The sequence below is a fragment of the Mesorhizobium sp. M0207 genome, from assembly GCF_040321995.1.
In the GTDB taxonomy this organism is placed as follows: domain Bacteria; phylum Pseudomonadota; class Alphaproteobacteria; order Rhizobiales; family Rhizobiaceae; genus Mesorhizobium.
The window spans coordinates 1-164,711 of record NZ_JAMYSQ010000015.1 but is presented as its reverse complement, the minus strand read 5'-3'; the positions used below and the strand labels follow the sequence as shown (position 1 = coordinate 164,711).

The window sequence follows — 164,711 nt, the reverse complement described above, 5'->3', positions numbered from 1 at the left end:
CAGGTGATCCGCCGGCACATGCCGCTCCAGGCTGAAGCCGTAGAACAGCTCCTCCTGCATCACACTTTGCTCGCCCATCATCGACTCAATCTCCTCTTACGACGAAGATTGAATCAGTGCTTCAGGACTGCTGCAACCCGGACTTTTTCAACACTATCGGTCGATTCGAGCCGTTGCGCGAAGGGCCGCTTTTGAGAAGCGCCATGAATGTCGCGATATTGGCGCTACCTACTCGTTCCCATCGACGAGACGAATGGCAGCATCCACCCTTCCCCCGGTCCTCGGCGGCGGACGCGATGAACGGCTCGATTGAGCCCGAAACGAACTTCTGTCACATCGGTAACCTGCCGCCACCTCCTCAAATTGCCGGCGAGCTCGGTTTGAGCCAGCGGACGGTAGACCGTCACGTTAGCGATATCCTGACGCGGCTGAACGTGCGCACGCGCGCGGCAGCCACCGCCTTGGCGGTCGAGCACGGCCTGATCGGCATGGGCGTATCTGGGTAATCTTACCCAAGCCAAAATTTCTCGCTGCGTGGGTATTTACGCCGAAGCGGGCAACCGTGGCGCGGGTCTAAACTTCATGGCGTGGTAAAGGCCACAGGAGGTTTTCCCGATGCAAACGAATAATAACAGCATGAGCGGGCCGGGCGGTGTCTGGCTCGCCACCGGAACGCTGCTGCTGGCGGCTGCGCTCGTCTTTCACGGGCCACCGGACGCGGATTTGTCTGTTCAGATGCAGAATATCGCCGAGGGCCATGGGCGATGGGCTACGGTCCATTGGACGGCGGCAGCGGCGCTGTTCCTGATCGCCGGCGCTTCGTTCCTGAACCTGGCGCTCAACCCCCGGGTCCGGCATTCGCCGATGCTGAGTTCCGCCTGGATGGTGATGGCTCTCGGCGCCCTGACCACGTTCTCCACCGCGGTCGCCGAGGCATCGGTGGTCGCGGTCGCGGCCGACCGGGGTGACACCAACGCCTTCATGACCTGGTGGGCGTTTTCCGGCGGCATGGGTAACGGATTCTGGGCGCTAGCCTTGGCGACAGCGCTTGTCGCGTATCACGATGCCCGCGACAACGTTGGGATACTGCCCCGATGGGCCGCGATCGTCGGCTCGGCGTTCGGTATCCTTTCGGCAACCGGGTGGACACTCGGTGAGCAGCTCGGGATCGGCATCGGGGGTCCGATCTGGCTGATTTCCTCGCTTCTCATGTGCCTGTGGCTCGCGTGGTACGGGCTGTCCTCAAGCAGCGTCCGGTCGGGGCAAGCCACGGCGTAAAGCGCCTGATCCAGCATCATCTTGAGACAGGAGGAAAAAATGTCCCTTCAAACGAAGGAAATCGAGGCGACGATCCACGACATCCACGGATTCTTCACCGACTGGGTGGCGGGCCGATGCCCTGGCGACGATGCGACGTTCAAGAAGAACGCGCTCGACCGGATCAGCGACGATCTGGTCGCCATCATGCCGGGCGGCAGGGCGTTCGGGAAAAATGATTTCGCAGGTTACATGAAGAGCATCTACGGATCGAATCCGGCCTTCCGTATCAAAATACGCGACATCCGGATCAGCCATCAAAGCGCCGACCTGGCGGTCGTGAACTACCACGAATGGCAACGCGACGCGAAGGACTCTGATCAACCGAACAATGGCCGGGTCACGACGATGGTGATCCGCGATCGCGGCTACAGCCGGGGGCCCGAGATCTTGCAAGTTCATGAAACCTGGCTCCCAGCCGATGTCGTTCAGTCCGCGGATTTCGCGTTCTGAGAAGCGTCGGTCCGAAACGGGCAGAGAAAGGAATTGCGCTGGCGGCACCATCGGCTCTGCCGGCGTCATGGAGCCAGAACTGTGCTTCTTTTCAGCCCGAATTGATCCACATTCAACGTCCGGCTAGCCCAGCAAGCCGGCCATTCCATGCGTTCGCGTGGAGCGTCGGCTCGCCACCCATTGCTGCCGCTTGGTCGGCTGAACGCTTCGGCAGATCTTAGGCCCAGAGCGGACGTTAACCCTGCGCAAGATTTGGTCGCGAACAGCGCGGCCACGTCCGCAGGAGCCACGAAAGGAACCAGATCGGCGCTCCGGGGCAGGGATTTGGAAAGTATAATTACCTAAGTTTCTGGTACTTTGAGGAAGTTCGGATAGATCATCTGCGGGACATTCAACCGCAACCGGCCGGCAGGCTTTTCGGCAAAGCTTCCCGCATCCCTCATTGCGGCAAGGATGAGCTCCAGCGCCGGTCCTGCCTGGCTCAAAACCTCTCGCCGGCTTCAGTCAGGCTCGTCGCCCTCGTGGTCCGCGTCAGAAGGGTCGCGCTAAGCCGCGCTTGCAGTTGCCTGATCATCTTGCTGATCGCCGACGGCGAGACCCGAAGTGTCTTGGCCGCGGCCGTGAAGTTGGCCGGCGCCGCTGGTTCGCATGTTTCTTTGCGAACAGACGCCCGAAGCAGCGTTGGCCGCAGCCGACGATCCCGTCCCGGTCCCGGCCAAGAAACGCGGAAATCTATGCGAGGCCAATCTCTATGTCGCGGAGTTTTACCGGCTCGACGGCCGTGACGATGAAGCCTTGCGGCGGTACCGGCTTGCGGTACGCGACTGCCCCCACGACTTCATCGAATATGTCGCAGCAGGCAATGCACTGCGCGCGCTCGGTGTGTCGCCATAGTGCGCCGCTGCGGATGATTCATTGTAGGCTCGAGCGCAACCTCGGCGCAAAGGCGACGGCAGGTTCGGTGCGTATTGTCGCTGCTGTCAATGCCGCAGGATCTTGCTCAGAAAAGCGCGGCTGCGGTCGGTCTTCGGGTTGGAGAAGAACTCATCCGGCGTGCCGCTCTCGACGATGGCGCCGGCGTCCATGAACACGACGCGCTGAGCGACCTTGCGGGCAAAGCCCATCTCGTGCGTCACCACCATCATGGTCATGCCTTCCTCGGCCACCGCGACCATGACGTCGAGCACTTCCGAGATCATCTCGGGGTCGAGCGCCGAGGTCGGCTCGTCGAACAGCATGATCTTGGGGCGCATGCCGAGGCAGCGCGCGATCGCCACGCGCTGCTGCTGGCCACCAGACAGCTGCGCCGGATAGGCGTTCACCTTGTCGGCGAGGCCGACCTTGGCGAGCAATTCGCGCCCGGCCTTCTCGGCTTCAGCGCGCGGGATCTTGCGGACATGGATCGGCGCCAGGGTGACGTTCTCGAGCGCCGTCTTGTGCGGGTAGAGGTTGAACGACTGGAAGACGAAGCCGATCTCGGTGCGCAGCCGCGTCATGTTGGTGGCGGGGTCGCCGAGGCGCTGGCCGTCGACCGTCAGGTCGCCGTCGCGGATCGTCTCCAGCCCATTGATGCAGCGGATCAGGGTGCTCTTGCCCGAGCCGCTCGGGCCGCAGACGACGACCACTTCGCGCGGCTCGACGCTGAGCTTGATGTCCTTCAGCACGTTGAGCGTGCCGAACCATTTGTTGACGCCGCGAAATTCGATCATGCCGGTTTTGGTCATATTGCCGGACCCTTGAGGTTCGATGTCACAACTGCACCTCGCCATGCGCCGCGCCCATGCGTTGCTCCAGCCGGCGGGCCAGCATGATCAGGGGGTAACAGACGATGAAGTAACCGAGCCCGACCAGGAAGAAGACCAGCAGCCCATTGGGTACACGCTGCACCACCAGCCAGCCGACGCGGGTGAGGTCGGTGAGGCCGATGGCCGAGACGACCGAGGAATCCTTGATCAGCAGCACATATTGCCCGACCAGCGGCGGCAGCACGATGCGCATCGCCTGCGGCAGCACTACCTGGCGCATGCGCTGCCAGCGCGACAGGCCGGACGCAAGCGCTGCCTCGACCTGGCCGGTCGGCACCGAGCGGATGCCGGCGACGACGATCTCGCAGATGAAGCAGGCGGCCAGGTTGGTCAGCGCGATGATGCCGGCGGTGAAGGCGTCGAGCTCGATGCCGAGTTCCGGCAGGATGAAGAAGATCAGGAAGATCTGCACCAGGAACGGCGTGCCGCGGATCAGGTCGACCCAGGCGCCGATCGCGCCGCTGATCAGCCGGTTGCCGCCGGTGCGCAGGATGCCGAGGCCGAAGCCGAGCAGCGTGCCCAGCACCAGGCTGATCAGCGACAGCACCACGGTCATGCCGAGGCCGCGCAAGGCGAGGGGATAGCTGCCGGCGATGCTTTGCAGCTGCTGCCAGATCATGTCCGTGCCCCCGCCAGGCCGAGCCAGCGCCCGGAGAGCGCCGCCAGCCCCTTCAGCCCGTAATAGAGCAGGAGGTAGAAGGCGGCGATGGTGATGAAGCCTTCGGCCGGCATGAAGCGGTCGGAGGCGAGCAATTGTCCGGCGCGCGTCAGTTCGGCGACCGAGATCAGCGACAACAGGGCGGAATCCTTGACCAGCACGATTGCCTGGCCGAGCAGCGGCGGGATCGTCACCTTGAACGCCTGCGGCAGGATGACGAGGCGCATGCGCTGGACATAGGTCATGCCCGAAGCAACGCCGGCCTCCACTTGGCCGCGCGGGATCGACAGGATGCCGGCGCGGATGATCTCGGCGACATAGGCGCCGCTGTTCAGCGACAGGGCCAAGATGCCGACGACGAGCTCGGGCAGGACGAAGCCGAGCCGCGGCAGGCCGAAATAGAGGAAATAAAGCTGCGCCAGCAGCGGCGTGGCGCGCACCGCGTCGATATAGGCCTTGGCCGGGACGCGGAACAGCCGGCCGCGCTGCAGGTTCATGGCGGCGAGCACGATGCCGACGGCGAGCGCGCCGGCAAAGGAGAGGACAGACAGCCACACGGTCGTGACGAGGCCCTGCCCGAACAGGGGCAGATATTCGACGATGGTGCGGAAGCTGAAGTTTTCGAGCATTTTGGACGGTGAATGGTGAATAGTGAATGGTGAATAGTGAGTAGTGAGTAGTGAGTAGGGAATAGTGAATAGGGAATTTGGAATGGGAGCAGCGAGTAGCGAGTAGCGAGTAGCGAGTAGCGAGTAGCGAGTAGCGAGTAGCGAGTAGCTCTTCTCTACTCCCTGCTCCCTACTCCCCTGCTCCCTACTCCCATACTCCCTACTTACTACTTACTACTTACTACTTACTACTTACTATTCACCATTCACCATTCACTCTACTTAGTGATCCTTCTTCCAGGCGTCGGAATTGACCCAGTAATCGAGGTTCTTCTGCAGGCGGCCGTCGAGGCTGACCTGGTCGAGGAACAGGTTCATCCAGACCAGCAGGTCCTGCTCGTCATAGCGTGTGGCGAAGGCCAGCGGCTCCTTCGACAGCATGTCCGGCATGATGATGAAGCTGTCGGCGGGGTAAGCGGTCGACTGGCCCTTGACCGCCGAGACGTCGTTGACGCCGCAATCGGCCTGGCCGTTGTTGACGGCGTCGAGCAGCAGCGGGCCGCCGCCCTTGTAGCTCTTGATATCGGCGTCGGGGAAGGCGGCCTTGGCTTCCTTCTCGCCGGTGGCGCCGAGCAGCACGGCGATCTTGGTGCCCTTGGCCTTGCAGTCCTCGGTGGACTTGAAGGCGGTCCCAGCCTTGGTGAAGACTGTGCTGCCGGTGTACATGTAAGGCTTGGTGAAGGCGACCTTCATGCCACGCGCCAGTGTCGGGGTCATGTCGGCGACCAGAAGATCGGCCTTGCCCGACAGCAGCGCCGGGATCAGGCCGTCCCAGTCGAAGTCGAGGAAGGTGATCTTGACGCCCATTTCCTTGGCCATCAGTTCGGCGAGTTCGACCGAACTGCCGGTGCGTTCGCCGGCAGCACCCACCAGCGAGAAGGGCGGTCCTTGCGTCTGCACGGCGACGCGCAACTCTCCGCGCTTGGTGATCTCGTCGAGCGTTCCCGCACTGGCGGCAGCGGTAAGGCCAGCGAGCGCAAGGCCGGCGATGAAAAGCTTGGCAATCTTCATTTGGGCATTCCTCCTTGTTTCGTTTGTTGTTCCACTTGTTGTTTCACCCCATCGAGGTGCTTTTTGAGCGGCAGCGCCGTTGCCGGCGGCGACCACCGTTCGAAAATCCTTCAGTCCCAGCTCACCGTTTCGGCAACCTTGATGCCGCGCCTGGCCAGCTCATCGAGGAAGCGGCCATCGGGAACATGCAGCAGCGGATTGAGCAGGCCGGGCGCGGCGATCTCGCGCCGTGCCAGCATCTGCGCCACAATGCTGGCGGGATAGCCGACGCCGAGGCTCATGCCGAATAGGCCCGAGGCGAGGTCGCGTTCGATGACCAGCTCCGAGGTCACCGTCTTGCGGCGGCCGCCTTCGCTGCCGACAAAGACGTTGCGCATCACGCAAAGGTCCTTTTCGTCGGCGCCATATTGCAGTTGCGGGCCAAGCAGCCGGCCGAGGAATTCGCGTGGGCTGGCACCGGTGCTTTGCACCTTGTCCTCGGACAGGAAGCCGAGCTGCTTCAGCGGCGCCCAGAACGCCGACCAGCCGGGCCAGCGAAGCGAATAGCGGCCGGAGCGCTGCAGCCCCTTGGCGGCGGCGAGCATGCCGGCATAATGCGGCGCGTCGCCATTGGGGAAGGCTTCGAGCCTGCCCAGTCCCGCCACCTCGATCTCGTGGATGAAACGATTGTCGTGCTGGCGGGCGGCCGGCACATCGACCCGTTTACCGTCCTCGACCAGCACGCTGTCGCGGTTCTGGCTGACCAGAACCATGTCGAAATTCCAGCTCACCTTGTAGCGCAGCGGCTCGACCACCGCCTTCGGCTCGGGAATGCCGCCGCAGTAGGAATCGATCGCGGTGATGGTGTCGAACTGGCTGGCGGCGCGCGCGTAGAGCACCAGGTCGATGCCGGGGTCGAGCCCGCATTCGGTGACGATCGACACGCCGGCCTTTTCGGCCTCGGGAGCGAGATCGGCGATGGCCTTGCCGTAATTGGTGGTGACCAGCGGCGTGCGCGTCGCGATCGCCGCCTGCACCGCGTCGCGCATCAGCGGCTGCGGCAACAGGTCGATGACCGCATCGACGTCCTTCATCACCTCGGCCAGCACCGGACCGATCGCGCCCTCCGGCACGACAAAACGCACCCTGGCAAGGTCGGTCAGGCCGCCAAGCCGCGCAGCGCCGTCGGTTGCGGTGTCGACACAGACCACTTGCTCGACACCGTCGCTGGCAACGAGGTCGGCGATCGCCGCCCGGCCTTGCAGGCCGAGGCCGCCGAGAACCGCGATCTTCATGCCATTTCCTTCCGCGTCTCGTCCGACCAGCAGCCTTCCGGCAGGCTGACCCATTTGTTGCAGGACGCCATGACGACGAAGGTTTCGCTGCGCACCACCTCGCCCGGCTCGCCGGCGCCGGGGATCAGCTCGCTGGTGACGCGGTAGAGATCGGCGACATCGCCGGCCACGGTTACGTCGACGATGATGTCGAAGCGCCCGGTGACGACGGCGGCCGAGTTCACGAAAGGCAGTTCGGAGATGCGCTGCGCCAGTTCTCGCGCCCGGCCGCGCCCTTGCGCATTGATGCCGACGATGGCCGAGATCAGCTCAGGGCGTTCGGTCAGGTTGAGCAGCCCGACGATCTTGAGCAGGTTGCGGTCGAGCAGGTTGCGCAGCCGCATGCGCACCGTCGGCACCGAGATCGCCATCTTCTCAGCGAGGCGGTTGACGCCAAGCTGCGCATCTTGCGACAGCAGCTTGACCAGTCGCCGGTCGGTCTGATCGAGATGTTCCCGCAAACGCTCAGGCTTTCATAAAGGGAAAGAAATGATCGTATTTTCTTTCTGATATGAAAATACCTTATGAGAGATTTTTAACAACGGCAAGAGCCATGTCATCCGCCGTGCCGCTGCGCCTATCGGCAGTTTCGTCGATGTCGCCACATTTTGTTCTTGCTTTGTGCCGGCAGCTATGCTACTAATTTGGGTATGGTGCCAATTTGGCTCCAACGACCCGTCCTCCCGAGGCGGGTTTTTGTTTCCGGATCTTTTGAAGGTTCAGCGCCGCCGGTCTAAGATTGGCGGGACAGCGTGGTTCCGCGGAGCGCAGCCGCAACTCATGCCTTCACGTGACGGGCGGAAAGGCTCATCCGCGAAATGGCCAAAATCGGCTTTTCAACAAAACTGTAGCTGGCCAGGGAGACGGCAATGCAGGCGGTGACAATAACCATGCCAGCAAGCCATGGTGATACGCTGACGCTTGCAACGACAGGAGCGGTCGCAAGCAGCACGATAGGATGCGTCAGATAGAGAGAGTAGGAGGCATCGCCCAACCTTGCCAGCAGGCGAGGAGCAAAAAGCCGGAAATAGCTTTCCAGGCTGATGCAACCGGCGACAAGGATCAAGGCCGGGATTCCCTGAGCAAGGGTTCGCGGCAAGTTGAAGCCAAGTACCATCACCAGCATGGACACGATGGCGAACACGAGCGCCGAGACACCCAGGACGGTAGGCAAACGCGCCAGTCTGCCGACCAGGTGGCCGAGCGCCATGCCGGCAAGGAACTCAAACAGGATTGGCGTGGTATAGAAAAACAGCACAGTGTCGGCGGCGGGTTTGAAGACGATGCGCGCCGCTACGGCGATTGCAAAGACAACGCCGACCATGGCCATTTGCGTCAGCGTGCCGAAACGCATAGTCGCTGCGAACAGAATGTAAAACAGGATTTCCAGATTGAGCGTCCAACCCACGCCAAGCACCGGTTGGACATAGCCTGTGACCGTATCGAGATAGGCTATGAAAAGCAGGCTATTGGTGATCTGCTCAAGAAACACTGCACGACCGGCAAACAACCAAAGTGCGGTGACCATGAGGAAGGTCATAACCCAATAGAAGGGAACGACGCGCGTGAAGCGCTGCATCAAAAAAGCACGGTGGTCGGCGCGTCTGTTCTCTGTCGAGAGAACCATTACAAAACCACTAATGACGAAAAACAGGTCGACGCCGCTGTTTAGAACGGGAATACGCAGATCGAGCATGCCCAGCGCGGCCGGAAGATGATAGATAACAACCATGAGAGCTGCTAGCCCCCGCAGTACCTGTATCGATGTATACTGTTGAATCCGACGCGGCGGAGCGTGATCATTCTGTGGAATGATGTTCATCAAAAAATGGTCCCCGGTGCAGGAGAGCATTAACATACGTGATCGTTGATGTGCCGATTAATTGTTGGTTTAATTAACACGTAAAGTTTTAGATACGTTTTATTGATATAGCGTGCCGCGACACTTATGCTCGGCCGACTTTGGCCTGCCTCGTTGCCAAACTTGGCATCTCCCCAGTGAAGAGGAGATTGGCCGTTCCCGCGTTAACGGCTGGACTCGAAGATAGCGACGGCTGCCGCTGTCAGCGCAGCGTTACTAGATGCTACTGTTCCATCAGGGAGCTCCTTGCCGTCTTCCAGTCCGACGCGCGTCGACCAACGGCGTTCCGCCGCCCAGTGCACGAAAGGCCAGACCGTGGCGTCGGCGCCGTGCAGCAGGATTGCCCGGCGCATTCCGGCGCCGTCGAGCACGGCGGCGATATCGTCGCTGATCTCCAGCGCAGCATCCGGCTCCTGCTCGGAGATTTCGATCAGGATCCGCAGCACGCGTTTGCCATGGTCGAGGCTCACCAGGCGTTCGGCGTCGGCGACGGAGGCAAGCCCCGCCTCGATGCCAATGCCGCGCTGGCGCAGACGCTCCATGATAGCGGGCGCGGCGTCTTCGCTGAGATTGACCGAGGCATAGTCGGGCAGCTCGCTCCAAGCGGCGATCGCGGCCAGCGTCCGCTCGTCGTCATTCTCGATCCAGGCGCCGGTCGACACGCCGATCAGCGTTCCAGGGCAGGCGCGACGAAGCGCTAGCACAGTCTGGTCCATCGCCGCCGGAGCCAGGCTTTCGCGACCGTCCAGCCCGCGGGCATGGACATGCAGTTCGGCCGCACCGGCGGCGACGCAGGTCGCACCGTCGCGCGCCATGGCTTCGGGATCAAGCGGCAGTCGCGGGTGAAAATCGGCGCTGCGCGCGCCATTGATGCAGGTCTGGACGATCATGCCGGGGGCAGTCCGGTTGCGGTTGCTGCCAGTCTAGCGCGGGCCAGTGAAAACCGGAATCGCGCTGGCGAAGGCTCCTGACATATGGACGCCGGCCGGCTTGGATCAGTCTGGCAGAATGCACCTCTATCGTGTTCGGATCAGTCTTCTTAGCAAACGAACATCCGTCGGGCAGAGTTACGGCGAAACACCCAACTCGCGTAATGCAGCGTTGGCGGCACGGTATTCGATAAAATTCTTTGGACAATGGCTGATGGTATGCCTGTAAAGCGATAGTGCCTGATCGCGTTGCCCTTTGAGCCGGCTGAGTTCCGCGTTGTAGAAACCGATCTCGCAAAACTTGCCGTGTTTCTTGGTTGGATCCGAGTCATCGGCGTCGTTCAATGTCGCGGTGGGCGTCTTTTCGCCAAGCAGCATTCGAACCACGGGCGCCGGCCACTTCGTCATGTCGAGTTTGGAAGCTGCCTCCCGCAAATGGCTCGCCGCGCCGTTGCGTCGCTCAACAATATCCAGCCATATGGCAAAATAGGCGTAGTCGGGCTCGAGAGCGGCCGCCTTTTCAAAGTCAGCCTGCGCCTTCGCCAGCGAGCCGGAATAGAAATAAAGAACACCCCTGTTTGAGTAGCTGTACGGATAATTCGGATCGAGCAGGATCGCCTGGTCGAAGTCAGCAATGGCTCGACCGTCGCCGGCCTTTCCCATCCAGGCAATGCCGCGGTTGTGGTAAATTCTTGGATTTTTCGGATCGAGACCAATCGCCCGGTCGTATTCGGCGATGGCCTGATCGTACTCACCTCGCTTGTTCCAGAGAAAGCCTCGGTTGCTGTAGGCGATGGCAAGTGTTGGGTCGATATCGATTGCGCGACTGTAGTCCGCGAAGGCGCGAATATCGTTCCCCTTTGCCACCCAGGCCAAGCCACGATTATTATATGCGAGGGCTTGTTTCGGGTCGAGCTTGATTACCTGGTCGTAGTCGGCGATGGCGCGATCATTGCCTCCCTTGCTAGTCCAGGCGATACCTCGATTGAAGTACGCGTTGGGGTCTTTCGGATCGAGGCTGATTGCCTTGTCGTAGTCGGCGATGGCGCGGTCATTGTCGCTCTTGCCTGACCAGGCCACCCCTCTGTTGTACCAGATGCTCTCATCGTTCGGATCGAGGCTGATCACTTGGCTGTAGTCGGCGATGGCGCCGTCAAAATCGCCGGCCGTCAGCCGGGCGTTGCCGCGCCGGTAGTAGGCATGCGCGTTTTTCGGATCGAGGCTGATCACCTTGTCATAGTCGGCCAGCGCGCGCTCCTCATCGCCCTTGCTGGTCAACGCATCGGCTCGATCGTTCAGGGAACCGGCGTCGTTCGGGTTGAGCCTGATGGCCCGGTCGAAGTCGGCTATCGCGCGGTCGTCGTCGCCTTTGCGTGACCAGATCAGCCCGCGATTGTGGTAATTTCTGCCGTCTCCCGGATTGAGGCTGATTGCCCTGTCATAGTCGGCCAAAGCCCGGTCGTTCTCGCCCTTGAAGGTCCAGGCGACGCCGCGGTTGTAGTAGGCATCGCCATATTTCGGGTCCAGGCTGATCGCCTTGTCCAGATCGGCGATGCCCTTGTCGTAGTCGCCCTTGAAGACCCAGCTGATGCCCCGGTTGTAGTAGCCGCTGGCGACGGTCGGTGCGATGCCGATGAACGCGCTGTAGTCGGCGATCGCGCGGTCATAGTCGCCTCGTTCCGTCAGGGCATTGCCGCGCTTGAAATAGGCAATACCGCGGTTTTCGAGGGGCTCTGTCGCATCCTCGATCATGCGCGTACAGGCGGGAATCCGCACCGCCGGATCGACCTCATCGTCGCTGACGCAGTCGCTGCTGGCCGCGGACACCGGCAGGGCCGAAACCGTCAGGACGATTGCAGCGGCCAGTGCCCACCATGAAGGCTTGAGCCACACTCGAACCGGTCCGGTCAATTCGCTCCTCGCATCATCAATGTCTCGGAAGTTATCTTCACGGAACCGCGCCCAGCTCGTGCAGAGCGGCCTTGGCCGCAACGTATTCGTAATAGTCCCCAGGGCAATCGCTGGCAGCGACCCGGTAGAGCCGCAAGGCTTCGTCGTCATGGCGTTGCAGCCGATCGAGTTCGGCGATGAACAGGTTCGCCTCGCACAAATTGCCACGCTTCTTGGCCGGGTCGGCGTCGTCGGCTGCCGCCGATACCTCGGCCGGCGTCAGTTCTCCAAGCAGCATGCGAACCGCTGGCGCCGGCCATTTGGTCATATCGAGCTTCTCAGTCGCTTCCTGCAAGTGGCCCACCGCACCGCTGCGCCGCTCCGTCATCTCCAGCCAGATCGCAAAATAGGCATTGTCGGGCTTGAGCGTGGCCGCCTGTCCGAAATCGGCTTGCGCCTTGGCCAGCGCGCTCGAATAGAACGCGAGAATGCCGCGGCCAAAATAGGCATAGGCATATTTCGGATCGAGGCTGATTGCCTGATCGTAGTCGGCGGTCGCGCGGGCGTAGTCGCCCTTTGCCGACCAGACAACGCCCCGGCCATTGTAAGCACGGGCGTCTTTCGGATCGAGGCTGATCGCCTTGTCGTAGTCGGCAATGGCGCGGTCATCATGGCCCTTCTTGTGCCAGATACGGCCTCGGTACCTGAAGGCTTTGGCATGTACTGGATCGAGCATGATCGCCTGGCTATAGTCGGCAATGGCGCGGTCATCGTCGCCCTTGTGTGCCCAGGCATTGCCTCTGTTGTCGTAGGCAGTTGGGTCTTTAGGATCGAGCGTGATTGCCTGGCTGAAGTCGGCAATGGCGCCATCATAGTCGCCCTTGTCAGACCAGACGAGCCCTCGGTTGTACCAGGCATCAACGTTTTTTGGATCGAGGCTGATTGCCTGGGTGTAGTCGGCGATAGCGTGGTCGTCGTCACCCTTCTTCTTCCAGGCAATGCCACGGTTGTTGTAAGCCGTCGCATCCTGGGAATCGAGGCCGATCGCTTGGTCATAATCCGCGATAGCGCGGTCGTAATCGCCCTTGTGTTTCCAGGCAACGCCTCGATTGTTGTAAGCACTAGCGTCCTGAGGATTGAGGCCGATCGCTTGGTCATAATCGGCGATGGCACGGTCGTAGTCGCCCTTGTGCGACCAAGCCAGGCCTCTGTTGTTGTAGGTGCTGGCGTCTTTCAGACCTAGGCCGATTGCCTGATCGTAGTCGGCAAGGGCGCGATCACTATCGCCCTTGCGTGCCCAGGCGATGCCTCGACCTTGATAGGCATCGGCATCGCGAGGATCGAGGCTGATCGCCTGATCGTAGTCCGCGATGGCGCGATCGTAGTCACCCTTGTGCGACCAGGCCAGGCCTCTGTCGTAGTAGATGCTGGCCTCTTTCAGACCCAGGCCGATTGCCTGATCGTAGTCGGCAAGGGCGCGATCATTATCGCCCTTGCGTGCCCAGGCGATGCCACGATCTCCATACGTGTCGGCATGTTTCGGGTCGAGGTCGATCGCCCGATCATAGTCTGCAATGGCGCGGTCATAGTCGCCCTTGTGTACCCAGACAGCACCACGGTTGCTGTAGGGTCTGGCGTCTTTCGCATCCAGACTGATCGCCTGTTCATAGTCGGCGATGGCTCGGTCGTATTCGCCCTTTTGTTTCCGGGCAACACCACGGTTGTTGTAGGCCCTCGCATTTTTAGGATCGAGGCTGATTGCCTGGTCGTAGTCGGCGATGGCACGATCGTAGTCGCCCTTGTCTGCCCAGGCGTTGCCCCGGTTGCTGTGGGCATCGGAATGCTTCGGATCGAGGCTGATGGCCTGATCATAGTCTGCAATGGCGCGGTCGTAGTCGCCCTTGTGCTCCCAGGCGAGACCTCGGCCGTTGTACGGCTCCGGGTTTGTCGGGTCGAGGCTGATCACCTGGCCAAAATCGGCGATGGCGCGATCATTTTCGCCCACTTCGACCATTGTGGTGCCTCTGACATAGTAAGCACCGGCGAATTTCGAATCGAGGTCGATCGCCTGGCCCAAATCGGCAATCGCACGGTCGTAGTCGCCTTGTGATGCCCGTGCCTCGCCGCGCTTGTAGTAGGCAGTCGCGCGGTTGGCCACAGGCTCCGTGGGGTCCTCGATCATGCGCGTACAGGCGGGAATCCGCACTGCCGGATCGACCTCGTCATCGCTGACGCAGTCGCTGCTGGCGGACAAGGCCGGGAGCGCCGAGACCAGCATGACAACGAGGCAAACGAGGAATTGCCGGACTGCCCCGTCCCCTTGTCGAACCCGTCCGATCAAATCGCCCCCCATCGCGGCAAGCCCCGCTGCATTGTATTCAACGAAATCCCCGAGACAATCGCTAACGAGTTCACCCGGCAAGAAACGGGTGGTCCGCGCGCGCCGTTTCACCCATCTCAATGACAGAGAAGCCACAGGAGGCGAAGCCATGACCATCCATTCGATAGGCGCGAAAGCGGCGGTGAAATCGGCGGAGGTGCGCGTTGCCGGATATGACTGGCGGACGCTGGCCGATGAGCTGAGCGGCTATGGTTGCGCGGTGATGGAAAAGCTGCTGACGCCGCAGGAGTGCCGGCATATCGCCGGACTTTATTCGGACGAGAGCCATTTCCGCAGCCATGTCCATATGGCGCGGCATGGCTTCGGCAAGGGCGAGTACCGCTATTTCCGCTATCCCTTGCCCGACTTGATCGGCGGCTTGCGCACCGCGCTCTATCCGCGCCTGGCCGCGGTCGCCAATGACTGGAACGAGCGCATGGGTATCGCGCAGCGCTATCCCGACGAACACGCCGCGTTCCTCGAGCAATGCCACGAGCAGGGCCAGACGCGGCCGACGCCGCTCCTGCTGCAATATGTTCCCGGCGACTTCAACTGCCTGCACCAGGATCTCTACGGCGATCTGGCCTTCCCGCTGCAGGTGGCGATCCTGTTGTCGGAACCAGGCAAGGATTTCACCGGCGGCGAGTTCGTGCTGACCGAGCGGCGTCCGCGCATGCAGAGCCGCGCCGAGGTGGTGCCGCTGCGCCGGGGCGACGCGGTCGCCTTCGCGGTCCACAATCGACCGGTCCAGGGCAGCAAGGGCAATTACCGGGTCAATCTCAGGCACGGCGTCAGCCGGCTTCGCTCCGGCATGCGCCACACTGTCGGTATCATCTTCCACGACGCCAAGTAACCGAGTCGCCCGGTCGAGGCCCGGCGGCGGTTACCTGGAAAAATCGCTGCGCACGATACCGTGGCGCTGGAGCTTGTCGTAGAAGGTCTTGCGCGGAATCCCCAGCGCTTCGATCGTGCGCCTGACGTCGCCGTCGTTGCGGCCAAGCGTCTCGCGGATGATGTCGGCCTCGTAGCGCTCCAGCCGCTCCGGCAGCTTCATGGCGGCGTTCGATTGAGCCGGGGCAGGGGGTTGTGCTTCGGCGCCTTCCTCCAACCCAAGCACGAACCGCTCGGCGAAATGCGCCAGTTCGCGCACATTGCCCGGCCAGTCATGGTCGCTCAGATGGCGATGCACCGAAGCCGGCACTGCCGGCACCTGGCGGTGGAAACGGGCGGCGGCGCGCTCGGCGAAGTAGAAGAACAGCAGGGCGACGTCGTCGCGGCGTTCGCGCAGTGGCGGGATCGAGATCGTCACCACGTTGAGCCGGTAGTAGAGGTCCTCGCGGAAGGCGCCGCGCTGGCGCGGATCGCCGAGATCGACCTTGGCGGCGGCGACGACGCGCAGGTCGACCGGGCGCACCTCGTTGGTGCCGAGCGGCGTGACCTCGCGCATCTCCAGCACGCGCAGCATCTGCACCTGTGTCGAGACCGGCATGCTTTCGATCTCGTCGAGGAACAGTGTGCCGCCGCTGGCGTGCTCGATGCGGCCGATCCGTTTCTTCTGCGCGCCGGTGAAGGCGCCGGCCTCATGGCCGAACAACTCGCTCTCGATGACGGTCTCCGGCAGCGTGCCGCAATTCAGCGCGACGAAATTGCCCTTGGCGCGGCGGCTCCAGCGATGCAGAAGGCTTGCCACCACCTCCTTGCCAGAGCCGGTCTCGCCGGTCACCAGCACATCGACGTCGGTGTCGGCGATCTGGCGTAGTGTGCGGCGCAGCCTGTCCATCGCCGGCGTCTGGCCGATCAGCGGCAGGCCGTCCTGCGCCTCTCCGGCCGCCTCGCGCAAGGCGCGGTTCTCCATCACCAGGCGGCGCTTTTCCGCTGCGCGGCGCACGCTCTGTACCAGCCGGTCGGCGGCGAAGGGCTTGGTGATGAAGTCGTAGGCGCCGTCCTTGATCGCCTTGACGGCCATGGCGATGTCGCCGTGGCCGGTGACGAGGATGACGGGAATGTCGGCATCCAGCCGCAGGATGCGATTGAAAAGCTGCAAGCCGTCGATCTGAGGCATGCGGATATCCGACACCACGACGCCGGTAAAACCGGCGTCGAGCCCGGCCAGCGCCTCAGCCGCCACCGCAAAGGCGGAGACCGAGAAGCCGGCAAGCTCCAGCGTCTGCACGGTGGCCTTGAGGAGATCGCGGTCGTCGTCGATCAGGATCACCGGCGCGGCATTGTCGTTCGTCATGATGGCTTACGCTGCTGTCTGGAGATGAATGGTGAAGCGGGTGCCGCTGTCGTCGCTTGAAACCTCGATGCGGCCGCCATAATCGGCGACAATGTCCTTCGAGATGACGAGGCCAAGGCCAAGGCCTTTTTCCTTGGAGGTGTTGAACGGCGTGAACAGCGATTTGAGGATCCCTGGCGGAATGCCTGGTCCGTTATCGGACACGCCGACCGTCACGCCGTCCGCGGTCTCCTCGACCGACACCTGCACATGAGCGTCGTCGCGGCCGTCGAGTGCTTCGAGCGCGTTCTGGAAGAGGTTGATCAGCACCTGTTCGAGCCGCACCCGATTGCCCATGACCTTGAGGCTCGGCGGCGGCAGGTCGATGGCCAATGCGTCGAGCCGGCCGGCAAAGCGGCTTCTCAACAGCATGACGGCGCCTTCGATAACACCACGTAATTCGACAGGCTCGGCGGCGGTGCGGCCCTTGCGGGCAAATGCCTTCAACTCCTCGGTGATTGAGCCGATGCGTTCGGTAAGGGCTGCGATAGCGCCGAGGTTTTCCTCGGCCGGCCCGGTCTGCTTGCGGTCGAGGAAGGTGCGGGCATTGTCGGCATAGGCGCGTATGGTGGCGACCGGCTGGTTGATCTCATGGGCGACGCCGGCCGCGACCTGGCCGAGGATGGCGAGGCGGTTGGCCTGGACCAGATCCTGCTGCACGATTTGGAGCTTGGCTTCCGTGCTGCGGTGGCCTGTTATCTCGGCCTGCAGCCGGTCGCGGGCGCGGCTCAAATCCTCGGTCCGTTCGACGACGCGGCGTTCGAGTTCGGTGCGGGCTGCCTGTTCAGCGGCAATCCGCATCTGCGCCGACTGCCGGCGCCACAACAGATACGCGGCAAGGCCGAGGAGCGGGACGACGACGCCGAGCGCAAGAAGCCGCATTTCGCGGACCGCGGCAGCGATCGGCGCTTCAGCCGGGATCAGATAGTCGAGCCGCCAGGGGGTCGAAGGAACCGTCGTGGAAAGGCTGAGATACTCCGCGTCGCTGCCGCCGGGCGTCACCGCGTGGACAATCGACACATCCGGGCTGAGTGCCTGCGCGTGCATGATCGGCAACGGCACAAGCGGCGCATCGCCGAACTGTTGGCTGTCGCGGATCGCGGCATGCTTAGGTGCGGCCAGCGGTGCGGTTGTCATGAAACGCCAGGACGGCACGCTGGTGATCAGCACCACGCCATTCTCGTCGCTGACATAAGCCGGGCGGTTCGCCTCGCGCCAGTCGGCTTCGAGCTGGTCGAACTCCATCTTGACGACGACGACGCCGAGCGGTGCGGCTGCATCGCCGACGCGCCGCGAAATGTAGAGGCCGGGGCGCTTGCTGACATTGCCGAGCGCAAAATACTCGGCGGTTCCGGCCCGCATCGCACCGGAGAAATAATCGCGGAAACGGTAGTCATTGCCGACGAAACTGATCGGCTCGCGCCAGTTGCTGGAGGCGATCGCCAGTCCATCGGTGCCGACGACATAGAGTACCGACGCCTTGGTGCCGGAGACCAGCCCCTCGAGCTTGCGGTTCAGCACATCGATTGCCGCGGCATTCTTCTGCGACAGCGCGTCACGCACTTGCTGGTCTGCGGACAAAAGCAGCGGCAGGGCGCGCGGGCTTTCGAGCACCGCGCGCAGCAGCGCGACCTTCAGGTTGGCGTCGGTACGCCCCTGCGCCGCCAGGGTCCCGACCTCGGCGGTGCGGCCATAGAGGCCGGCGCCGTAGAGCGCTGCCGTGACGATCAAAAGCGCGATGGCCGCAAACAGCAGCCAGGCTCGGCGCGCCCGCCTGGCGAGTTGCTCGGGCGTCGAAGACAAGGCACCAGCGGGGCGTTGCAGCATCGCCCATTTGTGCATGAATTCGCACAAAACACAATTCGACCTATGCGGAGAGTCGCACTTGACCATGCGTCCGGCAGTACGGACGTTTGCGAATGCTCAATAAAATCAATGCTGAAGCACTCTTCTGCGTATCTGGCACGGCTGTTGCAAACACGAATTCAGCAGTCGCGAGGCTGCTGGTCTCAAAACAACTGCCCCGGGGAGTCGAGCTTTCGATCGGGGCGCCATGGAGGACGTCATGCAGACAGCAATCGCTGCCGCCGAGCCGCGCGGCAAACTTCCCTTATACCGGCATCTTTATGTGCAGGTGCTGGCGGCGATCGCCGCCGGCGTGCTGCTCGGCCATTTCTATCCCGAAACCGGCGAGGCGATGAAGCCGTTCGGCGACGCCTTCATCAAGCTGGTCAAGATGGTGATCGCGCCGGTGATCTTCCTGACGGTGGCGACCGGCATCGCCGGCGTTTCCGACCTGCAGAAGGTCGGCCGCGTCGCCGGCAAGGCGATGATCTATTTCCTGGTGTTCTCGACACTGGCGCTGGTCGTCGGCCTGGTCGTCTCCAATGTCGTCCAGCCCGGCGCCGGCATGCACATCAATCCAGCGACGCTCGATACCGCCAAGGTGGCGGCGTATGCCGAGAAGGCGCACGACACAACCATCGTCGGCTTCCTGATGAACATCATCCCTGACACCATCACCGGCGCCTTCGCGCAGGGCGACATTTTGCAGGTGCTGTTCTTCTCGGTGCTGTTCGGTGTCGCCCTGGCGCTGGTCGGCGATCGCGGCCGTCCCGTCGTCGATTTCCTGCAAGCGCTGACCACGCCGATCTTCCGCCTCGTCGCCATCCTGATGAAGGCCGCGCCGATCGGCGCGTTTGGCGCCATGGCCTTCACGATCGGCAAATACGGCATCGGCTCGATCGCCAATCTCGCCATGCTGATCGGCACGTTCTACTTGACCGCGCTGCTGTTCGTGCTGGTGGTGCTCGGCGCGGTTGCCCGCTACAACGGCTTCTCGATCCTGGCGCTGATCCGCTACATCAAGGAAGAGCTGCTGCTGGTGCTCGGCACCTCGTCCTCGGAAGCGGCATTGCCGGGCCTCATGGCCAAGATGGAGCGCGCCGGCTGCAACCGCTCGGTGGTCGGCCTGGTCATCCCGACCGGCTATTCCTTCAACCTCGACGGCACCAACATCTATATGACGCTTGCCGCGCTGTTCATCGCGCAGGCGACCGACACGCCGCTCACCTATGGCGACCAGATCCTGCTGCTCGCCGTCGCCATGCTGAGCTCCAAGGGTGCCGCCGGCATCACCGGCGCCGGCTTCATCACCCTGGCGGCAACGCTTTCAGTCGTCCCCACCGTGCCGGTCGCCGGCATGGCGCTGATCCTCGGTGTCGACCGCTTCATGTCGGAATGCCGAGCGCTGACCAACTTCATCGGCAACGCGGTGGCGACAGTGGTGGTGGCGCGCTGGGAGGGAGAACTCGACCAGACGAAGTTTGCCGCCGCTATGGCCGGTGACTTGCCGGAGGAAGTCGACCTGTCGCAGCCGGGTTTGCAGGCCGCCTGACTGTTTAGGCCACACGACTATAAGGCCCGGAGGCGGTTCGCCGGCTCCGGGGCAAAAGCGCCGGCGGTCGCAGTATGCCGCCTGAAACGCAACCTGAAGTGACCCTGTTTTCGACGCGGGGCTTGTTCCAGCCGCATTTGAAGGCCAGTATCCGCCATGCCTTCATGGCACCGTCCGCTTCGGTCCCGACCTGATCGCGAGGCGAGACATTTCGTCGGGCTCGGTTGCGACTCACCTTGGCCGAACCGTCGGAGCTTTTGCTGCCGCCAACCCTGACCATGGCAGCAGCCTCGAAGGCAATGGCGGCCTCAATACGAAGTCGCAAAGCGAAACGTGACCCGTCTCCTGATGGAAAGCGCAGGCTTTCTCCCAGGGAACTCGTTGCGCGCCAAGAGGGCGCTTGAAGAGGGGGGCAGGCCCATGAGGGCCTTTGCCGAACCAAAGCAAGATGCGAGGTCAAACGCGATGCAGCCTGTCCCGAGAATTCCGGTATCCATCATCATCCCGAATTACAACTACGCGCGTTTCCTCAAACGCAGCATCGACAGTGCCCTCGAGCAGGACTACGCGGATGTCGAAGTCATCGTCGTCGACGATGCATCGCAGGACAATTCCACGACAATCATGGAATCCTATCGCGACGAGATCCTTGCATGCCCGCGGGCGCAAAATGGCGGACACGCGGCGGCGTTCAACACCGGCTTTGCGGCGAGCTCGGGCAAGATCGTCCTGTTCCTCGACGCCGACGATTACCTTTATCCAACCGCCGTCTCCACCATTGTCGAAACCTGGGATGATGCAACCGCCCAGGTCCAGTCCAGACTGCATATCGTCGACGAGGGGCAACGCATCAAGGATGTCTTTCCGCCGCCCGAATTGCCTTTCGACAGCGGTGACGTCATGCCGAAACTCCTGCACAAGGGCCGCTATCAGACGACAGTGACCAGCGGGCTGGCCTTTGACCGCGCAACGCTCGAATCGATCATGCCGATACCGGAGCCGGAATTCCGCCAGGGCGCCGACGGCTATCTGGCAACGCTGGCGCCGATGTACGGGCATGTCCAATCGATCGACGAATGCCTCGGCGCCTACCGGATCCACGGCGCCAACCATTCAGTCTTCGGTGAAAAGCTCGCCGAGCGGGCACGCTGGCGGGTAACCCACGATTTCCGCCGCATGCAGGCGCTGTCGGACCAGGCCTCGGGGATCGGCCTGACCATCGTGCCGTCGGATGCTGTCCGCCACGATCCGGTCCACCTGGAAGAGCGGCTGGCGTCGCTCTGCGCCGACAGCGGCCGACACCCCGTGGCCGATGATTCCCGGCTGGCGCTCGGGGCGGCCGGCGCCGTCGCCAGCCTCGAAATGACCGCATCCTTGCGGCGGCGCGCCATCCTTGCCGCCTGGTTCCTGTCGGTCGGGCTGTTGCCGCGGAAAATGGCGACGGCAGTGCTGTCGTGGAAGCTCGACGCATCGTCGAGGCCGGCATTTTTGAGCCGCCTGTCCAAGACTATTCGCCACGCCATGGGATAGCGGATAATGCCGTGACATAGGTCCGCCAGGTATTCGGCTGGCCCGGCCCAGCATCCAGCGGGCGTAGCTATTGCCTCCGATTGGCTGGACCATTCTGTAAATCATTTGCTTACACCTGCTTGACCCGCGTCAGCAATATGCTTACATGTTGCATGATCAAGTCGTTCAAGCACAAGGCGCTGGCGGACCTCTTTCAAACCGGAAAGACCGGAAAGATCGACGCCAAGATGCATAAGCGCATCCTTGTCCGTCTTGACCGCTTGGAAGTCTCGGAAAGGCCTGATGACATGGACCTGCCCGGCTTCGACTTCCACGCTTTGGAGGACTTTAACCCGACCCGCTACACGGTGCATGTCAACGGGCCGTGGTGCATCACATTCGAATTCGACGCCAATGATGCTGCCCGCGTCGATTTCGAACAGTACCATTGAGACGGCTTAGATTGGAGAATCGATTATGAGCGTGTATGAGCCGATGCGTCCGATGGAGCGCTGCCCATCCCACCCTGGGGCGCTGCTCGACGACATTATCCCGGCAACCGGAAAGACCAAGGTGGAAATCGCCAATCTGCTCGGAATCTCGCGCCAGCAGCTTTATGACATCATCCGCGAAAAGAAGCCGGTGTCGCCGGCTGTCGCTGCCCGTCTTGGAAAGATGTTCGGCGACGGCGCCGCGATCTGGCTCAGGATGCAGGCTGCCTATGATGCCTGGCATGCGGAGCGCGAGGTCGACGTCAGCGCCGTTCCAAGGTTGCATGCTGCTGAGATGCAATAAATCCGCCGGACCACCGAGCTCTCAAAAATCGATCACGGTCCTGCCTGCCTGGACCGGTTCTCCGGTTCGACGGCGCGCTCGACCAGGACATGCGCCTCCCGCGCGGCCTCGACGAATGCGTTCCGGGCGGCTTCGGTCCAGCGGTCGTCGCTCATGGCGCGGCGGCATGTGCGCAGTGCCACCCCGTGTTTGGCGCTGCCGGTGTCACGCCAGTGGGCTTCCAGCAACGCGACAGCCTGCCGTGCGTTGGAAATGTTGCGGATATCTCCCACGATGCCGACCGCAACCGCAACCGGCTTGGCAAACCATCCTTGGTTCATGGCGGGGCCTTCGACCTGTTGAACCATCTATAACGAAAATCGTAGCCCAAGGTTTCATTCGCGCCAGTCACCACGGCGTGAGGCGGCGTCTACCGCGCCGCGCGCAGCCTGACCACGACGCTTCGCGCCACAAGCACCAGCACGGTGATGACGATCAGGATCACCGAGAGCGCTGCGATCGCCGGGTCGATGTTGTCGCGCAGGCCCATCCACATTAGCCGCGGCAGCGTGATGGCGTTGACCGAGGTGATGAACAGGGTGACGCCGATCTCTTCCCAGGACAGCACGAAGGACAGCAGTGCTGCGGTGACGATGCCGAACTTGATGTTGGGCATGATGATGCGGGTGGCGCGCTCCCACACGGTCGCGCCGAGGCCGCGGGCTGCGAGGTCGATGCGGCGGTCGAGCTGGCTAAGCGACACCAGGATCAGCACCGTGGCGAAGGGCACCGTCATCACCGCATGCGCCATGGCGACACCCAGCCAGGTGTCATAGCCGAAGAACGACGAGAACCCCGAGATCGAGGTCAGCAGGAAATAGAGCGTGATTGCCGAGACCACCGGCGGCACCACCATTGGCAGCAGCACGAAGCCGACGAGAGCGGCGGTGAAGCGCGGCTGGAACATCCAGACGCCGAGGCTGAAGCACAGTGCCAGCACCGTGGAAAAGGCGCTGCTGACTATGCCGATCCTGATCGAGAGCAGGATCGAATTGATCCAGCGCGGATCCTCGATCAGCGCCTGGTAATGGCGCAGCGACAGTTCGCCCGACGGCATCGCCAGCATGCGGCTCGGCGTCAGCGATACCGGGATGACGGCGACCAGCGGCAACAGCAGGAATAGCGCGACCAGGGCGGCGAGGATCAGCGAGACGGGACCGGGGCGGTAGGTCGGCATCGCGCTACACCAACTGCTTCGGCCTGATATAGCGGAAAAGCAGCGCCATCAGCGCGCCGACGAATAACACCAGCACCACGCTGATCGCCGCGCCCAGGCCCCAGTCTGGGCTCTGGAAGATGCGGAGATAGATCAGCTCAGCGATCATCACGCTGCGGCCGCCGCCGAGAATCGCCGGCGTGACGAAGAAGCCGAGCGAAAAGACGAAGACGATCAGCGCCGAGCCGATGATGCCGGAGCGGGTCATCGGCACGAACACCGACCAGAAGGTGCGCATGCGGCTGGAGCCGAGGCCGCGCGCCGCCAGCAGCACACGGTCGTCGAGGCTTCGCATCGAAGAGGCCAGTGGAAACACCGCGAAGGGGATGAGGAAATGCGTCATGCCGACGATAACGCCGAACTCGTTGCGCACCAGCGCCAGCGGCTCCGAGATGAAGCCGACCGCCTGCAGCCAGGTGTTGATCAGGCCGCGATTGGACAAAAGCGCCACCCAGCCGAAGGCGCGCGTCAGCACCGAGATCCAGAACGGCACCAGGATGCAGAACTCGGCCACGACGCGCTGCACCGGCGTGCCGCGTACCCAGACAACGGTGATGGCGTAGGCGGCGGCAACCGAAACGATCGTCACGATCGCGGCGATACGCAGCGTGCGGACGAAGACCGACTGCACCAATTGATCCGTGAGTAGCGCATTGTACTGCCCCAGCCCCGGCGTGGGCAGCGTAAAACTCCATTTAACCACGCCAAGGAATGGCCAGGCGTAAGCCAGCACAAGAAAGAGGAGCAGCGGCGCCATCAACAGCGCCGCGCCCATCTTGTCGGAGAGGTATGCTCTCATCCGGTTATCCCGGCTTGTCAGGCGGAGATGATCTTCGTGTATTCGTCGAGTGCTGCCCCGTAGTTCTTGGCATACCAATCCATGTCGAGCGGGATCTGCTTCTTCATGTTCTCCGGATCGACCGGGTTGATGCGCTTCTTGTCGGCGGGGATCAGCGCATCGGTGGCCGGGTTGGCCGGACCCTGGCCGAGCTTGTCGAACATGATGAGTTCCTTCTCCGGGTCCTGGGTGCTGGCGATGAACTTCATCGCCGCGTCCTTGCCGCCGGGATTGCCCTTGAGCACGGCGAGCGCGCCGGGCGAGATCAGGCCCTGGTCCCAGATGAACTTGATCTTGCCGCCGCTGTCCTGCTCGATGAGCGAAGCCCGCGTCGACCAGACGATCGCCATCGAGGCCTCGCCATTGAGCAGCACGCTCTGGCTTTCGGCGCCGCCACCCCAATAGGCGACGACGTTTTCCTTGAAGGCGGCGATCTTGTCATGCGCGCGCTTGAGGTCGAGCGGGTAGAGCGAGGCCGGCGCGATGCCGTCGGCGAGCAGTGCCGCTTCCCAGCTCGACACGCCCCATTTGTAGAGCGAGCGCTTGCCGGGGAATTTTGCCACGTCGAAGAAGTCGGCCATGCCGGTCGGTGCCTGGCTGCCGTATTTCTCGGCATCGTAGGCGATGACGTAGGAGAAGAAATAGGTCGAGGCAGCGTACTCCCAGCCGAATCCCGGCCGCATCTTCTTCTTGTCGACGACCGCATAGTCGATCGGCTCCAGCATGCCTTGGGCGCCGAGAGTGATGGCCGAGAACGGATCGACGTCGACCAGATCCCAGGTCGGCGCGCCGCTCTTGAACTGCGCCGCGATCGCGCCTTCGGTCGGGCCGGAGCCGTCCATCTTGACGGTGATGCCGGTCTCCTTGGTGAAGGCCTGGCCATAAGCCGCATCGTAGGCGGTGATGGCGTCGCCGCCCCAGTTGACCAGCACCAGTTCCTTCGCCGCGGCAACGGCGCCGGTCGAGCGCAGCAGCATCGGCGTGCCGGCCAGCACCAATGCGGCCAGCTGCGTGAACTGCCGGCGCGAGATCTCGCCGCGCACTGCCCTGGCGGATAGCGCCTCGATGGAATTTTTCTTGGTTTGGTTTGTCATGTCAGTTCCCCTTTTTTGTCGTTGGTATTTCCTGAATGTCAGCTTGGCGAATTCGCCACGCCGATCGTCATTGCTCTCCATCCGGAAGGAGGAAGCCTTTCTCCGCGGGCCAGGTCAGCCAGACGGAATTGCCCTTGCTGAGGGCAGAGGCGGCGACCTCGTTCGGCACCGAGACCGTCACCTTGGCGCCTTGCCGCGTCGTCAGATCGAGCCGCGTTGCAGCGCCGAGATAGGTCGAGGCGACGGCAGTCGCGGCAATGCCGTTCTCGCCTGCCGCGGCTTCGCGAGCGATCGACATGTATTCGGGCCGGATCGCCAGGATGGCGTCGCCCCGGACCTTCTCGGCCTTGCAGCGCATGCTGATCGCGCGGTCTTCGCAGAGGCCCGTCGAGCCATTGTCGGCCGGGCGCACGCCCTTCAGCGGCAGCATGTTGATCTCGCCCAGGAACTCGGCGACGAAGCGGTTGTCCGGCCGGTCGTAGACCTCGTCCGGCGCGCCGACCTGCAGCAATTTGCCATGGTTGAAGATGGCGACGCGCGACGACAATGCCAGCGCCTCGCTCTGGTCATGGGTGACGAAGACGAAGGTGGTGCCAGTCTCCTGGTGCAACCGCTTCATCTCGGCCTGCATCTGGCCGCGCAGGCCCTTGTCGAGTGCCGAAAACGGCTCATCGAGCAAAAGTACGCCCGGCTCGAACACCAGCGCCCGCGCCAGCGCCACGCGTTGCTGCTGGCCGCCGGACAATTGCGACGGCAGTTTCTTCTCGTGGCCCTTGAGCCCGACGCGCTCGATCATTTCGCCGACGCGGCGTTTGATCTCGGCCGCCGGTTTCTTGCGCACCTTGAGCGGGAAGGCGATGTTGGCCTCGACGCTCATATGCGGGAACAGCGCATAGCCCTGGAACACCATGCCGGCGGCACGCTGCTCGGCCGGCCGCTCGGTGATGTCGACGCCGTCGCTGTAAAGGCGGCCGTCGGTCGGCTGAATGAAGCCGGCAAGGATCATCAGGAAGGTGGTCTTGCCGGAACCGGAGGGGCCGAGCAAGGTGAGGAACTCGCCACGGCCGATATCGAGCGTCAGATCGTCCAGCGCACGGAACGAGCCGAAGCTCTTGCCGATCCCGATTGCCTTGATCTCTGCGGCCCGGCCGGGTTGCTGCATCCTGCCCTTTCCTTAGCGTAGGCGAAATCGTAGGCAGGGCGGCGGCTCACCGCAACCGAATAGTTTTCGCCTGATCGGCAAATTTGATTCATCTATGCGCCAATCTCCCCCTCGAGGGGGGAGATTAACGCTGGTTCTCCGACAGCTTCGACCGCAGCCACCGCCCAAACGCCTCCAGCACCGGATGCGCCGCCTTGGCGTGCTCGGAAACCAGAAAATACGAGCGCGGTGAATTGATCGCTATGTCGAAGGGGCGGACCAGCCGGCCTTCGCTCAGTGCCCGGCCGCTGGTCAGCTCGTCGCCCATGGCGATGCCCTGGCCGGCGATCGCCGCCGAAAAGACCAGGTTCATGTCGGAAAAGAAGATGCCGCCTTCCGGGTCGGAGTTCTCGACCTTGGACAGCGCCAGCCAGCGCGCCCAGTCCTCGGTATCGCCGAGATGCAGGAGATTGGCGCGCAGCACGTCGGCCGGCTTGGAGAAGCCGCCGATCTTGTTGAGCAGCGTCGGGCTGCACAGCGGCGTAAAGGAGATCCCGCACAACAGCTCGACCGCGCGGTTCGGCCAATTGCCGACGCCGAAGGCGATGAAGGCATCGGCCTCGGCATTGCTCACGTCGTCGAGACGGCGCGGCGTCAGGATGCGCAGCGCGACATCGGGGTACATCTGCCGGAACTCGCCGATATGGGTGCACAGGAACAGTGAGGCGAAACCCGGCGTACAACTGACGCTGAACGAGCCGCCGATGCCGGTGCCGGCATGGCGTGTCACCGCGTCGCCCAGCACCGTCAGCGCCTTGCGCACGTCGCTGGCATAGCGCTGGCCGCGCGGCGTCAGCGCCACGCCCTTGCCAATGCGCTCGAGCAGGTCGAAGCCGAGATCGCGTTCGAGCAGGCGAAGCTGATGGCTGACTGCGCTGCGGGTCAGATGCAGTTCGTCGGCGGCGCGCCAGACGCTGCCGTGGCGGGCAAAACTGTCGAGGGCGCGCAGCGCCTGCGTTGAGGGAATTCTCAAGAGGTGAACCGAATTTGCATGAGCCGGGAAAACATATCACTTTTTGGCGGGGCGCTTCACTGCTTTCTTTCCGCCATGGAGAAACCGGTGACCTCCGCGCAAGCGACCGCACTTGCCTTTCTGGACGACATCCAGCCGTCGCTATCGGCGTGGACTCGGGCGATCTTCGATTTCGGCGAGACCGCCTGGCGCGAATACCAGTCGGCCGCCTGGTATGTCGAGCATCTGAAGCACGAAGGCTTTTCCGTCGAGGAAGGTTCTGGCGGCATGCCGACCGCCTTCTGCGCCCACTGGACCAATGGCGCGGGGCCGACCATCGGCCTGTATGCCGAGTATGATGCAGTGCCCGGCAATTGCCAGGATGCGGCGACGGTGAAGCGACCGCGCCCGGGCCTCGGCGAACAGGCTGGCGGCCACACCGATCCGCATTCCGGCCTCGGCATTGCCAGCCTCGGCGGGCTGCTGGCGACCAAGGCGGCGATGCAGCGCCACGGCATATCAGGCACGCTGCGCTTCACCGGCGAGCCGGCGGAGAAGGTGCGCGGGTCGAAGCCGATCCATGCCGCGAAGGGCTATTACGATGGCCTCGTCGGCATGATCTCCTTCCATCCCTTCTACATGCTGCCGCTGTGCAACACGGCGCGCTGGGACACGCATTGCGGCGCGGCCTATGCGATGATCTACCGCTTTGTGTGCGACGAACCCGAAAATTGGGTTCGCGCAAGCGATGCAGCGCCCATCCCGCAGGCGCATTCGGCGGTCAGGGCGCCCGGCGCTAACGACGCGCTGATGATGATGTACATGGCCTCCAAGGCGCTACGCGATTCCATGTTGCCGCATCAGGGCGGCTGGTCGATCAGCGAGGCGATCCTGACGGCGGGCCAGGCGACCGCCGACAATCTGCCGGCCGGGCTGGCCGAGATCCAGTACATGATCCGCGTGCCGACGCTGGCGATGGCCGAGCAGGTCACCGCCGTGCTCGACCGCAATGCGGAAGCCGCAGCCAGGATGAGCGGCTGCCGCCATGAGCGGCACTGGGTGTCGAAGTCGCGGCCGGGGCTGGCCAATCACGTCATGGCCGGTATTGCCTTCGACGCGCTGGCGGCGGTCGGGCCGCCGTGCTGGGACGAGACGGCCAAGGCGATCGCCCGCGAAGTCCAGCTCAATGCCGGGGGCGAGGCGACCGAGGAACCATTCATCGACGAACTGGACCGGCTGATTGCACCACAGGCGGCCGAGGCGCTCCTGCGCCGCGACCTGCCGCCTTGGCAGCTCAATTCCACCTCTGACGATTACACCGACATGTCGTGGCATACACCGACGGCACGATTCTACGTCGCCCGGCCGGCGCTGCGATCCGAGAACGGCCACGCGTTTCCGTCCTGGGCTATGAATGCGCTGGGCGGCATTTCTGCCACCATCGACCCGATGGTCATCTGCGCCGCAAAGACGGTCGCGCTGGCAGCACTTCGCCTGTTGGAAGACGAGGCTGCGCGCGACGCGGCGATGGATGAATTCGTCACCCGCACCGGCGGCGGCATCGGCGGCTCGAACTGGGTCGCGCCGCTCTGCGACTACGATCCGCCAATCGGATTTCGCTGGCCGGAATACATCACCACCCCGCGCGGACGGGATTGGTGGATACCAGGCAACCAAGCCGCATGATCAACCAAGCCGCCCTTCACGAGGAGAAACCCCATGACCGTCCATGACCGCATCGTCGCCGAGGCGTTTTCGCTGCAGCACCGCAACCCGGCCGGCGGAACCAAGCCGCTGACCGCCTGGGGCTTCGCCAACGAGACCAACGTGCTGACCGACGTGCTGCTCGGCTCGCCGAATTTCCTGCGCCATCTCTCGACCAGCTCGCTGTCGCGCAAGCACCTGCGCGAAGCGCCATGCAACGTCCAGATCGCGCAGGCGCAGCACAAGGACCTGGTCGCCGCCTATGAGCATTTCGGTGTCAATATCCACTGGCACGAGCCGACGCCGGAACTGCCGATGCAGGTCTACTCGCGCGATTCCAGCGTCATGACGCCGTACGGCGCCATCATCACCGCCATGTCGCAATGGTGGCGGCGTGGCGAGAACTACGCGGCGATCCGCACCTATGAGAAGCTCGGCATCCCGATCTATGATATGGTCACCGCCGGCACGTTCGAGGGCGGCGACTTCAACGTCATCGAGGACGGCATCGTGCTGATCGGCTGCGGTGGCGCCCGCACGCAGGAGGAGGGCGCGCGCCAGGTCCAGGCCTGGTTCGACAAGGAGGGCTGGGAGACCCGCATCGCCTTCATCGACGAGTATTACGTCCATATCGACCTGATGGTGGTGCCGATCGCCGAAAAGCTGACCGCCGTCTGCCTTGCCTGTACAGAGCCCGGCATCGTCGACTGGCTGAAGGGCAAGGGCCACGAGATCATCGACGTGCCGTTCCAGGATACTATGGCGCTCGGCTGCAACTTCATGTCGCTGGGCAAGGACAGGGTAATCGCCCCGACCTCGAGCCAGACGCTGATCGGCCAGCTCAAGGCGCGCGGCTTCGAGGTGGCGGCCATCGACATGAGCGAGATCTCGAAGACCGGCGGCGGCATTCACTGCATGGCGCAGGCGCTGAAGCGCGAGCCGGCCTGAGGGGCCGGCCTTTAGCCCGGCCGCTTGCGCGAAAGCGCCATTGTCAGCACCGTCGATCCCGCCTGGCGTGCGGCGCGCCCCTACAGCACGATGAGCTTTCCCTTGCGCAGACGCCGGGCGCAACGATAGACGAGGTCGGCAGCGACCATGTCTTCCATCGCAATGCCCATCGCCTTGTAGGTGGTGATCTGTTGATCCGAAACGCGGCCCGGCGCGCGGTCGAGCAGCATGGCGCCAAGCTCGGTGCCGAAATCCGGGTCGAAGCCGGCAAGCTCGCAAGATCCGACCGGGGTCGGTTTGAATGCATCCTTGGTTTCGACAAAAAGACTGGATCTGCCGATGAGCTCGATCGGCATTTCACCGCCGGGCGGCGCCACCCCGACCGAGGAGACATGCGTGCCCGGCTGGACCCAGCCTGCGTCGATCACCGGCTGGTAGGAGTGGGTCGCCAGGCACACCACGTCGGAACTGCGCACTGCCGTCTCGAGATCGGCGACCGCCACCACCGATGGATGCAGCCGGGCAAGCGCTGCCGCATCGTCGAAGCTCTTCGAAGCGACACGGATTTCGGCAAAGTCGCGCACCAAGGGCAACAGATGCAGGTGCTGGTTGGCCTGCACGCCGGCGCCGACCACGGTCGCTATCCTGGCGTCCCTGCGGGCAAGCGTGCGCACCGACAGCACGGCGGAGCCGGAGGTCCGCACCGCGGTTATGAAGGTGCCGTCCATGATACACACCGGCAGGCCGGACAGCGGATCAAACAGGGTGATGGTGGCGAGGTGGCTGGGCAGGTTCTTGGCCAGGTTGCCTTCGAAGACGTTGACGATCTTGACGGTCAGGTTCATGCCCTCCATCCAGGCCGGCATGGCGAGGCTGTAGCCGGCCTCGGGGATGTCGAGCTGTGGTCGGGGTGGATTGACGACCCTGCCTTGTGACAGCGCCTTGAAGCCGTCTTCCAGAACATCGAGAAGCTGACTGAGGTCGATGCATTCCATCACATCGGTTTCGCTCAGCACCAGGATCTCGGTCGCTCCCTTGCTGATTTCTGCCGCACTCTTGCCGGCTGGGCTGAACGCTTCCTTGGTCATCCTGCACTCCTGTGTTCGAAATCGGCTCACCACGTTTGCTTTCAGCGGTGAGGGAAGCGCAGGCTATTGCGAGGTTTTATGTTGTGAAATACGTTGATTTCGGTGTCTCTGCGTGAAATCAACACGCAAATCCCTTAGATAGCGTGGATTGTGAAATGAGCGACCTCGACCAGATAGACCGCAGCCTGCTCCGGTTGCTGCAGGAAGACGGACGCCGGACGACGCTTGATCTTGCCGGGCGTGTCGGGCTGTCTCCGACCGGAACCAGCCAGCGGGTTAAGCGCCTGTTCCGCGACGGGTTCATCACCGCGGTCAGGGCCATGCTCGATCCGCGCAAGGTCGACCGGGGAACGCTGGTGTTCATCGAGGTCCGGCTTGACCACACGGCGCCTCATGTCTTTGACCGCTTCGCCGAAGCGGTGGCGAAAGCTCCGGAGGTTCTGGAGTGCCATATGGTGGTTGGCGGTTTCGATTATCTGGTCAAGGCGCGGATCGCCGATATGGCGGTGTTCCAGGATTTCCTGCAGCGGGTCATCCTGCCGCTGCCCGGCGTGCGCGAAACGCACACGTTCGCCTCCATCGCCGATGTCAAGCCGAACGCCCTTTTGCCGGTGTGATCGGGTAGAGGAGGGGAACGCTGTTCAGGGCGACCTGCATCGCATCTTCGCCATCTAATCGCTCCCCCCTGGCGCGCCTTCAGGTGCAGCGATGCCGGAGACCGGCTCTAGCCTTGCTGGGTCAGCAGGTTTGCGTCGCGTGCGAGCCGCCACTCACCATCCGCCTCCTTGCGCAGGAGCGTCAGCGCATATCCCGATCGATGGACCGGCTCGCCATTCGGCGGGGTCGCGGTCATATTGATGCGGCTGCGGATGAAGGCCCAAGTGCCGAGAAGCTGTAGTTCCACGATATCGCTCGTGCCGTCGATATGAACGCCGGCCGTCTCCCGCGCGGCTGCCGCGAAGATCTCCTTGTCGAAGGGTTCCCGGCCGGGAACCATGAAGATCGCGTCGTCCGTCATTAAGCTGAGGACGGTCGCGATGTCTCCACGCTTGCTCGCATCCATCCACGTCTCGACCAGCTTTCGGATTGCTGTTTCGTCGCCCGTCATCCGTTACCTCCCTGGCATCTCGCCGTCATCGATGGCGCACGGCGCTCCTTCCTCGCTGCTACATAGGGCTTAGATCGCTCTCGTCATCGATTGCAGTGCGTCGCGCCGCGGGTAGCACGGTCAGCGAGCCGGCAGGTTCGCGCCCTCCATGCCTATCGCCAGCCACCGGAGGCGGTGATGCGCTCGCCGGTCAGCCAGGACGCTTCGTCGGAGGCGAGGAACACCGCGACGCGGGCGACGTCGTCGGGCAGGCCGAAGCGACCGAGCGGCGTCATGGCTATAATCTGCTTCTCGAATTCGCTGCCGACGATGCCGATGCGCGCGAGGCCCTCGGTATCGATGCCGCCGGGCGCGATGGCGTTGACGCGGATGTTGCGTGCGCCGAGCTCCCGCGACATCGACAGCGTGATCGTGTCCACCGCACCTTTGGTCGCGGCGTAGACGAGCGAGTTCGGTTGCGGATTGCGGCTGGCGACCGAGCTTATGTTGATGATGCTGCCGCCGCCCGCGCCAAAATGGTTCACTGCTGCTTGCGTGGTCAGAATGATGCCCAACACATTGGTGTCGAACTCGCGGTGAAACTCGGCCTCGGTAACCGCTTCCAGCGGCTCGAATGCGAAGACTCCGGCATTGTTGACCAGTATGTCGAGCCCGCCAAACTCCAATTTCGCCGCCTCGAACAGGCGGCGCACATCAGCCGCTTGCGACACGTCGCCCTGGACGGCGACGGCGCGGCCGCCACGGTCCTCGATCTCGGCGACGACGCGGTCGGCGCCTTCCCGTGACGAGGCGTAGTTGACGACCACTGCGGCGCCGGCCGTGGCAAGACTCTTGGCGATGGCGGCGCCGATACCGTTGGAGGCGCCGGTGACGATGGCGACCTTGCCGTTCAGCTTGCTCATCAAATCTCTCCTTTGTTGACGATGAGCGGTATTTAATCATGATCGAAACGCGTATTATGGTGCCCGCAATCCGTTCTTTCGTGCCTGGAATTCCGGAATGACCACCATCCTCGAAAAGACCGCCGGTCTCGTCGCCTTCGTCCGCACGGTCGATGCCGGCTCGTTTGATGCCGCCAGCCGGCTGGTCGGCTCCAGCCCGTCGGCAGTGTCGAAAAGCGTGGCGCGGCTCGAGCGTCGGCTCGGCGTCAGGCTGATCCAGCGCTCGACGCGCCGGCTCGGGCTCACCAGCGAAGGCATCGCCTATTACGAGCGCGTGGCGCCGCTGCTCAGGGCGCTGGACGATGCCGAAGACATAGTTCAGATGGCCGATACGGCGCGCGGCCTGCTGCGCGTTACAGCGCCGGTCGAGCTTGGGCGTGGCCTGATCGCGGCATGGGCGCAAGCGTTCCTTGCGCAGCACGGCGCAGTCAAACTGGAGCTCAGCGTCACCGACCGTCACGCCGATCTGATCCGCGAAGGCTATGACGTTGCGGTGCGCATGGGGCCGCTCTCAGACACCGGGCTCGTCGCGCGCAAGATCGCCAACCTGCCGATCATGCTGGTGGCCTCACCGGCCTATGTCGAGCGGCGCGGCCGTCCGGCATCGGTCGAGGATTTACGGGACCATGAATTCGTCCGCCACCAGATGGCTGGCCGGCCTTATCCGGTCACATTTGCCGACGGTACGATGATCGTGCCGGATGGGCGGCTCGATACCGATGACGGCGGCGCCATCCGCAATGCCGCACTTGCCGGCATCGGCATCGCGCATCTGATGCGGTTTGCCGTGCAGAACGATCTCGACGCGGGCCGCCTGGTCCGCATCCTGCCCGAAGTGGCGATGCCAACCATGCCGGTGCACATTGTCCATGCGTACGGGCGACAGCTGCCGGTCCGGGCGCGGCTGTTCGTCGATTTCCTTGCAGGCCAAATGGCTGCGCTGACGCGATAGGGCAGACGCATGGTCTATGACGCAAACACCCAGCTTTTGGCAGAAACCAACCGTGCCGGCCGCTTGCGCAAGCGAACCACCTTACCCGAAGCTAGAACGTGATCTTCACTGAATCGGCGCTGCGGTTGGCCGCGCCGTGGTGGACGGCCTCAATGTTGTTGCCGTCGGGGTCGAGCAGGAAGGCGGCGTAGTAGCCGGGATGGTAGGATCGTTCGCCGGGCGCGCCATTGTCGGTGCCGCCGGCCTCAAGCCCGGCCCCATGGAATGCGTCGACCATGGCGCGGTCATTTGCCTGGAAGGCCAGGTGATGGCGGCCGGTCAGTTTTCCCAGGGCCGCCGGGCTGTCGGGGCTGGAAATGAACAGCTCGTCGGCCCAGAAATAATCACTGCCGGCACCACCGATCGGTATGCCGAGCACGTTGAGAACCGCCTCGTAGAAGCGACGGCTGGCCGCAAGATCCCTGACCACCAACTGGAGGTGGTCGATGAGACGGCCGCGATGAAATTCCTGATTTGCCATGCTTGACAGCTCCTGATCGCCGGTCGGAAATCTAGCTTCGAATGGTGCGCGGTCAATCCAGAAAGCCGTGGAATGGCGCCATCGCGCCGACTGGATAAAAAATGCAACCGGATTGTCGGATTCAAGACATGTCCAACGTCCTTCGGACGCAAGCGGCTCGGCGAAGCTCGAAACGGTCGTGCCGTATCAACGCTTCCGGCAAGGGAGAAAATTGAAATGAGCCTTCCCTATCGTTGGGTTATCGTCGCGGCTGGCGCGCTGATGACCTGTGTTGCCCTCGGGGCGATGTTCTCGCTGGCGATTTTCCTCGAACCGATGGCGCTCGACACACAATGGTCGCGCGCCGGCATATCGAGTGCGATGACGCTGAACTTCCTGGTAATGGGCCTCGGCGGCTTCGCCTGGGGTGCCATTTACGACCGCTTCGGCGCCCGCATCGTCGTCATGACCGGCGCCGTGCTGCTCGGCCTGGCGCTGGTCCTGGCCAGCCGCACCGGTTCGCTGCTCGTTTTCCAGTTGGCCTACGGCGTGCTCGTCGGCCTCGCGGCAAGCGCCTTCTTCGCGCCGATGATCGCGCTCACCTCCGCCTGGTTCGACACGAACCGCAGCCTCGCCGTCTCGGTGGTCTCGGCCGGCATGGGCGTGGCGCCAATGACCATCTCGCCCTTCGCCCGCTGGCTGATTTCGGCCTACGACTGGCGCACCGCAATGTTCGACATCGGCATAACCGCGTGGGTGCTGCTCCTGCCGGCCGCGCTTCTGGTGCGCCAGCCGCCCCAACCCGCTGCCGACAGCGCTGCCCCAAGCATTGCCGCCGAGGGTGCCGGCATGACGGTTCCGCAGGCGCTGCGCTCGCCGCAATTCATCGTGTTGGGACTGACCTTCTTTGCCTGCTGCGCGGCGCATTCCGGGCCGATCTTCCACATGGTGAGCTATGCCATGCTGTGTGGCATAGCGCCGATGGCGGCGGTCAGCATCTACAGCATCGAGGGCCTGGCAGGGCTGGGTGGCCGGCTGCTTTACGGCGTGCTTGCCGATCGGCTGGGCGTCAAGCCGGTGCTGATCACCGGGCTGGCCATACAGGCCGTGGTTATCGCCGCCTATCTGGCGGTCAGCGAGCTTGGTCAATTCTACACGCTCGCCGTCATCTTCGGCGCCACCTATGGCGGCGTCATGCCGCTCTATGCGGTGTTGGCGCGCGAATATTTCGGCCAGCGCATCCTCGGCACGGTGTTCGGTGCAGTAACCATGCTGTCCAGCCTCGGCATGGCTTTCGGCCCGCTCGCCGGCGGCATGGTGTTCGATGCCTACGCCAGCTATTCTTGGCTGTTCATCGGCTCGGCTCTTGTCGGGCTTGGCGCGATGGCGATTGCGATCGCCTTCCCGCCGCTGCCGCGCAGGGAGTTGCAACCGGCTTAAAGCAGGATCGGCGGAAAAGGGCGGCCGCTTGGATGGCAAGCGGCCGCGATCCAAAATAGCTGGCAGTGTTCGGCATTATGAAACGCGAATTGCTATGCAAGCAGAGGTACCACCTTGGCGCCATCAAGCGTGTAGCGCGCATAGCGGAAATCGCGAATTCTCGACAGTCTGTCGCCGGCCCATTCCAGCAGGATGAGATATTTTGGCCCTCCGGCCGAGTCATCCGGGTCGATCACCAGAATGGCTGGGCGCCGATCCACCAGGCCTGGAAGCAGCCGCCAATCGTGGATACCCGCGTAATTGTGGAAGTACCGGCCCACTTTCGTGCGGCCGCTCGCCCGGAGCCGGTTGACGAGGTCAAGCCGCACGTCCTCGGCCAGCATGTCGCGGATCGTATCGAAGTCGCGGGCGTTGAACCGCTCTACATAGGCTGCCAGACGCGCCCGTTCGGGCTCGGCCAAAACCGGCACTGGCCGATCGTCAGGCTCGCCGGCGACCTGGCGCAGGCGCAGACGGCCGCGATACAGTGCGGCTTTCACCGCCGGAACGCTGCAGTCGATAATGTTGCCGATTTCTTCGATCGTATAGCCGAGCACATCCATGAGGATGACGCTGCCACGCTGCGCCGCGGGCAGGCGCATGAAGGTCTGCAGGCTTGCGGCTGCAGTGTGCCGACCCTCGGCCGATATACCGGGGTCAGGTATCGTGTCGATATCCTCGACGGCATGCGCGGCATCCACCCTGGCGCGACGGCGCAGGTGGTCGAGCGCGGCATTGTGCGCGATGCGGAACAGCCAGCCCTCGACATTGGCTATCGGTCCGGTCCCGGGGAACGCCTCGAGCGCCTTGACCGTAGCTTCCTGGACGACATCCTCGGCATCGATCACCGAACCGGTCATGCGGGCACAATAGCGGTGCAGTTTCGGCCGCAATTCGCCGAGCAGCCGATCAAATGGCTCCCGTCCTTCTGGCGTGCCGGTTGCGGATCCGGTCATCGCACAAGGATCGATTTCATGCGTATCTCCCAGGCAGGCGCCCGTCATCAGGCGCAGCGTCCTATAGACGCTCGACGAGGGCAAAAGGATTCGGTCGAAAAAACTTTCTTTGGCTGGAATCCTTTGATGGTTCCTACGCGTCTCTGGATCACGGGCCCGTAACCTGGCGGGCCCTTTGTTCAAGCCGGAGGCGCCATAGTCATGAGCAAGCAAAGTGCGGGATCAACGAAGGTCTGGGTTCTCGCCCTCACGTCGATAGGCTCCTTGATGGTCGTTCTCGATGCGATGGTCGTGGCGACGGCATTGAGCACGATGCGCGTCGAGCTCGACGCCTCGCTGGAGACGCTGCAATGGACGATGAACGCCTATAATTTGAGTTTTGCCGTCCTGCTCATGACCGGGGCTGCGCTCGGTGACAGGTTCGGCCGCCGCCGTACGCTCGTTGCCGGATTGGCGCTGTTCGTCGCAGCGTCGGTTGCCTGCGCGCTCGCTGGAAATGCCGGATTGCTGATTGCGGCCCGTGCGGTCCAGGGCGCAGGTGCCGCAATGGTCATGCCACTGGCCATGGCGCTGCTGAGCGTCGCTTTTCCTCCGGAGGAACGAGGCAAGGCGCTGGGTATCTTCAGCAGCATCACCGGCCTGGCCCTGATCATCGGCCCGATGGCGGGCGGTGCGATTTCCGAAGGCCTCTCCTGGCACTGGATCTTCTGGCTCAATGTCCCGGTCGGCATCGTTCTCATCCCGCTGGTGATGCGTCGGATTCCGGAGAGTCACGGGCCGGGCACGGCAATCGATGTCCTCGGCGTCGTGCTGGTAACCGCGGCGGCGTTCGGAGTGGTCTGGGGCCTCATGCGCGGCAACATCGTGGGCTGGAGCAGCTCTGAAGTGCTGACGGCGCTGACGGCCGGGCTGCTTTTCGCCATCGCGTTCGTCCTTTGGCAGCTGCGTACCCGTGAGCCCATGCTGCCTTTGCGGTTCTTTCGGGCGCGCGCATTCTCCTCGGGCGTAGGGGCGAACTTCCTGCTTTGCGCCGCCATGTACGGCCTCGTATTCCTGTTGCCGCAGTTTCTGCAGTTTGCCCAGAGCCGTGGGCCGTTCGGCGCCGGCATGGGATTGCTGCCCTGGACCGCCACGCTTTTCGTGGTCGCACCGATCGCCGGCAGCCTGATCAACCGCGTTGGCGAGCGCTGGCTTGTCGTGGCCGGATTGATCCTGCAAGCGGCTGGAATGGCCTGGCTGGCGCAGATCGCAGCACCTGATCTGCCCTATATCCAGCTAGTCGCCCCGCTGATCATTACCGGTGCCAGCGTGTCGATGGCCATGCCTGCCGCGCAGAACGCGGTTCTCAATGCGGTCGCCCGGCCGGAGGTCGGCAAGGCTGCCGGCACGTTCAACACATTCCGCTTCCTCGGTGGCGTATCCGGGATCGCGATCGCCGGTGCGGTGTTCGCCGGCACTGGAAGCTTCTCGTCCACCGACGCGTTCAGCGATGGCTTCACCTCGGCAATCGACGTCTCCGCTCTGCTCTCGCTCGCCGGCGCGCTCGTCGGATTGGGGCTCCCGGAGCGTCGCGCAGTGGCGCTCGCGAATGCCAGCAAGGAGGCGTAACTCGAAGGCGGGAAGCTTGCGCTTGCTCCCACTGTTGTCGCGCTAACAGCAGCCGCGCCAGCGCAGCAAAAGGTCGCCGAGCGTCGGTTGCCGGCCGGTCCTGTGGCGGGCATCTGTGTCCAGACCCAGATCTTGCGCCCGTGATGGCGGCGAACATGCTGCATCGCAGCACCCTCTCGCCGATATCGGCGGGCCAAGGCAGTGCGAAAAAATCGTCAAGAATGGACAATTCAGGCTGTTTCCTGCTGTTTTTTGGCTTTTATTAGTCGCGCCTCACGTTCCTGTTTCAAATGTGTCAACTTTTTGTGTTGCGTTGCACAATGGTGGTCCTATTCTGCGCAAGGGGGGCGCTTCCGATTGGAATGCGCCGTGAACGACGCCGCTATATTGACCGATTGGCAGTTTCGCCGTCCCTCCGGCGTATGCCGCTAATGGGAAATGCGCGCGACACCCAATTGGACGCGCTGAGGGCCATCGCCGTGACGATGGTGCTGTACTCCCATTTCTTCGCGGCCGGTGGGTCTTCGTTCTGGGGCCATATCGGCGTGCGCCTGTTCTTCGTGCTGAGCGGCTTTCTGATCACGCGACTGCTGCTGGAAGCCAGAGCGGCCGCCGAATTCGAAACCAGACCGGCGCTGAGATCCTTCTATATCAGGCGGGCGCTGCGGATATTCCCGCCCTATTTCGCCGTGCTGGGTTTCGTCTGGCTGGTGGACCTGGAGCAGTCTAGAGGATCGCTGGCCTGGCATGCCCTCTATCTGTCGAATTTCTGGTACGCGGCGCAGAATGAATGGACGCCCTGGCTGCTCTGCCATTTCTGGAGCCTGAGCATCGAGGAGCAGTTCTATATCGCCTGGCCACTGATCGTCCTGCTGGCACCGCGCCAGCGCCTCGAAGCGATCTGCATCGGCGTGATCATGCTGTCGCTGGCCTACCGGTTTTATTGGCCGATCGCGGGAACGCCCGGTTTGGCGCGCGACCTGCTGCCGCCGGCGTCGATGGATGCATTGGCGTCAGGCGCGCTGCTCGCCGCCTACCGGTCAAGAACAGCCGGCTTGCCGCAATGGCTTCGAGCTGGCTGGCCGGGGCTCGCCGCGGCGTTTTTCGTTCTGCAGTGGTTTGCGCCGGCGCCGGCAAATCCGGTGCAGGAATGGGGTCTCTGGCTGCTGTTGCAGATCCTGCCTGTCGCGCCTCTGGGGGTCATCGTTGCAAGCTGTTCAACGGGCATTGGCGGTCGCGTCGGAAAACTTCTCGAACTGCCGCCGCTGCTTGGCCTTGGCCGCATAAGCTACGGCGTCTATCTCTACCATCCCATAGTGCTGGCTCTGGTTGTCAAGTCGCAGCCCTGGATCCCGCTCAACGTCTCGGAGCAAGGGCCGGGGCGGTTCCTGGTCGCGGGAACTGCGACGCTCATGCTGGCTTCGGTTTCGTGGCTGCTTTTCGAAAAGCCGCTCAACAGCCTCAAGCGCCACTTCCCCTATGTTGCTGGAAAAGGCCGCGGCGCCATCTCGGCAGGCATGGACGTGGGCAATGCCGGATGGATCGCGGCCGGAGCATATCCGGGCAGGCCGCTTGATGGTGGCACGTCACCCTTGCCGCGCAAGCTGCACCGAACCGATCGGAGCTGATCATGGCTGCTGCTCCCTTGGTTTCCGTTCTGCTGCCGATCTACAATGCGGGACCTTATCTCGCCGCTGCGCTGGGCAGCGTCCTGCGCCAGGATTACGAGCGTCTGGAGGTCATCGCCATCGATGACGGCTCGACCGACAACTCGCTGCAGATCCTGCAGAAATACCGCCAGGCCGACAATCGCATCTCGATCATCTCACGCGAAAACCGTGGCCTGATCGCAACTTTGAACGAAGGCCTGGCCGTGGCGCGCGGCGATCTGGTCGCCAGGATGGACGCCGACGACATCGCCTATCCCCAGCGCCTGTCGCGGCAGGTCGCGCTGTTCAACCAGCAGCCTGACCTGGCTCTATGCGGCGCGGGTTTCGATACCTTGCTCGGCAACCGCATCGTCAGGGGTTCGCCCGATCCGATATTCCAGGACAATATCCTGCGAATACTGTCGATGTTCTTCACGATCTTCATGCATTCCACGGTCGTCTACAACAGGAAGGTCATAGAAGAAGATGTTCTATATTACGATACCAGATACAAGCATGCCGAGGATTTCGACCTGTTCAGGCGGCTGACCGACCGCTACCCGGCGGCCATGATCCCCGAAAGCCTGATCGCCTATCGTATCCATGACGACAGCGTGACCAACAGGCACAAGCGCGAAATGCGCAGGACCCATTTGAAGATCGTCGCCGAGAACCTCGAGCGCGAAGGGCTCGCACAAGAGACGCAAGGCCTGCGCGACATCGGTGAGGTCCTGTCGATGGACACGGTTCGCCGTGCCGCCGAATGGATCCTTGCGCTGGAAGAAAGGATTTCGGCACTGCCGGCCGAGACGAGGCCGAGCTACCAGGCCGGCACGCTGAACCTGTTCTATTTCCTCTACCAGCTGATATCGGGGGAAAGGCAGCCGCTGCTGATGCACGAATTCCTGACGCGGACGGCGAAATGGAACCTCATCAGGCGGCGCGAGCAGTACGTGTTTCGGACCGGTGCCTTCGCGCCGCGCTTCAGTCTCGCCTCGATGTCGGTCACCAGGCAGGTGGATGCCCTGTCGCGGTATCTGCAGTCCGTGCCGGCCGCGGCGGTTTTGCCTTCGAACCAGTTGAGCTAGCAACGCATGTTCGTCAAATCGCACCAGCTCCAGCAGCGCGGCCGCTCGACGGTGCCGGCGGCCATGTCGCCGCGGCCGCAGCAAGGACCGGCGCCGGCGGTCAGCTTCATTGTCTGCACACGCGACCGTGTCGCCGTACTCGAGCCCTGCATCAGCTCGATCCAGGCCGCGTGTCGTGCCCATGCCGACTTTGCCGCCGAGCTGGTGGTTGTCGACAACGGCTCGACCGACAGCACGGCCAAACGGCTGGCCAGCATCGCCGAACTGTCGGACATCCCGTTCACCGCCATTTGCGAGCCGCGACCCGGATTGGCGGCCGCGCGCAACGCCGGGCTGGAGCGGGCGCGGGGCCGCGTGCTGGTCTTCGTCGACGATGATTGCGCGGTCCACAAGGATTATTTGCGCGATCTGCAGCGGCACTATGCGGCCGGCGAACGGGTCATCCGCGGCGGCCGCGTCGAGATCGGCGACCCCCGCGACCTGCCGTTCACTATCAAGCGGTCGCCGGTGCGCGCGCGGCTTACGCCGGATGTCCATCCCGGCGGCTTCGTGCTTGGCTGCAACATGACGATGCATCGCGATGTCGCCGCCCGTATCGGGCGGTTCGACGAACGGTTCGGCGCCGGCGGCCCGCTGCGATCGGCGGAGGATACGGACTATCTGGTGCGGGCGGTGCTGCTTGGGATTCCGGTCGAATACGTGCCCGACATGACCATCTATCACCATCACGGCCGGCGCGACCGCAAGGCCATCGAAAAGCTGCATCGCGACTACAGCATGGGCAATGGCGGGCTTTGCCTGAAGCATATCCGCCACGCGCCGTGGCTGTTTCGGCATTTCTACTGGTCGATGAGGGCGGCCTTGCGCGAACTGGGGAAAGGCCCGCTGTTCGACCGTGAACTCAAGCTGTCGCACTGGCCGATCGTCGGCATGAATTTGCTCGGCGCGGCCAAGTTCGCGGTGCTTTTGCTGGCGAAATCGCCGCAGCCGGCGCAAATGCGACAGGAGCAACAGGCAAATGCCGAGGCGAGGTGATCCGCCACCATGCGATTGATGCCGCCCAGCTTGCCGATGCTGCGCCGCGCGCTGGGGAGAAAGCAGTTGCGCCTGCTTCCTGCCGTGGTGGTGCTCGGGCTGCTCAGCGCCGCGCTTGAAGGCTTCGGCATCGGCCTGATCATCCCGTTGCTGAACATAATCATGGGGCAGCAGGGGCAGACCGGCATGGCCGGCTTTTCCGCCGTCTTCCAGCATGTCGGATCGAGTTTGAGCGAGCGCGACCGCCTGATCGTCATATCCGTCGCGATTCTCGGCTCGATCGTGCTGAAGAACCTGTTCGCCTTTGCCAACACGCTGCTGACCACCTTTATCTATGGCAAGGCAAGCCATTCGATCCGCAGCGCGCTGTCGGAGCGGCTGCTGCGGGTAGGCTATCCATTTTTCCTGCAGCAAAGCCCCGGACGGCTGCTCAACATCATCTCCAACGAATCCTGGCGGGCCTCGGATGCCATCCAGATCATGCTGGGGGCAATCGTCAACGCGTCGGCCGCAATCATCCTCCTGACCTTCCTGCTGCTCCTGTCGTGGCAGATGACGCTGCTGGTGACGCTGGGCCTGGCGCTGGTCCAGGTCGCGCACGCCGTGCTGTCGGCCAATCTGAAGGCGCCGAGCCGCAGCGTCGCCTCCCGCAACAGCCAGCTCGCATCGCAGATGCTGCATCTGGTGCATGCCGGGCGGCTGATCCGCATTTTTGGCCAGGAGCAACGCGAGAAAGCGGCTTTCGACCAGGCATCGGATGCGGTGCGCCGGGCGGCCTTCGTGCTTTTAACCCGCCAGGGAGCGTTGCCGCCGCTGACCGAGGTTCTGCACGCCATGCTGTTCCTGGCGGTGGTGATCGGCGCCTGGTTCGCCAATGTCAGCTTCCCGTTGATCGTCGCCTTCGTCATCCTGCTCTACCGGCTGCAGCCCTACATGCGATCGTTGCAAATGGCCTGGAGCCAGCTGCAGGGTCTCAGCGGATCGCTGGAAGAGGTGACATGGATGCTGGACCCATCCGACAAGCCAGCGCCGCCGCAAGGCAGCGCAGCGTTCCCCGGGCTCAGCCAAGGCATCAAGTTCGAGGACGTCACCTTTACCTATTCCGGCTCGGAGCAGCGCGCGGTGGTGCTGCATGCGGCGAGCTTCGATATCCGTAGCGGCCGCTCGACCGCGCTGATCGGCCGGTCGGGCGCCGGCAAGACGACGATCGTCAACCTTTTGTGCCGCTTCGTCGAACCGGATAGCGGCAGGATCCTCGTCGATGGATCGCCGCTGGACCGCATAGACCCCGGCCAGTGGCGAAAGCACATCGCGCTCGCCAGCCAGGAGCTGGAGCTGGTCGACGGCACAATTTTCGAAAACATTGTCTACGGCCAGGACGCGGCCTCGGCCGATGACGCCGAGCGCGCGGCAAAACTGGCCGAAGCGCATGGCTTCATCGAGCAACTGCCGCAGGGTTACTGGACGGTCGTCGGCTACCGCGGCGTCAATCTCTCGGCGGGACAGCGGCAGCGGATCGCGCTGGCCAGAGCGCTGGTGCGCGATCCCGATATCCTGATCCTGGACGAAGCCACCAATGCGGTGGACGGCCTGTCGGAAGCGGCAATCGTCGAGACGCTCAAGTCGCGGGCCGGCCGCCGCACTACCATCGTCATCAGCCATCATCGCAGCACCATCTCGTTCTGCGACGACGTCGTGATCCTGAGCCACGGCCGTGTGAAAAAGCAGGCGCCGTTCGCCGCGCTTGCGACGCTCAGCATGGACGAGCTTTACCAGCACGAGGCGCTGGAAGGCTGAGGGCGACCCCGCTGCGTGCGCGCTGGGAGGTCGTCTCGGATGTCAAGCCAGGTCAAGCATCTCAGGGGCGAGGAAGACCTCCGCCTACGTCTCTACGGGATTTCTGGCATGATGAGTGATCCCGAGCTTACCCGCTTTCCATCTGGAGCGTACAGAACCAAGGGTCCGCCTGCCAAATCCAGCAATGGCAGGCGGACCCTAATCAGCGCATGAAGGGACTGATTCTGCGCCGATGTCTCCTCGAGGAGGTGACGCCATCAACTGAAGACGGGCGCAGTTGTTCCCGATGCCGGCCGTACACAAGACCATTGCGCAGGCAGGTCAGACTTAGGTCCCTGTAAACGCGCATCGCTGGCTGGAGTGAACATCGGATCGGCTCGGTGGTAGCGAAACTTCGGCCGGAGATAGATGCAGCCATTGGGTTCCGGGGCATGACCGGCTCGGCGCTGATCATGGGCGGCGATCGATCCCCGCACGACTGATGCCGAGGGGCGCTTGCAGTCCTGCGGAATACGCATCCACCGGCGCCAGTGAAGTTGTCCAAGCGGTACCGGCTCAGCGGTCGTCAAGCTGTTGCTAATATGCAGCACAGGCAGCGCTCTATGAACGGCGTCGCTTGGAACCGCTACCTCCGACCAACCGTTAGTGTCACAATGACAAACCAAAAAGTGAGGCTGATGATGGACCCGCTGCAAAACAACACGTTGGAGATCTGGTGTCTTGCGGCCGTTCCGCTGTCGCTGCTCCTTACGGTGTTATTAGCCGGACTTATCCTTTAGCCGGACCCAACGAGGCCGGCTGCGGACCGGGGCCTGGAAGATGAAAATGCCGGCTATTTAGGCACGCTAGGCGTCGCGGACACCCGTAGCACCAGGCTGTGGCAGCCTTTTCCAACATTGCCATCATAATCGGCTCTTTCGACCGGTCCGGTCGGCGGCGATTGCTCGCAGGCCCGTTGCGAGGGCGAGCATGCGAGCTCGTACGTTTTTTACACAATCTCTGATTGGTGGACTCGCCCGCCGCCATCGACGTTAATTTTGCGTTAGCGACAGGAGGGGGGAGATCGCTAAAGGGAGGAAGAAAATGAAAGAAAACTACGATCTGACGATCGACTACGACGACGAACCTTACGACAACAAGCCTTATGATCTAGCCACATTCGCAAGGAAGCACGGGCTCAACATTCGAGCCGCCGAGCTTCTTCTTTTCGCCAAAGGCCCGTCTCGAGCGGCCTGCGATGCCGCGGCGAGGGCTTTTCTCGCGGCGGTAGCCGCACAAGCTATGAGACAATCGGCGCGGTAGGTCTCACAAAGCCATTGCTGACACGGCCTGCCGTGTCAGCAACCCAACGGACAGCGCTGGAAATTCCAGGCCGTTTCCAACAAGATGCCTGAGCATCCGGGAACGGCCTGAAAATGTGCAATCTCTACAACATCACGACCAGCCAGGAGGCCATCCGCCAGTGGACCCGCGCCTTGCGCGACATCCTCGGCAATCTCGAACCCTCCATCGACATCTATCCCAACCAGCCCGGCCCGGTGGTGCGCAACGCGCCGGACGGCGAACGCGAATTGGCCAATCTGCTGTGGGGCATGCCGACGCCACTGGAGCGGGTCAAGGGCAAGACCGACTACGGCACCACTAATATCCGCAATCCGCAATACGGCCACTGGCAGCAATATCTCGGCATCGAGAACCGCTGCGTGGTGCCTGTCACCAGCTTCGCCGAGCCCAGCCCGACGCCCGGCGACAAGGACCACGAGACCGGCATCCAGCGCAACTACTGGTTTGCACTCGGCGAGGACCGCCCGCTGTTCTTCTTTGCCGGCCTGTGGACGCGCTGGCATGGCCTTCGCAAGGTCAAGGACGGCCCCGCCGATCACCAGGTCTATGGCTTCATGACGACCCAGCCCAACGCGCTGATCGCGCCGATCCACGAAAAGGCAATGCCGGTGATCCTGACCACGCCGAAAGAAACCGAGACCTGGCTGACGGCGCCATGGTCGGAGGCAAGGCACCTGCAGCGCACGGCGCCCGATGATGCGCTGGTGATCGTCGACAAGCCGGCGACACAGATCAAGTTTCCGCAGCAGGCGCCGGCGCAAGGCTCGTTGTTTTAGCGCTTGAATTTCTGCAGCACCCAGATGTAGCCCTTGGGCGGATGGTCCTGGTCGATGAACTGCGTCTTCACCGTCGTGTCCTTGCGGCTGCATCGTTTGCACCTGAACCTGATCGCTTCCAGCGGCTTGCTCCAGCCCACCACCTGGGCCACGTCATTCGCCCTGAAGCGTCCGACATGGTAGCAATGGCCGCACTCCACGATGAGCAGCATGTTGGCCTTGGCGGCACGCCCAACGCTGTCCATCGGCCCGGCCATGGCTCAATTCCGGGTCGAGTAATCCTCGGGCAGCGGAAGCAGGCCAAGCTCCGCCATCCGGTAATCGGGCTCCTTCTCCGCGACGCTGGCCAGCACCTCGTGCAATTTCTCGACAAGCCCGCAAAGCTGCCAGAACAGCTCGCCATGCGCCTTCAGATGCAGTTGCGACGACAGCACCGTCTTGCGCAGGCTCAAAGTGTCCCTGATGATCGCCTCCGCATCCCTCGCCGACAGCCTGTCGAACCGGCTTTTTCGTCTGCCCATCGCGGCTCTCCTCGATTTGTGAGCAACCGCCCCGCCTGCTGACAAATAGGAAGGCATTCCTCGCAGAGTCAATTCGCTCTTGACATTTTTGTTCCCGTTTTGTTCAATATCAACTAATGGAGGCACCGAAGCGACAGCACGCCGCCTCAATGCCTCTTGAAATACTGCACCTCACGTTCGTGCTTTTCGGCGGCCTCGCGGGTATCGAAGGTGCCGAGATTGCGGCGCTTGCCGGTCTTTTCGTCCTTCTTGCGCGAATAGAGGCGGTATTTTCCGTCTTTGAGTTTTCTGATCATCTGTCACTCCCCGAGCCGCTGCTTCCCCTTAAGGTTGCGCGCGGCTTGTTCGATAGCCGCCCTGTCGTTTCCCAGCCTGTCGATCAGCTCCTGCGCCTGTTCGCCCGATATGCCGGTGCGCACCGCCAGGGCCTCCACCGTCAAAACGTCGGAGCTCGCGACCTCGCGGGTTTCCGGCAGGGCATCGCCTGCCGTCAGTGGCAGGGCCGCCTCCCTGTCGATCTCGGCCTCGGCCCGGTGCCAGTGCCGCTCGGGATCGCCATGGATCCCGCCTTCGCGTTCCCAGATCTGGTATGCGCGCTCACGAATCTTGTCTTCCCGGTCGTCGCCCATGTTGATTTCTCCTTTGGGTATCGGATGAACGCCGCGCCAACCCGAACGATCCAAGAAATCTGCGTGATCGTTGGGTGGGGTCGCACAAGGCGCCATGCACTGCGGCCGCCAGCCACCCCACGGCCTGCCTACTCGCACTGCCTGCGCGGCCCGCCCGAATACGGCTGATAGCTGTTGTCCTCCGGTCGATATGACCGGTAGCGGCTGAAGCAGTATTGCACGTGGTCGAATGAGAGCTCGGCGGCGCCGGGTTCATCCGATGGCGCGTAGCCCTCCACCGACGACGTATCGCTCGCCTCGAAATAGCTGCCGTCATCGGCGGCGCCGAGATAGGGCGAGATGCAGGGGCGCTGTTGTCCGCTGTAGGATGTGTAGTGGTTGTCGTCCGGCCTGTAGGAGCGGTAGCGGCTGGCGCACCATTCCACGTGGGCGGCAGGCAGCGTCTGCTGCTCTTCCGCTGGTGGCTGGATAGAGCCGGTCGCAGTAATGTCGGTTGTCGACGCTGCGGCGGCATCGGTGGGTTTCGAGCTGCGACCGACTTCCGAGGTGCGAACGGGGACCGGGCGGGCCGGGAGGCGTTCGAGGCGCTGCGAGGCCGGGTTCACCGGTCGCGGGTCCTTGGCCCACAGTTCGGCGACGCTGGAGACCGGGGCGGCCGGCCGTACCGGCTTGGCTATTAGAAGCCAGGTGGCGAAGGCGAGACCGCTGGCGAATACGGCGAGCGTCAGCACGAAGCCGCCAAAGATTGCGAACAAGGCTTTCATGCCGCGCTCCTTCGCCTCCCGGTTAAGGAAATGCGGGGGCGGGGAATCCGGTTCCAGGAAAGAGCGGGGCAGGGGTCTTAGGCGGCTTTCAGTGCAGGCCGAATTCGCGCAGCAATTCTTCGCGGTAGCGCACGAAGCGGCTTTCGCTGCGCTCGCGCGGGCGGGGCAGGTCGATGTCGATCAGCCGCGCCGCGCCGCCTTTCTCCTTGGGCAGGATCAGCACCCGGTCGGCGAGGTAGATTGCTTCCTCGAGGTCGTGCGTCACCATCACCATGGTGACGTTCTCCTCGCTCCAGATGCGCGCCAGTTCCTCCTGCATGCCGATCTTGGTCATCGCGTCGAGCGCGCCCAGCGGCTCGTCGAGCAGCAGGATTTCGGGCTGCACGGTCAAGGCGCGGGCGATGCCGACGCGCTGCGCCATGCCGCCCGACAGCTGCCGGGGAAAGGCATCGCTGAATTCGGCGAGGCCGACGAGCGCGATATAGAAGCGCGCCCGTTCCTCGGCCTCGGCCTTTGGCACGCCGCGCACTTCGAGACCGAAGGCGACATTGCCGAGCACGGTCAACCAGGGCAGCAGGCGCGGTTCCTGGAAGATCACCGCACGTTCGGCACCGACGCCGTGCACCGGCTTGCCGTCGATGGCGACGCCGCCGCTGTCGGCAGCCTCCAGCCCGGCAAGGATGCGCAGCAGCGTGGTCTTGCCCGATCCGCTGGCGCCGACGATGACAAGGCATTCGCCCGAGCGGATGTCGAGGTTGAGGGTCCTCAACACGGCGAGCGAGCGCCCACTGATGCTGAACGATTTGGACAGGTCGCGTATGCTGACCTGACCGCCGCTTGTGCTGCTCATCGCGCTCGTCTCCCAACTGGTTGGTCGGTTGCCTTTGTCAGTTGGTCTTGGTTTCGCCCGGCCGGTAGAGGATGTCTGTTGCCTTCAGCTTGCCCTTTGGCAGGCGGCCGTCGCGCTCGAGCACGCTGACCCAGAAGTCGATGTCGCGGTCCGTCGCCTTGGCGCCCTGGCGCAGGCCGAAGCCGGTCCAGTAACGCGCCAGCTCGCCGTTTTCGCCGCGCTTGTCGAGGATTGTGGCGAGCACCTTGCGCGCTTCGTCGGGGTTCTGCAGCGACCAGTCGGAGGCGCGCGCCGATTGCTCGACGAAGTTGCGGGCGGCGTCGGGATGCGCGGCGATGAAGTCGCGCCTGAGCACGACGAAGCCGCCGGCCAGCTCGCCCAGCACGTCGGTGTCATTGAACACGCCACGCACGCCGCCGTTGTCGACGAGGGCGCCGGCAAACGTCGCCTGCCAGTAGCCGAGCGCCGCGATGTCGACCTGGCGGGAGCGCAAGGTCTGTTCGAGCTGCGGTCCGGGCACGACGACGAGATTGGCGGCATCCGGCGGCAGGCCGACGCTGTGCAGCGCCTCGCGCACGGTGTAGTCGAGATGGGCGCCGAGCGTGTTGACGGCGATGGTCTTGCCGGCGATATCGGCGATCGATTTGATCGGGCTGTCGTCCAGCACGTAGAAGACGCTACGCACCTTGCTGTTGATGCCGTTGCTCGGATAGGCGGCGACGAAGTCGTTGCCGCCGGAGATCGAGTTGATCACGGCTGCGGTTGCAGCCGAGCCGATATCGACGCTGCCGGAGGCCAGCGCAAACAATGATTCCGGGCCGCCGCCGGAATAGCCGACATTCTCGACCTCGATACCGAGGCCTTTGAAATAGCCGAGCTCGGCGGCCAACTCATGCGGAGAGATGCTGCCACGGCTGGCGAGGGAGCGGAACTTCACTGGTTCCGCTTCGGCAAAGGCGAAGCGCGGCAGGCCCGCGGCGAGAAGGCCGGCGGCGAAGGGCGCGCCGGCAAGCAGGGAACGGCGGGAGATTTTCATGGTCCGGGTCTTTCCTGATTTGAGTTCTGGCCTGGTTGAGATTGGTAAGGGCGGGTGGTCAGTCGACGGAATTGCTCCAGCGGCAGAGCCGGCGCTGCAGGCTGACCAGCGCCTGGTTTGCAATCAGGCCGAGGCCGGCGAGGATGACGATTGCCGCAAACATCAGCGGGATCTGGAAATTGTATTGCGCGTTCATCACCTGGAAGCCGATGCCCTTGTTGGCGCCGATCATTTCGGAAGCGATCAACAGCAGCAGCGCCGTGGTGGCGCTGAGCCTCAGTCCGACGAAGATCGACGGCACGGCGCCGGGCAGCACGACCCGACGGAAGACGGTGAGCTGCCTGGCACCATAGACGCGGGCCATCTCCAGCAGTTTCGGATCGACTTGCTTGACGCCGCCGATGGTGTTGAGCAGCAGCGGGAACAGCGTCGCCCAGAAGATGACGAATACCTTGGACGCTTCGCCGAGCCCAAGCAGCAGGATAAAGACGGGATAGAGCGCCAGCGCCGAGGTCTGGCGGAAAACCTGCAGGATGGGATCGAGCGCGGTTTCGACCGTGCGCACCTGACCCATGAACAGGCCAAGTGGGATGGCGACCAGCACGGCGGCCGCGAAAGCGAGACCGGCGCGCTGCAGGCTGATGGCGATGTCGCCGAGCAGAGTGCCGCCGACCAGCCCCTTCCAAAGTGCCGCGACAATCATGTCGATCGGCGGCAGCACGGCCGCGTTGACCCAGCCCGCCCTGCTCGACACTTGCCAGATTGCGAGGAAAGCGATGAGGACGCCGTAGCGCGACAGGAAGCGGATGCCCGCCCGGCCACCGAGGCGCAGGAAGTCCGTGCCGAGGCTTGTCGTGCTGTCAGGCGTGCCGAGGCTGGCGGCCTGTTCGATGTGCTGCAAGGTCATCGGGTTGCCTCCTGCTTGGAAAGTATCGGGTTTCTCGGGATTATTCGGCGGCCAGCACCGCCGAGCGGGCGGCGGTCCAGGGGTTTTCCGGCCGCCTGAGGCCGAGGTTCTCGCGCAGGGTCCTGCCTTCATAGGCGGTGCGGAACAGGCCGCGGCGCTGCAGTTCGGGGATCACCAGCTCGACGAAGTCGTCGAGCCCGCCGGGCAGCCAGGGCGGCAGGATGTTGAAGCCGTCGGCGGCTTCGTTGCCGAACCATTCCTCCAGCTGATCGGCGACCTGCGTGGCGCTGCCGATGACGGTATAATGGCCGCGGGCCGTTGCCACCCATTGGTAAAGCTGTCGGATGGTGAAGTTGTGCTCGTCGGCAATCTGGCGGATCAGCGCCTGGCGGCTCTTCATGCCTTCGGTCTCCTTGCTCGGCGGCAGCGGTCCATCGAGCGGATAGCCGGTGATGTCGAGCGTCTGGCCGGCCAGCCCGTTGAGCAGGGCGACGCCGTCTTCGGGCAGGATGAGATCGTTCAGTTGCTGGTACTTGGCGCGCGCTTCTTCTTCGGTGCGGCCGACGAAGGGTGCCACGCCCGGCATGATCAGCACCTGCTCGGGATCGCGGCCGACGGCCGCCACGCGCGCCTTGATATCGCGATAGAATTCCTGCGCCGACGCCAAGTTCTGATGGGCGGTGAAGATGACTTCCGCCGAGTGGGCGGCGAGCTTGCGACCGTCTTCCGATTGCCCCGCCTGCACCACGACCGGGTGCCCCTGCACCGGGCGCGGCACGTTGAGCGGCCCTTTCACGCTGAAATGCGCTCCCTTGTGGTCGATGTCGTGGAGCTTGTCCTTGTCGTAGAAGCGCCCCGATTTCTTGTCGCGGATGAAGGCATCGTCCTCCCAGCTGTCCCACAGGGCCTTGACCGTCTCGACGTGCTCATGCGCGCGGGCATAGCGCTCGGCGTGGGCAGGCTGCGTCTCGCGATTGAAGTTGCGCGCGGTTTCGTCGCCGGCCGAGGTGACGACGTTCCAGCCGGCGCGGCCATTCGACAGATGATCGAGCGAGGCGAATTTGCGGGCGAGCGTGTAGGGCTCCTCGTAGGTGGTCGAGGCGGTAGCGATGAAGCCGAGATGCGTGGTGAGCGGCGCCAGCGCTGCAAACAGCGTCACTGGCTCGAAGCCGGCGATCTTGGCATTGCCGCCTTCGCGGGCGCCGAGCCCGACCGTCAGATTGTCGGCGAGGAAATAGGCATCGAACAGGCCGCGCTCGGCGGTCAGGGCGAGCTGCTTGTGGAACTCGAAATTGGTGGCGCCGTCGGCCGGCGCCTCGGGGTGGCGCCAGGCGGCGATATGCTGTCCGCCGCCGGGCAGGAAAGCGCCCAGTTTGATTTGCCCGGATTTGGTGGATCTGGTCATCGCGGCGTGCTCCTGGACGGATCGGAAAGGGGATCTCGGGTCAGTGGTGCGTTCAGGCGGCAAGGCCGACGCCGTAGGGCACCCCGGTTACACGGCATGCCTCGGCGACCGCCTGCCGGGCGCGGGCGTGGATGGCTTCCGACACCAGCACGCCATTGGCAAAATCCTTGTCGGAGGCGTAGATCGCGGTCGGCATGGTCAGCGCCTCGAAGAAGCCGAACAGCGGCCGCAACTGGTGCTCGACGATCAGCGAATGGCGCTCGCCGCCGCCGGTCGCGGCGAGAATGACGGGCTTGCCCCTCAGCGACGACGGATCGAGCAGGTCGAAGAAATGCTTGAAAAGCCCGGTATAGCTGCCTTTGAAAGTCGGCGAGCCGGCCACCAGGATGTCGGCGCCCAGCAGCCGTTCGACAATGTTGCGCGCCGCCGGGTCGAGGTCGCCGAGGCGCCTTGCCTGCGGCAGGGAAGCGCCGAGATCCTCGATATCGAAGACGGCCGAGGCCGCGCCGATGCTTTCGGCGGCCTGCCCGACGATGTGGCTGACGAACGCCTTGGTCTTCGAGGGCCGGGTCAAATTGCCCGACAGCCCCACCACGAGCTTTTTCGACATTCCTGGCTCCCTCTCAAGCGCTCTATTTTAAGATCTTGGGTCTAGCGATCTATGTTAAATCTAGAGAGTTTGTAGAATTAAGAGAGTGAGAAAATTTCAAAAGTAGCGCATTGGGCGAACGGAGTTTGCGGCACATCGCCCACAATTGGTTCATTCAATGCGGCGTACTGTGCCGTCGCAGTGCATCGACCAGCGATGCAAAAGCCTGCCAGCACCTTGTCCCGCGGGCTACGGTGAGTCAGGCCAATTTGATTCAAATCCGGCTGTGGATATTTGCTTTTGGGTAAATCGAGGCGGTCATCTTGCCGGCCGGCGGGCAACAGGGAGAAGCCGATGACAAGCGACTTTGCCGCCGCACACCTCCATCTCGAACGAGCCTGCCATTATCTGAGCGGCGAGGACGAGACGAGCCGCACGGCTCGTGCGGCACTGGATATCCTGATCGATGCAATTGTCGCAGCGCAATACAAGCGGCCGGTGGGAGATGTTGTGGAGTTTCCAAGGCCGGCAAAGCTGGGGCAATCCGCAAGCGGGAACGGGTAATCCAACCGGCGGCGTCCCTTTGCTTCCGCCTGATCACATGAACCAGGTTGCCACCAGGCCGATCGTCGCCGAGAAGATGGCGACGGTCGTTGCCCAGCCGAGTATGTTGGTGCTGCGGCTGTTCACCTGATCGCCCATGATCCTGCGGCTGTTCGTCATCAGCATGATGAGCAGCAGCAAGGGCGGTGTCGAGAAGCCCTGAACGATGCCGGACCAGACCAGCGCCTTCATCGGATTGAAGCCGAGAAAGTTCAGGCCAGCGGCGATCGCCGTAAAAAATCCGATGGCGAGGTAAAATTTGGGCGCCTCTCGAGCCCGGGCGTGCAGGCTGTTTTTCCAGCCGATGGCTTGTGCCACGTCATAGGCAGCGCCGGTGCTCATGACAGGAACCGCTAGGAAACCGACGCCGATCACACCTGCGGCGAACAGAACGCTTGCGGCCTGGCCGGCGAGCGGTCGCAGCGCCTCCGCGGCTTGCGCGGCCGTGTCGATATCGTGATGCCCCGCCTTGTAGAGCGTCGCCCCCGTCGACAGGATGATGAAATACATGATGAGATTTGAAAACATCATGCCGATGAGGATGTCCCGGCGCGAGCGGCGGAGTTCGCTGTCGGTAGCGCCCTTCCTTTGGCTGAGCGTTGTGCGCCCCTGGGCAATCTCCTCCTCCACCTCCTCATTGGACTGCCACGTATAGAGATAGGCGGACAGCGTCGTGCCGATGATGGCGACCAGGATCGACAGGAACTCGCGATTGAATTCGATCCTGGGGAGCAGCGTCCCGCGCAGCACCGCCGCGGCGTCCGGCTTGGCCAGAATGGCGGCACCGACATAGGCGAGCAGCGCCAGCGCCAGCCAGCGAAAGATGTTACGGATCAAAGTATAGGAGCCGAAAACCTGGAGGGCGAAGATGAGGGCGGCGACGAACAGCACGATCAGCGGAATGGGAAGCGGCACGAATATGTTGATCGCCGCGGCCATTCCGCCGAGATCGGCCGCTGCCTCGATCGTGTTTCCGATGAGCACACCCAACAGCACCGACCAGAGCAGCCACCGCGGGTAGAAGTCCTTGATGACGTGGAACAATCCGCGACCCGACACCTGGCCGAGCTTCGACGACAGGTAGACGACCGCGTACATCATCGGCAACGTCACCGGAGCCGTCCAGAGCAGGTCGGGTCCGAAACGGGCGCCGGCACTGGCATAGGTGCCTATTGCGGAACAATCGTCGTCGGCCGCCCCTGTTATCAGGCCGAGGCCGAGCGCTCGTCCTATGCCGCCTTTGCCCACCTTCGGTGGGATGGAATGATCGGAACCGGCCTGCCTCATTGCGACGGGACCGGGTTGCGAACGAAAGACGCGGCCTGCCATGCAATAATGGTAAGGATCGGTCGCGGCGCTGGTCTCATTTTGCTTCCTTCAACAACTTGCCCAAACCCGGCGTGCCATGACTTGTTCCGCGACGACGGGACAGGGGTTTTGTCTCAGGCAAAAAAGTTCGGGTTGACCGCTTCCGAACGCGAAGCGACTATCCGTTCGAGGCGAAGATCGCAGGAGGAACTGCAATGGACGAGCCCGGTCAGTGGCGCCACATGTCGAGCGCGCCAAGGGACGGCAGCAGAATCCTTGTCACGGTTCGGCCGTCCGAACAGGGTCCGGCCGAGGTCGACATGGCTTACTGGGCCCGCGCCGATCAGTTCGGCAGCGAAGGCTGGCGCGCCTCCGACTCGTCTCCAGGACGCATCGTCGAATATGCCGAACCCGAACTGAAGTGCTGGATGCCGCTGCCGTCGGCCAATCTCAGCAAGGGATCGATGCCTAGCCCCTGGGAGGGCGAAGATGTGCCGCTGGTGGATGGCTCCGGGATATGAGCGAGCGGGAAGGGTAGTTTTGATCGCTGGCGGGACAGCGCCCCCCTCTGGCCTGCCGGACATCTCCTCCACAAGGGGGGAGATTGGCCCTCATCGCGGCCTTCGCTAATCTCCGACGCTGCAAGAAGGGCGCGGCTATTGAAGCTGCCGATCTCCCCCCTTGAAGGGGAGATGTCCGGCAGGACAGAGGGGGTGTGAAGGAATGCCAACGTCCCGGTTGGCCCGCCTCGTTAGAACAGGAATGCGGCCGTGGCGGGGTTCGGGCCGGTGCGGCCGTCGGGCGAATCCATGCCCCGGATAAGCTCGAGGTCCTTCGCTTCCAACTCGAAATCGAAGACATCGAAATTGGCGGCGATGCGGTCCTGGTGGATCGACTTTGGAATGACGATCAGCCCTTCCTGAAGGTGCCACCTGACGATCGTCTGCGCCACCGACTTGCCGTGTTTCCTGGCGATACTTTCAAGCGTCGGATCGCTCAACAGCCGGCCGCTGCCCAGCGGGCTCCAGCTCTCAATGCGGATGTTGTGGCTGTCGTGGAATTCACGTTTGTCACGCTGCTGGAAGCGGGGGTGGAGCTCGATCTGGTTGACGGTCGGCGTGACGCCGGTCTCGCCGATGATCCGTTCGAGGTGGTCCTGGTTGAAATTCGAAACGCCGATCGACTTGATCCGGCCTGATTGCCTGAGTTCGATCAGCGTCTTCCAGGCCTCGACATATCTGTCCTGGCTGGGCACCGGCCAATGGATCAGGAACAGGTCGATCTGTTCGATGCCGAGCTTGCTCATCGTCTCGTCGAAGGCGCGCAAGGCGGCGTCGCGCTGATGCGCGCCATTGCGCAGTTTCGAGGTGATGAACAACTCGCTTCCCGGGACGCCGGCCGAGCGGATCGCCTGCCCGACACCTTCCTCGTTCTGATAGCCTTCGGCGGTGTCGATCAGCCTGTAGCCGGCCTCGATTCCCCAGCGCACCACCTTGGCGGTGATGGCTGGATCGACCTGCCACACGCCGAGGCCGATTTGCGGAATGGCGGAGCCGTCGTTCAATCTGATTTGTTCAGGTCTATTCAGTGTAATCTGTTCAGGCATGTTCAGGTCCTTCTGCATCGTTCCGCCCGGCGCAGGCTCTATCTAGTCTGAATGGCCGCCAAAGCCAGTCGATATCAGGAGAATGTGAGGAGACGGACGTGAAGCGCTGATCCTCCGCTTCGGGCCGACAGCTCTCTGCGACCCACGGACTCCAGGGAACTCTATACAGGACGACCCCACTATCGCGGATTCTGTGGTATTCTGTGGACGATCCGAGGAGGCGACTGCGTTGACCAACAGCTTGGAAGCCGAAGGGGCAAGAGACTGGTCGCCCCTGCTGGTCGCGGCAGAACAAGGCGATGCGGAGGCGGTTCGATCGGAATTGGCGGCTGGCGCCGACATCAATCAGTCGGACGACGGCGGCTGGTCTGCACTTCACCTTTCAGCCCTCAATGGCCGCACAGCTGTGGTGGAGGCGCTGATCGAAGACCCGGAAATCGACGTGAATGCCAGAAACAAGTGGAAGAGCACGCCCTTGAGCCTTGCGTCGGCCAAGGGACATTACGCGTGTATCTCAGTCCTCGTGAGACACCCCCAAATAGAGATCAACGCGCGAGCTGACTACTACGGCAGAACGGCTCTTATCGAGGCGGCGAAGAACGGGCATCTCGAAGTCGTCAAGTTGCTCGTGGAGAATGGCGCGGAAGTAAATCTGACCGACAAGACGGGGAGAAACAACGCGCTCAACGAGGCTATCAAGGGGCGGCACTACGAGATCGCGGAATACCTGCTGGATTCTGGGAAAGTGAGCTTTATCAACAAAGAGATGAGGCTAAACGCCCTGATCTGGGCTGGCAGCTGCCACAACCCTCAGCTTATCGAAAAGCTGGAAGCCGCGATCCACAGTTTCTTCGACGGCAAATAAGGGCCTCGCCCTTACTGTCGCGGGGCGCGTCCCTATCTCCCGTCACGTCGACGCGCTCGGTGGCGCAAGCGGCCCCGCGGCGCTTCGCATAAATTATTCAACCAAATGGTTGACTATCTCAAAGCGCGCGTCTATATTCAACTACATGGTTGAATTAGAGACACCCCAGATGGACGCGGTTTTTCACGCCCTTGGCGACGCCACCCGGCGGCACATGCTTCGCGATCTCGCCGATGGCGAGAAAACGGTAAGCCAGCTGGCGGAACCCTTCGCGATGTCGCTCGCGGCGGCCTCCAAGCACATCAAGGCGCTGGAGAATGCAGGGCTTATTCGTCGAGAGGTGAGGGGCCGCACGCATCTGTGCCGACTAGCCCCTGGACCGCTGGCCAGCGCCCATCAGTGGCTCAGCTTCTACGAGCGCTTCTGGACCGGTCGTCTCGATGTTCTCGAACGCCTTCTTCGCGAAGAGGACGCACGCAAAGCCCAGGATGAGTCCAGGAAATCGCCCAACCCGAATGAAGGAGACGAGCAATGAACCAGATGAGAAGCATCGACGCCTATGGCGAGCTGAGCGAGCCCGCCACGTTCACCATCCAGCGCCTCTTGCCCGGCCCCATCGAGCGCGTCTGGGCCTATCTCACCGAGAGTGACTTGCGCCGGCAATGGATGGCCGCGGGCCAGATGGAACTGAAGGCCGGCAGCTCGTTCGAATTGGTCTGGCGTAACGACGAGCTGACGGACCCGCCTGGCCAGCGCCCCGCGGGCTTTCCCGAAGAGCATCGGATGGAGGGCCGGATCACCGAACTCGATCCGCCGTCCAAGCTTTCCATCACCTGGGGAAACACCGGCGGCGTCTCCTTCTTGCTGGAGGCGAAGGGTAGCGATGTGCTGCTCACCGTCGTTCATCGCCGCCTGCCGGAACGTGCAATCCAGCTCAACATCACCGCCGGCTGGCACATCCACCTCGACCTGCTGGCCGCCCGCCTGGCGGGCAAGACGCCGACCTCGTTCTGGGACGGCTGGAGCCACCTGCGGGAAGAATACGACCGCCGTCTGCCGGCCTGATGTAACTCGCGGCGGCTATCCCTGAGGTCGCCGCCAGCAACACGAAGCAACGCTGAACCGATGAAACGTGCTTGCATCCCGCAAGCCTGATGGAGGAAGTCATGCGCAAATTGATCGCTGGAATGAAGATTTCCGTCGATGGCAAGATGGAGGGGCCCGACGGTTACGCCGATTGGGTCGACGCGTGGTCGGACGAATACGGCCTGACGCCGCAAATCGATGCCTGCCTGCTTGGCAGCGTCATGTATGCCGGCTACGAGCGCTACTGGAGCGCCATCCAGAACGAGCCCGACAAGCCGCTGCCGATGACCGGCAAATTGCCGAAGCCGGCCGAGCTAGAATGGGCCCGCTTCGCCGCGCAGACGCCGCATTATGTGCTGTCGAACACAATGACTTCGGCGGCCTGGCCAAAGACGCGCTTCGTGCGGAATTTCGAGGATATCGCTGCGCTGAAACAGCAGCCCGGCAAGGACATCTACCTTATGGGCGGCGCCCGAATTACCGCGAGCCTTATCGATGCCGGGCTGGTCGATGAACTCAGGCTGATCGTCTATCCGCTGCTCGCCGGTGACGGAAAGCCGCTGTTTGGGACGGCGAGAAATCGTCGTGGGCTCGAACTGCGCAAGGTCGAACAGCTTTCGGACGGCCGCGTCGGGCTGGTCTATGGGATCGGCTAAAGCGCGTCGCGTTCGATCGGCCTCATGCGACGCGCTTTTTGCGCGGCATGCATTAGCGCCAAGGTCAGGCAACGACGCCGCGGCAGGCCCAGGCGACATTGGCAAAGGACCTCGGGCCGTCGGGCCGGCCGGCCTCGTAGGCGTCGCGCATGGCGGCGTCGGTGCGCGCCCGCTCTTCCGGGTCGAGCGCGGCCACATATTTGCCGAGCGGCCCTTCGCCGGCGGCAATCGGCGCCCAGTAATCATCGAAGTTTTGGTAGTCCATGCGGATCATCAACTCGGTTTCCGTAACGTCGCGGAGACCCTGTTCGACAAAGGTCCGTTTCATTTCACCCGGCTGCATCATCGGCTGCGTGCAATAGCGGGCACGCAGCTGGCGTCCGCCTTCACTGAGCACCGCCACCGTGTCGATCATCATGCGCATCCCCGGCATGCCGCCGAGATGGTCCCATACCGTCGCCGCGACGACGCCGCCCGGCCGCACGACGCGGCGCATCTCGGCGACTGCCTTGCCGGCTTCGGGCACGAAATGGAGCACGAGCAGGGCCAGGGCACGGTCGAACGCGCCATCCTCAAAGGGCAGGGCGCAGGCATCCGCCTGACGGATTTTTATCCGCGGATCGGTGTTGCGTCGGATTGCCTCCTCGACGAAAACGGCCGAAAAGTCGATCGCCGCGACCTCGCCGAGGTCAGCGGCCTTGACGAGCGCGAAGGTCAGGCTGCCGGTACCGCAACCGGCGTCGAGGATCTTTTCGCCGTCGGCAAGCCCCACGAAGTCGATGAACAGCGGCGCGAGTCTTTGGCTCCAGCGGCCCATGAGCTGCTCATAGCCGGCAGCATGATGAACGTTGAAACTTGAAGTCATCGAAGCCTCCTCCCAAAGCCGTATGCTAGACTTCGGCGGCCGCTGACGAAAGCCACTTTTGGCGCGTGTTGGTTCGGCAGCCCGGAGCGCGCGAAGACATCGCCGGCCGGATTTGATGGCGCCGGCCAGCCAGCCTCCGTGGCCTCGACCACCTATTCGGCGGGCAACCCGCGGCGCTTCCATTCGCTGCGCGGCACCGGATTTCCAACACGAAAGGCAAACGACACGACTCTCGTCGCGTCCGGATCGACCTCGCAGCGAAAGCTCAGATCGTACCACTGCCCGTTTGCAGGGAACGGCGCACTGGCGACGTTCATGACCGTGCCGGCCTTCAGCCGATACTCAAGCAGGCTGTTTGGGAAATAGGGGGGCGACGCGTGCACCAATTGCTGTGCGAGTTCCGTGTTGCAGAGCTGACCGATCCGCACGGCGCGCGGCACATTTTTCATCGCGGTTGTCGCCACCGGATCACCGGTTGCTGATTTCGAGAACAATCTCTTCGCTTCCTGAAGCTTCAAGGGCCTTTGCACTTTGGCGACATCCGCTGGCTTGGGCTTCGGCGGCGGTGATGCGCCAGGCGACGGAGCCTGGTCTTTCCCCTCGACCGCTGTCACGGCAGGTGGCTGTGCAAGATCCTGGTTACTGGGAACTTGCGGCGCTGGCGGTTGTTCCGAACCATCCTCCGCACTGTTGCCGTCCAGAGACTTGCGAGGACCGGCGTCCTTCTCACCGAATTGGAAGACAGGTCTCTGCGCGGTGACCTCACGGCTCGTCGGCGTCTCGACCTTGGCTTCCGGCTGCTTTTCCGGCTTGGGCGGTTCAGCGGGGGACGGAGGTTTGGTTTTTTCCGGCGGTTTAGGCGGCGGCACGATATCAACTGCGATGGGCTGCTCCTTCTGCGGCTGCGGGGGCGACAGCGGCAGTGCGGACAAAAGAAGCGCGGCGGCGAGCAAATGCACGACCGCGGAGGCAGGCAAGGCCCACCCGAATACCCGGCGCTGATCCCGTATGTCGTCTCTCATTGTGACCGGTGTGTGGAATGAAATATTGGCGGCATCAAGCATCGATGCCGCCAGACGTCGAAATAACCTGTTGCGAATCGAAAGTCGGCGGCTGCAATGCGGCGCGGCATCCAATCGTGTGGCATCGGCGCCCGCGCAGGGGACCGGGCCAGCAGCGCATGCATCAAGTCGTCATTTCAGGCGGCTAGCAGGCACGCCCTGCCGGCACGGTGTCGCCGGTTGAAATCACAGGGAAACCGATAGCCCGCCGTCAACCGCCAGCACGTGCCCGTTGACGTAAGCGGCAGCGTCGGAGGCGAGAAACACCACGGCTCCGCCGAGCTCCTCAGGCTGGGCCCAGCGGCCCGCGGGGGTTCGTGCCTCGACCCATTTGGTGAAGGCCTCGTCGTGCATAAGTGCGGTGTTGAGCTCGGTGGCGAAATAGCCGGGGGCGATGGCGTTGACGGTGATGCCGTGACGGCCCAGCTCAGCGGCAGTGGAGCGTGTCAGCCCGTGCAGGCCCGCCTTTGCCGCCACATAGGCGTGAATGGTGGGGCGGCCAAGGATCGCTGCGACCGATCCGGTGTTTATTATGCGCCCGAACTTGTTTGGCAGCATCAGGCGCACCGCGTCGCGCATCATGCGGAAGCAAGCCGACAGATTGACGGCAACCACATGGTTGAAATCCTCGTCCTGCCATTCGACCAGCGGTTTCCGATGCTGGATGCCGGCGTTGTTGACCAGAATATCGAGGCGGCCGTGGCGTTCGACGATTCCTTCGAGCGACGCCCTTGAGATCGCCGCGTCGGTGACATCGAACGGCAGGGCTTCTGCACCGATCCTTTCGGCCGCCACGGAAAGGGCGGCCACGTCGCGGGCATTGACGATCACCGTCGCACCGTTTTCGGCAAGTGCCTTGGCCATGGCAAAACCAAGACCACGCGAGGCACCCGTGACCAATGCGACACGGCCCTTGAGCGAGAACAATTCCGGCATTGAGATCCCCTATGAAAAGGGCGGGAGTTTCCTCCCGCCCAAAAGCGCTATTTGGCGACGCAGGTGTCGGCTGTCTCCGGAGTGCAGACATCGAGGCCCGTGTAGGTCGGGTCGGCCGGCGGAGCCTTGCCCTCCTTCATGTCCTTCAGCGCCATCATCGTCTTGTAGCCCATCTCGAACGGCCGCTGACCGACCTGGCCAAGGGAGAAACCTTCCTTCATCTGGTCGATCTGTACCGGAAGCGTGTCGGCAACGACAAGGGCCAGGGCTTTCGAGGCGATCTTGTCCTTGTACGGTGCGACCGCGGCGCGGTTGGCGTCGGGAATGAACTGCGGGAAGCCACCGGTTGGGACGAATGCGTCGAGGTTCGGGTTTTTCGCCATGATATCCTCGAACTGTTGCACCGAAAGCGGGAAATCATCGTTGGTGTAGAGCGGACAGCCTTCGATTTCGGTCCAGCCGTTCTGGCCCATCAGCCGATCCCCGGGCGAGGCCGCCGATTTGGTGCCCGAAAGCGTATCGCGAATGCCCTGCATGCGCTCGTTGTGGTTGGCCGCCGCGGCGCCGCCGGACTGGATGCAGATCGTGCCGCCTTTGGGCTTGATCTGCATGACAAGCTTGGCGAGGTTCTCGCCGATCTCATAATTGTGCGTGCCGATATAGGCAACGCGCAGATCCTTGTTTTCGGGCAGGAGATCGGAGTCCCAGGTGAGGACCGGGATGCCGGCTTCCTTGGCGGCCTGCAGCGCAACCGCCATCGCGGCGGCGTTCGATGGCGACACGGCGATGCCGTCCACCTTCTTGGCCACGAGATCCTGCACGATCTGCACCTGCTCGTCGCCACCACCATGCTCGCCGGGGCCGATATACATGCACTCCACGGCGCCATTGGATTCGGCCTCGGCTTTCTTGCAGCCGTCGCGTGCCTGGTCGAAGAAAGGATTGTTCATGTTCTTCGGCACCAGGGCGAAGGTGTATTTCGCCTGGGCGCCGGAAACGGCAAGCACCATTGCGCCAAGCGCGACGGCGGCCGTCAGCAGATGTTTTTTCATGTGACGTTCTCCTCCTTGGTGTGATGTCCCGCAAGCCTCCCGCCGGCGGGTTTCTAGCGGCGTTTTTTGGGCATCAAGACTGCCAGCGACGCGGCGAGAATCGATTTGCCGCCCGTTTGCATGCCCAAGAGAACCGCAAGAACGATGAAGGCGCCGACGAAGGCACCCTGCCAGTTTGAATCGATGCCGGCCATCAGCAGCGCATTCCTGATCACCTCGAGGAAGGCCGAACCGATGATCGCACCGAAGGCCGTGCCGGCGCCGCCCATGAGGCTGGCGCCGCCAATGACTGTCGCGGCGATAACGCGCAGTTCGTAGCCCTGGCCCATGGCATTTATAGCCGAACCGTTATAGCCGAGGAGCAGGAGCGAGGCGAGCGCGGCGGTGAAAGCCGAGAAGACATAGGCCTCGAATTTAATCCAGTTGACCGGAACGCCGGTGAGCCGTGCCGCCTCCTCATTGCCGCCGATGGCGAAGAGATGCCGGGCCCAGGCTGTGAAGTTGAATACGAAGCCGACAATCAGGGCCAGGATCACCATGGTCCAGAACTGTGACGACAGTTCTGGTATCCAATGCGGTGCCCAGTCGTTCGGACCATGCCGCGGCCATTTCCACTGACCGATTGCCTTCACAATCGGAGCATCGGGCCCGAACTGGTAGAGCATCTGGTTGGCCGAGAATACGACCGCCAGCGAGCGCGCGACGGACAGCATGCCGAGGGTGACCACAAAGGACGGCATCCCGACATAGGCGACAAAGAATCCGTTGACCGCGCCACAGGCCAGACCGGAGAAAAGGCCCATGGCGAAGGCGACGTACCAGGGATAATGCCAGGTGAGGAACAGGCCGGCGACGATGACCACGAGACCCATGACGGAGCCGACCGACAGATCGATACCGCCGGTGATGATGACGATCGTCATGCCAAGTGCCATGATGCCGAAAGGTGCGAAGTTGCGCGTCACATTGGCGACGTTTTCAGAGGTGCCGAAGCTCGGCTCCATCGCAGTCATCAACATGACGAGCGCGATGAGCGCGATCATCACCCAGAAGGGCTGACTTGAAATCACACGTTGGAGAACTGTTTTTTCCTTGGTCGGGACGAAATCCGACATGGCCGGCCGGCCATGTTCTTCGACTGACCCCCGAACGCCAACTGACTCCTGAACACTATTCGCCACGGATGGCCCCCGTTATCAGTCCAGTGATTTCCTCGGGCGATGTTTTGTCGGCTGGCTTGTCGGCAACTTTCGAGCCCCGCCTGAGGACGATAATGCGATCTGCCACGGCGAACACGTCAGGCATTCGGTGACTGATCAGCATGACGCCGACTCCTTGTGCTTTGAGGCGTCGGATCAGTTCGAGTACTTCCGCCACCTGGCGCACCGAGATGGCGGCCGTTGGTTCGTCCATCAGCACCAGCTTGGCATTTGAAAGCCGGGTCCGCGCGATGGCGACCGCCTGGCGCTGCCCACCCGACATCTTCCTGACGAGGTCGCGCGGCCGGGTTTCCGATTTGAGTTCCTTGAACAGCGCTGCCGAGCGATCGATCATCGCCTGCTTGTCAAGAATCCTGATCGGCCAGAAGCCCTTCTTGATCTCGCGCCCCAGAAAGACGTTCTGCGCGGCCGTCAGATTATCGGCGAGCGCCAGGTCCTGATAAACAACTTCGATCCCCTTGGCGCGAGCCTGCACGGGCTGGTGGAAGTGGCACACCTCGCCCTCGACTACAATTTCGCCGTCGCTCGGAGGAAAATTCCCGGCCACAGTCTTGACTATCGTCGACTTGCCGGCGCCGTTGTCCCCCATCAGACCAACGACTTCGCCTCGCTCCACCTGGAAGCTAACGTCGGTCAGGGCCTGGATAGCCCCGAAATTCTTGGAGACGTGGCGAACCTCAAGCACCGGCATCGCGGTCCTCCCGGGACAACATTTTATCGGTCTTGTCCCTGGTCTATGCACAGCAGCTAATCAGCGAAACGTATTCAACACAATCATTTATTAGGTCAGGCATTTATTAGGTCAGGCCTCCCGGCAGTGACACGCGTCGTCTTAGGCCGTGACCTTGTAGCTGCTGCAGAACACCGAGGGCTCGGCCGGTCCTTAAGACAATCACCAGGCGATCCTCAGGCTTGCGCCGCTTCATATCCGTTTCGGGTGAAATGAGTAGGCATTTTGCGAGCGGTGCCAACGCCTCGGGTATGGAGCGCGGCAGAACACGGCTTTGCGTCATTCAAACACACGAGGACAGTGGCCAAGCCTGTCCCTAGCGTGCGTCGGCCAGAGCGCACGTCAGGAGATGAACCCGCATTCGGGGGAGGCGAGGGTGAAGTGTTGAAAATCCGCTCCTTGCCGGCGCTGCACGAGAGGGATATTCGGTCATGAATTTCAAAGGTTTGATCAAGCGTGCCGAGACAGTGGAGAGAGCGTTCAAGGAGCTCGAAACCGATTTGGCGGATGCGTTTAGCGAATGTCTCAATGTGGACGATCAGTCGCCGTTGAACGACGTCACTGTGCCGGATGAGACGGTATCGGATGAGAATCTCGCGGCAACGGATGACAGCTCGCAACTCGAAGCCAATGCGGACGCCTTCGAGACCGCACGACGGCTGTCCCCCCATACGCAAACCCGGCTGGCTGCCTTAAATGCGGTCGATGGGCTCTTTCACGACGCGCAGGAGTATCTGGGGGAGATCAATGCGAAACTGTCGGAGATCGCGACCTCGCATCATCTGACGGGCGAATTCCTGAAACTGCTCCACGGCGACATTCTTCGCGCCAACGAATTGGAACTGGCAAATACCGGCCTGACCGCGCAGCAAAGGGTGCTGTCCGAACAGCTCCACGATGCAACCAGAAAGCAGCGCGAGCGCGACAGCGCTATCGAGGCCCTGCAGCAGCACGAGGCGAGCCTGGTCGAGGACAAGGAAGCACTTCGCGGCGCGCTGGCTGCGGCAAGGCTGGAACTCGTCGTCGCAGGCAATGCGAGCGCAAAACGCGAGGCCGAGTTCGGCGAGCTTGTCAAAACACTCTCGGCCAGAGCCGTCGAGGCCAACAGACGCTCGCGCGAGAACGAGATGCTGCGGGAGAAACATGTCAGCCTGTCGATCGACCTCGACAAGGCGCTGAAACGGGAGGCCGAGGCCCGGCACAGGCTGGACGAACTCTCGACTGTCCATGCCAATGATGCCGCGCAGGTTTCGGAACTGCTGGCCGCGCTTGGCAAGAGCGAGAAAGAGGAGATGCGGCTGCAGAAATCGCTCGATATGGCGCAGGCAAAGCTATCGGAAATAACGGAAGCGGCCCGCATCAGGGACGGTGACAGGGAAGCCGAACTTGCACGCAGTGTCGCGGAGATGACCGGCTTGCGTTCTGAAATCGAGGATCTTCGATCGCGACTGGAGGCCGCCTCCAACCACAACAGCGAAGCCGCCAGCGAGATCGCCAGGCTCAAAGCCCAAGCGAGCGACGCGGTGGCGGAAAAGCAAATTGTCGAGCAAAAATTGTCCGCCCTCACGAAGGAGAGCGAAAACGACAAGATGAACCTTTCCGCAATCAGCGCGAATTTTTCGCAGCTTTCCCTGCAGCAGGCATCCGAACAGATACAGTTCGACGTCCAGCGGCAGGAATGCGAGGATCTGCGAGCCGAAGTCGCGTCGCTTCAAGCCCGGGTCAAGGAACTATTGCCCTATGAGCGGCTCCACAAGGTCACCAACGCCAGACCGCGTGAAGACGGCGTGGTCGAGATCACCGCCGCGGTGGCGGAGAAGGCCCGCGCCAGCAGGCGGCGCCTTCGCCTGCGCGCTGCATCCTAGCTCAGGCGCAGCTGTCTGAATTTCGACTGGTGCGAAGCGGACATCCGTCAATGGATGGTGGGTCGAGCGTGAGGCTGGCCTTCCCTGCGTTGGCCTGCGATAGTGCACGCCGGGGAGGCGGAGGGGGCTGAGCATGCGGCTATTCACAAACCGGAATCACCTCCGGTGGAGGATATTGGCCTTCATCGCCCTTATTACGCTTTCGCCGAAAGCGGCGTCGGCCGACACCATTACGCCCGACCGGATCGCCGCGGCCATTGCGAAGCTCGAATTACTGGCCGAAGGCGTCGTCGCGGATGGTAGCGTGCCCGGTCTGGCCATCGGCGTCGTGCATGGCGACGAGGTGATCTTCCTCAAGGGGTTCGGGCATCGCGAAGCCGGAAAACCGGAGACCGTCGATGCTGACACGGTTTTCCAGATTGCCTCGCTCTCCAAGCCGGTCTCCGCCACCGTCGTGGCGGCGCTGGTCAGCGACGGGATCGCTTCGTGGGATTCCAAGATCGCCGACCTCGATCCGGCTTTCCGGCTCGCTCAGCCCTATCCGACCAGCGAACTCACGGTCCGCGACCTGTTTGCGCACCGCAGCGGGCTTCCCGGCACCGCTGGCGACGACCTCGAGGATATCGGCTATGACCGCGCGGAGATCCTGCGCCGGCTGCGGTTCGTGTCGCCGTCATCGAGCTTTCGTGCGGGCTATTCCTACAGTAATTTCGGACTGACCGAGGGTGCCGTCGCGGCCGCGAAGCCGACGGGTAAATCATGGGAAGAGGTCTCCGAAGAGAAGCTCTACCGTCCGCTTGGAATGGCCTCGACCAGCTCGCGTCATTCGGACTTCATCAAACACGCCAACCGCGCCGAGCTCCACGCCAAAATCGATGGCGCCTGGACCGCGAAGGTCCAGCGCTATCCGGATGCGCAGGCGCCAGCAGGCGGCGTCAGTTCCACCGCACGCGACCTCTCGCAATGGATGCGCCTTGTGCTCGGCAACGGGGTCCATGCCGGCAAGAGACTCATTGCCGCCGATGCGCTGGACCAGACACATATTCCCTTGACGGCTCGCGGCAAGAATCCCGTCTCCGGAGGCGAGGCCTTCTACGGCCTCGGCTGGAATATTGAATTCGGCCGGCACGGGCTGATCTGGGGTCACGCGGGCGCCTTCAGCACCGGCGCACGCAGCCTGGTGATGCTCTTCCCCGAGGAGAAGCTTGGCATCGTCGTCGTCGCCAACGCCTTTCCGACAGGCGTGCCGGAGGGGCTGTCCGACAGCTTCGCCGATCTCGTTTTCGACGGAACGCTGGGGAAGGATAAGGTAAAGGCATGGAATAATATCTATGCGAGCATGTTCGGCCCGGTGATTGCGGCGGCCAAGGCCACCTATGCCGCGCCGCCCTCTCCAGCAAGTCCGGCCGAGCCGGCCAGTGCCTATGCAGGCCGTTACTTCAACGATTTCTTCGGCGATGCTATTGTATCGGGCGAAGGAGACACTCTTGTCCTCAAGGTCGGGCCTGCCGGCGCGCGGTCCTATTCGCTGAAGCATTTCGACCGCGACCTCTTCGTGACCTTCCCCGATGCCGAGATGCCGGACAGGCCCTCGGCCGTCAGCTTTGCCGTCGGCCCCGACGGCAAGGCGTCGGCCATCACCGTCGAATTTCTCGACGACAATCATCTCGGCACGCTGCAACGCGTGGGAGATTAGAGCACTTCCAGGAAAGTCCGGAGCGGCTTTCCGTCCATAATTGCGTAAAAACAGATATTTGGAGCGGGTCAGCGACTATCAAAAGCTGAACCGCTTTAGGTCAAAATTCAATCAGCTGGCTGCCGCCAACAGCCGAGATGGTCAAAAAGCAGTCAAGCTTATTATGGTAGGAATCGCCGATAGCGGATTCGACAAATCATGCAAAGACCGACTAACGAGACCAGTCGGCTTTCGTCCCAAATTGGAGACCAGCAGGTGGCCTGGGTGCAGAATTGGGTCTGGCTAGTTAATTGGAACCCGCTGATCGATGAAATCGGTCACATGGCTGGCGAGGCCCTTGATGGCGGATTGCGTAGGATTCTAGAAGACGAGCTCAAGGAAACCGATACAGATGCATCTCCACGGCAATGGGCATCGTGGCATTTCGATGGTCCCCGACCGATTGCCGCTTTGTTCGGAATTGATCAAGGAACAGACATTTTACTCGTTCGGATCGAGGTGCCAGACAACCTTTCTGTACGCGCCGAGACAACACTTGATCTGATGAAGTCATACGCGTTTGTGGCGCCGGGCTGATCGTCCGCAATGGGGTCGAACCTGGTCGTTGAGTGTTTGGCTGGTTCTCAACTCAAAGACGCCGGGCCGAACTGAAGCAATTTGAAGCAATCGCCGCTTCCCGACTTCAACTGCGTCAGGAAGGGTTTCGACCGGTCGAGCCATTCCTGGTGCGATCTGGCATCGGCTTCGATTTCATTGGCCGGTGCAAGCTTGACGAAGCCGCGCCCCGTGCTGAAAAGCCAGCACGCGCGGGCGAGAAACCGCCTGCTGCGCTGGCGCAGGAGGTCGGCATCATAAAAGACGTCGAGCACCTCCTGCTTGATCTTCCGTTCCTTTTCGGGATTGGCGATCGCAACCTCGATCGGCTCGCCGCCGATTGCATCCTGCAGGTCCTTGTAATCCAGGGCGATCTGGGTGGTGGCATATTTGATGTCGCTCTCGTCCCGGACGATGTTGAACCATAGCGTTGGGTTGAGCTCGTTGACGACGAACGATGCTTCGAAATCGCGCGACAGATTCAGGATATCGAACCCCTGGACATCGACGTCGCGCTCGACCAGAAGGATCTGCGAAACCTGCTTGGCGAGCGCCGTTCCGTGGGCGCTGACGGCGGCATTGTTTCCGCCGTGTTCCGGACTGACATAGGCACCGCCATCATCCAGCAGCGCGTCGAATTCGCCGAGGGCCTCCACGACAGCGCTGCCGCGGGCAACACGCGCCGCCAGTTTGGCGAGAACCTGCTGGAGCTCCGTTTCGCGTTTGCGCTGGTCCTGATAATTCTGCTGAAAAAAGAAGATGAACAGGGACACGCCAATCCCGATCAGGATCACGCCCAGCTGCGAAAAGATATTGCGATAATATTCCAGCAGCTTTTCACGATGGCGTACGTCGTCACGCACACTGTGCGCCACGCGAAGATTGACGATCAGCGAAACGACCAGGAGCCCGGCGCCGACCAGGATCAGGCCACCGATCAGCAGGTAGCCATGTCGTGAGTTGAAGTCCATTGCTTTGCCGCGCTCCCGAAACCCCAGACAGCGCAGACTAATACCATTCCGCCTCAACACCTACGATCATCCCCACCATTCGGCCACTGTTCTTACAGCCAGGACTACGCTCGCCATCCGCCTCGTTTCGTGGCGGTCTTCTCGCAGCCGGATTCAGGCCGCGTGCTTGGAACCAATGACCGGCGAGACTGTTCAGCTATGACTTTGATACGACGCCGACGTGCCCGGCCGGCTGGGCATGCGGCGATCTTGAGGAGTTCTCATCATGAAGATTTCGTCCAGATTTCGTTCAGTCGCAGTTGCCGTCATCGCTGCGGCGGCAGTTAGCTTTGCCAGCGTCGCGCATGCCGACAGCGGTACGATCCGCTTCGCCGTCTACAAGGCGGCCTTTTTCATCGGCGGCTCCGGAGGCGAGGGCACACTGACCTTCCATGGTCGCCGATATCCCATCTCGGTCGGCGGCATCTCGGGCGGCCTCGCCTTCGGCGCCTCCAAGACCTATTTCAAAGGTACCGTGCGCCACATACGCCGCGCCCGGGATGTGACGGGGGTGTACGGTGCAGCGGGCGGTGGCGGCGCGCTCGGCAAAGGAGCCCAGGTGATCGTCATGACCAATGACAAGGGTGCCCAACTCGAACTCACGGGCAGGCAGGTAGGCCTGCAAGTCAATGCCGATCTCAGCGGTATGAGCATCTCGCTGAAATAAGGACAGTCACTGCATTCGTTATTCCTTGGATGGGCCGGATTTGGCCGCTCCAAACCGCAACCCATCCATCAGCAGCGACACCAATCGGCGCGAGCGGTCGCGCCAGTCCTTGGTGTCCGGGGCCGAATAGATGCCGCCCAGCGCATGCAGCACGTCGGAGGCATCGACATCGCCGCGGATCGAGCCGTCGGCGACCGCAGCATCGATCAGCCGCCGCAAGGCGAGCGTCACCCTGCCGGAAACGTCGGAGAACAGGGTTGAGTTGGTCGTGAGCAGGATGCGCAGGCTTGTCGACAGCCCGCGCTTGGTGGCGATGTAGTCGACGAAGCGCTGCATCCATTGTTCGAGCGCCATGTCGGGCGCATGATCGCGGGCGAGTTCGTCGGCCGCCTGGCACAGTCCTTCCACTTCGCGCCGATAAACCACCTCGACCAGGTGCTCGCGGGTTGGGAAATGCCGGTAGAGCGTGCCGATGCCGACGCCGGCCTGCCGCGCAATCTCCTCCAGCGAGGCATCGACGCCTTGCGCGGCAAAGGCTTTTGCCGCGACCTCGACCAGCGCATCGCGGTTGCGCTGCGCGTCGGCGCGCAGCGGCTTTGCAACGGCGGCTTCGGTTTTGTCTCCAGAAATGACGGGCGGCTCCGCGGCCAATTTTTTCTCCAGTGCTGATCCGAAGCATACCCGGATAGGCAGGCCCCGTTTCAAGAACGCAGACGCTTCCACCTTCGTTACGTCTCCGACAAATATAATCGCAAGTAAATATAATCACAGGATCGGGTCTGGGCCGGCGTTCCGGCAGGCGAGGCATCTTGCCCGCCTCCAGTGCACGGCCCGTGGATGACGTCCGGAGGATGACGACGGAGGATATTTCCTCGCGGCCGGCACTCGTCATCTGTTCGGCCGATGCCGTGGGGCAAAAATGAGCCCATGTTGAGCACGATCCCCTCAGGATCATTGGACTGTCCTGCCCCTACAGACAGTTCAGAGAGCACCACCGGCTTGGGCCGGTGGTGCTTTTTTGTCTCCAGGCACGACGGCCGGCTGCCTGCCAATTTCCTCCAATTTTGATCATTTTCGATCCTGGGCTTGAACAGGACGGAGCAGGCCCTTAGGTAATAAGCGGAGGCGCCTCCGATTGTGGAGCGCCTTTCTCATGTAATCACGGGATCGGGTATGTCACGTCTTTCGACCTCCCAAGCCGCAGCCCTCCCGGAGCTCGCGCCAAGTCGAACCGACCCCCTCTGCCCTGCCGGGCACTTCCCCCAAGAGGAAGATAGCCTTCACCTAGCCATAAGCTGACCTTGCCGCTCGCCGGCCGGGCACCAGATCATCCCCTCCCGCGTCAAGCAACTGGAGCCAGACGCCCCATGACAAGCAAAACCCGAACTCCAATCCAACTTCGAATCAACGGACATCGACATGAGCTGGAGGTCGAACCGCGCGTTACCCTGCTCGACGCCTTGCGCGACCATCTCGGGCTGACCGGCACCAAGAAGGGCTGCGACCAGGGCCAGTGCGGCGCCTGCACCGTTCATATCGACGGCCAGCGCGTGCTGGCCTGCCTGACGCTTGCCACTCAGGCTGAAAGCAGGGACATCACCACCATCGAAGGGCTTGCCGGGGAGGATGGCACGCTGCATGCGGTGCAGGCCGCCTTCCTCGAACAGGATGCCTTCCAGTGCGGCTATTGCACGCCGGGCCAGATCATGTCGGCGGTCGCCTGCATTCGCGAAGGCCATGCCGGCTCGAATGAGGAGATCCGCGAATACATGGCCGGCAATCTCTGCCGCTGCGGCGCCTATCCGCATATCGTCGCCGCCGTGCGCCAGGCGGCCATGGAGGCCGCGTCATGAGAGACTTTTCGTATCTCCGCGCCGGCTCCGTCGATGCAGCCCGTGAGGCAGCAGCACTTCCCGGCGTCATGCTTCTCGCCGGCGGCACGACGCTTGTCGATCTCGCGAAATGCGGCGTTGCCGAACCCGAGACCGTGGTCGACATCACCCATCTCAAGGGACTGGACACGATTGCCGTTGATGACCGGGGCGCCACGATCGGGGCGCTGGCCAGGATGAGCACCGTCGCCGACCATGCCGGTATCAAGAGCCGGTTCCCTGCCGTTTCGGAGGCGCTGTGGCAGGCGGCATCGGCGCAGCTGCGCAACATGGCGACGATCGGCGGCAATCTGATGCAGCGTACACGCTGCCCCTATTTCCGCGATCCGGCGAATTTCCCCGCCTGCAACAAGCGCTCGCCCGGCAGCGGCTGCTCGGCGATTGGCGGCGTCACCCGCGGCCATGCCGTGCTCGGCACCAGCGAGGCCTGCGTCGCCACCTATCCCGGCGACCTGGCGGTTGCACTCGTCGCCTTCGACGCGATTGTCCATCTCGGCGACCGTCAGATCGCCGTCGATGATTTTTTCCTGTTGCCGGGCAGCACGCCCGAAAGGGAGCATGCGATTGAGTCCGGCGAGATGATCACCGCGATCGGCATTCCCGCTTCGGCGGCCGCCCGCCGCTCGACCTATCTCAAGGTCCGCGACCGCCAGTCCTATGAATTCGCCGCGGCAAGTGCCGCGGTCGGCATCGAATTCGAGGCCGACGGAAGGACGATCCGCGATCTGCGCGTCGCGCTTGGCGGCGTCGCCACCAAGCCATGGCGCGCCCTTGCCGTCGAAGAGGCGCTGAAAGGCAAAGTGCTCGAGCCGGAGGTCGTCAGGCAAGCCAGCCTGCTCGCCGTCGAGGGCGCCGTCGACCGTGGCGCCAACCACTACAAGATCGAACTGGCGCCGCGCGTCGTCGCCCGCGCCATCCTCAAAATGGGAGAAACGGCATGACCGTTCACGAGTTGAGAACAAGACCCGGCGATGCCAAACGCGGCGACGCTTCGGACGGTGCCGTCCTCGCCGATCAGGTCGGCGGTCGGCTGTCGCGCGTCGACGGCCCGGCCAAGATCACCGGTGCCGCCAAATACGCCGTCGAGCAGCAGCTCGAGGGGCTTACCCATGCGGTGCTGGTCGAGAGCACCATTGCCGCCGGCCGGGTGCGTTCGATCGACACGGCCGCGGCCAAGGCGTCGCCCGGCGTGCTGCTGGTGCTGACGCCCGACAATATCCTGCCGCTGAGAACCGCAACGGACTGGCTGGGCACGCCGCCGCCGGACGTCGCCTATTGCCCGCTGGCGCGCGACATCACCTTCAGCGGCCAGCATGTCGCGGCGGTGGTGGCCGAGAGTTTCGAGCAGGCGGTCGCCGCCGCGGCGCTGGTCAAGATCGCCTATGACGAGGCGCCGGCGATCGTCGACCTCAGCGATCCAAAGGCCGGCGACGGCATCCCCGTCGATGCGATGACCAAGGAATGGGGCGAGGCGGAGACAGCGTTCGCCTCGGCTCCGGTCAGGATCTGCAACGCCTACAACACGCCGCGCGAATACCAAGCGCCGATGGAGCCGCATGGCCTGATCGCAAAGTGGCAGGGCGACCAGCTGACGGTCTGGGAGCCGAGCCAATGGCTCGACGGCATGGCGCGGACCTATGCCGAATGGTTCGGCGTGCCGTTCGAGAATGTACGACTGGTCTCGCCTTATATTGGCGGCGGCTTCGGCTCCAAGGCGTTTGCCTATGGCTACGGCGCTGTAGCGGCAGTCGCCGCGAAAATGCTGGGACGGCCGGTGAAGCTGGCGGTCACCAGGCCGCAGACCTTCACCGCCTATGGCGGACGGGCGGCGACGCGCCAGACCGTGGCGCTCGGCGCCAACGCGGAGGGCCAGATCCAGTCGATCGTGCATCGCGGCGTCAACGAGACCTCGGTCGACGGCATGTGGGTCGAGCCGCTCGGCTCGGTCACCTCGGTCATGTACGCGACGCCGAATTTCTCGTCGCGGCAGAACGTCGTGCGGGTCAACACGGTGGTGCCGGGGGCATTGCGCGCGCCGGGCGAGAACCCGAGCGCCTTCGGCATCGAAAGCGCCATCGACGAGCTCGCCTATGAGGTCGGTATCGATCCGCTGGAAATCCGGCTCAGGAATTATGCCGAGCAGGATCCGCATGCGAAGAAGCCGTGGTCGACACGGCAGCTGCGTGAGGCCTTCGCGGCCGGCGCCGAAGCCTTTGGCTGGTCGAAGCGGAACCCCCGGCCGCGTTCGATGCGCGACGGCAGCCAGCTGATCGGCTGGGGTGTCGCGGCAGGCACCTATCCGGTGCGGCGCGCCTATGGCGAGGCGGTCGTGCGCATTCTCGCCGACGGCTCGGTCGAGGTCGAAAGCTCATCGATCGACATGGGGCAGGGCACCTACACGATCCTGGCGCAGACCGCCGCCGAGGTGGTGGGCGTGCCGGCGGAAAACGTCGTCGTCAAGCTTGGCGATTCCCGCTATGCCCGTGCTGGCGTCACCGGCGGTTCGCGGCTGGCCGGGGTGATGACCGGCGCCGTCCACAAGGCGGCGAGTGCCGCGCTCGACCAGCTGATCGGGCTCGCCATCAGCGATCCGGCTTCGCCGTTCCATGCGCTGCAGGCCAACACGCTCGTCGTCGCCAATGGCCGCATCGCCTCGCCGCGCGGCAACGGCCCTGAAGTTTCCATCGCCGAACTGCTCAGCAGCGTCGGGCGCGAGCATATCGAGGCGAAGGGCGACACCATGCCGGCCAATTCGACGGTCGAGGACCGCTACAAGAACTACACCACCATAGCCATGGCGCTGCCACACACCGAGGGCGACTATTCCCGCCACAGCTGGTGCGCGCATTTCATCGAAGTCCGTGTCGACGAGGACTTTGGCACGGTTCGCGTCTCCCGCGTGGTGTCGGCGCTGGATTCGGGCCGGCTCTACAATCCCAAGCTCGCCGAAAGCCAATGGAAGGGCGGCATCATCATGGGCATCGGCCAGGCGCTGCTCGAGGAGGGCATCGTCGACCGCCGGCATGGGCGCATCGTCAACGACAATTTCGCCGACTATCTCATCGCCACCAATGCCGACATTCCCGACATCGAGGTGATCTCGGTCGGTATTCCCGATCCGCATTCCTCGGCGCTTGGCGGCAAGGGGGTCGGCGAGCTGGGCATTGTCGGCGTGGCGCCGGCGATCGCCAACGCGGTATTCCACGCCACCGGGAAAAGGGTGCGGGACCTGCCGATCACGCTGGAGAAGCTGATTTAGGCGGAGGTTGGGACTGTCGGCGCATTGGCGATTGTCAAAAGCCGAGGTGACGACCGATCTCCCCACGAGAGGGGAGATCGGCAGCTTCAACGCTTTGCCTTTTTCAGGCTCACCACGACAGACTGAATGCAAGCTTGCCGAAATGCCGGCCGCCGGCCGCCATGTGGGCGTAGGCCTCGGTCGCCTGATGCTGGCTGTAGACCGTGTCGATGACCGGATCGATACGGGCGGCGCCGATGGCCCGCGCCGCGTCGCGCAGGTCGGATACCGAACCGGTGTTGTTGCCCACCACCTTGAGTGCCTTGATGATGATCGGCAGCAGGTTCGTGGTGGCCTCGGCGCCGGTGACGAAGCCGATGGCGAACACCGTGCCGCCGAGCGCCGCGGCATTGATGGAGCGGGCGAAGGTCGCCGCGCCGCCGGTTTCGACGATCAGGTCGGCGCCCAGCCCGTCGGTCAACTCGAGCACCTTGGCGTCCCAGTCCGGCGTCTCACGATAATTTATGAGATGATCCGCACCCAAGGCCTTGGCGCGCGCCAGCTTTTCGTCAGACGACGAGGTGATGATGACCGTGGCGCCGGCTGCCTTGGCCAGTTGCAGGGTCAGGATCGAGACACCGCCGGTACCGAGCAGGACGACGACCGACCCCGGCCCGGCATCGGCGGCGCGAAGCGCGTTCCACGCGGTGGTGCCGGCGATCGGCAGCGTCGCTGCCGCTTCGAAGGACAGATGCGCCGGCATCGGCACGACGGCATTGGCCGGCAGCGCGACATATTCGGCGAGCGAGCCGGGCAGTGTCAGCCCGCGCATCTCTCTGGTCTCATAAGGCCGCGGACGGCCGCCGATCCAGCGCGGTTTTGCATGGGCGATGACGCGGTCGTTGATGGCGAGCCTCGACACGCCCTCGCCAATGCCGACGATCTCGCCGGCGCCGTCGACGACGGGAATGAGCGGAAAGCTCGGACCTGGATAGTTGCCGCTCGCTATCGCGACATCGACAAAATTGAGGCTTGCGGCGCGCAGGCGGATCAGCACTTCGCCGCGCTGCGGTTCAGGCGTGGGAACGGTGGCCGCGCGAAACGCGTCCAGTCTCGGGGCAGTCAGTTCGATCGCTTTCATGTCTCACTCCGGTTGATGACCGATTGATGGGCCGGGATTGAGTGAAACTAGCTGCTGCGCTATTGGTATATAATCCTTGGCTTTTACATTTGAGCTCTGCGCCTGATGCAGCAATCGCACGAACCTGCAGCATTGGTCGAAATGGCCGCCTTCGCGGCAATCGCTGAAGCACGCTCCTTCACCAGGGCGGCTGCTCGCATCGGCCGCGACGCGACGATCCTGTCGCGGCGCCTTGCCTCGCTGGAAGAGCGGTTGGGCGTGCGCCTGCTGCACCGGACGACACGAAGCGTATCGCTGACCGAGGTGGGTTCGGAATTTCTCATCCGGGTCCGCGCCATCCTGGCTGCGGTCGACGAGGCCGAGGCTGCCGCGTCGGCGCATGCCGGCGGCGGGCCGCGCGGCGTGCTGCGGCTGGCGCTGCCCGGCTCGTTCGGGCGCATGTGGATCGGCCCGCTGCTGCCGCAGTTTCTCGCCGAATTTCCCGATGTCCGTATCGAGGCCGAGTTCTCCAACCGCTTCGTAGATCTCGTCGCCGAGAATTTCGATGTCGCCGTGCGTCTCGGCGCGCTGGAGGATTCGCGGCTGGTGGCGCGCAAGGTCGCTACACGGCGGCGGCTGCTGTGCGCCGCGCCGTCCTACCTCGCCCGCCGGGGCACGCCGACTGAACCTGAAGCACTGCTGGAACACAGTTGCCTGGGCTTCTCAGGTTTCCAGACCTTTCCGGCCTGGGAGATGACCGACAGTTCGGGCCGGCGCGTCAGTATCGAGGTCTCCGGGCCGCTGGTCACCGACGACGCCGAGGTGCTGGTCGAAGCCGCCGTGCAAGGCGTCGGACTGATGATGAGCACGGATTGGCTGGTCGGACGCGAGCTCGCCGACGGCCGGCTGGTGCCAGTGCTGGAGGACTGGACGCTTGCCGACGAGGGCGCCGTCTATGTCGTCATGCCTTCGGCCAAGGGGCAAGCCGCCAAGACACGTGCCTTCGCCGACTGGATCGGCAAACGCTTTGCGCCCGTCCCGCCGTGGCGGAGGTGAGGGTGCTGATCTCCCCCCCCTGAGGGGGAGATGTCGCCGAAGGCGACAGAGGGGGTCGCGGCGCGTGAGGCGTCAGCGCCGTCTCTCGTAGAGGAAGGCGTCGGCGATCTATGTGAGACGACCCCCTCTGGCCGCTTCGCGGCCGTCTCCCCCTCGAGGGGGGAGATCACGTGCTCAGCCGCCTCCGCCTCCACCACCCTGCTTGATGAAATGACCGAGCAGATCCATCGGCACCGGAAACACGACCGTCGACGAGCGCTCACCGGCGATGTCATGGAGAGCCTCGAAATAGCGTAGCTGCATAGCCTGCGGTGCTTCGGCAAGCATCTTGCCGGCCTCGACGAGCTTTGCCGCCGCCTGCTGTTCGCCGTCGGCATTGATCACTTTCGCACGCCGCAGCCGTTCCGCCTCGGCCTGCTTGGCGATGGCGCGGACCATGTTCTCGTTGAGGTCGACATGCTTGATCTCGACATCGGAGACCTTGATGCCCCAGGCATCGGTGCGCTGGTCGAGAATCTCCTGGATATCGCTGTTGAGCTTGTCACGTTCGGCCAGCATTTCATCGAGCTCATGCTTGCCGAGCACCGAGCGCAACGTGGTCTGTGCCAGCTGGTTGGTGGCGGTCATGAAGTCTTCAACCTGGATCACCGCCCGCTCGGCGTCGACGATACGAAAATACAGCACCGCGTTGACCTTCACCGAGACGTTGTCGCGCGAGATCACGTCCTGCGGCGGGACGTCCTGGACCACCACTCGCAAGTCGACCTTCACCATCTGCTGCACGAAGGGGATGAGGATGATAAGGCCGGGGCCCTTGACCCCGGTGAAGCGGCCGAGCGTGAAGACCACGCCGCGCTCATATTCCCGCAGGATGCGAATGGCCGCGGATAGGAACATGACCACGACGAGCGCTGCTGCCAGATAGGCCACATAACCGATGATCATTGCCTTGCTCCATCGCTTCTCACATTGCGGCGCCGTATCGTCAGCACAAGATCCCTGACATCGGCCACCTCGACGCTGTCGCCCACTGCAAGCGGTTCGTCGGCTTTTGCCCGCCAGCGCTCGCCCCGGGCGAGCACGTGGCCCTCACTGCCCTGCCAGTCGAGAACCTTCGCCGGCAGCCCATGCATGGCCTGTGCGCCAACACGCGGAACGTTCTTGCGGGCCGCCCACAGATAGCTGCCGGTCAACAGCGCCAGGCCGAGCGTCAGGACGGCGGCGGTGCCGATAACGGCCCACGACATCTCGAAGCCGGGCCCCTCGATCCTGAGCAGCATGGCTGCGCCCAGCAGAAACGCAGCCACGCCTCCCAGCCCAAGGACCACAGTCGGGTTCAAGGCTTCGACGACCAGGAAGATGATGCCAAGCAGCATCAAGGCAAGGCCGGCATAGCTGATCGGCAGGAGATTGAGCGCATAGAGTCCGAGCAGAAGGCAAATCGTGCCGATCACGCCGGGCGCGACCGCGCCCGGGCTCGTGAATTCGAAGACGAGGCCATAGACGCCGACCAGCATCAGGATGACGGCAATATTCGGGTCCGTGATGACGGCGAGAAGCCGGATGAGCCAGCCTGGCTCGAGCGTTTCGACCGGCAGCCCCTTCGTCGCCAATGCCTCTTTTTTGCCGGCGATCTCGACGGTCCGGCCGTCGGCCAGTTGAAGCAGTTCGGTGGTGTCGCGGGCGACGAAGTCGATGACATGCTGCTGCAGCGCCGCGCCGGCCGACAGGCTGGCCGCCTCGCGCACGGCCTTTTCTCCCCATTCGGCATTGCGCCCGCGCAATTCAGCCAGGCTGCGGATCAGGGCAACGGCATCGTTCGTCGCCTTGGCGATCATCGCATCGCCCGCGGGTGCGTTCTTCTTGTCCTTGTCCGCCTCCGGGCCATCGTTCTTGCCGCCGGGAAACGATGGCAGCGGCCCGCCCATCTCGATCGGCGTTGCCGCGCCCAGATTGGTGCCGGGCGCCATCGCCGCCAGATGGGCGGCGTAGAGGATGTAGGTTCCGGCGCTCGCCGCATGCCCGCCGGCCGGCGCGACATAGCCGATGACGGGAACCGGCGAGGCGAGAATGCCGGCGATCATCTCGCGCATGCTGGTGACCAGCCCGCCGGGCGTATCCATCTGCAGGATGAGAGCCTGGGCATTTCGGTCCGCGGCCACCGCCAGCGCTTCCTCGAGCTGCCTGGCACTCGCCGGACCGATGGCGCCGTCTATCTCGACGCGCAACACAATTTTCTCCCGGCCGTCCGCCTCTCCGGTTGCTGAAGAGGGACAAACGGCCGCAACAGCCACGAAAGCCGCGGCAAGCAGGACCGCACGCGCGAGTTTCACGCTCAAAGCTCCACATCTAGGAATATGGGCTGGATTTTGCCGAAATCCATGACGCGGCGCGGCGGGTGACGCATCGCACGGTCCTGCTGGGCGTCGGCCTGCTCAGCGGCGGCTACGGCACCGTAGAAGCTCCGCCAATCGGGCACGTTCCGCGTCTATGAAGATCCCGACGACATGTCGACGAAGTCGGCGGCCGCACATGAAGGCGACCGGCGGGCTGTCGCCGTCATTCGATCACACCTATGTTTTGCGCATTGGAGCCATCTCTGGCGGGCTTCTATTGCGCGGCGTCCTCCTGGATTGTCTGTTCCTGGATTCGGGCGGGTGCCCCGAGACACTGATCGTAGCCGATGGTGCAATTATTCAGACATTCGTTGCGCCCCTGGATGGATTTGACGCTGTTGTAGTCGATCGGCACAGCCTGGCATTTCTTCTGGCACGCCTGGTCCTTCTCGGCGCAATTCGTGCCGTGGCCCTTAGGGTACTTCTTCGTGGTCGCTTCAGCGTTCAATGGCATGACGGCCAGCAGCGCCAGCAGCGTCGGTATCAGTCGGAGCATACGCATGGATCCTCCCTTGCGCGTTAGACCTCTGCACTTGGAGGCAATGTTAGCGCGCCACTTCCGCTGGCCGCATCACCCGTGCGGGGGATGGACGGCAGCGGGGCCGCCGCTAGCCCAGGCAATTTCCCCGTGGTCGGTTCTGATCGTCATCGCTCCGGCCGGCAGCCGATCACAAAACGCGACGACGTTCAGGCAGTCATATCGCGCGCTGGGCACGATCAGACCGTCATAATCGAGGAAATGCGCGGCCTCGCCGATGTCTTGCGACCTCGGATATTCGGCGTGCTTTTCCTGATACGAAAGCTGCCCGTAGCGCGCGGTGTCGAGGCCAAGGGTCTGCAAGGCTGCCAGGTCGAGCAGTCTGAGCGTCCGGTCCAAAGCAAGATCGATCTCGAAGAGATTGTATCTGACGCGCGAAGGGATCACTGGCTGCCCCCGCGTCAAGTGGAATCTCATCTCGCTCAAGGCACCTTCGCGCTCTTGCGAGGTGTAGAGCACGTCGAACGTCCCATCGTCCCAACGGCCGCCGGAGTTCGAGCACTGGATCGGGCTGCGGCCCTGGCGCACCACACGCCAAACCGTTCCGGAGTATTCGACCGGAACTATTGCCTCGATAGCGTCGATGAGCCGGCTATCGCGTCGTTTCCGCCCGGCGATCGCCAACTAGAGAAAGACCTCGTTCTCAAGCCGGTCGATGACTTTGAGCACGTCGAGAGCACGGTCGTCGTGAATGAGATCGATTGCTCTTTCGCCGTTCAATTGCGGGTGGCGAGCGTAAAGCCAGGTGCGGATATCGCTTGGCTCGTAGAATTCCTGCAGTCGGCCGACGATATAGTGCAGGTCTGATAGAATGAGCTCGCTGCGCGGCTGGGGCTTGATGTCGCCGGCCTTCCACCTCGAAACCGTGGCCTTGGACACGTCGGTGATATTTGCAATATCGGTTCCCTTGAGACCGCCAAACGTGCCCAATTCGTCCAGGAACCTGGGGACCGCCCGCAACGCCGTGCTCATGCTTTTCTCTCCGGCTGCCGAGCCACTTCGCGTCGGACCAGCCCTTCAATTGCGCTGTCGCATTTCGGTTTCATAAAAGGAAAATATGAAACAGGAATGTTAATGTCAATCACCCGTTCGGTGCGAAGGCCCCTGGAGCCAGCACTTCAGGCCTGAAGTAGCGCCAGCTCTTCCGCGCTCAGATGGCGTGCCTTGCCTTTGGCAAGCTCGCCGAGCTGCAATTGGCCGATCGCCACCCGCACCAGGCGCAGCACCTCGATATCGTAGGCGCCAAGCAGCCGGCGGATGTGGCGGTTGCGGCCCTCGTCGAGCACGATCTCCAGCCAGGCGGTGCTGGTGCCGCTTCCACTCGATCGAAAATCAATCGCCTGAATTGCTACAGCGCCCTGGTGTCGCCGGTAATGCCACGGGACAATTTGTTTTGTATAGTCCTTGATGCCACGTGGCCGACGATGGTTCGATGACTTGGGAAGGGAAGATCATGCGAAGCGGATTGGCGAAATTCGTCGTGGCGGGTTGCGTCGCCGCTCAGGTCGTCCTGCAAGCGGCGCAGCCGGCGTTTGCCGCGCCGTGCGGCTGGACGGCGAAACTGGAGGAAGAGGAGGGCGGCAAAGTGCTGATGGCGTCGGTCTGCGGCGGATCGAATGGCGGCGCCCAGCTGACGCTGGCCTGTTTCGGCAAGCCGACGCTGAGCTATGATTTGGGCGACAGCGGTCCGCAACTGGAACCCGGCATCGCTTCGTTCGCGTTCAAGGCCGGCGGCAAGGCGGTGACCAAGACGCTTCAACTCGAAGAAATGTACAACACCTTCACCGTGGAATTGAGCAGCACCGACCCGCTGTTGGCCCTGCTGCGCTCCAAGGGCGAGGTCACGGTCGCCTCGGGCAAATATGGCGAGAACAGCTTTCCGCTTGCCGGCTCATCCGCCGCCATCGGCAAGGTGCTGGCCCAGTGCGGCAAAGCCAAGGCTTCTTCCGACAATGAAGATTGATGAACCCCTCACATTTCGATTTGAATCACGCGAGACGTTGGTCGCGAACATAGAGCGTGATCCTGCTGATCTCGATCCCTGGACAGGGCTTGTCGAGTTGGAGGCCGAGGAAAGCAGCCTGGACACCGCGGTGTCAGTTCTCTTGCGGGCAATTGATGCTGTATCCGACAGGGAACAGCTTTGGCGGGCAGCTGCCTGACTGTCGAGTCGCCGCCAGCAGTTCAGGCCTGAAGCAGCGCCTGCTCTTCCGCGCTCAGATGGCGTGCCTTGCCTTTGGCAAGGTCGCTGAGTTGCAGAGATCCGATCGCGATCCGCACCAAGCGCAGCACCTCGATATCATGGGCGGCGAGCAGCCGGCGGATATGGCGGTTGCGGCCCTCGTCGAGCACGATTTCCAGCCAGGCGGTGCTGGTGCCGCCGCGCAGCAACTCGATCGAGCGGGCCGCCAGCAATTCTCCGTCGACGGTCGCGCCGGCGCGCAACCGCGCCAGCATGGCCTCGTCGGGCAGCGCGCCGATCTGCACGTGATAGGTCTTGGCGACATGCGAGGCGGGATCGAGCAGGCGCTGCGCGAAGCGCGTGTCGTTGGTCATCAACAGCAGGCCTTCGCTGGCCTTGTCGAGGCGGCCGACGGGCGAGACGAAAGGCAGGTCGAGGCCTGCCAGGCAATCATAGACGGTGCCGCGGTCCTGCGGGTCGTCACGGGTGGTGACCAGCCCGCGCGGCTTGTTGAGCATCAGATAGACCTTACGCTCGGCGGCGACGCGGCGGCCGTCGACCTCGATGCGATCGCGGCCTGGATCGACGCGCATCGAGCCGTTGCGCACGATCTTGCCGGCGACCCGCACGCGCCCCTCGGCAACCAGAAGCTCGGCCTGCTTGCGCGAGCACAGGCCAAGCTTCGACAGCGCGCGACAGAGGCTGACGCCGGGAGGCTGGGCCCCGGGGGCAGGGTGTTGCCGGGCAAGGTTCGGTCGTGGCGACATGGCGTTGTCTGTGGATTCTTGTATACGAGCATCCCACTATAGCCGGCCGCCGGCTATGTCCACGGAAGGGAACTGCATATCGTTTGCGTCGTGCGCAGCGGCTGCGAGGACTTGCATGAAAACAGCCATTCGCCTTTGCCTGCTGCTCGCCTTGTTGCCGACATCGCCGGCGCATGCCGGCTGGCAGGCAGTCGAAAAGGTCGAGACCTATGCCATCTCAGGGCAATCCGGCCCGGAGCTCTATGCCTCGATCGGCGGGCGCGGACCGCTGCTCGGCGAACGCCGCGTCATCGCGCATACCAATTTCAAGCTGACCTGGGTGAGGGACTACAAGCCGCAAGGCGACGCCTGCGTGCTGGTGTCGGCGCAGCCGAAGCTGATCATCACCTACACCTTGCCGAAGCCGGCCGCGCGGCTGCCGGGCGCAATCCAGAAGAACTGGGAGGTTTTCGCAACCGGCCTCGCCGCCCACGAAAAGGTGCACGGCGCCAGCATCGTCGACATGGTGCACAAGATCGAGGCGGCCACCATTGGCCTGACCGTCGCCGATGACCGTGGCTGCAGCAAGATCAGGACGGAAGTGACGAGACGGCTCGCCGGAATTTCGCAGGCACAACGGCGGGCGAGCCGCGATTTCGACCGGGTTGAATTCGGCCCGGGCGGCAAGCTGCGGCAGCTTGTGTTCACGCTGATGACCGGCGGATGAAGCTGCGGGGGCGGCGCAGGGTACCACCTTGCGGCCTCACGCCTGCGCGGTCGGATAGAGCGTCAGGATGTTGACGTTGACCCTTGGCGGCTGGCTCACCGCATAAAGGATGGCGGCGGCGATGTCCTGGCTTTCCAGCTGCTCCATGTCGCCCAGCCTCTGCTCGACCGCCTGGCGCACATCGGCGCGCATATTCTGGGTGAACTCGGTCTTGACGGCGCCAGGCTCGATGCAGGTGACGCGGATGCCGTCCTTGCCGATCTCGCGGCGCAGCGATTCCGCCATCGCGCTCACCGCGTGCTTGGTGCCGGAATAAACCACCGAAGGGTGGATATAACGGCCGGTGCCGGACGAGACTACGACGATGTGGCCGGCGCCTTGCCGCTGCATCGACGGCAGTGCCGCATGGATCGGATAAAGCAGGCCCAGGATGTTGACGTCGACCATCCGGCGGTATTCTTCCGGCGTCGTGTTGCGGAACGGCGCGGCGACGCCGACCCCGGCAACCGCAAGCAGCATGTCGAGCCGGCCGTACTCCTGCTGGACCCGCTCGACCATCGCCGTGGCTTGCGCTTCGTCGGCGACATCGACGGCAATCGGCAGTGCCGCGCTGCCGGTCTCACGGATCCGCTTCGCCAGATGGTCCAGCCGCTCGGCGCGCCGCGCGGCAATCGCCAGCGTGGCGCCCTCGGCCGCCAGCGCCAAGGCGGTGGCCTCGCCGATGCCGGAAGAGGCGCCAGTCACCAAGGCGATCTTGCCGCTCAGTTTTCCTGTCTGCATTCTTTTTCTCCTGACGCTTTGGACCGGCCGTGAAGCTAGGGCGCGGACATTCTGGAACAATGCTGATCGAAAAACCGAATCCACCGTTAGGGTTTTGGCCCCAGCAAGCCCACGTCTGCGCACGAACGGGCCTTGACGCGACCGGAGGTGTTGCGTCTTGATACGGGGGCTGCGGGGCTTCGCATGAAAACAGCTGATCGACTACGTCTGCGGGTGGCTTGTTTGCATGCGACGCTTGCATGCACCCCCGCGATCCTCTCGCGACCGACAGGTCTGAACGCCAGATGAAGGTCCTCGTCGTCCATTGCCATCCCTGCGCCGACAGCTTCAGCGGCGCGGTGCGCGACACGGTGCTGGAGACGCTTGCCGAAAGCGGTCACCAGGTCCACCTGCTCGACCTCTATGCGACCGGCTTCGATCCGGTCATGCGCACGCAGGAATGGCGCGGTTACCACGACAAGGCGGCGAACCTGCAACCGGTGCACGAACATGCGCAGGAGCTGCTCTGGGCGGAGGCGGTCGTCTTCATCTATCCGACCTGGTGGTATGGCCTGCCGGCGATGCTGAAAGGCTGGCTGGAGCGTGTGCTGGTGCCGGGCTTCGCTTTCGAGATGCCGACGGCACGACGCGGCCCGCGGCCCAAATTGCGGCACATACGCCGGGTGATGGCAATGACCACATGTGGCGCCACGCCGCTGATGTCGTGGATCATGGGACAGCCCGGCCGGCGGACCCTGCTGCGCGGCTTCCGCTCCGTCTGCCATCCGCTGTGCCGGACCAAATTCCTGGCGCTCTACCGGATGGACAGCGTCTCGGCCGCCGGACGCCAGGCACATCTGCAGCGGGTCAGGAAAGCGGTTGCCGGTCTTGGCCGCGCTGATGCCGTTGCCGCCACGGTGCCTGGCTGATCAGCCGGGTGGGCCGTCGCCGGCGCGGGCAATCGCTTTGGACGGGCGATTGCGCCAGGTTGGTGTTGGAGACGGCCAGTTGTCGAAGTCGGCGCCGCCCCTCATCGCCCTGCCGGGCGTTTCTCCCTGTAAACGGAAGGGCAATCGAATATGGACTTGACGGACCCACCTACCGAACGCTGCAACGCCTGAAACGAAAAACCCGCCTCGGAGGCGGGTCGTTGGGAGCCAATTAGCACCATACCCAAATTAGTAGCATAGCTGCCGGCACAAAGCAAGAACAAAATACGCCGTGGCGATAGAAAATCCGAATTCCTGCTCGTCCGAGGTCGCTGCTCAGAACGATTGCAAACTCGTATTCCTTCGCCCCACTTGGCATCTCCCGCAGGGGCAGGGCAAATCGCATGTGGATTCTTACGAAGAAGGGACCCCCACCCTTAACCCCTCCCCACAAGGGGGAGGGAACGCTGCCGCGTGCCTTTACTTCCCCTTGGCGCCGAAAAGCAGGCAATTTGCCGAGGTCGGCGCCGACGGAGGTCTCCCTCCCCCTTGTGGGGAGGGGTTAGGGGTGGGGGTCCTTCGTAGAGCGAAAGCGTAGAGCGAAAGCCTCCGCTTTCCATCTGCGATAGCCCTGCCATAAACGGGGAGATAGACCCGGCCGCAACGCTGGCGCTATGCTTGCAACGTTGGCGCTTTGCGAAATTGTCAGCGTCCCTCGCTCCGTCTACAACGACGCCAGCAAGCAGGCATGGGGCGGCGCAAACCCGTGAAGTAAGGGGCTGATTCAAATTTAGGTCTAAAGCGATTGCTCGCCATGACATTGGCAGGGTGGCTGCTCGCCCAACCGAAACCAGCCGGACAGATGAAAGCTGCGCAATGACCATCACCATCTACCACAACCCCAATTGCGGCACTTCGCGAAACGCGCTGGCCATCATCAGGCAGTCCGGCGAGGAGCCGGAGGTGATCGAATATCTGAAAAATCCGCCGTCGCGCGAAAAGCTCGTCGAGCTGATCGCAGCGATGGGCATGACGCCGCGCCAATTGCTGCGCGAAAAGGGCACGCCCTATGCCGAACTCGGCCTGGGCGATCCGAAGTGGAGCGATGACGAGATCATCGATTTCATGCTGGCGCATTCGATCCTGATCAACCGGCCGATCGTGGTGACGCCGCTCGGCACCATGCTCGCCCGACCATCCGAAGCGGTGCTCGATATCCTGCCCAATCCGGATATCGGCCCGTTCACCAAGGAGGACGGCGAGATGGTCATCGACGCCAGCGGCAAGCGCGTCGGCTAGATATCGTCTTATTTCGATCTTTGTCGAAATTCTCTTGACGTGCAGCGATTCTGGAAATAGCTTATTTCCATGAAACTCGAAAAAGCAGCCTCGCAACTTGAAGCCCTCGGCAGCCCGACGCGGTTGCAGCTCTATCGGACGCTGGTGCGGGCGGGCGATGAGGGGCTGCCGGTCGGGCGTATCCAGGACAGATTGGGCATCGCTGCCTCGACGCTGTCGCATCACCTCAAGCGGCTGGTCGACACCGGCCTGGTGACACAGGAGCGCCAGGCGACCACGCTGATCTGCCGGGCCAACTATCCCGCCATGCACGGGCTCATCGGATACCTCGCGGACGAATGCTGCGCCGACGCCACCTTTGCGCCGGCATCGGCGGAAGCGACGGCCAAGACGGCGGCATGATTTTTTTGCCACTATAATTCGAAATTACCGGAAGGATGGAAGACATGGAGATGATCGAAAAACTCCCCGTCGCGGTGATCGGCGCCGGGCCGGTCGGTCTGGCGGCAGCGGTCCACCTGATCGCGCGGGGCATTCCTGTCAAAGTCTACGAAGCCGGCAATGCGGTTGCATCCAATCTCAGGGATTGGGGCCATGTCCGTGTGTTCACGCCCTGGCGCTATTGCGTCGATCAGGCGGCCAGAAACCTGCTCGAGGCGCATGGCTGGCGGATGCCTGAGCCCGAGGCATTCCCAACCGCGGACGACCTCGTCGCGGATTATCTCGAGCCGCTTGCAAAGCTTCCGCAATTGTCGCCGTCGATCGAAACCGGCGCCCGGGTCGTCGGCATTTCGCGCTGGGGCGCCGACAAGGTGCTGAGCAAGGGACGCGAGAACCGGCCGTTCATGCTGGCGGTCGAGACTGCCGATGGTACAAGACGCGACAGCGCACGTGCCGTCATCGATGCTTCGGGAACCTGGCAGATGCCGAACCCGCTCGGCGCCGGCGGAATTCCTGCAGAACGCGAGGCCGAATTTGCCGACCGCATCGCCTACGGCATCCCCGATATTCTCGGCCGCGACCGCAGCCTTTATGCGGGGAAGACGACGCTGGTCGCCGGCTCCGGCCATTCGGCCGCCAATGCGGTGCTGGATCTCGCCAGCCTGGCAAATGTGGAGGCCGGCACCGCTTTCATCTGGACAACGCGCGGCACCGACCTGGTGCGCATCTATGGCGGCGGCGATGCCGACCAATTGCCGGCGCGCGGCGAACTCGGCGCCGAAGTGCGCGAACTCGCCGAGAGCGGCGGCGTCAGGCTGGTGAAGGGCTTTGCGGCTGTTTCGATCCGCGATGCCAACGGCCGGCTGGTCGTCGAAGGCCAGACCGGGGACGGTTTGCAGGCGCTTGGCCCGGTCGACCGCATCATCGCCGCGACCGGACAACGCCCGGATCTGTCGCTGACCCGTGAGCTTCGGCTCGAGCTCGATCCATGGCTGGAAAGCGTCAAGGCACTGGGACCGTTGATAGATCCCAACGAGCACTCCTGCGGCAACGTGCCGCCGCACGGCCACCGTGAGCTCAGCCATCCAGAGCAAGGGTTCTACACAGTCGGCATCAAGAGCTATGGCCGCGCGCCGACCTTCCTGCTGCTGACCGGCTATGAGCAGGTCCGCTCGGTCGCGGCGGCGATCGCAGGAGACATGGTGGCGGCCGACAATGTCCAGCTTGTGCTGCCCGAGACCGGCGTCTGCACCGTGCCGCGGATCGGCATTGCCGACAAGGGTTGCTGCGGCGGTCCGGCGCCGGCAGTGGTGGATGCGTGCTGTGTCGCCGACGCCAAGGCGAAGGCGGTCGGCAAAGGCGGCTGTGGCTGCAGCGTCGCGGCATGAGTTTTTCGCCGCCTTCGCCGGCCATCCTGCGCAGCCGCGGCGCGATCATCACCGCGCTTGGCCTGACGCAGATCATGGCGTGGGGTTCTTCCTACTATCTTCCCGCGGTTATCGCACCGGCAGTCTCCTCCGATACCGGCTGGCCGCTGGCATGGGTTGTCGGCGGCCTGTCTCTCGGCTTGCTTGTGGCCGGATTGATCTCTCCGCGCGTCGGGTCGTCGATCGAGCGGCATGGCGGCCGCAATGTCCTGGCGTTCAGCGCCGGATGCATCGGGCTCGGCCAGATCGGGCTGGCTCTTGCCCCTAATCTTGCGGCCTATATCGCGGCCTGGCTGATCGTCGGTCTGGGCATGGGGGCGGGGCTTTACGATGCCGCTTTCGCAACGCTTGGCCGCCACTACGGCCACGGCGCGCGCTCCGCCATCACTATGCTGACGCTGTTCGGCGGCCTTGCCAGCACCATCTGCTGGCCGATCTCAGCCTTGCTGCTGGGGGAGGTCGGCTGGCGCGGCACCTGCCTGGTTTACGCCGCCTTTCAGCTGGCAATTGCGCTGCCGCTCTATCTCGTGATCCTGCCCCGGGAGCCGCCGCAACCGGCAGTCAAACCGGGAGTGAAGAAGGCGGCACCCATTCTCGACAACCAAGCCGATCCGTCGATCATGATCGTTCTGGCCGCGACCCTGACACTCGCAGCGGTGATCTCGTCGACACTATCGGTGCATCTGCTCACAATCCTGCAAGGCAGCGGCATGGCGCTTGCCGTAGCCGTAGGGCTCGGCGTGCTGGTTGGTCCATCACAGGTGGCGGCGCGCGCGATCGAGATGATGATCGCGCGCTACCACCATCCGATTTTCACCAAGTTTGCCTCGGTTACGTTTGTGGCGATCGGCGTTTCGACGCTCTGGGCCGGCATGCCAATCATCCCGCTGGCGCTGGGCTTCTACGGCGCAGGGATCGGCCTGGAATCCATCGCGCGGGGGACGTTGCCGCTCGCGCTGTTCGGCTCTAACGGCTACGCGAGACTGATGGGCCGCCTCGCCATGCCGAGCCTGATGGCCCAGGCGGCGGCACCCTCGGCCGGAGCATTGCTGCTGGAGCGCTTCGGCCCGCACGGGACGTTGGCCGCGCTTTCAGGCCTTGCGCTGGCCAACGTCATCCTCGCATGCGGCTTGGGCTTGGCGGATGCTCCGCCGGCGGCAATCGCAGGTTCAAACCCGATAGGATTTGGCCCTGCGTTCGGCGCCTTCAACTGGAGAGCGGGAGATCTTCCAAGGGATCGACAAGGAAAGACGCGGCGATCAGATCGTCCGCATCGAGGCGCAGTGAGCCTTTGGCGCCGCCCATAATGGCGGCAACCTTTTGAAACGTCTTGATCTCATGCTCGGTAATCTGGGCACTTTGCATTCTGGATTTGAGGTCAGCGACGCGCAGCCCCAAACTGTGAGACATTCCGATTTTACGGTTCGACATGGTAAGATGCTCCTCCCCGGCCCATGTTTGTTTTGCCACCCGCCCTTATTCGTATTTCCTCCGCCTGCCTAAATATGAGGCATCGCGATACAGCGCCCGAACGCCCGATGCAAGGGAAGGTTCCGGCGCGCAGCGGTCACGAAATAATAATAGGTAGGAAGCACGGCCGATGGTCCGGCCGGAGGTAGGACTTAGGTACGACGCCCCGCCGGACAGAGGGCTCCGGTGGCTTAGCGGCTGGCGAGGACCATGCGGTTGCCTTCGCTGTCGCGAAACTCCGCCACCGTGCGGCCCGGCTGCCACGGCGCTTCATGCGCTTCGGTGATGATCTCGACGCCGCCCGCTTTCATGGCCGCGATTATTGCCCCGACATTTTCGTCGACCAGCACCAATACAGGCTCCGCTCCGGGAGCGTCGTCGGCGCGCCTGACAAAATGCAGGTTCGTCACGGCATGCGGAAATGCCAGCTCGATCCAGCGCCAGCCGCCATCACCCATCTTCTGGTCGGCCATGACCTGGCAGGCGAGATGCCTGGTGTAGAACGCCTTGGCGCGGTCCTGCTCGAACACCGGAAGCTCGGCAAACTGGATATGCATGATCGTCTCTCCTGCTTGATGGCTGCCGCGCAGCCGCCCACGCGGGAAAGACGATGCGGGCAACCGAAAAGATTCTTCGGCAAGGAGAATCTTTTCAGCGCAGCCGGTCGTCCTTCGTTCATACCAACCAGTCAGGAGACGACGATGGACTACGCGCTCATTCGATACGGTGTGAACCAAGCCGACCTGGCAGATAATCGCGTGCTGGTCGAAAAAGTATTTGAAGCGCTGGGCGAGGCGGCACCGCCGACGGTGCGTTATCTTGTGCTCGAGCTGGACGACGGCTCGTTCGTCCACATCGTCGGCCAGGACGGCGATTCGTCGGCGCTGACCGGGCTTGCCGCCTTCGAGGCGTTTACGGAAAACCACGCCCAGCGCCGTTCGACCCCGGCAATGCGATCGCCTGTCAAAGTCATCGGCAACTATCGTATGCTGGCGGATCAGAAAGCCGGGTAGCGCCCGCCATGCCGCTCGCGCAGAAATGGGAAGCTACGCCGAAAATGAACAGGGCGACTTTGGAGGTGATGCTCGCCGGGTTGCGGCCAAGGCTGCATCGCTACTGCGCGCGCATGGCCGGCTCGGTGATCGATGGCGAGGACATCGTCCAGGAGGTGCTGATCAAGGCGCTGCAGGCGATCGACGGCGGTGCGATCGTCGAACGTCCCGAGCAATGGCTGTTTCGCATCGCCCACAATGCCGCGCAGGATCATCTGCGGCGGCGCAATCGGGAAAGGTCGCGCATGACCGAGGCCGACATGAGTGTCATCGAGGATCCCTCCGGCAGCGCCGACAGCCGGCTCGCCGCCCAGACCGGCCTGCGCTCCTTCATGCAGCTTTCGGTGCCGCAGCGCAGCGCCGTGATCCTGGTCGACGTGCTCGGGCTCAGCCTGCATGAGACCTGCGAGGTGACCGGCGCGACGCTCGCCGCCACCAAGGCCGCGCTGCATCGCGGGCGGGCGCAGCTCAAGTTGCTGGCGCTGCAGCCCGAACAGGCGCTTGCGCCGAGTCTCGACGCCGATGACGAGCGCCGGCTGCGGCGCTATGTCGACCTATTCAACGCGCGCGACTTCGACGCGGTCAGGGCACTGATCGCCGAGGACGTGCGGCTCGACGTCGTCAACCGCGTCCGCCTGCGCGGCAAGGCCGAGGTGTCGACCTATTTCGGCAATTATGCCCGTATCAGCGACTGGACATTGTCGCTCGGCTTCGTCGACGGCAGGCCGGCGATCCTGATCCGCCACCCGCAAGCGGCCGACGGCGCGGTGCGCGGCTTCATGCTGGTCGAGTGGCGGAACGATCAGGTCATCCAGATCCGCGACTTCCGCTATGCGCCCTGGTGCCTGGTCGACGCGGAGATCAGGGCCGTGGAGGGGTGAGGAGAGCGCTGGAAATGGTGCGAAATGGCGATCAGGCAGCCTCCTGCTGTTTGACCCAAACGCAATTGCCACATGGCAGCACGTTCTTGGAGCGGTTCCGGTTCTCTTGGAACCGGTAACTCGCTCTAACTGCCAGTTTACCGCATTTATTCGGACGCCACATGACTCCATTTGGCGGCAGAATCCTCTAGCCGATACGCACGCGGCGCGTCACCTGGCCATTGCTTTCCCAGTATGTGTGTTTCTTGGCTATCAAGGGATCGTCCATCGCCGGTTGAATTTGCCCTGTGGTGCTGACCGCGCGCGAGGTCACCGTGTGTTCTCCAGGAGAGGGATTTGCCCAAGCCAGGGACCAGATTTTCCAAGCGTGTTCGGCCTCCTCACTGTGGTCAATGGTCGCTGGTGTCCAAGGCCCTTGATCGATTTGCACTTCGACCCGGTCGATCGGCGCCCCCCAGGCTGCCCCAACGATGCGGTAATCTGAATCTTTCCGGGTAACCTTCGCAGGCGCGGACTTTATCAGCGCTCGCCCGACTGACGTCTCGGCCCATACGGTCTCGCCGTTGTGGTCCTCCTCCCGGATGGTGACATAGTCACGGGCCATCAGAAGGCTCATGAACCGCGTATCGCGAACCTCGATGCGCTTTAGCCACTTGACGTTGGCGATCCCGTACCAGCCTGGCGCAATGAGCCGTACCGGGAAGCCATTGGGCGCCGGCAAGGCGGCCCCGTTCATTTCATAGCAGAGGAGATTGTCGGGGTTCATCGCGTCGGCGAGCGACATGCTGCGAGCGAAGTTCTGCTGCATCTTGACGTCGCGTATCGGGATCTCGCCTGTGTCGGTACCGAAAAAGACGACCTCGATGCCCTTCTCCAGAACGCCGGCTTCCTCAAGGATCGGGGCGAGCGGCGTCCCTGCCCAGCGAGCATTGCCGATGCCGCCGGTGAAAAAGGGAAACCCGTGGTTGCCCGAGCATTCCACCGTGAAAACGACCTCCTGCCGCGGTCGCGCCCTGATGTCGGCGAGCGTTAACTCGAGGGGCTTCTTGACCAGGCCTCCGATCTCCATCGACCATGTCTTCTCGTCGATCGTTGGTCGGTTGAAATGCGAGATGCTGAAGAACTTGTCGTTTGGCGTTATCCAGCTATCCAAATCCTCCCAGACAAGCTGCTTCTGGATACCCGCCGGATTGGGATTTTCGGTCGGCTGATCCAGCCATCGAATAACTTCCTCGTTCGGCCGTGTTGGAAAAGCGTAAGCCCGGCGCGAGGTATAGAGAGCAGCAATTGCGGCAAGAGCCGCGCTTCCTTGAACAAGAAGTTCTCTGCGCTGAAAATCAGGCATGTTGTTTACCTCCCAGTTGATCCGGAACGGGCTGCAACGTGCCTTAGGCCGTAGCCTGATCACGGATAGGCGACACAATGTGAGGTCTGCCCACCCGGAAGTATCCGGGTAGGTCAGATAATCACCGACGCAAGTCAAGCATGTGAAGCGTTGCACGAAACGCCAGCTCGCGTTTCGCACGCTAAGAGTGCGCCTTTGAGAAGGAACTGTCCACAACTTGGACGGGACATGATGATGATTGCAGCATTCCATACCGATTTCCGGTCCCGCCAAAATCGTTGCTGCTCGGATCGCTGACGAACGCCCGCTTCTGGGTCATTTCCGGACTTTCGCAGGTTTCTCGTCGAACCGGTGTTTCCTGCCGGCCCATGGGTTGGCCGTGCGGCCGGCACCGCCCTGGTCGCTTGGGGCGGCGCAACGCTTTTGGTCTGACGACCAGGGCCGCCTCGAATGTCGCATTTGCAGGAGGAGGTGGGCCCGGGCGGCACATCAGAACCGAGGTGGCCAGCAAGCAGGCCGCCCGGCTCGGGCGCGGCAGAATCAATCACACGTGAACCATTCGCGACCGAGCGGGGACACCCTAATTGGTGGTGACTTGCGTCACCGCCACGCCGGTTATCCTGCCGTTCCCGGCTGTGTAGGTGAGCGTCTGCGTGACCGTGGCGTCCTTCTGGTCGGGAGACGAAGCAGGATAAGAGGCGGCGAAGCCGAAATGGCCGTAACGATCGGGCTTGGCGGCGCCAAATTTCGCGGCCACGTCGCTCAGCGGCGCTCCGACGCCGGGCGTATCGAGTTCAATAGCTGTCAGGCTGGCAGGCGCGCCGGCGCATCCTTCCGGCACCTTGCCTTCCGGGTTCGGCTGCAGGGCGACGGACAGGACACCGTGGTCGGAGCCGCCCATCTCGCCGGAGACGAACCAGAAGATCGACGGCGATCCGCCGGCGTCGGGGCCGGCATAGCAAAGCCAGTGGCGTGAATCTCCGGCGTCGCCTTCATCGTGCATCGCTCCGCCGAAGGCTTTTTCGACATCGGCAAGCGTGGTTTCCTCAAGCTTTATCTCCAGCGGCCCGGCCTTGACCTGCTTGAACAGCGGGCTGGCCAGCGGCGAGTTGATATCGCCCAGGGATGGAATCGCCCGGTCCGGGTTGAGCGGCTTGGCCAGCGTCGTTGCATTGATCACCAATCCGGCAACGATGAGTGCGAAATATCCGGCGTTCTGTCCCATGCCGATCTCCTGTCGTTCGAAGTGAGGGCGGAAGGATTTGCGAGCGGGTGCTACCCTGTCTGGCTGATACCCAAACCGGTGCACGACGAACTGGTCCCAAGATAAATTCACAACGGCGCAGCCTTCAACGTCATTCCGGCGACTTGGCAACCAAAGTGTAATCGAGGCTCACAGTTCCTTCTCGGCCAGCTCCCGAAACGCATCGGGAACCGACCGCTGTAGCCCGAGCGCGACCGAGGCGTAGCCCACCGCCTCCCAGCCGAAGCAGTCGCGGATCTTGTCGACGGCGCGGTCCGCGGTCCAGCGCGCCGCGCCCTTGCTGGTGCCGGGGCGGCGGCGGTCGTCGTCGAGCCCGAGCGGCAGTTCCAGTTGCAGGCCGGCATGCTGCTCCAGATGCGAGACGGCGATCGCCAGCAGCGAGATTGTCTTTTCGTGCGGATGGTCGATGAGCACCTTGCGCACCAGCGCCTCGGCGATCTCGGCCAGCATGGCGGTTGCCGATATCGGCTGGTCGAGCGTGATCGAGCGCGTCACCGAGCGCAAATCGGCAAAGCGGACGCGAACCGTCACCGTGCGGCCGGGCCGGGATTTCGCCCGCAATCTTGTGGCGACCCTGTCGGCCAGATGCAGCAAAGCGGGCACGAAGACCTGCTCCTCGGCCGGTTTTCGGCCGAGCGCAGACTGCGCACCCGCCGAGCGCGCCCGGCGCTGCGTCTCGAGCTTGCGCGGATCGCGGTTCCATGCCAGCGCGTTGAGTTTTTCTCCGGCCGCCGGCCCGAGCAGGCGCTCCAGCGCCCCACCGTTGGTCTTCGCCAGCTCGCCGATGGTGTTGACGCCGATGCCGGCCAGCCGCTGCCTGGTGACCGGGCCGACGCCCCACATCAGCTCGACCGGCAGGTGGTGCAGGAACTCCAGCTCGTGGCGCGGATCGACCACCACCAGCCCGTCCGGTTTTGCGACCTGTGAGGCGATCTTGGCCAGATGCTTGGTGCGGGCTACGCCGACCGAGATCGGCAGGCCGAGCTCGGCCCGCACGCGGCGGCGGATCTTGCCGGCGATCTCGGCCGGCGAGCCGAACAAATGGGTGCAGCCGGCGACGTCGGCAAAGGCCTCGTCGATCGAAATCCGCTCGACCACCGGCGTGAAATCGCCGAGCACCTTGATTGCCGCATCGCCCAGCCGCTGATAGTCCTTGAAATGGCCGCCGACGAAGACGAGTTGCGGGCAGAGTTCCCGCGCCCGCCGTCCCGGCATACCGCCGCGCACGCCGAACGCCTTGGCTTCATAGGATGCGGCAAGCACTACCCCGCCGCCGACGGCAATCGGCTTGCCGCGCAAGGCCGGGTCGAGCAACTGTTCGACCGAGGCATAGAAGGCATCCAGATCCGCGTGGAGGATGTTGGCTTCCATCCGGCCCGTTCGCCCGCGGCGGTTCGAACGCCGCATTGTCTCGAGTTGTGATGAGAACATAAAGAGAACATTTTGGGTGGATTGTCAAGCAGCGCGGAGGCCGCCGCAGATGACGAGCGCGCGGCAAATGTTCAGCCGCGCAGCCGATCGCGGGCCTGCATCAGCGCGAATCCCAACAGGTTCTCGCCGCGCCACAGCAGCGGGTTCACCGCCCTCTCGTCATCCGCCGCAAGGCCGATACCCCACACCCGGTCGACAGGGCTCGCCTCGACAAGCACCCGGTCATGCGTCGACAACAGATATTCGCGCAGCGCCACGTTCTGACGGAACTTCTGAAAGCTCCCTTCAGTGACGATGCGATATTTGTCTGCATCCCATTTGGTGCCATCGAAGCCGCTCACCTGGCGGCCAAGCTGCTTTGCCTGCTTGGGGCTCGCCGCCCTGAGGATTTGTGTTGCAGTCGGAGCATCACCGAACAGTCGTGCCTTCTCGGCCATCATCCAGTGTTCGGCAGTCGGATAGCTCAAGCCATCGACGGTAAAAGGCGCATGCCACCACTGGCTGAAGCACGACGTGCTTATTCGGCCGTCCTTAGACGGCTGATGGCCCCAGAAGAACAGGAACTTCTGCCGGGGCTTTGCGCGAAAGGTTTTCTCAAGCCAGGTTCGGTCGTAAATCATGGGCGGATGGAGCAGGGCGAAAGGCCGGCTTGTCAATGCTCCATCCAGAGTGGGTAGCGAAGATGAGCGGTCGGCGCTGAATGCGATGAAATGCTGATCTACAGCGCCATCTTGTAGCCGAGATGACTGGCGGTGAAGCCGAGGCGCTCGTAAAAAGCGTGCGCCTCCCGTCGACCTTTGTCCGTGGTGAGCTGGACGAAGCTGCAATTGCGCGAACGGCATGTTTCAATCGCCCATTCGATCATCAGCTTGCCGACGCCGCGCGAGCGCCATTGCCGGGCGACGCGAACGCCTTCGATCTGGCCGCGCCAGGCGCCTTTTCTCGAAATGCCTGGAAGGAAGCTGAGTTGCAGCGTTCCAACCACTTGCCCGGCGTTGACCGCGACGGCCAGCAACTGGTTGGGATCGGTATCGATTGCGCTGAAGGCATCGAGATAGGATGGCGCAAGCGGCGTGGACGGGTCTTCCCGGTCTGCGCCGAGCACATCGTCGGCAAGCATTGCAACGATCGCCGGCAGGTCGGGCGCCTGCGCGCGACGGAACTTGATCTCGCTCATCGCGCGGAGACATACGGCGCGGTGTCGGCGATCGCAATATCCGTTTTGACTTGCAAGGGAGGCCCGCGCGCCTTCAGGTGGCCTCGAGCGCCCAGAGGCGGTGGCCGTAGCGGCGGAAGAAGCGGGCGAAGAGGCGCTGCTGCCTGGCGCGGGTGAGGTCGGCGGCGCGCCTTTCCTGTCGCCAGTGCGGCATGTTGCGGAACATCGACAGGAAGCGGGCGACATCCTCGAGTGCCTCCTCGGCTGACTGCGCCGGGCGGATCGCCGCCAGGAACAGAGCGCGGCTCGGCTTGATCCGGTCAATCGCCGCCTTGCGCTGGCGATGACCCTGGCGTGCCTTGCGGATGCCGTCCTGGCGGATGGCCGCGAAAGCGGCAAGCATGGCCGGGCTGTCGCCGCTATAGCCGCAAGCATGGGCGAACTGGGCTGGGTCCATCGTCATTCCCTTGCTGCCGGCCGGCCGCGGTTCTGTTGCTCGCGCCGATTCCAGTCCGCACCACGTATAAGCATAACTCAAATAATTGAACAAGTGAAACTTTCACGTTGATGTAAGCGGAACCGACTCGACTCCGCTCCAAAATCCGATAATGTTGCGAACAAAGCAGGAACAATGATGGGGATGACCATGGCATTGGCAGGCAAGGAAGCGACGATCGCCGATGTTGTCTCGATTGCCGTCGAATGCATCGACTGCGGCCGCAACAGGTGGTGGAAGCCGGCCGAGCTCAAGCGGCATGGGGTGATGCCGGAGACACCGCTGGCCGCACTTTCGGGGCGCCTGATCTGCAAGGCCTGCCGGGCCGACGGCCTGCCGGGCGCCGCCGTCTCGATCCAGGCCGCCTTCATCGACGACCGGCAGCGGACCCGCGCCGAGGCGCGCCTGCTCAATGGTCGAGAGCTGCAGTCGAGGCGGGCTTGAGGGGGACGGGGACGGTGTTCTTCCTTCTCCCCTTGTGGGAGAAGGTGGCCGAGCGAAGCTCGGTCGGATGAGGGGTGTTGGACGGATCGCTACCTTGATGGCGTAAATGCTTAAAAAACGCTTCTACATTTCCTCCGCCGCGTTCCTTCCAGCACCCCTCATCCGGCTCGGCGCTGTGCGCCGATCCACCTTCTCCCACAAGGGGAGAAGGGAAAGCTCCCGCCTCAATACCCCAGCAGTTCCTTGAGCGGGATGACGCGGAAGACGTTCTTGATGGCGTAGCGGTTGAAGGACAGCGTCTTGGGCGGGTTGTACTGTTCGACGATCAGCTCGGCGGCGGTGCGCTTGACCAGCTTCTTGATGAAGGCTTTGCCGTTTTGCTCGTTCTCCTCGGGCAGGGTCTCGATCACCACATGGTCGCCGGGCAACGCTTCGCGGCCGCCGCAATAGATCATCTCGCCGGGCTCGTAGCGCGGCACCATCGAATCGCTCAGCACGTGCAGCGCAAACACATTGCGCAGATGCCGGATCCCCGGCGGCCGCTGGACATAGCCGGCCGGCTGGCCGTTGAAGGTGAAGTCGCCATCGTCGCCGCCGACGGCGGTACCGAGAAGCTGGATGTCCATCGGCCCGGCGGGCAGGGGGCCGGGATCGGTGACGATCTCGGCATCGGCGACCGGTCCGGCATCTTCGAGGAAAACGACCTCGCCCTTGCCGAGCGCCACCGGGTCGACGCGCAGGAAAGCGGCGGTCTTCAAAAGGTTCTCGGTCTTGGGCAGGTTGCGCCCGGTCTCCCAATTGCCGACGGCAGCGACGTCGGTGTCGTTGTGCTCGGCAATGTGACGCATCACCAGGCCGCGCTGCTTGCGCGCCCGGCGGATCGCCGCTCCGACCTTGATCGACAGTGCAGTTTTCGCCATGGCTCCATCTGAGGCATAAGATTCGGTTTAGTCTATGCAAGAATCGCTTGCATTATGATTTGAGTTATGCTCTTATGTAGGCATGCACAAGTCGCTTCGCCAGCTTTCGGTCCTTGAATCCGCCGTTCAGCGCGCCGGCAGCGCTCGCCTGAAGGCGGTAGCGCAACCGATCGCCAAGGCCATGCATGTGCCAAACCTTTCCCCTTCGTCGGGGCTGTCCTCCTCCCCGGCCGGGACGATGCCCGAGGCTCGCGCCTCGGATCCGGCAGCGCAAGCGGCCGGAACGGCCGGAGCCGTTCCCCTCACGGCTCCGGCCACGAATTGCCTGCCGGCCGGCAATGCGGAAGCCGCGGTTTCCTGCATCCGCACCGAAGACGGCACGGTCATCCGCCTTCGACAAGCGGACGGGCAAGGCAGTGTCCGGCGCAACAAGGCAGGGCGGCCGAGATGAAGCTCGATCGCAGCAGACCACGCGAAGGCTGACCGGCTTTCGAGCCTGAGGCCGGCAAAGCCGGCGCCGCACACAGCCATTTTTGCAGGGAATGAAACATCATGGCCGCCCGCTATTCCGCCTCGGAACTGGAACAAATCGAGAACTGGCTGACGAGCGGACTGTCGGCCGCGAAGATCGCCACCCGGTTGACCGCGCTGCGCGGCCGCCCGGCCTCGCGTGCAGCCATCATCGGCATCGTCCACCGCACCGCCCGTTTGCGCACCATCGGCCTTGCCAGATCCAAGGGCTGGTGTGGCGGACGCTCTGGCGGCCGGCTCGGAAATTCGGCGCCTGAGCCATCAAGCACTGCTGATCAAGCGGAGTCGGCTCCGAAGGCCGAGCCACGCTGCCGCCCGGCAAGGCTGTCGGCCAGGCTGGCGCCGCCGGCCTGGCAGCCGGGTCCGGCTCGGATCACCGGGACCGATGGCGCACCGCTCGAAATGCCGGCGCCGCGCCCGATCGCCGCCGGCGGCCGCCAGCCGCATTTCGCCGCCATGCGCTTCATCGATTGCCTGTTCGAGCGCTGCCGCGCGCCGCTCGACACGACGCCGCAGGAGGATGCGGAAAACGACGCCCCCGGCAGCCGGCCAGGTTTGGACATGCTGTGCTGCGGAATGCGCACGAACCCATCGAAAAGCTACTGCGCCTATCACGCTGCGCGCTTCCTGCGCACGCTGCCGGCCGAAGCGATTTGAGCCCGCTGCAATGAGGCTGGAAGTTCGCCAGCGCCCGACGACCAAAACCCAGGAGACCGAGCCGATGAGCACCAAAACCGCCCAAAAGGCCAAAGCCAGGCCACCGAGATTGCCGAAAGGCGAGGCCGAGCAGGTGCGCATCCGCAAGGAGATCGGCCATGATTTCGCACTGAAGGACGACCGGTTCGGCCGCAAGCGGCTGGCGAAGGGGACGCAGGAGGGAGCGCGCCTCTATGAGGTCTCCAATGACGGCCACACAGCGACCGGCGGCATCGTGCGGGTGCGCAACGTGGACCCGCTGAGCGGCCTCACCTCGCTGTCGCGCCAGCAGCGCGAGGCGGGCATGCGCTACCGCCAGGATTTCCGCAACTCGTCCGAGGCAACCGCCAAGCCGATGGCCTGGGCCGAGCGCGTCGACGGCGGCCGCACCGGCAGCGGCGTCGCCGAACACATCCTGTCCGCCGGCCGCGACCATGCCGAGGCCACCAGGGCGCTTGCCCACTGGGAGATCGCCGGCATCGTGCAAAAGGTCTGCTGTGCCGACGCAACGGTCAAGAGCCTGGCCGAACAGGCCGGCGAGCCGCGCGACGTGGTGGTGAAACTACTCAAGATCGGGCTCGACATATTGGCCGTGCATTACGGCATGATGCTGATGCGCAAGCCGAGGTGAGAAGCCCCGCCGATCCGGCCGGCACTACCGGCCGGATCGATCCGTCAACGACGGCAGACACGGATTCTTTCGATAATCCGGTGGTGATGACGCCAGTGCCTGATGACTTCGGTGTGGCAGCGCCGGTGGTACCGGTACCGGTAGCGCGGCGCGTAGTCCTCGTTATAGACATCATAGCGGTAACGGGGAACGTACTCATCGTCGTAATCGGAATACCGATGGTGGCGATAGTAATAGTCGTCGTCGTCATAGCCGTTGCCGATGCCGATTGTGACGCTGCCGCCGGCATTCGCCGGGCCGATCACGGAAGCCGCCGATGCGATGGCGATCACCGAGGCAAGCAGGAGCTTCTTCATAGCTACCTCCTTCTTTAACGTCCCTCTAATAGAAAAACCCCCGAGGGGCAGCCTCGTTCCATAGATTGGCAAGATGTAACGAACGGACGAGCCCGAAGTTTAGCGCCTGCTGGCGCGAAAACGCCGCTGGCTGCGCCGGGGTCGGATCGTCGACGCAGCGTGGCCGCTCCTCTCATCAAACAGCGGCAATCGCGCGTCAGTCCCGTTTTTTGCCGACGTCTGCCTACAGAACATGGCCCAATTCCAGCAAAACGAACGCGGTCGCACCCAGCACAGCGAGGGCGTAGGCCGCATAAAGAACAAGCAGCATTACCTCAAAGTCCCGGACGAAGCTTGCGGCAATCCTGGTCTCCTTAGGCTCTGCTTTCTCGATGCGGTCGGTTTCCAGCTCCTCCGTTGCCACGACGAGGCAGACAATCCTGTCGTTGTCGGCCGCCTGCAATATCCGTTCCGTCAAATCGACTGCAATCACTGGATCATCGGCCAACTGATCCCGCGATAGCCGGCTTTCAGTGACGGTCTGGATTTCACGCTTTCTCACGCACGCATAATTGCGTTGACTAAATTAGGTTCCACTAAAATATATAGATTGCCTCGACCCGATCACGACGTGGTGAGGCGTGCGCCCAGCTGGGCGGGGAACCGCCACCCGAGGTCCGCATTTGTCGACTGTCGGGGCGAATCGCGATCCGCATCCTCCGATCAAAGGGCGCGGGCTTCTTCATAGGCTGCTACGATGCGCCGGTGCTGGTAGATCGCAATGCTAAAGCCGCCAAACCTTCATATCGCGAACGCAGCGCCGACGTCTTCGGTGCTGACCGGTTATGACGAAGATCGCATGCTTACTTATATCCGGCTGCTCGACGCTTCGGCGGAAGGAACGGACTGGCGCGAGGTCGCCCGCATCGTCCTGCATCTTGATCCGGAGCGGGAGCCGGAGAGGGCTTTCCGGGCGTGGGCGACACATCTGGCGCGTGCACGATGGATGACCAGGAAGCGGAACGAGTTGCGCCAGTAGCATAAAGAGCGGTGCGGACGAGCACCCTGACATTTAAGCGGAACTGCCGTTTCGGTCTGGCCGTTGAGGGAGAAGGCCAACATGGAAAAGCGCCCAATGACTTCTTGGCGAGCCAATACTTTCGAGCTGTGCTGCCTTCTTGCAGTTCCGCTGTCGCTTCTCCTTACCGTTTTCCTGGCGGGTCTCATCCTTAGCTGACCCCCGCATGGTTGCTTGCCGAGGGGCTGGGTCGTGATCCGACAAGATCCGGAACCGTTACTTTACAGCCGCCGCCATCACATCCGAAAACAGCGCCCGCTCCACCGCCGGCTCCAGCGTCTCCGCAAAAGGCGTCGCCAGGTGGTGGCGGTCGCGGAAGGCTAGCTTGCCGTCGATGAAGACGTGGCAGGTGGTCTGGTCGCAAAAGCGGTCGGTCATGTCGATGTAAGCAGCGTTCGGTGTCGAGCGCACGATATCGCGCTCGATGGTGGCGATGTCGTCGTTTGCCGCCATGATCCGCGGCGTGTCGCATGTCGCGGGCGTCTGGCCCCGCCACAGCGCCCGCGCCACGCATTTGTCGGCGTAGCTTGCATTGTAGGGAACGTCCCTGATGACCGCGACCTTGATGCCGGCCTGGCTGAAGGCCTGAAGCGTCCAGGTGAGGCCCGTCCGCCACTGCGCTTGCCAGTCGGCGTGCTTCAACTCCTCGGGCGATTCCTTCATCACATTGCCGATCGAGAACTCCGAGATCACCACCAGTTGCGGGTGGAGCGCGATGATGTCCTTGACCGACTGCTCGCGCCATTGGTCGCATTCGGTGTAGTCGCGCTTCAGCCGCCAGTTCCAGGTCGTCACCCGCGAAGCCCGGCAGGAGGATTTGAGAAAGGTGACGACGCGAAAGTTGTTCTTCTCGGCCGCCTTGATCAGCGGCGTCGACCAATGGTCGGCATGCGAGTCGCCGAACAGCACGACCGAGCGCTGGGCATCCTTGCGGCCGAACATGCAGGGTTTTGGCTTGACGGTCTCGAAATCGAGCACGCAGCCGCCATTGCTCGCGCGCACAGTGGAGAGCTGCGCGGCGCTGTCGGCGATGACGTGCTGTTCGGGGCTGAGATTGTGCTCGGCAAAGCGCGCATTGCCATAGGCCGCGACCACGCCGGCGCCGGTCAGCGCGACGGCGGGCACCAGCGCCCGCGCTGCTCCGGCCATCAGCCAGCCGTTGCGGCGGATCGGGTTCTCGATGAAATGATAGGTGAACATCGACAGAAACAGCGTCAGCGCCGCGCAGGCAAGGCGGTCCAGGATGGACAGGCTGGGAACCACCATCGCCGCATAGACGATGACCGGCCAGTGCCAGAGATAAAGCGAATAGGACAGCCGGCCCAACCATTGCATGGGCGGCAGCGCCAGCAGGGCGCTCGGCAGATTGCGGCCGCCGCTGCCGCTGAGCAGCAGCAGCACGGTGCCGGCAACAGGCGCCAGCGCATTCACCCCGGGAAATGGCGAGTCTTCGTCCAGCATCAGATAGGCCCAGGCGATCAGCGCCAGACCGAGGCATGCCTGGAGCGTGGCCAGCAGCGGCCGGTCGCGCCAGATCTTTGCCGGCGCCATGGTCGCGAGGCCGCCGGCGGCGAATTCCCAGGCCCTGAGCGGCGAGAAATAGAAGGCCCGGGGCTGCGACACTTCCGTCAGCCAGGCGCAGGCGGCGAAGGAGGCCGCGCCGGCGACGCCGATGACGATTATAGCGGCGCGCTTGCCGGGACGCAGCCAGGCGGCGGCAAGAAGCAGCGCCGGCCATGCCAAATAGAACTGTTCCTCGACCGAGAGCGACCAGAAGTGGATGAACGGGTTGTTGGTGGCGTCGGCGGCGAAATAGTCGAACGACCAGCGGATCAGCCAAAGGTTGATCATGTAGGCGGAGGCGAACATGGCGCCTTTCGAATAAAGCGCCTGTTCCTCCGGCGACAGGATGAAGTAACCCGCGAACAGCGTGGCGAGGATGACGAACAGTGCCGCCGGCAACAGGCGCCGGGCGCGCCGGGCGTAGAAGCGCCAGAGGTTCAGCCGCCCGGTCTCGGTAATTTCCGTAACCAGGTGGCGGGTGATCAGATAGCCGGAGATGACGAAGAAGATGTCGACGCCGGCAAAGCCGCCGGGCAGGCCGGACAGACCAAAATGGAAGGCGATGACACCCGCCACCGCCAGCGCGCGCAGCCCTTCGATGTCAGGCCGAAATGATGCCGACACAATCACCTCATGCAAGGAATGCCCACCTCGCAGAGGCTCGACCCGATGCGACGATATTGCAATGCAACAAATCTAACGCAGTGCAACATAGGGGGAGGGCGCGGCTCCTCCAGTTCCTCGCGTGGGCGGTTCACTCACACGAGCGATTCGAGAGCCACTGATATGGAAGCGAAGCGAAGGGTGCCGAGGCGATCACGCCTTTTTCAAAAACTCGGTCTTCAGCACCAGGCCCTTCACCTGCCTGGTGCTGCATTCGATCTCGCCGGGATTGCCGGTGAGGCGAATATTCTTCACCAGCGTGCCGCGCTTGATCGTCTCCGACGTGCCTTTGACCTTGAGATCCTTGATCAGGGTCACGGAGTCGCCCTCGTGCAGCGCCGTGCCGTTGCTGTCTCTTATGCTCGCGTCGGTCATGGCAGGTCTTTCGTGGGACTCCGGTGGGAGGTGGTCGGGCCAGTCCCCGGCCTATCCCACGCTCGGCGACAAGGTCAAGCGTCAAGCGGGGTCAAGCGTCAAGCGAGGTCAAGCGTCAAGCGGGCCGTCCGCCAATACTATGCGGGAACGGCCGACCGGAAAACCCAGGTTGCAAGCAGACGGTGCCCCCCTGGACCATAATGTCATTGCCGCTCCGGCCGGCGTCGCGATTTCAAATGGCTAGGCACCCGCCGGTATGAGTGCGGACTGGAAGGTCGCGATAGGGCCGCCCGCCCTTTCGCTTGGCCCCCATTTCGCTTGGCAAGAAGCCGACGGTTACTTGTTGAGCTGCTTGGCCATCTTGCAGAAGTCGGCATGCATCTTGGCAATGCCTGCGTCGCTGCATTCCTTCAACATCATGGCCCGGTCGCTCGTGGACATGGCCATCCATGCCGCCTTGAATTCGGCTTCCGACTTCATGGTCTTCATGCCGGCGTCGGTGAAGAAGGGCGTCATTTTCTGCGGATCGTCGAGCGCCGAAGTGCCAGTGGCACCGGCGGCAAGCGCTGCGCCGGTCATCATCGAAAGGGCCATCGCGCCCATGCAAAGCGTCTTGATGTTCATGATCATTCCTCCTGAGCTGCTGCTTTGAGGTTGTCCATCAGCGATCTACGAAGGAACGGTGTTTTGACCCAAAAGTTCCACGTTCTGGCGCAGACATGGAACAGGATTGCCCGTGACGTCATTAATGCAAAAAATTCTACCATGACTGAATTTGCCGCGCTGCCGACCAGGGCAATCGGCGTCCAGCTGGGTGAGACGCTGCGAAGTTGCAGGCCGGCTCAATATGCCCGATCATGGCGACGGCGGAGCGGAGGTATCAAGTGGCGGCAAATCGTCGAAACGACGCGCACCTGTCGGAGCCCCGGCGGGCGGGCATCGTTTCCGCGGCCAGGGCGCTTCCGCGCACATCGTTGCCCAGCGTAGCGTCGGTCGTGACGGCCGTCGCGGCGCTCTATTTCGGGCGCGAGGTCTTTCTGCCGATCGCAATCGCGCTGCTGCTTACCTTTGCGCTCGTGCCCATGGTGTCGGCACTCAAGCGAGCCGGCATTCCGCGTCTTCCGGCCGTGATCGCCAGTGTGCTCGGCGCATTCACGGTGCTGGCGCTGTTCTCCTTCATCGTCGCCACGCAGGTCAGTGAACTGGCGCAGAACATTCCGCTCTACCAGGCGAATATCCTGACCAAGGTCCGGTCGCTCAAGGAAACCGGCGTCGGCGGCGGCATCGTTTCCAGATTGAGCCGGGTGATCGAACGCGTCGGCCAGGAACTCGACAGACCCGAGCCCGTACAACCCGCCGCCGATCAGCCTCCGCGGGAACCGATCCCGGTCGAAATCGTCGCGCGCGAACGACCGCTCGAGGTCCTCCAGAATCTGATCGGCCCGCTGCTGAGCCCGCTGGCATCGGCCGGACTGATCGTCGTGGTCGTCATATTCATGCTGCTCGAGCGGGAGGACCTGCGCGATCGCTTCATACGCCTCGTCGGCTATGGCGATCTGCATCGAACCACCGAGGCGCTGCAGGATGCCGGCAAGCGCGTCGGCCGCTATCTGCTCATGCAACTGGTCGTGAACATCGTCTATGCCGTCCCGATTGCAATTGGACTTTGGCTGCTGGGCATACCCAATCCATTGCTGTGGGGTTTGCTGGCGCTGGCGCTGCGCTTCGTTCCCTATATCGGCCCGGTCATCGCGACGCTGTTGCCTCTGTTCCTGGCGCTTGCCGTGGCGCCCGGCTGGTCGCTCGTGCTCTGGACCGCAGGGCTTTTCGTCGTGGTCGAACTGATCACCGGCAACGTGATCGAACCCTGGCTCTACGGCTCGCGCACCGGGCTGTCGCCATTGGCCATCATCGTTGCGGCGATCTTCTGGACCTGGCTCTGGGGGCCATTGGGCCTGGTTCTGTCGACGCCGCTCACGGTCTGCCTCGTCGTGCTTGGCCGCCATGTGCCGCAGTTCGAATTCCTCGACGTTCTGTTCGGCAACGAACCCGTGCTCGAACCGCACGCCCGGCTTTACCAGCGGCTGTTGGCCGGCGATCCCGAGGAAGCGACGGACCATGCCGAGGAGATGCTGGACGAAGAATATCTGGTCGAGTTCTACGACAAGGTCGCGATTCCCGCACTTCTGCTCGGCGAGCAGGACCGGGTGCGTGGTGTGCTGAGCGACGAGCAAAGACAGCAGGTCGCGGGCAGCGCGCTGACGATGGTGGCGAACCTCGACGACAGCGCGCAGGAGGAGGCGGAAGCGGACGACACGGCCGCGGCCGAGGACAACGGCTCACGCGAGGACAAGCACATTCAGGGGGAGGTTCAGGGCGAGGAGTACACCGAACTGCCGGATGGCACGGGCATGTCGGTGCTGTGCGGCGGCGGGCGCGGCGAACTCGACGACGCGGCGGCCGCCATGCTGGCCCAGGTGCTCGAAGTCCAGGGCGCTACGGTGTTGAGAGCGAGCTTCGCCGAGATGGAACCGGGGAGCATTCGCCGCCTTGAGCTCGACGCCGTCGATAGTGTCGTCATCGGATTTTTGAACCGGGATTCCGTCAAGCACGGGCGGTTCCTGGTCCGTCGGCTGAAACGCGCCAAACCAAGGTTGCGAGTGGGCATCGTGTTGTGGTCGGAAGCCGACAGCGACAACCAGGAGGCAGATGCCAGATTGGCCAACGAGATCAACGCCGATTTCGTCGCACATGGCATGGTAGGCGCGGTGCTCGGTGCGTTGTCCAGCGCTCCGCCGGTGGCGCTGAAGACCACCGCCAAACGCCGCATGCGCCGCCTGACGCCGGCGCGCAAGAAAGAGCCGCTCGCCGCGGCAAAATGAGCGCGGCGAAGACTGCGGCAGGTCGGGTTATTACCGCTTTCGCGAAAGTGGTAATAACGAAACGGATCAGGTTATCTTCGCAAGGTCGCGCTGAACCGTCCGCCGCGGCAAACGGCGCCAACCTTCATACAGTCCAGAAATAGCGCACCGTATGGAAGAAGACCGGGGCGGCGAAGACCAGGCTGTCGGCACGGTCCATCATGCCGCCATGGCCTTCGATCAGATGGCCCCAGTCCTTGACGCCTTGATCGCGCTTGATGGCGGAGGCGACCAGCCCGCCAAGGAAGCCCATCAGGCAGGCGATGAAGGCGACGCCGGCTGCCTGCAGCGGCGAGAACGGCGTCAGGAACGACAGCAGCGCGCCGAGCAGGCTCGATGCCGCCAGCCCGCCGACCAGCCCCTCCCAGGTCTTCGACGGCGAGACCGTCGGCGCCAGGAGATGCCGGCCGAACAGCTTGCCGAAAATATATTGCAGCACGTCGCTGCCTTGCACGGTGATGATCAGGAAAGCGATCAGCAACAGGTTGCGGCCTTCGAAGCCTGGCACCTCGAGCGTCAGCAGCGCCGGCACGTGGCTGACGCAGTAGACCGAAATCATGACCGCCCATTGCTGCGCCGAGACGCGCTCGAGAAAGCGTTCGGTGTCGCCGTGCAGCGCGGTGATCGCCGGCATCAGCAGGAAGCAGTAGACCGGGATGAAGATGGTGAACAGGCCATACCAGGCGGTCCACACCAGCCAGTACTGGAACGGGATGACGATGCCGAACATGCCGAGCAGCACCCAGTGGTCGCTGCGGCGGCTGTGCGTCAGCGTCACGAATTCGCGCAGCGCGGCGAACGAAATCAGCGCGAACAGGATGGTCATGCCGGGGCGGCCGAAGAAGAAGGCGACGGTGATCGCCACCACCATCACCCACCAGGCATTGATGCGCTGGGTGAGGTTGACCAGCGTCGGCGACAACGGCTTTGGCGCGCGCCATGACAAGACGCCGGCGACGACGCTGGCGCTGATCAGCACCGCCAGCAGGCCGACAATCAGAATGAGGGTTTCGTGCATCATCGGCAGCATTTTGCCTTGGTCCTCAATCGTCTCGCTGCGGCCGGGGGTTCAGCGCCAGCAGCGTTTCGCGGGCGCGGTCGAGAAAGGCGCGGCGTTCCTCACCCGGTTGAATGGCGATCGGAGCGCCGAAGACGACGCGGCAAAGCAGCGGCACCGGCACGAATTGGCCCTTGGGCAGCACCCGCGACATGTTCTCGATCCAGCACGGGATGAGCTCGACATCGGGCCGCGCCATCGACAGATTGTAGAGGCCGGAGCGGAACGGCAGCAGCGGTTCGTCGGTCATGTTGCGCGTGCCTTCGGGAAACAGGATCAGCGAGTGGCCCTGGTCGAGCACCGACAGGATGATCGAGATCGGGTGCTGCGTTTCATCCGTCCACTGCCGGTGGATCAGCACGGAAGACAGCATGTCCTCGGCAATGAAACGGCGCAGCCGCGACTTGCTCCAATAATCGGCGGCCGCCACCGCATGGGTACGGGCGCGTTCCTTCTCGCTGAGGCAGGCCGACAGCAGGATGAAATCGCCGTGGCTGGCATGGTTGGCGAAGTAGATGCGCTGCCGGTCCGATGGCTGGCTGCCGTTCCAGATCGGCCGCACGCCGGTGACCACCCAGGCCAGTGCCGACAGGCCGACCGAGGTCACCGTCTGCAGCAGGGTGTAGGTGCTGACGCGAAGCTTTGTCATGGACGGGCTCAAAAGAATGCCGCGACGACCGAGGCCGCCGCGAACAGGCTGAAGGCGATACGCTGCTTGGCGAGCAGACGGCGCGTGCCGGCCATCCGCTGGTCGAGCGAGCGGCCACCGGCCGCCGTGGGTTTCAGCCGCATGCGCGCCAGCACGTCGTCGATCGCCGCAGCGCCGCCTGCCTCGCTGGCGTGGCTGGCCATCAGCCGGAACAGCAGCGCGTCAAACAAAAGCAGGGCCGAGAGAATAATTGTGGCTATGGCACCCGCGGCGGCGATCAGCCAGGCCGCCGCGGACAGCGACGATGTTTGCGGCGCAGTCGCCAGGCCGATGACCGGCGCCGCCAGCAAGGCAGCAGCAATCAACAGCAGCGGCCACGCCACCTGCACCATCAGTCCGGCGGCGAACGTCTCGGCCTTATCTCGAAAGGCGGTCATGTCGCCGCGTCCATGCCAAGATGCACAGGTCGGCCCGCGGCGGCGAGCTGGCCTCGCGCCTGATCCGGCGTGGCGGCCCGGCCGCTGGCGACCAGCCATTCGGCGACGACGGCGGCGCTGCGCTGGAAGCCGAGCGCACAGCAGACCAGCACCGTGCCCTGGCTCTGCGCCGTCTCGATCGCCGCCACCGCTTGCGCACGCGCCTCGCGAGACGGCGGCAAAAGGTCGACCATGGGCAGGCTCAACCAGCGGATCGAGGCGCCACGCGGCCGTTCCAATTCGCCGGCAAGGTCGATCACCGTGCCGAAGGCGTCGGCCTCGGCGGCGGTCGGAAAACGGCCAAGGGAAACACCGTCGGCGATGACGATCTGCGCCGGGAGCTTTCGCGTCCATGCCCACACATTGACCTTGGCGGCAACCCGGTAGGGCCACAGCAGAAGACGGCTGGCCAGCGACACGCGGCCATCGGCTGTTTTCTGGAACACCTTGGCGCCGGCGCCGGCATAGGCGAAAGCGACTATGGCCAGCGCCAGTGCCGGCCACAACAGGATGAGCCATAGCGCCGAGACCAATGCGCCGGCAGCAGCGCCGGCCAGCGCAAAGGCTGCGCCAAGCGCATAGAACAGCGCCAGAAGCCGCGCTTTCGGGTCCGCGGTCAGGCGGAAGCCGGCGAAAGGCAAGGCGCCGTCGCGCGGAAACAGCCACAGCGCGAAAAGACCGAGCAGCGCGCCGGTCGGTATGTCGATGAAATGGTGCTGCCACGTCGTCAGCACCGAGGCGCCGATCATGAAACACCAGACATGCCAGGCGACGCCGGCGATGCCGGTCAATCTGTGACGCCAATGGTCCCAGATGATGACCAGCAGCGCGATATGCAGCGACGGCGCCTGGTTGAAGGGTTTGTCGAAGCCGCCGAGCACGGCGAACATGAAGCCGGGCAGGCCGCTCGTCTGCGGGCGCACGAACGTGGCAGTCAGCGGGAACAGGATGAAGCAGGCGACGGCAACGATCTGTGCCGTCAGATAGCGGCCGGCGAGGCGGTCGACGCCGCTCTTCGAATTGTTCAACAGCAGCGACAAGCCGTAGAACAGGTTGATCGACCAGTAGGGCACGATCGTCCAGGCAAGGAACGGGATGCCATGCTCCCAGCCAAAGACGATGCTGCCGACGTCGTCGCGCCGCGACGCCAGCCAGTTGGCGAAGCCGTAGGTGGCGTAGAAGAACGGCGCCACAAATGCCAGCCACAATGCGGCGCGCAGGACGATCCCGGGATACGGCTCGCGCGGCAAGGCCGGAAGGGCAGGGGCATCGCGAGGTAAGGCAGAGGCAGGCAGGTCCATGCTCAGACGCGCCGCGCGACCGAAACGGTGAAGATGCCCCACTGGTCGATGCGCTGGTCGAGCTTCTCGAAGCCGGCGGCCGCCACCAACTGGTCCATCTCGGCCTGCGTGCGGCGGCGCATCACCCATGCCTGGCCGCCGCGGTGCGAGGTCAGGCTGCGCGCGATCATCTCGAGCTGCGGATGCCAAGGCTGGTTGGTGTAGACCAGCAGGCTTCCGGGCTGCATGGCGCTGGCCAGTCCACCGAGCGAGCGGGCGATCATGGCATTATCGGAAAACAATTCGTAGAGCCCCGAGACGATGGCGAGATCCGGCGCCGGGTCGAGCCCGGCCAGCAGCGTGGCGTCGAAGGCGTCACCTCGATGGAACGAGACGGTCGCCGGCAGCTTGCGCTCGGCGATCAGCTTGCGGCCGAGCGAGACGTTGAGCTCGGAGAAATCCTGCAGCCGCACGCTTGCCGGCGGCGCGGCGCCTTTCTGCACGGCATCGAGCACATAGCGGCCATGGCCGGCGGCGATATCGACGATATGGACCGGCCGACCGGCGGCCTTCAGCGTCTCAACGGCGCTGCCTATCAGCTCCTCCAGATGCAGCTTGCGCTGGCGGATGCCGCGCCAGCCGATGGCATCGAGAAAGGTGCGGTCGATCATGCGGCCGATGGGGCTGATGCCGCGCGCCTCGTTCTCATAGACATAGTCGAGCGTCGAGCCGGAATCGAAGCCGGTGGCAATCCCCGTCTTCATGCCGGACGACAGCCAGGCGCCCATGCGGATCGAGGCGCGGCTCATTGCCCAGTAGAGCCCCCTGGGAGACAGCAGCGGCAGCGGCGAGGCCAGCCGGTCGGCCTCGTCGCGTGTGTAGCCGGCGCGGTCGGCCCAGGTCAGGTCGACCGGCTCTTCCGGCGCCGCGAACTGCTTTTCGAGGAAGGGCCTGATCAGGTCGAGTGCCTTGTGGCGGTCGCGCTCGCCCAGCGTGTCGTGGAAGAAGCCGGGCAGCACGTGCCGCTCCTTGGCCGGGCTCGCCAGATTGACGAAGAATTCGTGCTGCGGTCCATGCCGCACCACCCAGTCGCTGCCGGAGATCAGAAGCTGTGTCGGCACGGTGATTGCGCGGGCATCGGCGACGATGCGCGCGGCATGATCGTAGAGCTCGACCAGGATGTTGGAGGCGATCGGCCGGGTGATCAGCGGGTCGGCGCCGAAGGAGGCGATGCGCTCGGGATCATGCGTCAGGAATTTCGCCTTGACGTAGGAATTGACGAAGAAGCGGCCCTTCAGCTTCTGCCACAACGCAATGCCTTGCTTGGCGAAGGGTACGTAGAGCTTGACCGAGAAGGCCGGCGAGGCCAGCACCAGGGCGCGAATGTCGGGCGCGTAATCATGCACCCAGGCGGCGGCAAGCACGGCGCCGAAGGATTGCGCGATCAGCGCGATATCGCGCCGGGCAAAGCCGTCGCTGCCGATCTCGCGCACAAAACAATCGATGTCGCGCACCAGTGCGGCAAACGATGGCGCATAGCCGCGTTCGCCGGCGGAGCGGCCATTGCCGCGCGCGTCCCAGGCATAGAAGGCGTGGTCGGGCATCTGGAGCTCGTCGACCAGATGCGCCATGCGGCCGCCATGCTCGTGGCCGCGATGGAACAGCAGGATGGCGCCCTTGCGGTTTTCCGACAGCGCCGGCCAATAGCGGTAGAAGATCTCGGTGCCGTCATGGCTCTTGAAGCTGCGCTCCTGCGCCACCCGCTCGATATTGGCTGAAGCCACTGCGGCAACCGTCTGTTGGTGAAGCATGTTGTTCTCCCTGGCGAGACCGGAATTCAGCTGCCGCTCCCGTTAAGGCCGCTGCGTATCCGGTTGATGGCGGTCGCCAGCGAGAGTGTAGCCATGGCCGGAAACACGAGCGGCGTGAGCGCCGGGACCCACAGGCCGGACGCGATAAGCACGGCGAGGATGCCGAGCGCCAGCGCCCGGTCGCTTTTGCCGAACGGGCCGGCATAGTTGCGCCCGGTTCCGGCGGCGATGCCAAGCACGCCGGCGAACTCCGTGATCATAGCCGCGATCGCGAATGCAACGACGCCCCAGGCAGGAAAAATGACGGCAAATGCCAGGATCAAAGCGAGGTCGGAGATCATATCGCAGAGCTCGTTGAGATACATGCCGAGCTTCGAGGCCTGGCCATGTTCCCTTGCGAGCATGCCGTCGATCGCATTCAGCGCCATTCGCGTAAACAGCACGAGCGGCATCAGCAGAAAGACCACGCGGTGGCCGGCAAGGGCTGCCACCGCAAGGCCGGCGGCGAGCGAGAGGGCAGCGGCCAGCAGTGTGATCTGGTTGGCGGTGACGCCGGCCCTGGCCAGGCCGTCGGCAAGCGGCCGCAGCCTGGCCTGGAAGGCCGGTTTCAGCGCATAAAGCGTCGGCATATGCGAACCCCCCGGCCGCGGTGCAAATGATGTTGGCGAGGATGGTCAATTGGCGCGCAAGACGCAAGGGCGGCGCCCTGCCACTTTTCGACATCCGGTTGCGTCGGCGCTAGCTTTCGCTGTCGCCACTGTCGCCCGGGAACCGTGCGGGCAAGCTTTCTTCGGCCGCCGCCCAGGCGCGACTATGATAGCGCCGCAGGATGAGAATGCATGTCGCGAAGACCGCCAGCCCGCAAATCACGCCGGGCGACATGCCCCCGCCGAAAGCGGACTTAACAACGATGCCGGTGAAGACGCCGGCAATGGCGCCGTTGATCGTGCCCACCATCCCCGCGGTGGTCATGAAATATTGCAGCGGCGAGGGTCTGAGGCCCTTGTCGACCAGCACCGCCGAGGGGTCGTCATGCGTGGAATTGACGAGGTATCTTTGCAGGACGGGCGCCAGTTCGACGAAATAGTGGCGGATCCTGGCCATGCCGCGGGCATGCACCATGTCCTCGATGGCAACCTGCACCGCGCGCACAAAGGTGACCAGTCCGATGAAGAAAAGGCAAGGCAGCAAGATCAGGCTGAACAACACGAACGGCCTGCCCATCTCCGTGACCTGCGCGACGAAGGACAAGGCAATCGTTGCGCTTGAGACCGAGGTCAGGAACAGATCGGCTCTCTGGTTCGCTTCCTGAATGGTCGCGGCGCGAGCGTTTTGCAGCACGAAATGCTCGGCCGTCAGGCACTGCAGGGCGTGCTGCGCCTGGTCAGGCGGAACCGGAGCGTCGGGAGAACGGGTCATCGACATTTGCCCGCTTCTGCCCGCCGGAACCGACAGGCAGAAGGGACGTCGTCCTACGAGCCGTCAGGACTTGCCGTCGCCGCCGGTGATGGCGATACGCTTGGCCTTTGCCTGGGCGCGCTCCGTCTTGGGCAGCGTCACGCTGAGCACACCGTTCCGGAACGCGGCGTTCACCTTGTCTTCGTCGACTTCGTAGCCGAGCGGGATACGCCGCTCGAAACGGCCATAGAAGCGTTCGGAGAACTGCCTGTCCTTGTCCTCGGTCTCTTCGCGCTTCTCGCCGCGCAGCGTCAGCACACCGTCATCGAGCAGCAACTCGACGTCTTTCTCGTCCATGCCGGGGATCTCGGCGGTGACGCGGATCTCCTTTTCGCTATCGGAGATTTCGACACTCGGCCAGCTGGCGCGGGCAGCGGAGAAGCCACCGAGCGACGGCAGCCTCGTGTCGAAGCCGCGGAACGCCTCGTCGAACAGGCGGTTCATTTCGCGATGCAGCGTCAGGAAGGGATCGCCGTCGCCGTTGCGGAACAGGCTGGGGGGCTGATTGTTCTCCCGGCCCCACGGAATGAGATCACGAATAGCCATTGCATAGTCTCCTTTCTCGACTGGTGCATTCAGGCAGCCTGCTTGTTTGCTTCGCCCTGCGCGACCTTCGACCCGGTCTTCGGCGAGGCGACATCGGTCGCGATGGCGATGCGCCGAGGCTTCATCTCCTCTGGCACCTCACGTACCAGATCGATGCTGAGCAGGCCGTTGTCGAGCGAGGCGCCTGCGACCTTGACGTGATCGGCAAGCTCGAAACGGCGGGTAAAGGGCCGTGTGGCGAGGCCATGATGCAGATACTCCGCGTTGTCCGGCTCCTTGTGCTGGCCGGAGACAATCAGGAGGTTGGGTTCATGGGTGATTTCGAGGTCGTCCTCGGAAAACCCGGCTACGGCGATGGTGACGCGGTAGTTGTTCTCGCCGCTGCGCGCGATGTCATAGGGCGGCCAGGCGTCGAAGGCCTGCGGAGCATTTTCCAGCAGGTTGAAGACGCGGTCGAAGCCGATGCTCGACCGATAGAGCGGGGAAAAGTCGAATGCGGTTCTCATAGCTACATCCTCCATCGAGCAACATAGATACGAGGGGCGCCAAAGAGCTGGCGCTCCCTGGTTCCGCCGGCCCCATTTCGGCGACCGGTGCCTTCGATCTGGTTATTGTCCGCCGCAAGTCAAGACCCGGTGGCTCTCGCGTTGCCGGTTTTTGGGCCGGTTTTCGGTCGGTTCGGCGGGGCTGCCAATCTCGCCACAAGTGGGGAGATGTCCGGCAGGAGATTGCCTGTTGGTTTCAATTGCCAACGCTGACTTCCCCGGCCGGTTATTGTCTGCAGCAGGTCAAGACCCAGATTTCTTGTGTTGCCGGGCCCGTTCCCGGCACTCGCAGATGGAGCTGACCATGACACGCGACGAGATCATTTCTGTGCTGGGCCCGGTCGACGAAGCCGTGATCGCCGACATTGCGGCGACGGACGGGACGGTCCAGGAATTGCGCGAGGCCCTGGCCTGGATCGCCGCCGACGAGGCGCTGGTGAACGAGGGCCGACCGCTGCCGACGGCAAGGGTAGCGACGCTGATCGAACTGCTGCAAGGGCCGGACGAGGAGGAATAACCGGCTGTTGCCGCGATGCTCTTGAACCGCGCAAAGGGACGAACCATGTCCTTCAGCGGCGCCGGCCGGCCGCCGGTGCCGCCAGCACAACGTTGCTTGCTCAAACAAGAAGACGATCAGAAAACAAGGAGGAAGTGATGGACGACGTCCGCTTCGCCGAGCCGATCACGTTGAAATTCCAATCCAGCGAGCGCAAGGTCGCCAGCAGTTGGGAAGCCATCGAATGCATGCGCCAGCAGTGGCCGGACCGTGCACGCGGCCGGAGCTGGCGCACCGCCTATCGGACCTGCCGCGACGCGCTCGACGGCTGGCGCACCGCGCGCGATGCGCGCAAGGCCTTCGTCAGGGCGGCGCGCAAGGCTGGATTGCTCGCATCGGCCCGTAAGCCTGTCGACCACGCCGGCTAGTCCGGACGCCCTCCGATATTGTGAGATCCAAAACAAAGTGGGGGAGAGTCAGCTACCCCTCTCCCCCGCTTCGGAGGCACTTTGTTTGCTGTCTGGCGGCAGATCGGGCTTGCTCCTCAGTGGACGGTGATAATGCCATTTACGGCCCGCCATTCGGACGGTTGGATCAGACGGTGATGAGCCACGCGCACCGAATGCAGCGGGCCTTCGATCTCGCGCTCCCAGAAATCGAGGAAATGCTTCAGCGTCGGGAAATCAGGGGCGATATCGTATTCCTGCCAGATATAGAGCTGAAGCAGGCTTCGATGATCGGGCAGACGGTAGTGGATCTCCGCCGTGGTGAGGCCAAACCCTTGCATCTGGAGCTGAAAGTCCCTGCTGGTCATGCAATCCTTCCTTTCCCAATGAACCTCGTCTGCAAAACGCCTCGCCTTCCACATAGGTTCCAGCCGCCGGCAAGCGGCTCAGGAGACGGACAGATTTGGAAATCCGGCCGGGTCATCGCGCCGGAAACGGCGAATGTGCGAACAATTACAGCGTATTGGCACTCTCAGGCGTCGAGTGCTAAAATTTTTGCATGATCCTCTTGAAAGCTGAAAAAAGCGCGACTAGTTCGTATGCGCGCGATGCCTGAAGAAGAGATCGCGCACCCCGTGCCGGGCCGATATTGCCGGTCCGGTCAGGAGGATGTTCGAAAATCTGTTTGTCCCGAGAGGAGAACGACATGGCGTTCCGTCCATTGCATGACCGCATCCTGGTCCGCCGCATCGAGGTCGACGAAAAGACCGCGGGCGGCATCATCATCCCCGACACCGCCAAGGAGAAGCCGCAGGAGGGCGAGGTCATTGCCGCCGGTCCGGGCGCGCGCGACGACAGCGGCCAATTGCAGCCGCTCGACGTCAAGGTCGGCGACCGCATTTTGTTCGGCAAATGGTCCGGCACCGAGATCAAGCTCAATGGCGAGGATCTGCTCATCATGAAAGAGAGCGACGTGCTGGGCGTGATCGAAGCCACGGGCGAAATGAAGAAGGCTGCCTGAGCGGGGCCTGAACAAGCATTCCAGTCAACGAAAAGCTGCCTATCGAGGAGTGTTCCAATGGCTGCCAAAGATGTGAAATTTCATACCGAAGCCCGCGAGAAGATGTTACGCGGTGTCGATATGCTTGCCAATGCGGTGAAGGTGACGCTCGGTCCCAAGGGCCGCAACGTTGTCTTCGACAAATCGTTCGGCGCGCCGCGCATCACCAAGGACGGCGTGACGGTGGCAAAAGAGATCGAGCTCGAGGACAAGTTCGAGAACATGGGCGCTCAGATGGTCCGCGAAGTTGCTTCGAAGACCAGCGACACCGCAGGCGATGGCACCACGACCGCGACGATTCTTGCTCAGGCCATTGTCAGGGAAGGGGCCAAGGCGGTCGCTGCCGGCATGAACCCGATGGATTTGAAGCGCGGCATCGACAAGGCGGTCGACGCCGTGGTCGCCGACCTGAAATCCAATGCCCGCAAGGTGACCAGGAATGACGAAATCGCTCAGGTCGGCGCCATCTCTGCCAATGGCGATGCCGAGATCGGCCGCTTCCTCGCAGAGGCGATGGAAAAGGTTGGCAATGAGGGTGTCATCACTGTCGAGGAAGCGAAGACCGCTGAGACCGAGTTGGAAGTGGTCGAAGGCATGCAGTTCGACCGTGGGTACCTCTCGCCCTATTTCATCACCAATCAGGATAAGATGCGCGTCGAACTCGAAGAACCCTATGTGCTGATCCACGAGAAGAAGCTGTCCAACCTGCAGGCCATGCTTCCTGTGCTCGAAGCCGCCGTGCAATCCGGCAAGCCGCTGTTGATCATCGCCGAGGACGTCGAGGGCGAGGCGCTGGCGACGCTGGTCGTCAACAAGCTGCGCGGCGGCCTGAAGGTCGCGGCCGTCAAGGCACCGGGCTTCGGCGATCGCCGCAAGGCCATGCTGGAGGATATCGCCATCCTGACCGGCGGCACGGCGATCTCGGAGGACCTCGGCATCAAGCTCGAGAACGTCACACTGGAGATGCTCGGCCGCGCCAAGAAGGTGCTGATCGAGAAGGAGAACACCACCATCGTCGACGGCGCCGGCCGCAAGGATGAAATCCATGCGCGCATCAGCCAGATCAAGGCGCAGATCGAGGAAACCACCTCCGACTACGACCGCGAAAAGCTGCAGGAGCGGTTGGCCAAGCTCGCCGGCGGCGTCGCCGTCATCCGTGTCGGCGGCTCGACCGAGATCGAGGTCAAGGAGCGCAAGGATCGCGTCGACGACGCCATGCACGCCACACGCGCGGCGGTTGAGGAGGGCATCCTGCCCGGCGGCGGCGTGGCGCTGCTGAGAGCGGCGAAGGCGCTCGATAATGTCGTCGTCGACAATCCCGATCAGAAGACCGGTGTCGACATCGTGCGTCGCGCCATCGAAGCGCCGGTGCGCCAGATCGCCGAGAATGCCGGCGCCGAAGGTTCGATCATCGTCGGCAAGCTGCGCGAGACGGGCGAGTTCGGCTATGGCTGGAACGCGCAGACCAACGAGTTCGGCGACCTCTACAGTCAAGGCGTCATCGACCCGGCCAAGGTCGTGCGCACTGCTCTCCAGGGTGCCGCCTCTGTTGCCGGCCTGCTGGTGACGACCGAGGCGATGGTGGCCGAGAAGCCGAAGAAGGAAGCTGCCGCACCGGCCATGCCCGGCGGTGGCGGCATGGACTTCTAAGGCCAGGCTTCCAAAGCGCGACTTCGAAACGGCAGATGGGCCGTGCCCGCCAAAAGCGGGCACGGTCTTGCCGGTCCGGAACTAATGCTGAGCAGGTGTTGCCATGGATATGATGGACAGTTTTGGAAAGATCGCGGCGCCGACCCGCCCGAAAAACGATTTCAACTATGAAACCGACTGCAGGGCGGCGCTGGCGCCTTTGGTCGACGGCTTGCTGGATATGGCCGAGTCGGCCGGCTGGGACCGCCGCAAGGCGGCCTACACGCTGATGTTTCTGTCGGCTCAACGCGTGGGGGCCGGCACGGAGGAGCGCAAATGATCGCGGCGCGGATGCGCGAATGCCTGCGCCTGCTGCGTTGGTCGGAAACCGATTTCGCCGAAGAGGCGGGTTACCCGCTCGCCAAGGCAAAGGCGTGGCTCTACGGGCGCGAACATCCGCCGCTGGGCGTGGCGGCCTGGCTCGAGGCGCTGGTCAAGGTGCATCGGCTGCTGCCGCCGCCGGGCATGCAAGCCGTATTGCATTCACCGATCGACGCCGTCCTGCAGGCGGATCGAAGCGCCCGCGCGGTTGAGTTCCGCAAGGAGCCGATTGAGCCAGGAAAGGAGAGTGTCATGCATCGTGCTTCGTTCGACAAGCCGGTTACCATCCTCACCCGCCTCGGTACGCCGACGAAGATAGAAAGCGCGGCTGAGGCTTATGCACCTTTGGCTGAGTGGCCGGCAACGAGCCGGACGACCGCGCATGACATCGCCGCAAAAGCGTGCCGTGCAGCACTGGAAGGAGAGATCGACGCCGAGACGGCGCGCGCCACCTTCGTTGCCTTCGCCCGCCGCAACGACCTGCTTGCGCCGCAGACGAACGGGATGGTTGCCGGCGAGAGCGTTGCTGGCGCGACGGTTGCCGACTGGGCAACGCGCGCACAGCGCGTCAACGCCCCAGCCTGAGCGGTTGGAGAAGTCGCCAATCTCCCCCCTTGAGGGTCCCTTGAGGGGGAGATGTCGCCGAAGGCGACAGAGGGGGTCGGTACGTCCTGGCGCGACGCCATGTTGGACGAAAGAGAAAGTTGGCGCCTCACGCGCGGCTATCCCCTCTGGCCTGCCGGCCATCTCCCCCTCGAGGGGGGAGATTACGCGCTCAGCCGCTTTCGCCTACTAAGCCATCGGTAGCAGCCGGCGCATGATCAGCGAGGCATGGCCGCCCACCCCGTGTGCAGCCGGCCGGCGCTCGACGACCTCGAAGCCGTGCTTGCGATAGAAGGCGATTGCGCGGTCGTTGCCCCCGATCACTTCCAGGGCGATGCTGGGAATACCCGCATGCGCGGCAAGAACGGCATGCAGCAGGTCGGCGGCAAGGCCGGTGCCGTACTCGCTTTTGTCTATATGGAGCCGCTCGAGCATGACCTCGCCTTTGTCGTCCATCGCGGCCATCGCATAACCGGCGAGCGAGCCGTCAGCCCGCTCGGCGACGAAGGACATCTTGCTGTCGTCCCTGAGCTCGGCCGCCAACCGCTCCGGCGCGTGCCTCTCATCCGACAGCCGTGCCGTCGTCTCGGCACCCAGGATCGGCGAATAGGTGTGTCGCCAGGACCCTCCAAGCAGCCGCGACACCGCCGGAACGTCCTGTTCGGTCATGGTTCTTATTTGGGTCATTGGCACCTCGCCTCAGAAACCTGCCCCTTTTGAGCGGAGATGTCCGGCAAGACAGAGAGGTGCTGTCCCGCCGGCCCTGCACGGCTGAGTTCAGCGCACATCCGCGCCGGCCACCATGACTATGTGCTGGCAGACATTGTCGATATCGCGAATGACGTCGTCGTTCCAGAACCGCAGGATAGTCCAGCCCAGCGCTTCAAGCCGTGCGCTTCTGGTAGCGTCCGATATTGAGGCATCGGCCCGGGCATGCTGGGAGCCATCCAGTTCGACAATCAGCTTTTTGTCCGGGCAGGCAAAATCGACAATATGGCCTGCAATTGGCATCTGCCGCCGAAATGCCAGCCCCATGAGTCGATGCGCCCTGACCTCATTCCAGAGCTTCAGCTCGGCATCCGTCATGGCCTTGCGCATCTTGCGCGCATTGCCGCGGTTACGGGGAGGTACGGGATAGTGATTCACTACTTCTATTCCTCAGCGCGAACCTTGCCCATCTTCTCTATGCTGCGCTTGAACACCCCCCTCTGTCCTGCCGGACATCTCCCCCTCAAGGGGGGAGATTGGCAGCTTCGCCGAAAATTCTCCCTTCTTTAGAGATTGGCGAAAGCTGGAGCGACGTCCAATCTCCCCCCTTGAGGGGGAGATGTCCGGCAGGACAGAGGGGGGTGCTGGCCCGCCGACCTGGATAGGCATGGCACCTGTATCACCGCCTTACCCGCGATTTCAGCCAGCGGTCGAAGGCCACGGCGAGGATGAGGATCAGGCCGATGACAATGCTTTGCGTGTAGGACGAGACGTTGTTGAACTGCAGCCCGTTCTGCAAGACGCCGATCAGCCCTGCACCGACCACCGTGCCGCCGACGCTGCCGATGCCGCCGAACAGCGAGGTGCCGCCGATGACGACCGCCGAGATCACCGTCAGCTCGTAGCCGATGCCGGCGACGGCTTCGGAGGAGTTGAGCCGCGCCGACAAAACGAAGGCGGCAAGGCCGGCGAAGAAGCCGACGATGATGTAGACCGAGATCAGGATGCGGTCGACACGCAGGCCGGAGAGTCGTGCCGCCTCGGCATTGCCGCCGACGGCATAGACCGCGCGGCCGTAACGTGTGTAGCGCAGCACGATATGGCAAAGGATCGCGGCAATCGCGAAGATGATCGCCGGCACCGGAACCGGGCCGATCAGGCCGGTACCGAACCAGCGCATCGAGGCGTCGAAGCCGGAGATCGGGCCGCCATTGGAAATCGTCAAGGTCAGGCCGCGAAACACGGTGAGGCCGCCAAGCGTGACGACGAAGGGCGGCACTTTCAGCCTGGTGATGGCAAAGCCCTGGACGCCGCCGGCCACGGCACCGACGACGACGGCCGCGAGAAGGGCGGCGAACCAGCCATAGCCCTGCGTGCCCGTTGTCGACAGCGACAGCGTGTTGGCGGTGCCGCCCTTGGCCACCACCGCCGCGACCATGCCGCAGAAGGCGAGCAGCGAGCCGACCGACAGGTCGATGCCGGCGGTGAGGATGACGAAGGTCATGCCGAGCGCGATCAGGCCGGTGATCGAGATCTGGCGCATGATGTTGAACAGGTTGATCGGGTCGATGAAGCTCGGCTTCAGCACGGTGAAGACGACGATCAGCAACCCCAGGAACATCAGCGGGCCGAAGCTCATCAGCAGGCGCGCAATATTGACGCCGCCGCGCTGGCTCCGTTCGGTCGTGCTGGTCATTGCGTTGCTTCCTGCTTCTGGTCGAGCGCCATCAGTTCCATCAATTTCTCCTCGGTCGCCTCGATACCGGGCATCTCGCCGGTGATGCGCCCGCGCCGCATGGTGACGATCCTGTCCGACACCGCAAGCACTTCGGGCAGCTCGGACGAGATCATCATGATGGCGATGCCGCGCGCGGCGAGCTCCACCAGGATCTGGTGCACTTCCGCCTTGGCGCCGACATCGACGCCGCGCGTCGGTTCATCGACGATCAGCACCTTGGGATCGCGCGCCAGCCAGCGGGCAAGGATCACCTTCTGCTGGTTGCCGCCGGACAGTCCCTCGATCGCCTGCTCGGGCGAAGCCATGCGGATCGACAGCATCTTCCTGTAGTTCGCCAGCGCCTCGCGTTCGCGCCGCTCGGCCATGAAGCCGACACTGGAGTAGCGGTCGAGCGCGGCGATCGAGAAATTGGTGAGGATGGCGAGTGCTGCGAAGATTGCCTGGTGCTTGCGGTCCTCCGGCACCAGGCCGATGCCGAGCTCGATGGCGTCGGCGGGTGAGGCGGGCGCGATCGGCTTGCCGTCGAGCCTGATGGTGCCGGCGGCAATGCGGTCGGCGCCGAAGATGGCGCGGGCGAGCTCGGTGCGGCCGGAGCCGACGAGCCCGGCGACGCCGAGGATTTCGCCCGCCTTGAGGTCGAGATCGACGCCTTCGAGCACGATGGCGTGCGGCGCCTGCGGATCGCGCACCGTGCGCAGGCCGCGCACCGAGAGCCGGACGTCGCCGGCGACGTCGCGCTGCGTCGGCCTGGCATAGAGCTCGGAAGCGGCGCGGCCGACCATCTTCTCGATGATCTTCGGCAGTTTGATCGGCCCGCCTTCGCGGTCGAGATGGCCGGCCAGCCTGCCGTCGCGCAGCACCGTCATGCGGTCGCAGATCGCCGCGGCCTCCTCCAGCCGGTGGGTGACGAACATGATGGCGACGCCATCCTTGCGCAGCCGGTCCATGATCGACATCAGCCTGTGCACTTCGGTTTCGGTCAGCGCCGAGGTCGGCTCGTCCATGATGATCAAGCGGCTCTTCAGCGACAGCGCGCGGGCGATCTCGACCAGCTGCTGCTCGGCCACCGACAGTGCCGACACCGGCGTCGCCGGGTCGAGGTCGAGGCCGACGCGGGCAATGATCGCGCGTGAGTCTTCTACCATCTTTCGCCAGCTGACCAGCCCGAACCGGCCGAGCGGCGCGCGACCGATGAAGATGTTCTCCGCTACCGTCAGCGTCGGGATCAGGCTCAGTTCCTGGTAAATGGTGACGATGCCGAGGCGCTTGGCATCCTGCGGATTGTGCGGGCTGAATTCGACCCCATCGAAGACGATGCGGCCGCTGGTTGGCGGCATCACGCCGGACAGGATCTTGAGCAGCGTCGATTTGCCGGCTCCGTTCTCGCCGAGCAGGCCGAGAATCTCGCCGGGGCGGACTTCGAGCGAAACGTCGTTCAGCGCGGTGACGCCGGCAAAGCGCTTGGTCACGCCCTCGACGGTGAGCAGGGCGGGAGAGGGCGCGATGGCGGCTGCCTTGGGCACAGTTTGCTCCTGGATTGCGATTGTCGGCGGGTCAGCGCCCCCCTCTGTCCTACCGGACATCTCCCCCACGAGGGGGGAGATTGGATGTCTTTCGCCAATCTTCCTGCGTTGCAGAAAAGGCGCCATCGGCGAAGCTTCCGATCTCCCCCCAAGTGGGGGAGATGCCCGGCAGGGCAGAGGGGGGCGCGACAGAATGCTACTTTTTCCGCTGCGCGCCCTTTGTGCAACCTTACTTCGTCTCGCCCAGCCTCTCCGCCTTGTCGAGATTGTCCTTGCCGATGACGATCGGCGTCAAAAGCACCAGCTTTTCCTTCGGCTCGGTCTTGTCCCTGGCGTAGGCGACCGCGATCTGCACCGCAGTGCGCGATTGTTCGCCGGGGAATTGCTCGACCGTTCCGGCCAGCTTGCCGTCGCGCACGGCGACCAGCGCTTCGGGAAGCGCGTCGAAGCCGTAGATCTTGACGTCGGTGAAGTTGCGCGCCGCGCAGGCTTCAACCGCGCCAAGCGCCATGTCGTCATTGGCGCAGATGATCGCGTCGGGCTTGCCGTTGGCGGCAAGGCCGGCCTCGGTGACGGACAGCGCCTCGGCGCGGGCGAAGTTGGCGGTCTGCTCGAAGATGATCTGGTACTTGTCCTTCATCGGATCGAGGACGTTGTGCACACCCTTGTTGCGGTCGATCGCCGGGCCGGCACCGGGCTGGCCCTGCAGATGGAAGATCTTGGCGCCGTTCGGGAATGCCGCCACCATGGCCTTCGCTTCGGCCTCGCCGCCCTTGACGTTGTCGGCGCCGACATGGGCAAGGATGCCCTCGACGCCTTCGACACGGCGGTCGATGGTGACGACGGGAACGCCGGCCTTGACCGCTTCCTCGATGGCTGGGGCCAGCGCATTGACGTCGAGCGGCGAGATGACGATGGCGTTGACCTTCTGCACGAGCGCCGCTTCGATATCGGCGGTCTGCTTGGGCGCCGAATTCTGGCCGTCGCTTTCGACCAGGTTGACGCCCTGCGCCTGGGCTTCCGCCTTGATCTGGTTCAGCATGTGCACGAAGAACGGAAAGCCGAGGCTCGGCACCGAACCCAGGATGGTCAGCTTGTCCTGGGCAAAAGCCAGTTGCGGAGCGGCCAGCGCCAAAGCGCCCATCGCCGCGGTCGACAGCAGGAATTCACGTCTGTTGATCAATTTAGTCTCCTCCCAGATGAGCGCACGACCCCGAAACCGGAATGGGTTTTCCGGAAGGTTCCTTGCGTCGATTCAAAAATGGAGTGTCCTTCGAGCGCCCAACTCGTGTTTGAAGGGACGCAACGGCGCTCCAGCCGGTCCACCGCGACGTTCTCCTCCACTCGGTGCCTGCCGGCGGATGCTAGCCAAGGCCGGAGCTTTGCGCAAGAACGCGCTACCGCGCGAGGGCTCGCAGCGACCGCCAAATTGACAGCCGACACGCTCTCGGCCATCCTTAAGGCACGCCGCCTTGCGGCTTGTGCGTGAGTAACCAGCATGGCCAGTTCCGTCGCCAGTCAGAAATCCAAGCGCGCCGCGGTACGGAACGCGCTCGACCGCCACAAGGTGTACATCACCGCGCAGCGTTTTTCGGCCGGCAGCTACAGCGCGCGGGTGCTGGTCAACGGCGAGGCCTATTGGGTCGACGAATTCCGGCTCAGCCAGCTGCAGCAGGGCCTGTCGCCGGCCGAGCTCGAATTGACGCCGGCCACCGACGATTGAGCGGCATGACGCCGACCTGCCGCATGCTGACAAAATGATTCAAGACATGCGCATCAAGCCGTTGTTTTTGCGCAAGAGCATGTGGCCGTGACCGCCCCGCCAAAGCTCAAGGCCTATCGCGCCAAGCGCGAGTTCACGAGGACGCCGGAACCCGCCGGCGCGCTGGTTGCCGGGGAAGGCAACCGCTTCGTCGTTCACAAGCACCACGCCACCGCCGACCACTACGACCTTCGCCTGCAGGTCGGCGACGTGCTGAAGAGCTGGGCGGTGCCGCGCGGCCCGTCGCTCAACCCCGCCGACAAACGGCTGGCGGTCGAGACCGAGGACCATCCGCTCGAGTATATTGACTTCGAAGGTGTCATTCCCGAAGGCGAATATGGCGGCGGGCCGATGATCGTCTGGGACACCGGCGTCTGGGCGCCGATGGACGACGTCGAGAAGAGCCTGCGCACCGGTTCCTTCAAGTTCCGCCTCGCCGGCGAAAAGCTGAATGGCGGCTGGATGCTGACGCGGCTGAAACCGAAGCCCGGCGAGGATGCGGGCAAGAAGAACTGGCTGCTGTTCAAGGAGCGCGATCTCGCCGCCGACGCCAAGCTCGACATACTGGAAGCCCGGCCGGAAAGCGTCAAATCCGGACGCCGCATCGAGGAACTGGCGGCAACGCCGAAGCCGGCCGCCAAGCCTGCCAGGCCGGTGGTGCTGAAGCCAGGTGCTTTGCCGGGCGCCGTCAAGGCGCCGCTGCCCACCCGCATCGAGCCGCAACTGGCGACGCAGGTTTCGAAACCGCCGGGCGGCGATGACCCAGCGGCCCGAACAGGCGAAGTCTGGCTGCACGAGATCAAATTCGATGGCTACCGCACCATGGCGCATCTCGCTAACGGGGACGTCAGGCTGATCACCCGCGCCGGCCTCGACTGGACGAAGCGCTATGGCGACCTGCCGCTTGCCTTCGCCAGGCTGCCCTGCCGCGAGGCGATCATCGACGGCGAGGTCGTCGCGCTCGACGCCAAGGGCATCAGCCGCTTTGCCCTTTTGCAGAATGCGCTGGCCGAAGGCGCCGGCAACAAACTCCACTTCTACGCCTTCGATCTTCTGTATCTCGACGGCCGGGACCTGAGACAAGCGCCGCTCCGCCGGCGCAAGGCGCTGCTTTCTCAATTGCTGTCCGGTCTCGGCGCCAATTCGGCCATCCAGCTCAGCGATCATGTCGAAGGAGACGGCCAGGCACTTTATGACCAGGCGTCCGAGATGGGGCTCGAGGGTGTCGTCTCCAAGCGCGCCACGGCAATCTACCAGAGCGGCCGTACCAAGACCTGGACCAAGACCAAGGCGCTTCAGACCGGCGACTTCGTCATCGCCGGCTACACAGTCTCCGATGCGGCCGAGGGGCTGGCCGCACTCGGCCTCGGCGAATTCGAAGACGGCGAGCTGCACTATCGCGGCAAGGTCGGCACCGGCTTCGATGCGGGGACCGCCGGCGAATTGCTGGCCAGGCTGGAGCCGCTAAGGGCGGGTGCATCCGCGCCGGAAGGCGTTCCGCGCGAAATCATGCGCGAGATGAAATGGGTGCGGCCGTTGCTTTCGGCGCACATCCACTACGCCAACCGGACCACCGACAATGCGCTGCGCCATGCCGTGTTCCGCGGCCTGCGCGACGTCGGCCTGTCGACGCCGGTTTCGGCCAAGCGCAAGCGGCTGATCGCCGAGGCCGACCTCGCCACCATCTGGGTGACCAACCCGACGCGACGGCTGTTCGGCAAGACCGGCCCGACCAAGCTCGACATTGCCGTCTATTACGCGCTGGTCGGCGATTTCATGCTGCCGCACATTCTCGGCCGGCCGGTGTCGCTGGTGCGCTGCCCGACCGGCAGGCCGCAGGACTGTTTCTTCCAGCGCCACGCCTTCACCGGCATGCCGCCCTCCGTGGTGACTTTCGAAGCGACCAATTCGGAGGGCGAGACCAAATCCTATCTCTCGGTGGAAGACGCCAAGGGCTATCTGGCGCTGGCGCAGTTCGGTGTCGTCGAGTTCCACACCTGGGGCACCCATCGCACGCGGCTCGACAAGCCGGACCTGATCGTTTTCGACCTCGACCCGGGCGAGGGGATCGCCTGGCGCGAGGTGGTTGAGGCGGCGGTGCACATTAAGGGCGAGCTGGAAGCGCTAGGGCTGGTGCCGTTCGCCAAGACGTCCGGCGGCCACGGCATCCACATATCAGTGCCGGTGACGCAAAAGCAGAACTGGAAGAAACTGCACCAGGCGACCAGCGCCATCTCGACGCATCTTGCCGCCACCGCGCCCGACACTTTCACCACCACCATGGGCAAGGATAACCGCAAGCGGCGCATCTTCATCGATTATCACCGCAATGCGCGCGGCCACACCTCGGCGGCTCCCTATTCGCTGCGCGCCCGCACCAATTTGCCGGCCTCGACACCGGTGAGCTGGAGCGACCTGGCGACCATCGATGCCCCGCAGGATCTGAATTATTCGTCACTGCCGGGCCTGCTGGCGACGTCAGGCGACCCTTGGGCCGACATGGAAGATTTCGCCCGGGATTTGCCGGTGATGGGCACTGCGAGGTAGTCGTGCCGGCGCGGCCCCAGACTCCATCGACGCTCCGGAAAATTTGAATTATTCTTCGCCACGGACCTCTTACCTGCAGGGGCTCCGGCGGAGGAAGATTTCGCTAGGGATTTGCCGGTATTGTAAGGGCAATGTAGGATTTCGGCAGCCGCATTCGTCCTCCGGACGAATGAACGCTGCGAACAGTTCGACAGCACAAGGCCGCGTAGGAGTATTTCATGGCGCCCAGGGCAAGTTGGAAAGGTTACCTCAAGCTCAGTCTGGTCAGCTGTCCGGTCCGGCTCTATCCGGCGACGAGCGCCAGCGAGCGCATCAGCTTCAACCAGCTGCACAAGAAGACGCACAACCGCATCAACATGAAGCCGGTCGACCCCGAGCTCGGGCTGGTCGAGCGTTCGGACCTGGTCAAGGGCTACGAATACGAGGACAAGCAGTACATCATCATCGAGGACTCCGATCTCGATGCGGTGCGCATCGAATCCAACCATACGATGAACATCGAGGCTTTTGTCGACGAGCATTCGGTCGACGTCATCTATCAGGACGCGCCCTATTACCTGGCGCCGGACGGCGCAATGGCCGAGGAGACCTTTGCCGTGTTGCGCGAAGCGATGCGCAAATCCGGCAAGCTGGCGATCGCCCGCCTGGTGCTGTCCAGCCGCGAGCGCGTGGTGACGATCGGCGCGCGCGAGAACGGCATGTTCGTCTGCACCTTGAGGAATCCGAACGAAGTGCGTGGCACGGCTGAATATTTCGGCAATATCCCGGCCGGAAACCCCGATCCCGAAATGCTGCAATTGGCCGAAGCGCTGATCAAGCAGAAGGAAACCACCTTCGATCCGAAGAATTACGAGGACCGCTACGAGATCGCGCTGATGGCGATGATCCGCGAGAAGCTGAAGGGCCATAAGCCGATCATCGCGGCGGCCCCCGAGCGCGGCAATGTCATCAATCTCATGGATGCGCTGAAGGCGAGCCTGTCGCAATCGGCCAAACCGCCGGCCAAGTCGAAGAGCAAGGCCGATGAAACGGCCAAACCCGCGGCGAAATCCGCCAAGGCCGGCGCCGCCGCGGTCAAGGAAAACCCGCTCAAGGCGAACCTTCTCAAAGCCGTCGGCAAGAGCAAGGCGTGACGGCTCTCGCCGGCACGGTCTTCGGCATCGTCGGCGCGCTGGCGGCCTTTCCGCTCAGGCTGGCGGCGCGCGAGGTCGAGCGCCAGCACGGCCAGTTGCGGCGCGGCGTCACTCGGCGCACCACACATGTCGTGTTGGGCCGCAAGTTGCTCGCCAAAGCCGGCGATGGCGAGATCGAGCGTCGGGCTGCTGCGGAGCGCACGGCGGGGCGCAAGCTGGTCAGCGAGAACGGCTTCCTGCGCCTGCTCGGATTGATGAAGGCGCCGGAGGCTTCTGCGCTGTCGCGGCAGTCGCTGATCGACCAGTCGCGGCTGACCGGCGAGGATCTCGACCTTTTGTCGCTGTTCGATGCCTTCGAGCATGATTGCGAACCGTATTCCTTTCGCGACCTGATCCTCGCCCGCAAATATGCCGGGCTGGTTGCCGGCGGCGCCTCGTGGGGGGCGATTGCGCGCTCGGTGCACCGCTCGGGCCCGGTCGCCTCGCTCACCGCCAAGTCGCTCGCCGTCGGCTCGCAGCACGGGCGGGCCGATGCGATCTATCTCGAAGGCGGCCAGAGCGAACTCGACGGCCAGCTGCTGTTCGATCTGGGAACGCAGGATGACGACACGCTGGAAGAGCTGTTCGCCGATGCCGAGGCGGCGGAAGGGGCTGAAGAGCACGAGCAGGCGGCGGCGCTCTACCAGCGCTGCCTGGCCATCGACCCAAGCGATGCCATCGCCGCCTTCAACCGCGCCAACTGCCTGCGCGCCGCCGGCCAGGCGGCCGAGGCGGCGCACGACTATGCCCGCGCCATAAAGCTCGATCCCGGCTTCGTCGAGGCCTGGTTCAATCTCGCCGGGCTGATGAGCGAGGAGGGGCGGGTAGCCTCGGCGCGCCGCCATTTGCTGAAGGCGATCGCACTCGATCCCAATTATGCCGACGCGGTGTTCAACCTTGCTAGGCTGGAGTTCGACGCCGGCAATCTCGCCGAGGCGCGGCGTCGCTGGGTGCGCTACCTCGAGCTCGACGCCAATTCCGAATGGGCGCGCACGGCGGCCAAGGGGATACAGTTCGTGGATTTGCAGCTGGCGCGGATGTCGGCAGGGTGAGGTAGTAGCGCCTCCTTCTCCCCTTGTGGGAGAAGGTGGATCGGCGCGCAGCGCCGAGACGGTTGAGGGGTGTTGGAAGAAATGAGGCGTCGGCGTTCCCTGGAACACCCCTCATCCGACCGAGCTTCGCTCGGCCACCTTCTCCCACAAGGGGAGAAGGGGTCACCAGCGTTGGAGTCCCCATGACAACCTTCCTCTTCGATGGCCCCGACACCGCCCCAATCACCATCCTGCTCGCCCATGGCGCAGGCGCTCCTATGGACTCCCCCTCGCTGACCGCCACGGCAAAAGCGCTGGCCGAGGCCGGCTTCCGCGTCGCGCGCTTCGAATTCCACTACATGGCGGCTCGCCGCTACGGCCACCGCAAGCCGCCGCCGCGCGCCGAGACGGTTAACCCGGAATACGTCAAGGCGATCGCCGACCTCCGGGCGAAGGGCGTGAAGGGTCCGCTGATCATCGGCGGCAAGTCGATGGGCGGACGCGTCGCTTCGATGATCGCCGACGAGATGTTTTCGAAGGGCGAGATTTCAGGGCTGCTTTGTCTCGGCTATCCCTTCCATCCACCGGGCAAACCGACGCAGCTTCGGACAAAACACCTGGCCGATCTCAAGACGCCGACATTGATCTTCCAGGGCACGCGCGACGAGTTCGGGACCAAAGACGAGGTCGCGACCTATGCTCTGTCCGACGCAATCGAGATCTTCTGGCTGGAAGACGGCGACCATGATCTGAAGCCGCGCAAAAACATCTCCGGCTTCTCCACCGCCGATCATCTGAAGACGCTGGCTGATGCGGTGAAGGCGTGGACCGAACGCATCGTGCGCTGAAGCAGGCCGATGAAGATCGCCACCTTCAACGTCAACAACATCAACAGCCGGCTGCCGAACCTGCTCGCATGGCTGGCTGCCGCCAAACCCGACATCGCCTGCCTGCAGGAGCTCAAGGCGAGACAGACGCAGTTTCCGCGCACTGCGCTGGCGGCGGCCGGCTACGGCGCGGTTTGGGTCGGGCAGCCGACCTGGAACGGCGTCGCCATCCTTTCGCGTGGCGCAGAACCCGTTCTGACCCGCGAGGCGCTGCCCGGCGACGATAGCGACCAGCAGGCGCGCTACATCGAAGCTGCGGTCAACGGCATCGTCGTCGCCTGCCTCTACGCGCCGAACGGCAATCCGCAGCCCGGCCCGAAATTCCAGTACAAGCTCAACTGGCACGAAAGGCTGGAGGCGCATGCGGCGCAGTTGCTCGACACCGGCCTGTCGGTGGTACTGGCCGGCGACTACAACATCGTGCCCGAGCCGCGCGACATCTACCCGACCCGCTCCTATGACGACAACGCGCTGGTCCAGCCGGAAAGCCGCGCATCGTTCCAGCGGCTGCTCGACCAGGGCTGGCTTGACGCGCTGCGCAAGAAGCACCCGAATGAGACGCTCTACACATTCTGGGACTATCGCCGCAACCGCTGGCCGCGCGATGCCGGCCTGCGCCTCGACCATATCTTGCTCAGCAAGAAGCTGTCGCGCCGGCTGGTAGCGGCGGGCATCGACCGCGACGTGCGCGGCGAGACCGGCGCCAGCGATCATGCGCCGGTCTGGGTGGAGTTGAAGTGAGGCACGGAGGCTGGCGCCGCCTTTTCGGGCGGCAACCAGTCAAGTTGGCCGCGCCGCTTCGCGGGCGAACGCCTCGATCAGAGGTGCGTATCCCTCAAGGTCGGGCTGCGTTGCGAAACTGTGGCTAGCGGCGGTCGAAGCCCAGGGCAGCTTTTCCGACGTGAAGACTTCGACGAAAGGCACATACCAATGGTGCTGGTCCAGCATGGTCGCACGAACGTTGACGAAGAAGTCCAGGCCATGCGGGCGCGTGAACATCCAGTTCTTGCAATGCGGGCAATAGAGCTGCCGGTGCGGGCCGTGCAGGCCGCCGACCACCGGCTCGCCCTGGGTGACGGCGAAACCGTCGCTGGGCACGGCGATGGTCAGGGAATACGCGCTGGCGCTCAGCTTCTGGCAGCCGGTGCAGTGACACGCCATCGTCAGCAAGGGCGGGGCGCTGATGCGAAAGCGTATTCCGGTGCACAGGCAACCGCCGTCCCAAGGTAGCTTCCAATCGTGCATTGCTGGCCTCGAGCGAGATCCTCGGCGAGCGATCTAGCGCACCACTGGCCTCCGGCAACGCCGCGATGCCTGCGGCAGCTGCCGCCGACGGGCACCATGTCATCACCGGCAGCGGCGATTACACGATCAAGCTGTGGGATCTGGACAGCGGCCGCGAGGTCCGCCGTTTCGACGGCCATGAAGGCACCGTCTACGCCCTGGCGCTCTCAGCCGACGGCGAGCGGCTGCTCTCAGGCTCGCTCGACGGCACGGCGCGGCTGTGGGACATGGAGACCGGCAACCAGCTCGCCATGTTCGACAGCCAGTCCGGCCCGATCTATGCGGTTGCCTTTGCCGCGGGCGGCACGGTGCTGACCGGCGGCTACGACCGCAGCATCAGGGACTGGCCGGCTGGCGGCGGCGATAGGACGGTGCTTTTCGCCGGCGCGCCGGATTGATTGCGGGATATCCAATTTCGTCGCCAGGGCTTGGACACCCCCACTGTTGCGCTGGGCAATCGCATTTGGATTCTTACGAAGATGGATCCCCACCCTAACCCTCCCCACAAGGGGGAGGGAACGCTGCCGCGCGCCCTTACTTCCCCTTTGGCGCCGAAAGGCAGGCAATTTGCCGAGGTCAGCGCCAACGGAAGTCTCCCTCCCCCTTGTGGGGAGGGGGTAGGGGTGGGGGTCCATCGTAGAGCGAAAGCCTCGGCGTTCCATCTGCGATAGCCCTGCCCCACGAGGGGGAGATCAGCAGCTCCAGCGTCGGCTTCGGCGCGTATACTTGACCCGCCTACCACCAACGCTATGTTCGCGGCCATGTCAGAGACCAGCCCCGCGGCCGCTGCGCCGCTCATCGTGATTGACCTTCAGACCGGCATGTTCGACGGTGTTGCCGAACCGCCGATCCATGATGCCGACGGCATCGTTTCCCGCACCCGCGCGCTGATCGAATGGGCACGGCGCAGCGGGCGCAAAGTCGCCTTCATCAGGCATGACGGGCCGCAGGGCGATCCTCTGGCGCCGGGTGAGCCGGGCTGGCCGGTGTGGCCGGCGCTCGGCCAGGCCGCGGACGAGCCGACTTTCGCCAAGCGTGTCGGCGATGCGTTCAGCAATGCCGCCCTTGCAGAATGGGTGGCCGGGCAGGGCGCCGGCGAGGTCGTTCTGATCGGCGCGCAGACCGATTTCTGCGTGGCGGCCACGGTGAAGGGCGCCTTTGCAGCGGGCCTGGGCGTCACCATGGTTTCCGACGCCCACAGCACGCTCGACGCGGCCAGCGAGACCGCCGCGGAGATCATCGCCCGGCACAATGCGGCATTTGCCGCCGCCGGGGTCAAAATGGCGACGACGAAGGCGCTTACCGATAGCTGATCCGCCGGCTCATCCCTACGCCGTCAAAGCCTGATCCAGCCGGGAAGCGACTGGCGGGTTCAGACAATTTGGCGCGGGGCGCCTCACTACTGCGGGCTTCCGCCGGCGCGGTCTATCGCGTATTGGCGCAGGAACTCTCCTTTGGCCTTCCCCGGAAAACCATGATTCGTCTCGAAAGCATCAGCAAGCAGAATGGCAGGCAGATCGTCTTCATCGAAGCCTCCGCCGCGTTGCAGAAGGGCGAGAAGGTCGGGCTGGTCGGGCCTAACGGCGCCGGCAAGACGACGCTGTTTCGCATGATCAACGGCGAGGAGCAGCCCGACGAGGGCCAGGTCTCCGTCGATCGCGGCGTCACCATCGGCTATTTCAGTCAGGATGTCGGGGACATGTCCGGCCGCAGCGCCGTTGCCGAAGTGATGGACGGCGCCGGCCCGGTCAGCGAAGTGGCGGCCGAGATGCGCGAGCTCGAGCACGCCATGGGCGACCCCGATCGCGCCGGTGAAATGGATGAGATCATCGCCCGTTACGGCGAGGCGCAGCACCGCTTCGAGGAGCTCGACGGTTACGCGCTGGATGGGCGTGCTCGCGAGGTGCTGGACGGCCTTGGCTTCAGCCAGGAGATGATGGACGGCGACGTCGGCAAGCTGTCCGGCGGCTGGAAAATGCGCGTGGCACTGGCCAGGATCCTTTTGATGCGGCCCGACGCCATGCTGCTCGACGAGCCGAGCAACCATCTCGACCTGGAAAGCCTGATCTGGCTGGAGCAGTTCCTGAAGAACTATGACGGCGCGCTGCTGATGACCTCGCACGACCGCGAGTTCATGAACCGCATCGTCAACAAGGTGGTCGAGATCGACGGCGGTTCGCTGACCGCTTACTCCGGCAACTACGAATTCTACCAGCAGCAGCGGGCGATTGCCGACAGGCAGCAGCAGGCGCAGTTCGAGCGCCAGCAGGCGATGCTGGCCAAGGAGATCGCCTTCATCGAGCGCTTCAAGGCGCGTGCCTCGCATGCCGCCCAGGTACAGAGCCGGGTGAAGAAGCTGGACAAGATCGACCGGGTCGAGCCGCCCAAGCGCCGCCAGAAGGTATCGTTCGACTTCCAGCCGGCGCCGCGCTGCGGCGAGGACGTGGTGACGCTGAAGAACGTGCACAAGGGCTATGGCAGCCGCTCGATCTACGAGGGATTGGATTTTCAGGTGCGCCGCCGCGAGCGCTGGTGCATCATGGGCATCAACGGCGCCGGCAAGTCGACGCTGCTGAAGCTGGTCGCTGGCGCTTCCGAGCCGGACAATGGCACGGTGGCGCGCGGGCCCAGCGTCAAGATGGGCTATTTCGCCCAGCACGCCATGGAAGTGCTGGAGGGCGAGCGCACCGTGTTCCAGACGCTGGAAGATGCGTTTCCGCAGGCCGGCCAGGCGCCGCTCAGGGCGCTGGCCGGCTGCTTCGGCTTTTCCGGCGACGAGATCGAGAAGAAATGCCGCGTGCTGTCGGGCGGCGAGAAGGCGCGGCTGGTGATGGCGCTGATGCTGTTCGATCCGCCCAATTTGCTGGTGCTGGACGAGCCGACCAACCACCTCGACATCGCCACCAAGGAGATGCTGATCACGGCACTGTCGCAGTACGAGGGAACCATGCTGTTCGTCTCGCACGACCGCCATTTCCTGGCGGCGCTGTCGAACCGGGTGCTGGAACTGACGCCCGAGGGCATCCACACCTATGGCGGCGGCTATACCGAATATGTCGAGCGCACCGGGCAGGAGGCGCCGGGGTTGCGGAGCTGAGGCCGGCTCTGCCGCGCACGGTCACGTAGACGCTCGATTCCGGGGGCCAAGCACGAGGTGCTCAGCCATGTATCGCAATTTCGCGCAGCGGATCGCCGCCGTCGATGAACAGTCGGCCTTGCGCGGTCAACGCCGCCTTGAGCCGTCGCAGGGCAATTTTTCCTGCTTCGGGATGACGCCCGTCCAGCGCGCCGACGCGCACCGCAACGGCAATGTCGAAGTGCTTCTCATCGGCCTCCAACTCGAAATCCTCGATGGCGATCTGGCGAAGGCTCAGCCGGCCTGCCGCAATCTCGGCGCGCGAGGCGGCCCCGGCCTGCGCGATGGCCTTGGCTGAGCGGTCGATCGCCAGCACGTGCCCGCCGCCGATCCGGCGCGCGATCTCGCGCGCTGCAGCACCCGGTCCGCAGCCGATCTCCAGCACTCGCATGCCCTGCCGCAAAGGCAGCGCATTGACGATCTCCAAAAGCCTTGGCGACAAGTCGTTCGCCATACGCTGTTCTCCAGCTTTTTCACAATCCGAGACTAGCGACCGCGGCCGGCGACGGGAAGGCCGAGAGACGCGGGCATCGCCGATGTGTTCAGCTGGCATGTTCAGCTGGGTGCTGCTTGAGCAGGGGGCATGATCGACATCGAAGAGGTCGACGATCCGGTCTCGACCGCGGGCGACCGGGCGGGCCCGAGCGGCCCGGCGTCGTTGACCTGAGGGGTAGGGAGGGAACTGGCGCCGAGCCTAACCGGTTGGGGGGTAGATCACCGGCCGTTTATGTGTATACGCTCAAGCTAATATAAGAGCAAGCTAATGTTTTGCGTCAGCGATGTTGGACGATTGTTCTGATCATGGCCGGTTGTGGCTTCCTGCCGCGCCCTCCAATCCGGCCAAACACCGCTTATTGCCTTCAAGTCCTGGCTTCAATGCTGTACCCCGGCCCGAAATTCAAGGAGCCTGCGATGACCTCACATCCCGACATCCCCGACGCCAGCATGGCGGTCGATGCGGCCGGCGTGGCAGCCGATGACCGGCGCGCTCGCGAGGCGGATGCCGCATGGCGGGACGATGTTCGCGAGGGCGTGCGGCAGGTAGGCGATCTGGATTCGCTGCCGCTGTCGCCAGCCGAGCGGGCGGCGGCCAAAGCCGCGGCCACGCGCCACAAGGTTCGCATTCCCAAGGCCTATCTCGACCTGATCGACTGGAACGACCCCGCCGATCCGATACGGCTTCAGGTCATCCCGTCGCCCGACGAACTGGCAGAGCAGGAGGGCGAACTCGACGATCCGATCGCCGACCACGCCTTCAGTCCCGTGCCTAGATTGACGCATCGACATGCCGACCGGGTTCTGTTGTTCCCGACCTATCAATGCGCGGTCTATTGCCGGTTCTGCTTTCGCAAGGAGCAGTTGACCTCGATCGGCCGGGGTTTTTCGCGCGAGGCGCTGGAGCCGGCCTTCGCCTATATCGCGGCCCATCCGGAAATCCGCGAGGTGATCCTGACCGGCGGCGACCCGCTGTCGCTGCCGGACAGGGCGCTGGCGGAAATCCGCGCCCGTGTCGAGGCGATCCAGCATGTGCGGCTGTTGCGCATCCACACTCGCGTACCCGTCGCGCTGCCGTCGCGCGTCACCGGCGGGTTGATTCAAGCCTTGCAGGGCCGGCTGATAGTCACTGTCGTCACCCATTTCAACCATCCACGCGAAATCACGGAGGCGACCGAGCGGGCCTGCCGCACGTTGCGGCAGGGCGGCTTCGTGCTGCTGAACCAGAGCGTTCTGCTGAAAGGCGTGAACGATACGGTCGAGGTGCTGGAAGAGCTGTGCCGCGAGCTGATGTATCGCCTTGGCGTCAAACCCTATTACCTGCACCACGGCGATCTCGTGCGCGGCATGGCGCACCGGCGCACCACGATCGCCGCGGGCCAGGCGCTGGTCAGCGCCTTGCGTGCGCGCCTGTCGGGCATCTGCAATCCCGTCTACGTGCTGGACCTGCCGGACGGCGGAGGGAAAGTCCCGCTCGGCCCGTCCTATCTCGAGGCGCGCGAAGCGGAGACGTGGCGAATACGTGCGCTTGATGGGGCGGTGAGGGCGTATAGGGAGGTTGCTGGGGAGTAGGGGACGCGCAGCCGCTGTCCAAGCCAGCCCACCTTGGTGACCTGACATGCAGCCCTTGATCACGGAAGCATGCGTTAACTGCTGTTCTATTTGGTGCTTGCGCAATTGCTAAAATAGTGAAAACGTTGGCCCGGGGTAATGGGTTAGGGGAGTTCGTCCCGGCTGTTGCGAGTTTCGGGGCGGCGCAGAAAAGTCATGAACTTTCCACAGTTCCTGGTGGGGCTGACCACCACATCGTCCATCGTGGCGATCTCGACTTACTTTGCGACGGGTTCAATCTGGAAGACGCTGGCCTGGACGATCTTGACCTTGATCGTCATGCAGGTTGGATATTTCCTGTTCGTCGTCCGGTTGATCTACGGATCCGGGGCGAAAGGCGCGGCGGCAAAGCCGCGGCGTCTGAGGGCTGTGCCGCCGAACCGTCGAGGTCGCATTCAGCTTATGCAGTAATGTCCCATATAGATATCATGGTCTAGACAGGACATGTTCGGTTCTGGGAATGTGCGTTGGACGTTCCGCTAGTTTAGCCAACTAATATATATCGCCCAACTCATATCGTCGTTTTTGGGCTAGCGGGAAAACCTGCCTGCTGCTTGTACGACTGTGCCTAAGGCCACATTTTACAACCGGCCGGCAAGCTCCCTTTTGTTGATGCCAGCCTAAATCCGGCTGGTGTTTTCGATGGGCGGTTGAGGCTATAAAGCCGTTCAACCGGGCGGCATCGGGATGCATTTCGGCCGGTCGAGAGGGTTGTGGTGATCGACGGAACACCAAACGTGATCTTACTGATCGGCAGCGCCCCCGATGTGGTGCGCTGCGCCGCCTGGCCCAAGCAGGCCTTCGGCAAGATCGTCGCCATCAACAACGCCTGGCGCGTGCGGCCCGACTGGGATTTCCTCGTCCATGCCGGCGATTTCCCGGCGGAGCGGATGCCGCAAGGCGGTCCCCTGCAGCAGGCGCAGATCTTCAGCGCCTCGCATTACGTGCCGGCGCAAAACAGCTTTGGCGGCTTCGTCTATGCCGGGGGCACCATGTCGATGACGGCGGCCTACTGGACGATCCACAGTCAGAAGCCGGACGTGCTGGCATTCCTTGGCTGCGACATGATCTACGACCAGCCCGGCAACACGCATTTTTACGGCGTCGGCCGCGCCGATCCGCTGCGCAACGACGTCACCCTGCGCAACCTCGAGGCGAAGTCGGCCCGCCTGCTCATCCATGCGCTTCGGCGCGGCTGCCTGTGCGTCAACCTATCCGACCTGCCGCGCAGCCGGCTGATCTTCCCGCGGCTGACGCTCGATGAAGTCGGCGCGCTTTCTTCCTCGCGGCTTTCGGAAATGAAGGCCGAGATGCTTGCCGGCCTGCGGCTCGATCAGGCGGAGGAGGCCGACAGGATCGAGAAGGAACTCGGCTATTTCTTCGAGGACGGCATGTACTGGAAGCACCTCGAAAAGCTCGACGAGAAATTCCTGGCCAACATCGACCGGCTGTGGATGGCGGCGGTGAAGGCGAGCTTGAGCAGTCGGCCGAAGCTCCCGATCTCCCCCCTTGTGGCAGGGCAATCGCATTTGGATTCTTACGAAGATGGACCCCCACCCTAACCCTCCCCACAAGGGGGAGGGAATGCTGCCGCGCGCCCTTACTTCCCCTTTTGGCGCCGAAAGGCAGGCAATTTGCCGAGGTCAGCGCCAACGGAAGTCTCCCTCCCCCTTGTGGGGAGGGGTTAGGGGTGGGGGTACGTCGTAGAGCGAAAGCCTCGGCTTTCCATCTGCAATAGCCCTGCCCATTGTGGGGGGAGATCAGCAGTTTCAGTCGTCCGCTTAGCTTTTGGCCGCCGCGAGCTTGTCTTGCGTCTTGGTCTCGAAATCGCTGGCGTCATGGCGCTCGTGCAGCTGCATCGAAGGCTCGCCGAAGGTGCGGTTGACCATGCGGCCGCGCTTGACCGCCGGCCGCGCGTCGATGGCGTCGGCCCAGCGCTGCACGTTCTTGTATTGCTCCACCTGCAGGAACTCGCCGGAATCGTCATACATACGGCCCTTGGCCAGCCCGCCATACCAGGGCCACACCGCAATGTCGGCAATCGTATAGTCGTTGCCGCCTAAATACTCGCTTTCGGCGAGGCGTCGGTCGAGCACGTCCATCTGCCGCTTGGTTTCCATGGCGAAGCGGTCGATGGCATATTCGATCTTCGTCGGCGCATAGGCGTAGAAATGGCCGAAGCCGCCACCGAGATAGGGCGCCGAGCCCATCTGCCAGAACAGCCATGACAGGGTCTCGGCGCGAGCCGGCTGCTCCGTCGGCAGGAATTCGCCGAATTTTTCGGCGAGGTAGAGCAGGATCGAGCCGGATTCGAAGATGCGGACCGGCTTTTTCCCACTGCGATCCATCATGGCCGGGATCTTCGAGTTGGGGTTGACCTCGACGAAGCCGCTGCCGAACTGGTCGCCGTCGTTGATCCTGATAAGCCAGGCGTCGTACTCGGCGCCGCTGTGGCCGAGCGCCAGAAGTTCCTCCAGCATGATCGTCACCTTGACGCCGTTCGGTGTCGCCAGCGAATAAAGCTGCAGCGGATGCTTGCCGACCGGCAGTTGCTTGTCATGTGTCGGGCCGGCGGTCGGCCGGTTGATGCTGGCGAAAGCGCCGCCATTTGCCTTGTTCCAGGTCCAGACTTTTGGCGGCGTGTATTGGTCCGTTGCGTAGTCGTTCATTTGGGAGGCCTTTGGAAGGGTTGGGTTGGGAGGATATCAGATATCAACGTGGGTAATGGCGGAGGAACTTTGCATAGGGCAGCTTGGGATAGCCGTAGGTACAGATAGGGCTGCCGGCGCTGTTGCAAAACCCCGGCGCGAACGGCGCCGCGCCGGTCCACGCCAAAGCCAGCGCCACCTCTTGCGCCTGATCACCTGCGCCATACCTATAGCCCATATCAGCCTGCGAACATTGCCAGGAACCAAAGCATGAATATCGAACCCCTTTTGCGATCCATCGTGGCCGTCCGCGCCACCGTGCCAGAGGACGCCTTCACGGCAAATACACTTGGCACCCGCCGCGAGGGCAGTGGCGTGGTCATCCGCGGCGATGGGCTGGTACTCACCATCGGCTATCTCATCACTGAGGCCGAGGAGGTCTGGCTGGCCGACCAGGACGGGCGCGTGGTTCCCGCCCACGCGCTCGCCTACGACCAGGAGTCGGGCTTCGGCCTGGTGCAGGCGCTGGCGCCGCTCGGGCTGCCCGCCATTGCGCTCGGCGATGCGTCCAGGGCCAAGATCGGCGATCCCGTCGTGCTCGCCGACGGCGTCGGCCGCTCCGTGCGGGCGCGGATCGTCACCAAGCAGGAATTCGCCGGCTATTGGGAATATCTGCTCGACGAGGCGATCTTCACGGCGCCGGCTCACCCCTCATGGGGCGGCGCCGGCCTCATCGGCGCGGATGGCAGGCTGCTCGGCATCGGTTCGCTGCGCCTGCAGATGAGCCGCAACGGCGAGGTCGCCGACATCAACATGGTGGTGCCGATCGATCTTCTGCCGCCCATCCTCGACGATCTGCTGACGCGCGGGCAGGTCGCCAGGCCGCCGCGGCCGTGGCTCGGCGCCTTCTCGGCCGAGAGCGACGGCAAGGTCGTGGTGATGAGCGTCGCCGAGGGCGGTCCAGCCGCCCAGGCGGGCCTGCGCCAAGGCGATGTCATCTCGGATGTCCGCGACACGGCGGTCGATGGGCTTGCCGATTTTTATCGCAAGCTTTGGAAGAGCGGCCCGGCGGGTGCCGAGATCCCGCTCCGGGTGCTGCGCGATGGCCGCGAAACCTGGCTGCGCGTCAAGTCCGCCGATCGCAACAGCCTGCTGTGGAAGCCGCCGCTGCAGTGAGGCAACCGAAACCTCTCACTCTCCGCAAGCGCTGAAGCCAGTGCCCGGGGTCCATTCCGCAAATGGGATGACCTTGCCTTCGACCGATACGGTCGCTTGCCTGGTGCTGCCGTCCGCCAGCTTCTTGCTGCTTTTGCCCTTGCCGGTCAGCACATTGTAGTCGCAGTCGCCGGCAACATTGTCGTCCATGTAATCCCAATAATCGTAGGCAAAACCGGCGACGACGAACGTGCCGTTGCGCCAGGCGAGCGTCAGCGTCTTGTTGGTCCGCTCGCTGCCGATCTCCATCGCCGGAACATAGAGCTTGATCGAACCGTTGGGGAGCGCGGTGAGTTCGGGCTCGGTGTCGGATGTGGCGGGGCCCGGCCGGTCATAATCCTTCCATTCGCCGTAAATCTGTTCATGCACGACCCCGGCAGGTTTTAGAAAATCGCCATCGCGATCCTTGAGGAAAAAATACATGTCCATGGGATGGCCGGGCTCGGTCTCCACGATCATCGCCAGATCGGCGGCGCCGTCGCTGTTCCAGTCGCCGGTCGCCGCCGTGATGATCTTCTGCGTCTCGATCGGTTCTGCCAGGGCGGCGGCCGGCAGCAGCAGGACCAGACCGAATATTGTCGATCGCATGTAGATCCCCTCGCGCTTGGGCAGGCCTGAGAGCATGCTTCTCAGGAGGCCCGGCTCTGCCGCGTCTCGGAACGGCTCGTCTCGTTGAGCAGCCGGCAGAGCGAAACCGCTTCACGACGGCTCAGGCCGATCAGCGCGATTTGCGAAAATTGCGCCGGCAGATCGTGAACGATGTCCCACACCATCCATCGGCCGTTCGGCTCCATGACACATTCGTAGCGCAATAATTGTTCCTGCATCCGACCCCCCGGCTTTGCTCATCGGACTGGTACAGCGTCGAGGTAAATGAGTTGTTGCGCCGCGAGAGTATTCCGCGGCTGTCAAAACCAGGCGTTGAATCCCCACAAGGGCGAACCCGACAGGTCACGGCTGACGGTGCCGATGCTCTCGACAAGGCAGCAGGGCAGGGACGCTTCCGGCGTGAACGGCGGCCGCCGCCAGAGTTGGATCAGGCGTTGCGGCTCGCCATGTGCGCGTCGAGCTTCCTCCTCGAGGGGCCGTAGCGCTTGATGATGGTCGCGGCCTCGCTTTGCGGTATGCCGTATTTGCGGGCAAAGGCAGCGACCTCGTAAGGCTCTTCGCCTGAGACCAGTTTGCGATCCTGCTTGGTCTTGGATTTGTCGTCGGCCATGGCGTCCTCCATCACATCTGGTCGTTATAGGGCTCCTTAGTCCGGCCGACCATCCTGGCCAGTTCGGCAAAGGACGGTACGCCGGTTTCACCCTGGGCATTGTTGGCCGCCTGCAGCAGCCTGAGCGGAAAGCAGACGGCGTCGCGGTTGGATGGCGACATGTCTTCATAGAGACGCTCCTCGCTGGTCATCGCCGCCTCGGCCCGGCGCAACGCCATGTCGACCTCGTCGACCGACAGCAGGCCCTTGTGGACCAGCGCGTTGTTGACGGCCGCGATCGCCATCATCAATCCTTCGAGCTGAAGATTGGCGACGTTCATCGTCTTGCGTCCTTGCCGGGCTTCTTGGCGGTGGCCTTGCCGTCTGGCCGGATCGCTGCGCGCGGCGGGTTCTGGCCCTCCGAATGCAGGGTCCTGTCATCGAAATCGTCAGCCGGCCTGGTCAATCCCATGCCGCCGGGAGGTGGCTTGTTGCCGGCCGCATCCTGCGAAAATTCGTCGGCCGCGTCGGGGCTCGTCTTTGCCGGATATTTCCTCGCTCCGGTCTCGTAGCGGTTCGGGTCGTCGGCCATGTCCTGTGCTCCCGTTGCAATGAGCAGATAACTTTCATGCGGCGGCAGCGGTTCCGTGGCGAAATCGACCTTGCCGGTGCGCAAGCCTTCGCAATCTGCGACCACGACTACGAGGATTGCCCGAAGCGCAGAACCGATGCCGGACGGCAGAAGCAGACGCCAGGCAACGCGTCCCAGCCCGCAGCCGCGGCTGCAGGGGAAATCGGCTAGCCAGCCTGAACCACCCGCCGGTCCGGCCGGCTGCCCCGAAGGTCTTTCCATATCCAGAGGATTGCAATGCCGCCACTATTGTGGGCAAAAGCAGCACGGGCAATCAGGTTGGGGTGGGGTGATGACCGAAACGCAAGGCAATTCAAGTCGTCCGCAGGGCAAGCCGGGGATGGCATCGGGGTCGATCGGTTCCGGCCTGATCGCACTTGTCATCGTGGCGCTCGGCGTCTTTGCGCTGTTTGGATCCTGGTACACGATCGATCAGGGCGACCGCGGCGTGCTCTTGACCAACGGAGCGCTGAGTTCGGTCGTTGATCCCGGACTGCATTTCAAGCTGCCGTGGTTACAGCGTGTCGAGAAGATCAGCCTGCGCCAGCAGGTGCTCAAATGGGGCTGCGAGAACCAGAACGATTGCAGCGGCCTGCCGGCCATGCAGGCCTATTCGCGCGACCAGCAACCGGCCGACATGCGCGTCACCGTCAATTTCCACGTGCCGGCCGCCGAAGTCAGCAACGTCTACACCAATTATGGATCGATCGAGGCACTGGCCGACCGCGTCATTGCCAGGAAAGCACCGCAGGAGATCAAGACGGTGTTCGGCCAGTACGACGCGGTGTCGGTTATCCAGAACCGGGCGAAGTTCAACAAGGACGTCGCCGAGGCCATCGCGGCGGTAACCGACGGCCCGGTGATGATCGACAGCGTGCAGGTCGAGAACATCGACTTCTCCGACGCCTACGAGCAGGCGGTCGAAGCCAGGATGACGGCGCAGGTCGAGGTGCAGAAGCAGGAACAGAACCTGCAGCAGGAAAAGATCAAGGCCGATATCGCCGTCACCCAGGCCAAGGGCCGCGCCGACAGCGTCAAGGCCGAAGCCGAGGCCAGCGCCTACAAGACCAGGGTCGAAGGCGATGCGACCGCGGGCGCCATCAAGGCTCGCGCCGCCGCAATCGCCAACAATCCGCTGCTGGTCGAACTGACCAAGGCGGAGAGATGGAACGGCGAATTGCCGAAGTCGATGATCCCGGGCTCGACCGTACCGTTCCTCGAACTCAGCACGCCTGCCGCAGCATCGAACTGAGGCGCGGCGCAAACCAGATCAGGGCGGCGGCGCGATAGCCGTCCTGGTGCGGTTACGGCTGAAGCACGGCGCCTCGGGCGATTGCTTGCGTTTGACCTAGAAAAGCTGTCAGCAGCTCCATTCCCGCCGGCCAGTCGCCGAGCCCGCTGTCGCCATTGATGTGGCCAAGCGGTCCGGCGATATGGAGATCGCTGCCCCATCGCTCGGATTTCGCCCTGGCATAGTCCAGCGAGCCGTAGGGATCGTTGGTGCTGGCGACAATCAGCGACGGACAGCGAAGCCGTTGTTGCGGTGCGTCGGCGAAGGCCCGGGCGGAGGAGGGGAAGGCCGGCGACGCAGGGTCCGGAACCGCGACCAGCAACGCGCCGCCGATAGAGCGGCGGGAGATCCGCTGCCAGTGTACGACCAGCAGACAGCCGAGGCTATGGGCGACGAGCACCGGCGGTGTCCTTGCCTGGCATACAGCGGTTTCCAGTGCGGCCACCCAGTCGTCGACGTCCGGCGCGTCCCAACTCGCCGGGTTGAACCGCCGCATCGCCGGGTTTGCCTGCTGCCAACGTGTCTGCCAGTGGGCTTCGCCCGATCCGCCGATGCCCGGCACAATGATGAAGTCGGTCATGCGAAGCCCTTCTTTCCTGATGCAGCGCGTGCAATTCTAGGTCTTCTCCCAGGTGGCGGAATGAGAGATCATCGGAAAGCAGCGACGAAATCCGATGGATTAAAGGGCGATCATGCGGAACGGCGATTATCGGCCAAGGCTCGATCCCACCGATCTGGCGATCATTGAGATCATGCAGGAGGATGGCCGCATCGGCATCTCCGAGCTTGGCCGCCGCGTCGGACTGTCCCAGCCCGCCACCTCGGAACGGGTGAAGCGGCTGGAGGAGCGCGGGGTCATCACCGGTTACAAGGCGGTGATCAATTCGGCAGCGCTCGGGCTCGGCACCATGGCGGTCATCCGCCTGCGCACCACGCATGAGCATATCCAGGCCTGCCTGAAGAAGTTCGCCCAATTGCCGGAGGTGGTCGAGGTGCTGCGGGTGACCGGCGAGGATTGTTTTCTGGTCAAGGTCGTGGTCCCGTCACCGCCCGATCTTGAAAGCATCGTCGACAGCATCGGCCACTACGGCACGGTGACGACAAATGTGGTTCTGCGCGCCGAGCAACCGAAGCGGCTGGGACGCGAATTGATGACCAGGGCCTGACCGGTCTATCGCTTGGTCTGCGTATGCCCGACGGCATTGGCGAACGAGATGCCGCCCTTGATCTCGCGCATCGCCATCGAGGTGATCGTGCGCCGCACGCCGGGCAGCCGGCTGAGCTCCTCGCGCAGCATCCTGTCGAGCGCCATCATGTCGACGGTGACTATCTGCAGGAGATAGTCGGCCTCGCCAGTCGTGGCGTGGCAGCGGCGGATCAGCGGATGCTTTTTGACCGCCGCCTCGAAGGCGTCCGACAGTTCGAAATCGATCGACACCTGGATGAAGGCTTCGATGCCGAAGCCGAGCTTGGCCGGGTCGATCCGGGTCGAGTAGCCGCGGATGACGCCGGCGTCCTCAAGCGCCTTGACCCGCTTCCAGCACGGCGTCTTGCTCAAGCCGACCTCGTCGGCGAGCGCGGCAAAGGAGATGCGGGCCTCGCGTTCGAGCGCCGCGACGATCTTCCGGTCGACCGCATCCAGCATCATTCGTTCTTCCTATCCGCTTCAGATGCAGTGTTTGTCCTTCATTTTGCACGAATCGAATAACAGAAAGGGACAATGTTCGGCAAGAAGGCGATTAGACTCGGGAACGGGATCCAACAAGCGCCTGCGGCCCAACGGCCGCGGCAAGGAGCATGGCCATGGACAAGCAGGATTATTATGCCCGCATCGAAACGCCTGAGATGCGCGACTATGGCGTCTACCTCAAATGCGACAGGCTGCTGGCCTGCCAGAAGCCGCTGGCCGAGATGGTGAATGCCGACGAGCTGCAGTTCCAGATCGTTCATCAGGTCGAGGAGCTGTGGATGAAGCTCATCGCCTATACGCTGGTCGATGTCGTTGATTTCCTGGAAAAGCAGGACACGCATCGCATCGTCACACTGATGGGGCGCGTGCACCGGCTGATGCGGCTGATGACGGCGCAGCTCGACCTGCTCGAAACCATGTCGCCCAAGGAATACCAGCAGATCCGGCTGCAACTCGGCAATGGCAGCGGCCAGGAATCGCCAGGTTTCAAGCAGCTGTTGCGCCTGCCGCCCGATCTGTGGCGGGCCTTCAAGGCGTCGTACCTCGACGACCGCGGCCTTTCGGTCGAGGATGTCTACGATACCGGCTACGATCACGGCGACAGCTATGTCGTTGCCGAAGCGCTGATCGAGTTCGACGAGCTGTTCCAGAAATTCCGTGCCAACCACCTCTATCTCATCCACCGCACGATCGGCCTCGGCGCGAAATCGCTGAAGGGCCGGCCGGTCGAATTGCTGGAAGCCGGCGCCCGCCACCGCTTCTTCCCGGAACTCTGGGACATACGCTGGGCGATGACCGACCGCTGGGGCAGCCAGTATGGAACGGTACGCGAGCCGATCAGCAAGCCGGGGGTCAAGTTGGGGTAGCGCAACCTTTCTTCTCCCCTTGTGGGAGAAGGTGGATCGGCGCGCAGCGCCGAGACGGATGAGGGGTGTTGGACGGAGTGCCGCCGGCGCCAAGCTGGAGCACCCCTCATCCGTCGCCTTCGGCGACACCTTCTCCCACAAGGGGAGAAGGGAAGGCGCCACTTTGGTGCCGGCGCTTGTATCTCTCAGGTTTTTCGGGGGATGATGTCGGGCTTGCGGCTGGTGGTGCGTCCTTGGGGCACAACCACCGTAACTCTTGGGAGGACATCATGACCTTGGAAACCGCTCAATCAACCGTTCAGTCGCCGTGGCAGACCGCGGCAATCCTTATCGCCCGCCTGATCTTCGCCGCCGTCTTCCTGATGGCCGTGATCTTCAAATTCATCGATATCGGCGCCACCGCCGGCTATATCGCGGCGGCTGGATTTCCGTTCCCGCTGTTCCTGGCCTGGTGCGCAGCCCTGCTCGAGGTCGTCCTCGTTCTATGTTTCCTGACTGGCGCCTTCTTCTCATGGGCAGCACTCGTCGCCGGCGCCTATGTGCTGTTCCTCGGCTTCGCCTTCCACGGGCCGTCGCACTGGGCCGGCAACCAGGCGGAGTTCGGCTTCTTCGTCGATCACTTCACCTTCCTGGCCGGGCTGCTGTTCGCCGCCGTGCACGGGCCGGGCAGGGTCCTGGCGCTGAGGCTTGGCAGGGGGTGATGCCCAATCTCGCATCCGGCGTTCTCGTAAAGGCGCTCAGAAGGGTGGCGACGATCCCGGCCGGGTCTATGACCGCGACCAGGGCCAGATCGGCAGCACGATCCGCACCAGCATCGTCGTGACGATCGAGAACGGCCGGGTACCGTCATTCCGGCCATCCGCAGGTCGCGCGCAATAAAAGCGACAGCTAAAGTACGAGCGTTCGAGGTTTATGCTTTTTGTAGATGCGCCTGCATTCCCTCTGTACTTCCAACTTTCGGCGGGCTAAGCAAGACATGGGTCTTGAGGGGGAATTCATGAACATCGCCACGCGTTTTGCTGCCGCCATGATCGGCACGTCTCTGCTTGCCGGCTGCACTACCTTGACCGAAGGCGAATTCAACACGATGCATACCACGCTTGAAGGCAGCCCTGTCACCAAGCGCGTGGCGATCAACGAATGCATTGCACGCGAGAGGTCCACGCCGCTCAACGAAAGAAAGACTTACGCAGCAATCATGAATGTCAGTGTCGCAAAATACGACAGCGCCTTTTGTGGCCGGCTCTTCAATGCCGTTGCTAATGGCAGGCTGACTTACGCGGACTACCGCAGGCTTTCCTCGCCGGGGGCCGACAGCAGCAAGTTGATCAAGATCCTGCAGGGCCGCTAGCAGGCGCCGCCAGCAGTCTTGCGACCCCGCCGCGGCAAGCCGTTGTCGCGGCGTCAGTTATGATCGCCGCGTCACATCTGGTCGTTGTAAGGTTCCTTGATCTGACCGACCATGCGCGCCAGTTTCGAAAAGGACGGCATGTCCGTCTCCGGCTGACATTGATTGGCCAACTCCAGCAACCGGATCGGGAAGTTGACGGCATCGCGGCTCGACGCCGACATGCCTTCGGACCTTTCCTCGTTGGTCTCGCTGGCTTCGGCCTTGCGCAAGGCGATGTCTATCTCTTCGACGGAGACCACGCCCTTGCGGACCAGGACCTGATTGATCGATGCGATGGCCATCAGCAGGCCTTCGAGTTGCAGATTGGCGACGTTCATGGCTTTTGCTCCCATTGGCTGGGGTTCAAACGCGCGAATGCCTGTTCTGATCCGCGGCTGCGGCTGCTCGTCGGCCGGTGAGATGCCTCGGCAAATGGAGGAAGCGCCAATTGCCGACGCTGCGTTCGCGCCCACAAAGTGGCTGGCGGGCAACGCGAGGCGCCGAAGAGAAATTCGGTTTTTTGTCGCCGCGCCACATTTTGTTCTTGCTTTGTGCCGGCAGCTATGCTACTAATTTGGGTATGGTGCCAATTGGCTCCAACGACCCGCCCACAGAGGCGGGTTTTTGTTTTCAGGCTTCTTTTTGATCGAACGTTGCTTGTGTTGCCGGCTTTAAGTCGGCGGGACAGCGCCCGGGACAGTACCCCCCTCTGGCCTGCCGGCCATCTCCCCCTCAAGTGGGGAGATTGGCGGTTTCGGCGTTGCGCTCTTCCTGCAACGTTGGAGATTGGCGAAAGCCGGCGCGAAAGCCGATCTCCCCCCAAGTGGGGGAGATGTCCGGCAGGACAGAGAGGGGCGCGAAGGAATGCAGCCTAGCGGTCTTCTTGGAAGGTCAATCGGGAGGCGGACAAGGCGAGGCGCTGAACGGAATTCGCATTTTTCTGCCGCCGTGCCACATTTTGTTCTTGCTTTGTGCCGGCAGCTATGCTACTAATTTGGGTATGGTGCTAATTGGCTCCAACGACCCGCCTCCCGAGGCGGGTTTTTTGTTTCAGGCCGGTTTGGAGACGATCACGGCGAGCGACGCGAGTTTTCCGTCACTCAGGCTTCGGATGTAGTTGCGGCGGCGCTGCAGGAATTCCGCGCCCATGACGACTTCATTTGCCTGCTGCTGCGCCGGCGAGGGCACGATGCCGGAATTGGCTCTCTTCAGCGCCAGCTCAACATGTTCGCCGGTTTCGTCGACGATTTCGTCGATGCGAAATCCGGCATCGACAAACAGGGTTTTCAATTTTTCCCGATCGGCGAGGTGGCTGGTCGCCGCAGAAACCGCCCAGGGCATGGGATAGTAGGGCTCGCCGCCGGCGAGCACGGCTTCGGTCCAGATCAGCCTGCCTCGCGGTTTCAGCACGCGCCAGGCCTCGTCGATGACCGCGGCTTTGTTCTCGATGTTCATGCCCACATAGAAGCAGATCGCCGCATCGAAGGTGCTGTCGCCAAAAGGCAGTTTCGTTGCGTCGGCCTGATGGAAGCGAACTTTGTCTGCCAGTCCGCTGAGTGCGGTCAGTCGGCTCGACGCGGCGACAAAGGCTGGTGTCAGGTCGATGCCGTCGACCTCGCAGCCATAGGCCGAGGCCAGAAACCTTGCCGGCCCGCCAATGCCGCTGCCGATATCCAGGATTCGATCTGTCGGCGAAGGAGCAAGACGGGCCGCATGCTCCTGCGTGGCGGTCAGTTCGCGGCCATGGAACTGATCGAACGGATAGAGTTGCGCGGCCGCGAGTTTGCCGGCCGGGTCGGCGTCCGGGATCGCGGCCAATATGCGATCGACGATGCCGTCGCTGCCCTCGCTGCCGTAGTGACTGGTGACATTGCCCATGACGCGTTCCCCTCAAGCGCAACCACCATCCCATCAACGCAAGTCTCACGCAATGCCCGCCCTTTTCGCCTTCCTTCCAGCCGTTCACCGACGAGGGTGCGAGGTCGTCAGTGCATTTTTCTGCCGCCGCGCCACATTTTGTTCTTGCTTTGTGCCGGCAGCTATGCTATTAATCTGGGTATGGTGCCAATTGGCTCCAACGACCCGCCCGCCGAGGCGGGTTTTTCATTTCGGGCTCCTGTTCGACCGAATGTTGCGTGTGCTGCCGAGGTATGTCGGCGCGAATGAACGCGACCGACTATCCCGGTCCGCAATCACCTATCGTCCATAGATTTCCCAACGCGCCCGTGCGCCCACTTCAGAGAACATCCCCATGTCCAACCGTTACGCCACCATCATCCCCGACGATGACGGCCGCGAGGTCGTCAGCGCCATTGGCGAGTTTGCCGGCGCCGCACCCTACGCACGCCATGGCCGCTTCGAGCAGGTCGCCGCCGGCGTGCGGATCGGCATGGTGCGCGGCGGTACCGTCGATGCGGTCGGCGTCTTCGGCTTCCCGTCGGAAGCACTCGACGGCAACGCGGTGGCAATTCTCAGGGCAAGGCTGAACGCCTTGCCTGACGCCGCTGCGATGAAGCCCGGCACGACGACTGATGCGAAACCCGCAAGCCAGCCGCGGAAGCCGAAGTCGGCACGCGCCGGCAAGAAGGCCAGGCCGCGCAAGCGCATCGTGCGGCCAGGCAACAAGAAGCCGATGTCCGCCGGGACGGCGGAGTAGGGCATGGCCAAGGCTCCTTCCGCCGGCGATCCGCAGCCGCACGATCAAGCACCCGGCAGCCGAACCAGGCGGCCGAAGAAGACGCTGGCCGACGGCTTTCTCGAAGCGATCCGCGCCGATTTTCGCGCCCATGGCGCCGGCGTCATCGCCGAGGTGCGCGCCGAAAAGCCCGATCAGTACCTGAAGCTCGTGCTGTCGGTGCTGCCCAAGGATCTTAATGTCAACATCAACAATCTGGATGCATTGAGCGATGACGAAATCAGGCAGCGCATCCGCGGCCTCGAAGCCGTCCTTAGGCCGTTCCTCGAGAAGCCGGGCTTCGCAAAAGGCCTCGCACAGCCGGGCGGCAAGGACGGAATATCTCAGCCTGCTGGCGGAGCTGGACCGCAGGCGCCGCACTAACCAGCTTGCCGCCTATCGGCCGTATCCCAGGCAGGCCGAGTTCCATGCAGCCGGCGCGACCAATCGCGAGCGCCTGTTCATGGCCGGCAACCAGCTCGGCAAGACCAGGGCCGGCGGCGCCGAATGGGCGATGCACCTCACCGGCCGCTATCCCGACTGGTGGCAAGGCAAGGTTTTCGACTGTCCGGTTCGGATGTGGGCGGCCGGCGTCACCGGCGAAAGCACGCGCGACAATCCGCAGCGCATCCTGATCGGCCCGCCGCAGCAGCAGGCGGCCTGGGGCACCGGCATGATCCCGGCCGACGCCCTCGTCAGCACGATGGCGGGACGGGCGCCGGGCGCGCTCGACAGCGTCGTGGTGCGCTGGGGCGGCGGCGGCGATGTCCAGGCCGACGAATCGGTGCTGTCGTTCAAGAGCTACGAGAAGGGTCGCGAGAAATGGCAGGGCGAAACGCTGCACGGCGTCTGGTTCGACGAGGAACCGCCGCTCGACATCTATTCCGAAGGGCTGACCCGCACCAACGCCACCGGCGGCATCACCATCGTCACCTTCACGCCGCTGCTCGGCATGTCGGATGTGGTGCTGCTGTTTTTGTCTGCGGAGCAGGTGGGAGGGATGGGGAGGTGACATCGCAGGACTTGGGTTCCTCGCCCCACAAAGTGGGGAGAGGTGGCCGCGCCGCGGCCGGAGAGGGGACTTTGGCAAGCACCAGACGCTGGCTCCCTCGATTGTTGTCTGCACAGGTCGGCGCCATTCCCCCTCTCCGTCTCGGCTTCGCCGAGCCACCTCTCCCCACTCCGTGGGGCGAGGAACCCAAGCCTTTTGAGCGAGCGCGTAAAGTTTCTTTGCCGAACAACACCATGCGTCCGGCGCCTGCCAAAACGATTCAATGCGGACAAGGTGAAACACGTCACCTTCATGACCATCGACGATGCCGGACACTACACGCTGCGCCGAGATCATCGCGGTTGCCAAGTCACGATCCGGAACTAGACTGACTGCGTTGGGCGGGAGATCACGACTATGAATAGGCGGATGGTGTTCGTCGGCGGCCTGTCTTCAATTGCAGTATCATCAGCGGGCAGAGCCGAGATGTCAGCGACCTTTCCTCCCGTTCCGAAATGGCGGCCATCATTTTCGCAGCCCATCGATCGCATCGAAGAGCGCTTTGGCTACTACTTCAACCAGGAGCGTGACTTTGCCATCCTTGAAAACGGCACCTGTGTGCTGACGGAGGCTGGTCTTTCCGATGGCGCTGCATCCTTGGCAGCCATCCAGACGCTTGCCGAGATCTACAACTACCACCCGGACATGAAACCGTCTGATATGGACGATGGCAATTTGTTGGTCAGTTACAATCATCCTGCCTTCAACGTCGTGCTGACCGACATTGCCAAGGCGCATTGGCCAGAGATCGAGGCTCGCCACCAGGACGGACTGACGACCGACGAGGTGTTGTTCACGCCGCTCGGGCAGAACGTATTCGATGATTTTGGCAAAAAGGCGCTGCTAGGCCGGTGCTACATGTTCATGGATGCACAGGCGCCGAAAGTCGTGCGCATCAAACGTCGGGCGATCTGATCCCGACTTTTCGACCGGCTCCGTGGCAGGTGTTCCGAGCGATGCAAACGGAGCCGCGAGGCGGGGCGTTGAAGCGCGCACCCGCCACCACGATTCAATGCCGCGAGGGTGAAAAACAATGACCCGTCACGTCACCTTCATGACCATCGACGATGCCGAACATTATACGCCGCAGCAGCGCGCCGAGATCATTGCCGCCTATCCGGTGCATGAGCGCGAGGCGCGGGCCAAGGGCATTCCGGTGCTCGGCTCCGGCCGCATCTTTCCGGTGGCCGAGGAACTGATCGCCTGCGAGCCGTTCCCGCTGCCGCGCTATTGGCCAAGGCTCGGCGCGCTCGATTTCGGCTGGGACCATCCGTCGGCCGCGGTCGAACTTGCCTGGGATACGGAGGCCGATGTCGTCTATGTCACAAAGGCCTGCCGGGCTTCGCAGCAGACTCCCGCCATGCAGGCGCTGACGTTGAAACCGTGGGGCGATTGGCTGCCATGGGCATGGCCGCGCGACGGCCGCCGCGAGACGCTGGAAGGTGCCGGCACCGCACTTGCCAGGCAATATTCCGCACATGGGCTGAACATGCTCGCCAGCCATGCGCAGTTCGCCGACGGTTCGGTCTCGGTCGAGGCCGGGCTGATGGAAATGCTCGATCGCATGCAATCAGGCCGCTTCAAGGTGTTTTCGACGCTTTTGCCGTGGTTCGAGGAGTTCCGGCTCTATCACCGCAGGGACGGCCAGGTGGTGAAGCTGCGCGATGATTTGATGGCGGCGACGCGGTATGGCGTGATGATGCTGAGAGAAGCGCAGGTCGACCCGGCGGTGTTCAAGGCGGCGCGGCGGAAGGCCGGGCAAGCCGATCCGCTGGGGGCGTTTCGGTGAGGAAAATCGGGGAGGCAGGCAATGCGCTCCGGCTCCGATTGGAAAACTGTAGTGAACGTCCGTGGACGTGGTGTAGCATCGAATGATCCCGCTCAAGGGACGCATCGGCGTGGCCTCGCCGGGGCATTCGCCGATAGGGGAGGATCAGATGCAAAACGGAATTTCTCCAGACCACATACTGCAAATTGGCTTTGGATTCTGGCCAGCCAAGACATTGTTGAGCGCCGTGGAACTGGGACTCTTCTCGCTGCTTGCGGACGGCCCCAAAACGGGCCTCGAACTGCAAGGCGCGATGGGGCTGCATCCGCGCGCAACGTATGATTTTCTCGACACCCTCGTCGCGCTCGGATTGCTGCAGAGGGACGGCGCCGGTGAAACCGGCAAATACGGCAATACGCCATCGACCGCGCTGTTCCTGGTCAAGCGGAGCCCCCAATACCTCGGTGGAATCCTTGAGATGGCGAACGCACGACTGTATCGGTTCTGGGGCGATCTCACACCGGCATTGCAAACCGGAAAGCCTCAAAACGAGATCAAGGAGACAGGCAAGTCGATGTTCGGCGAGCTCTATGCGGACCCGGCGCGCCTGGAGCAGTTCATGGACGCGATGAGCGGCATCTCCATGGGCAATTTCACGGCGTTTGCCGAGAAATTCGACTTTTCCAAATATAAGACGCTGGCCGATATAGGCGGCGCAACCGGGCAGCTTTCGGCCATCGTCGCGGCGCGGCATCCGCACATGCAATGCCGGACGTGCGATCTCGCCGATGTGCAGCCGATCGCCGAACGGCGCTTGAGGGAGCGCAATCTCGGCGGCCGGGTCATCGCCGAGGCGATCGACTTCTTCGCGGACGAATTCCCCAAGGCGGACATCATCACGATGGGAATGATCCTTCACGACTGGAATCTCGAGAACAAGAAAATGCTGATCGCCAAGGCCTATCGTGCATTGCCGACCGGCGGCGCGCTGGTCGCCATCGAGAACATCATCGACGATGAACGCAGGCAAAACGGCTTCGGTCTCATGATGTCGCTGAACATGCTGATCGAATTTGGCGAGGCGTTTGACTTCACCGGCGCCCAGTTCACCGAGTGGTGCAAAGAGGCAGGGTTTAGTCGCTGCGAGATTATTCCGTTGGCGGGACCTGCAAGCGCAGCAGTGGCTTACAAGTAGAGGCTCGGCACCCGCGCGCAGTTCGCCGACGGTTCGGTATCGGTCGAGGCCGATGCTCGGCCGCATGCAATCAGGCCGCTTCAAGGTTTTCTCGACGCTTTTGCCGTGGTTCGAGGAGTTCCGGCTCTATCACCGCAGGGGCGGCCAGGTGGTGAAGCTGCGTGACGATTTGATGGCGGCGACACGCTACGGCGTGATGATGCTGAGGGAAGCGCAGGTCGACCCGGCGCTGTTCAAGGCCGCGCGGCGGAAGGCGGGCAAGCCGATCCGCTGGGGGCGTTTCGGTGACGATGCTTGCGTTTATGCACGCCCGGCGGCAAAACGACGATGTAGCGGCAACATCATATTAGGGGGGCAATATGGAATCGGAAAACTCGCTGCTCGGGATATTCATCTCCTGGATGCCGATGCTGATTTATCTCGCAGCAAGCCTTTGGGTAACGATCTGGCTCACCTTCAAGCTGATCCGCGTTCAACAGGCGATGGTGCAGGCGCAGGAAGGCATTCTCGCCAAGCTGACCGAGATCGACAGCCGGATGTCCGCGAAGATACGCCAGGACTGAGATTCGCGGCGGACGCATAGGACGAAGCGCCGAAAAGCTTAGCCGGGCTCCTTAGCCCATTCGCCGCCGCTGCCATGATAGGTCTCTGCGGAGAGCAAGAAAACCTGTGCGCAGGTCGTGCACCGAAAGCGGTAACGAAGCAGATCGTCCCATGGTCCATCCGGGTTGAGATCCGAAAACGGGATGACACTCGACATAGGACCACCCGGTACTTCCTGCAGAATACCGTCGCGTATGGCCTCTTTGGCCATCGTGATCGCCGCCGCGAGACGACCGGTGCTAAAGATCGTACGGGTCTCCTCGATCGGCGCGCAGTTACTACAAGTCATGCGCTTGTTCCCATAGGTACATCCACAAGTCACAGGCCAAGGAAATCCAGACGGCAAAGAGAGTCAATCTAGCTTGGCGCCTCGTTTCCCTAGGGCTCTCCGCTTCGCAGCGTGCCGGAAAGTGACCCAACATGATCCTCCGCATCATTCCCGCCACTTTGCGCGATCTCTCCTACATCGCCGCCAACCTCCGGCCAGAGGACCGGGCCGAGATCGACTGCCAGTTCGATGACTGGTCGCCGGCGCTGCTGGCGCTGACGGCGCTGCAGGGGTTTGCCTATGTCGCCGAGCTAAACGGCAATCCGGAGGCCTGCTTTGGCGCTGCCGAGCAGCGCAGCGGGCTGTGGATCGCCTGGAGCTGGGGCACGCGCCGCATGAGGCGCTGCGTGCCTGGCATCACGGAGTTTTTTCACGCCGTGCTCGGGCCGGAGGTTGCGGCGCGCAGCGCCTGGCGGGTCGAGGCGCGAGCGCTGGCCGCCAATGATTTGGCGCTGCGCTGGCTAGGCCGGCTCGGCGCGACGCAACGCTGCCGCCTGCCGGGCTATGGCCGGAACGGCGAGGATTTTCTGCTCTACGACTGGACAAGAGCCTCTCACTTTGGAGAAAACCATGTGCCTTTTTCAAAAGCCGCCGGCGCTGAAGCCGTTGCCGCCGACACCGACCATTGCCGATAAGGACGTGCAGGCGCGCGAAGCCGCCTTGCGGGCCCAGCTTGCGGCCAATGACGGCACCGCAGGAACGGTGAAGACCGATCTGTCGCCCAGTGAGCTGACCGGCCAGCGCCGCGTGCTGCTGGGGGTGTGACATGGGCGCCATGAGAAGAGTGTTCCGCAACCGCGTGCTCGCCTGGTGGTACTGGCGCCGGCATGCAAGGTTGAAGAAGAGATAGACGGGAGCTTGCCTGCCGGGATCGCGTAAGCCGCGATCCTTCGCGCCCCGGGTGTTCAAGTGCATGCCTCTACAATTGCCCTCAGGTGTTCCGCGTTTTCCGTAACAGCCCAGCGCAAATCGTGTTCCTTCCGCACGGTTGACATTCCTCCCTCAGCCGCCATGCTGCATTGCAACATGGCTATCGAGGAGTTCGGCATGACAGAAGCCCGGTCATCGCGCATCGAGTGCCTGGACGGGCTTCGGGCGCTTGCCGCGATCTGGGTGCTCATCGGGCACTGCTTGTTGTTGACCGGCTGGCAGATTCCTATTCTTGGCGAACCGGACCTCGGCGTCGATCTGTTCATCATGCTGTCCGGCTTCTTGATGGTGTTCCACTACCAGCTGCGCCAGGACAAGGAGCCCTGGCAAAGGCCGGAAACCTGGCTGAAATTCTGGACCCGCCGCTATTTCAGGATAGCGCCGCTGTTCTACGTCATGCTGTTCGTTGCCCTGGCGCTTGGCCCCTATCTCTACGGGTCGAGAATGGTCATCGACGAGTTCCTGCTGAGGTCGCCGCAGGCGCCCGAGCGTTATCTCGACAGCGGCCTGAAGAATATCGGCGCCCATCTGATGTTCCTGTTCGGCCTGGTGCCGAATTTCGCCTATCGCACGCCGCTGCCCGACTGGAGCCTCGGGCTGGAGATGCAGTTCTACGCGCTATTTCCGGCCATCATGCTGCTGGTGCGCAGGCTTGACTGGATATGGGCGGCCATGCTGACCGCGGCGACCGGCAGCGCGATGGTGTTCTTGATGGGGCAGTTGTCGGTGCATTTTCCGATGCCGTCGTTCCTGCCGTTGAAGATGCAGATTTTCCTGTGCGGGATGCTGCTGGCGGGCGTCGTCCATCAAAGGCAGAAGCGGCCTTTCGTGCATCTGGCACTGGCCATGCTGCTTGCGGCGCTGCCCTTCGGCGGCGGCTATGGGCTGAGCAAGCTGTTGATGCGGGAAGCGCTCGTCCTGGGGTTCTTTGCCCTGGTTCTCTACCGGATGCTGCCGGGAACGATGGGCATCGTGGCCAGAAAGATCGCCATGACGCTCGCCAACAGGTTCTTTCATTTGATGGGTGAGCTTTCCTTCAGCATCTATTTGATCCATCTGCTGGTTCTCCAGCCGGTGGCGGCTCTGGTCATCACCCAGTTCGGCCACGAGCTGTCGGCGCCGCTGCGCTTCGCGGTCGTTGTTGTCGTCGTCTTGCCGGTGGTGTGCCTGCTGTCCTGGATCACCTATACGCTGATCGAAGTACCCGGCCAGAAGATGGGGCGTTTCGTGGTGCAGCGCTTTGGGCGCAAAGCGGCGCTGGAGACGACGCCGGCGGAATAAGGCGCTTCCAATCTCCCCCCTTGAGGGGGAGATGTCGCCGAAGGCGACAGAGGGGGTCGCCGATCCACGCGAGACGACCCCCTCTGTCCTACCGGACATCTCCCCCTCAAGTGGGGAGATCGGCGGTTTCGGCGCGCCCGCCATTTCTTTTTCCCATTGAGTTCATCAAGCGAGGCTGACCATGAGCGATTCCCGTGCTCGCGATATTCTGTCGCGACAGGCAGAACTGGAGGGCGAACGCAGCCAGTATGAGCATGTCTGGGAGGCGGTGTCGGAATTCTGCGATCCCGATGCGCCCGACATGTGGAGCGGCAGCCGAAAGGCCGGCTTCGATTCGCAGGCTGAGCGGCAGGAGCGGCGCGGTGCGCGTGTCTACGCCAATACCATAAACTCGGCCGCCAACCGGCTGGCCGCGGGGCTGGAGAGCCTGATCATTCCGCAGTCGGAGAAATGGCATGGGCTGTCGACCGCGGCCATCAACGACGAAGAAACCGACGAGGAAAAGGAATGGGCGGAAGCGCTGCGCGACTTCCTGTTCTCGCTGCGCTATTCCGCCAATTCCAATTTCGTGCCGGCAACGCAGGCCTGCCTGCGCAATGTCGTGCGCTATGGCCCGGCCTATCTCTATGCCGAGGAAGGTTTTGGCGGCACGCTGATCCGCTATGCCTCGATCCCGGTGGTCGAGGGCTATCTCTCGCGCAACCGCTGGGGCCAGGTCGATATTTTCCACCGCCGCTACGAGCGCACCGCAAGACAGGCGGCGCAACTGCTCGGCTACGACAGACTGCCGGCGCGGATCAAAATCCTGGTCGACGACCCCGCCAAATGCGAGACGAAAATCTCGCTGATCCAGTGCATCCAACCGCGCGACGAGCGCAAGATGTACAGTCTGAGCGGCTCCTACCAGTATCTCGATACGGCGTTCGCTTCCTATCACGTCATCGAGGACGAGGAGGCGATCGTCAGGGAAAGCGGTTTTCGCTCGTTCCCGGTGTCGTGCTTCAACTGGCGCCGCTACGAGGGCGATCCGTACGGCATCTCGCCGACCATCGAGGCACTGACGACGGTGCGCGAGGAGAACGCCGTGCGGCGCTCCGGCCTGCGCGCGCTGCAGCAGATCACCGATCCGGCGACGGCCTCCAAGGCAAGGCTCGACTATGTGCCGGTGCTCAATCCCGGCGAGAACTATCCCGGCCTCATCGACGATGCCGGCCGGCCGCTGATTGCGCCGATCGCCACGGGCCAGAACCCGACCTATGCCTTCAATTACGCCGACAGCCGGGCCGAGGAGATCCGCGACATGATGTTCGTCAACCTGTTCCAGACGCTGGTACAGAACCCGCAGATGACGGCGACCGAAGCCTTGATCCGACAGGAGGAGAAGGGCGCGCTGCTCGGCCCCTCCGGTTCGATCATCCAGGCCGGCTTTGCCTCTAATCTCGACCGCGAGCTGGGTATTCTGGAAGACAAGGGACTTTACGAGGAAGACAGCCGCTTCCTGCCGCCGGCGAGCCTTGCCGGCAAAGCGTTGCGGCCGACCTTCACCGGTCCGCTCGACGTGCTGCGCCGTTCCGCCGAGGCGCGCGACACCATCCAGGTTGTCACCACCGCCATGCAGATGGCGCAGTTCGATCCCGGCGTGATGGACAATATCGACGGCGACGCGGCGCTGAAGATCGTGCAGGGCGCCGGCCGCAGTCCGCAGCGCATTTTTCGCCGCCAGGACGAAGTGGCGGGAATACGCGATGCCAGAGCCAAGGCTCAAGCTGAACAGGCCGGCATGGCGGCGATGGCTGCCGCCGGCAAGGTCGCCAGGGATGCCGTGCCGGCGGCAGTGCAGGCGCGCGACAGCGGCCTGCTCGATGGGCTCGGCGGGCTGATGCCGCAGGCTGTGCAAGATGCTTCGGGCGGGCAGGGCGCATGAGCCAAAAACGCTTCGCCCATTCCAGCCAGGCCGGCGGCCCGGCCAAGGCGCGGGATGCCCTGGCCAAGGCCTATCTCAGGGTGTTCTCGGGCCAGGACGGCGAAATGGTGCTGGCCGACCTGGCGGCCGCAACCGGCTATTACCGCCGCCCATCCTATGGCGAGTGGCTGGCCAAGACCAAGACGCCGAACGGCTTCGAGCTGCACAGCGCGCTGAGCAATGCCCGCGCCGAAGTGGTGCAGCATATTATGGGGTTTTTGACGCTGGACGAGGCGCAACTGGCGGCACTGGAGAAGGCGGCGAGGGCGGAGGCGTAGGGGCTTTAGGAAAGCGTATGCTCAGGCGAACCCCGACGTGAACATCGAGGATGTAGTAATTCATCATCCGGCTGAGCAGCAATTACTTAAGAGGCTTCTAAATTTCCTATCGAAGAAAAAGATCAATTCGATAGAAAATCTCCGCGGGATCCCTAAGGATTTAAATGATATTCTGCATTCTTGTTATCATTAGGGGGGAACATGACAAATTCTATGAAAAGTACCCCGTATCCAACGGAGCAGCAGATTCTGGATAATTCTACAATGATTGATAAGAAATATGGCCATCATTTCGTGCCGCCTGTCGGAAAATATAGGTGAAAAATGGATTATTATTATGTAGAGCTATTTGTTGCTGGTGATTTTGGCAAAAATACGGTTCTCGATAACCGCGTTCACCCGCCGATTGTGCACAAACTTCACTACGAGATTGACGTTTGGATAGGTGATGTCCTGATAAGGAGTTTTCCCTGTTATCTTGTCACCAAAGAAGCCGAGCTGGAGCTGCTGAAGATGCGAGTTTCAGGGGCGACGTTTGCCGACGTCGAGGTTACTGCTTCGGAGTTGTTTCATCGGCTGCAGCCAGAAACAGAACTTCCAACATTCGTCTGGATGAAGATCCATGGGCAACCAGGACATGATGACTTCGGCATGGCTTCGAACCACACGCTTGTTGTTTCAGAGCGGGCGCTAGACGTGTTTGAGCGCCTCGGCAATGAGTCGGCCGGGATTCATTCATTCGACGAGCCGGAAAAGGATTGAACGATCCTGGTGACTTCGCACGTCAGAGATTTAGCTGATGGACTGCAAAACCCGAGCTAGGCACGTCATGCGCTTGCCCCTGCCGAAATCAGCACCGGAGACGGCGAGCTCGATTCTGCCCGGCTCGCACTGCCTCGCGATGTTCATCGACAACAGGGTACGCCGTGGTGGAATCAGTTGCTGAACACCTGGGAGGATAGCAGTGGGATATAGTTTAACCGAGGAACAGTTCGACGCACCGGCTGAGTCCGCAGTCGTCGATGGACTGGCCGCACGCTTGGGAGTTGCGCTTCCCAAGGATTACACCGACTTCCTCAAAGAGCATAATGGAGGCGAAGGTTTCATCCGCGATAACTGTGTTATTTTTTTAAAGCCGAAGAATTGGCTGACTTCAATCGAGAGTATGAGGTTGAAAAATATGCGCCAGGCATCCTCTTGTTCGCATCGGACGGAGGAGGTGAAGGCTATGGCTTCGACACTGAAGATACGGCCATGCCAATCGTGCGCATCCCATTCATAGGTATGGATCGGCAATCCGCTGAGACGATAGCGCGTGACCTCGCCGACCTATTTGCTCGGTTGGCGGACTGAAAATGAGCGCCAAAAATAGGTATTTGCGGCCCAGCCTTTCCGCGATCTGTGAAAGACTCATTTATTACGCCACCTATGATGCATGAGAGGTAATATGTCGACTGACCCACGTTATGGTGGACAGCCGCTGCTTAGGCTACTGGAGCTTTATGTGCTCTGGGCCATCGGAGAACTTTCTCAGGAGTCGGAGGATGGCTTGAAAAAGATGGGCCCCAAACTGCAATCTATCTATGGCGGCGATGGACAATGGCATGACGCAATAGCCCAGTCTGTGCACATGCCTGAGGGAATGCCGGCAGCAATCCGGGATATGTGGGCAAGGAACCTCAAAATCGCCCGCGACAATGATGTAACTCTCACACCGCAGAAATTTGCGGAGATGTTCGTGGACGAAAATTTCGTGGGTTGAACGGGTCTTCTCTGAGATTGCGCAGTAGCTAAGTTTCGCTCAAATCCACTGTGATCCGCATTGGACTCGTTTTGACGCCTGCCGGCCAACACCGCTGGACCGATTTCGAAAGCTGCCGGGCCGCCTCCGCTGCCGCTTCCGAATGTGGCTCATAGGATGCAACGGCGACCGATAAGACCTTGCCGGCCTTGTCCAGTGTCACCTCGAAAGTGGCTTTGACGTGATTGTCGACCGCCGTTACCGGCAAGATCAGACAATCGCCGATCCGCTCGACGCTGACAGCCTGTCTGGCGTGTGCGGAAACCGAACAAACAACCAGCAGTGAGGTCATCAAAAATCGCATCGTCGCCCCCTTTGGATAGCCGACGATAGCGCTGACCGCTAATCAGCGGAAGGACCAAATCGTCAGGGAAACGGATACCCTCCGGCGAAGGCCGCCTTGCGAGAGGACGGCACGGTAGCGAGGCTGCGCTCTTAAGGTCGCCCTTACGAGCGAAGTTAGCAGCACAGCATGAGCCA

At 63.2% G+C, this 164,711-nt stretch carries 181 protein-coding genes and 3 pseudogenes; 90 read left to right on the top strand and 94 right to left on the bottom strand.

Features of this window, described 5'->3' with window-relative positions; translation table 11 throughout:
- From NKJ15_RS20600 to NKJ15_RS20585, 4 genes are all read left to right on the top strand, one after another.
- A partial coding sequence (locus NKJ15_RS20600) for a hypothetical protein (RefSeq protein ID WP_352817167.1) occupies positions 1–195 on the top strand: 195 nt, incomplete at its 5' end.
- A 101-nt stretch (positions 196–296) separates the two neighbouring features.
- Positions 297–506, top strand: a complete 210-nt coding sequence (locus tag NKJ15_RS20595) for a LuxR C-terminal-related transcriptional regulator (protein ID WP_352817164.1) — start codon at positions 297–299, stop codon at positions 504–506.
- A gap of 109 nt (positions 507–615) precedes the next feature.
- Positions 616–1,278 (top strand): hypothetical protein, encoded by a 663-nt coding sequence (locus NKJ15_RS20590; protein WP_352614409.1) that lies wholly within the window; start codon positions 616–618, stop codon positions 1,276–1,278.
- 39 nt (positions 1,279–1,317) lie between these two features.
- On the top strand, positions 1,318–1,770 hold the full coding sequence (locus tag NKJ15_RS20585) for a nuclear transport factor 2 family protein (protein ID WP_352541233.1): 453 nt from the start codon (positions 1,318–1,320) through the stop codon (positions 1,768–1,770).
- Between the two features lie 481 nt (positions 1,771–2,251).
- Here the strand turns inward: NKJ15_RS20585 and NKJ15_RS20580 are convergent, their stop codons facing one another.
- Positions 2,252–2,344 carry a LysR family transcriptional regulator gene (locus NKJ15_RS20580; protein WP_352685235.1) on the bottom strand — a complete coding sequence of 31 codons (93 nt, stop codon included), beginning with the start codon at positions 2,342–2,344 and terminating at the stop codon, positions 2,252–2,254.
- Between the two features lie 107 nt (positions 2,345–2,451).
- Between NKJ15_RS20580 and NKJ15_RS20575 the strand changes: the two genes are divergently transcribed.
- Positions 2,452–2,664, top strand: a complete 213-nt coding sequence (locus NKJ15_RS20575; protein WP_352817161.1) for a hypothetical protein — start codon at positions 2,452–2,454, stop codon at positions 2,662–2,664.
- 86 nt (positions 2,665–2,750) lie between these two features.
- Here NKJ15_RS20575 and NKJ15_RS20570 read toward each other — a convergent pair whose 3' ends face one another.
- The 10 genes from NKJ15_RS20570 to NKJ15_RS20525 all read right to left on the bottom strand — a co-directional run bounded on the left by NKJ15_RS20570 (position 2,751) and on the right by NKJ15_RS20525 (position 14,159).
- The gene (locus tag NKJ15_RS20570; RefSeq protein ID WP_352473770.1) at positions 2,751–3,494 is read right to left on the bottom strand and encodes an amino acid ABC transporter ATP-binding protein; all 744 of its coding nucleotides are present in this window, start codon (positions 3,492–3,494) and stop codon (positions 2,751–2,753) included.
- Between the two features lie 25 nt (positions 3,495–3,519).
- Complete coding sequence (locus NKJ15_RS20565; protein WP_023677250.1) at positions 3,520–4,194, bottom strand: amino acid ABC transporter permease; 675 nt, start codon at positions 4,192–4,194, stop codon at positions 3,520–3,522.
- Positions 4,191–4,862, bottom strand: a complete 672-nt coding sequence (locus NKJ15_RS20560) for an amino acid ABC transporter permease (protein WP_023720609.1) — start codon at positions 4,860–4,862, stop codon at positions 4,191–4,193. Before NKJ15_RS20560 ends, NKJ15_RS20565 begins: the two co-directional genes overlap by 4 nt.
- Positions 4,863–5,123: 261 nt before the next feature.
- The gene (locus NKJ15_RS20555) at positions 5,124–5,912 is read right to left on the bottom strand and encodes an ABC transporter substrate-binding protein (protein WP_352569105.1); all 789 of its coding nucleotides are present in this window, start codon (positions 5,910–5,912) and stop codon (positions 5,124–5,126) included.
- 110 nt (positions 5,913–6,022) lie between these two features.
- Positions 6,023–7,186, bottom strand: coding sequence for a saccharopine dehydrogenase family protein (locus NKJ15_RS20550; protein WP_352817157.1), 1,164 nt, complete (start codon positions 7,184–7,186; stop codon positions 6,023–6,025).
- Positions 7,183–7,686 carry an Lrp/AsnC family transcriptional regulator gene (locus tag NKJ15_RS20545; RefSeq protein WP_023677254.1) on the bottom strand — a complete coding sequence of 168 codons (504 nt, stop codon included), beginning with the start codon at positions 7,684–7,686 and terminating at the stop codon, positions 7,183–7,185. The genes NKJ15_RS20550 and NKJ15_RS20545 overlap by 4 nt, the downstream gene beginning before the upstream one ends.
- 317 nt (positions 7,687–8,003) lie before the next feature.
- Positions 8,004–9,047, bottom strand: a complete 1,044-nt coding sequence (locus tag NKJ15_RS20540) for an acyltransferase family protein (RefSeq protein ID WP_352817154.1) — start codon at positions 9,045–9,047, stop codon at positions 8,004–8,006.
- Between the two features lie 203 nt (positions 9,048–9,250).
- Positions 9,251–9,976, bottom strand: a complete 726-nt coding sequence (locus NKJ15_RS20535) for a 3-keto-5-aminohexanoate cleavage protein (RefSeq protein WP_352817153.1) — start codon at positions 9,974–9,976, stop codon at positions 9,251–9,253.
- 177 nt (positions 9,977–10,153) lie between these two features.
- The gene (locus NKJ15_RS20530; protein WP_352817151.1) at positions 10,154–11,926 is read right to left on the bottom strand and encodes a tetratricopeptide repeat protein; all 1,773 of its coding nucleotides are present in this window, start codon (positions 11,924–11,926) and stop codon (positions 10,154–10,156) included.
- A gap of 37 nt (positions 11,927–11,963) precedes the next feature.
- On the bottom strand, positions 11,964–14,159 hold the full coding sequence (locus NKJ15_RS20525) for a tetratricopeptide repeat protein (RefSeq protein WP_352817148.1): 2,196 nt from the start codon (positions 14,157–14,159) through the stop codon (positions 11,964–11,966).
- 235 nt (positions 14,160–14,394) lie between these two features.
- On the opposite strand from NKJ15_RS20525, the gene NKJ15_RS20520 reads away from it, so the two are divergent.
- Positions 14,395–15,138, top strand: a complete 744-nt coding sequence (locus NKJ15_RS20520; RefSeq protein WP_352817145.1) for a 2OG-Fe(II) oxygenase — start codon at positions 14,395–14,397, stop codon at positions 15,136–15,138.
- 30 nt (positions 15,139–15,168) lie between these two features.
- Here the strand turns inward: NKJ15_RS20520 and NKJ15_RS20515 are convergent, their stop codons facing one another.
- The gene (locus tag NKJ15_RS20515; protein ID WP_352817142.1) at positions 15,169–16,524 is read right to left on the bottom strand and encodes a sigma-54-dependent transcriptional regulator; all 1,356 of its coding nucleotides are present in this window, start codon (positions 16,522–16,524) and stop codon (positions 15,169–15,171) included.
- Positions 16,525–16,530: 6 nt separating this feature from the next.
- Positions 16,531–18,390, bottom strand: coding sequence for a sensor histidine kinase (locus tag NKJ15_RS20510; RefSeq protein ID WP_352817139.1), 1,860 nt, complete (start codon positions 18,388–18,390; stop codon positions 16,531–16,533).
- A 238-nt stretch (positions 18,391–18,628) separates the two neighbouring features.
- Here NKJ15_RS20510 and NKJ15_RS20505 point away from each other — a divergent pair, with 238 nt between their 5' ends.
- From NKJ15_RS20505 to NKJ15_RS20490, 4 genes are all read left to right on the top strand, one after another.
- Positions 18,629–19,960, top strand: a complete 1,332-nt coding sequence (locus NKJ15_RS20505; protein WP_352578468.1) for a dicarboxylate/amino acid:cation symporter — start codon at positions 18,629–18,631, stop codon at positions 19,958–19,960.
- Between the two features lie 465 nt (positions 19,961–20,425).
- Entirely contained in the window at positions 20,426–21,490 is a 1,065-nt protein-coding gene (locus tag NKJ15_RS20500) for a glycosyltransferase family 2 protein (protein ID WP_352621392.1), read from the top strand.
- A 152-nt stretch (positions 21,491–21,642) separates the two neighbouring features.
- Entirely contained in the window at positions 21,643–21,921 is a 279-nt protein-coding gene (locus NKJ15_RS20495) for a type II toxin-antitoxin system RelE/ParE family toxin (RefSeq protein WP_352817137.1), read from the top strand.
- A gap of 25 nt (positions 21,922–21,946) precedes the next feature.
- Positions 21,947–22,264, top strand: a complete 318-nt coding sequence (locus NKJ15_RS20490; protein WP_352817134.1) for a HigA family addiction module antitoxin — start codon at positions 21,947–21,949, stop codon at positions 22,262–22,264.
- Between the two features lie 32 nt (positions 22,265–22,296).
- Here NKJ15_RS20490 and NKJ15_RS20485 read toward each other — a convergent pair whose 3' ends face one another.
- The 6 genes from NKJ15_RS20485 to NKJ15_RS20460 form a co-directional block, all read right to left on the bottom strand.
- Entirely contained in the window at positions 22,297–22,584 is a 288-nt protein-coding gene (locus NKJ15_RS20485) for a DUF982 domain-containing protein (RefSeq protein ID WP_031211945.1), read from the bottom strand.
- 89 nt (positions 22,585–22,673) lie between these two features.
- Positions 22,674–23,480: an ABC transporter permease gene (locus NKJ15_RS20480; protein ID WP_352817131.1), complete on the bottom strand. Its 807-nt coding sequence runs from the start codon at positions 23,478–23,480 to the stop codon at positions 22,674–22,676.
- A 4-nt stretch (positions 23,481–23,484) separates the two neighbouring features.
- Positions 23,485–24,318, bottom strand: coding sequence for an ABC transporter permease (locus tag NKJ15_RS20475; RefSeq protein ID WP_352817128.1), 834 nt, complete (start codon positions 24,316–24,318; stop codon positions 23,485–23,487).
- Positions 24,319–24,335: 17 nt separating this feature from the next.
- The gene (locus NKJ15_RS20470; protein WP_352817124.1) at positions 24,336–25,451 is read right to left on the bottom strand and encodes an ABC transporter substrate-binding protein; all 1,116 of its coding nucleotides are present in this window, start codon (positions 25,449–25,451) and stop codon (positions 24,336–24,338) included.
- A gap of 67 nt (positions 25,452–25,518) precedes the next feature.
- Positions 25,519–26,613, bottom strand: coding sequence for an ABC transporter ATP-binding protein (locus tag NKJ15_RS20465; RefSeq protein ID WP_352817121.1), 1,095 nt, complete (start codon positions 26,611–26,613; stop codon positions 25,519–25,521).
- A 124-nt stretch (positions 26,614–26,737) separates the two neighbouring features.
- The gene (locus NKJ15_RS20460; RefSeq protein ID WP_352817118.1) at positions 26,738–27,625 is read right to left on the bottom strand and encodes a LysR substrate-binding domain-containing protein; all 888 of its coding nucleotides are present in this window, start codon (positions 27,623–27,625) and stop codon (positions 26,738–26,740) included.
- 75 nt (positions 27,626–27,700) lie between these two features.
- Between NKJ15_RS20460 and NKJ15_RS20455 the strand changes: the two genes are divergently transcribed.
- Positions 27,701–29,290, top strand: a complete 1,590-nt coding sequence (locus NKJ15_RS20455) for a zinc-binding metallopeptidase family protein (RefSeq protein ID WP_352817175.1) — start codon at positions 27,701–27,703, stop codon at positions 29,288–29,290.
- A 33-nt stretch (positions 29,291–29,323) separates the two neighbouring features.
- A complete protein-coding gene (locus tag NKJ15_RS20450) occupies positions 29,324–30,256 on the top strand; it encodes a dimethylarginine dimethylaminohydrolase family protein (protein ID WP_352817115.1) in 933 nt (310 codons plus the stop codon).
- A gap of 80 nt (positions 30,257–30,336) precedes the next feature.
- Here NKJ15_RS20450 and NKJ15_RS20445 read toward each other — a convergent pair whose 3' ends face one another.
- Positions 30,337–31,344: an ornithine cyclodeaminase family protein gene (locus tag NKJ15_RS20445; RefSeq protein WP_352817112.1), complete on the bottom strand. Its 1,008-nt coding sequence runs from the start codon at positions 31,342–31,344 to the stop codon at positions 30,337–30,339.
- Positions 31,345–31,499: 155 nt separating this feature from the next.
- Here NKJ15_RS20445 and NKJ15_RS20440 point away from each other — a divergent pair, with 155 nt between their 5' ends.
- A complete protein-coding gene (locus NKJ15_RS20440; RefSeq protein WP_352817109.1) occupies positions 31,500–31,961 on the top strand; it encodes an Lrp/AsnC family transcriptional regulator in 462 nt (153 codons plus the stop codon).
- 107 nt (positions 31,962–32,068) lie between these two features.
- On the opposite strand, the gene NKJ15_RS20435 is transcribed toward NKJ15_RS20440, so the two are convergent.
- Together NKJ15_RS20435 and NKJ15_RS20430 are read right to left on the bottom strand one after the other, a co-directional pair.
- On the bottom strand, positions 32,069–32,452 hold the full coding sequence (locus tag NKJ15_RS20435) for a YybH family protein (protein WP_352473747.1): 384 nt from the start codon (positions 32,450–32,452) through the stop codon (positions 32,069–32,071).
- A gap of 152 nt (positions 32,453–32,604) precedes the next feature.
- Complete coding sequence (locus NKJ15_RS20430; protein ID WP_352473745.1) at positions 32,605–33,354, bottom strand: SDR family NAD(P)-dependent oxidoreductase; 750 nt, start codon at positions 33,352–33,354, stop codon at positions 32,605–32,607.
- 97 nt (positions 33,355–33,451) lie between these two features.
- On the opposite strand from NKJ15_RS20430, the gene NKJ15_RS20425 reads away from it, so the two are divergent.
- Complete coding sequence (locus NKJ15_RS20425; protein WP_352817105.1) at positions 33,452–34,345, top strand: LysR family transcriptional regulator; 894 nt, start codon at positions 33,452–33,454, stop codon at positions 34,343–34,345.
- 91 nt (positions 34,346–34,436) lie between these two features.
- Here NKJ15_RS20425 and NKJ15_RS20420 read toward each other — a convergent pair whose 3' ends face one another.
- Positions 34,437–34,865, bottom strand: a complete 429-nt coding sequence (locus tag NKJ15_RS20420; RefSeq protein ID WP_352817102.1) for a VOC family protein — start codon at positions 34,863–34,865, stop codon at positions 34,437–34,439.
- A 216-nt stretch (positions 34,866–35,081) separates the two neighbouring features.
- Here NKJ15_RS20420 and NKJ15_RS20415 point away from each other — a divergent pair, with 216 nt between their 5' ends.
- The gene (locus NKJ15_RS20415) at positions 35,082–36,284 is read left to right on the top strand and encodes an MFS transporter (RefSeq protein ID WP_352817100.1); all 1,203 of its coding nucleotides are present in this window, start codon (positions 35,082–35,084) and stop codon (positions 36,282–36,284) included.
- A 92-nt stretch (positions 36,285–36,376) separates the two neighbouring features.
- Here NKJ15_RS20415 and NKJ15_RS20410 read toward each other — a convergent pair whose 3' ends face one another.
- The gene (locus NKJ15_RS20410) at positions 36,377–37,279 is read right to left on the bottom strand and encodes a sigma-70 family RNA polymerase sigma factor (RefSeq protein ID WP_352817098.1); all 903 of its coding nucleotides are present in this window, start codon (positions 37,277–37,279) and stop codon (positions 36,377–36,379) included.
- A 201-nt stretch (positions 37,280–37,480) separates the two neighbouring features.
- Between NKJ15_RS20410 and NKJ15_RS20405 the strand changes: the two genes are divergently transcribed.
- From NKJ15_RS20405 to NKJ15_RS20375, 7 genes are all read left to right on the top strand, one after another.
- A complete protein-coding gene (locus NKJ15_RS20405; protein ID WP_352817095.1) occupies positions 37,481–38,887 on the top strand; it encodes an MFS transporter in 1,407 nt (468 codons plus the stop codon).
- 431 nt (positions 38,888–39,318) lie between these two features.
- Positions 39,319–40,515 (top strand): acyltransferase family protein, encoded by a 1,197-nt coding sequence (locus NKJ15_RS20400; protein ID WP_352817092.1) that lies wholly within the window; start codon positions 39,319–39,321, stop codon positions 40,513–40,515.
- A 2-nt stretch (positions 40,516–40,517) separates the two neighbouring features.
- Positions 40,518–41,624 carry a glycosyltransferase family 2 protein gene (locus NKJ15_RS20395; protein ID WP_352817089.1) on the top strand — a complete coding sequence of 369 codons (1,107 nt, stop codon included), beginning with the start codon at positions 40,518–40,520 and terminating at the stop codon, positions 41,622–41,624.
- A gap of 6 nt (positions 41,625–41,630) precedes the next feature.
- A complete protein-coding gene (locus NKJ15_RS20390; protein WP_502906929.1) occupies positions 41,631–42,659 on the top strand; it encodes a glycosyltransferase family 2 protein in 1,029 nt (342 codons plus the stop codon).
- A 9-nt stretch (positions 42,660–42,668) separates the two neighbouring features.
- A complete protein-coding gene (locus NKJ15_RS20385) occupies positions 42,669–44,456 on the top strand; it encodes an ABC transporter ATP-binding protein (protein WP_352817087.1) in 1,788 nt (595 codons plus the stop codon).
- A gap of 1,083 nt (positions 44,457–45,539) precedes the next feature.
- Positions 45,540–45,758, top strand: a complete 219-nt coding sequence (locus NKJ15_RS20380) for a hypothetical protein (RefSeq protein WP_292659780.1) — start codon at positions 45,540–45,542, stop codon at positions 45,756–45,758.
- A gap of 113 nt (positions 45,759–45,871) precedes the next feature.
- Positions 45,872–46,576, top strand: a complete 705-nt coding sequence (locus NKJ15_RS20375) for an SOS response-associated peptidase (RefSeq protein WP_352817085.1) — start codon at positions 45,872–45,874, stop codon at positions 46,574–46,576.
- Here the strand turns inward: NKJ15_RS20375 and NKJ15_RS20370 are convergent.
- The 10 genes from NKJ15_RS20370 to msuE form a co-directional block, all read right to left on the bottom strand.
- Positions 46,573–46,833 carry a hypothetical protein gene (locus NKJ15_RS20370; RefSeq protein ID WP_352451464.1) on the bottom strand — a complete coding sequence of 87 codons (261 nt, stop codon included), beginning with the start codon at positions 46,831–46,833 and terminating at the stop codon, positions 46,573–46,575. The two genes, NKJ15_RS20375 and NKJ15_RS20370, sit on opposite strands and share 4 nt — an antisense overlap.
- A gap of 3 nt (positions 46,834–46,836) precedes the next feature.
- Positions 46,837–47,097 (bottom strand): hypothetical protein, encoded by a 261-nt coding sequence (locus tag NKJ15_RS20365; RefSeq protein WP_352501268.1) that lies wholly within the window; start codon positions 47,095–47,097, stop codon positions 46,837–46,839.
- A gap of 146 nt (positions 47,098–47,243) precedes the next feature.
- The gene (locus NKJ15_RS20360; protein ID WP_023677295.1) at positions 47,244–47,393 is read right to left on the bottom strand and encodes a hypothetical protein; all 150 of its coding nucleotides are present in this window, start codon (positions 47,391–47,393) and stop codon (positions 47,244–47,246) included.
- 3 nt (positions 47,394–47,396) lie between these two features.
- Entirely contained in the window at positions 47,397–47,726 is a 330-nt protein-coding gene (locus NKJ15_RS20355) for a DUF2934 domain-containing protein (protein WP_287286361.1), read from the bottom strand.
- Positions 47,727–47,854: 128 nt separating this feature from the next.
- A complete protein-coding gene (locus tag NKJ15_RS20350) occupies positions 47,855–48,490 on the bottom strand; it encodes a BA14K family protein (protein WP_352817082.1) in 636 nt (211 codons plus the stop codon).
- Between the two features lie 88 nt (positions 48,491–48,578).
- Complete coding sequence (locus tag NKJ15_RS20345) at positions 48,579–49,340, bottom strand: ABC transporter ATP-binding protein (protein WP_352472198.1); 762 nt, start codon at positions 49,338–49,340, stop codon at positions 48,579–48,581.
- 37 nt (positions 49,341–49,377) lie between these two features.
- Positions 49,378–50,376, bottom strand: a complete 999-nt coding sequence (locus NKJ15_RS20340; protein ID WP_352501265.1) for an ABC transporter substrate-binding protein — start codon at positions 50,374–50,376, stop codon at positions 49,378–49,380.
- A 58-nt stretch (positions 50,377–50,434) separates the two neighbouring features.
- Positions 50,435–51,283 carry an ABC transporter permease gene (locus NKJ15_RS20335; protein WP_352817079.1) on the bottom strand — a complete coding sequence of 283 codons (849 nt, stop codon included), beginning with the start codon at positions 51,281–51,283 and terminating at the stop codon, positions 50,435–50,437.
- A 40-nt stretch (positions 51,284–51,323) separates the two neighbouring features.
- Positions 51,324–52,688: an LLM class flavin-dependent oxidoreductase gene (locus NKJ15_RS20330; RefSeq protein WP_352501263.1), complete on the bottom strand. Its 1,365-nt coding sequence runs from the start codon at positions 52,686–52,688 to the stop codon at positions 51,324–51,326.
- 52 nt (positions 52,689–52,740) lie between these two features.
- On the bottom strand, positions 52,741–53,298 hold the full coding sequence (msuE, locus tag NKJ15_RS20325; protein ID WP_352501262.1) for an FMN reductase: 558 nt from the start codon (positions 53,296–53,298) through the stop codon (positions 52,741–52,743).
- A 333-nt stretch (positions 53,299–53,631) separates the two neighbouring features.
- Between msuE and NKJ15_RS20320 the strand changes: the two genes are divergently transcribed.
- The gene (locus NKJ15_RS20320; RefSeq protein WP_352817076.1) at positions 53,632–53,841 is read left to right on the top strand and encodes a hypothetical protein; all 210 of its coding nucleotides are present in this window, start codon (positions 53,632–53,634) and stop codon (positions 53,839–53,841) included.
- A 33-nt stretch (positions 53,842–53,874) separates the two neighbouring features.
- Here the strand turns inward: NKJ15_RS20320 and NKJ15_RS20315 are convergent, their stop codons facing one another.
- Positions 53,875–55,167, bottom strand: a complete 1,293-nt coding sequence (locus NKJ15_RS20315) for an Nramp family divalent metal transporter (protein WP_352817075.1) — start codon at positions 55,165–55,167, stop codon at positions 53,875–53,877.
- Between the two features lie 236 nt (positions 55,168–55,403).
- On the opposite strand from NKJ15_RS20315, the gene NKJ15_RS20310 reads away from it, so the two are divergent.
- Positions 55,404–55,709, top strand: a complete 306-nt coding sequence (locus tag NKJ15_RS20310; protein ID WP_023677305.1) for a hypothetical protein — start codon at positions 55,404–55,406, stop codon at positions 55,707–55,709.
- 230 nt (positions 55,710–55,939) lie between these two features.
- Here the strand turns inward: NKJ15_RS20310 and NKJ15_RS20305 are convergent, their stop codons facing one another.
- Complete coding sequence (locus NKJ15_RS20305; RefSeq protein ID WP_352711358.1) at positions 55,940–56,794, bottom strand: aldo/keto reductase; 855 nt, start codon at positions 56,792–56,794, stop codon at positions 55,940–55,942.
- A gap of 229 nt (positions 56,795–57,023) precedes the next feature.
- Between NKJ15_RS20305 and NKJ15_RS20300 the strand changes: the two genes are divergently transcribed.
- From NKJ15_RS20300 to NKJ15_RS20285, 4 genes are all read left to right on the top strand, one after another.
- Complete coding sequence (locus NKJ15_RS20300; RefSeq protein WP_352711355.1) at positions 57,024–57,659, top strand: ankyrin repeat domain-containing protein; 636 nt, start codon at positions 57,024–57,026, stop codon at positions 57,657–57,659.
- Positions 57,660–57,804: 145 nt separating this feature from the next.
- Positions 57,805–58,194 carry an ArsR/SmtB family transcription factor gene (locus NKJ15_RS20295; RefSeq protein ID WP_352501433.1) on the top strand — a complete coding sequence of 130 codons (390 nt, stop codon included), beginning with the start codon at positions 57,805–57,807 and terminating at the stop codon, positions 58,192–58,194.
- Positions 58,191–58,724 (top strand): SRPBCC family protein, encoded by a 534-nt coding sequence (locus NKJ15_RS20290; RefSeq protein ID WP_352501259.1) that lies wholly within the window; start codon positions 58,191–58,193, stop codon positions 58,722–58,724. The genes NKJ15_RS20295 and NKJ15_RS20290 overlap by 4 nt, the downstream gene beginning before the upstream one ends.
- A gap of 101 nt (positions 58,725–58,825) precedes the next feature.
- Positions 58,826–59,401 (top strand): dihydrofolate reductase family protein, encoded by a 576-nt coding sequence (locus tag NKJ15_RS20285; RefSeq protein WP_352817072.1) that lies wholly within the window; start codon positions 58,826–58,828, stop codon positions 59,399–59,401.
- A gap of 64 nt (positions 59,402–59,465) precedes the next feature.
- Here the strand turns inward: NKJ15_RS20285 and NKJ15_RS20280 are convergent, their stop codons facing one another.
- The 6 genes from NKJ15_RS20280 to NKJ15_RS20255 form a co-directional block, all read right to left on the bottom strand.
- A complete protein-coding gene (locus NKJ15_RS20280) occupies positions 59,466–60,266 on the bottom strand; it encodes a class I SAM-dependent methyltransferase (RefSeq protein WP_352817070.1) in 801 nt (266 codons plus the stop codon).
- Between the two features lie 152 nt (positions 60,267–60,418).
- The gene (locus NKJ15_RS20275) at positions 60,419–61,330 is read right to left on the bottom strand and encodes a DUF930 domain-containing protein (RefSeq protein WP_352685272.1); all 912 of its coding nucleotides are present in this window, start codon (positions 61,328–61,330) and stop codon (positions 60,419–60,421) included.
- 183 nt (positions 61,331–61,513) lie between these two features.
- A complete protein-coding gene (locus NKJ15_RS20270; RefSeq protein WP_352489988.1) occupies positions 61,514–62,263 on the bottom strand; it encodes a glucose 1-dehydrogenase in 750 nt (249 codons plus the stop codon).
- Positions 62,264–62,310: 47 nt separating this feature from the next.
- Positions 62,311–63,315 carry a sugar-binding protein gene (locus NKJ15_RS20265; RefSeq protein ID WP_352817068.1) on the bottom strand — a complete coding sequence of 335 codons (1,005 nt, stop codon included), beginning with the start codon at positions 63,313–63,315 and terminating at the stop codon, positions 62,311–62,313.
- Between the two features lie 53 nt (positions 63,316–63,368).
- Entirely contained in the window at positions 63,369–64,430 is a 1,062-nt protein-coding gene (locus NKJ15_RS20260) for an ABC transporter permease (protein WP_352489990.1), read from the bottom strand.
- Between the two features lie 55 nt (positions 64,431–64,485).
- The gene (locus NKJ15_RS20255; RefSeq protein ID WP_254819718.1) at positions 64,486–65,226 is read right to left on the bottom strand and encodes an ATP-binding cassette domain-containing protein; all 741 of its coding nucleotides are present in this window, start codon (positions 65,224–65,226) and stop codon (positions 64,486–64,488) included.
- A gap of 470 nt (positions 65,227–65,696) precedes the next feature.
- On the opposite strand from NKJ15_RS20255, the gene NKJ15_RS20250 reads away from it, so the two are divergent.
- From NKJ15_RS20250 to NKJ15_RS20240, 3 genes are all read left to right on the top strand, one after another.
- Positions 65,697–67,130 carry a coiled-coil domain-containing protein gene (locus NKJ15_RS20250; RefSeq protein WP_352817065.1) on the top strand — a complete coding sequence of 478 codons (1,434 nt, stop codon included), beginning with the start codon at positions 65,697–65,699 and terminating at the stop codon, positions 67,128–67,130.
- A 133-nt stretch (positions 67,131–67,263) separates the two neighbouring features.
- Positions 67,264–68,826: a serine hydrolase gene (locus NKJ15_RS20245; protein WP_352817063.1), complete on the top strand. Its 1,563-nt coding sequence runs from the start codon at positions 67,264–67,266 to the stop codon at positions 68,824–68,826.
- Positions 68,827–69,081: 255 nt separating this feature from the next.
- Entirely contained in the window at positions 69,082–69,402 is a 321-nt protein-coding gene (locus NKJ15_RS20240) for a hypothetical protein (protein WP_352817061.1), read from the top strand.
- A gap of 47 nt (positions 69,403–69,449) precedes the next feature.
- On the opposite strand, the gene NKJ15_RS20235 is transcribed toward NKJ15_RS20240, so the two are convergent.
- A complete protein-coding gene (locus tag NKJ15_RS20235; protein WP_352817058.1) occupies positions 69,450–70,391 on the bottom strand; it encodes a hypothetical protein in 942 nt (313 codons plus the stop codon).
- 265 nt (positions 70,392–70,656) lie between these two features.
- Between NKJ15_RS20235 and NKJ15_RS20230 the strand changes: the two genes are divergently transcribed.
- Complete coding sequence (locus NKJ15_RS20230; protein WP_352451439.1) at positions 70,657–71,097, top strand: lipid-binding SYLF domain-containing protein; 441 nt, start codon at positions 70,657–70,659, stop codon at positions 71,095–71,097.
- A gap of 18 nt (positions 71,098–71,115) precedes the next feature.
- On the opposite strand, the gene NKJ15_RS20225 is transcribed toward NKJ15_RS20230, so the two are convergent.
- Positions 71,116–71,748 (bottom strand): TetR/AcrR family transcriptional regulator, encoded by a 633-nt coding sequence (locus NKJ15_RS20225; RefSeq protein WP_023677324.1) that lies wholly within the window; start codon positions 71,746–71,748, stop codon positions 71,116–71,118.
- 716 nt (positions 71,749–72,464) lie between these two features.
- Between NKJ15_RS20225 and NKJ15_RS20220 the strand changes: the two genes are divergently transcribed.
- The 3 genes from NKJ15_RS20220 to NKJ15_RS20210 are packed head-to-tail and all read left to right on the top strand — an operon-like array spanning position 72,465 to position 76,248.
- On the top strand, positions 72,465–72,950 hold the full coding sequence (locus NKJ15_RS20220) for a (2Fe-2S)-binding protein (protein WP_352472181.1): 486 nt from the start codon (positions 72,465–72,467) through the stop codon (positions 72,948–72,950).
- The gene (locus tag NKJ15_RS20215) at positions 72,947–73,930 is read left to right on the top strand and encodes an FAD binding domain-containing protein (RefSeq protein ID WP_352472180.1); all 984 of its coding nucleotides are present in this window, start codon (positions 72,947–72,949) and stop codon (positions 73,928–73,930) included. Before NKJ15_RS20220 ends, NKJ15_RS20215 begins: the two co-directional genes overlap by 4 nt.
- Positions 73,927–76,248 (top strand): xanthine dehydrogenase family protein molybdopterin-binding subunit, encoded by a 2,322-nt coding sequence (locus tag NKJ15_RS20210; RefSeq protein ID WP_352817055.1) that lies wholly within the window; start codon positions 73,927–73,929, stop codon positions 76,246–76,248. Before NKJ15_RS20215 ends, NKJ15_RS20210 begins: the two co-directional genes overlap by 4 nt.
- Positions 76,249–76,357: 109 nt before the next feature.
- On the opposite strand, the gene NKJ15_RS20205 is transcribed toward NKJ15_RS20210, so the two are convergent.
- Positions 76,358–77,368, bottom strand: coding sequence for a zinc-dependent alcohol dehydrogenase family protein (locus tag NKJ15_RS20205; RefSeq protein WP_352817053.1), 1,011 nt, complete (start codon positions 77,366–77,368; stop codon positions 76,358–76,360).
- A 105-nt stretch (positions 77,369–77,473) separates the two neighbouring features.
- Between NKJ15_RS20205 and NKJ15_RS20200 the strand changes: the two genes are divergently transcribed.
- Entirely contained in the window at positions 77,474–78,403 is a 930-nt protein-coding gene (locus NKJ15_RS20200) for a LysR family transcriptional regulator (RefSeq protein WP_352817050.1), read from the top strand.
- 174 nt (positions 78,404–78,577) lie between these two features.
- Here NKJ15_RS20200 and NKJ15_RS20195 read toward each other — a convergent pair whose 3' ends face one another.
- The 6 genes and pseudogenes from NKJ15_RS20195 to NKJ15_RS20170 all read right to left on the bottom strand — a co-directional run.
- Positions 78,578–79,348 (bottom strand): slipin family protein, encoded by a 771-nt coding sequence (locus tag NKJ15_RS20195; RefSeq protein ID WP_023680344.1) that lies wholly within the window; start codon positions 79,346–79,348, stop codon positions 78,578–78,580.
- On the bottom strand, positions 79,345–80,736 hold the full coding sequence (locus NKJ15_RS20190; RefSeq protein ID WP_352817047.1) for an NfeD family protein: 1,392 nt from the start codon (positions 80,734–80,736) through the stop codon (positions 79,345–79,347). Before NKJ15_RS20190 ends, NKJ15_RS20195 begins: the two co-directional genes overlap by 4 nt.
- 277 nt (positions 80,737–81,013) lie before the next feature.
- Positions 81,014–81,301 carry a hypothetical protein gene (locus tag NKJ15_RS20185; protein WP_352494411.1) on the bottom strand — a complete coding sequence of 96 codons (288 nt, stop codon included), beginning with the start codon at positions 81,299–81,301 and terminating at the stop codon, positions 81,014–81,016.
- Between the two features lie 69 nt (positions 81,302–81,370).
- On the bottom strand, positions 81,371–81,961 hold the full coding sequence (locus tag NKJ15_RS20180) for an RES family NAD+ phosphorylase (RefSeq protein WP_352817044.1): 591 nt from the start codon (positions 81,959–81,961) through the stop codon (positions 81,371–81,373).
- Complete coding sequence (locus NKJ15_RS20175; protein ID WP_023680350.1) at positions 81,962–82,309, bottom strand: antitoxin Xre/MbcA/ParS toxin-binding domain-containing protein; 348 nt, start codon at positions 82,307–82,309, stop codon at positions 81,962–81,964.
- 146 nt (positions 82,310–82,455) lie between these two features.
- A pseudogene (locus NKJ15_RS20170) lies at positions 82,456–82,650 on the bottom strand (pseudouridine synthase); the annotation flags it as partial.
- 140 nt (positions 82,651–82,790) lie between these two features.
- Here NKJ15_RS20170 and NKJ15_RS20165 point away from each other — a divergent pair.
- Both NKJ15_RS20165 and NKJ15_RS20160 read left to right on the top strand, forming a co-directional pair.
- Complete coding sequence (locus tag NKJ15_RS20165) at positions 82,791–83,300, top strand: hypothetical protein (protein WP_352501243.1); 510 nt, start codon at positions 82,791–82,793, stop codon at positions 83,298–83,300.
- Positions 83,290–83,499 carry a hypothetical protein gene (locus NKJ15_RS20160; RefSeq protein WP_352501242.1) on the top strand — a complete coding sequence of 70 codons (210 nt, stop codon included), beginning with the start codon at positions 83,290–83,292 and terminating at the stop codon, positions 83,497–83,499. Before NKJ15_RS20165 ends, NKJ15_RS20160 begins: the two co-directional genes overlap by 11 nt.
- A 22-nt stretch (positions 83,500–83,521) precedes the next feature.
- Here the strand turns inward: NKJ15_RS20160 and NKJ15_RS20155 are convergent, their stop codons facing one another.
- The gene (locus tag NKJ15_RS20155; protein ID WP_352817041.1) at positions 83,522–84,286 is read right to left on the bottom strand and encodes a pseudouridine synthase; all 765 of its coding nucleotides are present in this window, start codon (positions 84,284–84,286) and stop codon (positions 83,522–83,524) included.
- A gap of 115 nt (positions 84,287–84,401) precedes the next feature.
- Between NKJ15_RS20155 and NKJ15_RS20150 the strand changes: the two genes are divergently transcribed.
- Complete coding sequence (locus NKJ15_RS20150; protein ID WP_352817039.1) at positions 84,402–84,992, top strand: DUF922 domain-containing Zn-dependent protease; 591 nt, start codon at positions 84,402–84,404, stop codon at positions 84,990–84,992.
- Between the two features lie 36 nt (positions 84,993–85,028).
- Here NKJ15_RS20150 and NKJ15_RS20145 read toward each other — a convergent pair whose 3' ends face one another.
- Positions 85,029–85,772 carry an SDR family oxidoreductase gene (locus NKJ15_RS20145; RefSeq protein WP_352817036.1) on the bottom strand — a complete coding sequence of 248 codons (744 nt, stop codon included), beginning with the start codon at positions 85,770–85,772 and terminating at the stop codon, positions 85,029–85,031.
- A 284-nt stretch (positions 85,773–86,056) separates the two neighbouring features.
- On the opposite strand from NKJ15_RS20145, the gene NKJ15_RS20140 reads away from it, so the two are divergent.
- The 5 genes from NKJ15_RS20140 (at position 86,057) to NKJ15_RS20120 (ending at position 91,154) form a co-directional block, all read left to right on the top strand.
- A complete protein-coding gene (locus tag NKJ15_RS20140) occupies positions 86,057–86,680 on the top strand; it encodes an NAD(P)H-dependent oxidoreductase (RefSeq protein ID WP_352614374.1) in 624 nt (207 codons plus the stop codon).
- Positions 86,681–87,556: 876 nt separating this feature from the next.
- Positions 87,557–87,979: an arsenate reductase (glutaredoxin) gene (arsC, locus tag NKJ15_RS20135; RefSeq protein ID WP_352817033.1), complete on the top strand. Its 423-nt coding sequence runs from the start codon at positions 87,557–87,559 to the stop codon at positions 87,977–87,979.
- Between the two features lie 69 nt (positions 87,980–88,048).
- Complete coding sequence (locus NKJ15_RS20130; protein ID WP_352817031.1) at positions 88,049–88,381, top strand: ArsR/SmtB family transcription factor; 333 nt, start codon at positions 88,049–88,051, stop codon at positions 88,379–88,381.
- 50 nt (positions 88,382–88,431) lie between these two features.
- Entirely contained in the window at positions 88,432–89,808 is a 1,377-nt protein-coding gene (locus NKJ15_RS20125) for an NAD(P)-binding domain-containing protein (RefSeq protein ID WP_502906931.1), read from the top strand.
- Positions 89,805–91,154 (top strand): MFS transporter, encoded by a 1,350-nt coding sequence (locus tag NKJ15_RS20120; protein WP_352817027.1) that lies wholly within the window; start codon positions 89,805–89,807, stop codon positions 91,152–91,154. The genes NKJ15_RS20125 and NKJ15_RS20120 overlap by 4 nt, the downstream gene beginning before the upstream one ends.
- Here the strand turns inward: NKJ15_RS20120 and NKJ15_RS20115 are convergent.
- Entirely contained in the window at positions 91,054–91,278 is a 225-nt protein-coding gene (locus NKJ15_RS20115) for a hypothetical protein (protein ID WP_031213090.1), read from the bottom strand. The two genes, NKJ15_RS20120 and NKJ15_RS20115, sit on opposite strands and share 101 nt — an antisense overlap.
- A gap of 230 nt (positions 91,279–91,508) precedes the next feature.
- Complete coding sequence (locus NKJ15_RS20110; RefSeq protein ID WP_352817025.1) at positions 91,509–91,874, bottom strand: VOC family protein; 366 nt, start codon at positions 91,872–91,874, stop codon at positions 91,509–91,511.
- Between the two features lie 144 nt (positions 91,875–92,018).
- Between NKJ15_RS20110 and NKJ15_RS20105 the strand changes: the two genes are divergently transcribed.
- Both NKJ15_RS20105 and NKJ15_RS20100 read left to right on the top strand, forming a co-directional pair.
- Positions 92,019–92,330, top strand: a complete 312-nt coding sequence (locus tag NKJ15_RS20105) for a hypothetical protein (RefSeq protein ID WP_352817023.1) — start codon at positions 92,019–92,021, stop codon at positions 92,328–92,330.
- Between the two features lie 44 nt (positions 92,331–92,374).
- Positions 92,375–93,250: a sigma-70 family RNA polymerase sigma factor gene (locus tag NKJ15_RS20100; RefSeq protein WP_352817021.1), complete on the top strand. Its 876-nt coding sequence runs from the start codon at positions 92,375–92,377 to the stop codon at positions 93,248–93,250.
- Between the two features lie 187 nt (positions 93,251–93,437).
- Here the strand turns inward: NKJ15_RS20100 and NKJ15_RS20095 are convergent, their stop codons facing one another.
- The 6 genes from NKJ15_RS20095 to NKJ15_RS20070 form a co-directional block, all read right to left on the bottom strand.
- A complete protein-coding gene (locus NKJ15_RS20095) occupies positions 93,438–94,595 on the bottom strand; it encodes a sulfite oxidase (protein WP_352817019.1) in 1,158 nt (385 codons plus the stop codon).
- 580 nt (positions 94,596–95,175) lie between these two features.
- The gene (locus NKJ15_RS20090) at positions 95,176–95,820 is read right to left on the bottom strand and encodes a hypothetical protein (protein ID WP_352817016.1); all 645 of its coding nucleotides are present in this window, start codon (positions 95,818–95,820) and stop codon (positions 95,176–95,178) included.
- A 168-nt stretch (positions 95,821–95,988) separates the two neighbouring features.
- Positions 95,989–97,230 carry a DNA polymerase IV gene (gene dinB, locus NKJ15_RS20085; RefSeq protein WP_352817013.1) on the bottom strand — a complete coding sequence of 414 codons (1,242 nt, stop codon included), beginning with the start codon at positions 97,228–97,230 and terminating at the stop codon, positions 95,989–95,991.
- Positions 97,231–97,361: 131 nt separating this feature from the next.
- A complete protein-coding gene (ybiA, locus tag NKJ15_RS20080) occupies positions 97,362–97,910 on the bottom strand; it encodes a riboflavin biosynthesis intermediates N-glycosidase (RefSeq protein ID WP_352817010.1) in 549 nt (182 codons plus the stop codon).
- Between the two features lie 98 nt (positions 97,911–98,008).
- Positions 98,009–98,467 (bottom strand): GNAT family N-acetyltransferase, encoded by a 459-nt coding sequence (locus NKJ15_RS20075; RefSeq protein ID WP_352817008.1) that lies wholly within the window; start codon positions 98,465–98,467, stop codon positions 98,009–98,011.
- A gap of 73 nt (positions 98,468–98,540) precedes the next feature.
- Positions 98,541–98,909, bottom strand: coding sequence for a hypothetical protein (locus NKJ15_RS20070; protein ID WP_352817005.1), 369 nt, complete (start codon positions 98,907–98,909; stop codon positions 98,541–98,543).
- A 177-nt stretch (positions 98,910–99,086) separates the two neighbouring features.
- Here NKJ15_RS20070 and NKJ15_RS20065 point away from each other — a divergent pair, with 177 nt between their 5' ends.
- A complete protein-coding gene (locus NKJ15_RS20065; protein ID WP_352541175.1) occupies positions 99,087–99,386 on the top strand; it encodes a hypothetical protein in 300 nt (99 codons plus the stop codon).
- Positions 99,387–99,610: 224 nt separating this feature from the next.
- Here the strand turns inward: NKJ15_RS20065 and NKJ15_RS20060 are convergent, their stop codons facing one another.
- Positions 99,611–100,306: an XRE family transcriptional regulator gene (locus tag NKJ15_RS20060; protein ID WP_352457320.1), complete on the bottom strand. Its 696-nt coding sequence runs from the start codon at positions 100,304–100,306 to the stop codon at positions 99,611–99,613.
- 552 nt (positions 100,307–100,858) lie between these two features.
- On the opposite strand from NKJ15_RS20060, the gene NKJ15_RS20055 reads away from it, so the two are divergent.
- Complete coding sequence (locus tag NKJ15_RS20055) at positions 100,859–101,494, top strand: high mobility group family protein (protein WP_352685142.1); 636 nt, start codon at positions 100,859–100,861, stop codon at positions 101,492–101,494.
- A gap of 64 nt (positions 101,495–101,558) precedes the next feature.
- Positions 101,559–102,164, top strand: a complete 606-nt coding sequence (locus NKJ15_RS20050) for a DUF6456 domain-containing protein (RefSeq protein WP_352457317.1) — start codon at positions 101,559–101,561, stop codon at positions 102,162–102,164.
- A gap of 44 nt (positions 102,165–102,208) precedes the next feature.
- Here NKJ15_RS20050 and NKJ15_RS20045 read toward each other — a convergent pair whose 3' ends face one another.
- Together NKJ15_RS20045 and NKJ15_RS20040 are read right to left on the bottom strand one after the other, a co-directional pair.
- Positions 102,209–102,520 carry a hypothetical protein gene (locus tag NKJ15_RS20045; RefSeq protein WP_352467934.1) on the bottom strand — a complete coding sequence of 104 codons (312 nt, stop codon included), beginning with the start codon at positions 102,518–102,520 and terminating at the stop codon, positions 102,209–102,211.
- 223 nt (positions 102,521–102,743) lie between these two features.
- Entirely contained in the window at positions 102,744–103,007 is a 264-nt protein-coding gene (locus NKJ15_RS20040; protein WP_352617077.1) for a hypothetical protein, read from the bottom strand.
- 273 nt (positions 103,008–103,280) lie between these two features.
- On the opposite strand from NKJ15_RS20040, the gene NKJ15_RS20035 reads away from it, so the two are divergent.
- On the top strand, positions 103,281–103,538 hold the full coding sequence (locus NKJ15_RS20035; RefSeq protein ID WP_352472134.1) for a hypothetical protein: 258 nt from the start codon (positions 103,281–103,283) through the stop codon (positions 103,536–103,538).
- Between the two features lie 255 nt (positions 103,539–103,793).
- On the opposite strand, the gene NKJ15_RS20030 is transcribed toward NKJ15_RS20035, so the two are convergent.
- The 3 genes from NKJ15_RS20030 to NKJ15_RS20020 all read right to left on the bottom strand — a co-directional run bounded on the left by NKJ15_RS20030 (position 103,794) and on the right by NKJ15_RS20020 (position 106,802).
- A complete protein-coding gene (locus NKJ15_RS20030) occupies positions 103,794–105,764 on the bottom strand; it encodes an acyltransferase family protein (protein ID WP_352817002.1) in 1,971 nt (656 codons plus the stop codon).
- A gap of 192 nt (positions 105,765–105,956) precedes the next feature.
- Positions 105,957–106,178, bottom strand: coding sequence for an alkylphosphonate utilization protein (locus NKJ15_RS20025; protein WP_352816999.1), 222 nt, complete (start codon positions 106,176–106,178; stop codon positions 105,957–105,959).
- 336 nt (positions 106,179–106,514) lie between these two features.
- On the bottom strand, positions 106,515–106,802 hold the full coding sequence (locus NKJ15_RS20020) for a hypothetical protein (RefSeq protein ID WP_352770580.1): 288 nt from the start codon (positions 106,800–106,802) through the stop codon (positions 106,515–106,517).
- Between the two features lie 260 nt (positions 106,803–107,062).
- Here NKJ15_RS20020 and NKJ15_RS20015 point away from each other — a divergent pair, with 260 nt between their 5' ends.
- Positions 107,063–109,060 (top strand): AI-2E family transporter, encoded by a 1,998-nt coding sequence (locus NKJ15_RS20015; RefSeq protein WP_502906928.1) that lies wholly within the window; start codon positions 107,063–107,065, stop codon positions 109,058–109,060.
- Positions 109,061–109,184: 124 nt separating this feature from the next.
- On the opposite strand, the gene NKJ15_RS20010 is transcribed toward NKJ15_RS20015, so the two are convergent.
- From NKJ15_RS20010 to NKJ15_RS19970, 9 genes are all read right to left on the bottom strand, one after another.
- On the bottom strand, positions 109,185–110,120 hold the full coding sequence (locus NKJ15_RS20010; protein ID WP_023675663.1) for a phosphatidate cytidylyltransferase: 936 nt from the start codon (positions 110,118–110,120) through the stop codon (positions 109,185–109,187).
- A 22-nt stretch (positions 110,121–110,142) separates the two neighbouring features.
- Entirely contained in the window at positions 110,143–110,805 is a 663-nt protein-coding gene (locus NKJ15_RS20005) for a lysophospholipid acyltransferase family protein (protein WP_352816997.1), read from the bottom strand.
- Between the two features lie 8 nt (positions 110,806–110,813).
- Positions 110,814–111,242: a hypothetical protein gene (locus NKJ15_RS20000; RefSeq protein WP_352501219.1), complete on the bottom strand. Its 429-nt coding sequence runs from the start codon at positions 111,240–111,242 to the stop codon at positions 110,814–110,816.
- A complete protein-coding gene (locus NKJ15_RS19995) occupies positions 111,239–112,582 on the bottom strand; it encodes a phosphatase PAP2/dual specificity phosphatase family protein (protein ID WP_352816994.1) in 1,344 nt (447 codons plus the stop codon). Before NKJ15_RS19995 ends, NKJ15_RS20000 begins: the two co-directional genes overlap by 4 nt.
- Positions 112,583–112,584: 2 nt before the next feature.
- Positions 112,585–114,372, bottom strand: a complete 1,788-nt coding sequence (locus NKJ15_RS19990; RefSeq protein WP_352816991.1) for a bifunctional alpha/beta hydrolase/class I SAM-dependent methyltransferase — start codon at positions 114,370–114,372, stop codon at positions 112,585–112,587.
- A gap of 26 nt (positions 114,373–114,398) precedes the next feature.
- On the bottom strand, positions 114,399–115,001 hold the full coding sequence (locus tag NKJ15_RS19985; protein ID WP_352472125.1) for a CDP-alcohol phosphatidyltransferase family protein: 603 nt from the start codon (positions 114,999–115,001) through the stop codon (positions 114,399–114,401).
- Between the two features lie 109 nt (positions 115,002–115,110).
- Entirely contained in the window at positions 115,111–115,791 is a 681-nt protein-coding gene (locus NKJ15_RS19980; protein ID WP_352816985.1) for a hypothetical protein, read from the bottom strand.
- A gap of 63 nt (positions 115,792–115,854) precedes the next feature.
- Positions 115,855–116,376, bottom strand: a complete 522-nt coding sequence (locus NKJ15_RS19975; RefSeq protein ID WP_352541166.1) for an Hsp20/alpha crystallin family protein — start codon at positions 116,374–116,376, stop codon at positions 115,855–115,857.
- A gap of 29 nt (positions 116,377–116,405) precedes the next feature.
- A complete protein-coding gene (locus NKJ15_RS19970; RefSeq protein WP_352816983.1) occupies positions 116,406–116,882 on the bottom strand; it encodes an Hsp20 family protein in 477 nt (158 codons plus the stop codon).
- A 343-nt stretch (positions 116,883–117,225) separates the two neighbouring features.
- Between NKJ15_RS19970 and NKJ15_RS19965 the strand changes: the two genes are divergently transcribed.
- Together NKJ15_RS19965 and NKJ15_RS19960 are read left to right on the top strand one after the other, a co-directional pair.
- On the top strand, positions 117,226–117,438 hold the full coding sequence (locus NKJ15_RS19965) for a hypothetical protein (protein WP_245274651.1): 213 nt from the start codon (positions 117,226–117,228) through the stop codon (positions 117,436–117,438).
- 137 nt (positions 117,439–117,575) lie between these two features.
- Positions 117,576–117,845: a DUF982 domain-containing protein gene (locus tag NKJ15_RS19960; RefSeq protein WP_352472120.1), complete on the top strand. Its 270-nt coding sequence runs from the start codon at positions 117,576–117,578 to the stop codon at positions 117,843–117,845.
- A 116-nt stretch (positions 117,846–117,961) separates the two neighbouring features.
- On the opposite strand, the gene NKJ15_RS19955 is transcribed toward NKJ15_RS19960, so the two are convergent.
- Positions 117,962–118,231: an usg protein gene (locus NKJ15_RS19955; protein ID WP_352457304.1), complete on the bottom strand. Its 270-nt coding sequence runs from the start codon at positions 118,229–118,231 to the stop codon at positions 117,962–117,964.
- Between the two features lie 338 nt (positions 118,232–118,569).
- On the opposite strand from NKJ15_RS19955, the gene NKJ15_RS19950 reads away from it, so the two are divergent.
- The 4 genes from NKJ15_RS19950 (at position 118,570) to NKJ15_RS33030 (ending at position 121,518) form a co-directional block, all read left to right on the top strand.
- Positions 118,570–118,884 carry a co-chaperone GroES gene (locus NKJ15_RS19950; RefSeq protein ID WP_352457303.1) on the top strand — a complete coding sequence of 105 codons (315 nt, stop codon included), beginning with the start codon at positions 118,570–118,572 and terminating at the stop codon, positions 118,882–118,884.
- A 57-nt stretch (positions 118,885–118,941) separates the two neighbouring features.
- Complete coding sequence (gene groL / locus NKJ15_RS19945) at positions 118,942–120,573, top strand: chaperonin GroEL (protein ID WP_352472117.1); 1,632 nt, start codon at positions 118,942–118,944, stop codon at positions 120,571–120,573.
- A gap of 103 nt (positions 120,574–120,676) precedes the next feature.
- Positions 120,677–120,892 (top strand): hypothetical protein, encoded by a 216-nt coding sequence (locus tag NKJ15_RS19940; protein ID WP_352472116.1) that lies wholly within the window; start codon positions 120,677–120,679, stop codon positions 120,890–120,892.
- Positions 120,889–121,518 carry a DUF982 domain-containing protein gene (locus NKJ15_RS33030; protein ID WP_502906927.1) on the top strand — a complete coding sequence of 210 codons (630 nt, stop codon included), beginning with the start codon at positions 120,889–120,891 and terminating at the stop codon, positions 121,516–121,518. Before NKJ15_RS19940 ends, NKJ15_RS33030 begins: the two co-directional genes overlap by 4 nt.
- A gap of 207 nt (positions 121,519–121,725) precedes the next feature.
- Here NKJ15_RS33030 and NKJ15_RS19930 read toward each other — a convergent pair whose 3' ends face one another.
- The 5 genes from NKJ15_RS19930 to NKJ15_RS19910 all read right to left on the bottom strand — a co-directional run bounded on the left by NKJ15_RS19930 (position 121,726) and on the right by NKJ15_RS19910 (position 126,685).
- Complete coding sequence (locus NKJ15_RS19930; RefSeq protein ID WP_352816979.1) at positions 121,726–122,223, bottom strand: GNAT family N-acetyltransferase; 498 nt, start codon at positions 122,221–122,223, stop codon at positions 121,726–121,728.
- Between the two features lie 90 nt (positions 122,224–122,313).
- Complete coding sequence (locus NKJ15_RS19925; protein ID WP_352472114.1) at positions 122,314–122,682, bottom strand: endonuclease domain-containing protein; 369 nt, start codon at positions 122,680–122,682, stop codon at positions 122,314–122,316.
- Between the two features lie 241 nt (positions 122,683–122,923).
- Positions 122,924–123,940 carry an ABC transporter permease gene (locus tag NKJ15_RS19920; RefSeq protein WP_352816977.1) on the bottom strand — a complete coding sequence of 339 codons (1,017 nt, stop codon included), beginning with the start codon at positions 123,938–123,940 and terminating at the stop codon, positions 122,924–122,926.
- Positions 123,937–125,505 carry a sugar ABC transporter ATP-binding protein gene (locus NKJ15_RS19915; RefSeq protein WP_352816974.1) on the bottom strand — a complete coding sequence of 523 codons (1,569 nt, stop codon included), beginning with the start codon at positions 125,503–125,505 and terminating at the stop codon, positions 123,937–123,939. The genes NKJ15_RS19920 and NKJ15_RS19915 overlap by 4 nt, the downstream gene beginning before the upstream one ends.
- Before the next feature lie 229 nt (positions 125,506–125,734).
- Complete coding sequence (locus NKJ15_RS19910) at positions 125,735–126,685, bottom strand: substrate-binding domain-containing protein (protein WP_352472200.1); 951 nt, start codon at positions 126,683–126,685, stop codon at positions 125,735–125,737.
- A 318-nt stretch (positions 126,686–127,003) separates the two neighbouring features.
- Here NKJ15_RS19910 and NKJ15_RS19905 point away from each other — a divergent pair, with 318 nt between their 5' ends.
- From NKJ15_RS19905 to NKJ15_RS19880, 6 genes are all read left to right on the top strand, one after another.
- Entirely contained in the window at positions 127,004–127,228 is a 225-nt protein-coding gene (locus NKJ15_RS19905; RefSeq protein WP_352472112.1) for a hypothetical protein, read from the top strand.
- 87 nt (positions 127,229–127,315) lie between these two features.
- A complete protein-coding gene (gene ligD / locus NKJ15_RS19900; protein ID WP_352490091.1) occupies positions 127,316–129,814 on the top strand; it encodes a DNA ligase D in 2,499 nt (832 codons plus the stop codon).
- A gap of 218 nt (positions 129,815–130,032) precedes the next feature.
- The gene (gene ku / locus NKJ15_RS19895) at positions 130,033–130,947 is read left to right on the top strand and encodes a non-homologous end joining protein Ku (RefSeq protein WP_352472110.1); all 915 of its coding nucleotides are present in this window, start codon (positions 130,033–130,035) and stop codon (positions 130,945–130,947) included.
- Positions 130,944–132,038, top strand: coding sequence for a tetratricopeptide repeat protein (locus NKJ15_RS19890; RefSeq protein ID WP_352490093.1), 1,095 nt, complete (start codon positions 130,944–130,946; stop codon positions 132,036–132,038). Before ku ends, NKJ15_RS19890 begins: the two co-directional genes overlap by 4 nt.
- Positions 132,039–132,220: 182 nt before the next feature.
- On the top strand, positions 132,221–132,865 hold the full coding sequence (locus NKJ15_RS19885; RefSeq protein ID WP_352490950.1) for an alpha/beta hydrolase family protein: 645 nt from the start codon (positions 132,221–132,223) through the stop codon (positions 132,863–132,865).
- 9 nt (positions 132,866–132,874) lie between these two features.
- The gene (locus tag NKJ15_RS19880; RefSeq protein WP_352490951.1) at positions 132,875–133,645 is read left to right on the top strand and encodes an exodeoxyribonuclease III; all 771 of its coding nucleotides are present in this window, start codon (positions 132,875–132,877) and stop codon (positions 133,643–133,645) included.
- Between the two features lie 39 nt (positions 133,646–133,684).
- Here NKJ15_RS19880 and NKJ15_RS19875 read toward each other — a convergent pair whose 3' ends face one another.
- The gene (locus NKJ15_RS19875; RefSeq protein WP_352816969.1) at positions 133,685–134,149 is read right to left on the bottom strand and encodes a GFA family protein; all 465 of its coding nucleotides are present in this window, start codon (positions 134,147–134,149) and stop codon (positions 133,685–133,687) included.
- Between the two features lie 65 nt (positions 134,150–134,214).
- Between NKJ15_RS19875 and NKJ15_RS19870 the strand changes: the two genes are divergently transcribed.
- The 3 genes from NKJ15_RS19870 to NKJ15_RS19860 all read left to right on the top strand — a co-directional run bounded on the left by NKJ15_RS19870 (position 134,215) and on the right by NKJ15_RS19860 (position 137,285).
- On the top strand, positions 134,215–134,586 hold the full coding sequence (locus NKJ15_RS19870) for a WD40 repeat domain-containing protein (RefSeq protein ID WP_352816966.1): 372 nt from the start codon (positions 134,215–134,217) through the stop codon (positions 134,584–134,586).
- Between the two features lie 363 nt (positions 134,587–134,949).
- Positions 134,950–135,501, top strand: a complete 552-nt coding sequence (locus tag NKJ15_RS19865; protein ID WP_352816963.1) for an isochorismatase family protein — start codon at positions 134,950–134,952, stop codon at positions 135,499–135,501.
- A gap of 161 nt (positions 135,502–135,662) precedes the next feature.
- Entirely contained in the window at positions 135,663–137,285 is a 1,623-nt protein-coding gene (locus NKJ15_RS19860; RefSeq protein ID WP_352816960.1) for an ABC-F family ATP-binding cassette domain-containing protein, read from the top strand.
- A gap of 61 nt (positions 137,286–137,346) precedes the next feature.
- Here NKJ15_RS19860 and NKJ15_RS19855 read toward each other — a convergent pair whose 3' ends face one another.
- Positions 137,347–137,778 carry an SAM-dependent methyltransferase gene (locus tag NKJ15_RS19855; protein WP_023675692.1) on the bottom strand — a complete coding sequence of 144 codons (432 nt, stop codon included), beginning with the start codon at positions 137,776–137,778 and terminating at the stop codon, positions 137,347–137,349.
- Positions 137,779–138,269: 491 nt separating this feature from the next.
- Between NKJ15_RS19855 and NKJ15_RS19850 the strand changes: the two genes are divergently transcribed.
- The 3 genes from NKJ15_RS19850 to NKJ15_RS19840 all read left to right on the top strand — a co-directional run bounded on the left by NKJ15_RS19850 (position 138,270) and on the right by NKJ15_RS19840 (position 140,992).
- The gene (locus tag NKJ15_RS19850; RefSeq protein WP_502906930.1) at positions 138,270–139,391 is read left to right on the top strand and encodes a KamA family radical SAM protein; all 1,122 of its coding nucleotides are present in this window, start codon (positions 138,270–138,272) and stop codon (positions 139,389–139,391) included.
- A gap of 195 nt (positions 139,392–139,586) precedes the next feature.
- Positions 139,587–139,841, top strand: coding sequence for an exopolysaccharide production repressor protein (locus NKJ15_RS19845; RefSeq protein ID WP_352472098.1), 255 nt, complete (start codon positions 139,587–139,589; stop codon positions 139,839–139,841).
- Between the two features lie 326 nt (positions 139,842–140,167).
- On the top strand, positions 140,168–140,992 hold the full coding sequence (locus NKJ15_RS19840; RefSeq protein WP_352816955.1) for a hypothetical protein: 825 nt from the start codon (positions 140,168–140,170) through the stop codon (positions 140,990–140,992).
- Between the two features lie 219 nt (positions 140,993–141,211).
- Here NKJ15_RS19840 and yghU read toward each other — a convergent pair whose 3' ends face one another.
- The gene (gene yghU, locus NKJ15_RS19835) at positions 141,212–142,099 is read right to left on the bottom strand and encodes a glutathione-dependent disulfide-bond oxidoreductase (RefSeq protein WP_352816953.1); all 888 of its coding nucleotides are present in this window, start codon (positions 142,097–142,099) and stop codon (positions 141,212–141,214) included.
- A gap of 249 nt (positions 142,100–142,348) precedes the next feature.
- Between yghU and NKJ15_RS19830 the strand changes: the two genes are divergently transcribed.
- Positions 142,349–143,254 (top strand): S1C family serine protease, encoded by a 906-nt coding sequence (locus NKJ15_RS19830; protein WP_023675699.1) that lies wholly within the window; start codon positions 142,349–142,351, stop codon positions 143,252–143,254.
- Between the two features lie 15 nt (positions 143,255–143,269).
- On the opposite strand, the gene NKJ15_RS19825 is transcribed toward NKJ15_RS19830, so the two are convergent.
- The 5 genes from NKJ15_RS19825 to NKJ15_RS19805 all read right to left on the bottom strand — a co-directional run bounded on the left by NKJ15_RS19825 (position 143,270) and on the right by NKJ15_RS19805 (position 145,344).
- Positions 143,270–143,881, bottom strand: a complete 612-nt coding sequence (locus tag NKJ15_RS19825) for a hypothetical protein (RefSeq protein ID WP_352472095.1) — start codon at positions 143,879–143,881, stop codon at positions 143,270–143,272.
- A 41-nt stretch (positions 143,882–143,922) separates the two neighbouring features.
- Positions 143,923–144,120 carry a hypothetical protein gene (locus NKJ15_RS19820; protein WP_352472094.1) on the bottom strand — a complete coding sequence of 66 codons (198 nt, stop codon included), beginning with the start codon at positions 144,118–144,120 and terminating at the stop codon, positions 143,923–143,925.
- A gap of 209 nt (positions 144,121–144,329) precedes the next feature.
- Positions 144,330–144,512: a DUF3606 domain-containing protein gene (locus tag NKJ15_RS19815; protein WP_023675702.1), complete on the bottom strand. Its 183-nt coding sequence runs from the start codon at positions 144,510–144,512 to the stop codon at positions 144,330–144,332.
- 11 nt (positions 144,513–144,523) lie between these two features.
- Complete coding sequence (locus NKJ15_RS19810; RefSeq protein ID WP_352472092.1) at positions 144,524–144,832, bottom strand: hypothetical protein; 309 nt, start codon at positions 144,830–144,832, stop codon at positions 144,524–144,526.
- Entirely contained in the window at positions 144,829–145,344 is a 516-nt protein-coding gene (locus tag NKJ15_RS19805) for a hypothetical protein (protein ID WP_352816949.1), read from the bottom strand. The genes NKJ15_RS19810 and NKJ15_RS19805 overlap by 4 nt, the downstream gene beginning before the upstream one ends.
- A 70-nt stretch (positions 145,345–145,414) precedes the next feature.
- Here NKJ15_RS19805 and NKJ15_RS19800 point away from each other — a divergent pair, with 70 nt between their 5' ends.
- Positions 145,415–146,374, top strand: a complete 960-nt coding sequence (locus tag NKJ15_RS19800) for a prohibitin family protein (RefSeq protein ID WP_352465360.1) — start codon at positions 145,415–145,417, stop codon at positions 146,372–146,374.
- Between the two features lie 52 nt (positions 146,375–146,426).
- Here NKJ15_RS19800 and NKJ15_RS19795 read toward each other — a convergent pair whose 3' ends face one another.
- Entirely contained in the window at positions 146,427–146,993 is a 567-nt protein-coding gene (locus NKJ15_RS19795; protein ID WP_352816947.1) for an RBBP9/YdeN family alpha/beta hydrolase, read from the bottom strand.
- 112 nt (positions 146,994–147,105) lie between these two features.
- On the opposite strand from NKJ15_RS19795, the gene NKJ15_RS19790 reads away from it, so the two are divergent.
- Entirely contained in the window at positions 147,106–147,579 is a 474-nt protein-coding gene (locus tag NKJ15_RS19790) for an Lrp/AsnC family transcriptional regulator (protein ID WP_352453704.1), read from the top strand.
- Between the two features lie 5 nt (positions 147,580–147,584).
- On the opposite strand, the gene NKJ15_RS19785 is transcribed toward NKJ15_RS19790, so the two are convergent.
- Positions 147,585–148,061 (bottom strand): Lrp/AsnC family transcriptional regulator, encoded by a 477-nt coding sequence (locus tag NKJ15_RS19785; RefSeq protein WP_245274655.1) that lies wholly within the window; start codon positions 148,059–148,061, stop codon positions 147,585–147,587.
- A gap of 155 nt (positions 148,062–148,216) precedes the next feature.
- On the opposite strand from NKJ15_RS19785, the gene NKJ15_RS19780 reads away from it, so the two are divergent.
- The 3 genes from NKJ15_RS19780 (at position 148,217) to NKJ15_RS19770 (ending at position 150,320) form a co-directional block, all read left to right on the top strand.
- Complete coding sequence (locus NKJ15_RS19780) at positions 148,217–148,969, top strand: tryptophan 2,3-dioxygenase family protein (RefSeq protein WP_352816944.1); 753 nt, start codon at positions 148,217–148,219, stop codon at positions 148,967–148,969.
- Positions 148,970–149,238: 269 nt separating this feature from the next.
- A complete protein-coding gene (locus NKJ15_RS19775) occupies positions 149,239–149,670 on the top strand; it encodes a DoxX family protein (protein ID WP_352816941.1) in 432 nt (143 codons plus the stop codon).
- A 296-nt stretch (positions 149,671–149,966) separates the two neighbouring features.
- Entirely contained in the window at positions 149,967–150,320 is a 354-nt protein-coding gene (locus tag NKJ15_RS19770; protein ID WP_352685197.1) for a hypothetical protein, read from the top strand.
- A 71-nt stretch (positions 150,321–150,391) separates the two neighbouring features.
- On the opposite strand, the gene NKJ15_RS19765 is transcribed toward NKJ15_RS19770, so the two are convergent.
- Complete coding sequence (locus NKJ15_RS19765) at positions 150,392–150,697, bottom strand: hypothetical protein (protein ID WP_352472199.1); 306 nt, start codon at positions 150,695–150,697, stop codon at positions 150,392–150,394.
- Between the two features lie 712 nt (positions 150,698–151,409).
- A complete protein-coding gene (locus NKJ15_RS19760) occupies positions 151,410–152,237 on the bottom strand; it encodes a class I SAM-dependent methyltransferase (protein WP_352472084.1) in 828 nt (275 codons plus the stop codon).
- A gap of 373 nt (positions 152,238–152,610) precedes the next feature.
- Here NKJ15_RS19760 and NKJ15_RS19755 point away from each other — a divergent pair, with 373 nt between their 5' ends.
- The 15 genes and pseudogenes from NKJ15_RS19755 to NKJ15_RS19685 all read left to right on the top strand — a co-directional run bounded on the left by NKJ15_RS19755 (position 152,611) and on the right by NKJ15_RS19685 (position 164,192).
- Positions 152,611–153,015: a hypothetical protein gene (locus NKJ15_RS19755; protein WP_352816938.1), complete on the top strand. Its 405-nt coding sequence runs from the start codon at positions 152,611–152,613 to the stop codon at positions 153,013–153,015.
- A 3-nt stretch (positions 153,016–153,018) separates the two neighbouring features.
- On the top strand, positions 153,019–153,417 hold the full coding sequence (locus tag NKJ15_RS19750) for a hypothetical protein (RefSeq protein ID WP_352748715.1): 399 nt from the start codon (positions 153,019–153,021) through the stop codon (positions 153,415–153,417).
- A pseudogene (locus tag NKJ15_RS19745) lies at positions 153,383–154,012 on the top strand (terminase large subunit domain-containing protein); the annotation flags it as partial. The gene NKJ15_RS19750 and the pseudogene NKJ15_RS19745, both read left to right, overlap by 35 nt.
- 441 nt (positions 154,013–154,453) lie before the next feature.
- Positions 154,454–154,999, top strand: coding sequence for a hypothetical protein (locus NKJ15_RS19740; RefSeq protein WP_352541147.1), 546 nt, complete (start codon positions 154,454–154,456; stop codon positions 154,997–154,999).
- Between the two features lie 118 nt (positions 155,000–155,117).
- A complete protein-coding gene (locus NKJ15_RS19735; RefSeq protein ID WP_352816935.1) occupies positions 155,118–155,873 on the top strand; it encodes a phage terminase large subunit family protein in 756 nt (251 codons plus the stop codon).
- 148 nt (positions 155,874–156,021) lie between these two features.
- Complete coding sequence (locus NKJ15_RS19730; protein ID WP_352816933.1) at positions 156,022–157,047, top strand: methyltransferase; 1,026 nt, start codon at positions 156,022–156,024, stop codon at positions 157,045–157,047.
- Positions 157,048–157,099: 52 nt separating this feature from the next.
- Positions 157,100–157,270 (top strand): annotated as a pseudogene (locus tag NKJ15_RS19725) (phage terminase large subunit family protein); the annotation flags it as partial.
- 800 nt (positions 157,271–158,070) lie between these two features.
- Positions 158,071–158,613: a hypothetical protein gene (locus NKJ15_RS19720; protein ID WP_352816931.1), complete on the top strand. Its 543-nt coding sequence runs from the start codon at positions 158,071–158,073 to the stop codon at positions 158,611–158,613.
- Positions 158,549–158,743 (top strand): hypothetical protein, encoded by a 195-nt coding sequence (locus NKJ15_RS19715; protein ID WP_352816928.1) that lies wholly within the window; start codon positions 158,549–158,551, stop codon positions 158,741–158,743. The genes NKJ15_RS19720 and NKJ15_RS19715 overlap by 65 nt, the downstream gene beginning before the upstream one ends.
- 282 nt (positions 158,744–159,025) lie before the next feature.
- Positions 159,026–160,189, top strand: coding sequence for an acyltransferase family protein (locus NKJ15_RS19710; RefSeq protein WP_352816926.1), 1,164 nt, complete (start codon positions 159,026–159,028; stop codon positions 160,187–160,189).
- A 181-nt stretch (positions 160,190–160,370) separates the two neighbouring features.
- Positions 160,371–162,113, top strand: a complete 1,743-nt coding sequence (locus tag NKJ15_RS19705) for a portal protein (RefSeq protein ID WP_352816923.1) — start codon at positions 160,371–160,373, stop codon at positions 162,111–162,113.
- Entirely contained in the window at positions 162,110–162,430 is a 321-nt protein-coding gene (locus NKJ15_RS19700) for a Bbp19 family protein (RefSeq protein WP_352816921.1), read from the top strand. The genes NKJ15_RS19705 and NKJ15_RS19700 overlap by 4 nt, the downstream gene beginning before the upstream one ends.
- Positions 162,431–162,754: 324 nt before the next feature.
- Complete coding sequence (locus NKJ15_RS19695) at positions 162,755–163,192, top strand: hypothetical protein (RefSeq protein ID WP_352816919.1); 438 nt, start codon at positions 162,755–162,757, stop codon at positions 163,190–163,192.
- A gap of 202 nt (positions 163,193–163,394) precedes the next feature.
- Positions 163,395–163,712 (top strand): SMI1/KNR4 family protein, encoded by a 318-nt coding sequence (locus NKJ15_RS19690; protein WP_352816918.1) that lies wholly within the window; start codon positions 163,395–163,397, stop codon positions 163,710–163,712.
- Positions 163,713–163,877: 165 nt separating this feature from the next.
- Positions 163,878–164,192, top strand: coding sequence for a hypothetical protein (locus NKJ15_RS19685; protein WP_352816916.1), 315 nt, complete (start codon positions 163,878–163,880; stop codon positions 164,190–164,192).
- Positions 164,193–164,711 lie beyond the last annotated feature (519 nt).

Excerpts from the sequence above, each read along its gene's own strand:
- NKJ15_RS20595 (WP_352817164.1), top strand. The coding sequence starts at position 297 with ATGAACGGCTCGATTGAGCCCGAAACGAACTTCTGTCACATCGGTAAC.
- NKJ15_RS20590 (WP_352614409.1), top strand. The coding sequence starts at position 616 with ATGCAAACGAATAATAACAGCATGAGCGGGCCGGGCGGTGTCTGGCTC.
- NKJ15_RS20585 (WP_352541233.1), top strand. The coding sequence starts at position 1,318 with ATGTCCCTTCAAACGAAGGAAATCGAGGCGACGATCCACGACATCCAC.
- NKJ15_RS20580 (WP_352685235.1), bottom strand. The coding sequence starts at position 2,344 with ATGATCAGGCAACTGCAAGCGCGGCTTAGCGCGACCCTTCTGACGCGG.
- NKJ15_RS20570 (WP_352473770.1), bottom strand. The coding sequence starts at position 3,494 with ATGACCAAAACCGGCATGATCGAATTTCGCGGCGTCAACAAATGGTTC.
- NKJ15_RS20565 (WP_023677250.1), bottom strand. The coding sequence starts at position 4,194 with ATGATCTGGCAGCAGCTGCAAAGCATCGCCGGCAGCTATCCCCTCGCC.
- NKJ15_RS20560 (WP_023720609.1), bottom strand. The coding sequence starts at position 4,862 with ATGCTCGAAAACTTCAGCTTCCGCACCATCGTCGAATATCTGCCCCTG.
- NKJ15_RS20555 (WP_352569105.1), bottom strand. The coding sequence starts at position 5,912 with ATGAAGATTGCCAAGCTTTTCATCGCCGGCCTTGCGCTCGCTGGCCTT.
- NKJ15_RS20550 (WP_352817157.1), bottom strand. The coding sequence starts at position 7,186 with ATGAAGATCGCGGTTCTCGGCGGCCTCGGCCTGCAAGGCCGGGCGGCG.
- NKJ15_RS20540 (WP_352817154.1), bottom strand. The coding sequence starts at position 9,047 with ATGAACATCATTCCACAGAATGATCACGCTCCGCCGCGTCGGATTCAA.
- NKJ15_RS20535 (WP_352817153.1), bottom strand. The coding sequence starts at position 9,976 with ATGATCGTCCAGACCTGCATCAATGGCGCGCGCAGCGCCGATTTTCAC.
- NKJ15_RS20520 (WP_352817145.1), top strand. The coding sequence starts at position 14,395 with ATGACCATCCATTCGATAGGCGCGAAAGCGGCGGTGAAATCGGCGGAG.
- NKJ15_RS20515 (WP_352817142.1), bottom strand. The coding sequence starts at position 16,524 with ATGACGAACGACAATGCCGCGCCGGTGATCCTGATCGACGACGACCGC.
- NKJ15_RS20510 (WP_352817139.1), bottom strand. The coding sequence starts at position 18,390 with ATGCTGCAACGCCCCGCTGGTGCCTTGTCTTCGACGCCCGAGCAACTC.
- NKJ15_RS20505 (WP_352578468.1), top strand. The coding sequence starts at position 18,629 with ATGCAGACAGCAATCGCTGCCGCCGAGCCGCGCGGCAAACTTCCCTTA.
- NKJ15_RS20500 (WP_352621392.1), top strand. The coding sequence starts at position 20,426 with ATGCAGCCTGTCCCGAGAATTCCGGTATCCATCATCATCCCGAATTAC.
- NKJ15_RS20495 (WP_352817137.1), top strand. The coding sequence starts at position 21,643 with ATGATCAAGTCGTTCAAGCACAAGGCGCTGGCGGACCTCTTTCAAACC.
- NKJ15_RS20490 (WP_352817134.1), top strand. The coding sequence starts at position 21,947 with ATGAGCGTGTATGAGCCGATGCGTCCGATGGAGCGCTGCCCATCCCAC.
- NKJ15_RS20485 (WP_031211945.1), bottom strand. The coding sequence starts at position 22,584 with ATGAACCAAGGATGGTTTGCCAAGCCGGTTGCGGTTGCGGTCGGCATC.
- NKJ15_RS20480 (WP_352817131.1), bottom strand. The coding sequence starts at position 23,480 with ATGCCGACCTACCGCCCCGGTCCCGTCTCGCTGATCCTCGCCGCCCTG.
- NKJ15_RS20475 (WP_352817128.1), bottom strand. The coding sequence starts at position 24,318 with ATGAGAGCATACCTCTCCGACAAGATGGGCGCGGCGCTGTTGATGGCG.
- NKJ15_RS20470 (WP_352817124.1), bottom strand. The coding sequence starts at position 25,451 with ATGACAAACCAAACCAAGAAAAATTCCATCGAGGCGCTATCCGCCAGG.
- NKJ15_RS20465 (WP_352817121.1), bottom strand. The coding sequence starts at position 26,613 with ATGCAGCAACCCGGCCGGGCCGCAGAGATCAAGGCAATCGGGATCGGC.
- NKJ15_RS20455 (WP_352817175.1), top strand. The coding sequence starts at position 27,701 with ATGGAGAAACCGGTGACCTCCGCGCAAGCGACCGCACTTGCCTTTCTG.
- NKJ15_RS20450 (WP_352817115.1), top strand. The coding sequence starts at position 29,324 with ATGACCGTCCATGACCGCATCGTCGCCGAGGCGTTTTCGCTGCAGCAC.
- NKJ15_RS20445 (WP_352817112.1), bottom strand. The coding sequence starts at position 31,344 with ATGACCAAGGAAGCGTTCAGCCCAGCCGGCAAGAGTGCGGCAGAAATC.
- NKJ15_RS20440 (WP_352817109.1), top strand. The coding sequence starts at position 31,500 with ATGAGCGACCTCGACCAGATAGACCGCAGCCTGCTCCGGTTGCTGCAG.
- NKJ15_RS20435 (WP_352473747.1), bottom strand. The coding sequence starts at position 32,452 with ATGACGGGCGACGAAACAGCAATCCGAAAGCTGGTCGAGACGTGGATG.
- NKJ15_RS20430 (WP_352473745.1), bottom strand. The coding sequence starts at position 33,354 with ATGAGCAAGCTGAACGGCAAGGTCGCCATCGTCACCGGCGCCTCCAAC.
- NKJ15_RS20425 (WP_352817105.1), top strand. The coding sequence starts at position 33,452 with ATGACCACCATCCTCGAAAAGACCGCCGGTCTCGTCGCCTTCGTCCGC.
- NKJ15_RS20420 (WP_352817102.1), bottom strand. The coding sequence starts at position 34,865 with ATGGCAAATCAGGAATTTCATCGCGGCCGTCTCATCGACCACCTCCAG.
- NKJ15_RS20415 (WP_352817100.1), top strand. The coding sequence starts at position 35,082 with ATGAGCCTTCCCTATCGTTGGGTTATCGTCGCGGCTGGCGCGCTGATG.
- NKJ15_RS20410 (WP_352817098.1), bottom strand. The coding sequence starts at position 37,279 with ATGACCGGATCCGCAACCGGCACGCCAGAAGGACGGGAGCCATTTGAT.
- NKJ15_RS20405 (WP_352817095.1), top strand. The coding sequence starts at position 37,481 with ATGAGCAAGCAAAGTGCGGGATCAACGAAGGTCTGGGTTCTCGCCCTC.
- NKJ15_RS20400 (WP_352817092.1), top strand. The coding sequence starts at position 39,319 with ATGGGAAATGCGCGCGACACCCAATTGGACGCGCTGAGGGCCATCGCC.
- NKJ15_RS20395 (WP_352817089.1), top strand. The coding sequence starts at position 40,518 with ATGGCTGCTGCTCCCTTGGTTTCCGTTCTGCTGCCGATCTACAATGCG.
- NKJ15_RS20390 (WP_502906929.1), top strand. The coding sequence starts at position 41,631 with ATGTTCGTCAAATCGCACCAGCTCCAGCAGCGCGGCCGCTCGACGGTG.
- NKJ15_RS20385 (WP_352817087.1), top strand. The coding sequence starts at position 42,669 with ATGCGATTGATGCCGCCCAGCTTGCCGATGCTGCGCCGCGCGCTGGGG.
- NKJ15_RS20380 (WP_292659780.1), top strand. The coding sequence starts at position 45,540 with ATGAAAGAAAACTACGATCTGACGATCGACTACGACGACGAACCTTAC.
- NKJ15_RS20375 (WP_352817085.1), top strand. The coding sequence starts at position 45,872 with ATGTGCAATCTCTACAACATCACGACCAGCCAGGAGGCCATCCGCCAG.
- NKJ15_RS20370 (WP_352451464.1), bottom strand. The coding sequence starts at position 46,833 with ATGGCCGGGCCGATGGACAGCGTTGGGCGTGCCGCCAAGGCCAACATG.
- NKJ15_RS20365 (WP_352501268.1), bottom strand. The coding sequence starts at position 47,097 with ATGGGCAGACGAAAAAGCCGGTTCGACAGGCTGTCGGCGAGGGATGCG.
- NKJ15_RS20360 (WP_023677295.1), bottom strand. The coding sequence starts at position 47,393 with ATGATCAGAAAACTCAAAGACGGAAAATACCGCCTCTATTCGCGCAAG.
- NKJ15_RS20355 (WP_287286361.1), bottom strand. The coding sequence starts at position 47,726 with ATGGGCGACGACCGGGAAGACAAGATTCGTGAGCGCGCATACCAGATC.
- NKJ15_RS20350 (WP_352817082.1), bottom strand. The coding sequence starts at position 48,490 with ATGAAAGCCTTGTTCGCAATCTTTGGCGGCTTCGTGCTGACGCTCGCC.
- NKJ15_RS20345 (WP_352472198.1), bottom strand. The coding sequence starts at position 49,340 with ATGAGCAGCACAAGCGGCGGTCAGGTCAGCATACGCGACCTGTCCAAA.
- NKJ15_RS20340 (WP_352501265.1), bottom strand. The coding sequence starts at position 50,376 with ATGAAAATCTCCCGCCGTTCCCTGCTTGCCGGCGCGCCCTTCGCCGCC.
- NKJ15_RS20335 (WP_352817079.1), bottom strand. The coding sequence starts at position 51,283 with ATGACCTTGCAGCACATCGAACAGGCCGCCAGCCTCGGCACGCCTGAC.
- NKJ15_RS20330 (WP_352501263.1), bottom strand. The coding sequence starts at position 52,688 with ATGACCAGATCCACCAAATCCGGGCAAATCAAACTGGGCGCTTTCCTG.
- msuE (WP_352501262.1), bottom strand. The coding sequence starts at position 53,298 with ATGTCGAAAAAGCTCGTGGTGGGGCTGTCGGGCAATTTGACCCGGCCC.
- NKJ15_RS20320 (WP_352817076.1), top strand. The coding sequence starts at position 53,632 with ATGACAAGCGACTTTGCCGCCGCACACCTCCATCTCGAACGAGCCTGC.
- NKJ15_RS20315 (WP_352817075.1), bottom strand. The coding sequence starts at position 55,167 with ATGAGGCAGGCCGGTTCCGATCATTCCATCCCACCGAAGGTGGGCAAA.
- NKJ15_RS20310 (WP_023677305.1), top strand. The coding sequence starts at position 55,404 with ATGGACGAGCCCGGTCAGTGGCGCCACATGTCGAGCGCGCCAAGGGAC.
- NKJ15_RS20305 (WP_352711358.1), bottom strand. The coding sequence starts at position 56,794 with ATGCCTGAACAGATTACACTGAATAGACCTGAACAAATCAGATTGAAC.
- NKJ15_RS20295 (WP_352501433.1), top strand. The coding sequence starts at position 57,805 with ATGGTTGAATTAGAGACACCCCAGATGGACGCGGTTTTTCACGCCCTT.
- NKJ15_RS20290 (WP_352501259.1), top strand. The coding sequence starts at position 58,191 with ATGAACCAGATGAGAAGCATCGACGCCTATGGCGAGCTGAGCGAGCCC.
- NKJ15_RS20285 (WP_352817072.1), top strand. The coding sequence starts at position 58,826 with ATGCGCAAATTGATCGCTGGAATGAAGATTTCCGTCGATGGCAAGATG.
- NKJ15_RS20280 (WP_352817070.1), bottom strand. The coding sequence starts at position 60,266 with ATGACTTCAAGTTTCAACGTTCATCATGCTGCCGGCTATGAGCAGCTC.
- NKJ15_RS20275 (WP_352685272.1), bottom strand. The coding sequence starts at position 61,330 with ATGCTTGATGCCGCCAATATTTCATTCCACACACCGGTCACAATGAGA.
- NKJ15_RS20270 (WP_352489988.1), bottom strand. The coding sequence starts at position 62,263 with ATGCCGGAATTGTTCTCGCTCAAGGGCCGTGTCGCATTGGTCACGGGT.
- NKJ15_RS20265 (WP_352817068.1), bottom strand. The coding sequence starts at position 63,315 with ATGAAAAAACATCTGCTGACGGCCGCCGTCGCGCTTGGCGCAATGGTG.
- NKJ15_RS20260 (WP_352489990.1), bottom strand. The coding sequence starts at position 64,430 with ATGTCGGATTTCGTCCCGACCAAGGAAAAAACAGTTCTCCAACGTGTG.
- NKJ15_RS20255 (WP_254819718.1), bottom strand. The coding sequence starts at position 65,226 with ATGCCGGTGCTTGAGGTTCGCCACGTCTCCAAGAATTTCGGGGCTATC.
- NKJ15_RS20250 (WP_352817065.1), top strand. The coding sequence starts at position 65,697 with ATGAATTTCAAAGGTTTGATCAAGCGTGCCGAGACAGTGGAGAGAGCG.
- NKJ15_RS20245 (WP_352817063.1), top strand. The coding sequence starts at position 67,264 with ATGCGGCTATTCACAAACCGGAATCACCTCCGGTGGAGGATATTGGCC.
- NKJ15_RS20235 (WP_352817058.1), bottom strand. The coding sequence starts at position 70,391 with ATGGACTTCAACTCACGACATGGCTACCTGCTGATCGGTGGCCTGATC.
- NKJ15_RS20230 (WP_352451439.1), top strand. The coding sequence starts at position 70,657 with ATGAAGATTTCGTCCAGATTTCGTTCAGTCGCAGTTGCCGTCATCGCT.
- NKJ15_RS20220 (WP_352472181.1), top strand. The coding sequence starts at position 72,465 with ATGACAAGCAAAACCCGAACTCCAATCCAACTTCGAATCAACGGACAT.
- NKJ15_RS20215 (WP_352472180.1), top strand. The coding sequence starts at position 72,947 with ATGAGAGACTTTTCGTATCTCCGCGCCGGCTCCGTCGATGCAGCCCGT.
- NKJ15_RS20210 (WP_352817055.1), top strand. The coding sequence starts at position 73,927 with ATGACCGTTCACGAGTTGAGAACAAGACCCGGCGATGCCAAACGCGGC.
- NKJ15_RS20205 (WP_352817053.1), bottom strand. The coding sequence starts at position 77,368 with ATGAAAGCGATCGAACTGACTGCCCCGAGACTGGACGCGTTTCGCGCG.
- NKJ15_RS20200 (WP_352817050.1), top strand. The coding sequence starts at position 77,474 with ATGCAGCAATCGCACGAACCTGCAGCATTGGTCGAAATGGCCGCCTTC.
- NKJ15_RS20195 (WP_023680344.1), bottom strand. The coding sequence starts at position 79,348 with ATGATCATCGGTTATGTGGCCTATCTGGCAGCAGCGCTCGTCGTGGTC.
- NKJ15_RS20185 (WP_352494411.1), bottom strand. The coding sequence starts at position 81,301 with ATGCGTATGCTCCGACTGATACCGACGCTGCTGGCGCTGCTGGCCGTC.
- NKJ15_RS20175 (WP_023680350.1), bottom strand. The coding sequence starts at position 82,309 with ATGAGCACGGCGTTGCGGGCGGTCCCCAGGTTCCTGGACGAATTGGGC.
- NKJ15_RS20165 (WP_352501243.1), top strand. The coding sequence starts at position 82,791 with ATGCGAAGCGGATTGGCGAAATTCGTCGTGGCGGGTTGCGTCGCCGCT.
- NKJ15_RS20160 (WP_352501242.1), top strand. The coding sequence starts at position 83,290 with ATGAAGATTGATGAACCCCTCACATTTCGATTTGAATCACGCGAGACG.
- NKJ15_RS20155 (WP_352817041.1), bottom strand. The coding sequence starts at position 84,286 with ATGTCGCCACGACCGAACCTTGCCCGGCAACACCCTGCCCCCGGGGCC.
- NKJ15_RS20150 (WP_352817039.1), top strand. The coding sequence starts at position 84,402 with ATGAAAACAGCCATTCGCCTTTGCCTGCTGCTCGCCTTGTTGCCGACA.
- NKJ15_RS20145 (WP_352817036.1), bottom strand. The coding sequence starts at position 85,772 with ATGCAGACAGGAAAACTGAGCGGCAAGATCGCCTTGGTGACTGGCGCC.
- NKJ15_RS20140 (WP_352614374.1), top strand. The coding sequence starts at position 86,057 with ATGAAGGTCCTCGTCGTCCATTGCCATCCCTGCGCCGACAGCTTCAGC.
- arsC (WP_352817033.1), top strand. The coding sequence starts at position 87,557 with ATGACCATCACCATCTACCACAACCCCAATTGCGGCACTTCGCGAAAC.
- NKJ15_RS20130 (WP_352817031.1), top strand. The coding sequence starts at position 88,049 with ATGAAACTCGAAAAAGCAGCCTCGCAACTTGAAGCCCTCGGCAGCCCG.
- NKJ15_RS20125 (WP_502906931.1), top strand. The coding sequence starts at position 88,432 with ATGATCGAAAAACTCCCCGTCGCGGTGATCGGCGCCGGGCCGGTCGGT.
- NKJ15_RS20120 (WP_352817027.1), top strand. The coding sequence starts at position 89,805 with ATGAGTTTTTCGCCGCCTTCGCCGGCCATCCTGCGCAGCCGCGGCGCG.
- NKJ15_RS20115 (WP_031213090.1), bottom strand. The coding sequence starts at position 91,278 with ATGTCGAACCGTAAAATCGGAATGTCTCACAGTTTGGGGCTGCGCGTC.
- NKJ15_RS20110 (WP_352817025.1), bottom strand. The coding sequence starts at position 91,874 with ATGCATATCCAGTTTGCCGAGCTTCCGGTGTTCGAGCAGGACCGCGCC.
- NKJ15_RS20105 (WP_352817023.1), top strand. The coding sequence starts at position 92,019 with ATGGACTACGCGCTCATTCGATACGGTGTGAACCAAGCCGACCTGGCA.
- NKJ15_RS20100 (WP_352817021.1), top strand. The coding sequence starts at position 92,375 with ATGAACAGGGCGACTTTGGAGGTGATGCTCGCCGGGTTGCGGCCAAGG.
- NKJ15_RS20095 (WP_352817019.1), bottom strand. The coding sequence starts at position 94,595 with ATGCCTGATTTTCAGCGCAGAGAACTTCTTGTTCAAGGAAGCGCGGCT.
- NKJ15_RS20090 (WP_352817016.1), bottom strand. The coding sequence starts at position 95,820 with ATGGGACAGAACGCCGGATATTTCGCACTCATCGTTGCCGGATTGGTG.
- dinB (WP_352817013.1), bottom strand. The coding sequence starts at position 97,230 with ATGGAAGCCAACATCCTCCACGCGGATCTGGATGCCTTCTATGCCTCG.
- ybiA (WP_352817010.1), bottom strand. The coding sequence starts at position 97,910 with ATGATTTACGACCGAACCTGGCTTGAGAAAACCTTTCGCGCAAAGCCC.
- NKJ15_RS20075 (WP_352817008.1), bottom strand. The coding sequence starts at position 98,467 with ATGAGCGAGATCAAGTTCCGTCGCGCGCAGGCGCCCGACCTGCCGGCG.
- NKJ15_RS20070 (WP_352817005.1), bottom strand. The coding sequence starts at position 98,909 with ATGACGATGGACCCAGCCCAGTTCGCCCATGCTTGCGGCTATAGCGGC.
- NKJ15_RS20065 (WP_352541175.1), top strand. The coding sequence starts at position 99,087 with ATGACCATGGCATTGGCAGGCAAGGAAGCGACGATCGCCGATGTTGTC.
- NKJ15_RS20060 (WP_352457320.1), bottom strand. The coding sequence starts at position 100,306 with ATGGCGAAAACTGCACTGTCGATCAAGGTCGGAGCGGCGATCCGCCGG.
- NKJ15_RS20055 (WP_352685142.1), top strand. The coding sequence starts at position 100,859 with ATGGCCGCCCGCTATTCCGCCTCGGAACTGGAACAAATCGAGAACTGG.
- NKJ15_RS20050 (WP_352457317.1), top strand. The coding sequence starts at position 101,559 with ATGAGCACCAAAACCGCCCAAAAGGCCAAAGCCAGGCCACCGAGATTG.
- NKJ15_RS20045 (WP_352467934.1), bottom strand. The coding sequence starts at position 102,520 with ATGAAGAAGCTCCTGCTTGCCTCGGTGATCGCCATCGCATCGGCGGCT.
- NKJ15_RS20035 (WP_352472134.1), top strand. The coding sequence starts at position 103,281 with ATGCTAAAGCCGCCAAACCTTCATATCGCGAACGCAGCGCCGACGTCT.
- NKJ15_RS20025 (WP_352816999.1), bottom strand. The coding sequence starts at position 106,178 with ATGACCGACGCGAGCATAAGAGACAGCAACGGCACGGCGCTGCACGAG.
- NKJ15_RS20020 (WP_352770580.1), bottom strand. The coding sequence starts at position 106,802 with ATGAACATCAAGACGCTTTGCATGGGCGCGATGGCCCTTTCGATGATG.
- NKJ15_RS20010 (WP_023675663.1), bottom strand. The coding sequence starts at position 110,120 with ATGATGCACGAAACCCTCATTCTGATTGTCGGCCTGCTGGCGGTGCTG.
- NKJ15_RS20005 (WP_352816997.1), bottom strand. The coding sequence starts at position 110,805 with ATGACAAAGCTTCGCGTCAGCACCTACACCCTGCTGCAGACGGTGACC.
- NKJ15_RS20000 (WP_352501219.1), bottom strand. The coding sequence starts at position 111,242 with ATGACCGCCTTTCGAGATAAGGCCGAGACGTTCGCCGCCGGACTGATG.
- NKJ15_RS19995 (WP_352816994.1), bottom strand. The coding sequence starts at position 112,582 with ATGGACCTGCCTGCCTCTGCCTTACCTCGCGATGCCCCTGCCCTTCCG.
- NKJ15_RS19990 (WP_352816991.1), bottom strand. The coding sequence starts at position 114,372 with ATGCTTCACCAACAGACGGTTGCCGCAGTGGCTTCAGCCAATATCGAG.
- NKJ15_RS19985 (WP_352472125.1), bottom strand. The coding sequence starts at position 115,001 with ATGCCGACGCTTTATGCGCTGAAACCGGCCTTCCAGGCCAGGCTGCGG.
- NKJ15_RS19980 (WP_352816985.1), bottom strand. The coding sequence starts at position 115,791 with ATGACCCGTTCTCCCGACGCTCCGGTTCCGCCTGACCAGGCGCAGCAC.
- NKJ15_RS19975 (WP_352541166.1), bottom strand. The coding sequence starts at position 116,376 with ATGGCTATTCGTGATCTCATTCCGTGGGGCCGGGAGAACAATCAGCCC.
- NKJ15_RS19970 (WP_352816983.1), bottom strand. The coding sequence starts at position 116,882 with ATGAGAACCGCATTCGACTTTTCCCCGCTCTATCGGTCGAGCATCGGC.
- NKJ15_RS19965 (WP_245274651.1), top strand. The coding sequence starts at position 117,226 with ATGACACGCGACGAGATCATTTCTGTGCTGGGCCCGGTCGACGAAGCC.
- NKJ15_RS19960 (WP_352472120.1), top strand. The coding sequence starts at position 117,576 with ATGGACGACGTCCGCTTCGCCGAGCCGATCACGTTGAAATTCCAATCC.
- NKJ15_RS19955 (WP_352457304.1), bottom strand. The coding sequence starts at position 118,231 with ATGACCAGCAGGGACTTTCAGCTCCAGATGCAAGGGTTTGGCCTCACC.
- NKJ15_RS19950 (WP_352457303.1), top strand. The coding sequence starts at position 118,570 with ATGGCGTTCCGTCCATTGCATGACCGCATCCTGGTCCGCCGCATCGAG.
- groL (WP_352472117.1), top strand. The coding sequence starts at position 118,942 with ATGGCTGCCAAAGATGTGAAATTTCATACCGAAGCCCGCGAGAAGATG.
- NKJ15_RS19940 (WP_352472116.1), top strand. The coding sequence starts at position 120,677 with ATGGATATGATGGACAGTTTTGGAAAGATCGCGGCGCCGACCCGCCCG.
- NKJ15_RS33030 (WP_502906927.1), top strand. The coding sequence starts at position 120,889 with ATGATCGCGGCGCGGATGCGCGAATGCCTGCGCCTGCTGCGTTGGTCG.
- NKJ15_RS19930 (WP_352816979.1), bottom strand. The coding sequence starts at position 122,223 with ATGACCCAAATAAGAACCATGACCGAACAGGACGTTCCGGCGGTGTCG.
- NKJ15_RS19920 (WP_352816977.1), bottom strand. The coding sequence starts at position 123,940 with ATGACCAGCACGACCGAACGGAGCCAGCGCGGCGGCGTCAATATTGCG.
- NKJ15_RS19905 (WP_352472112.1), top strand. The coding sequence starts at position 127,004 with ATGGCCAGTTCCGTCGCCAGTCAGAAATCCAAGCGCGCCGCGGTACGG.
- ku (WP_352472110.1), top strand. The coding sequence starts at position 130,033 with ATGGCGCCCAGGGCAAGTTGGAAAGGTTACCTCAAGCTCAGTCTGGTC.
- NKJ15_RS19885 (WP_352490950.1), top strand. The coding sequence starts at position 132,221 with ATGACAACCTTCCTCTTCGATGGCCCCGACACCGCCCCAATCACCATC.
- NKJ15_RS19880 (WP_352490951.1), top strand. The coding sequence starts at position 132,875 with ATGAAGATCGCCACCTTCAACGTCAACAACATCAACAGCCGGCTGCCG.
- NKJ15_RS19875 (WP_352816969.1), bottom strand. The coding sequence starts at position 134,149 with ATGCACGATTGGAAGCTACCTTGGGACGGCGGTTGCCTGTGCACCGGA.
- NKJ15_RS19870 (WP_352816966.1), top strand. The coding sequence starts at position 134,215 with ATGCCTGCGGCAGCTGCCGCCGACGGGCACCATGTCATCACCGGCAGC.
- NKJ15_RS19865 (WP_352816963.1), top strand. The coding sequence starts at position 134,950 with ATGTCAGAGACCAGCCCCGCGGCCGCTGCGCCGCTCATCGTGATTGAC.
- NKJ15_RS19860 (WP_352816960.1), top strand. The coding sequence starts at position 135,663 with ATGATTCGTCTCGAAAGCATCAGCAAGCAGAATGGCAGGCAGATCGTC.
- NKJ15_RS19855 (WP_023675692.1), bottom strand. The coding sequence starts at position 137,778 with ATGGCGAACGACTTGTCGCCAAGGCTTTTGGAGATCGTCAATGCGCTG.
- NKJ15_RS19850 (WP_502906930.1), top strand. The coding sequence starts at position 138,270 with ATGGCGGTCGATGCGGCCGGCGTGGCAGCCGATGACCGGCGCGCTCGC.
- NKJ15_RS19845 (WP_352472098.1), top strand. The coding sequence starts at position 139,587 with ATGAACTTTCCACAGTTCCTGGTGGGGCTGACCACCACATCGTCCATC.
- yghU (WP_352816953.1), bottom strand. The coding sequence starts at position 142,099 with ATGAACGACTACGCAACGGACCAATACACGCCGCCAAAAGTCTGGACC.
- NKJ15_RS19830 (WP_023675699.1), top strand. The coding sequence starts at position 142,349 with ATGAATATCGAACCCCTTTTGCGATCCATCGTGGCCGTCCGCGCCACC.
- NKJ15_RS19825 (WP_352472095.1), bottom strand. The coding sequence starts at position 143,881 with ATGCGATCGACAATATTCGGTCTGGTCCTGCTGCTGCCGGCCGCCGCC.
- NKJ15_RS19820 (WP_352472094.1), bottom strand. The coding sequence starts at position 144,120 with ATGCAGGAACAATTATTGCGCTACGAATGTGTCATGGAGCCGAACGGC.
- NKJ15_RS19815 (WP_023675702.1), bottom strand. The coding sequence starts at position 144,512 with ATGGCCGACGACAAATCCAAGACCAAGCAGGATCGCAAACTGGTCTCA.
- NKJ15_RS19810 (WP_352472092.1), bottom strand. The coding sequence starts at position 144,832 with ATGAACGTCGCCAATCTTCAGCTCGAAGGATTGATGATGGCGATCGCG.
- NKJ15_RS19805 (WP_352816949.1), bottom strand. The coding sequence starts at position 145,344 with ATGGAAAGACCTTCGGGGCAGCCGGCCGGACCGGCGGGTGGTTCAGGC.
- NKJ15_RS19800 (WP_352465360.1), top strand. The coding sequence starts at position 145,415 with ATGACCGAAACGCAAGGCAATTCAAGTCGTCCGCAGGGCAAGCCGGGG.
- NKJ15_RS19795 (WP_352816947.1), bottom strand. The coding sequence starts at position 146,993 with ATGACCGACTTCATCATTGTGCCGGGCATCGGCGGATCGGGCGAAGCC.
- NKJ15_RS19790 (WP_352453704.1), top strand. The coding sequence starts at position 147,106 with ATGCGGAACGGCGATTATCGGCCAAGGCTCGATCCCACCGATCTGGCG.
- NKJ15_RS19785 (WP_245274655.1), bottom strand. The coding sequence starts at position 148,061 with ATGATGCTGGATGCGGTCGACCGGAAGATCGTCGCGGCGCTCGAACGC.
- NKJ15_RS19780 (WP_352816944.1), top strand. The coding sequence starts at position 148,217 with ATGGACAAGCAGGATTATTATGCCCGCATCGAAACGCCTGAGATGCGC.
- NKJ15_RS19775 (WP_352816941.1), top strand. The coding sequence starts at position 149,239 with ATGACCTTGGAAACCGCTCAATCAACCGTTCAGTCGCCGTGGCAGACC.
- NKJ15_RS19770 (WP_352685197.1), top strand. The coding sequence starts at position 149,967 with ATGAACATCGCCACGCGTTTTGCTGCCGCCATGATCGGCACGTCTCTG.
- NKJ15_RS19765 (WP_352472199.1), bottom strand. The coding sequence starts at position 150,697 with ATGAACGTCGCCAATCTGCAACTCGAAGGCCTGCTGATGGCCATCGCA.
- NKJ15_RS19760 (WP_352472084.1), bottom strand. The coding sequence starts at position 152,237 with ATGGGCAATGTCACCAGTCACTACGGCAGCGAGGGCAGCGACGGCATC.
- NKJ15_RS19755 (WP_352816938.1), top strand. The coding sequence starts at position 152,611 with ATGTCCAACCGTTACGCCACCATCATCCCCGACGATGACGGCCGCGAG.
- NKJ15_RS19750 (WP_352748715.1), top strand. The coding sequence starts at position 153,019 with ATGGCCAAGGCTCCTTCCGCCGGCGATCCGCAGCCGCACGATCAAGCA.
- NKJ15_RS19740 (WP_352541147.1), top strand. The coding sequence starts at position 154,454 with ATGGTGTTCGTCGGCGGCCTGTCTTCAATTGCAGTATCATCAGCGGGC.
- NKJ15_RS19735 (WP_352816935.1), top strand. The coding sequence starts at position 155,118 with ATGACCCGTCACGTCACCTTCATGACCATCGACGATGCCGAACATTAT.
- NKJ15_RS19730 (WP_352816933.1), top strand. The coding sequence starts at position 156,022 with ATGCAAAACGGAATTTCTCCAGACCACATACTGCAAATTGGCTTTGGA.
- NKJ15_RS19720 (WP_352816931.1), top strand. The coding sequence starts at position 158,071 with ATGATCCTCCGCATCATTCCCGCCACTTTGCGCGATCTCTCCTACATC.
- NKJ15_RS19715 (WP_352816928.1), top strand. The coding sequence starts at position 158,549 with ATGTGCCTTTTTCAAAAGCCGCCGGCGCTGAAGCCGTTGCCGCCGACA.
- NKJ15_RS19710 (WP_352816926.1), top strand. The coding sequence starts at position 159,026 with ATGACAGAAGCCCGGTCATCGCGCATCGAGTGCCTGGACGGGCTTCGG.
- NKJ15_RS19705 (WP_352816923.1), top strand. The coding sequence starts at position 160,371 with ATGAGCGATTCCCGTGCTCGCGATATTCTGTCGCGACAGGCAGAACTG.
- NKJ15_RS19700 (WP_352816921.1), top strand. The coding sequence starts at position 162,110 with ATGAGCCAAAAACGCTTCGCCCATTCCAGCCAGGCCGGCGGCCCGGCC.
- NKJ15_RS19695 (WP_352816919.1), top strand. The coding sequence starts at position 162,755 with ATGGATTATTATTATGTAGAGCTATTTGTTGCTGGTGATTTTGGCAAA.
- NKJ15_RS19685 (WP_352816916.1), top strand. The coding sequence starts at position 163,878 with ATGTCGACTGACCCACGTTATGGTGGACAGCCGCTGCTTAGGCTACTG.